This is a genomic window from Pontibacter fetidus (assembly GCF_010119545.1).
Classification (GTDB): Bacteria; Bacteroidota; Bacteroidia; order Cytophagales; family Hymenobacteraceae; genus Pontibacter; species Pontibacter fetidus.
This window is the reverse complement of the sequence record NZ_JAAEAA010000002.1, coordinates 115343-284005: the sequence shown is the minus strand read 5'-3', so window position 1 is coordinate 284005 and position 168663 is coordinate 115343. Positions and strand designations below refer to the sequence as shown.

Sequence of the window (168663 nt, the reverse complement as noted above, 5' to 3'; positions counted from 1 at the left end):
GCTGCGTATTTGATAATAAATGCATAAAGCCTCCTTTTCTAAAGTGACCTGATACTACTGTCACTTACGAAAAGAAGGCTTTTACTTTTTAGAAATCCCTAACCTAAAATTCGGGATGACTCATGTTTAGAGCAACTACTTGGGGAGGTTATTTATAGATGAGGAATACAGCTGGCTGTTTATGTATATCTGGAAGTTTACCCTTCCATTGATTTATAGTTTTGGTCTGAATCAATTCATTTTCGGGAGAAGTAATGTTGGCTGCGATGCAGAGCTTGGTTTCAGGATTTAGCGTTGTTAGGAGATCTTCGAGTAGTTTATTATTGCGGTATGGTGTTTCCATAAAGATTTGTGTTTGGTTACGTTGCTGCATTTCTTTCTCTAACTGGCGAAGAGCCTGTAATCGCGGACCTTTATCTATAGGTAGATAGCCATGAAATGCGAACTGTTGCCCATTAAAACCGCTAGCCATTAAACTTAAAAGTATAGCTGATGGGCCTGCAAATGGTATTACCTTGATGTTTTTCTGATGTGCATACTTTACAACTTCCGCACCAGGGTCAGCTATACCGGGGCAACCAGCTTCTGAAATGATACCCGCATCTATCCCTGTTTCAACTATAGGTTTCAAGGAAGCCTGCACCTGCGCCGGAGTTGCATCTTTATCAATCTGCACAAAGTTTAATTCTTCTATAACCAACTCCGGGCATATCATTTTCACAAAGCGACGGGCAGTACGTAAGTTCTCAACTATAAAGTAGGTAAGATGTTTAACTGCATCTTTTACCTGTGAAGATATGACCTGATCCGCAGTACCTTCTGCAAGTATAGTTGGTATTAAGTATAAATTGCCTTGCTTTTTCATGATGTAAAAGTATTAACTATAGTTGAGTTAAAATACAAAAGCCACTGTAACACATTAGTTACAGTAGCTTTTAACGTTATGTAAATGGTAATTAGTCGGCGCTCAGAAATCTGGTTACCAGCTCATATACTTTATCAGGTGCTTCGGCGTGTACCCAGTGGCCAGCTTCTGGTATGGTCTCAACTTCTACTAGCGTGAAAAGCCGTTCTATGCTTCCGTAAACATCTTCAGGCTTTATATACCTTGATTTACCTCCCTTAATGAATAATGAATTTTTTTTGAAAGGTATATCAGATGTTATTTCAGCGGCTATCTTATCATAGTTTTTTTCAATTGCATCCAGGTTCATGCGCCACCCAAAAGTATTGTCTTCTTTGCGGTACAGGTTTTTCATAAGAAACAGGCGCACTTCGTCTTCCTGTATGCCCTTTGCTAACTGTGCATCAACTTCACTGCGACTGGTAACAGTACTCAGATCAACGGACTGCAAAGCATCAATAATTTCGTCGTGATGTGGCGGGTATGCTTTAGGTGCAATGTCTACAACTATAAGCTTGGTTAAACGAGTTGGGTATTTAAGCGCATAGTTCATCGCTACTTTGCCGCCCATAGAGTGACCCATGATAGCTGGAGTCGGAATTTGTAGTTCATCAACCAAACGGAGTACGTCCTCGGCCATTACATCATAATTGTGCTGTTCGCTATGCGGGGAACGACCGTGATTGCGCAGATCAACCAGGAAAACGTTGTAATGTTCTGCAAGTCGTTTTGCTAATGTTTGCCAGTTGTCTAATGTGCCAAATAAGCCGTGTAAAATTAACAGCGGCTGGCCATGGCCCATTTCTTTATAGTGTAGTTTCATGTTGCTTTATTTATTATCGGTAATGCTTACGAGAGTATAGTTGGTAAGATTAAACTATAGTTGGTTTATAGTGCCTGATGGCGCGGGTTATAGTTAAGGTGACAAGCAAAAATAGCAGTGCTATAGTTGGCCAAAGCTTTTTAATGCCTGAACTATAAGAAACTATAGAGGCTTTAATTTGCTCATAAACTGTTAGCTCTTTTGTTTTAGGTGGTACAACTATAACATCATCACATAAAAGGCATGGTGGATTAATAAGCTCTCCTACCACTTGTTTGGTTGGAGTAGGATATAATACCCATAGGTTGTTTTCATAAGGGAAATATCGTGCTATATCGTTTTCCTTTAGGTTATTGATAGTGTTTACAAAAGAGCCGTAACTAGCTGAGTCTTGGAAAATAAAATGCACACCATTTATAGTATCCCTATCAGCATAAAGTTTTTTAATCTGCAAATCTGCTTTTGTAAAAATTGCTTTGTCTTTGATTGAATCTCCTGTAAGTATAAACTTAGTATACTCGCGCTCAGGGAAAGGAATAAGTTCGGCAAAGTCTGGGTTCCAGAAGTTTATCTCCATCAGCCTGACATCCAGCTTCTGAACTTCCTTCTTACCAAAATAAGCAAACAGCAACGGCAGCATGATCAGACTGATTAACCCTGGTACATAGTATAGCTTCTTATGTTTGCTTCTACTCAAGTTAGGTAACTATAAAATATTGATCAGTTTCTCGTCAGCTTCGCGCTCTTTTAAAACTCCCAACGGTTGCAGGTCTAAGTTATACTTTGCAAAAAGCTCCAATACTTCTTCTCGGCCGGCAGGATCAACGGCAACTAATAAGCCGCCGCTGGTTTGCGGGTCACAAAGCAAGTGTTTCTGGTCTGGGGTGAGATCTGCTATTTTGTGGCCGTAGCTATCGAAGTTGCGGTGTGTGCCGCCTGGTATAGCTTTTTGCGCCAGGTAGTCCAGCGCTTCGGGGATAACCGGTACTTTATCGAAGTATATTTCAGCTGTTAAGTTGCTGCCTTCACACATTTCAGATAAGTGACCCATTAACCCGAAACCAGTAACGTCGGTCATGGCTTTTACCTGTGGTAGTTGACCCAGTTCAGCACCTATTTTATTTAGCTGCATCATTTGCTTGGGTGCCAGATGCGCATGTTCGGGTTTAAGTATAGCTTTTTTCTGAGCGGTGGTGAGTATACCTACTCCAATAGGTTTGGTTAAATATAGTTCGCAGCCAGCGGTAGCAGTATCGTTTCGTTTCAGGTTCGGGATATCGAGCATACCGGTGACCGCTAACCCGAAGATCGGCTCAGGGCTGTCGATGCTGTGGCCGCCGGCTAACGGTATACCTGCTTCGTGGCAAGTACTGCGGCTTCCTTCAATTACACGTTTGGCAACTTCCGGGGCCAGTTTATCTATAGGCCAGCCAAGTACCGCAATTGCCATCATCGGGGTGCCACCCATCGCGTAGATATCCGAAATAGCATTAGCCGACGCGATACGACCGAAATCATAGGCATCATCCACAATCGGCATAAAGAAATCGGTGGTGCTGATAACGGCGCGGCCATTGCCAATATCGTACACGGCAGCATCGTCGCGGGAGCTGTTGCCAACTATAAGCTTATCGTTTTCTGGGTAGGTGATGTCAGAATGAAGTATAGCATCTAAAACTTTAGGCGCAATTTTGCAGCCGCAACCGGCACCGTGGCTATACTGGGTAAGTTTTATATCTTGGGTGGTTGAATCTTGCATTGGGTTAAAGTAAGTTGTTGGTTTTGGCAAAGGTAAGTATCTGCTGTGCGTTCTCTTCGGGATCTATAGTTTGCAGTGGCAGCGTAAACACCTGCTTTTTGGGGTTAAGCTGAAAATGATAGGCTTTGTCGTAATAGGTAAGCGCGATCTCTACCATCTTTTCCATATCGCCGGTGGCAATGGCATCCAGTGCTTCTTGTGTAGCTAAACCGCCGAGGCGTTTTTTGATTCTAAGTATAGCTGCTTCCAGTATGGTTTTATCGGTGCGGCAATATTCGTGGGCCAGCTTTTGTACGCGCAGGGGCTTGGCAACATCGATAACTATAGTTGGCTGCTCCTGCATAGCGGTATAAAAAGTATGAGGAAGCGTGACACGGCCAATGGTTATACTTTCATCTTCAAGCCAAAGCGGTTTATCAGCGTCCAGCTTCATCAGTTCGGAGCCAAGCAGATTCTCGAAGTGTTCTGTAGTTGGCTGCGCGGGCATGCCTATACTTCCGAATGATGAACCTTTATGGTTAGCCAGTCCTTCCAGGTCAATAGTTTGCTGACCTAGTTTTTGCAGGTAAGGCAGGATATCAGTTTTGCCACTGCCCGTAAAACCGCTGAGTACAACTATAGACCTGGGTTTAGCGAACTGCTCCTGTATAAAATGACGATAAGCCTTGTAGCCGCCCTGCAGCAAATGTACTTTAAACCCAGAAAAACTCAGGAGCCAGGCCATTGCACCGCTGCGCATACCACCGCGCCAGCAATGTAGCAGCACTTCTTTATCCGGAGCAATTTTAGTGGCTTCTTTTACAAACTGAGACATCTTAGGGCCGAACAGATCAAGACCTAACAATACTGCCGGATCGTGACCCTGCTGCTTGTAAGATGTACCAACTATAGCCCGCTCTTCATCTGTGAAAATAGGGAAACTTTGCGCTTGCAGAATGTGGCCGGCTTCGTACTCTTTTGGAGCGCGCGCATCCAGCACAGGCAGCTTTTCAGCTTTCTGCAGAAACTCGTCTATAGTTATGGAGTTGATCAAAGTAAGTTATTTAAGCTGGCGCAGGTATAGCTGTATGGTGTTCTCTAAGCCAAGGTATAGCGCATCGCAGATAAGGGCGTGTCCAATACTAACTTCGAGCAAACCCGGCAGATTATCTTTCAGGTACTTCAGGTTATCCAGATCCAGGTCGTGCCCGGCGTTAAGGCCAATGCCATACTCTTGTGCTTTAACAACAGCTTTTACATAAGGGGCAATGGCTGCTTTGCGGTTGCTGTGGTAGTGGCGGGCGTAATCTTCGGTGTATAGTTCTACGCGGTCGGTACCAACTATAGCAGCGCCTTCGATAATGCTTTCCAGCGGGTCCACGAAAATAGATGTGCGGATTCCCAGGCTTTTCATCTCAGAGATAATATCGGTCAGGAAATCTTTGTGCTTTATCGTATCCCAACCGGCATTGGATGTGATGGCATCTGGTGCATCGGGCACAAGCGTTACCTGCTCCGGTTTCACGTCTTTTACAAGTTTCAGGAAATCAGGGGTCGGGTTGCCTTCTATGTTAAATTCGGTGGTAACGATTGGTTTCAGGTCGTACACATCCTGGTAGCGGATATGGCGCTCGTCGGGGCGTGGGTGCACAGTTATGCCCTGCGCTCCGAAACGCTCGCAGTCTTTGGCTGCCTGTACCACATTTGGCCTGTCGCCGCCACGGGCATTACGCAGCGTGGCTATTTTGTTTATATTTACACTCAGTTTGGTCATGTTGCTTATCTGCCGCTTATAGTTGTGGCTATAGTTAATCTAAACGAGATGACTAAATTAATGGAAATTTAAATAAGATGTTATGCCCGGTGCATTGCCGCAAGTGCAAAAGCTCCGTAGAAGTAGCATAAACCTTACGCTGTACATACTATAAAATATTAAAAACTATGACCTTAAAAGAAAGAGTAGAAGGCGATATAAAGCAGGCCATGCTGGCAAAAGATAAACCACGCTTACAGGCTTTACGAAGTATAAAATCGCTGATACTGCTGGCCGAAACCGAAAAAGGCGGCGGCGAAGGCTTAACCCAGGATACCGAACTGAAACTGTTGACCAAAGCAGCCAAACAGCGCCGCGAATCGGCGGAAGTTTACACGCAGCAAAACCGCGAAGACCTGGCTCAGATTGAGATTGGCGAGTTGGCCGTAATAGAAGAATACCTGCCAAAGCAGCTGGATGAAGGCGACCTGCGTGCCAGATTACTGGACATTATTCAGCGTGTAGGTGCAACCGGACCATCTGATCTGGGTCGGGTGATGGGTGTGGCATCTAAAGAACTGGCTGGTCAGGCAGATGGTCGTGCTATCTCTTCGGCGGTAGGTGCGTTACTGAACAACACCGATTTTTAATCTCGGAATAAACTATAGTTGTAGCCAATTTTATAGTTGGCACGCTGCCCCGATTATTTTATCTTAGCGCTGCTGCATGGGCTCTACGCCTTTGCGGCAGCGCTTTTTAATTTTTAGCTATAGTTTACAGGCATGAGTACTTTTGATTATTTCCTGCTGATCCCGATCTTGTTTGGTGCGTTTATGGGCTACCGCAAAGGCTTGCTTTTTGAGCTGGTGTCGTTGCTGGCGTTGGTAGTGGCTATACTTGGCGGATTGAAATTGTTGAACGTGGCACTGCCTGTAGTGCGTGATTTTGTTGGCGATGTTGGAGGCGTGTTGCCTTACCTGACGTTCCTGATCGTTTTTATCGGGATCATTCTGCTTGTGTACATGCTGGGCTTTATCCTGAAAAAGGTGCTTGATATTACCCCTTTCGGATTTTTCGATAATGTGCTGGGAGCTATACTTGGTGCGCTAAAATGGTGCTGCGCTATTAGTTTGTTGCTTTATGTGTCTGATATGGCCGGCATCAGCATCACTCCCGAAACAGCTTCCGAATCTATAGTTTATCCGGTTGTTTTAAAAGCTACGCCGTATGCTTTAGGTATATTGGGTTATGTGCTTCCGTTTGTGAAGACGTTGATTTCGTCGTTGAAAGCGTTCTTTTAAGAAGTAAATGATGGTTAAGAAGTATAAGGCAAATCGTAAAGGCCCCATACCTTATATGATAGCTCTTTTGGTACTATTACCAATTGTGATTTACGTAACCAATACGGAAGACTTTTCAGAACAACCCTATATGCTATTGCCTCTAATAGCTCCGTTGGCGCTGCTGTTGTGGGTGTTTTTGAGTACCTGGTATCAAATAGCTAATGGCAAGCTAAAGTATAAATCCGGATTTTTGTGGGGCGAGATTAATATCAGCGACATCCGGCAGCTTATAGTTGGCGAAACGATGTGGGCAGGACTTAAGCCTGCTTTAGCAAGTAAAGGCATAATTGTAAAGTATAACCGCTACGACGAAATCTACATCGCGCCGGAAAATAACTTGGAACTCATAGAAGATCTGAGATCACTGAACCCAACTATAGAAGTCATTATTAAAAAATAACATCAACCCATCTCTAAATCCACACATCTCCAAATTTCCCAATCAATACCCATGCTTCTCCTGCTCGATAATTTTGATTCGTTTACCTATAACCTGGTGGATTACTTTGGACAGTTGGGTGTGGAAGCGTATGTGGTTCGGAACGATGTGCCGTTGTCGGAAATAAAGAAGCTGCCGATTGAAGCTATAGTTCTGTCGCCGGGGCCGGGAACGCCGAAGAGTGCAGGCGTAATGATGGATGTGATACACGAATACCACGAGCGCGTACCAATGTTGGGTATTTGCTTAGGCCATCAGGCGCTGGGGGAGTTTTTCGGGGCGAAGCTGGAGAAAGGCGAGAAGCCCATGCACGGCAAAATATCCGAGATCATCTGCGAGCCTGACCCGATCTTTAAAAACCTGCCAGGAAAAATGCCTGTGGTGCGTTATCATTCGCTGGTACTGCGGCACACACCACTAACTATAGTTCCGCTGGCGCATACGGCTACCGGCGAGCTGATGGCATTTAAACATAACTCGTTACCATTGTATGCGTTACAGTTTCATCCGGAAGCAGCGCTTACTACTTATGGGTTAGAAATGCTTCGAAATTGGCTTAGTATTGCTAATATTGCAGTATAATTAATTATCTTTTGTATAGTTTACCCCTTATGGATCTACAAGTAAGACAAGAAGGAGAATTTCAGTATATAGATGAAGGACAAGGTGAAGTGTTGTTATTGCTTCACGGATTGTTTGGTGCGTTAAGTAACTGGAAAGGTGTTGTAGACCATTTTTCACAGAATTACCGGGTAGTTATTCCGCTTATGCCTATTTATGAAATGTCGTTGCATAAGGCTGGTGTGCCCGGGCTAATGAATTTTGTGGAAGATTTCGTGAAGTTTAAAAAGCTGAATGATCTAACATTACTCGGAAACTCGCTGGGTGGGCATGTAGCACTGGTTTATACCTTAAATAATCCATCGAAAGTAAAACGCCTGGTACTTACCGGCAGCTCAGGGTTATTCGAAGATTCTATGGGTGGCTCGTTTCCGAAGCGTGGTAACTATGAGTATGTAAAAGAGCGCGTTGCCTATACATTCTATAGCCCCGAAACAGCAACTAAAGAACTGGTAGACGAAGTATTTGATATTACAAACAGTAATTCAAAGTGCCTGCGCATTATAGCGATAGCTAAATCGGCGCAGCGCCACAACATGGCTAAAGATATTACAAACATTAAAGTGCCTACCCTGTTAATCTGGGGACTGAACGATACGATAACGCCGCCGCTGGTGGCACATGAGTTTAACAGACTCATGCCAAATTCGGAGCTATACTTTATCGATAAATGCGGTCACGCCCCGATGATGGAACATCCGGAAAAGTTTAACAGTATTTTAGAGAAATTTTTAAGTAAAACTCCCGTAGAACAAACTACATGATAGCCGAAGAACTCATCAACCAAATGATACCACCGCTTAAACTCTATGACACCGTAGAGAAGGCGCTGCGTTGGATGGATGAGTTTCGCGTAAACGATTTGCCGGTAGTAAGCAATCGCAAATACCAGGGCATGGTAACCGAACTAAACCTGGTAGACCTGACCGATCGCAACCAGCCTCTCAAAAATGTTGAGTTGGAACACCCGGATGTGCACGTCATGCACTTTCAGCATTTTTATGATGTGATGGAAGCGGCTATTAAAAATAAAGTGCAGGTAGTGCCCGTGCTGGATGAGATGCAGGAGTACATGGGCATTATAACTATAAACGATACGCTGGCAGCTTTTGGGCAGATGTCGGCGTTACAGGGGCAGGGCAGCATACTGGTGCTGAGCATGCCCGAGCGCGACTATAGTTTAAGCCAGATCAGCCGCCTGATAGAAGAAGAGAATACCAAAATTCTGAGTGCGTATGTATCGCCCGACGAGCTGGACCCTTATAGTATCAAGCTCACACTTAAACTAAACGCTACCGACCTTTCCCGCATCATTGCTACGTTAGAGCGTTTCGAGTACCGCATTACTGCCCAGTTCCAAGACAGCAGCTCGTTTGATGTAGGCAAAGACCGGCTGGATATGTTATTCAAATACCTGGATATATAACCGGTGTTGCGTTTCGGTCTGCTTCTGGGTCTGCTGTTAAGCTGTATAGTTGCAGGTGCCTCGCCATGTACGGTTCCGGTTGCCGTTTTGCAGGAAGTAAAGATACAGGGCAACCAAACTACCAAAGACTTTGTAATTCTACGCGAGCTTACATTTGCTTTAGGCGATTCTGTTAAAACCGAAGACCTCGACAACCTGCTGGAAGATAATCGAAAGCGCATCTATAATCTCCGGCTTTTCCATGCTGTAAACTATAGTTATACCTGCGATGCCGGCCAGGTTATAGTTACCTACCAGGTGCAGGAGCGTGCCTACCTGTATCCTATTCCTATTTTCGATTTTGCTGACCGTAACTTTAACGCCTGGCTAGAGAAAAAAGACCTGCGCCGCATAGACTATGGTTTTACACTTACCCGCCGCAACTTCAGAGGTCGCAACGAAGATGTGCGCCTGCGCTTGCAGCATGGTTTTAACCGCCGTATCGAATTATCTTACCGGGTGCCATACTTAGCGGGCAGCCGTACGTTTGGCTATGAAGTTGGCGTTGCAGATTACCGTAGCCATACCATTAACTATAATATACTTAATAACCGGCAACACTTTTTTGAGCAGGAAAAGGGAATGCCTATAAACCGCACAAGTATTGCTGCTGCCGTGGTGCACCGCCAAAGCGTACAGCGCCAGTCAGCGCTGCGGTTGTCTTACAATCACGAAGAAATATCTGATACTATCGTTTCGCTTAACCCTGATTATTTCAACACCAACTATACCAATCGCAACTATATCCGCTTAGACCTTACCCGTGTTATAAACCAGCGCAACACGTTTGCTTACCCGCTTACCGGTAGTTACTTTGATGCTGGTATAGGCCACGCTTTTTTTCTGAAGGATACCGGCTCCGGGTTTACCACTGTCCGCGCTAAATATGTAAAATATATGGCCTTGCCTAAAAAGTTTTACTACACTATAGGAGGGGAAGTACAGACCCGTTTAGGAAGCGATTTTGCGGTAACTGACAACGTGGCACTGGGCTACCGGTCGCTGGTGCGCGGGTATGAACTATATGTAGTTGGCGGACAGCACTTCGGGCTTTTTAAGCAAGGGTTATCGCGGGAGTTACTCAATATAAAAGGCATTCACCTTAAATTTATCCGCAACCCAAAACTAAATACCATACCTTTAGCCTTATACCTGAATGGCTTTACAGACGCCGGGTATACAATAGATAACATCTATGAAGCCCGTAACCCGTTAACAAACCGGCTATTGATTGGAGGTGGTATAGGGCTGCATGTAGTTACATTTTACGATATTGTATTGCGCGGCGAGTACACTGCCAACCGCGAAGGCAACCGTGGTTTATACCTGAACATGGGGTATCCCTTTTAAAGAACTGCTTATGAAGATTGCTATACTTGGTAAACCTTTCAGCGAGCACATCGCACCGTTTATACAAAAACTGTTCGATGAGTTGCTGTTGCGTAAAACGGACCTGCTGTTGGTAGAACACTTTCAGTTATACCTGCAAAACACCCTTAACATCCCGAACGACATACCCACCTTTAAACGCGGCGATAGCCTGACCGGGGTAGATGTAGTGCTAAGTATAGGCGGCGACGGCACCCTGCTGGATACAGTAACTTATGTAGGTGCCCAGCAGATACCCATACTTGGGATAAATACGGGCAGGTTGGGTTTCCTGGCTACTATCTCATACGACAGTATAAACGTTGCTTTAGACGCACTCTACAAAGGCCACTATACATTAGACGACCGCGCACTTATCCGGGTAGATTCCGATCAGGAGGTTTTTGAGGGCATTAACTTTGGATTAAATGAGTTTAGCGTATTAAAACGGGATAGCTCATCTATGATTGCCGTACATACGTATATTGATGGTGAATATCTGAACTCTTACTGGGCAGATGGGCTGGTGGTTGCTACACCTACCGGGTCTACGGGTTACTCGCTTAGTGCCGGAGGCCCATTAGTGTTGCCGCAAACCAACAATTTTGTCATTTCACCCGTATGTCCCCACAACCTGAACGTGCGGCCCATGATCGTATCAGATAGGAGCGTGATCTCTTTTGAGGTGGAGGGTCGCAGCAGCAGCTACTTGGCCTCCCTCGATTCAAGATCAGTGCCCGTGGATATGAATGTACAGTTGGCAGTCAGAAGAGAGAATTTTGTAGCCCGGTTAGTGAAGTTACATCACGTCAACTTCTTATCAACGCTACGAAGCAAGCTCAATTGGGGAATGGATAACAGAAATCTTTTCCAGAAGTGACATAGATTAAATATATGTAATATTATTTCTTTAATAATACATAATCTTTATTTTTGTCTTTATAACTTTAGGAGAGGTGTCTGTAAGTAACAGAAACTCACATAGCATTTATTCATATGAGAAAAATTTGTACCCTTGTTCTGCTGCTTACTATAACCATGACCCTGATGTCTACGGATGCAGATGCCCAGCGCTTTACGCTGAGAAAGCGGTACGCATCAGTAGGTGTACACCTGGGAGCTATGAACTACTTCGGGGATATAGTGCCGGAGCCTGATTTTACCAGCCTACGTTTTAAATCAACAAGACCTAATATTGGTATAAGCTATACTTACAGATATTTTCCGCGTATTTCGGTGCGCACAAGCTTACATTGGGGCCGTATTATTGGCGATGATGCAAAAAGTGCTTCTCAGAACGAGAGTGAAAACCTGCCACGCTTCAAGCGTAATCTCTCTTTCCGAAATGATATTAAGGAGCTGAGTGCCGTAGCTATAGTTGACCTTTTTGAAAACCGCCAGACTTACCGCCGTCGCCCTGATTTTGTGCCATATGGTTTTGTGGGTGTAGCTGTAATTCATCATAACCCGAAAGCATATTACGAAAGTGGTTCTCATGCAGGATTAGGCGCAGCAGATATACCAACAGGATGGTACGAACTTCAGCCACTTGGTACAGAGGGCCAGCAAATTGAAGGTTCTGACAACCCTGATCCGTATAAGCGCGTTCAAATCGCTATTCCGTTTGGTTTAGGTGTGCGCTATAAAATAGACCGTTACTGGGATCTGAGCTTTGAAGTGGGCTGGAGAAAAACATTCACAGATTACCTGGATGATACAAGTACTGGTTATGTGAATAAATCTGATCTTTTAAGTAATGCTAATAAAAGCCCGAATCGCAACGCATCAGCAATTTTTTCTGACCGCAGTGCGGAAGGTGGCTTTACACCGGTACCAGACCCAAGCGGAACACCTTATAAGCACTTAGAAGGTTACGGTACACCTGCCAACCAGATGCGCGGTGACAGAACAGATGATGACTGGTACATTGTATCAGGTGTGAGTCTTAACTATATTTTAACACCAAGAATTAGAAGCCCTAAGTTTAGATAATAGAACATCGTAATGTTCGTTGTTACCTAAACTCCGTTTAGCGAATACATGACTTTACATAGAATCCCACAGGCACTCCTTATTTGTGTAATGCTGCAAATAGGGAGTGCTTTTTTTAGCACAGAAGCTATCGCCCAGCGTTCTGTTTCTACCAGCGAAATAGGTGTAGGTATAGGTGGCGCCAACTATACAGGAGAACTTGCTCCTAATTACCGCTTTCTCAATAACCAGCCGGCGCTTACTGTTTTCTACCGCCGCGACCTGACAAATACCTTCACGGCACGGGGTGGTATTATGCTTAGCCACCGCATAGCAGATGATAATACGATAGGCGATGCCGTACAGGATTTGCCGCTGCCAAACTATAGGCAGGCAGAGCTACGCCTGAGCCTGGCCGAAGTATCTGCTGTAATGGAGTATAACTTTCTGGATTATTACGACCTATCACAGAAGCCGCGTGTATCGCCTTACTTTTTTGCAGGTATAGCAGGCCTCATCTATAACAAAAAGCTGACCTCTGATAACCCAAACCTGGAGGAACTGGATAAACCATTTGATACCGACCTGACCGTAAGTGTGCCGTTTGGTGTAGGAGTAAAATATGCCCTAAGCAAACACTGGAACCTGGGGCTGGAGTTTGGTGCCAGAATGCTCTTTAACGATAACATGGATTTCCTGACGGAAGGAGATGGTAAACATGTGGCAAACCCCTACGACAAAGACTGGTATTACTATAACGGAATCAGCCTTTCCTATACTTTCTACAGAATTAATTGCCCGCCACCTTACAAACGCCAACCCGGAATATTGGATTAACCATTTAATTTTTAATTAAATTATCTTGCTTTTTGTAACTTGCAAGGAAATTGTGGTTAAATGGATCTTAGGGAGAAAGTAGATATAAACAATTTACCCAAGCACATTGCCGTTATAATGGACGGTAACGGGCGCTGGGCAAAGCAGCGGGGTGGCTTACGCATTTTCGGGCACAAAAGCGCTATTACAGCCGTGCGCGAAACCGTAGAAGCTGCCGCCGAACTTGGCGTACAATACCTTACTTTATACGCTTTCTCAACCGAAAACTGGTCCAGGCCGGCGAGCGAAGTATCAGCACTGATGCAATTGCTGGTTACAACTATACGCAAAGAGACAGCTACGCTTAACAAAAATAACATACGCTTACAAACGATAGGCGATACCGATAGTTTGCCAAAAAGCTGCCAGCAGGAACTGATGGAAGCCATAGAAATGACAAGCGGCAATTCGCGGATGACATTGGTGCTGGCGCTGAGCTATAGTGGCCGTTGGGAGCTGACACAGGCAATGAAAAAGCTGGCATCCAAAGTAGAGAGGGGAGAATTGCAGGCAGCAGAAATTACAGAAAGTATGGTAGCTGCAAACCTGGCAACAGCAGGCATGCCCGACCCGGAACTGCTTATCCGTACAAGTGGTGAAATGCGGATCAGTAACTTTTTATTGTGGCAATTAGCTTATACCGAACTATACATTACCGAATTGCTTTGGCCTGATTTCCGGAAGGAACATTTGTACGAAGCAATAATATCTTACCAACGTCGCGAAAGGCGCTTCGGAAAGACCAGTGAACAACTAATCAAGTAAAATATTAATGACAAGATGCATCTGGGTGCTGTTTTTCCTGCTTTTGGCAGGCACAGCCTCTTCCCAAGTTCTTAACAACGCTACGCAAAAAAGCCCTGTTGATTACACGCAGCCACGTGAATACCGTATTGGCGGCATTACCGTAAGCGGCGCCAGCTTCCTGGATCCCAACGCTCTTATTTCAGTTACCGGCCTTAAAGTAGGTGACGAGATAACGGTACCTGGCGAAGACATCAGCCAGGCCATCCAGAAACTATGGGCACAGGGTATTATAGGCGATGTGGATGTTACCATTTCCCGCATAGAAGGCGACCAGATATTTCTTGATTTCCATTTAAAAGAGCGCCCGCGCCTTTCACGTTTTACGTTCTCAGGTATAAATAAATCGCAGCAGGAAGCGCTGAACGATAAGATTAGCCTGCAGCGCGGCAGAACAGTAAACGATGCTACCCTGAACAGTACGCGCACAGTTATCAAAAACTACTTTGCCGAGAAAAGCTACCTGAATGCGAAGGTGAACATGACCCAGCGCCCGGATTCGCTTTTACCTAACAGTGTGGTGCTGGATATTAAAATAGATAAAGGCCCGAAAGTAAAGATCGGGGAGATAGATATAGTTGGTAACGAAGCCTTCTCTGACAGAAAACTGGAGAAGCAAATGAAGAAGACCAAGGAAAAGAGTTTGATCAACACATTCTCATCCTCTAAGTTTCAGCGCTCTGAGTACGAGAACGACAAACAGTTACTACTTGATTTCTATAACTCAGAAGGCTACCGCGACGCGATCATTGTGTCAGATTCGGTTTATAGAATAAGCGACGACAGGCTGGGCATTAGAATAACAGTAGATGAAGGCCGCCGCTATTACTACCGCAACATTACCTGGAAAGGCAATTACCTGTACGATGACGAGTACCTGAGCAAAGTATTAGGTATTGAAAAAGGAGATGTTTATAACCGCCAGGAGTTAGATAAGCGCCTTACTTATAACCCGACAGGTATAGACGTATCAGCACTTTACCAGAATGATGGGTACCTGTTCCAAAGTATAGACCCTGTGGAAGTTCGCGTAGAAGGCGACTCGATTGACCTGGAAATGCGTGTGTACGAAGGCCCGCAGGCAACTATAAAAAATGTGGTTATAACCGGTAATACCAAAACCAGCGAGCACGTAATCCGAAGAGAATTGCGCACGCTGCCTGGCGAAAAGTATAGCCGCGACGATCTGATCAGAACAAGAAACGAACTGGCCGCTCTTGGCTATTTTGACCCTGAAACGATAGGTTTACAGCCGATACCAAACCAGGCAGATGGTACGGTAGATATTCATTACTCGGTAGTGGAAAGACCAAACGACCAGATCAGTTTATCTGGTGGTTGGGGTGGACCGATAGGTGCTGTAGGTACGGTAGGCTTAACGCTGAATAACTTCTCAACACGCAAGTTCTGGGATATTAAAGAATGGACGCCAGTGCCAAGCGGCGACGGACAGCGTTTGTCGCTGAACGTGCAGGCAAACGGTAAATACTACCAGTCTTATTCTATGTCGTTTACAGAGCCCTGGTTAGGTGGCCGCAAGCCGCACTCCTTAACTGTAAGCTTGTTTAAAACAGTATACCGCCGCCCTGATTTCCTGGAGCAGGAGTCGAAACTGGATGTGAACGGTGCATCGGTATCGCTGGGCCGCAGACTACAGTGGCCTGATAACTACTTTAACATTACGCATTCGGTATCTTACAGCCGCTATAACTTAGATAACTATAGACAGCTGTTCCAAGATTTTACAGATGGTACTTCTAACAGTATCTCGTTTGTGAACACGCTTTCGCGCTATAGTATAGATAACCCGACATATCCAACGCGTGGTTCGCAGTTATCTTTAAGCGTAAACCTGACGCCGCCTTACTCGCTGTTTAAAGACAATGCCGGCAAGTATGAGTTTATAGAATTTAATAAATGGATGTTTGATGCATCGTATTTTATAAACTTGGCAGGGAAATTGGTATTGAATACAAGAGCGCATTTTGGCTTCCTGGGTAAGTATGATTCTGATGCAACTATAGGACCCTTTGAGCGATTTAAGCTTGGTGGTTCTGGCCTTGGTGGTGGCAACGTATTTGTTGGTACAGAATACATTGGCTTACGTGGGTATGACGATGAAAGTGTATTTGAAGGCAATGACCCAAGCCTGTTACAGGCAGGTGGTATAGCTTACAACAAATTTGTAATGGAACTTCGCCAGTTGATATCGCCTAGCCCGGCAGCTACTATTTATGGTTTAGCGTTTTTAGAGGCAGGTAATAACTTTGGTTCGTATGACAACTATAGCCCGTTTAAGCTTTACCGCTCTGCGGGTATAGGTGCCAGGATATTTATGCCAGCCTTCGGTTTACTGGGCTTCGACTATGGTTGGAGACTGGATGATGTACCAGGCCAGCCAAATGCAAAACAAGGCATGTTCCACTTTATTATAGGGCAGCAGTTGCGCTAATTAGAAAGGAATCAGTATGAAAAAGTTTTTGTTCATCTTTTTAACAGTCTTTCTTCTGGCGCATGTTTCCAATGCACAGAAGATTGGGTATATTGATTCGAACTTTATACTTGGCAAAATGCCTGCTTACAACAAAGTGCAGCAGGAGATGGACAAATATGCTGAGACCTGGGAAAAGGAAATTGAGAACCTGCAAAAGGAAGCCGATAAACTGAAACAGGAATACCGTGCCGAAGAGGTGCTGCTTACCGAAGAAATGAAGAAGAAGCGCCAGGCCGAGATCAGTAAAAAAGAAACAGAAGTGCGCGATTACCAGCGCAAGGTGTTTGGCTACGAAGGCATGATGTTTAAGCGCCGCCAGGACCTGATGCGCCCGATACAGGATGAAGTTTTTACAGCTGTAGAAAAAGTGTCCAAATCGAAGCAGATCGCCATTATGTTTGATAAGTCGGGAGATTTGGTGATGATCTATACTAACCCGATACACGACTATACCGAATATGTGCTGGAAGAGCTGGGGCTTGCATCGGATAAGGCAAACACGAAAGGCAAGCAGCCTGCCGATGCCCTGAAAGATAAAACAGATGACCTACCGGCAGTAGGCGAAGGCGAACAGCAGGAACAAAAACCAGCGGAGCAACAGCCTAAAAAACCAGCCACCAAAAAGAAGCCTAACAACTAACCTTTATACTTATTATTAATTAACCAACCAATGATGAACAAGATCAAAACTTTAGTAGTAGCGTTTTTACTGATCAGCTTTGCGTCTTTCGCACAGAGCAGCGACCAGCCCCTGAAGATTGGTTATACTAACGTTGAATTCATTTTACTACAACTGCCTGAGAGCAAGCAAATAGAGTCTCAGTTAAAAGACCACAGCACTGTGCTGGAAAACCAGCTGAAAGGAAAGTATGCAGACTATGAGAACAAACTGCAGGCTTACGAAAAAGGTGCTGCCACTATGGATAAAACCATCCGTGAGGACAAAGAAAAAGAACTGATGAACCTGAACAACTCTATCCAGGAGTTTCAGCGTAATGCACAGCAGTCTTTACAGCAGAAAGAAAAATCTTTAGTTGACCCGGTTATCGCTAAAATCGACAAGGCTATTAAAGACGTAGCAAAAGAGAATGGTTATACTTACGTTATCAGCAACCAGGCACTACTTGCTGGCCCGGAAGATGGCGATATCTCTCCGCTTGTATTAAAGAAATTAGGTGTTGATCCATCTAAAGCGAAAGCTGCCGAGCCTGCTGCAACTAAACCAGCTGCTACTACACCAGCAAAAACTCCGGCTAAAACGCCAGCTAAAAACAACAAGAAGAAGAACTAAGTAAGCTAACTTCTTAATAATTTTGAAAGCCGATGTGATACACTTCGGCTTTCTTTTTATGTATCGTTTATAGTTACAATTTACCAGTGGCAGATTACGAAGAACAGGACATAACCGCAGAAGACTCGGACGAACTGTACGAGCACCACCGTATTGTAGTGGATAAAGGGCAGGCATTGCTCCGGATCGACAAATTTCTGATGGACCGCCTGGCTAATGTTACCCGTAACAAACTGCAGGAAGCCATCAGGGCAGAATCGGTGCAGGTGAACGACAAGCCTGTAAAAGTTAGCTATAAGGTAAAGCCGCTGGACGTAATAACTATAACACTGGCCGAGCCTCCGCGCGATACCGATATTGTGCCGGAGAATATCCCGCTGACTATAGTTTACGAAGACGAGGAACTGCTACTGGTAAATAAACCTGCGGGCATGGTGGTGCACCCAGCTTACAACAACTGGACAGGCACCTTAGTAAACGCACTTACTTATTACCTACAGAACCTGCCAACAGCGCGTAACGGCGAAGGGCGCCCTGGTTTGGTGCACCGCATCGATAAAGATACGTCGGGTTTGCTGGTAATTGCCAAAACGGAATATAGCATGGCTTTCTTGGCGAAGCAGTTTTACAACCATACCATAGAACGCACTTATTATGCGCTGGTGTGGGGTGTGCCGAAACAGGATACCGGAACTATAGTTGGGCACGTGGGCCGCAGTGCCAAAGACCGAAAAGTTATGACTGTGTACCCCGATGGTTCGTATGGCAAGCATGCTGTTACGCATTACAAGGTGCTTCGGAAGTTTAAGTATGTAACGCTGGTACAATGTAACCTAGAAACGGGCCGGACGCACCAGATACGGGCGCACATGAAGTATATCGGCCACCCGCTTTTCTCGGATGCTACTTATGGCGGCGATAAAATTGTGTATGGTTCTCCGGTGGGCACCTACAAAGCGTTTGTAGATAACGCCATGAAACTGATGCCACGCCAGGCGCTGCATGCCAAATCGCTGGGCTTTATACATCCGGTAACCAAACAGGAACTATACTTTAACTCCGAGCTACCAGAAGATTTTACTGCCGTGTTAGCAAAGTGGGAACTGTATGAAAATGAAGACTAAGGTTTACACCTGCAGCTTTACCGGCAACTATAGTTTACAGTACTGCGCAGTGTAACTTCTGATAAAAACTAAATCTATACAAACATTTTTCGTACCTATAGCTTTATACAGCATCCTATAAAGGTGCAGCAACAGTGATAATTCTCATTAAAAGGATAGGGTTATACTTTGTATCTTTGTACTATACAAGCATTAAGAAAGTAGATGAGCAAGAAAAACATGGGTAAAATAGGTGTTCTGCTGGTAAACCTCGGAACCCCGGACACACCTGAAACCCCTGATGTAAGAAAGTACCTGCGCGAGTTCCTGCTGGATAGACGCGTGATAGATATAAACCCTGTTGGCCGTTATTTTTTGATTAACGGAATAATTGCTCCTTTTCGGGCTCCTAAATCAGCGAAGGTTTATAAAGAACTATGGACAGAACGTGGCTCGCCATTACTTTTCCACGGCCTCGATCTGAAAGAAAAGTTACAGGTTGCCCTTGGCGATGACTACCATGTGGCCTTTGGTATGCGTTACCAGAGCCCAAGTATAAAAAGCGCTTTAGAAGAGCTCCGTGACAAAAGTGTGGACCGGATTATAGTGCTGCCATTGTTCCCGCAGTATGCGTCGGCTTCTACAGGTTCTGTGCAGGATAAAATAATGGAGATCGTAAAGGACTGGTGGGTTATCCCAAGTATAAACTTCATCTCTTCTTTCTGCGACCACCCAGGCTTTATAAATTCATTCGCTGAGTTAGGTAAACAGCACATGGCTCAGGATAACTATGACCACGTGATCTTTAGTTACCACGGTTTGCCGGAGCGGCAGGTACTGAAAGGAAGTGATAAAGGCTACTGCAAATTGGGTTCGTGCTGCAACAGCTATAACAAGCGTAATAAATACTGCTACCGCGCCGCCTGCTTTGCAACATCAAGGTTACTGGCCGAGCAACTGGGCCTGAGCGAAGACCAATACACCGTTACGTTCCAGAGTCGTCTGCTGAAAGATCCTTGGTTACAACCTTATACCGACGAAGTGCTGAAAACCCTTCCTTCAAAAGGTATTAAAAAGGTGCTGGCCTTTAGCCCTGCCTTTGTAGCCGACTGCCTGGAAACAACGATAGAAGTAGGAGAGGAATTTAAGGAAATGTTTGAGCATGCCGGTGGCGAAAAATGGCAGCTTGTAGAAAGCCTTAACTCAAACGATACCTGGGTTGAAGCAGTAAAAGCCATGGTGTTGGAAAGCTAGGTTTCAACTATAGTTTAAACAAAAGGGCTGGTAACTTTACATGTTGCCAGCCCTTTTTTATAGTTGCAGCTTAATCCCAATCCCAATCATCGTCACTGCTGTTTTCCTCAGGATCCGTAACTATAGGGGCTTTTATGTAAATGCCAAGGGCTTTCTGAGTTCCTTCTTTGTTGTACCGCACTCTATAGTTCAGGCCCAGGTAATAGTTTACCCAGTAATCGGTTTGCAGGCCAACTATAGTTGGTTCTTCTTTTCTGAACTCCACGTATGGCCCCGCTGAAAGCCCGGCAAGTGCAACACCGGTCTGGGCCTGGGTGTATAGTATCGTACTTCCTTTCCGGCGATCAAACCCAAGATTGGCACTTACAGGCACACTATTACTTTCATACCACCACAAGGCAGCTTCCACACCCCAGCTTACTTTTGGCTTTTTGTCTCCAAAATTAAAATGAAAGGTTGGCCCTACCGAAAAAACATCCTGGGCTTTACTTTCAGAAAGAGGCAATAACAATATAACAAACAAAAGCAGTTTATACTTTACAACCGCTTTCTGGCTAAGAGTGAGGTTCAATTTTCTAAGGTGATTAGATTCTTTTAAAGTCGATCCAGTAATCTGAAGTGGCGTCAGAAAATGCGCGTATTTTTTGTAGCAATATAGCAGGATCTTCTTCTATAATAAGATTATCCAGCTGATCTTTCTTTACAAAACCTTCGGCTATAGTATGACGGATCATCTCGAAGAACTTGTCGTAGTAACCGTTGATGTTGAAGAAGGCCACTGGCTTTTTAATGATGCCCAGCTGGTTCCAGGTGATGATCTCACAGATTTCGTCGAAGGTGCCAAATCCGCCGGGCATGGCTATAAATGCATCGGAGCGGGCCGCCATCAATGCTTTGCGCTCGTGCATGGTTTGTACCACGTGTAGTTCCTGTAGTCTGCTATGTGCCACCTCGCGGTCGACCAGGCTTTGCGGAATAACACCTAGGGCTTTACCGCCATGTTCTAAAATTGCATCAGCAATCACGCCCATCAGCCCAACATTGCCACCTCCATATACCAAAGCTATATGTTGCTCTGCCATTAATTTACCTAATGCTGCGGAAGCTTCACTATAAACTGGATTTAAACCTGTGTTTGCTCCACAAAAAACACCTATACTTTTCATTTATACTTTAAATCGGGTTATATTTTATTTAAACAAAAACTCCGGTATCTCTACCGGAGCTCTTATGTTATATTTTATAGTTGCAGCAACTAAGCAGTAACCTTGTTATATAGTTTAGCCAATGTTTCTGCTACATAATCAATTTCAGCTTCGGTGTTGTACTTGCTGAAAGAGAAACGAACTGAACCACGTGCAGGATCAACGTTAAGGGCGCGTAATACATGCGACCCGGCATCGGCACCACTGCTACAGGCACTACCCCCAGATGCAGAAATTTTGTTGATATCCAGGCTGAACAGCAGCATTTCGTTTATATCTGATGCAGGCAGGCTTACATTTAGCACTGTATACAAACTTTTATCACCAAACTCCGACATACCGTTAAAGCTTACATCTTCCAGTTGCTCACGCAATTTATAGATCATTCTGTCTTTCAGGGCTTGTATGTGCTTTTGGTGATCGGCCATGTCGCGGTAAGCAATTTCAAGGGCTTTTGCCAACCCGATAATGCCGTACACGTTTTCGGTGCCGCCACGCATGTTTCGTTCCTGCGATCCACCTTGTATAAGCGGCTGTATTTTAATATTGGCGTCGCTGTATAGGAAACCAACACCCTTAGGGCCATGAAACTTGTGTGCCGAACCAACTATAAAATTAGCGCCCAGCGACTGTAAATCATGTTTGTAGTGGCCCATTGTCTGTACCGTATCGGTATGGAAAACGGCATTATACTTCTTACAAATCTCGCCTATAGTTTGAATATCGTTAAGCGTACCAATTTCGTTGTTGGCATGCATTATAGATACCAGGGTTTGTGGCTGACTCGCCAACATGCTTTCCAGCTGCTCCAGGTCCAGGTTACCACGCTCATCATGTGCCAGGTAACTTAACTGAATACCTTTGTGCTTTTCGAGCATCTCCATGGTATGTAACACAGCGTGGTGCTCTAGTTTGCTGGTAATAGCGTGCTTAATGCCAAGCGCCCGGCAAGTGCAGATAAGGGCCGAGTTATCGGCTTCGGTACCACCAGATGTAAAAAAGATCTCGGCAGGAGAAGTGTTTAACAAGGTAGCAACCGTTTTACGTGCCTTTTCGATAGCAGCCCGAACTTCGCGCCCGTGTGAGTGAATAGATGACGGATTTCCGAAGTGCTCCAGCATATAAGGGGCCATGGCATCAAAAACTTCCTTGTCCAGGGGAGTGGTGGCAGCATTGTCTAAATATACACGCATGTTGGTAAGGGTTTGCATTACTCTATATAACGAACTACTAAAGTATTAAAAAAAGTTGCGCCAAGGAGAAAGAAATGAAATTTCTCTCCTTGGCGCTTACAGGTTAGCTGTTAAAAACTATACGTACAACAGTACATTATGCCTTAACAGAAATTATTTCCTTGATATCGGCAATGATCTTGTTAGCCAGGTGCTCTGCCGTAGCGTTGCTATCCGACTCAGCATAGATACGGATGATTGGCTCCGTGTTAGACTTGCGCAGGTGCACCCACTCTTTGTCAAACTCTATCTTTACACCATCTATCGTATTAATCGGTTGCTTGGCGTAGCGCTGCTGCATTTGGGTAAGTACGGCATCCACGTCCACATCAGGAGTAAGCTCTATTTTATTTTTAGAGATGTAGTAATTCGGGTAGCTGGCACGCAGGCGCGTCATACTTAACCCGGATTTTGCCAGGTGCGTCAGGAACAGTGCTATACCAACCAGTGCATCGCGGCCATAGTGCAACTCAGGGTAAATAATACCGCCATTGCCCTCGCCACCTATTACCGCCTGCTGCTCCTTCATCATGTTTACCACGTTTACCTCGCCAACAGCAGCTGCATAGTAGTTGCCACCTGCTTTCTCGGTTACATCGCGCAGCGCTCTTGTAGATGACAGGTTAGATACGGTATTTCCTTTTGTGTTTTTCAGGATATAGTCAGCAACTGCTACCAGCGTATACTCTTCGCCGAACATGCTGCCGTCTTCGTTTACCAGCGCCAGGCGGTCCACATCCGGGTCAACAACTATACCTAAGTCAAACTTACCTTTCTCTATCACTTTGGCAATCTCGCGCAGGTTCTCGGGCAGTGGCTCCGGGTTGTGCGGGAAGTGACCATCCGGCTCACAGAAAAGCTTCTCTACTTTTTTTACACCAAGTGCTTCCAGCAACATTGGCACAGCTATACCGCCTGTAGAGTTTACACAGTCAATGGCTACAGCAAACTTTTTAGCTTTAATCGCTTCAACATCTACTAAAGGCAGGTCAAGTATAGTTTTAATGTGCTTTGCTATTGCATCGTCCTGCTTAGTATAAGAGCCAAGTTCAGTCACCTGAGCAAACTCAAACGCTTCTTTCTCGGCCAGTTCCAGTACCAGTTTGCCTTCCGCATCCGAAATAAACTCACCTTTATAGTTAAGCAGTTTCAGGGCGTTCCATTGTTTCGGGTTATGGCTGGCCGTAAGTATAATACCTCCGCCGGCTTTCAGCTCCGGTACCATCATCTCTACCGTTGGTGTGGTAGATAAGCCAACATCTATCACGTTTATACCTAAGCCCTGCAGGGTAGCGCAAACCAGTTTGTTTACCATGTCGCCGGAGATGCGTGCATCGCGACCTACAACTATAGTATTGTTGTTATTGGTAGTTTGCAGTACCCAGGTACCATAAGCTGCAGCAAATTTAACCACATCCACAGGGGTAAGTGCATCACCTGCCCGCCCGCCTATCGTTCCTCTAATTCCTGAAATTGATTTTATTAAAGCCACTTGTGTTAATGTTTTATAGGTTGCAAAAGTAGCAATATTTTAGTTTTATAGTTTACTCTTTGGTCTATTATCTCGCCAGGGAATTACTTGTAAACAGCTACCGCCGTATTTTAGTATATTTGCTTTATGGATAACACATTATTTGCCGATACACCGCGCGGAAGACAGTTGCAGGCTTTTGATCGCCTGCTGGATGTGATGGATGACCTGCGCGAGAAATGCCCCTGGGACCGCAAGCAAACCCTGGAAAGCCTGCGCCACCTAACTATAGAAGAAACCTACGAGCTGTCGGATGCCATACTAAAGCAGGACATGCCCGAGATAAAGAAAGAAATAGGCGACCTGATGCTGCACATGGTGTTTTATGCCAAAATAGCCTCCGAACAAAAAGCGTTTGATATAGCCGACGTACTAAACTCACTTTGTGAGAAACTAATCTTCAGGCACCCACATATTTACGGCGATGTAACAGCAGATACAGAGGAGCAGGTAAAGAAGAACTGGGAACAGCTTAAACTGAAAGAGGGAAATAAATCGGTGTTGGGTGGTGTGCCTTCGTCGTTGCCAGCGCTGGTAAAAGCGATGCGTATACAGGAAAAAGCCAGAGGTGCCGGTTTTGACTGGGACGACAAAAGCCAGGTATGGCAAAAAGTGCAGGAGGAACTGAGCGAATTTGAGGAAGAATTTAATGTAGATGATACCGCAACTATAGATAAAACACGCGCTACAGCTGAGTTCGGAGACCTGTTGTTTTCGCTCATCAACTTTGCACGTTTTGTAGATATAAATCCCGAAGAAGCCTTGGAACGAACTAACCTGAAATTCATAGACCGCTTCCGGTACCTGGAAACAGAATCGGAGAAAGACGGCAAAAAATTACAGGATATGAGCTTGGATGAAATGGATTTTTACTGGAATAAGGCAAAAAAGAAGTAGGTAAGCATACAATCTAAAAATTCATTACCTATATTTAAAGCGCTTTTTCCTGGTTTTCCGGATCGGATAAGAGACGTTTTCTACTTTGTTAGCCATTGGAATTTAAGCAGAGTATTACATGCTGAGTTATAGTCTCCGGCTGTGCTGGAGTTGTAACTATTTTCTGTTACCCTCTCATTAATTATTTTAATGCAACAATTGTATGCCAGCCATGTATAATGGTAGTGCTCAATTTTTATATTGAAATTTTTTAAGAGAATGAACTGAGAATAATGTTTATACTTTGGATAATATTCTAAAATATATAGATTTGTAGAAGCGCACTTATTTAAGGTGCCATAAAGTAGCGAAACAGCTCAGAATTTATTCATCAAAGGTTTGTTTGCGATAGGTGGGTTTAGCTTTTTAAATTAAAAAGTTTGACACATAAAGAACTAAAACTGAAACAATTACATTTTTATAATTACACACAATCAATTTAATTACAACACAAACAGCTAAACTTTAAACTTTAATCAAAATGGAAAAAAAGACTGCAGTAGTGAGCAAAGATGCTAATGTAGAAGTAAAGACTAGCGCGGCGGGTTCTTTATTTGCCACTATCGTTATTCCACTTGCAGTAATTGCATGTGTACTTGTGTATATGTTCGTACTAGGCAATCCTGCTAACTTCGAAGGTGGTAGCAACGAAAATCACCCACTGCCAGGTAACTATTTAGGTATCGTTTACAAAGGTGGTTGGGTAGTTCCTATCCTGATGGCCCTTGTACTAATGGTATTTATTTTTGCTATCGAGCGTGTATTGACAATCAGCAGAGCAAAAGGTACTAAGAGCGTTCCTGCTTTCGTACGTAATATTTCTGCTAAACTTAACCAGCGCGATATCAACGGTGCAATTGCTGCCTGCGATGCTCAGAAAGGTTCAGTAGCAAACGTAGTAAAAGCTGGTTTGCTTAAGTACAAAGAAATGCAGAACGAGCCTGAGCTGTTAAAAGCTGAGAAAGTTGCTGCTATCCAGAAAGAGATCGAAGAGTCAACTTCACTAGAGTTACCAATGCTTGAGAAAAACTTGGTAATTCTTTCAACAATTGCCTCTATCTCTACACTTACAGGTTTGATCGGTACAGTACTTGGTATGATCAAGGCGTTCGCCGCTCTTGCTTCTTCTGGTACTCCTGATGCAACTGCACTTTCTAACGGTATCTCTGAGGCCTTGATCAACACAGCAATCGGTATTACTGGTTCTGCTCTTGCGATCATCGCTTACAACTACTTCACAAGCAAAATCGATGAGTTAACTTATAGCATTGACGAAGCTGGTTTCAGCATCATCTCTACTTTTGCTGCTCAGCACGAAAATGCTAACGTTAGACAACACACAGTTTAATTGATTTAACACAGAAAGATGCCTAAAGTAAAAGTAAAAAGAACCAGACCCTCGTTGGACATGACACCAATGGTGGACTTGGGCTTCTTGCTGGTTACTTTCTTTATGCTGACAGCTACTATGGCCCCTGAAAAGGCAGTTATAGTAGACACTCCTTCTTCTGTATCAGACATCAAAATACCCGATTCAAACGTTATTACTATATCTATAGATAAAAACGACAGGGTGTTTTTTGGTGTGGATGGACAGAACACGAGAACAGCTCTATTAGAGAAAATGGCTGGCAAGTATGGTGTTGGGTTCAATGAACAGGAAAAAAAGACCTTTTCTTTGCTTAGCGAGTTCGGCGTACCGGTAAATCAGTTAAAATCTTACCTGTCGATGGATGCTAACAGTAGAAAGAACTACGATAAAACTGCTCCGGGTATACCTATAGACTCAGTTAATAACCAACTGGGAGACTGGGTGCACCAGACACGTCTTACAAACCCTAAAGTGATTATCGCGATTAAAGGTGACCAGGACGTGAACTACAAAACTGTACAGCAGGTAATAAGTACATTGCAGGATAAGAAGGTTAACAGATTTAACCTGATTACCGACATGGAAAAAAGACCTACAACCCTATAACAGAAAGGAGATAGAAAAATGGCAGAAGTACAACAGCAAGCCGACTCCGGTAAGGGTGGTAAGAAGCGCTCCAAAAAGATGGGCACCAACATGGACATGACGCCCATGGTGGACCTTGCCTTCCTTCTTTTAACGTTCTTCATGCTTACAACTACGTTCAGTAAACCACAGACCATGGAAATTAACATGCCTGTGAAACCGGACAAAGAAGAAGAGCAGATTGCCCTGAAAGCTAGTAACGCGATGACGATCGTACTTGGTGAGGATGATAAAGTTTTCTATTATTTCGGACTTGGCGACCCGGCTGAGAATCCGGAGGTGATAGAGACTGATTATTCAGCTACAGGTATTCGTAAGGTTTTAATTTCACCTAAAGTGAAAGGTAACGCCAAGATGACTGTAATGATCAAGCCAATGGAGACGTCGCGCTACAAGAACATGGTAGACATCCTGGATGAACTGAAAATTACCGATACCAAGAAATTTGCCCTTGTTGAGATAACTGACACGGACAAGCAATTGGTACAAACTAAATTAGGACAATAACAGATATGGACGAAAGTAAGTTAGCTAAAGCATCGCTTGATGACATCGTCTTTGCTGGACGAAACAAAGCATACGGTGCCTATCTGCTTCGTAAACTGTACAACAGCCATCTGTCTAAAGCCGCTATCATTGCTACTATATTATTTGCGCTTTTCATCAGCATGCCGCTGATAAGCAAAATGATAGGTGGCGACGAAGAGGAAGTAGTGGATGAGCGCGTTATAACAGAAGTAGACCTGGCCCCACCACCGCCACTAGAGGAAAATACACCTCCACCGCCGCCGCCGCCGGATCTTCCGCCGCCGCCGCCGCCAGTGCGTGCTACTGTAAAGTATACACCACCGGTTGTTAAGCGTGATAACGAGGTAGCCGAAGAGGAAGAAATTCCGGACGTGGAGAAACTGGAAGAAATTGATGCCGGTACAAAAACTGTAGAAGGTAGCAAAGATGCCCCATTAGACTTAGGTGATATTGACGGTACCAGCGACGTAGTTGCAGAGGTAGTAGAAGAGAAGCCTTACGAGTATGTGGAGCAGATGCCAACTTTCCCGGGTGGTGAACTTGAAATGCAGAAATACATTGCCAAGAACATCCGATATCCGGCCGCTGCTACAAGAGCAGGTATCGAAGGACTTGTGGTTGTATCGTTCGTAGTAAGCAAAACCGGTGAGATCTCTGAAGTAAAAGTACTGAAGGGACTTGGCGCCGGAACTGACGAAGAAGCGATGCGCGTTGTTAAGTCGATGCCGAAGTGGAACCCAGGTAAACAAAATGGTAGAGCTGTACCAGTAAGATTTACCGTTCCGGTTCGTTACACAATTAAATAATATAGCTTAGCTATAGTTTAAAAACCCGATCAGGAAACTGGTCGGGTTTTTTTGTTTGTAAAATAAAATGCTCAGCATGCATACTATTAACGTTTAATTCCGTATATTCAGTTTATAATATAAATCAAACTATAAACCATAACCAAAAGCATACTATAAAATGATTACCTGACATATTGTTAAACTATAAAACCCAAAGCCCATGAAAGAGAGCTATTTATTTGACATGACCTTTAACAACATCATCTTTAAAGGTCGGAACCAGGCATATGGTGCCTATAAGTTGCGGCGCGTATACCACAGGCATATAATTATAGCAGCCATTATAACCATAGCTATTTTTTCAGGGGGGCTTATAGTTCCGTTAGTTAACAATATATTCTTTTCTACTCCCGAAAAGTACGTTAAGCCTACACTGGTAATTGAAGATCCGATCATTATAGATTTACCGCCATTGCCTCCGGTTAAGCCTGAGCAAAAACAGAAAACAGTACCACCGGCTGCACCCGAAAAAGTAAAAACAGAAGTATACTCAGCGCCAAAGGTTGTTCCGAATAATGCACCGGTAAAAGAAACCCTAATTGCCAACCAGGATGAATTGAAAAATGCCGTGGCAGGTACCGAGAAGATAGATGGGGTAAAGCCATCAGAACTTCCTGTAACTCCTCCTGCTGATCTGGAAGGTATAGATGGCGGAACCGGAGAAGCAGGTAACAACACGACAACTATACACGACTTTGCCGAAATAATGCCCGAATACCAGGGTGGCTTTGATGCACTTGCCAAATACCTAAGCAGAAAACTGGTTTACCCAACTGCAGCAAGCAAAGCAGGTGTAGAAGGTACGGTAGTGGTTACGTTTGTAGTTGGCCGTAACGGCGACATAGAAGATGTTAAAGTTTTGAAAGGCCTGGGATTCGGGACGGATGAAGAGGCAGCGCGCGTAATTCAGAGAATGCCACGCTGGAAGCCCGGAAAACAGAATGGTGTACCGGTAGCAGTACGTTATACGCTGCCTATAAAATTTGCGTTAAAGAACTAAAAATCAATTAGTAAGTATAAAGCAGGGGCCTGAAGAGCAGAAGCTTTTAAGGTCTCTGCTTTCATATTTAATGTGATACCATTAACTTTAAAGTAAAATCTAAATATATGTTACAATAACGCGTAGCATGATAAGACCACAAAGACAAAAACCGGCCGGGAACAATTTCTCGAAATTCGTTAACATCTTCGGCATGCTGATGACCGTGTTGTATATAGGGTTGGGGCTGCTGTTTATATTTATAGATGCAGAGACGATGAACCTGAACATGTCTAAGGACCTGAAATATATACTTGGAGGCGTGCTTATACTTTACGGGCTCATCAGGTTTGTAAAAGTTTACCAGAACATTACCAAAAAAGAAAGAAGACGGTATGAAGAATAAACTATGGACAGTGGCGGGTATAGTTGGTACACTGGCCTTTACAAGTTGTGGTGGTTCTACGGATGCACCCTCTGATACACCTACTTCCGGTAAGATCAATATCAGTGTAGATGAGTCTTTTCAGCCGATCATCGAATCGCAGGTGAGTACCTACGAGGGCATTTACGACCGTGCTGATATTACAGCAGCATATAAATCGGAGGGTGAAGTAATAAAAGACCTGCTGAACGATAGCACCCGTGTAGCTATACTTTCGCGCGAACTGACTGAAGCTGAAACAGCGAGCTTTGAAAAGAAAAAGCTCATACCAAGGGTAACTAAAATTGCCATTGATGCAATAGCTATAATTGTAAACAGAAATAACCCCGACTCGCTGTTTACAATGGATGAGCTGGAAAGCATTTTTAATGGTAACACCAAAACGTGGAAACAACTGAACAGCAGTACAAACTTAAAAGACATAACGATCGTTTTCGACAACAATAATTCGGGTACGGCACGTTATGTTAAAGATTCTCTGATAGCTTCGCACAAGCTTCCACAAAATACATTTGCCGCCGAATCGCATAAAGGGTTAATAGATTACGTAGAGAAGAATGAGAATGCAATGGGCGTAATCGGCGTTAACTGGATCAGTGATATTGACGACAGTGTGGCAGTTGGCTTCCAGAAAAGAATAAAAGTAGTTGGCCTAAGTAAAGAGGCAGTTCCCAGAACTACAGAAAGCTATTACCAGCCATACCAGGCCTATATTGCCCAAGGCGTTTATCCGTTACGCAGGTACCTTTACATCATAAATACGACAGGTCGCTCAGGACTTGGCACAGGTTTTGTATCTTTCGTAGCTGGAGATAAAGGACAACGTATAATACTTAAATCAGGCTTAGTGCCTGCCACCTCGCCGGTTCGCGTAGTGGGTATAAAGTAAGAAACTATAAGACCTTAACTCAATTTTAGTACAATTAATATAACCTTAACAAGCGAAGTAAAATGACGAACAACTGGAAGTACATCCTTCTGATGGCCACTGCCTTCCCGACTGCAGCAGCATTTGCACAGTCTGGCGATGCAGGTAAACAAGCTGTAGAACAGGAGCGTTATGAGGATGCAAAGTCTATCTATAAAAAACAGCTTAACCAAAAGAAAGCAGATAATGCTTATTACGCACTAGGTGATATTTACCTGAAAACTGATAAGCCGGATTCAGCTGCTTACTATTTTAAACAAGGTGTTTCTAAAAACGAAAAGTCTGCTATAAACCACGCCGGTTTAGGTAAACTTGAAATGGCGAAAGGTAACAAAGCAGAAGCTGAAAAGCATTTTGCACAGGCCCTGAAGTATAGCAAGTCTAAAGATGCAAATGTACTGGTTGCTGTTGCAGAAGCTTATGTTACGGCAGATAACAAAACAGAAGCTGACCTGAACAAAGCCGTAGGTTACCTACAAACAGCCGTACAGCGCGACAAAAACAACACTGCCGCTTATATGCTGTTAGGTGATGCGCAACTGGAGCTGAAAAAAGGTGGCGAAGCGATGACTGCCTATGACAACGCTATCCGCATTGATGAGAAGAACCCGAACGCTTACCTGAGAAGAGGTCAGCTGTATACAAGATCAAGAAACTATACAGAAGCTGAGCAGGCTTTCCAGAAAGCGATCGAGATCAATCCTAATTTCGCACCGGCTTACCGCGACCTTGGTGAACTTTACTACTTTGCAGGTCAGTACGACAAAGCACTATCTACTTTCAAAAAGTATGTAGATATGGCTGAGAAGACTCCTGAAACAAGAGCAAAGTATGCGTCATTCCTGTTCCTGACTAAGAACTATGACGAAACGCTGAAGGAAGTACAGGAAGTGCTTAAGACGGATCCTAACAACACTGTAATGAACCGTCTGCAGGCTTACTCTTACCTGGAGCTTGGTCAGCCTGACAAAGCGCTTGCTGCAATGGAAGGCTACCTGGCTAAAGTAGATAAGAGCAAGCTTATTGCTGAAGACTACGAGTATTATGGCCGCATCCTGAGCAAAAACAACCAGCACGCGAAGGCTACTGAAAACCTGCAGAAAGCAATCGAAATGTCTCCGGATAAAGTAGAACTGTACCAGGAACTTGCAGCAGCTTATGCCAAGTCAGGTAATTACGAGAAAGCCGTGGCTGTGTATGATAAGAAGCGCGAGAAAACAGAGCCTTCTAATGCTGACTTCTACTACATCGGTAATATTTACATTGATGCAGGTGCTGCAGCACAGAATGCAGGTGATATGCAGAAGGCGAATGAGTACTATAAGAAAGCTGATGAGTCTTACGCTAACGTTACTAAAACCAACCCTACATACGCCTATGGCCACTTGTGGAGAGGTAGAGCTAACTACTATTTAGACCCGAACAGCAAGGCTGGTTTAGCTAAGCCACACTTTGAGGAGTTTATTAAACTGGCGAGCGCTGAGCCGGCCAAGTATAAGAAAGACCTGATAGATGCAAACCTTTATTTAGGCTACTATTACTACGATATTAAGCCAAACAGAGAACTTGCAGTGAAACACTACAACGAAGTTCTGAAACTAGATCCTGCTAACGAGCAAGCTAAAACAGCTCTGAACCAGATAAACAAATCAGCTAAAAAGAAATAAGCTGGTATCTATAAAACAGAAAAGCCTGCCCATTGGAGCAGGCTTTTCTGTTTTATAGCTTAGACTGTAGTCATGTTTACGATTACTGCTGTAGTTTCAGGTATAGTTTTATAGTTGCTGTTTTACCTCACCCCAACCCTCTCCTAAAAACAGGAGAGGGAGTTTCTAGCTATAGTTGTAGTTATAGTTTTATCGTTTCCGTGGTCCAACCACCCCCAACCCCTGCTTATCTAAGGCGGGGAGCTTTCTACCATAGCTATAGTTGCAAGTATAGTTCTATAGTTTAAGACCAAGATCGGACAGGTCGCGACCTGTCCCTACGGAACTATAACCACGATAAAAGCTATAGAACAATAGCTACTCAAAAAACTATAGCATAGCTATCGAAACGTATCAGTCTTTGGGTTGAGCGCCTTTGATTTGTTGCGGTGGCGCAGCCAATCCGAGCGCAGCGAGGATAGCAAGAAAGCAGCAGCGCGATGCCCGAAGACGGGGCCTCCCGGCCGTGAGGGCACCAAAGTATAATTGAAACTATAGGCAAGTAGAGCTCCCAGGATTAGAGGAACTATAGAAGGATAGCCTAGTAGCAAGTAAGTATAAGCTTCAACTATAGGACGTATAAGATTTCTCGACTGACGCTCGAAATGACAATTGGGTAGCTATAAAAGAATAAATCCATCACAAACCTATAAACCTGTGAATCAATTATTCAGCTAATGGAAGGCGGTCTCGTAAAAAAGAAGTAATTTTGCATCCTTAAATTTTAGAGTATGGCAGAAACTCCGCATAAGGCTGGTTTTGTAAGTATAGTTGGCAAACCTAACGTGGGTAAATCTACGCTGATGAATGCGCTGGTTGGCGAAAAGCTTTCCATTATCACATCAAAAGCACAGACTACACGGCACCGTATTATGGGTATTTTGAATGGCGACGACTTCCAGATCGTGTATTCGGATACGCCGGGTATAATAAAGCCGCAGTACGCTCTGCACGAGTCTATGATGAGTTTTGTGCGTACCTCGCTGGAAGATGCCGATGTTATCCTGTTTGTGACAGACATTTATGAGCAGCACGACGAGGATGATGTGATCAAACGGTTACAGTATGCCAAAGTACCAATTCTGCTTTTGATAAATAAAATTGACCAGGCAACGGAAGAGGAAGTACAGCAAAAAGTAGCCTACTGGCAGGAGAAGATGAGCCCGACGGAAATTCACCCGATCTCGGCGTTGCACAACTTCGGCCTGGACCAGTTATTCCAACGATTGTTGCATTATTTGCCAGAACATCCTGCCTTTTACCCCAAAGATGAACTGACTGACAAGCCGGAACGTTTCTTTGTGTCGGAGATCATCCGTGAGAAGATTTTCCTGAACTATAAAAAAGAGATTCCCTATAGCTGCGAAGTGGTGGTAGAGGAGTTTAAAGAAGAGGAAGAGATCATCCGCATCAGGGCCGAGATTAGTGTGGAGCGCAAGAGCCAGAAAGGTATTGTGATCGGCAACAAGGGCGAAGCACTGAAAAAAGTGGGCATGCAGGCCCGTATTGATATGGAGCAGTTCTTCCAGAAAAAGATATTTCTTGATTTGTATGTGCGCGTGAACGAAAACTGGCGAACAGACCAAAAGCTGTTAAGGCGATTTGGCTATAGCGAGTAAGTAGGCGCATGTATTAAAGCTTCGGGGCAAGGTGCTCCGGGGGCACTTTAACTATTTTATACTTTAATAATGTCAACAAACATTATTGCTATTGTAGGCCGCCCAAATGTGGGTAAGTCTACTTTATTTAACAGGCTTGTCGGACGTAGACAGGCTATTATGGACAACGAAAGCGGCGTAACCCGCGACAGAAGCTACGGCCACGGTGAGTGGTGCGGTAAGTTTTTTACAGTTATCGACACCGGTGGCTATGTGCACGGCTCCGATGATATTTTTGAAGGTGAAATTAACAAGCAGGTAGAACTGGCCATTAAAGAAGCCGACGTGATCTTGTTTATGGTAGATGTGGATGCCGGCTTAACTGGCCTGGATGAAGAATTTGCCAACGTACTGCGCCGCTCTGATAAACCAATATACTTAGTTGCCAACAAAGCCGATACCAACGCGCGCGCACACCAGGTAGGTGAGTTTTATGCCTTAGGTATTGCCGAAGAAATTTACCCGATCTCATCGCAAAGCGGATCAGGCACCGGTGACCTGCTGGATGAAGTTGTAAAGCACTTTAAAGACGAAGGTATTGAGGATCCGACTGCTGGTATTCCTAAAATTGCTGTGCTTGGCCGACCAAACGTTGGTAAGTCATCGTTTGTAAACCTGCTACTGGGTGTAGAGCGAAATATAGTTACTGACATTGCCGGTACCACCCGCGATGCCATCCATTCGCACTACAATGCTTTTGGCAAAGAGTTTATTATAGTTGATACGGCCGGTCTGCGCCGCAAGAGCAAAGTAAGCGAAGACATTGAGTTTTACTCGGTGATGCGCTCGGTACGTGCACTGGAAGATGCTGATGTATGTATTGTGATGCTGGATGCCACCCGTGGTATAGAAGCCCAGGACGTAAATATTATTGCCCTGGCCGAAAAGAACCGCAAAGGCATAGTAATACTGGTAAACAAATGGGACCTAGTAGAGAAAGATACCAACTCAACAAAAGAGTTTGAGGAGGAGATACTAAGCAAGATTGCGCCTATAAAGTATGTGCCGGTTATTTTTACGTCAGTGCTTACCAAGCAGCGTATACACAAAGCCATTGAGGTAGCCATGGAAGTATACGACAACAAGACACGCAAAATACCTACTTCTAAACTGAACGATGCCTTGTTGCCTGACATAGAGCGTTATCCGCCGCCAGCTATTAAAGGTAAGTTTATTAAAATAAAGTATGTTACGCAGCTGCCGACGCATAACCCAACATTTGCTTTTTTCTGTAACCTGCCGCAGTATCTTAAAGAATCTTATACCCGCTATTTAGAGAACCGCATCCGCGAGCATTTCGGGTTTAAAGGGGTACCAATTAAGGTATTGTTTAAAAAGAAGTAAAATATTTTTTAAGATATATATAGGATTAAAATATAGTGTTATATTTGTAACTCGTTTTCAAAAAAACAACAAATCATCATGAAAAAAGTATTCGGTTTATTATTCGTTGCTGGTCTTTTCGCTTTCGCATCTTGCAACAAAGCAGAAGAAACTGCTACAGAAGTTGAAACTACTGAAACTACAGTAGAAGAAACAGTAGTTGAAGACACTACTGCTGTTGAAGTTGACACTACTTCAGCTCCAGTTGATTCTGCTGCTTCTGCTCAGTAATTAGCAACAAAGAACTGCCTGGCGCATGGCCAGGGAAGAAAAAGGCACCTGTTTACAGGTGCCTTTTTTGTTTTTCAGAACTATATAGCTTTATAACCGTATTCGTGTTCATGTTAGCTGTTTGTTAGCAGGTAACTGACATTACAGTGTTTATAAACCAAAACAAATAAAAAATGAAGAAGCCAATTTTTATGATGATGCTGGCCGCTGGCCTTTTTGCATTTGCATCATGCGACTCTGCAACCGAAAACAAAACAGAAGAGCAAGCTGAGCAGGTAGAAGAATCTGCCGAAGAAAGAGGTGAGCAGATAGAAGAAGCCGGCGAAGAGAAGGCTGACCAAATGGAAGATGCAGCTGATAACATGGATACAACTGCAGTTCAGTAAGTTTGTACCAATGCCAACTATAAAGGCGGACCTATAACAGGCCCGCCTTTATAGTTACATACTTAACCGGCGCTGTATCAGGGTATTTATACTTTTGAAGAGCTGCTTAGGTGTGTGGGTGCGCCAGTTTACCAGTTCCAGGTTGCCGCCATAGTTCAGGTAATAGTCCAGGTTATAGTTCTTCATCTCGCTTAGCACAAAATCCTGGAAACCGATCGCCACGATCCAGCCATCTTCCACATCTTCAAACCACTCCTCGTAGTACGAATCATCCGACCCATGAAAGTTAAAAACGTTCTCCCCGATAAGGATAAAATGCTTGATGCCTTCATGTACCATCGGGTCAATAATGTTGCGCTTTAGCTTCATGATATCGTTGTGCAGGGCATCGTTCCATTCGCCAATAAACTCAATAATAGCAAAGCCTGCTTCGTAATCCGTAAACAGCACTTTCAGGAACAGCGTTTCAGATTCGATGTCGTCCCACTGCGGATGAATGTAATAGCCGTAAATGGTGTTGGTGTATTGCGACAGGCTGTTTTCGGCGCCATATAAGGGCGAGCGCGGGTCTTCGGAGGCACTGTATAGTTCCAGCCAGTTATAAAAAGGCTCTATGGTATGCATAAAAATAGTTCGTGATCGTTAATACTTAACACAGGCTAAGCCAGCAGTTGTTGCCTATGTTTTCTCTACCTGTATTGGATATACTATAGCCGTAAACTATAGTTGTTGCATCAGAGTATAGTAAAGATAGATTTGTAAATTGATATCAGAAAGAAAACGATAGAGCCGGCGCCTGCCAGCCACTTTACACTTACAGGTAGTATGTTCCCATTCAAAAACTTTTTACTTCTGCGCGTTACGTTATGCCTGGCAACCCTGCTTTGGGTACAACAGGTTTATGCCAACGACAAGGATTATATTAAAATATACCACCCGGTTATACACGAAGCTGAACTGCTGGTTATAGCTAAAGACTATAGTGCTGCGCTGGCCAAGTATAGGGATGCCTTTAAGGCCGTTAAAGAGCCCTTTGCCCGCGACTATTACAATGCTGCCGTGTGCGCCATGCTATCCGAAGATTATGAGCAGACCTTTAAATACCTTGATGAACTGGTGCTGAAAGGAGTAGAGTTGCCGTTTATCAGGAAACAAGATGTATTTAAGCCCTTGCACGAAACCAAAGCCTGGGATAAATTTCTGAAAAGCTACCCTAAGCGCCGCGAAAAGTATAAACGCCATGCTAACCTGGATGTAAGAGCCGACCTGGACGAACTATACGCGCGCGATAAATACTATAGGTTTGCAAAAGGCGGCCTGCGCGTATATGCCGATACCCTTCGCAAAATTGAGAGCGACAATGTAGATATCCTGCTCCGTAACATTCAGAAACATGGCTACCCCGGCGAAACGCTAATTGGCGTTGGTGATACCATAGAACAGTTGCCACGCTTCAGTATAGTGATAGAGCGGCAGACAAAAGCTAAAAAAGGTTTCGATTTTACGGATATTTTAAAAGATGCGGTGCAGCAGGGCAAGCTCTCGCCACAGGCAGCTGCTTACCTGATGGAGACGCAGCAAGGTAACCGGAACTATAAAACGAAAGCGCTTGTAAAAGTAGCCTGCTCTAATAAAAAGGACTGTGAAGGTGATAAGAAACTTAAGTCGCTGAATAAATATTTAGTAGAGAAGCTCACCGAACAGGAAGAAGCAAAAGTAAATGCACTGCGTGCTGAAATCGGGTTAGAGCCTGTTACCGATTATCGTAGAAAGGTGCTCTATAGTTTATCAGATAACCGCTTTATGTTTGGGTATAAATGGTCGGTTGCCAATTACCTTGCACCAAGCCGGGATGCTGCCCAGGTGCTGCTCCGTGGGTTGGTTATACCCGACACCGCCCTGGCAGCAGAATAAATAAGACGTATAACTATAGTTTAAGAAGGAAGGCCGTTATTATAAGCATCTATAGCTGCCCGTACACTGCCATATTTTTGCAGTAACGCGGCGGCTTCGGGTTTTGCCAGTTGTAGTTCATCCATCAGCATGCATGTGCCACGGTCTACCAGTTTCAGGTTAGATAGTTGCATGTCTACCATTTTATTGCCTTTTACACGCCCTAACCGGATCATAGTAGAGGTAGTAAGCATGTTCAGGACAAGTTTCTGGGCGGTGCCGGCTTTCATGCGGGTGCTGCCGGTTACAAATTCAGGTCCTGTTACAACTTCCACGGGGTAATCGGAGGCGGCGGCAACGGCGCTACCGGCGTTGCAAACAATGCAGCCGGTAGCTATACCATTTTCGCGGCAGGTAGTAAGCCCCCCGATAACGTAAGGTGTACGTCCGGAAGCAGCTATCCCTACCACTATATCTTTATTAGTAATGTCGTATTCCTGCAGGTCTTTCCAGGCTTGTTGTTCATCATCCTCGGCAAACTCTACGGCTTTGCGTATCGCTGCATCGCCACCGGCTATAAGGCCTATTACCATGCCATGCGGCACACCATAGGTAGGCGGACACTCCGATGCATCTACCACGCCCAAACGACCACTCGTGCCAGCGCCAATATAAAACAGCCTGCCGCCCTGCTGCAATCGTTCTATAGTAGCATTAACCAGCAGCTCCAGTTGCGGAATTGCTTTTTCTACAGCCAGCGGTACGGTCTTATCTTCGTTGTTTATACTTTCCAGCAGCTGGCGTACAGGCATTTGCTCCAGGCTGTCGTAGTTAGACGCTGATTCGGTAGTAGACACGCTTATTAGTTATAAATGACGAATGATGTATTATTCTCTGGAGATAAACTATAGTTTGTTTGCCGTTCCGGATTTTATCAGTAATTCCTGGTGATAATTGATCAGGCCTTCGCTGGGGCTTTGGATGATCGTATCGATGCGCAGGCCATACTTTTGAGCAGCGGTTTTCAGGTTTTCAGAAAAGTAGTGGGCAATAGAGCCTACAAAGTTTACAGGCAATTCCATGTGGCCTTTATACTTTAGCACATGGCGCTCAAAAAAGTTCTCAAAATTGGTATAGATAAGCTCCTTGATGAATGGGTGTTTGCGTTTATCATGCGCAAATTTGGCAAAGGTAGCCATATAGCGGCTTGGCACTTCAGCACCGTACAACGCGTCCAGGAACTCGTCTTTGGTAATGTTGTAAGTATTTTTCAGCGATTGGGCCAGTTCTTCCGGAAGTTCGCGGTAAAAGTATGCGCGCATCAGCAATTTGCCCAGGTAGGCACCACTGCCTTCGTCGCCCAGCAAAAAGCCCAGCGAAGGCACGTTATCGGTAATGTTTTTGCCATCATACAGGCAGGTGTTAGAACCAGTACCAAGTATACAGGCAATGCCTGGGTTATGGCCGCAAAGTGCGCGCGCCGCACTCAGCAAATCGTGGTCTACGTGTATCTCACTTTCCGGAAATAATTGCTGTAAAGCATCCGATACCTTCTTGTTTCGCTCCGGAGAGCTGCAGCCGGCACCATAAAAATAGATAGCCGATGGTTTCTTATTATCCAGATTCGGAAGCAGGCTCTTTTCTAACTCTTTAAAGATATCTTCTGTTTCCTGATACATGGGGTTAAAGCCCACTGTCTGCACATTCTGTAATACTTCTGTCTGGTTTAGAGCGTTCCAGTCTGTTTTGGTAGAGCCACTATCTGCAATAAGAACCATATGCTGTTAAAGTAAATATGAGTAAAAGTTGTTGTTTGTCTATAGTTGTTTTTTGCCCGGTTTCCCGGCTATTTGCTAAGATATACCGAATTTTTAACTAGCCCGATCGCCTCAAATTTATCAAATACATAAGCGGTATGCGGGGCATCTTTTAGTTCTTCGGTAAGGTCCTGGCCGGCCCAGTGCTCGTAATGGTTGCCGCTGCGCCATAACCTCGATTTCCTGACATCATAAATAACGCCTTTGTATGCTACCCATACTTCGTCTCGGTCCTGGCCGTTGCGCAGGGCAAGCTGTTGTAACGTGTACTCGGGTAATTGCATGCTGGTGTTCGGGTGGTTTGTAAGCTAAAATAAAATGCCTGTAGCTTGGTTTATAGTTGCCCGTTTGTGCAGGCTTCCAAATTTACACATTTATAGTTAACCAATCCGCGCTTGTGTCAGAATCCAGCGGTTGGGCACTTCGCCTTTGGTTGCCTGTAGGTAATCTTCGTAGCTGCAGGGCACCACGCGCGGGCTTTTCCCCTCTGAAAGCGACTCCACTTCAAGCCACCATTTTTCGCTTTGCTTACTTTTATAAAATACCATCCGGTCCGGGTTATCATTAAAGGCAACGGCGTATTTGGTAAACTGTTTACTGTCGAAGCTGATCTCGTTTTTGCGGTGGTAAAAGCCTTCAATAAAATACCAGATCATGGTGGCAACGGTCATGGCGGTTAGCTCGCGTTTATCCAGGGCGGGATTGTATTCATAAATTCCCAGCGAGGTCAGGTTATCGTTCAGGCCGGCATACCAGCAAAGCTGGCAGGCTTCTTCGCCGGTCAGGCCAAACGGGTTTGCAGGTTCGTAGCCCGGCGCATCCTGGTACCTAATGGCTGCTACATCTATCGTCAGCAGGTCGGCGAGGCGCACAACCGGTTCCATTTCCTGCACGTTGCGGTGCACTTCGCCTACGCGGTACGCTTCAAAATGCATTTTCTCCAGCGTAGCCATTACTTCCGGCTCCACTAAATACGACTGGTACCCGATCTGCCCAAGGCTGAACAGGTAGTTAGGCTCGTGCATTAATATGCTACGCAGTTGCTTTTTATTCGGGGTTGCATCGGTATCCTCGGTCATGTCTACGCTGCTGTCTACAGTCACCATGTTTACCACGCGCTCCAGGTGCTCGTAGCCCATAAACTGCCCATACTCCAGGTCGTGCGAGCCGCCTATAACTATAGGTATGGTGCCATGCGATATCAGGACCTCAACAATTTCCTTTATGCGCAGGTACGTATCATCTAAGGTAATGCCGGGGCGCAGGTTGCCAAGGTCTACAATGTTGCAGATGCCCGCACCTTTGTTTAACGTATAAAGCTTTTTACGCACGGCCCGCGCTGCTGCCAGCATGGGGTCTGTGTTCTCGTCGTTACCGGCACCGCGTGTTTCGTTTATCCCTATAATGGCTATGTCGGCAGCACGCCAGTCCGGGAACTTGCTTACAAAACGGTTGATGTAAGCGCCCAGCGTGCGGGGCTTGTTTAGTGCTGCAAAAATATCTTCGTTCAGCGGTTCAAAAAAGATCGACAGGTTCATGTGCTGGCTGCTTTACTTTAAGTTTAAAGTACCAAACTAGTAGGGGCAAGCGCTAACTATAGCTGCACCTAACTGGTAAAAGGTAAATTAAGGAGTGTAATATAACTGATATTAAATATTTATAGGAAGGAAACTGGTAGAAATAAAAAAAAATAATTAAAATGCACTAACGATTGCCCAATCAGCAAATATTTCGGACCGGGTTGCAGGAGCAACAGGTTATACTATATACAAAGATAATAAGACAGCATGAGCATTACCCGTACTATCGACCTATTGTCGCATCAGCTAAACAATTACCCTAACTCAGACTGCCTTGCTGTAAAAAGAGAAGGCCAGTGGGTAAAGTATAGCACCCAGGATGTACAGAACATGGCCAACCACGTAAGCCTTGGCCTTCTGAAATTAGGTATCGGTAAAAACGATAAAGTTGCGATCATTTCCTTTAACCGTCCGGAGTGGGTTTTTGCCGACTTTGGTATTCAGCAGATAGGGGCCATTAGCGTGCCCATGTACCCAACTATAACCGTTGAGGATTACCGCTATATTTTTAACGATGCAGCCGTAAAGGTAATTTTTGTTGCCGACAGCGAACTATACAATAAAGTAATAGCCGCCACCGACGGCATGGATAGTATAAAAGAGATTTACACCTTTGATGAAGTACATGGTGCCAAGCACTGGTCTGATGTAGTAGAACTCGGCAAGCAAATGGAAAACCCGGAGCAGCTTAAAGCCCTGAGCGATGCTGTTACCCCCGACGATATCCTGACCATTATTTATACTTCCGGCACTACAGGTAACCCGAAAGGCGTAATGCTGACACATAGCAACCTGGTAAGCAACGTGCAGGGTACGGTGCCTTACGTGCCGGTAAATAATACACACCGTGCACTTAGCTTTCTGCCGCTTTGCCATATTTTCGAGCGTATGCTACTATACTTATACATGCGTGTAGGTGTGTCTATCTATTATGCCGAAAGTATAGAAAAAGTAGCCGAAAACCTGAAAGAAGTACAGCCACATGTATTTACCACGGTGCCGCGCCTGCTCGAGAAGGTATATGATAAGATTATAGCGAAAGGTATGGAGCTGACAGGCATAAAGCGTAAGTTGTTTTTCTGGGCACTGGAGCTTGGCCTTAAATATGACCCGCAGGTAAACCATGGTTGGTGGTATAACCAGCAGCTGGCGCTGGCCAATAAACTTATCTTCAGTAAATGGCGCGAAGCTCTGGGCGGGAACGTTATAGCTATAGTTTCGGGTGGCGCAGCGTTGCAGCCTCGCCTGGCGCGCGTGTTTTGGTCTGCCAACATCCGGGTAATGGAAGGGTACGGTCTAACGGAGACCTCGCCGGTAATTACGGTTAACCGTTTTGAGCCTGAAAACAACATGATTGGTACGGTAGGTATGCCAATAGATGGCGTGGAAGTGAAAATAGCTGAAACCGATGGTGAAATTCTGACCCGCGGGCCACATGTAATGAAAGGCTACTACAACAAACCTGAGCTTACCCAGGAAGTAATAGATAGCGAAGGCTGGTTCCATACCGGCGATATCGGCGAACTGGTTCAGGGCAAGTACATCAAGATCACAGACCGCAAAAAAGAAATGTTTAAAACGTCGGGCGGTAAATATGTGGCACCGCAGCCAATCGAAAATAAGCTGAAAGAGTCTGTTGTAATTGAGCAGGTTATGGTAGTAGGCGATGGGCAGAAATATGCCGCTGCGCTTATAGTTCCGTCGTTTATGGGCTTACAGGATTACTGCCAGCACAAAGGCATTCCGTATACTTCAGACGCTGAGATGATAACCAAGCCTGAAATTCTGGAGAAGTATAAGCGCGAGATTGAGAGAGCAAACCACGGCCTGGCCCAGTACGAAACTGTTAAGAAGTTTAAGCTAATACCGAACATGTGGACCGTAGAAACCGGCGAACTAACCCCAACTCTGAAAGTGAAGCGTAAAATCATCACAGCTAACTATAAGAAAGAGATTGATAGCATGTTTTAGATTATAGCTAAGGCGGCTCTTGCCTGCTAAAGTTATAGTTACCAATACTGTCATCCTGAAAAGATCTTGGTTTTATAAGCTTAAGATTCTTTCAGGATGATTTTTTTATATACTAACCTATAGTTACCATGCAGAGATGCCTGTTTATAGTTTTAGCTATAGTTTGTTTTGCCTGTAAAGAGCAGAAGCAACCCGAAACTATAGTTGATGATAATGCCCAGCCTGTAAAAGCTGAAAAGACAAATGGACTAGAGTTTGAAAAGATTACTTTTTCAATCTTCCCAGCTTTAGGCGAAAAGCCTATTCTAAAGATGTAGAAATTACACCGGATGGTAAGTTTTACTATCGGCTGCGGGAACTATATGATTTAAGTATTAAGGCTAACTATACTGGAGAGTTAGACTCAGTTGATCTGAAAGAGGTCTATACATTATATCGTTCTATTGATTTAAACCACCTTAAAGAGATTATACATGACGGCTTTGATATGGGTTTCTACTCCCTTAGAATTACTATGTATAATGGATAGGTGCAAATGAAAACCACGCTTCATGATGATGTTGAGAAAAGTGTGCGGGAACTGCTGAAAATAGTTGAAGCCCAGGAGATGAAGAAAAGTGATAACCATAAGTTTAGTACCGCCAAAGATGTCTTAATTCCACCACCCGGCGTAACCTACACTGAAGCTGAACTCGATAGCCTATAAAACCAAAGCCCTTCCCAAAACGGAGGGCTTTTTTATTGCCCGATTGTTAAGGCTATAACTATAGTATCTGTAATCTGCTTCTGCCGTACTACATTTTATGCATGCCGAATAAATTTTTCTAAAATAGTATGCTTGCATAACATTTATTTTCTATATTTGGTATATACCAATGTGTTTATGAAGCCAGAAGAGACAGTAGATTATAATGTGAAAGTATGTTGGCATGCCATTTCGCGCATGTACAACACCGAGGCTGCCAAAAATGACATTACAACATCTATCGGGTTTGTGTTGTTAAACATAGACCAGGAAGCCGGTACGCCTGCCACTAAAATTGCGCCCTTATTAGGCCTGGAGGCACGTAGCCTTACCCGCATCCTGAAAAGCATGGAAGAGAAGAAGCTGATCTTTAAAGTTTCGGACCCAAGCGATAAACGCCTGGTGCGCATCTTCCTCACAAAAAAAGGACTGCAGAAAAAAGAGATATCCCGGAAAACGGTGCTGCATTTTAACCACAAGGTGCGCGAACAGATACCCCAGGAAGAACTTGATGTGTTTTTTAAAGTGTGTGGCCGCATACAGGGGTTGATCGAGAATAAAGAGATATTTTAACCCATAGACAACTATAGCTATTCTATGAAGAGAATAATTAAGAAAGTAGCCGTACTTGGTTCCGGTGTAATGGGCTCGCGTATTGCCTGCCATTTTGCCAATATCGGGGTGCAGGTGCTGCTGCTCGACATCGTACCAAAGGAGCTAACGCCCGACGAAGAGAAAAAAGGACTGACGCTGGAAAGTAAAGCCGTGCGTAACCGTATTGTAAACAGCTCACTGGATGCAGCCTTAAAGTCAAACCCGTCGCCGATTTACCGCCAATCCGATGCACGCCTGATACAGACAGGTAACTTCGAAGACAACATGAAGGATATCGCTACTGCCGACTGGACCATTGAAGTGGTAGTGGAGAACCTGAAGATCAAGAAACTGGTGTACGACCAGGTGGAGCAGCATCGCAAGCCGGGTACACTAATCACTTCCAATACATCGGGTATCCCAATCTACATGATGCTGGAAGGGAGATCAGATGATTTCAGAAAACACTTCTGCGGTACACACTTCTTTAACCCGCCACGCTACCTAAAGCTTCTCGAGATCATACCAACGCCAGAAACTGATACGGCTGTAGTTGATTTCCTGATGCACTACGGTGATCTATACTTAGGGAAAACTACTGTACTGGCAAAAGATACACCTGCCTTCATCGCAAACCGTGTAGGTATCTATGCTATCATGCAGGGGCTGCAGGTTATGAACAAACTGGGCCTGAACGTAGACGAAGTAGACAGAATTTCCGGTCCGATCATCGGTCGTCCGAAGTCGGCTACTTTCAGAACGCTGGATGTGGTTGGTCTGGATACACTGGCTAACGTAGCAAATGGTCTTTACCAGACTGGCGAGAGAGACGAGTCGCGGGAACTGTTCCAGTTGCCGGACTACCTGCAAAAGATGGTAGAGAACAAATGGCTGGGTGATAAAACCGGTCAGGGTTTCTATAAAAAAACGAAAGACGCGAAAGGCAAAACAGAGATCCTGACGCTCGATTTGAATACGCTGGAGTACGGACCGAAGCAACGTGCCAAATTCCAGAGCCTGGAAGTGCTAAAGCCGATTGAAGATCTGAAGAAGCGTGTGAAAGTTTTCTCTGGTCAGTCAGACAAAGCTGCGCAATTCTTTAATGAGTCACTCTATGGTTTGTTCCAGTACGTGAGCAACCGCATTCCTGAAATTTCTGATGAACTATACAGAATAGACGATGCCATGCGTGCCGGCTTTGGCTGGGAGCTTGGTCCGTTTGAGTACTGGGATGCCATTGGTGCCCGTGAAGGTGTGCAGCGCATGATCGAAAACGGTTATCAGCCTGCTGCCTGGGTAGAAGAAATGCTGAACAGCGGCAAAGAGTCCTTCTACATTGTAGAGAACGGCAACCGCCGCTACTACGACATCAACAGCAAAGAATATAAAGCCATACCAGGTGCCGAGAACTTTATTATACTCGAGAACCTGCGTGGCAGCAACGTAATCTGGAAAAACACCGGTGCAACTATAACTGATTTAGGCGACGGCATCCTGAACGTAGAGTTCCATACCAAAATGAACACTATGGGCGGCGACGTGATCATGGCGCTGAACAAAGGTATTGACCTTGCCGAGAAAGACTTCCGTGGTATGGTAGTAGGTAACCAGGGCGCTAATTTCTCTGCGGGTGCTAACGTAGGCTTAATCTACATGTATGCGCTGGATCAGGATTTTGATGAGCTGAACATGATCATCCGCCAGTTCCAGAACACCATGATGCGCATGCGTTATTCGGCTATACCTGTAGTAGGTGCACCACATGGCTTAACGCTGGGCGGTGGCTGCGAGCTTAACCTGCACGTGGATCACATACAGGCGGCTGCTGAGACTTACATGGGCTTGGTTGAGTTTGGTGTCGGTTTGATCCCAGGCGGTGGCGGTACAAAAGAAATGACGCTACGCGCTGCGGATATGTATGCCGACGGCGACATAGAGTACAACGACCTGAAAAACGTGTTCCTGAACATCGGTATGGCAAAGGTTTCTACGTCGGCTAAAGAAGCGGTAGACCTGGGCTTTATGCGTAAATCAGATGGTATAACTATAAACAGTAACCGCCTGATTGCCGATGCTAAAGCGCAGGCTATACTTCTGGCCGAAGCCGGTTACACCAAACCGGTACAACGCACTAATATTAAAGTACAGGGCAAAGGCGCGTTAGGTATGTTCCTGACTGGAGCTAATGCCATGTTTACCGGCCGCTATATGTCAGAGCACGACCTGAAGATCTCTCAGAAACTGGCTTACGTGATGTGCGGTGGTGACTTGTCTGCCCCAACTGAAGTGAGCGAGCAATACCTGTTGGATTTGGAGCGTGAAGCCTTCCTTTCATTAACAGGTGAGCGCAAAACATTGGAGCGTATTCAAAGCATCCTAACAACTGGCAAGCCGCTGAGAAATTAATGATGTAGATAGTGGTAATGTAGTTGATACGAGCTGCAAGCTCGCACCAGGGAACAACAATCAACCATTTAACAATTTAGCAATTCATAGATATGAACAATGCATATATCGTAGCCGGATTTCGTAGCGCCGTTGGTAAAGCTGGCCGTGGCGGATTCCGGTTCACCAGACCTGATGACCTGGCCGCTGATGTCATCAAACACCTTATGGCTTCTGTGCCAGCTTTAGACCCGGAGCGTGTAGACGACCTTATAGTTGGTAACGCAGTACCGGAAGCGGAGCAAGGTTTACAGATTGGCCGTATGATTTCCCTTTTGTCGTTGCCGATGTCGGTTTCTGGTATGACGGTGAACCGTTACTGCGGCTCTGGCCTGGAAACTATAGCTATTGCTGCAAACAGAATTTCAGCTGGTATGGCTGACTGTATCGTGGCAGGCGGAACCGAATCAATGTCGCTGGTGCCAACGGCTGGCTGGAAAACAGTTCCAAACTATAAGATCGCCAAAAACAACCCGGACTGGTACCTGAGCATGGGCTTAACTGCCGAAGCGGTAGCTAACGACTATAAAGTTACCCGCGAAGACCAGGATGAGTTTGCTTACCACTCGCATCAGAAAGCAATCAACGCGATCAAGAACGGCTACTTTAAAGAGCAGATCGTGCCGATTACGGTAGAAGAAACTTACCTGGATGAGAACGGCAAAAAGAAAACCCGCAGTTATGTAGTTGATACCGACGAAGGCCCACGTGCTGATACATCTATTGAAGCTTTAGCTAGACTTAAGCCTGTATTTGCAGCAGGTGGTACCGTAACAGCCGGTAACTCTTCTCAGACTTCGGATGGCGCAGCCTTCGTTATAGTGATGAGTGAGCGCATGGTGAAAGAGCTGAACCTGGAGCCAATTGCACGTCTGGTGAGTTATGCTACAGGTGGTGTTGATCCGCGCATTATGGGTATGGGCCCGATCGCAGCTGTTCCGAAAGCGTTGAAAATGGCCGGCATGACGCTGAACGATATCGACCTGATCGAGATGAATGAGGCTTTTGCGGCACAATCTATAGCTGTAATGCGTCATCTGGATTTCGATCCTGCTAAGCTTAACATAAGTGGTGGTGCTATTGCTTTAGGTCACCCGCTGGGTTGCTCTGGTGCTAAGCTGTCAATCCAGCAGTTCCACGAGCTTCGTCGCTTAGGCAAGAAGTACGGCATGGTAACCGCCTGTGTGGGTGGTGGCCAGGGCGTGGCTGGTATCTACGAATTGCTGAAGTAAGCTAGTTAACTGCTGGCGCGAGTTTGTAACTCGTGCCTTGCTATGATGTTGAGTTTGTAACTCAACTGGGCCAGAGGTCCAAACTATAGTTAGTCACGAGCGAGGACGCTCGCGCCAGCAAAAGCAGCTCTACATAAAACAACTAACTATAACTGTATCTAAAAACTTAAAACATACATCCCCATGGAAACTCAGAATAAAACCGCAATACTAAAAGGTGGTGAGTTCCTGATAAAGGAAACGAATCCGCAGGACGTGTTTACGCCCGAAGATTTTAACGAAGAGCAGCGCATGATGGCCCAGACCTGTCTGGACTTTGTGCGCGAAGAAGTACACCCGCTGCTTGAAAGACTGGATAACCACGAAGAAGGCCTGATGGAGAGCCTGATGAAAAAAGCAGGAGAGCTTGGTCTGTTCGCAGTGTCTATTCCGGAGCAATACGGTGGCCTGAACATGGACTTTAATACTTCGCTGCTGGTAACAGAATCAGTAGGTGGTGGGCATTCGTTCCCGGTTGCTTTTGCGGCTCACACGGGTATTGGTACGCTGCCAATTTTATACTTTGGTACAGAAGAGCAGAAACAGAAATACATTCCAAAGTTAGTGAGCGGTGAATGGATGTCGTCTTACTGCTTAACAGAGCCGGGTTCTGGCTCGGATGCCCTGGCTGCTAAAACCAAAGCGGTGCTGAATGAAGCGGGCACACACTATATCCTGAACGGTCAGAAAATGTGGATCACGAACGCAGGCTTTGCCGACGTATTTATTGTTTTCGCGCAAGTAGATGGCGATAAGTTTACCGGTTTTATAGTTGAGAAAGATTACCCGGGCCTGAGCCTTGGTAACGAAGAACATAAAATGGGGATCAAAGGCTCGTCTACGCGCCAGGTATTCTTAACAGACTGCGAAGTTCCAAAAGAGAATGTGCTGGGCGAGATTGGTAAAGGTCATTTGATCGCTTTCAACATCCTGAACATCGGTCGTATCAAGCTTTGTGCTGCTACGTTGGGTGCGTCTAAGAGCGTGGCAAGTTTATCAGTGAAGTATGCGAACGAGCGTCACCAGTTTAAACTGCCTATTTCTAAGTTCGGTGCCATCCGTCATAAACTGGCAGAGCAGGCAATCCGGATCTTTGCTGTAGAGTCGGCGCAATACCGTGCCGGTATGGACATTTACCGCATGGAACAGGAGCTAATGGCTGCCGGCAAGGACGAAAATGAAGCTCTACTAGGTGCTGCCCGCGAGTTTGCCGTAGAGTGTGCCATGCTGAAAGTAGAAGGTTCTGAAGTGCTGGATTACGTGGTGGATGAAGGGGTACAGATCTATGGTGGTTACGGTTTCTCAGCTGACTACCCAATGGACCGTGCTTACCGCGATTCGCGTATCAACCGCATTTTTGAAGGTACCAACGAGATTAACCGCATGCTTACCGTGGACATGATCCTGAAGAAAGCTATGAATGGCGAACTTGATCTGATGGGCCCTGCGCAGAACGTGCAGAACGAACTGATGGCTATTCCTGATTTCGGCGCTGAGGAAGAGGAAGGTCTGTTTACGGCGGAGCACAAGGTTATCCGTAACCTGAAAAAAGCTATCCTGTTAGTAGCTGGTACGGCTGTTCAGAAGTACATGGCATCGCTGGCAAAAGAGCAGGAGATACTAATGCACATTGCGGATATGGCTATTAAAACCTATGTGGCAGAGTCTACTTTACTGCGTGTAGAGAAGCTTGTTGCCAGCAAAGGTGAAGAAGCTGTTGCTAACCAGATAGATATTGCCCGTGTAGTTGTGAACGATGCGGTAGACTCTTCATACATTGCTGGTAAAGATGCGATTGCCGCAATGGCCGAAGGTGATGAGCAACGCCTGTTGTTTATGGGCTTAAAACGCTTCACCAAAAAAGACCTCTACAATACAAAAGACGCCCGCCGTCGTATTGCAGCAGCGCTTATCGAAGCAAACGAATACGTTTATTAATTTCTGACCATTTATAGTTTAGAAAGGCTTTCTCTTAAGGGGAAAGCCTTTTTTGTTTTGATACATATTTTAAATATAATAAAAAGTATATTTTTTTATCTAAAAATGTAAAGCCTATAGTATTTTATACGTATGAAGAGCAGCGCCCCAACTATAAACCTATAGTATCTAATGAAAGTAAGCTGCCTAATACCTTGTTATAACGAACGTAAGCGAATTGCCCAGGTTCTTGATGTTGTTGTGAGCACGAAATATATAGAGCAGGTAATTTGTGTAGATGATGGCTCTACAGACGGAACAGCAGAATATATCGAAAGGAACTGGCCTACAGTGGAAGTTATCAGGTTACTACATAATCAGGGCAAAACCAAAGCTATAAAACAGGGATTAAAGTATGTGTTGCATGCTTCGCTGTTAATGATGGATGCTGATTTAAAGGGCCTGAAAAAAAGTGAACTGGAAGCAGCCTTAGATGCCTATAAGGAATATTTTGAAGTAGACATGATCATTATGCGGCGCATTAACTCGCCATGGTTTGTGAAATGGTACCGTAGCGATGTGTTACTTTCGGGTGAGCGCATTTTGCAAACTGCCGATTTAAGACAGGTATTAAAGCAACGCTTGAAGTGCTACCAACTGGAAGTGGCTATAAACCGCTACATGCTGCGCCACAAAAAAACAGTTCGCTGGATGCCATGCTCCGCCATGAATACCTATAAAGTAGATAAACTTGGCGTATTACACGGCTCCCGTAAAGAGTTTAATATGTATGTTGATATTGTAAACTATGTAGGGTTCTCGCATATGTGCCTGCAACTGGCATCATTTACTAAAAAGCTACACCACCAGGGCACAACAGCCCCTGCACCCAAACGACAGCTATACTTAAAAAACTACTTCAGCTGAATATGATGTAATCTAAGACCAGCTTCGCGTTTTTTCGGACGCACCACTACGGTTACATCTCTTTCTGTCAGCCAGCTTGTAAAATCTTTTACATAAGCCAGTTCTTTGTCATTGGCTACATTCAGGCGCACACCTTTTGGCTCGGTTGTCTGACCGGTTTTGGTATCAATCTGGCGAAGGTACAGGTCGTATTTACCTTCCAGTTCTTCTAAAGTAAGCAGGCTCAGGGTATTGCCATTCAGGTAAGCACTATACGAGATGCCAGAAAATACATCTTCGGCAGGCGCTTGCTGGTGTTTCATCAAGACAGAGGTCCAGGCGGAGTTCATATACTCGTCGTAAGCAAACAGCAGCATTTCTTTTGCAAAATATGGTGCGTTCTTACCGCCAGTAGTGTACTTCTTTTCAGTCAGTATAAGTAGTTTGTTATCAGTAGTTTGTAGTAAATCAGAAATATAGATGTCTTCAAAACGCTTCGGCTTGTTCTGGTCTGTTTTGTTTAAGGCATTTATTTTGGCAAGATAATCAGGCGTAAATTTAAACTCTTCAGCAAACACCATGTCATCGGCTTCAAAGTTAAAGCGTACGGCTTTCAAACTATAGTATAAACCGGACGCTTCTTCGGCAGTAATTACGGCACCGTATAGTTGGTTGTCGGCCATCAGCTTAAACCGCGAATCCATGATGTATACTTTTTTGCCACCATACATGCCGCCCACCAACACGCTCATTACTTTGGCTTTCGGGTCTTTCATGTTATACTGGCGTACCGTCAGGCGATTCATGTTATCCGATATCAGGCTCAGGTACTGCTCGCCGCTGTTGCTCACATGTATATCCACCGAAAGTATGTCGCGCACATCGTTCAGGTTATAGTTTGTATCGGTTACCTTCTCAAGTTTGGCATCATACAGCACACCTTTTACACTTCTGATCTTATAGTTGCTGTCGGCCTGGTAGTTAAAAACCAATAGCTTAGACCCGTCCTGCGAAAACGCAATGCCCGGCTCGCGGTTAGAAACAGGGCTTTCCATTAATAGTTGCTTATCCTTTAGGGTGCCGCTGGCAAGATCTATAATATATCCGTGTAATTGCTGGGTAGCGCCTGTTTTGGTATGGGCTACAACTATAGCTGCTGTTGGGTTAGTATAAAAACCATACACTGTTTGCTCTGTGGTTAACGGTATAGTAGCTCCCCACTTTTTTTTCAGACCTGCCATGTACTTTTCCACAGCATAATTACCGTTAGGCTTGCGGCTGAGTATCACAAATTCTTCGGCACCTGTCGGTATCGTTTTAGTTGTAATGCGCTGGTTATACCTGTCTTCAGATACGTTCGGGTGATACTCGAATGGCATGGTGCCTTTTGTTCTGGATTGCCCAAAAGAGGTTATTGCAAACAAGCAAAAAGCAATAAGGAAGTACAGGTTTTTCACGGGTTGATATTTTTGAATCGAACTCAAACTTAAGGTATAGCCAAGCATTAGTCAAATTTAATTTAGGAGGCTACTAAACAAAATGCAGCCAATGTAAAGCAGTAATTATAAAATTGTATTTAATTTATAGTATAGGGGTTTAAAGCCAATATAGCTATAGTTTTATATGAACATTTGTTGGATTCTGACTACTTATAAAAGCCTGCCTGTAGAGCGATGAATTTGGTCATTCACTTAATATGAAGCTTCTGCTGCAACATGTATTTTCTGTTATAGTACACCTTAGGGTAGATAGAAAATGAGATTTGTATTTAAAATACTAGCCTTTATAGCACTTTTACTGATAAGCAAATTAACCCGACAAGATACACTGGTAACTACTCCTGCCGAAAGCCCTCAGGTTATAGTTAACACCCAACATAGCACTGTGCAAAAGGCATCTGCAACACTTACGGTTGGCCAAATGTACAAAGAAGCAAGCCTGCCCCATAACACTGTGCAGGCTGTAGTAGCTACACCAGCAACTATAAAATAGGGGTTTTTAACTGATACGGCTCCAGTTTACAGTATTAGCGCTCAACGACTGAATATGCCTGCGGATGTTCTGATGTTCGGCATTTTCGAGTTGGGGGTCATCGTGTAATATGTTTTGTGCTGCGGCACGCGCTTCCTGAAGTATAGGTGCATCCTTGGCCAGGTCAGAGATGAGCAGGTCGAGCACACCGCTTTGCTGGGTACCCATTAAATCCCCTGGACCGCGTAATTTCAGGTCAATATCGGCAATCTCGAAACCATTGTTAGTGCGCACCATTGTCTCCAGGCGGGTTTTGCTGTCTTTGCTCAGTTTGTAGCCCGTCATCAGGATACAGTAGCTCTGCTCGGCCCCACGGCCTACGCGCCCACGCAACTGGTGCAACTGCGATAACCCAAAACGTTCAGCACTTTCTATGATCATTACTGAGGCATTTGGCACGTTTACACCCACTTCAATAACCGTAGTAGCCACCATTATCTGGGTTTCGTGTTTCACGAAGCGCTGCATTTCGTAATCTTTGTCCTGTGGCTTTAGTTTGCCGTGCACCATACTTACCTGGTACTCCGGAAAAGCCCGCCGTATACTTTCATAGCCATCCATCAGATCCTTATACTGTTCCATCTGCTCCGATTCCTCGATCAGTGGATACACGATATAAATCTGACGACCAAGCTTTATCTGATCTCTTACAAACTGGAAAACACGCAGCCTGTGAGAGTCGAAGCGATGCACGGTAACGATTTCCTTACGGCCGGCCGGCATCTCATCAATTACCGATACATCCAGGTCGCCATATAAGGTCATGGCCAGTGTGCGCGGAATAGGAGTGGCCGTCATCACGAGCACATGGGGAATGATGCGCGGATTTTTGCGCCATAGTTTAGATCGCTGCTCAACGCCAAACCGGTGCTGCTCATCAACTATACACAAACCCAGGTTATGGAACTGCACTACATCTTCCAATAGGGCATGTGTGCCAACAATCATCTTCATTTCGCCGGAGCGGAGCTGTTCATGTAGTTCGCGCCGTTCCTTTGTTTTAGATGATCCTGTCAACTTCCCGATTTTTATACCTAACCTGTCAGCAAATTCTTTCAGGCCTGTATAATGCTGTTCTGCTAATATCTCGGTTGGCGCCATCAACACCGACTGAGCCCCATTATCGGCAGCGATCAGCATGGTGATGAAGGCAACTATAGTTTTACCGGAGCCCACATCGCCCTGCAGCAAACGGTTCATTTGCTTGCCCGACGTCATGTCTTTGTGGATCTCTTTTATAACCCGTTTCTGCGCACCGGTCAGGTCGAAGGTCATGTGGTTTTTGTAGAACTCCGTAACCGTTGGCACCTGTTTGAAAATCTGTCCTGCAAGGTCGGCGCGGCGCACTACTTTCTGGCGCAACAGGCGCAACTGTATATAAAAAAGCTCCTCAAACTTAAGCCTGAACTTGGCCGCATTATACTTTTCCACCGACTCCGGGAAGTGTATGTTTTGCAGCGCGCTTCGTTTGTCTGTGAGTCGGTAAAGATCTATCAGGTCCGGCGAAAGGGTTTCGTGTATGTTAGGCGCAGCGATCTTCAGCAATGATTCGATATACTTAGAGATCACTTTGCTGTCGATGCGGTGGGCCTTTAGTTTTTCGGTAGTATGGTAAACCGGCTGCAGGAAGGAGGTAGTTTGCTTTTCTTCGGCAAGTTCTTCCAGCTCGGGGTGAGCCATATTATACTTGCCATTAAACTCCGTCGGTTTCCCGAAAACAATATAGTCGGTGTGGTTCTTCAGGCTTTTCTCCATCCATTTCACACCCTTAAACCAAACCAGTTCCATCTCGTCACCGGCTTCATCTACAAGCGTAGCTGCCAGGCGTTGCTTGCGGCCTTCGCCCAAAAGTTGCTTGCCTTTTACACGCCCGCGTACCTGTACATACGGCATGCTTTCGTCGAGTTCGGCAATACGGTAAAACTGGGTGCGGTCTAAGTAACGGAAGGGGTAATGTTGTATCAGGTCGCCGTACGTATACATGTTCAGCTCCTTCTGCAACAGCTCGGCACGCATAGGGCCTATCCCTTTCAGATACTCGATCTTCGTATGGAAGAAGTTACTCAATGTCTTTGGCTATACTTGGGTGATGAAAGTATAAAGATACTGATTTTGTCTGAATCAGTATTTGCATGAGTGGTGAAGCTGCCAACCTCACAGTGTCTTCACGACCTGTAGTGCCCAGGTTCTATAGCAAAAGACACTCACAGGTCTGTAAAACGCTGTGAGGTTTCTACTTCCCTTTCTGCCACTTCAGTGTGTTCAGCAAATGAACGATGTCTTTTTTTACAAACTCAATAACTGGGGCAAGGGAATCATTCTGTGTGGCTGTTCTGAAGTATAAAGCACCGCGCAGGAAATGTTTTGTTGAGTCGGTAACATAGAACTGGAACTGGCTTGGTACTTCGCCTTCCAGTTCGAACACAGAAGCAATATCGCCGGTTGGTGTTTTGATTTCGGCCTCTTCTATAGCATACGCCTTAATCTGGTGCTTGCCGGTTAACTTGCGGGCATCTTCTACCAGGTCGTTCAGCATTTTGGTGTTGCCGTTCAGGTCTTTGTAGGTAAGCTGCACATTGGCACCAAGGCTTGGGTAAATTATGTTTATCCAATGAGGTTGCGCTATCTTAGACGAGTCGGGGCGTATTTTGGCGTGGCTCGAAAACTCGAAAGTATAAGGGTGCGCTTCTTTTAAAGGCTGGTAAGTTTGTGCCGGAAGATCAATACGGTTGTAGCCTTTTGGTTTTGGTGTATACTCTGTTTCACAGGAAACAACGGCCAGTGCCAGGGCAAACCATAACCCGAGTTGCAGCTTAACTAACTTTGTGCGGGTTCTTTTTTTTATTTCCGACATTTATTTTTACTCGTTTTACGCGTTTGTTGTCCGCAGATTCTATAGTAAAGTGAAACGGGCCATAGTTTATAGTTTCGCCTGGCTTGGGTATGCGCGAAAAAAGCGCCAGCACCAGCCCGGCCACCGACTCGCTTTCGCCTTTCACATCATCAAAAACATCGAAAGGCACTTCAGCTATTTTGCAGAAGTCGTGCAACGATGTCTTGGCATCAAAGATAAAGGTATTTTTATCTAACTGGGAGTAGAAAACCTCGTCGTCGTCAAACTCATCGTTTATTTCGCCCACAATTTCTTCCACAATATCCTCTAACGTAAGCAAACCTGCCGTAGCGCCGTACTCATTCAATACTATAGCCATGTGCACGTGCTTGTCCTTAAAATCCTCGAAAAGGTCTGCAATACGCCTGTTATCCGGCACAAAGAAAGGAGCACGTATCAGGCGTTGCCAATTAAACTCAGGGCCTTTATCAATGTGCGGTAACAGGTCTTTTACGTAAAGTATACCTTCAATCTGGTCGGTGCTTTCTTTATAAACCGGTACACGCGAGTAGCCCCATTTCATAATTTCCGGTAGCAGCTCGGGCAAAGTAAGTGTCGTTTTAAATGCCACGATATCCACACGCGGCCGCATAATTTGCCTCACAGTAATAGAACCAAAATTTACGACACCGCGCAAAATACGACGCTCTTCAGGGGAAGTATCCTCGTTGGTTAGCGCTACATCCAGGCTGTGCTTTAGTTCCTGCATGGTGTGGTTATAACTACGGGCGCCATATCTGGCCTCTATCCAACTGCCAATAGCCATCAGTAATTTAGCAAATGGCTGTATAAATGGTTTAAGTATAGCTAAGCCAGGTGCTGCACGCCTGGCTATAGTTAGCGGGTTTTTGTGGGCATATACTTTGGGCAGCACTTCCCCGAAAAAAACGATCAAGAAAGTAGCAAACAGCATACAGCCGGCAAACTCAGCTATACCTAACGTACCAAACAGCAACCAGGCAATGTAGGCAAACAGGGTAATAATGCTAACATTGATTGCATTATTGATAACCAGTATTTGTGTAAGTAATTGGCGCGGATCAGCAAGCAGCTTTAAAATGCGTTTATCGGTAGGGTTTGGGCTGTTGTTAAGCTTTGCCAGATCAGGCTCTTGTAAAGAAAAAAATGCTGCTTCTGCCCCTGAAGCAAGGGCAGAAAGCAGCAAAAGGATTATACAGCCAACTATAGCTATAATATATTCGATCCTGAGTAAAGCAGACGTGTTTTGGAATAACTGCAGTAAACTATAACTCAGGGGGTCTCCAGGATCTATACTTCCCAAAATTCAATTGTTAGGTTAAACAAGGATTAGAACGGCAGGTCGTCTGGCTCGTCGTTCTGTGCTACACCAGCTGGGGCCGATGTTTTGCCAGTCTGATGAGTTGAGCTTTGATGTAATGCTGCTGACTGTTGCTCTGCAGTGTTACCACCTTCATTGCTACCTTTAGGAGATAATATCTCTAATGAATCTGCTACAATTTCGGTAGAGTAGCGCTGGTTGCCATCTTTGTCCTGGTACTGGTTGGTGCGGATCTTGCCTTCGATAAAAACAGACTGACCTTTGCGTACATATTTTTCGGCTACTTCGGCCAGGCCGCGCCATACAACAATGTTATGCCATTCTGTTTTCTCAACGCGCTGGCCGCTTTTGTCTTTGTAAGATTCGGAGGTTGCTAAAGGGAAGCGGGCTACAGCCACACCACCTTCTAAATGACGAACTTCAGGGTCTTTGCCCAGGTTTCCGATCAGGATTACTTTGTTTACACTTGCCATGTCTTTTTTAGTTTAAATAGTTAATTAATTGGGCTACTCCGGCAACCAAGCCGGAGGCAAATATGGCTTACTGAACTACAAATTTAAGAAAGAAAAAGTTCAGTCTATAAATGTAGTAAAATCTTGGCATCTTTCAAATAGTTGCTGATCAAAACTGCCTTCGGTAATTCATCTATTTTTTCAGCATCGTAAAGTGCCAGTCGTGTTTCCTGCTCTACTTCGGTATTTAGCTTTTCCTGCAGCTTTATAAGGTAAAATTTAGCAGTTACTTTTTGGTGACTTAGTATATGCTTATACTCTTTTAAAGGATTAGAAAGTTGATTTATAGTTACAGGGATTCCCGCTGCATTCAGTTCTTTTAATAATACGGTAGCATCTATAGTTTTGTCTGGGCTTTCGTAAAGGTAAAAATCGTAAAGTCCCTGCCATATATCGCCTTCCAAACGCTTGCGCATATAATATTGCCCTTGCCACTCAAAAACCAGGTAATGGAAATAACGCGGCCGCGCTGCCTTAGCTTTCGATTTTACCGGTAGTTCCTGCACCAGTCCGTGCGTAAAAGCAAAACACGATTGTTGCAGCGGGCAAAACAGGCAGTCGGGCATAATAGGCGTGCATTGTATAGCCCCAAACTCCATAATGGCCTGGTTGTAAGTATCCGGTTCAGTGGCAGGTACTAACTGGTCTGCCTGCTCCTGGAAAATTTTGCGGGAAGCCGGCGCAGCTATGTCTTCTGAAATACCAAAGACCCGCGCTAATACCCGAAACACGTTTCCGTCCAGCACGGCTACCTGCTCTTTAAAAGCAAAGGCTGCAATGGCCGCCGCCGTATAGTTGCCAACACCCTTTAGTTTCAGTAGTTCGCTATAGTTACCCGGGAAATTGCCGCCATACTCCTGCACAATTTGCCTGGCTGTATGGTGCATGTTGCGTGCCCGCGAGTAATATCCCAAACCCTGCCAAAGGCGCAGCACTTCGTCTTCGTGGGCGGCGGCCAGGTCCTGCACGGTAGGGTAAGCTTCTGTAAACTTAATATAGTATGGCAGCCCCTGGTTTACACGTGTCTGTTGCAGTATAACTTCGGATAACCAGATAAAATAGGGGTTGGTTGTGGTACGCCATGGTAAATTTCTTTTGTTCCGGTTATACCAGTTTATCAGCGTTTGAGAGAAGTAGGAGGGGTTGTTGGCCATAGGGTATGCTGCAGCAAGTGGTAAAGTAGAACTGATAAAGTTATAGTTTTGTTCTGACACCTGTAAAAAGTAAATCGGTCAACAAAGCTATAGTTGTGCAACCGGCATGCGGAAAAGTTATATTCTGTTGCAGAAATGCCCGATTTAGATAGCCTTAAGGGATAGGAATTTATACTTAATAATTTAAGCGTAAAACTTTTACATATCGAAAAGTAAAACTACCTTTGTGCCCCGAAAATCACGGAGTTGGTGCAATTGCCAGCTTAATGTATTGGAAATTTATCATATTTTAAAATTTATAAAACTCAAGAAAGTGACTAAAGCAGAAGTAATATCAGAGATTGCTGATAAAACAGGGATTGATAAGGCTGATGTTCAATCTACCATCGAGGCTTTTTTCAAAGTAGTGAAAGACTCAATGGCTGATGGTAACAACATCTACGTGAGAGGTTTTGGTAGCTTTGTAAATAAGAAGCGCGCCAAAAAAGTAGCTCGTAACATCTCTAAAAATACATCTATTATTATTGATGAGCACTTTATTCCAAGCTTTAAGCCGTCTAAAACCTTCATCGCGAAGATAAAGAACAGCAAAAAGATCAAAGAACTGGCTCATTCTTAATTCTTTCGTATCTTTGCCTCCTGATTTTGCAGATTTATAATTAACACCTACTTATTTTTTCAGGAATGACACGTAACCAGATCATTTTAGTTGTTGCGGCACTTGCCCTAGTAGCAGGTATGTTTTTCTTGCCCAAAGTAGTTGTAAATGAAGATGACAAAGATAGCCTGGCTAAGGGTAATACCGAAGCTGCTGCCTCGGAAGGTCACTCTGCTGATGATGGCCACGGCCATGAAGATGAGGCTGCAGTTGCCGGGGCTAATGCCGGTGACCCGCACGCAACAGCTACCCCGGAGCAACTAATGGAGCTGGCTACAGTAAGAGCCCGTTACAACAAAGCTACCGATAAGCAACAGCGCGTATTGCTGGCCTCAGAACTGGCAGAAGCATATGCAGCGGCATCTAAGTTTGACAGTGCAGGTTACTACTACGAAACAGTAGCGAATGCAAGGCCAGGTGAGCGTAATTTCAGAAAAGCCGGCGATAGCTACTTTGATGCTTTTACGTATGCTGCGTCGCAGGAGCGTGCTGCTGAGTTAGGTACTAAAGCTCGTGCCATGTACGAGAAAGTGCTGAAGAACAACCCCGCTGACCTGGATGCCAAAACCAATGTGGCGATGACCTACATAGCAAGTTCTAACCCGATGCAGGGTATTACGATGCTACGTGAGGTAATCTCTGCTGACCCGGATAACGAGAAAGCCCTGTTTAACTTAGGTATACTTTCGATGCAGTCTGGGCAGTATGATAAAGCGTTGGAGCGTTTTGAGCACCTGGTGAAGGTAAACCCGAAGCACCTGGAAGGTAACTTTAACCTGGCTGTATCGTTGGCTGAGACCGGCAAAAAAGAAGAAGCCATTGCCTTGTTTAACAAGGTAAAGACAATGAAAGATGATCCGGCCCTGGCTGCCTCAGTTGATGAGTACCTGGCCCGACTTAAATAGTATTAAAGAAATTATTCACAAATACAAAACTTCAAGACTATGCCTTGCGGAAAGAAAAGAAAAAGACATAAGATCGCTACACACAAAAGAAAGAAGCGCCTAAGAAAGAACAGACACAAGAAGAAGTAATTTCTTCTGCGTTTTAGGGAGCCCACTTTGCTACCGCATTGTGGGCTTTGGTCTATACATCCAACTAATCTTTGAGAGAAATTGAGTAATGAACTAATCATCAATTCTACTCAGGATGGAGAACGCATTGCACTCTTACAGGACAAACGCCTTGTAGAATACCACTACGAGAAGAAAGACACCAACTATATTGTGGGTGATATCTTTCTGGGGACTGTAAAAAAAGTAATGCCAGGCCTAAATGCTGCCTTTATTGATATTGGTTACCAGAAGGATGCGTTTCTGCATTACCATGATTTGGGAGCCAACATCAAAACACTTAACAAATTTGTTAAGGTAGCACAGACTCAGAAGAACGCGTCGCCTAAACTAAACCAGTTAAAATTTGAGCCTGAAATAGACAAATTGGGCAAAATAGCTGATGTACTTAAAAAAGGACAGCAGCTGTTAGTGCAGATTGTAAAAGAACCTATTTCTACAAAAGGTCCACGCTTATCCTGCGAGATTTCTCTTGCGGGCCGATACCTGGTACTTGTACCGTTCTCAAACACGGTAAGCGTATCTAAAAAGATCGTAAGCAAGGATGAACGCACCCGTTTAAAACGTTTGATCACATCGATTAAGCCGGAGAACTTTGGAGTGATCATCAGGACAGTGGCCGAAGGACGTGATGTGGCAGAGCTCGACAGAGACCTGCGCAACATGCTTACTAACTGGGAAGAGGGGTTTCAAACGCTGAAAACAGCGAAGCCCTGCGATAAAGTTATAGGTGAACTTGGTCGTTCTTCTTCCATTTTGAGGGATTTGCTAAACGAAAGTTTTGACAACATAATAGTGGACGATGTTCAGCTTTATGATGAGATCAAAACATACATCGGCAGTATTGCACCGGATAAGTTAAAGATCCTGAAGCAGTATACCGGCAAAACCAAAACATTTGAACACTACCACATCGAAAAACAGCTGAAGGCTGCTTTCGGCAAAACGGTAACTATACCAGGCGGCGGATACCTGGTAATTGAGCACACCGAAGCGCTGCATGTAATTGATGTGAACAGTGGCAATAAATCTAATACCGAAGCCGATCAGGAGGCCACGGCTCTGAACGTGAACATGATGGCAGCCCGCGAAGTGGCACGCCAGTTACGTCTCCGGGATATAGGCGGTATCATAGTAATTGACTTCATCGATATGAAGTCGCCGGAAAACCGCCAGAAAGTATACGAGGTTGTAAAAGAAGAACTAAGAACCGACCGGTCAAAGTCAACAGTTCTGCCAATCTCTAAATTCGGCCTGATGCAGATAACGCGTCAGCGTGTGAGGCCGGAGCAAAATATTGTAACTGGTGAGGTTTGCCCTACGTGCGGCGGCACTGGTAAGATAACAGCCAGTATACTGGTTACTGACGAAATTGAAGCAGCTGTAGACGACCTGCTGGTAAGCCACAACCAAAAGAACCTGACCATTTACGTGCACCCGTTTGTGTATGATTATTATACCAAAGGAATTGTTTCGAAACAGGTAAAATGGTTCTTTAAATATTTTAGGTGGGTGAGCTTAATAAAAGATACTTCGCTGGGCATTACTGACTTTAAGGTAATGGATGACCGGGGTGAAGAGATCGAATTACGCACTACCTTCGCAGAGGAACTGGAAGTGCTCGAAAAAGAAGATTAAACTATAAGCAAAGAGCCGCCCCGAACTATTCGGGGCGGCTCTTTCAGTTTATACGTATACCTATAGTTTAGAATTTCACACCAAAGTCGAGAGAAACGCCGCTGTTTTTAAGGGATATGTTTTTGTCGCTGAGCCTCTCGCTGTAGTATTTGTTATCGATGTCGCTTAGGCCGCGATGGTAGGTTAAGCCTGCAAATAACTTAGTGCTTTCGCCGAACTGAAACTCGGTGCCGCCGCCAAGCATCACATCCGCTTCGAAAAGGTTAAAGCGCTTGGCCGTTTTTTCGCCATCAATTACTTTTTTATCATTCACTTTGGCTGCCATTTTCGTGTTTAGCGAGCCACCCACCTGGAAGTATAAAATAGTTGCCGGGGCAATTTCGTTGGTAAAGAGCTTAAGCGTTAGCGGCAACTCGATGTACTGAACAGCAATATCGTCCGTTAATGTGATTGGGCCATTACCATCCTGTGGGTCATAAGTATAGCTTATTTCGCTGCCTTTGCTGCGGTAAATCAGGCCAGTGCCAAAAGCATAGTTCTGCGCAAAAAAATAGTCTGCTACCACGCCTACACCCAGACGCAGATTACTGTTCTCTTGCTTAAAGTTATACTTGTCTTCGGCTACAAAACGGTTGCCGGTTATAGTTGGCGAAATCATCAGTCCGATCTCGATCTGGGCAAAAGCGCCGAAAGACAAGCAAAGAAAAAGCGATAGAAGTGTAAGTTTTTTCATTAGAATCAGGGTTTGTAATATTCGTGTTACCTTAGTACGTAAGTTCCTGCTATTTTTGTACAAAAGTAAACAGTAATGTCATATAGATTAGTATATATAGCCATAGTTCTTTTTTTAGCCAGTTGTAGCAAAAAAGGGTGTGAGCTGCCTGACGAGATAGAGCGCATACCTGTAGATGTTAAGATCGAACGGCTGGAGAAAGATTTCTTTGCGATAAAGCAGGAAAAACAAGTGAGGGACTTTTTAAAGCAACATCCGCTTTTCGCCGATAAATACCTGCAGCAGAAGCAATATCCGCACGACTCTATACTTGTAAACTCGCTGTTGGGCCTGGCCACAAACCCATCGCTGGACTCGCTGGCACAGCAAGCCATGAAGAAGTTTGACAACATGGAGCCGGAACAGCAGCAACTGGAAACAGCCTTTAAGGTTATTAAATTTTATTACCCTGAGTTTTATGTGCCGGAGGTAAAAACGTTTGTGTCGGGGTTAGGCCAGGACTTGCATGTGTCGGATAGCCTGATGGTATTGGGGCTGGATTTTTTTATTGGCAAGGATGCCTTGTACCGTCCCGATACTTATGAATATATACTGAAGCGCTACGAACGCCCTAATATGGTACCGGCAGCTATCTTATTGCTGTCTAATAAATTCAACAAAACCGATTTCCTGGACAGGTCGCTGCTATCGGAGATGATAAGCGCTGGCAAAGCCTATTATTTTGTAAAAACTGTAATGCCATGCACCCCTGATTCTGCCATAATCGGGTATAGTGGCTCGCAGGTGGCAGATATTCATCATAACGAAGGCCGTATCTGGGCACACTTTATAGAAAAGAGCTTGCTGTATGAGAAGAACCCGTTTCTGGTACAGAAATACATTGGCGAGCGCCCTAACACACCAGAAATTGATGCAAAAGCACCTGGCCGTTTGGGTACTTGGGTTGGCTGGCAGATTGTGAAGAAGTACATGGAGCGCCACCCGGAGGTAACGCTGCCTGAGCTGATGGCTGATAAAGATTACAAAAAGATCTTCAACGAGTCGAAGTATAAACCGGAGAAGAGCTAAAACGCTTTGCCCGCCTGTAGATGCGCGTTACGATACTTCATCAGCACCACGCTAACCCCGATTGCCCGGCCACGTGCAGGCAATATGCTTTTATGGAAAAGCTGGCGCTACGGCACAGCTTCACTATAGTTGCCCCTGACGCCTGGCGTAAACTGCGCCTGCAGCACAAGTATAGCTGGGTACCACAGGGTGTGGAACTGCACGAATGTAAAGTAAATTATGCCAACAAAATGGGGGTAGCCATGCGGCTGCTTTCGTTTGTAGGGTTTGCAGTTTGTGCTTTTGTAAAACTGATGCGCCTTAAAAAGCCTGATGTGATGTGGGCTGTTTCGGTGCCGTTGTCGGCGCCGTGGGTAGTGGCGCAGGTGGCTCGTTTGCGAAATGTGCCGTGGGTGTTTGAGGTGCAGGACCTGTGGCCAAGCTTCCCGATACAAATGGGGGCCGTAAAGTATAGCTGGCTGCAAAAGCTGCTGTATAAAATGGAGCTTTCGCTTTATAAGCAGGCCAGCCACATTATTACGCTCTCCCCGGACATGACTGACTATGTAATAGCGCGAGGTATAAATCCTGAAAAAGTCAGCACTATACTTAATGGCACTGATATCAGTTATGCTGATGCGGTAACAGAAGCTGATGTGGAAATGCTGCGTAGCAAGTATAAACTGCAGGGCAAGCAGGTAGTGTTGTATGCAGGTACGTATGGCCGCGCCAACGATATTCCGACTATAATGCAGGCTATTGAACAGTTGGCCACACAGCAAAACATTGTATTTATACTTACCGGAACCGGGTTTTACGAACCGGAGTTGCGGGCACTTGCCCAGCGTTTGCCTAATCTTTTACTTTTACCGCCTCAACCCCGCGACCGCATATTCGATCTGTTTAAGCTGGCGGATCTGTCGCTGGTTACGTTTAATAACCTGCCTGTGCTGGCGTCAAATTCTCCTGCCAAATTTTATGATAGCCTGGCGTGTGGCACACCTGTTATAGTTACCAACCCCGGCTGGACCAAAGCTTTTGTAGAGAAGTATAACTGCGGATGGTATACGCCGGCAGAGCAACCAGCCCTACTTGCGCAAACTATAAAACAGGTATTGGAAGACAGGCAAGGATTACAACTGGCAGGCGAGCATGGCGCAACTATAGCCCGAAAATTGTTTGACAGGCAGCTATTGGTAAAAGACGTAGAGACTATACTTCAGAGAGCTGCAGATCTATAGTTTTGTAGTTTGCTGTTTTTATGTTACTATAATCTCTAAAGAGGTGTTTTTTTTGTTATCTCGACGAAAAGAGAGATCTATTAAGTGCCTCCTTTATACTTCCTAAATAGATTTCTCACGGTGTTCGAAATGACAGCTTGATAATTATAGTTTAGTAAAAGGTTAAAGGCAAACTATAAATGATTACTTCCCCAGCATTTCTCTAAAAGATTCTTTACCCAGAGGCAGTTGTTTCAGGTTGTTGATCAGAAGCAGGGCGCGATCTATGCGTAGCTGGCTGCTTTTAACTCCGGCCACATAATAAATAATATAGCGTTGTTTCCCGGGAGGCAGCATCTCAAACCGACATTTACCATCTTCGTCCTGGTTAAGCAGTTCGGTTAATTCTTCCGGAAACTCCATGCCATACGCCGTCTCATCTTTTTGCAGAATTACGTGGGCAGTCTCGCCGCTTTGCAGGCCCAGTTGCTTCAGCCGTTTGTTGTTGATGCTGATGTAGCCGCTTCCGCCACCCAATGCCACCAAACCACCCTGAAATGTTAGCTTGCCGTTTATAGTACATAGCACGCGTGCTTTAAAGCTACCTCCCAACTGCTGCACCACTTCAGGAGGCACTTCTATGTAATGGCCCGGCAGGTGCGGCAGTTTGTTGATGTGCGTTTTATAAGTAATGTCAGGTATAGTTTCCATAGGGCTTATACAGCAGGCGTTATAGTTTGTGCACTTGCAGCGCTATAGTTTATAGTTTCGCGGTTGCGGTCGGCCCAGTATGCCCAGATAACAAGCAGCCACTGCATTTGCCCGCCCCAGGCTACAGCTTCCATACTTGGCGGCACTGGCCCGAACAGGTTCATAAAATAGATAACTACCAAAAATACCACCAGTGCCCAGAAACTATAGTTGCCTGTCTTGTTTTTCGCTTTGGTAGCTCTCAGGTACAGCCACAAGCCAAGTATAAACAGCAAACCTTCTACAACTATAGTTGCTATAGTTGATGTCCATAAACCAAGGCCAAGCATTGGTGCATCGCCCGGGTAAAGTGGCAGGTCCGGTATGTGAACTATAAGATCTAAAAGCCAGTGGCTGACAACCAGTAATCCAAGTATAACCGCCGAGCGTGTGTCTTTTTTGATAAGCCAGTAAACTACCCCGAACAATAAACCCCAGCCAAGCACCAGCAGCAAACTATGGGAGATAGGGTAATTGGTAAACTTTAGCGGTACCAGCACACCCGGCTCCGGTGCAATCTGCGCATGCTCCAGGTTGAGCAAGAGCAGCGTAGGCCAAAGCAGATCCAGGAACTGCGCAGCCAGGAATAAAGTGCCAAGCGATTGTTTCGGAGCTGCGGCCTTACCTGCCAGACCAACAGCAAAATGACCTAGGAACATGGGATTGCGTTGTGGTTTAGTTGATGTTTAGCATTTGTGAATGCTGGTGCGAGCTTGTAGCTCGTACTAACATTTGCTATTATGAAGTTATAGTAAAGTACGAGCTACAAGCTCGCACTAGCAGGAGGTGTTTTTTTTAATTGAAAATGCAATTCAAAAGTCGGGTTGAGTTCAATTCCTTTTACATTTAAACGTGCTAGGCCGATATATGAGTAATTTAAATGATTTCTTTCATCAAGAAATCCATCAAATTTGTTCCCTTCAGTATCTTCATAAGATGCGTTTCCATATATCTGATATGTTGTTCCATCTTCCTTAATTTCTTGATGTGGTATACTAAATCTTACGCCATCTGATAAAAGTTTAATTCCAGTAATATTCAGGTTAGTTCCATTAGATTTTTTTACAGATTTTCCTTCGTAAGTAAGAAATACAATGCTAGGTACCCCACTGGTAAATACCCTTGCATGACATTTTCTTATAACTTGTTTGTCTGGAATACCAAGATTCAATTGAGAGTATTTAAGCACATAGGTTACAGTTCCTTCATAACTTCCATTCAAGTCTTCTTTTGCAATTTGGCTGCAGCCTGATAAAAGAAATACTGATAAAATTATTAGATAAAATTTGTTCATTCTAATTGATTGATTTTGTGTGAACTTAATGAGTTGATCGCAATATTTTGTTCTTATCTTGTAACTACTTGCCCTTAAACTGTATGAATGGGGCTATTTTTGGCTTATATGTTAAAGATGACAGATAAGCCGAATAAACTCAGAACAATATAGCCTAAAAACTATACTCCAACAAAAAAGCCCACCGCAACTATAGTTACAGCAGGCTTTTATATTTTACAGCATCAACTCTTAAATTCCGCCCAGCTTATTTTCCGGGTCGTCGGGTATGTTGGGGAAGTTTTTCTGGAAGAAGGCGCAGAAATGTGTGAGTGGGCATTCTTCGCATTTCGGGCGGCGAGCGACGCAGATGTAGCGGCCATGCAGTATAAGCCAGTGGTGCGCCTTGGCAATCAGTTCTTCAGGCAAATTGCTTACCAGTTCGCGCTCTACCTCCAATGGCGTTTTTGCTTTTTTATCAACCAACCCCAAACGTTTGCTAACCCTGAACACGTGCGTATCAACGGCCATGGCCGGCTGGTTCCAGATAACCGAAACTATAACGTTGGCTGTTTTGCGACCTACGCCCGGTAGCTTTACCAGTTCTTCTACAGTGCTGGGTACTTCGGAGTTAAACTGCTCTACCAGCATGCGGCCCAAACCGGCCAGGTGCTTAGCCTTGTTGTTTGGGTACGATATACTTCTGATGTACTCAAATATCTCCTCCGGTGCCGCGGCAGCCAGTGCCTCAGGTGTGGGGTAAGCTTCGAAAAGGGCAGGCGTAACCATGTTTACGCGCTTATCGGTGCATTGCGCGCTCAGCACAACGGCCAGTATAAGCTCGTAGGGGTTGGTATAAGCCAGCTCGGTTTCAGGCTCCGGAAAGTTATTCGTAAAATAATCGATCAGGAGCTTGTAGCGTTCTTTTTTGCGCATAAAAAAAGTTTGCAGTCGGTTAAGACTGCAAACTTAAGCTTTTTGAGTAATTCAGGATATTATTTATAGCGCGGTCGCTCGGGGTTCTGGTGGCGCCGTCTAATAATCGTTGGATCAGCAGGAGATCAGAGCAGTCGTCGGCCAGCTCGTTATCGTGCATAAGTGCTACCTCCAGCTGTTCCCGGGCATCGTCTGCCAACTCATTGTATACATACTGGATAAGCTCATTCTGAGTAGATGTTTTTATCATAAGCAATATTACCGTTTAGCATCTTCTTCCTGAGATTGATAAGCGCATAGCGCATACGGCCCAGGGCTGTGTTGATGCTCACACCGGTAGCGTCTGCTATCTCCTGGAAGCTCATGTCGGCGTAATGGCGCATCATAAGCACTTCCCGCTGCGTTTGAGGCAGCGTCTGGATCAGCTCGCGCAGACGGGCAACGGTGTCTTCCTGTATCTGCAGCGACTCAGCAGAGTCGGCGGCAAACGCAAGCGTGTTAAACACATTGCTGCCATCTTCCAGCGTGATCATCGGGCTTCGCTTCTCTTTCCTGAAAAAGTCGATTGCCAGGTTATGGGCAATACGGCATATCCAGGACGAAAACTTGCCTTCTTCGTTATACCTGCCGCTCTTCATAGTGTGGATCGCTTTAATAAAAGCATCCTGCATCAGGTCTTCGGCTGTATACGTGTCTTTAACGATCAAAACGATCGTTGTAAATACTTTGTTCTTGTGTCGGTTTACTAACTGTTCGAACGCATTCTCATTACCTGAGATGTAGAGCGAGACTAAAGCAGAGTCGCTCATCTGGGTAGTTGTATTCATCGTAAAGCTACATTAGTTTAACGTAGAGCTTTATATCATATTGTGCGTTTTAGAGTTTTTGAACAGTTTTATTTAAGAATGGTAAATCAAATATATGTAATGCATTTTATATGTGCAACTCCTAATTTTTCATCTCTTCATAAAAAAGAGATACGACTTTGTATTAGTTGCACCTGCCCCGTCGTTAAGGCCCTACATATAGTAAGAAGTATACGTTAGTAAAGTATAAAAGAGTATACTTTTAATTTAATTTATTTATCCACATATAGTAACCTGCTGTATATTAATATTATAGATTAAGCATATACTATAAACCAGTTGCTTAGCCAAGTGTAAATACCAATTGGTAGACGCACAAAAAATGCCCGTAAAGCCACAACTATAGTTGCAGCCTTACGGGCAATATTAGTAAGCCAATGCTTAAAACTTTTTAGATGGCCTGGTAGTCAAGCAAGCCTAAGCGCATCTGGAAAACCTGGGCTATGCTCAAGGCTTTCTGTTTTATTTCCTCTGCTCTGGCTCCTTCAAACAATTCATCCACTGTCTTAACAAAAAGCTCTACCCAGCGTGTAAAGTGCTCTTTAGAAATCGGCAGGCGCATGTGTTTTGGGAAAGGCTGGCCTTTATACGCCATACTTCCGAATAACACAGTGCTCCAGAAGTTATACATCAGTGGCAGATGGTGTTCCCAATCTATTTTTGCGAAATCGTTGAAAACCGGCCCCAGCATATCGTCCAGGTTTACGTGGTCATAAAAGGTATCTACCAACTGCTTTATATCTTCTTCGTTTTCTATATCCCGCTTCATGCTCGATTAAAATTATCCGTCAATACTTTTCTACGATGCAAGTATAGGATGCCTTCAGCAAGTATAAAATGACATTGGTCAATATTGGGATTTAGGTAATTAGTAAAGAGTTTTAAAGACTTGGCAACGTACGTAGCTCCTGCTTGTGTCTAATGCTATATTTCGTAATTATTTCTTTCGTCATTCCGAGGGATGCTGAGGGATCTTATGTGTCCTATAGTTCAAGTTTATACTTGCTTGAACTAAGTTATACTTTCAAATCATCGTTCATCCTGGGAGCTTTACTTACCTATAGTTTTATAGTTCACTTGGCTCGCTCCAAGCCCGCGAGGGCTCGTCTTTGGGCATCGCGCTGCTGCCTTCTTGCTATCCTCGTGCCTCGGATTGCCTGGCGGCACCGCAACAAGTCAAAGGCGCTCAACCCATAGACTGTGATCTTTCTACTATTGACCTGTAACTATAGTTTAAACTTGCTCGCTTCGAGATTGATCGTGGCAATAGTTCTGTAGGGACAGGTCGCGACCTGTCCGTGGATGGACTGTAACTATAGAACTATAATGTTAACTATAGCAATGGCAGAAAGTCCCCCTCCAAGGAGGCAGGGCCGTTAAGTTCTGCCGAGAACTATCTCCTTGAGGGGATTATAGGGGTGTTATTCAGGACCAAAAAGCCAATTGTTAGCCAGTTTTAAATTCACCCGCTAATACAAACACCCCTCTGCGCTCCCCTCAAGGGGAGAATTTGCTAGAACTTAACGGCCCTGCCTTCAAAGGGGGACACTCACAATGCGTAATTCTAAACTATAGTTTTACGTTATCTGAAAAGTCCCCTTGGAAGGGGGTAGGGGGATGACAACTTTGGAGAGTTTATAGTTTAGGAATTATTTGAAATAGTTAACCCACCCCAACCCCTCCGAGGAGTGGAATAAATATTTTGAAGAAATTCCCCTCTTGAGAGGGGCAGGGGTGTGTTCTACATTTCCAGATCCGTAGGTTTATAGTTAGATTTTCTAATTACGCAGTACATTGACAAAGAAGGAAATAAAGGCGCTTATCTCGCTGTTGGATGATTCGGATTATGAGGTAGCGCAGCATGTGGAGCAGAAGATAATATCGTTAGGCGAAGGCGCTATTCCGTTGCTGGAAGAGGAGTGGGAAGAGACCCTGAACCCCGACCTGCAGAAAAAGATAGAAGACCTGATACACGACATGCAGTTCAACGCGACGCTGCATCGGCTGCAGGAGTGGAAAGATGAAGGCGCGACCGACCTGCTGAAAGGCATGTGGCTGGTAAACGCCTACATGTATCCTGACGTGGATTTTGCAGCCATCTCCAAGTCGATGGACCAGCTGTACTTTGATGCCTGGACCCACATGAAGGACGACATGCACCCTTATGATCAGGTGAAATCGCTGAATAATGTGCTGTTCCGGGAGCAGAAATTCTCTGCCAATACCAAAAATTTTCATTCGCCGGCTAACTCCATGCTACACTTGGCCCTGGAGACCAAACGTGGCAACCCGCTTACGCTTTGCGTTATTTATATGGTTATTGCACAGCGCCTGGGCTTCCCGGTGTACGGCGTAAACCTGCCAAACCTGTTTATTCTCACCTACAAAATGGACGGGGTGCAGTTCTACATCAATGTCTATAACAAAGGCCTAATCCTTTCCAAAGCCGACATCGACAACTATATTCTGCAGCTAAACCTGAACCCGGTTGATATTTTCTATGAACCGACTTCGAACCTCGAGATCGTGAAACGTGCCCTCCGCAACCTGGCCTTCTCTTTCGAGAAAATGAAGGACCTGGAAAAGGCTACGGAAGTGACTAAGCTGCTCACCGCCATTACGGACGAAGATCCGGCTATTCAATAAACTATAGTTTCATGGCTAAATTAGTCAGACCCAAAATTATAGGAACATTGACAATTCGGAAGATGGTGGCAGGAAATCTTGCTGTCATAAACGATATAAAAAATGCTCCGAATAAGATTATAATTCCTTGTCGCTCAAAAGAGCATGGGGAAGAAATAATTGCAATGATTAAGGAGACTAAGCCAGGAGAATTGATTCATTTCTAAAATCTTAACTACAGGAACAGATCATGGCTGAATTCTGGGAAGCGAGTTTTATTGAGAAGCAAACAATGTGGGGTTTCGAGCCATCGGAGTCAGCTATAGTTGCGAACGACCTCTTTAAAGAAAAGCAGCTCAAAAACATACTGGTTCCGGGATTTGGGTATGGCAGAAATGCACAGTTGTTCCGCGAGAAAGGGATGGATGTAACGGGCATCGAAATCTCCCAAACCGCGATTGACCTGGCCAGGCAGCATTACGGATCAGACCTGAAAGTTTACTACGGTTCTGTAACAGATATGCCTTTTGATGATGTGATTTACGATGGTATTTTCTGTTATGCCCTCATTCATCTGCTGGACCAAAAAGAAAGACAAAAGTTACTTGCTGATTGCTATCATCAGCTAAAACCGGGCGGGTATATGATTTTCGTTGCCGTTTCAACAAAATCTCCGAACTATGGCGCAGGCCGGCAACTAAGCAGAAACCGCTTCGAAATATTTGAAGGAGTGCAGATGTACTTTTATGATGAAGATGCGGTAAAGCAGGAATTCGGCAAATTTGGTTTGGTTGATTTTATAGAGATTGCAGAACCGATGAAGAATATGCCGGGCAAACCGCCGCTTAAATTTTACTTCGTAACCTGCCAAAAGGAAGCAAAACTAACCAGTTATAGACTATAAAAAAGCCGCTCCTAAACTATAAGAGCGGCTTTCATTTTATATTTTAAACTATAGTTTAATACTTCCTGATCAAACAACCGGTGGCACGTTTATCAGCTACTGTTACGGCACGGTTGGCCAATACTTCATCAATCACGTTTTTCAGATAAGGACTTTTAACACCACTTTCTACCTGCGGGTTATCGTCTACGGCACCTTTGTACTTTAAGATAAAGCTATCGCCGGTATTGTGCAGCACAAATACTTCCGGGGTCTTAGTAGCACCAAATCTTGAGCTCACTTTCTGCCCTTCGTCGGCCAGGTACGGGAATCTATAGTTTTTGGCGGCCATATCTTCCAGGGTTTCACTACCTTCGCCGAGGCCTACGCCCGGGTTAACGAAAATGAACTGCACACCTTTGCTGGCATACGCGCTTGATAAAGTTACCAGACGATTCTCGTATAGTTTGGCGTACGGGCAGGTGTTGTTGGTAAATACCAGCACTACGGTTTTGCTGTTGGCAAAGTCGCTCAGCGAAACTTTGGTGTTACCCACCCCCTGCAGCGTAAAGTCTGCGACCTTATCGCCAAGCTGATAACCGCTGCCTTGTGCAAATGCGCTTACCGAAAGCAGAAAGACAGCGGCAAGAGTTGCTAAAAATTTCATGTTTATAGTTCGTTTGTAGAAGTATCGATGCAATAAGTAAGTACGTGTTCGTTTATAATCTCGTGCTGTACCTGATACAATTTAGAAAAATTATCCGTCTGCACACGTCCTAAAAGCAAATTTTCAGTTTCAGGATCGGGCTGCAGCAACAGGTTTTCCTTAAATATCAGTTTACGTTGGCTGTACATTTTGTACAATGTTTCTTTAGCGCTCCAGTACAAACAGGTTTTACCTTCTTCTCCGCAAGTATAGTTCTTCTCGTCTTCGCTCAAAAACTTGTTTGCCACACGCAACGCCTTCGGGCTCAGTAATTCAACATCTATGCCAACTTCATATTTATCAGAAACTATAACTGCTGCCAACCCCGGCGAGTGGCTGATGGAAACATGAAAAGGAGCCTGCTCAAACACCGGTCTGCCATGCGTATTCCGCTGAAGTACAGGTATATCAGAAGTAAACTGCTGTAGCAAACTGTAAACCAGCACACGACTGGCCAGCCACTCTTTCTGCCGCCGCGGGTGGGCTTGCTCCAGCATCAGGTCAGGAGAAATTCCGGTGGGCAGGGCAAGCAAAAGCTCCTCGGCACGTTCTGTAATAGACCAGGCTCCAAGTATAGTATGCTCGTTTAGTTGCCGTGAGAAGAGTAGGGGCATAAGTGAAAGTATAGCCGGCGCTTTTTGTGGGGCTGCCGGGTAAATCGTAAATTTAGGTAAAATTTAACTTACGCTGATTTCATCCATGGCGAGCAAGGTACAAGTTCAGAAAATGGCCACCCTAACCGGTCACCGCGACTGTGTTTATAGTTTGGAGCAATCCGGTTGCGAAACACATTTTTACTCCGCCGCCGGCGATGGCATGATCGTGCGCTGGGATTTTAACGACCCGGAAAATGGCGAACTGATTGCCCGTACCGAAAGCTCTGTTTATGCCATCAAATACATACCAGACCGCGACCTGCTGCTGGTGGGCCAGAACAACGACGGCCTGCACGTGATTGATGTGAAGCAGAAAGCTATAGTTAAGTCGGTGCCGTTGCCGAAGGTGCCTATTTTTGATATTGAATACGTAGCGGAACTTAATAAAATATATGTTGGCCTGAAAAATGGCGGCATAGCTATAGTTGCTGCCGATACCTTTGAACTGGAAACGATCGTTCGGAAATCGGAGAAGAGCGTGCGCAGCCTGGCTTACAATGCTAAAACCAACGAACTGGCAGCCGGCTACAGCGACCACTCGGTGCGCATTTTTGATGCCGTAACTATGGATCTGAAATTTGAGCTGCAGAACCATACCAATTCGGTGTTCTCTATAGTTTACTCTCCGGATGGCGAATTACTTTTAACCGGCGGCCGCGATGCACACCTCCGGGTTTGGGAAGCTACAAACAACTATAAAGAGCGTGGCTACGTGATCGCGCACATGTATACGATCAACAACATTACTTACAGCCCCGATGGCCGCTATTTTGCCACCTGCAGCATGGATAAAAGCATAAAACTGTGGGATGCCGAAACCTTTAAGTTGCTGAAAGTGATCGATAAAGTACGCAATGCCAGCCACGGCACATCGGTTAATAAATTATTTTGGTCGGCTCACAAGAATCAGTTAGTTTCGTGTAGCGATGACCGTACCATTTCGGTTTGGGATATAAATTTTGATGCATTATGAAGATTACACCGTTAGATATCAGGCAGAAAACGTTTGAGAAGGCTTTCAGAGGACTGGATAAGGATGAAGTAAATGCGTTTTTGCTGACGCTGTCGCAGCAGTGGGAGAAAATGCTGGATGAAAACAAGGACCTGCGCCTGAAGCTGGACGCTGCCAACCGCGAAACCCAGAAGCTGCGCGAAGTGGAATCATCGCTATACAAAACGCTTAAAACCGCTGAAGATACCGGCAACAACATACTGGAGCAGGCTACAAAATCAGCTGAGTTGCGTGCCCGTGAGGCCGAACTGCAAGCTAATGAACTGCTGAACAAAGCCCGCAACCAGGCCCGCCAGGCTCTGGAAGATGCAGCCCGCCAGACCGAGAAAATGGTATCTGAGATGCAGGAAGAAGTGAAAGGCCTGGAGCAGGAATACCAGCGCATGGAAGGCTACCTGGATACGCTTGTTCGTGACCTGAAGAACCTGGCAAACGATGCCCTGGAAAAAGTAGAGCGCACAAAAGCTAAACCAAAGAGTTCGGTAAACAGTATGCTTTCAAGAGCAGCTAACGTTACGATTGATAACACAGAGCTGCTGAAAACCTTGAAAGATATGGATATTACAACTGAAACTATACAACAGCAAATACCTGCATCTACGGCAGCAAACGCACCGATTGTAGTAGCTAATAATGGTAAAGAATACAACCCAATGGGCGACCCAGCACCAGATGTAACACAGCCACACCCGGAAATTCCGAACCCGGTTACACCTGTGCCAAACGTGCCATCACCGGAAATTGAGCCTGTAAAACCAGATTACCCGGGCCGCGTGCCAGCGCCGGACATCGAGAAACCAGTTCCAGAAATCAAGCCTGTGCAGCCGGAAAAACCTGAAATACAGCCTCCACTGACCGAGCCTTCGCGCAATGCTTATGCTGCGAATGGTGCAGCTGTAAAAACCGGTGGTTCTTTCTTCGACGAGATCTAAGAAGGTATGGGGCAGATTGCACTGGAGGGCATGGAATTCTTTGCTTTCCATGGTTTTTACGACGAGGAGCAGAAGATCGGCAACAAGTACGGCATCGACCTGACAATTAACACCGACCTGCGCCGCGCCGCCGAATCGGATGACCTGGACGAAACGGTAAACTACGAAGTGCTGTATGCGTTGGTGCTGGAAGAAATGAGAATACCAGCACGGCTGTTAGAGCATCTCGGACACCGCATCATAGATAAAGTGTATGATCGTTTCCCATTTGTACAGTCCGTGAAGGTGAGTGTATACAAGTTTAACCCGCCGCTCGGTGGTATTTGCAAATGGGCGAAGGTTACGCTGGAAGAATCTCGTTAAAACAAGAGATTTAAAAATACTTATTGATGCAGAGACAGCTGGTTAAGAAATGGGCCGGCTGTTTTTGTCTTGACCAGTGATTAAAGGGATTTTTTCAGATTTACAGGATTTGGGGTTTGGGGATTGGGTTTTAAACTATAGTTGTGGTTATAGTTTCATAGCTTCGGTTGGTCCAACCACCCCTAACCCCTCCTTATCCAAGGAGGGGAATTTAAGGCTACTACTGTAGTTGGACCTTATAGTTCCATAGTTACAGCCTGTGAGCGGACAGGTCGCGACCTGTCCCTACGGAACTATAACCATGAGTAAAGCCGATCTGCTTTAACGTAGAGCAATAAAGAAACTATAGTTAAGGCAGATGCTATCGAATATGATCTCAGTCTTTGGGTTGAGCGCCTTTGACTTGTTGCGGTGCCGTAGCCAATCCGAGGAACGAGGATAGCAAGAAGGCAGCAGCGCGATGCCCGAAGACGGGGCCTCCCGGCCCAGGAAGGAGCCAACGAAACTATAAAACTATAGGTGAGTAGAGCTCCCAGGATTGGTAGAAACTATAGGACAGCGGCTTATCTCAAGAAGTAAGCAAAGGCAACTATAGAACTATAGCAGTTTAGCAACTATAGTTCGAGATAGATTTCTCACTGTGTTCGAAATGACAATAAAGAAAAGGTCATAAAAGATGCCTCGTCCATCACTCGACAAAGCAACATAAGCATTATGTTACACTAACTTCAACAACTCATGTGCAGCGGCAAAAGCGGACTTTTGGCCATGCTTTACCTGCTCCGCTATAGTTGCAAGCTGGGCTTTTACCTGCTGGTGGGCATAAAAATTCTCTTCCAAACCTTCACGTATCGCTTCATACATCCACAGTAAATTCTGTTCGCGGCGCTTTTTCTCGAAGTAACCGTTCTTTTGGGTCAGTTTTAAATACTCAACTATAGTTTGCCAGATGGTGTCCAAGCCGGTTTGTTGTAAGGCGGAGCAGGTTGATACTTTAGGCAGCCAGCCGGAGGCGCTCATCGGGTAGAGGTGCAGGGCGTTCTGGTATTCGGCGCGGGCAAGTTTGGCTTTGTCGGCGTTGGTTCCGTCGGCTTTGGTGATGGCGATGGCATCGGCCATTTCCATAATGCCGCGTTTGATGCCTTGTAGTTCGTCGCCGGCGCCGGCCAGCATTAGCAACAGAAAAAAGTCCACCATGGCATGCACGGCCGTTTCGGATTGGCCTACGCCCACCGTCTCTACTATAATCGCATCAAAACCGGCAGCTTCGCACAGAATTATAGTTTCGCGGGTGGCTTTGGTTACCCCACCTAACGATTTGCCTGCCGGCGAAGGACGGATAAAAGCATTCGGGTTTACAGACAGCGACTCCATACGGGTTTTATCGCCTAAAATACTGCCGCCAGTGCGTTGGCTGGTGGGATCTATGGCTAAAACTGCCAGTTTTTTACCAGCCTGCTTTATTATATAGTTACCAAAGGCTTCAATAAACGTGCTTTTTCCTACGCCCGGCACGCCCGTAATTCCTATCCGTACTGCATTTCCGGAGTGGGGAAGCACGTTGGCAATGATTTCCTGGGCAAGGTCTTGATCCTGAGGCAGTTTACTTTCAACTATAGTTATGGCACGGCTCAGCAACACACGGTCCCCGCTCAGGATGCCGTTTACATAAGTGTCAGTAGAAAATCGTTTGGCCATAGTTTATAGTTTAAAGCTGCCGCCTTGCTACGCAAAGTTAACAGTTTGTACGGCTCCGCATAGTGGCTGTAACCCTGCTGCCGTAAAATGTTACTTCAACTATAATTTATAGGAACTATATTCTGATTTTCAGGAAAAAAACTGAACTTGCGCCCCGGTTTGTATGGTGCGCTATTTTAACAGGCTAAACTATAGTTAGTTGGGATGCTGCTACTTAGCCACAACATAAACCACATCTTCCTTTTAAATTAATTATTATCTGACCGTTTTTATGAAAAAGGTTCTTTTAGCGGCTGCAGCCCTATTGGTTGGGCAGGCAACGGCCATGGCGCAGTCTGAGAGCAGCAGTTACTCGGTGGTGAGCCGGGGCGGCGTACAGAACACGTTTGTGCACGATTACCAGGCAATTGGTGTAAACCCGGCTAACCTTGGCCGCAGCACATCACTGGTTTCGTTTACAGTTGCCGAATTTGGTGGGTTTTATAGTTCACAGGCCTTTACCCGACAAACCCTGAAAAGTGCGATCAAGTTTTCGTCGGAAACAACCCTGAGCCTGGAAGAACGCCAGAAACTGGCTCGTGCCTTTACCAGCGATAACGTGCTTAACCTGGGCGCCGATGTAAACACACTGGCCATATCAGTGAGCGTGCCAAAAATAGGCGGCTTTGCGGTAAGCAACAGGCAGCGTATGTTAGGGCATGTTGGCTTTAACAAGAACTTTTCAGAGCTGTTGTTTTTAGGGAAAGATGCTTCGGTGTTTAACGAAGTAGCGCCCGACGAGACCGTTTTAGTATCAGATCTATTTGATGGTTCTGAAGTAAAAATGTCGTGGGTAAATGAATGGAACCTGGCCTTCGGACGCAAAATAATTGACCTGCCATTGATCAATATTTACGGTGGGGCAGGGTATAAGTATCTGCAGGGCCTGGGCTTGTATGAGTTTAGTGCCAAAGGGGGCAAGGTAAAAGCTTACAATGCTTTTTCGCCGGTGCTGGATGCCAACTATGATGATTATCTGGATGATCCGAAATTTAACTACGACAGCGCCGATGGCTTACTGAACCCGGTGGGTCGTGGGCATGGTGTAGACTTAGGTTTATCTGCCGAGATCATTAAGATTGTAAAAGTAAGTGCTTCGGTTACAGACCTTGGTAGCATTAAATGGACCGAAAATCTGCTGGAAGGACAAGACAAAGGCTTTAAGTTAGAAGACCTGGCTGAGAATGGATCGGATGAGGATTTTTGGAAAGATGCCGGTAAAGTAGCCCGAACTATAGTTGACAGTGCCCTGGTATTTACCCCGGTAAGCGAAATGAAAGTAAACCTGCCAACCCGTTTCCGTTTTGGTGCTGGGGTTAAAATTGGCCAGCGCGTAGAAGTAGGTGTAGACTATGTAGCTCCGCTTAACAAAGCGCCAGGCAATTTAGCCGATGATTTTGTTGGCTTAGGCATCGATTTCTCCCCGGTTCCGGTTTTCCGTCTGAGCTCAGGCGTTTCGACAGGTGCAGGTGATAAACTGAATATCCCTTTTGGTTTTGCCATTACTTCGCCGGTGTATGAGTTTGGTATTGGTATGCGCGACGTAACAGCACCTTTCACTAAAAGCAACCCGGGCGCTTCGTTTGCCATGGGCTTCCTAAGGTTTAAAATTGGCAAGCCGCAGTTGCTATAAACTATAGTTATGAAACAAAAAGGCCAGCCTCATTACAGGGCTGGCCTTTTTGTTTTTATAGTTGCTGTGTTTTACCTTCTGATATCCTGTGCAAAGTTTGGTAAACCTAAGTCGCTTTTGCGGCCTAGCAATTTTAGGCCATTGTCTTTGTAGGTTACGGCTTTGCCTTTTGCATTAGGGTTATAGATTACGCCTAAGTATAAATTGTCTTTACGGGCTACATAAATCCGGCCATCGGGGCCAAGCTGCAGTGCCCCTATAGTTGGGCTGCCAGAGGTTGCTACCACCGTACCGGACTTAATAATTGCCTCCGGGTTGCCGGCCCTCAGGTCGAACTGCACGATTTGTCCTTTGCCAGTTTTTTTATTGTTGGTGGTGCCATATAGTTTGCTGCCATCCGGCGAAAAAGCAATGCCATATGCTTCCGAAAATCCTTTGAAAAGTATAGGGTCTGATACTTTGCCTGTGCTTCTGTCAAACCGTAAAAGCTCAAAGTTACTGTCGTCGTTCCAGAGGGCTGCGGCCAGCCTGGTGCCATCCGGGGATGGTTTCAGGTAGCCAATGGCTTTACGGTTAAGTCCGCCATGTACCGTACCTACATTGCTAAGTATAGGCTGTGTGGCAACTCCCTCTTCCGAAACCAAGAAGGAAATATAAGCATTGCTGTTCCAGCGATGTGCTAATACCCACCAGTCCTTACCGTTGCTGTGCCTTACAGCAGTCAGCTTTTCGGTGGCAGGGGCGATCATAAATGTATTTTTAAACACCAGGTCGCCGTTACCTTCGTCCTTGCTCATGTCCAGTATACTATAGCGCAAGCCATCAGACTGTGCCTGTATATCGGTTGTAAAAATATAGTAAATGGTTTCAGAGCCCGGCTTCGGAACTATAAGCGCCGATTGAGTGGAGGAGTTTCCGCCCATCAGGCCATTGCCGTTGGGCATTACTTTGTGGTTACGGTTCCATACAGTGGTGCCGTTAGTGTAAAAAAGCAGGTTTCCGTTTTTATCTGATATGCTCGCGCTGCCTTCTTCTGTTACCAGCCTGCCATTACCTACTGCTACTGCTGAGTCGCTGTTAAACGTAATGCCGGCACTTTTCCCGAAGTACCAGTTATTCTGCTCGCCCTGCGCTTGTGCAGCTATAGTTGTGCAGCCAAGTATAAAAGCAATTGCCAGGTGTTTTAATCTGATCATGAGGTATGCGTTTTTTCCTATAACGCCATAGTTGCAAACGTAGTGCCAGATTATAACAACAAAAAAGGACAGGTATAAGCCCGTCCTTTTTGATTTCTGCTTTATAGTTTATTGTACACTATCACCGGCAGCGGCATTGTCGTCGCCAATGGTTTCATTCACATATTCTGTGGTATCATCGGCGGCTGTGCCGGGTTGGTCGCCGGAACCTTCTATACCTGTTTCCTGCGTATTACCAGTAGTGCTTTCAGGTGGCATATCACTGTTTTCGCCGGTTTCGCCACACGATGCCAGTAACATTGAGCTTGTGATTAGCGCTGCTCCTATAACATTTATTCTCTGCTTCATAGCTTTCAGATTTTGTACATCTTATTACTACGAGCCTGAGCAGCATTTATTTACAGAAATCAGCTAAAATGAAAATGGCGATTCTTACTTCTCCTGTAACACTGCTCCTTTCTCTGTTAGCTTTAGCAAGGCCGGGTTTTCTAAAAGCAACTTCAGTAGCACACCATTTGTCCAGCCAAAGCCATCCTGGTTTGGGTATTCGCCTCCGCCTGCTTCCAGGGCAAGGTCGGTTACGTTATATTTTTCCATCAACTTGCCGGTAGCCAGGTATACGTCGTTGTTCAGTTGTACCCAGTTTGTAGCTATAGTTGCAGCTTTGTCGGTGTAGCCATAGTTGCGCAGAGCCTGTATCGTCATCCATTGCAGCGGGGCCCAGCCATTTGGGGCATCCCATTGCTGGCCACTCTGGTTCAGGGTAGTAACTACGCCACCGGGTTTTATAAACTCTGCTATTATCTTTTGCGCTACTGCTTTGGCCGGTTTGCGCTTTACCATATGAAAGTATAGTGGGTACACCGCAGCCAGCGTAGGGATGTTGGTGGTAGCTTTCGTTACAAAATTATAGTCGTAAAAAAAGTCCTGCTCATCGTTCCAGTTATAGGTCAGCATGGCATCGCGGCGGGCTTTGGCAAGCTTTTCATACTGGCGGGCTTCCTGTTTATTGCCTTCCAGCACAGCCATTTCCTGCAGCGTTAGTTCCATGTGGTAGAGCAGGGCGTTCAGGTCTACGGGTATAAGTTTGGTAGTTTGGATGGTGCTGATGTTTTTGCCGTCTGCAAACCAACGTGTGCTGAAGTCCCAACCCGATTCGGCAGCGGCTCTAATGTCGAGGTAAATTGCTTCGGGGTTTCTGCCCGAATGCTTAGCCATTTCTACATCCTCCAGGTAAGATTCCGGTCGCGGAGCTGGGTTATCGTCGTAGTAGCGGTTCAGTATACTTCCGTCGGGCAATAAAACTACACGGCGGTGCGTGGGGTTGGCTTCTGATAAATTAGAGGCTCCTTCCATCCAGAAAGCATATTCCTTTTTAAGGGCAGGCGCATATTTAAGCAACACCTCGCGACCTTTTTGCTGAGCCAGTATTCGGAGCATCAGCGCATAAAAAGGTGGCTGCGAACGGCTGAGGTAATAGGTGCGGTTACCGTTTGGTATATGACCAACCGTGTTTATCAGGTAAGTGAAATTATCGACCATCTGCTGGATAAGCTCCGTTTCGCCGCTGGCCTGTAAACCCAGCATGGTAAAAAAGCTATCCCAGTAATAAATCTCCCTGAACCTGCCACCAGGCACCACATACGCGTGTGGCAATGTAATTAAAGAGCCTCCGTTTGCGCCGGGTTGGCGTGTAAGTACAGGCCAGAGGCGCTCTATGTGCTGTGCAACCGAATAGCTATAGTTGGTAGCAAATGTTGTGTCGGGTGAGGCAGGTAGTTTAAAGTGTTGCAGCACAAATAGCTCCAGGTTAAAGTCCGGCTTACCTTTCTGCTGCTGATACGCCTGCTGAATCTGTTTCGGGTCAGAAAGCGGTACACAATCCGGGAAGGTTTTAGAGTCCGGGAAAACGCGTTGCAGCTGAACCTGCTCAAACAACTCGCCCAGGTCTTTTTCCGGACGATAGAACTGCTGCGCCTGGGCAGGCAACTGGGTAAGGGTAAAGGGCAAAACCAGTAAAAAGTATAGTTTCAGGATGTTACAGGTATGCTTCATGGCTTGCGCGTTATCAGAAGTATTACAAATAGTAAATTTCTGTTACGCAAACCGCAAGCAAACCGACAAGTATACTAACGGAACGGGTATTGCACAAACGACACCTGCCCCATGGCGTCTTTTTCATACCGGGCTACAACAAATTCCTTAAATCGTGCCTCAAAGTTTTCAGTGCCAGGTTGTAAAGTAGTAGGCGCAGGGCTACCTTTCAGGAAGAAGTACACTTTAGTGTTACCATACTTGGTGTGCGGCATATAGTCACCGTACTGGCGCATCTGTTGCCACAAGGTATCAGTTATAGTTACGGCATAAATCCTGACTACTGGGCCCGTATTGTTCTCGTTGCGGTAAAAACCTACTTCTTTAAAATCCCCTTCCAGGTCAGCAACACCGGGCTGCGAAAACGAGTCGTAAAGAAACCACCCGACAAGGGCTATAGCTATAATAAGGAGGATATGTTTTAACTTCATGGGTATGTAAGGGTTATAGTTACAAGGTACAGGGGTTTTAGCACAACAACCAACAGGCACGCTTATTTATAGTTGCTGCGCCAACACTATCTTTAGCAAAAAGAATATATACCTAAAAATGAGTATTGTATAATTGGAATATTAATGTGAACTTTGCTTATCAAAATAAAATCTAACAAAATAAAACGATGAAGTTAAACATTACCAGCAAGTTGCTGAGCCTGTTCGCGGTAGCAGCTCTTACGTTTACAGCCTGCGGCGACAAAGACGACGATGCGCAGCCAAATGCAAACCTTACGCCCTGCAAAATCACTGCCGTTTCAGATGACGAAGGCAGCTCTACAGCGTTTAGCTATAACACGGCAGGTTATATTACCAGCATTACGCAAGTAGAAATAGATGGCGAAGAAGAGTATGAGTACACCACAAACTATACCTACGATAGCAGTAACAAACTTGTAAAAGAAGAGTTTACTGAAAACGGTGAAGTTTACGGTTATATCACCTATGAATACTCTAACGGTATGGTTAGCAAATCAAAAGAGTATTATGATGGTGAGCTAAGCTACACAGCAACATTTACTTATGATGGCAGCAAAAGACTTAGCAAAATAACTGAGGTTACTTCGGACGAAGAAGAATATTCGATGACCTTTGCTTACAACAGCGCTGGCAACGTAACCCAGACCGAAGTAAAATACATGGGTCAGGTTTTCATGAGAACAAAGTATGAAAACTACGACAGCAAGCTAACGCCATATGCAGCTGCCAAAGGACCTCTTAACCTTTACGAAGGAACAGGTAACAACAACCCGGGTAAAGTAACTACAACGTACCTGTGGGGTGAGGAGCCGGAGGTTTATACATCAACTTACACGTATGTGTACAGCGACAAAAACCTGCCTACCAAGATCACGGAAACAGACGATGACGGTACACAGTACATCACCAACTTTACTTACCAGTGTAACTAAGCCAATAGCTTAATTTATAAACCCTGATTACCCTTAAAAGCGAGCTTCTTACGGAGCTCGTTTTTTTTGTGCCCTCTAAGTTACTTTTCCGTTTGTGGTTTTTAACATTTTGGCCAGTAATACATAAACTATAGTCGACATCCCTACCCAAACCAGTTCGCTTTTTGATTACCCGCCAGCCCCATTCGCTAAAAAAGTTACCTACCCCAATAGGCGAAACCTGTATCGGGCGCCATGGCAGAAAGTAACGGGTGTTATCGAAGGGGGCAAATACGGCCACTCCTAAACCTCCGTTGGTCAGGGCATCCAGCAAACTATGGGAGGCCGTGCAAAGCGTAAAAAAAAGTATGAATAGCAGCCCTTTCCTGGAGGTAAGTTTTATGTTTCTGTAAAAAAGTGCTGTAGCTATAACGCCAAGTATTCCTGCAAAAACCAGCGAGTGCGAAAATCCCCTGTGCCCTAGCATGTGCTCATACGGTACCCCGAATTTGAACATCACCACATCCGCATCCGGCACTATAGTACAAGCTATACCCAGCAGCCAGAATTTAGGTGAAGTATAGTTGCCAGAGTAGGTTTTACCTATAGTTAAAGCCGCCAGTGCGTGCGCGAAAGCTGATGCCATAGTTTGTAGTTTGGTGTTTGTGTGGATAAGGGTAAAGTTATTAAAACTTCTGGCGCGGAGCTTAGCTCCGTGACGAGTTATAAGCGCGAATCTGAGATTCGCTTTTATAGGCAGGCACGGAAGTAACTTCAGCGCCAGTGAAATAGAAAACTGTAACCCGGCTAACCTATTTTTCGTGCACATCGTCATGAGCAATAAGTTTAAAGCCAAAGAGCCAGATGGGGTTTACTTTGTTACAATATCGGTAATACAATGGGCAGATGTTCTAACCAGGCGAGAGTATCTTGAAATTATATGTGACAGCCTTGCTTACTGCCAAAAAGAAAAGCAGTTTACACTATATGCCTGGTGCATCATGACAAATCACCTGCACCTTATTTGCTCATCACCTTCATTAGCATATAAGATCAGGGATTTTAAGAAATATACTTCAAAAGAATTGTACAGAGCTATTCGAAATAATCCACAGGAAAGCAGAAAAAGTTGGTTACTATGGTTAATAAACTCAGCCGGAGAATTAAGTAGCAAACACGAAGAGTATAAGTTCTGGCAACCCGGATATCATCCAATTCTATTAGATAACAATCAAATGATTGAACAGAAACTAGAGTACCTGCATCAAAACCCTGTCAAAGCTGGTTTTGTAGAAGAACCGGAACATTGGTACTATAGTAGTGCCCGGGATTATGCAGGGCAGAAGGGAAGGTTAGAAGTTGTGTGGCTTGTATAAAATAATTGTATCTGGCGCGGAAGTTACTTCCGTGCCTGTTTATAAATACGAATCTCAGATTCGCAAAAACGGCCTTAGCGAATCTGGAGATTCGCTTCTATAACTCGTCACGGAGCTAAGCTCCGCGCCAGAAATAAACAATAAAAAAGGCGCAGCTGAACTGAATCAACTGCGACTTTAAACTCTTTAAATCCTAAACTAACTAACTCCTAAACTCCTGAGATCAGCTTATCCAGGATATTCTGAGCAGCTACCGAGATTATAGTACCGGGACCAAACACGCCTGCAGCGCCGGCTTTAAACAGGAAGTCGTAATCCTGGGCTGGGATAACGCCGCCAACTATAACCAAAATGTCTTCGCGGCCTAACTTATGGAGCTCTTCTATCAGTTGGGGTACCAGCGTTTTGTGGCCCGCAGCTAGTGATGAAACACCTACCACATGCACATCGTTTTCGGCGGCTTGCATAGCTACTTCGGCTGGCGTTTGGAACAGTGGTCCTATGTCCACGTCGAAGCCAAGATCGGCAAAGGAAGTGGCAATTACTTTGGATCCGCGGTCGTGGCCGTCCTGGCCCATTTTGGCTACCATAATGCGTGGCCGGCGGCCTTCCATTTCTTCAAACTGATCAGCTAATTGCTTCGCGCGTTCAAAGTTTTCGTCGTCGGTTATTTCTGCTGAGTACACTCCTGATATGGCTCTGATTACTGCTTTGTGTCTGCCGTATACTTTCTCTAAGGCATCGGAAATCTCACCCAATGTAGCCCTATGGCGTGCTGCTGCAACGGCCAGGTCAAGTAAGTTGCCTTCGCCGGATTCTGCGGCATTTGTTAACGCCTGTAAAGCATTGGCCACAGCACCTGCATCTCTGGTCTCTTTTACACTTGCCAACCGGCGCAACTGCGCTTCACGAACGGCGGTGTTGTCGATGTCCAGAATCTCGATTTCCTGGATCTGGCTTGGTTGGTATTTGTTTACACCAACTATAATGTCTTTACCAGAGTCGATACGGGCTTGTTTGCGGGCTGCGGCTTCTTCGATGCGCATTTTCGGTAAGCCAGTCTCAATCGCTTTGGCCATACCGCCCAGCTCTTCCACTTCCTCAATCAGTGCCCAGGCTTTTTGTGCCAGCTCGTGCGTTAGCGCTTCTACATAATGAGAGCCACCCCACGGGTCTACTACTTTGGTAATGTTGGTTTCCTGCTGCAGGTAGATCTGTGTGTTACGGGCAATACGAGCCGAGAAATCGGTTGGTAACGCAATGGCTTCGTCGAGCGCGTTGGTGTGCAAGCTTTGCGTACCGCCAAGGGCAGCGGCTAAGGCTTCTACGCAGGTACGAGTTACGTTATTGAACGGATCCTGCTCAGTTAAGCTCCAACCGGAAGTCTGACAATGTGTTCTTAACGCTAAAGATTTCGGATTCTTCGGGTTGAATTGCTTGATAAGCTTGGCCCACAGCATACGCGCGGCACGCATCTTGGCAATCTCCATAAAGTGGTTCATGCCAATTGCCCAGAAAAACGACAGTCGCGGTGCGAAATCATCAATGTCCATGCCTGCCTGCAATCCGGTGCGCACATATTCCAGGCCATCAGCCAGCGTATAAGCCAGCTCAATATCAGCGGTGGCGCCGGCCTCCTGCATGTGGTAACCCGAAATAGAAATAGAGTTGAAGCGCGGCATCTTTTTAGAAGTATAGGCAAAGATGTCGGCAATAATTTTCATGCTTGGCTCCGGCGGATAGATGTAGGTGTTGCGCACCATAAATTCCTTCAGGATGTCGTTCTGAATAGTACCACTCAACTGCTCTGGCTTCACGCCCTGCTCTTCGGCGGCAACAATATAAAACGCCATAATCGGCAAAACCGCCCCGTTCATCGTCATCGAAACCGACATCTCGTTCAGCGGAATCTGATCGAACAGGATCTTCATATCCTCTACGGAATCAATCGCTACACCAGCTTTGCCCACATCACCTACCACACGCGGGTGGTCCGAGTCGTAACCGCGGTGCGTGGCCAGGTCAAACGCTACCGAAAGGCCTTTTTGCCCACCCGCCAGGTTACGGCGGTAGAAGGCATTACTTTCTTCGGCAGTTGAGAAACCAGCGTACTGGCGAATGGTCCAGGGCTTTTGTACGTACATGGTGCTGTACGGCCCGCGTAGGTAAGGTGGCAAGCCGGCAGCAAAATCCAGGTGCTCAAAGCTGGCAGCATCCTCCGATGTATAAAAGCTCTTTACTTTTATCTGCTCCGGCGTTTTCCAAACCCTGGCATCAGCAGGGGCTTCGTGGCCGTTTGCTACCGCAGCAACTTTGTTTATATCTATCTTAGAAAAGTCAGGCTTCATCATTCAATTTTGATTTACTGAATAACTGTTTGTCATTCATTTATTCAGAATTCAGTCATTTACTTATCTCCGTGCAATTTTTTGTGTACGATCTCCAGGATGGTGCCCATGTCGCAGTCTTCGAAGATGAACTCGTCGTAACCGTTTGCGATCATTTCAGCTTTCATGTGCTGCGGGTCGTCGGCCAGAATTAAGGTTGGTTTGGCGTGGTGGTTACGGATGCGTGGACCAAATTCCTTCACATAGTTCGCTTCTGAAGATGATACAACCAGTATTTCTGCTGCTGTATGCTGTAGTTTATCAGATGCTTCTTCCACGGAACTATAGTTTTGCATTTCAGTCTCGAAGCCGGCACAACTGAAGAATTCTTTGGCAAACGTAGCATTTACCTGGCGCTGCTCACCGTTGCCTATAATGGCAACTATAGCTTTAGGCCGGCGCTGACGCTTGCGCAAATGCAGCTCGGTAGCCATACGCATTACTTCGGTTGGGTAGGCGGCACGGGTGGTATCAAAAGCTTCGCTCTGGATCAGTTCTTCCGGGTCAAAGTCTATTTTCTCTTTCGGGTTCGGGTATTTGTTTGTACCAACCAGTATCATGCTGCCTTTGGCAATGTCGCGGAACTTCTGGCGGCTAACTTCGGTGATGGAGCCAAGTATAAAACCACTTTCGTAGGCAGCTTCAAAACCACCTTTGCTTTCCACTTCTTTAAACAACTCCCATGCTTTGGTAGCCAACTGGTCTGTCAGCGACTCTAAATAATAGGAGCCGGCAGCAGGGTCGATGGCTTTATCCAGATAAGCTTCTTCTCTCAGAATAATAGAAACGTTGCGGGCAATGCGCTCCGAAAATTCATCTGATGCTTTAAATGTACTGTCGAACGGAGAAACAGTGAGCGAATCGGTGCCTGCCATTACTGCCGACATGGCCTCGGTGGTTACGCGCAGCATGTTCACGTAAGGGTCCAGGGTGGTTTGGTACCAACCCGATGTAGAGCTATGGATGCGTAGTTTGCCGGCAAGCGCTTTATCTGCGCTGTAGGCTTCTACTATAGTTGCCCATAACAAACGCAGGGCTCTTAACTTGGCAATCTCGAAAAAGTAATTGGTACCCGCCGCCATATGAAACTGCATGTTGCGCAGCACATCTTCCACGGTTTGCCCGGCATTGGTCAGGCGGTGTATATAGGCTACAGCGGCACTCAGGGTATACGCTATCTCCTGTACAGTTGTAGCACCAATGCTGCTGAAGTTGGTACCGTTAATGGTAATGCCATAAAACTCAGGGCTATCTTTGGTAAGTTCCAGTAATTCTACAATGGCTTTGTTCTCGTCCCTGGTAAGTTCGCCTTTAGCCGTCATGGGTTCATACTTTATAAAACCACATAGCTTTTGCGGCGACACATTGTTTGCGCCAAGTTTACCATAAAGCCTGTTTGGGAAATGGTCGAGCTTGTTGGGTAAAGTATAGCTTACAGTATGCTTGTTCAGGTCTATTTTGCTAAGCAGGTATACGATATCAAAAAGCTCGGGCTGCGGAAGTATAAAATGAATGCCGTCAGCGCCCCGGGTCAGGGCATCGGCGGCTTTATCTATAGCAGGTTTTCCGTTGCCTTCTACTTTTATTTCCTGTATGTTAAGCCATGTATTTGCAGCAGTTCTGGTACCCCGTGTAAACGGGTAGTTGCCCGGTTTTTGCCGGGTAGCAGGCAGTTGGTCCAGGTCTTGCCTGGTATAGTAGGGTTTAATGTCGATGCCTTCGTAGGTGTGCCAGGTAAGCTGCTCCAATGGGGTGTCGCGCAGGTCTTTGCGGGCGCGTTCTTCCCAGTCGGTTGCCGTGGCAGGAGTAAATTCTGAGAATAGCTTCTGAGTATGTTTGTTCTCGTCCGTCATCTTAGGTAGAGGTATAATTTGATGTAAAGATATACTTTTACTTTACGTTTTTAATAGCTTGTGTTAGCCAGAGCTGCTTTATTTAATACGCGAAACAAAGGCCTGGTATGCCCAGTACCCAATAAACAACCAGATAATCACAATTATGGCAGCCATAGTATAGTTTACTTTGCGGGGGCGTTGCAGTTGTTCTCTGGCCTTGTGGCGGTACTCATCCAGTACCTCTGCGGGCATCAGTTTTATAGTTAGCCAAATGCCCAGCGGCAACAATAGCAGGTCATCCAGGTAGCCCAGCACAGGTATAAAGTCTGGTACCAGGTCGATGGGGCTGAAAGCGTAGGCTACTGTTATAACCAGCACTACTTTGGCCAGAAACGGAATGCGTGGGTCCCGCGAGGCCAGGTACAGGGTATAAATGTCTTCTTTCAGTTTGCGAACAATCTCTTTCCATTTGCGGAGCATAGTTTATACTACGGGAAGCAGCAGGGCAGGAGTTGGGTTTTATAGTTATGTGTTAAAAAGAGCCTGTGTATTTGACGTATAAATCGCTATATTTCTACTTGAAACACCCCTAACTATAACCTTACCCCAAATGCATAAAACGTTACTGACTATACTTGGTGCCGGACTGCTTGTCTTGCCTGCCACTGCCCAGGATACCAAACTACTTGCCCGGGCCAACACCATGGCCGATAAACTGGAGCCGAAAGTAATAGAATGGCGCCGCGACTTCCATCAGTACCCCGAGCTGGGTAACCGCGAAACCAAAACGGCCGCCAAAATTGCTGCTGAGTTAAAACGCCTGGGCATTGAAGTAGAAACCGGCGTGGCTAAAACCGGCGTGGTTGGTATACTAAAAGGCGGCAAGCCCGGACCTGTAGTGGCCCTTCGTGCCGATATAGACGGATTGCCTGTAACCGAACGCGCCGACCTGGCTTTTGCATCTAAAGAAAAGAGTACCTACAACGGCCAGGAGGTAGGCGTAATGCACGCCTGCGGACACGATACCCATATTGCCATGCTACTTGGCGCTGCCGAGATTCTGGCAAGCATGAAAAAAGACCTGAAAGGTACGGTAAAGTTTATTTTTCAGCCTGCCGAAGAAGGCTCCCCGGTTGGAGAAGAAGGCGGTGCTTATCTGATGGTAAAAGAAGGTGTGCTGACCAAAGGCCCTAAACCGGAAGTTATTTTCGGACTTCACATAAATTCCCAGACCGAAGTTGGGCAGCTAAAGTACAGGCCGGGCGGAACTATGGCCAGCGCCGATATTTTCAGGATAAATGTAAAGGGCAAACAGGTGCATGGCGCTTACCCGTGGGCCGGCGTAGACCCGATCGTGGTTTCGGCACAGATCATTAACGGCCTGCAAACTATAATTAGCCGCCAAACCGAACTGGCTGAAGATGCGGCTGTAGTTACTGTAGGAAGTATACATGGAGGTGTGCGGAATAACATTATACCCGAAGAGGTGAAGATGGAAGGAACTATACGCGCTCTGAACACCGACATGCAGAAAAAGATACATGAAAAGGTAAAGCTCACTGCCACTAAAATTGCCGAAAGTGCCGGTGCAATTGCCGAAGTATCTTTCCATCCGCAAACGCCGGTGACCTACAACGACCCTGCCTTAACTGAAAAGATGCTGCCAACCCTGCAAGCCGTAGCTGGTCGCGAGAACGTGATCCTGACCAAAGCAGTAACGGGTGCCGAAGATTTTGCTTTTTTCCAGGAGAAAATTCCGGGTTTATACCTATTTGTAGGCGGCATGAAAAAGGGCACTAATCCTGAAAAAGCACCCGCGCACCACACTCCTGATTTCTATATTGATGAGGCAGGTATGAAACTGGGCGTAAAAACGCTTACGCATTTAACGCTGAACTATATGGAGGGGAAGGGGAAGAAATAACTATAGTTTATATATTGCCCGAACCGGCAAGCTTGTGTTATTGCAACACAAGCTTGCCGGTTGTTTTTTGCCTATCCTGGGTAGTTAAAGTATAAAAGTATAAACCCGATGTGGCAGTAGGTCTGTTAACGTCAGTTGTTCCAGGTTGTAATTGCCGCTGAAGTATAAGCTTGCCCTGTAAACTATAAATGCTAAGTATAGCCGGCTTTTCAGCCTGAACGGTAAATTTGTTTTGTACCTGGTTCGGGTAAATGAGGTATGTTGCGTTGGCTAGTTCTTCAGGGGTGGCGGTTGGTAGTTGGTTGGTAACTATAACCTGTAGCTGCATTTCTTTTACGATCGGATTTCCTGCAAAAGAAGCTCTTTCGCCTGCCATGCGGGCAGGATTGTAAGTGGCTTTAAAGATAATAGGCTGCGGATCCTGGGTTAATTGCGCTTCGCTTGGCTGAAAAAGCAATTCTCCAACTTTGCCTTCGGTCGTATCACGAACAGTAAAATCAAATTGTTTGGCATTGGCTGCTAAAGGGCTTTCAACAGTTAACGAGAGTGCATAGCCGTCTACCTTCTCTGCGAATATGCTGAATTTTGCAGCCTTGTTTACCGACACTACAAAAAAACCATTGTCAGATTTTTGCACGTTACCTAAGCCAGCTAAACTAATAATAGGTTGGTCTGAGCGTATGATTAAGCCAATAGAAGTAGTTGCTAAATTGTTGTAACCCATGCCGGTGTTACTACTGCCATAAAAGCTGATAAAGTAAGGCCGGCTTCTGATCAGGTTTTCTGTTGGAGTAAACCTGAATTTGCCTATAGTTCCGCTGGCTGATTTTTCTGTAGTATAGCTAACAGGCACTTTTAAAACCTGTGTCAGTTCGCTTATAAAATGATTTACCTGCGAGCCCGGAGCAAGCGCCGGATTCAGATCTCCATAGTTCAGTTGTATCTCAAGCTCCTTATTTATTTTGGCTACAACATAGCCTTCGGGGCTGTACGTTTGGTTTTGCTGTTTGCTTAGGTGTAGGTTTCTTTCAGGTCTGTCATACACCGAGATTTGCATGTCGTAAATTACTTCCCCGATTCTTACACCATTACGCCATTCCTCAACCGCTACTGCAAAAATATAGTCTCCCTGCCGGCATGGCGAATCCCAGGCCAGTTGCCCGTCTCTTGCTGCTATCTCAAACCTGCTGTTTGCAGAGAAATCAGCTGTACGGCAATTAAAAAGCTGTTTTGGAAAACTATAGCCAGGCACAGAAGCAACCTGGCCACTAGCCTCCATGCGTAAAGGTGCTCTTAATTTATAAGAGAGGCTGTCGCCGTCAGGATCGTAGGCCAGTAGGTTATAGTTAAGGGGCTGCCCGAATTGCGCAATGATGGCATCAGGGCCCAGAAACTGCAGGCTGCTGTTAAAGCCTCTTAAAGTATTAACATTTATAGTAGTTGCTAAATAAAGTGTAAGCTGGTCGCTGGGTGGGGTTACATTTAAGATATTCGGATTGCGGTTTATGCCATTCCAGCTAACGGTGTAAGTGCCGTCGGCTGCAAAAGTATATTCCCATAAAAAGGTTTCACGGTCATAGGCGCTGTTAATGCTGGTAACCGATAGCCGGGGCACCACTTTATGAACGCCATCGCCCATCCGCACTTCTATAGTTGGATCATCAGCCTGAGAAGCCTTGTCGGTAATAAGAACAGCTTTGAAAAAGAACTTTCTGGGGTTTGGGTGTTGGGTTGTGTCTTTTTTATAAGTGATAAAACCGCCCCGCAAATGTGTAGCCGAAGCGCTTACAAAACACAGCAACAGGCAAACGATAAGTATAAGTTGTTTCATAGGGTAAGGTTAAACTATAAGAAAGATAACAGGATCTTTTTTAAAGTATAGCAATTTAATAATATAAACCTTACCTTAAGCTATGAAACCACTGGCAGGCGAATTGTTGTTGTGCCACAAGCGCTATATCCGTACTTTTGTGGATAACTCGCACCTGAATGTATGAAACACCCCATTTATAGTTATATAACCGCCCTGTTGCTGGCGGGCTCCGTAGTGGGTTGCCAGCCAAAAGTATGGCAGGCCCAAACGCCAAACCTCGAGCAAACCGACGTAGCCATAGACAGCACTCTAACCGCCGACCCGGAAGCCGAGGCCATGATAGCGCCTTACCGCACGCAGGTAAGCGCCAAAATGAATGAGGTAATTGGCACAGCGGCCACCGAGTTACGAAAAGGTGACTACGAATCGCCGCTGGGTAACTTTGTTGTAGACCTCATGCTGGCGCAAACGAATAAACTGGTAGCTACCCCGGCAGATATGGCCCAGACAACCAACGGCGGTCTGCGGGTGCCGCTTCCGGCAGGGCCTGTAAATGTGGGCAATGTTTTTGAACTGATGCCTTTCGAGAACGAGGTGGTTATACTTACCTTGGATGGCTCTACTACTAAAGAAATGTTTGATTTTGCAGCCAAGACCGGCATCTCACCCATTGCTAATGCTACTTATACGGTGAAAGATGGCGCGGCTACCGATATTAAAATAGGAGGCAAACCACTGGACCTTACCCGTACCTATACCGTCGTAACATCAGATTACATTGCTGGTGGCGGCGATAACATGACGATGTTCAAGAAAAATCTGAAGACCGAAAAAGTAGGTATTATGATGCGCGACATGATACTCAAGCATATAAAAGAACTGACAGCTAACGGTAAACAACTTACTGCTGATACCAAAAAGCGAGTAGCCGGTGTAACGCAAAAATAGAAAGCCATGAAGAGAAGAGATTTTTTAAAGTATAGCGCTGTGGGCGCCGCCGGCTTAACTATAGTTGGCTTACCGTTTACCTCCGAAGCTGCCAGCAAAACTATAAGACTTACCATACTGCACACCAACGATCAGCACTCGCGCATCGATCCGTTTCCGAACGACGGGCGCAAGTATGGCGGCATGGGCGGTATGGCCCGCCGTGCCAGCCTGGTAGAAAAGATACGCAAACAGGAGCCAAACGTACTGTTGCTCGACTCCGGTGATATCTGGCAGGGTACGCCCTACTTCAACTTTTTTAACGGCGAGCTGGAGTATAAATTGATGAGCGACATGAAATACGATGCCGCTACCTTGGGCAACCACGACTTCGACCTCGGGCTGGAAGGGCTGGCAAAACAATTACCGCTGGCTAGTTTCGAGTTTCTGAATGCCAACTACGACTTTTCTAAAACCATACTGGCAGGTAAGTTTAAGCCATATAAGGTTTTTGAAAAAGACGGGCTGAAAATTGGCGTGTTTGGCTTAGGTATAGAACTGGAAGGTTTGGTTGGTAAAAAGCAGTTTGGCGAAACCCTATACATAGACCCCGTAGCCAAAGCGCAGGAAATGGTAACCGAGCTCCGCGAAAACCAGAAATGTCACATGGTAGTCTGCCTGTCGCATTTGGGCTATAGTTACGAAACCGATAAAATAGACGACCGCAAACTGGCTGCAAAAGTACCTGGCATCGACCTGATATTAGGTGGCCACACGCATACTTTTATGGAGCAGCCAGAGGTATTGCGCCATGAGTCGGGCCACGAAACGCTGATAAACCAGGTAGGCTGGAGTGGTATCTATTTAGGACGTATCGACTTTGAATTCAATAAAAAAACGAAGCAAAAGACAAGTATAAAAACGGCTGCGCTGCCTGTAGATAACCCTGTATTAACTTCGTGAAAAAATAATTTTTTGTTTACTTATATTTAAGCAAATTTGTAGCCCCCTGTCGGTTAAGGAGAGATTTGCTTCACCAAAATAGTCTTGTGAGCTGTGGAAAACTGGATGATTAAAGATTGTACAACTGTATGGAGTAATTGCCTGCAGGTGATTAAGGAAAATATTGGCGAACAGAGCTTTAAAACCTGGTTTGAGCCGATTAAACCGATATCGCTGCGCGATGGCGTGCTAACTATACAAGTGCCGAGCCAGTTCTTTTACGAGTGGCTGGAGGAGCATTATGTACAGCTTTTAAAGAAAGTTATCTACCAGGAACTGGGCGCCGAAGGCCGCCTGGAATACTCGATTATAGTTGACCGCGGCAACGAGTCTAACAAGCCACAAACGGTTAACATCCCGACTAAAAAAATACCGGCAGCAGTCGTTAATTCTTACCGCCCGGAGCAGAACTTTATCAAGAGCCCGTTCGAGTCGAAGACGATTGACCGCAACTTCCTGAACTCACAGCTTAACCCAACCTATACGTTCGAGAATTATATTGAGGGAGACTGTAACCGATTGGCACGCTCTGCTGGGTATGCGGTGGCTAACAAACCAGGTACCACCTCTTTTAACCCGCTGATGGTGTATGGTGGGGTAGGTCTTGGTAAAACGCACCTAGTGCAGGCCATTGGTAACCACATCAAAAACAGTAATCCCGAAAAGTTTGTATTATATGTGTCGTCAGAAAAGTTCGTGAACCAGTTCATCGAATCTTTGAAAACGAACAACGTGCAGGATTTCGCTAACTTCTATCTGTTGGTAGATATCCTGATCATTGACGACGTGCAGTTTTTGAGCGGCAAAGAGAAGACGCAGGAAATGTTCTTCCACATCTTTAACCACCTGCACCAGTCCGGCAAACAGATCGTGATGACCTCTGACTGTCCGCCACGCGACCTGAAAGGCCTGGAAGAGCGACTGTTGTCGCGCTTTAAGTGGGGTTTAACAGCAGACTTACAAAGCCCGGATTTTGAAACGCGTATGGCCATCATCCAGAAAAAGATGCAGGGCGACGGCATTGATATTCCGGATAACGTGATAGAGTACCTGGCCTATAGCGTGGATACTAACGTGCGTGAGCTGGAAGGTGTTTTGATCTCTCTGATCGCGCAGTCATCCCTGAACCGTAAAGAGATTGATCTGGAGCTTGCCAAGCAGGCCCTGAAACATATTATCGAGGATGTTGAGACAGAAGTAAACCTTGACTTCATCCAGAAAACCGTAGCCGAATATTTCCAGGTAAGCCTGGACTCGCTGAAAGCCAAAACGCGTAAAAAAGAGATTGTAACAGCGCGCCAGGTGGCCATGTACTTTGCCAAAGAGTTTACGAGCCACTCGCTTAAGTCTATCGGTTACCATTTCGGTGGCCGCGACCACAGTACCGTTATTCACTCCGTCCAAACCGTTTCCGACCTGATCGATACGGACAAGAAATTTAAAGCGAGCATACAGGAATTACAGAAAAAATTTAAGTCGAAAGCCGGATAGAAAAACTCTACTTTATAAATAACCAGGGCTATAGTTGCAAAAACTATAGCCCTGGTTTGTTTTTAAGGGTTCTGAACTATAAACAATAGCGCGAGCGTCCTCGCTCGTGAAATACTATAGTTTGGCCTCTGGCCGATGGATGATGAATCTTCACAGCTAACTACTTTTCATGGTTGCCGTAAGTCATCCCCCTATCTCCTTCAAAGAGAGACGATCAGCAATGTTTAATTCAAAAAAATGTTTTATGTTAGTAGATAAAGTCCCCCTTTGAAGGGGGCAGGGTGATGAAATCGTTAAGGAAAATTGGGGCAACTTATACACAAAAAAAGCTCGGGCTATACTTGATAAAAGTATAGCCCGAGCTTTTTATAGTTTAACCTATTGGTTACTTACTTGCTTCAGTTACTTCAAAGCCATGCTGCGTAGCTAAATCGCGAACCTTGCTTTTTATTTTTTCTTTGTCCTTACGCTTGCGAACCTGTTTCAGATCAAAGTACGTTTGGTTGTCGTTGTTTTCAGTAACGCGCAGGGCCAGCGGCGAAATATGCACTGCCTTAATATCAGGTATCGCTACCACAAATTTAGGGCGGAACACACCATTTTTGCGCACAATGTACTCCGGCGTTACCTCAATGTAAGACTGAAACCCGAAAATAGACGTGTTCTGAAGGATGACATATACCAGGAAAGCAATTGCCAGCCCGAAAAAAGCATAAAACAACACCGACTCACCAGTTGACCTGTCTGAAAATGCCAGCATGGCTGCCCATACTACCCACAAAAGTGTAAGCATAAGCTGAATGGTGAACGACAGCTTGGCGCTGCGCGAAGGACTTAACTGAATGAATAACGACGATCGTGCACTGCTACTGCCAGATGCTGCCATGCTTTACTTTTTTAGTGAAACAAAATGCCGTTTTTTGCGGGCTAGTGCAAGATAATAAATTATTCTGTAAGTGTAGCGCTAACGGTAATTTCAGGTACCGATGCCAGTGCTTTAGAAACCGGGCAGCCGGTTTTAGCATCCTTTACAAGCTTTTGGAAATCAGAGTCCTGCATGTTTGGTATTTTAGCTTCCGTAGTTAAAGCAATCTTCAGGATGGTAGGTGCGCCATCGGTTTCGCCTAAGGTTACATCAGCGTTCGTTTTTATATAATCCGCTTTCAGGTTTTGCTTGTCAACCAGGGCGCTCAGAAACATCGAAAAGCAACCGGCATGCGCGGCCCCAATTAACTCTTCGGGCGAGGTGGCTTTGGTGTCGTCTCCGAAACGCGACGCGAAGGAATAGCCCGTTTTTACGTTGCCACGGCCGGTCTCAAATTCCCCGTTGCCTTCTTTCAGGCTGCCGTTCCATTGTGCTTTTGCTTTGTGCTGCTTCATAGTTTTATAATTTAGATAAAGTGTAGAATTAAGTTTATGGTTATAGCTTACTTGTTTGTTCTGTTTTTGGTTGATTAAGCTACTGCACAGAAGGCGTTACGAACTATAACTTTATGCCATTAACTGATATCTCCCTATATTTACCAACTATAAACTGTAAGAAATATGGGTGTAAAGGCGTGGTTGAGTAAATACCTGGCAGCGTATGTGCATAAAAAACAGCAGCATTGGATACAGCATCCGGTGGAAGCGCAACAGGCCATTTTCAGAAAGATCATCTCCGGTGCAAAACACACCGCTTTTGGGCGCGACCATACTTTCGGAAGTATAAAAACCCATGCCGATTTTGTAAAAGCTGTACCAGTGCGCGATTACGAAGGGCTAAGCAATTATTTTAACCGCATTAAACAAGGCGAAATTGATATTACCTGGCCGGGTAAACCAATTTACCTAGCAAAAACATCAGGTACCACCTCCGGCACCAAGTACATCCCGATCACCAAAGACTCTATCCCTAACCACATAAACGGCGCTAAAAATGCGCTGCTGGCTTATATTCATGAAACCGGAAATGCTCAGTTCCTGGATGGCAAGCTAATTTTTTTGTCGGGGAGCCCGGTGCTAGATGAAGTGGGCGGCATTAAAACCGGCCGGCTTTCGGGTATCGTAAACCACCATGTACCCGGTTACCTGCGCACCAACCAACTGCCGAGCTACGAAACCAATTGCATCGAAGACTGGGAACATAAACTCGACGAGATTATTGAAGAGACCATAGATCAGGACATGACTTTGATCTCGGGTATTCCGCCATGGGTGCAAATGTATTTCGATAAGCTGATGCGACAGACCGGGAAGCAGATAAAAGATATCTTTCCAAACTTTTCGCTGTTTGTATACGGTGGCGTAAACTTTGAGCCGTACCGCAAAAAAATGTTCGAGTCGATTGGCCGGCAGGTTGATAGCATCGAAACGTTTCCGGCTTCGGAAGGCTTTTTTGCTTACCAGAACGAGCAGAATGACAAAGGTTTGTTGTTGCTATTGGATGCCGGCATTTTCTATGAATTTATACCTGTAGAAGAATATTTTAACGAGAACCCGACCCGCTTAACGATTGGTGAAGTAGAGTTGGGCAAAAACTATGCGCTGGTGATTAACAGCAATGCCGGCTTGTGGGGATACTCTATCGGCGATACGGTTAAGTTTACAAGTATAAAACCATACAAGCTTATAGTTAGCGGTCGCATAAAACACTTTATTTCGGCGTTTGGAGAACACGTGATTGGTGAGGAAGTAGAAAAGGCTATGCAGCAGACCATTCAGAAATTTCCGACGGCCGAGCTGGTTGAGTTTACCGTTGCCCCATTCGTAAGCAGCGGCGAAGGCGAATCGTATCACGAATGGCTGGTAGAGTTCTCGAAAGCCCCGAATAATGTAGATGACTTTGAAAAAGAGCTGAATGAACAATTGCAAAAACTCAATAGCTACTACGACGACCTGATCACGGGAAATATCTTAGCTAACCTGAAAGTACGCGTGCTGCCACTTGGTACGTTTCGTAATTACATGAAATCGCAGGGCAAACTGGGCGGACAGAACAAAGTACCAAGGCTGAGCAACGACCGAAATTTAGCGCAGGGTTTGCTGGAAGTAGCGAAGCTATAGTTGGACCAGTGATTAAGGGGATTGCTCTGATTTATAGGATTGGTGGCTTTTGCTATAGTTGGTGGCTATTGTTTTAGAATTACGGTTGGTCATCCCCCTGTCCCCTTCAAAGGGGGACTTTTCTCTATTAGCTATAGTTTAGATTTTAGTTCTATAAGTTACGGTATTGAGCGGACAGGTCGCGACCAGTCCCTACGGAATTACAACCACGAGAAAGAACCGATCTTCTCTAGCTAAAAGCAAGAAAGGAAACGAAGGATAAGACTATAGCTATCGAATTGTTAGCAGTCTTTGGGTTGAGCGCCTTGTAGATTTCCGGTGCCGTCAGGCATTGCGACGCAGGAGCAAAGGAAATGTACACCGCGCGATGCCCAAAGACGGGGCCTCTCGGCCCAGGAGGGAGCCAGCTAAACTATAGAACTGTAGGTTCATAGAGCTCCCAGGATCAGAAGCAACTATAGGACGACGGCTCGTTTCCAGTGGTATGCAAAGCAACTATAGGACATATAAGATGTCTCGACTGCGCTCGACATGACAAAAGGGAAACTATAGTCTATAAAACATCCCTGAGCTAACGTCTGAATTGATAAAAACTATAGTTAAGAAAATACCCGGAAAGACACTCAACACGATAAAAACTGCAAATACCATCAAAAGACACTAAATTTGTCTTTTGATCTTCAAAAAGATAATGAAAAGAATAGCCATACTTGGTTCAACAGGCTCTATTGGTACGCAAGCGCTGGACGTGATTGCGGCCAACCCGGAGAGTTTTGAACTGGAAGTTATAACCGCTTATAATAATGCTGATCTGCTGATTGAACAGGCCTTGTTGTTTAAGCCTAATGTGGTCGTAATTGGTCGCGAAGACTTGTACGAACAGGTGCGCGATGCCCTGCAGCACGAGGACATAAAAGTCTACGCCGGTGCCAGTGCCCTGTGCTCAGTAGTAGAGATGGGTACCGTGGATATGGTGCTGACCGCTATGGTCGGGTATGCCGGACTTCAGCCAACGATACGCGCCATACAAGCCGGTAAAGAAATTGCCTTAGCCAACAAAGAAACCCTGGTAGTAGCAGGTCAGCTGATAACTGAACTGGCACGTGAAAAAGGTGTGAACATTTACCCTGTTGATTCTGAGCATAGCGCTATTTTTCAGTGCCTGGCTGGTGAGTTCCATAACCCAATCGAGAAAATTATACTTACCGCCTCTGGTGGGCCATTCCGTGGCAGAACTATAGAGGAGCTTAAATTTGTAACCAAAGCCCAGGCCCTGAAACACCCGAACTGGGACATGGGCGCCAAGATAACGATAGACTCGGCCAGCCTGATGAACAAAGGTCTGGAAGTGATTGAAGCAAAGTGGCTGTTCGGGCTGCGCAACGATCAGATCGAAGTGGTGGTGCATCCGCAGTCTATCATCCACTCATTGGTGCAGTTTGAGGATGGCTCTCTAAAAGCACAAATGGGCCTGCCTGATATGAAACTGCCGATACAGTATGCCATGGGTTACCCAAATCGCCTGAAGTCTGATTTTCCGAGATTCAACTTTATGGATTACCCGCAGCTTACCTTTGAGCAGCCTGACCTGAAGACCTTCCGGAATTTGCAGCTGGCTTTTGATGCGATGGCGCAGGGCGGAAATATGCCGTGTATACTTAATGCGGCTAATGAAGTAGCTGTAAGCGCTTTCTTAAAAGACGAAGTCGGATTTCTGGAGATGTCGGATCTGATAGAAAGCTGTATGGCAAAAGTTACGTATATTGCAAACCCTTCTCTCTCGGACTATGTTGATACAGATAGGGAAACCCGCCTGCTGGCCACCGATTTTGTGAAAAACAAAACGATTTAGCCAGTTATCGGTTCTTTTTAACACAAATTATACTTGCATATTTTTCTTAGATGGACATAGTAATCATGGTTGCCCAGTTAATTCTGGGACTTACAATTTTAGTTGGTTTGCACGAACTGGGGCACATGCTCACAGCAAAGTGGTTTGGCATGCGCGTAGAGAAGTACGCCATCGGTTTTCCGCCAAAAGTATTCGGTAAAAAGATAGGCGAAACAGAATATATGCTGGGCCTTATTCCGCTGGGTGGCTTCGTGAAGATCTCGGGTATGGTGGATGAGTCGATGGACACAGAAGCACTGAAAGAAGAACCAAAACCATGGGAGTTCCGCGCTAAACCAGCCTGGCAGCGCCTTATAGTTATGATGGGAGGTATTATTGTAAACGTGATTACAGGTATCGTTATTTACATTTGTCTTACTTATAACTATGGCGAAAATTACCTGCCGGCAAAAGAAGTAAAGTATGGCGTAGCTCCTAACGAGATAGGTAAAGAGATCGGTTTCCAGACGGGCGATAAAATTGTGGCCGTAAATGGCAAACCACTGGAGAAGTTTGAAGACGTTTACTCGATGGATGCCTTACTAAACCAGGATGCATTTTATACAGTAGAGCGCAACGGCGAAAAAGTAAACATACCTGTGCCGGTTGACCTGATGGATAAGCTGGCCGATAAGGAAGAGCGCATGTTGTTTGTGCAGCCGCGCCAACCGTTTATGGTTGACCAGGTAATGGCAGGCAGCAATGCAGCTGATGCCGGCCTACAACCCGGCGATTATATCCTGACTGTTAACGGCCAGGAAGCCCGCTTCTTCGATGAGTTTAGACAACTGATGGTTAAGAATGCCGGAAAACCGATAACGATGCAGGTGGAGCGTGGCGAGAAAGTGATCGACCTGAAAGCTAATGTAGAAGCAGACGGCACGCTGGGCTTTATTCAGAAACCATTGCTGAACTATGCTACAAAAGAATATAGCATCGGTGAAGCAATTCCGGCTGGTACGGAGCAGGCCTTTGGTGTAATTACCGCTAACCTTAAAGGCTTTGGAAAGATATTCCGTGGCGAGGTTTCGGCTTCTAAATCAGTGAGCGGCCCAATAGGGATAGCGCAGATCTTCGGTGATACCTTTAACTGGTATAAATTCTGGTCTATAACGGCTATGCTGTCTATGGTGTTGGCCTTTATGAACTTCCTGCCGATTCCGGCGCTGGATGGCGGCCACGTTATGTTCCTGACTTACGAGATGATCAGCGGTCGCAAGCCTTCGGATAATTTCCTCGAGAACGCCCAAAAAGTAGGAATGGTGTTGCTGTTAGGCTTGATGGCTTTCGCGATCTTTAACGACGTATTTAAGTTGCTCTTCTAACAAAACAGAAGTATAACTAACTATAAACAAAAACGCTGTCGCCGCAAAACGACAGCGTTTTTGTTAACTATAAGCCGAGCTGAACTATAGAATCTGTAATCTGGTTCAGTAATTGATACAGGAAAAAAGTATCTTACCATTTGAATGTATAGCCTTAGTTGATACAACAGCTATAGTTTTCGCAGACCAGAGTTATCAAGTATAAACCATGCATATCAAAACCCTTTTAGTAGCTATACTTTGCCTGTTAGGTAGTACTGTAGCTATGGCCCACGACTACCATTCCAGCATTACCGATATCAAGTTTAACCCGCGCACGCAAAGCCTGCAGGTTGCTATTAAGGTTTATACCGATGACCTGGAGAACGCTTTAACAAAAAGAAGCAAAAGCAAAGTTACCTATAGTGCCAACTCTGAAAGTATAAAACAGCAACTGGCAGGGTATATGGCAGCGTCTATGTCGTTTGAAGTAACAAAAGGTAAGCCGCTAAAGCAACGCTTTATTGGCTCTGAAGAAGAAGCAGATGTGGTTTGGGTATACCTGGAAGTGCCTGTGCAAAATGCAAACCTGTCGGAACTATACATTAAGAATGCGGTGCTTACCGAGGTGTTTGATGACCAGATGAACATCGTGAACCTGGATTACAAAGGCAAAGTGCAGAGCATGCTGTTGCAGCGCGATGAGACCGGAAAGAAACTAACGTTCTAACCAGCTCGACTGCCCCAAAGCATAGACTGTAGTTTAAAAAGAGCTCCTAACAATATAACAGCCACCAGGTTACCTGTTAAGAAAGGTACTACTAATCTTTCGAGGTTGGTGAGTTGGAGCCGGTAGGGTAGGTTCGTCAACATAAACAAAGTGCCTATAAAACCAACCAGTATCCAGTAAGGCATCCACGAGAGCCAAGGCTTTGGTTTAATAGCTATAGTTGGTAGCGTGCTGATATGCCAAAGTATAAACCCAAGCCCAACAAAGGTACTGGTATGCTGTATAACCCGCGAAAGCGGCAGGTCAATCAACCCCAATGACACGCGCTGCAGAAAAAAGCCTTTATAGTTGCGTACAAAAAACTCCTGTTCGTGCGTAAAGCTGTCCCAGAACAAGTGCGTAAAAGAACCGATGATAGCTGAAATAGCAAAGATGTGCCCATTGCGCAGCAGGTAGCTCCCCAGTTTTACAGGCTTAACCGCTAATGCCCGTTTCCTGAAATAGTCTGGCAAGTTAGAAATTACCTGCTCCCGAACCAGCACATGGAAAAGTATAGCCAGTGCCAGCGCCATGGGCAGGTCAAAAATAAAAATGCCTTTAATAGAATGGCTTAACTTGCCAAAGCTGCGGTACGATATAAAGTAGGCAAAATCCGGGGCTATACTTCCAACTATAAGTCCGGTAACAGAGAGCCACCGGCTTTGCAGGCGTTGCAGGGGTAAAATAAGTGCTGGGTGTGCGGCCGTAAAAGGCATACTATAGTTTTAATTTACCGACCGCCTCTGTCTACTTTCTCTGGTTTAATTACTTTAAACTCTACCCGGCGGTTTATGCGGCGGTCTTCTTCATTTTTCTCTTCGCGCAGGGGCTTGCTGCTGCCAAAACCAAACGACTCTATACGCCCGTGGCCAATATTGCCTTCCTGCTCAATGTATTTCCGGATAGCATCGGCCCGGTCCTGCGACAGCGTAAAGTTAAATTCCGGGTCGCCGGCACTATCCGTATGGCCTGATATCTCTAACCTATACGTCGGATGATCTAAGAGGAATAACGCCACTTCATCCAGTATGGGTTTCATGCCGTCTTTTATGTCCGACTCGTTCTGGTCAAATTCGATATTCTTAAACACTAACGGCACACTATAATCTATTAGTGTGGTCATAATTTGAAAAGCAGTATCCTGCTGCAGTGAGATCTCCCGCTCTATGGTAAAGAAGTCAGGGCTCTGTATCAGCATCATGTACTTGGTGTTGTCGATCAGGTCAAACTCAAAGGTGCCGTCCGGGCGGATATACTTGGACGAAATCTCGATGCCATTTTCCAGGTCGATGACGGAGATGATACCTGAAAGCGGTTTGTTAGTAAGCGAATCAACAAGTGTTCCTTCTATTTTGGTTACAGCCAGTGGGTGCGCTTCCATGGGCAGCGGAAACGAAAATAGGTCGAGGTTATGCAGGTCGCTGGCTTCGGAGCGGGCATAGTATAAGTTCTTAGACTTGGAGTCGATAGAAAAATAATACTCACTGCCACGGCCGTTAACTAATGGGCCAATATTGCGTGGCTCCTGCCACTGGCCACCTACACGGTATGTTTTATAAATATCGAAATCGCCGAAGTTGTATAGCTGCCCGCGTGAGCTAAAGTATAGAACCTGGTAAAGCGGGTGAAAGAACGGGCTTACTTCGCTTTCGCGGGTGTTTATTACTGGGCCGGCATTTTCCGCTTTAGACCATTCGCCTTTCCTGTTTTTGTAAGTATAATAAATATCTGATAATCCGAAACCGCCCAGCCTGTCGGAGGCAAAGTAAATTGTATCCTCGTTAGCGGTAAGGGTGGGTTGCGAGTCCCAGGCGGAGGAATTTACCTCGGCACCCAGATTTTGAATATTGCCCCAGGTACCATCTTCTTGTTTGGTAGCCACATACAGGTCACAGTTTCCATACCCATCCGGCGATTCGCAGCGGGCAAAGTATAAGGTGTTGCCGTCTCGGCTAAGGCAGGCAGAGCCTTCGTTGTAAATGCTGTTTATAGGTTTGCCAAAAGATTTTGCTGTTTCCCAGTAGCCGTTTTCCTGGCGGGAGTAGAAAAGGTCTTCGTTGGCGCGGCCGTTAATACCTTGTGTGTTGCGCTGCGAAGTAAATATCAATACCTCATCTTCAGAGTTTATAGTTGGGCCGTAATCTTCGAAAGGAGAGTTGATGGAGTTACCCATGTTCAGGTAAACACCTTTGGGAGGCTGAAACGTGGCAACCGACTTGCGGTATTCCACCATCTCGTAATAGTATTTCAGCGGAACATAATAGTCTTTGGTATTCTGCTCCAGCGAGTCGTAGTAAGAGTAAACCCGGCGTACGTCGGAGCGGTGGTGTTTGAGCACCATCCGGTAAAGTGCTTTTGCTTTATCGGCCTGGCCTTGTTTTTCGAGTAACTGGCCCAGTCGCCATATCAGGGGAGTATCTTTGTAAAAGTTCTCTATCCCGAAGTTGTTCACGTAAGCCTCCAGCAGCGGGAGCACTTCGTTGTAGCGTCGTTTTTTTTCCAGCTTTTGGATGGCAGAGAGTTTTTTCTCGTCGTGGTAGTAGGGGAGTTTGTTCAGGTTCGGGAACGTGATCTGTACTTCCTGCTTCGGGGCTTTTTTGTGCACCTTCATGCCCGATCCAGACTCAAGGGGAATATGCTTATACTCCTGTGCCTGACAAAGCGCTGGTATAAGTATGAAAAGTAACCTAAGCAGGTACAATCTGTTCATTTTCCGCTTCTTTTTACCTGATGGTCAAAGATATTAATTTTGAACTATATTTTTGTAATTAAATACCTGGCATGTCATTTTATTTTAGGCAAAATACCTGATATCTTTAACCCTGAACCATTGCGTCAGTGATCTATAGTTGGCACAAGTCTTGACTATAGTACATCAATTCGGAAAAAGCCATGTGTATGGCCTTTTTTATGTCATTCTGGCATTGACACAAACTATGAACTATACTTTGAATAACTTTCTGCATAACCTTTTACTTAGCTCAGCTTCTGATAACGACAACGGTGAAGTGATCTCGGTCATCACCACAGACCCTGAAGAAGAAATACCTGCGGCAGAACTCCCGGCAGAGCTGCCTATACTTGCTGTGCGCAACACCGTACTTTTTCCGGGTGTTGTATTGCCTATTACTGTTAGCCGTAAAAAATCGGTGCGCCTGGTACGCAAAGCCTACAAAGGCGATAAAACCATTGGGGTAGTAGCCCAGAAAAACACGAACGCCGACGACCCATCGCCGGAAGACCTGTTTAGTGTTGGTACGGTGGCGCGTATACTTAAGATGCTGGTGCTGCCTGACGGCAACACAACTATAATTATACAAGGCCATAGCCGCTTTAAGATCGAGGAGATAACCCAGGAAGACCCTTACTTAACAGCGCGTGTAAGTTACTGCCAGGAAACTAACCTGAACAAAAAAGATAAGGAAGTAAAAGCACTAGTACAGTCGCTGAAAGATGCTGCTGCCAAGATACTGAAGCTGAACCCTGAGATACCGCAGGAAGCCCAGGTTGCGCTTGATAACATTGATAGCCCTGCTTTCCTGACGCATTTCCTGTCGAGTAACCTGAATGTAGAAGTTGCTCAGAAACAGCAGCTACTGGAAGTGAACGACGGCACAGAGCGTGGCACACAGTTGCTACAGCTTATGTTGCGCGAAGTACAGTTACTGGAGCTGAAGCAGGAAATTCATACCAAAGTACATACTGATATAGACCAGCAGCAGCGCGACTATTTCCTGCGTCAGCAGATTAAAGTGTTGCAGGATGAGTTGGGGCAGGAAGGTCCGGACAAGGAAATCGAGAACTTCAGGGACCGCGCTGTAAAGAAAAAATGGCCGGAAGCTGTTGCCAAGCATTTCAAAAAAGAGATAGACAAACTGGCCCGCCTTAACCCGCAGGCTGCTGAATACCCGGTAGCGGTAAACTATATCGAGTTTTTGTTGGACCTGCCTTGGAAAGAGTATACCAAGGACAACTTTAACCTGAAGCGCACCAAAAAGATACTGGACACAGACCATTACGGACTGGAGAAAGTAAAGGAACGCATCCTGGAGTACCTGGCTGTACTAAAGCTGAAAAACGATATGAAGGCGCCTATACTTTGCCTGTACGGTCCTCCGGGTGTTGGTAAAACCTCACTTGGTCGTTCTATAGCTGCAAGTTTGGGTCGTAAGTATGTCAGAATGTCACTGGGTGGTGTTAGGGATGAAGCAGAAATTCGTGGCCATAGAAGAACGTATGTTGGCGCTATGCCCGGTAAGATCATCAGCCAGATCAAAAAAGTAGGTTCTGGTAACCCGGTTATCATCCTGGACGAGATCGATAAGCTTGCTTCTGACTTCCGTGGCGATCCGTCTTCAGCTTTGCTGGAGGTACTGGACCCGGAGCAGAATCACACGTTTATGGATAACTACCTGGATGTGGAATATGATCTGTCGAAAGTCCTTTTCATAGCTACTGCCAACTCACTGGATACCATACAGCCTGCCCTGCGCGACCGTATGGAAATTATTGAGCTGACCGGTTATACGATGGAAGAGAAGCTAGAAATAGCAAAACGCCACCTGGTACCAAAGCAGATAAAAGAGCACGGCTTGCTGGAAGAAGATGTAAAGATCACAAAACCAGCCCTGCAGAAAGTAATTGAGGACTATACCCGTGAATCGGGTGTGCGTAGCCTTGAGCGTAAAATAGGCCAGCTGGTACGCCACATTGCCAAACTAAAGGCGATGGAAGAAGAATATCCGCATACTATAAAGCCGGAAGATGTAACCAAAATTATGGGTGCCGAAATCTTCGACAAAGAGATCTACCAGGATATTGATACAGCTGGCGTGGTTACAGGCCTGGCCTGGACATCCGTTGGCGGTGACATCCTGTTCGTGGAATCTATACTTAGCAAGGGTAAAGGTAAGCTTACACTATCCGGACAGTTAGGTGATGTGATGAAGGAATCGGCAGTTACGGCACTTTCTTACCTGAAAGCCCATGCCAATTTGCTGGATATAGACTATAGAATTTTTGACCAGTACGACCTGCATATCCACTTCCCCGAAGGTGCTGTTCCAAAAGACGGGCCATCGGCAGGTATTGCTATTTTTACGTCTATTGCATCAATGTTTACGCAACGTAAAGTGCGTAGCCGTTTAGCCATGACTGGTGAGATTACGTTGCGTGGTAAAGTGTTGCCGGTAGGTGGTATAAAAGAAAAGATACTGGCTGCCAAGCGCGCCGGTGTAACGGATATTATACTTTGCCAGAAAAACCGCAAAGATATAAACGAGATCCCGGAGCAATACATCAAAGGCCTGAACATCCATTACGTGGATAAGGTAGATGACGTGATTAAAATAGCCCTGCTGAAAGAAAAAGTAAAGCACCCACTTGACCTGACCGTTACCGAAGACCGAAAGATGGAAGTGGAGTAAGGACTGATTTTGAACTTTGATTGAGTGGATGAGCGAATTTTAAATTAACTTATAGTTGCTATTTCGAACAAGGTGAGAAATCTATTTTGAATTCCAGATAGATCTCTCCTGAAATCGGGATGACAGAAATATTCACTCACTCAAAAATAACATGAAATACACTGCTGCCCTCTTGCTTTGTTTGCTGTTGAGCCTACCGCTCGCGGCGCAGGTAGGAGGGCAGCGTGCTTTTACGTTTTTGGAGTTACCCGTTAGCTCCAAACAAGCCGCCCTCGGAAGTATAAACGTAAGCTCGTTCGGACATGATGTGAATATGGTAGCTGCCAACCCGGCTTTGCTGAACGCTGAAATGGACCGGCAACTGAGCTTGAGTTATGTAGGTTATTTAGCCGATATCAAGCAGAGTAATGCGGGGTATGCTTTTAACCATGAGAAGCTGGGGCGCTGGGCGGCAAGTATAAATTACCTGAACTATGGCGATTTTGTGCAACGCGATGCCACCGGCCAGGCAGAAGGCAGTTTTACCGTTAACGATTATACGTTGAGCGTGAGCCATGCGCGCCAAGCCGAAGCATTTACGATTGGAGCCACCGCAAAACTGGCCGTATCAAGTATAGCTGGTAACAAGGCAGTTGGTATGTTGGCTGATGTAGGTGGCTTGTTCAAGCATCCGGAGAAAGATCTAACTATAGGCCTGGCATTTAAGAACATTGGTTACCAGGTAAAACCTTTTGATGATGGTGATCGACAGAACATGCCTTTTGATGCGCAATTAGGTGCCAGCTATAAACCGGAACACATGCCCGTACGACTTTCGCTGACAGCACACCACCTATACCAGTTCGACGTTGTATACTTAGACCCAAATGCCAAAGGTCGCCTCGATGAAAATGGAAATGAGATAGAACAGGAAAAAACGTTTGGCGATAAACTGGCCAGGCATTTTGTGGTTGGTTCTGAGTTTATCTTTAGCAAAAACTTTAAGGTGCGGGCCGGGTATAACCATTTACGACGTAAAGAGTTGCGTTTAGAGAATGCTTCTGGTGGAGCAGGCTTTTCGTTGGGAGCTATGTTACGGGTACGGACCTTTGAACTGAACTATAGCAGCGCTTTTTATCATCCGTCGGGCGCGAGCCATTACGTAACTATAAGTACTGATACCAGTACGTTGCTGAAGCGTAAAAACACTGAATAACACCTGGCTGTTTGTATAGCAGCCACTTTATTTATACTTAAAAACTTAAAGATGTTAGATTCCCTGGAACATTTAACGCCAGCCCAGATCGTAGCGGAGCTGGATAAATATATTATCGGGCAACAGGATGCCAAGCGTAACGTTGCCATTGCGCTTCGTAACCGCTGGCGCCGCATGAACGCCGACGAAAGCATTCAGAAAGAGATCGTACCCAACAATATACTGATGATCGGGGCTACGGGTGTGGGTAAAACCGAGATTGCCCGCCGCCTGGCCAAGATCGCAGATGCGCCCTTTACCAAAGTAGAAGCCTCTAAATTTACTGAAGTGGGCTATGTGGGGCGTGACGTTGAAAGCATGGTGCGCGACCTTGTGGAGCAAGCCGTGAATATGGTAAAGACCCGCAAAAAAGAAGAGGTAAAAGTAAAAGCCGCTGAATTGGTGGAAGACATTATACTGGATGCCCTTATCCCACCAATTCAGGGGCGTGCTGGGTCGCCGGTAACTATGTCATCAGACCCCAACGTAATGCCTGATACTGATTACGAACTGAACGAACGCACCCGCGATAAATTCCGGGAAAAGATACGCAACGGCGAATTGGAAGACCGCAAGATCGAGATCCGTATTCAGCAGAGCGCTATGCCGGGCATGGGTGTAATGGGGCCGGGCATGGACGAAGCATCGATGATGAACATCCAGGAGATGATCAGTGGCATGATGCCGAAGAAGACTAAAAAGCGCAAAGTTACGATTGCGGAAGCCCGCAAAATTCTATTAGAAGAAGAAGCTGCCAAGCTCATCGATATGGACGAGGTGAAAGAAGAGGCGATCTTTAAGGCTGAAAACTCCGGCGTTATTTTTATAGATGAAATTGACAAAGTGGCCAGCTCGAGCAAAAAAGGTAGCGGTCCGGATGTGAGCCGCGAAGGGGTGCAGCGCGACCTGTTACCTATAGTTGAGGGCTCTACCGTAAACACCAAGTACGGCATCATCAACACCGACCATATTCTGTTTATAGCAGCTGGTGCATTCCATGTGGCCAAGCCATCCGATCTTATACCTGAGTTGCAGGGCCGTTTCCCGATTCGTGTGGAGTTACAGAGCCTGACCAAGGAAGACTTCTACCAGATTCTGAAGTTCCCGAAAAATGCGCTTACCAAGCAGTACGAGGCCTTGCTAGGATCCGAGAACGTATCGCTGACCTTTAACGACGAGGCCCTGGACGAAATAGCAAGTATGGCTTATGAGGTAAATGCAGAAGTGGAGAATATCGGAGCGCGTCGTTTGCAAACCATCATGAGCCGCCTGCTGAACGACATCCTATTTGATGTACCAGATAAAATAGGCGCCAATGCCAAGATCGTAGTTACCCGCGAAATGGTGCAGGAGAAACTGGCTGGCATGGTGAAGAACCGCGACCTGAGCGAATACATTCTATAGTTAGAAAGTTTGGAAGTTAAAAAGTTAGAAAGGTAAACTATCAACTGGCGCCGGTATCCAATCGGTGACGAAGGGTGGGCGCGAGTCTCCAGACTCGCTCAGCTATAGTTGACTTAAGTTTACAGAAAAGCCGGCAGTTTTGCAGAAGCAGAGCTGCCGGCTTTTGTTTTCGGCGCATAATCCATACTTTATGCTTCTAAAAAGGAATTAACCTTTCTCTTAGCCATATTCGTAATTGATAACTCTCTAACTCATAAACTCCAAAACTCTTTAACTATAAATGCCCGTGAACTACTACATCATAACCGGAACCAGCAAAGGGATCGGCAAGGCCCTGGCCGAAGAACTACTGAAAGACGATAACAACCGGGTAATTGGTGTTTGCCGCAATAGCACCATCACCCATAAAAACTACCATCACCAGCCTTTAGATTTCTCAGATATACCGGCCGTGGAGCATAACCTGCAGAAAGTATTTATGCCATTTAACAATGCTGAAAAGCTGGTACTTGTAAACAATGCTGGTGTAATGGGTGATATCGGGTATGTGGGCGAGGGAATGCCGAACGAGCGCTTCGAGTTTGTGTTTGATGTGAACGTGATTGTGCCAGCTATGCTCATGAACACGTTTCTGAAAGTGTATCAGCAGCACCCCGCTGAAAAGCTTATAGTTAACATCAGCTCCGGTGCCGGAAAATACCCGATTGATGGCTGGGCTAGTTACTGTGCTTCAAAAGCAGCTCTGGATATGCTTTCCATGACCATACAAAAAGAACAGGACATGCGTGGCTCGGGTGTTAAAGTATATGCATTGTCGCCGGGAGTGGTGGATACAGCCATGCAAGAGAATATCAGAGAAGCCGATGCCGGTCGCTTTAGTACTGTAGAAAAGTTTAGAGACTATAAAGCCAGTAACCAGCTGGCCCAACCCGAAACAGTAGCTCACAAGATTATCCACCTTATGCACAACACCGCCAACTATAGCGATGTGATACAGGATGTGCGGAACATGTAACCACGTTTAAACTTACCATTGATCATAAAACTATAGCCTGTGCATATTTGCCGGGCTTTTTTTATAGCTGAAACGTCTTGTGTAATTCCTGAACTATAGTTTAGCATTAGTATCTGCATATGTAAGTATAATTTACTAAATTGATGTAGCGAAGGATGGCAGCTTAAAAGCCGGAAGCGTAGATACGGATTGGAAAAGGGATGTGAAAGGTACGCGTACTAAATGGATAACCGCCAGGTACAAAACATAGCCTTAAGCAATGTGATAAAGTAAGAACAGACCTGTAGTTTAGTAAAACGTTCTTTCTGCGCCATTAGCTCTGAATAAAACTGCAACTGACTTAAGTATAAGTAACTATAAACGCCGCAGCCATGGAAACTATAGCAGACACTTCAAAATCGTACACTGCAGCTTACAACCAAAGTATAACCGACCCCGAAGCTTTTTGGCGTGAACAGGCCGCCCAGATTGCCTGGTACCAGCAACCCGAGCAGGTACTGAGCAGCGACGAAAACGGCTTTTACCGGTGGTTTAAGGGAGGTAAACTAAACACAGCTTACCTGGCCCTGGACTACCACGTAGAAAATGGTCGCGCCGACCAGATTGCTATGATCTACGACTCGCCGGTGACCGATACGGTGCGCAGCTATAGTTACCGCGAGTTCCGGGATATGGTGGCCCGTTTTGCAGGGGCGTTGCGCGACCTGGGTGTGGGCAAAGGCGATACGGTGGTAATTTATATGCCGGTAATACCCGAAGCTGTTGTAGCGATGTTGGCCTGTGCGCGGTTAGGCGCTATACATTCGGTAGTGTTTGGTGGGTTTGCCCCGCACGAGCTTACTGTCAGGGTAGATGATGCCAAACCGAAAGTGGTTATTTCTGCCTCCTGCGGTATCGAATTCGATAAATACATTCCGTATAAACCGCTGCTCGACAAAGCCCTGAATGACAGTAAACATAAACCAGCCCATACGATAGTTTTGCAGCGCCCGTATGTGGTAGCTGACATGCAACCCGGCCGCGACCTCGATTTTATGGAAGTATGGCAAAAAGCCGCGCCTGCCGACTGCGTACCTGTTGATGCTCTGGACCCACTGTATGTACTGTATACGTCGGGCACCACCGGCAAACCCAAAGGCATTATCCGGGATAACGGTGGCCATGCGGTTGCACTAAAGTATAGCATGAAAGCAGTGTACGGTGTTGACCCGGGCGATGTGTTCTGGGCGGCTTCGGATGTGGGTTGGGCTGTAGGTCACTCGTACCTGGTATATGCGCCGCTTATACATGGTTGCACTACGGTTTTGTTCGAGGGCAAGCCAGTGCGTACCCCCGATGCCGGTACGTTCTGGCGCATTATTCAGCAGCACCAGGTTAAGGTATTGTTTACAGCGCCAACCGCTATCCGCGCCATTAAAAAAGAAGACCCCGATGGCAAGTTTAAGAAACTATACGACCTGCCCTCTCTTAAATACCTGTTTTTGGCCGGCGAGCGCTGCGACCCTGCTACCTATTACTGGGCTAAAGATCTGCTGAAAGTGCCTGTAATAGACCATTGGTGGCAAACCGAATCGGGGTGGCCGATGGTGGCAAATATGGTAGGCTACGGGCTTATACCTGCCAAGGCGGGTTCTGCGGGCAAACCGGTGTGTGGGTACAAAGTTGAGATTTTAGGCGAAGACGGGCAGGAACTGATACCCCTGCAGGAAGGCTCCGTAGCGGTAAAACTGCCTCTGCCTCCGGGCTGCCTGCCAACACTTTGGGAAGATGATGTCCGTTTCCGGAAGTCTTACCTGGAGCGTTTTCCGGGGTATTACATGACCGGCGATGGCGGTTACATTGACGAAGACGGCTACGTGTATATTATGGGGCGAATCGATGATGTAATCAACGTGTCGGGGCACCGCTTATCTACCGGCGAAATGGAAGAAATGGTAGCCTCGCATAATGCCGTGGCCGAATGTGCGGTGGTAGGCATAGCCGACGACCTGCGTGGCCAGCGACCTGTTGGGCTGGTAGTTTTAAAAGATGGCCAGACTATAACCGAAGCGCAACTGGAACAGGAACTTATCGCACTCATTCGTGAGAAAATAGGGGCTGTTGCTTACTTCAGAAATGCCTTGCTGGTAAAGCGCCTGCCCAAAACCCGGTCCGGCAAAATATTGCGCAAGATTATCCGTAACATAGCCGACGGCGAGCATTACGCCATCCCATCCACTATAGACGACCCTGTTATACTTACTGAGATCCACGACCGCTTTAGAGAAAAGGAAATTGGCAACGCTTTCTTACAGAAATAAACCCGACCTTACATACCAAACATACCTGAGCCATGATGAATAACTTCCAGATAAAAACCTTTGAACAGTACCAGCAGGTATACAAACGCAGTGTAGAAGACCCCGAAGGTTTTTGGGGCGACATTGCCAGCACCTTTACCTGGCGCAAAAAGTGGAACACTACCCTGGAATGGAATTTTGAAGAGCCGGACGTGAAGTGGTTTAAAGGCGGGAAACTGAACATTACCGAAAACTGCCTGGACCGCCACCTGAAAACCCGCGGCAACAAACTGGCCCTGATCTGGGAGCCTAACGACCCCAAAGAACGCTTTGTGCGCTTTACCTACCGCGAGCTGCACGAGCGCGTATGCCAGTTTGCCAATGTGCTTAAAAAGAATGGTGTGCAGAAAGGCGACCGTGTGTGTATTTACATGCCCATGATTCCGGAACTCGCATTTGCTGTGCTGGCCTGTGCGCGTATCGGGGCCATTCACTCGGTTATTTTTGCTGGCTTCTCGGCAGTAGCTATGGCCGACAGAATTAATGATGCTGGCGCCAAAATGGTACTAACCTCTGATGGCCTGAACCGTGGCTCAAAACAGATTCCGGTAAAACGTGTGGTAGACGAAGCCTTGGAAAGCTGCCCATCTGTAGAAAAAGTTATAGTTGTAGAGCGCCTGGGCTGGGCTGTAAATATGGTGGAAGGCCGCGATGTGTGGTACCACGACGAGGTACAAGGGGTAAGCAAAGAGTGCCCTGCCGAAGAAATGGATGCCGAAGACATGCTGTTTATCTTGTATACTTCGGGCTCTACGGGTAAACCAAAAGGCGTGGTGCATACCTGCGGTGGCTACATGGTGTATGCCCAGTATACCTTCATGAACGTGTTTCAGTACGAAGAAAGCGATGTGTATTGGTGCACCGCCGACATCGGGTGGATAACCGGCCACACTTATCTTTTATATGGCCCACTGCTGAGTGGCGCTACCACGCTGATGTTTGAAGGCGTACCTACTTACCCGGATATGGGCCGTTTCTGGCAGGTATGCGATAAGTTTGGGGTGAGTATTTTCTACACTGCGCCAACAGCTATACGATCATTGATGAGCGGCGATATTGATGATGTGCTGTCCTATAGTTTAGATTCCCTGAAAGTGCTGGGGTCGGTGGGTGAGCCTATAAACGAGGAAGCCTGGCACTGGTACCACACGCACGTAGGTAAAGAGCGCTGTCCGTTGGTAGATACCTGGTGGCAAACCGAGACCGGGGGGATTATGATCTCTTCGCTGGCCAATGTTACGCCTACCAAACCGGCCCACGCGGCGTTTCCGTTGCCGGGCATACAGCCTATACTTGTAAACAGCGACGGCACCGAAATAACCGAAAACGAAGTAGAAGGTCACTTGTGCATGAAGTTTCCGTGGCCGGGCATTATACGGACTACCTACGGCGACCACGAGCGCTGCCGCCTGAGCTATTTCTCTACTTACAAAGGCTTATACTTTACCGGCGATGGCGCCAAGCGCGACGAAAATGGCCTATACCGCATTATCGGTCGGGTAGATGATGTGATCAACGTATCAGGTCACCGTTTCGGGACAGCTGAGATCGAAGAGGCCATTAACCATAACCAGCATGTAGTAGAATCGGCGGTAGTAGGCTACCCACACGACCTGAAAGGGCAGGGGATCTATGCCTTTGTAATCTGCAAAGAAAAGCCGGAGCGCGAAGATTACCTGCGTGCCGAGATCATAGAAACCGTAGTAGAAAAGATAGGAAAGATCGCCAAGCCAGATAAGATTCAGATTGTGAGCGGACTGCCCAAAACCCGCTCCGGAAAGATCATGCGCCGCATTCTGCGCAAAGTTGCCGAAGGCGACACCTCTAATCTAGGCGACACCACCACCTTGCTCGACCCGGATGTAGTGGATGAGATAAAGGCTGGTGCGTTGTAGAGATTCAGAATTATAAGTAGTATAATCTATGACTTCTGTTGAATTTCTTGAGAAAATTAGACAACATTTTGATACAGCTATATTTCAGCCGAGAGAAACAGAACATGAACTTGATGTCCTGATTCTGACTGCAGAACAGAAATTATATAATTACTATTTATGGATAGAAAGTAATTGGACTACCTTAAATATTGGGGCAACTTTAAAATCCGCACCTGAAAAGTATTTTTGGTATGAAGCATGTGAAAATAACTATGAAAATAATCTTGAATGGATCATGCAACTTCTAAAATATTCATTCAGAGAGTTAGATAAACTTCTTAATTATGAAACTCGGATCATCCAGAAAAAGGGAATGATAACGACATCATTTGAATGTCAATATTTAACAGATAAGTGGAATAGAGTTAGTAAAAATAGTATCGTACATTCAAATATTGCACTTCCAAAAATACATGGAAGAAATAAGGTATATACTTAAAAACTAATAACAGTAAGGAAGGAAAATATGCCAGATAATAGATTTGTTAGTATAAGTATATAGCAGAAGCCAAGTGTTTTAGAGCACAAAAAGTTAACTGATATATCTAAACGAAAACCTATGCCCAGAAAAGCTTTTACCGCCGAAGGCGCCGTTTCCGTTGGCCCTTACTCTCATGCCGTAGAAACCGGTAACCTGTTATACTTATCCGGCCAGACACCGATAGATGCTGCCATTGGAAAACTAGTGGAAGGGGACATATCGGCCCAGACGAAGCAATGTTTTGTTAACCTGTTTGCTGTACTTAAAGCCGCTGGCCTAGGCCCGGACGATGTAATAAAAGTGAATGTATTCCTGACTGATATGGCGAATTTTGGAGCGATGAACGAGGTGTACAAAACACAGTTTTCAGAGCCATACCCGGCACGCACCACTATAGGCGTAGCTGCATTGCCTTTGAATGCACAGGTAGAGATTGAAATGATAGCCCAAAAAGGCTGATGCTATAGTTTCGCCTGCTTACCTTTGCACCACACAAACTATAGCTATGACAGACGAGCAGCATAACCCCTGGACCACCCTTTCCTCGAGAGATATTTACCAGAACCCCTGGATAAAACTACGCGAAGACCAGGTGCTTAACCCAAAAGGTGGCGAAGGGATTTATGGGGTGGTCAGTTTTAAGAACAAAGCTATCGGTATTATACCTATTGATAATGAAGGGTATACCTACCTAATTGGTCAATACCGTTATGCGCTGAACGAATATAGTTGGGAAATACCCATGGGTGGCGGCTTAATAGAAAACGACATTCTGGAATCGGCGAAGCGGGAACTACAGGAAGAAACCGGGTTTACTGCCGCCCGCTGGACCAACATCTGCCGCTTGCATACTTCCAACTCCGTAACCGACGAAGAAGGCTTTGTTTTTTTAGCTGAAGAGTTAACCCCCGGTGATACTGCCTTTGAGGAAACGGAAGACCTGCAGATAAAACGCCTTCCTTTTTCCGAAGCTGTCCACATGGCGTTGAATAATCAGATTACCGATGCCATTAGTGTTGCTGGTATTCTGAAGGCTGCTTTTATACTTGGGGTTAGATAAGTAACCCCATCCCAGCCTTCCCTTAAAAACAGGGGAAGGAGTTTTGGCTATTTCAGGATAATTCCCTCCTTGAGGAGGGTAGGGAGGTGTTTTATAGTTTCCGTTTAACATCCCCCTTCGCCCCCTTCAAAGGGCAGGGCCGTTAAGTTCTAGCAAATTCTCCCCTTGAGGGGAGCGCAGAGGGGTGTTTGCATTAGCGGGTGAATTTAAAACTGGCTAACAATAGGCTTTTTGGTCCTGAATAACACCCCTATAATCCCCTCAAGGGGATAGTTCTCGGCAGAACTTAACGGCCCTGCCCTTCAAAGGGGGACTTTTCTGCCTTTGCTATAGTTTCAAGTATAGTTTCATAGTTAAAGTCCATCCACGGACAGGTCGCGACCTGTCCCTACGAAAATACAATCATGATAAACCTCGAAGCTTATCGGTTAAAAGTATAGACGAACTATAGCTATGAGAAACATATCAGTCTTTGGGTTGAGCGCCTTTGATTTGTTGCGGTGCCGTTAGGCAACCCGAGGAACGAGGGTAGCTTCAAATCAGCAGCGCGATGCCCGAAGACGAGGCCTCCCTTAAAGAGGGCCCCTACCCCCGCCATGAGGGCACCAAACCTCACTTGAAACGATGGGTAACTAAAGCTCCCTGGAATACAAGAAGTTTGAAAGGATGGCTTGTCTCAAGTAGTAGGCAAAGTCAACTATAGAACATATAAGATCCCTCGACTTCGCTCGAGATGACAAAAGAGGAACTACAGAACTATAGCTCAGACACTAGCAGGAACTGCGCACGCTGCTAGGTCTCCAATTATAGGGCACAAAAGATTTCTTACAGCTACGCTGGCTCTTTTCGACTCTCGTCGCATGAATGCTCAAAAGCACAAATACAAACTATAGCCCTCAGGCAATACTACCAACAACCCCTTCCCGTTATTGAATTATTCTATAGGCAGCTTGGTTTTGGTAGCGTTGAACAATGCCGGAATATTCTTACATTTGAACCCATGAAAGTGCTGAAATACCTGTCGCAACGCATATATGCTACCTGGTGCTGTACCTGGTTTATAGCACCATTCGTGCTTGTTTATCCGGTACAGGCGCTTCTCATCCGGAAGCAGCAGTGGTACAGGCACGCACACAATATGAACCGGGTTTGGTCATCTATTTTCTTGCGGATGTTTTTAACGCCTTTGCAGGTAGAGTGGCGCTTTAAATTCGACCCGAAACAGCGGTACATCTTTACGCCAAACCATAGTTCGTACCTCGATATACCCATGATGCTGCGCTCTATACCGGGTTTTCTTAATTTTGTTGGGAAAAGCTCGCTTGCCAAAGTGCCGTTGTGGGGAAAAGTATACGGAACATTGTATATTTGTGTAGATCGCAAAAGTGCTATGAGCAGCGCCAAAAGTTATATCCAGTCTAAAAAGACATTGGATGAAGGCCGCAGCTTAGTAATTTTTCCGGAAGGTACGATTGCACCGCTGGCAGGGGAAGAGTTGCTGGAGTTTAAAGACGGGCCATTTAAAATAGCCATCGAAAAGCAGGTACCGGTAGTGCCGGTTACTATGCCGTATAACCAGCATTTTATGCCCGACGTGGAAGAAGTAGGCCTTAAAATACGCCGTCATCCACTAAAGATGATCATACACGAGCCTATAGAAACCACCGGGATGACATTACAAGACCTGCCGGCACTAAAAGAGCGCGTATTTCAGATTATTCAACAAGAGTTAACCAAACACAACTATACCAAGGATGTCAACAGATATTCAAACCATCAGAAAATTAGCGCACCTGGCCAGGCTGGAGTTTAACGAAGAGAAAGAGCAGGAAGTGCTGGGCGACCTGAACAAAATCCTGAACTGGGTAGATAAACTTAGCGAACTGGACACTGAGAACATTGAACCTCTGACGCACATGACCGCCGAAGTGAATGTGATGCGCGAGGATGCCGCTAAAAATACGATTACACACGAAGAAGCATTGTTGAACGCTCCTAAAAAAGACTCCGACTACTTTAGAGTGCCAAAGGTACTGGAGTAAGAGGCAAGCCTGTTTATGAGTAAAACCAACTTCTGGAAAAACTGGGATACTACTTTAAAGTATCCCTATCTTTTTTTATTGCTACTGGCAGCAGCAGCGTTGTTGCTGGGCGGTTATTTTTATGTTGAAGGCAACACTGCTGCCTACACCTGGGATAAAATTACCGACCTGCAGGTAGTGCCTGTACCGGTGCACGAGGTTACCCGGCTGCTGGAGCCATTTACCCTGTATGCCGATGGCTACCTGGTGCTGGAGCAGTTTGATGTAGCTCCTGCCATAGTGCAAACATGGCCAGCCGTTGTTTTTATCTCTATACTCGGGGTTTGTATTGCGTTTTATACGGCAGCCATCAGCACCATGCGGCAGATTCCATACTTTGCCGGCATCTTGCTGCTGATGCTTTTCCTGGCATCATTTAACGTTGATCTGTTGCAGGTTTTTGGCACGGAGCCAAGCCAGGCCATGTTGCTGGTAGCTATTGTGTTACTGGCTGGCTTAAGTTATGGTTTCCAGGCGTTCTGGCAGCATATTAACTTCGGGTTTCGGGTGATGGCCATGCTGGTAGTGATGCTGGTACTGGGTGTAGCCATTTTCTCCGAATCCGGGTTTGCACCTTCACTCACAGCGCTGCACCTGGTAAACTATAGTTCACTGGCAACTATCATCGTCACGCTGCTTTTCCTAATCTGGGTATCGTATGAGAACGTTAATGCGCTGCTCTGGATAAACACACAAGGCAAAACGCCCGAACGCCGCTATAGTTTGTGGCAGTTCATACTTATTGCCGGGCTATACCTGGCTAACCTGCTGTTGCTGTACCTGCGCCACATCGGCTATCTCCCAGCCGACCTTATTTATGTAAATGGCTATGCCATACTATTGCTTTCGGTGGTAACGGGTTTCTGGGGAATGCGGCAGCGCGAGGCATTTTATGGCAAGTATTTTCCGTTCAGGCCGACCGGTGCGGTGCTATACCTACTTTTTGCAACAATAGCTTTTTTAGCTATAGGTTATGCCTTTGCTACCGCCAACGATTCGCTCACTGTACTTTTCCATACGCTTATCATCTACACGCACCTGGTATATGGAGCCGTGTTTTTCCTGTACCTGATGCTTAATTTCGGGAAGCTGATAAAAGAGCGCAAAGCCGTTTACAAGGTAGTATATGAGCCAAGTATGTTCACGCTGTTCTCGTTCTTTTTAATGAGCACTGTTATTTTGGCTATACTTATCATTCGCACGCAATACAGTACTTATTTCCAGGCAAAAGCGGGCTACTATAACTATTTAGGCGACCTGTATGCAGCCTCTGACAACCCGGCACTGGCCCGGCGTTTTTACGAAGAAAGCGATGTGTACGACATCAACAACGTGAAAGCAAACTATAGTTTGGCCTCTATGGCACGAAAGGCGTCGCAGCGCAACGAAGAAATAGTTTATTTGAAAGGAGCTGCCGGCAAACGCCCTAACCCGAAGTTGTATGTGCGCATGGCCAACCTCTACGACGAAAAGCAATACTTTTTTGAGAAGCTGTATGTACTGCACGAAGGGATAGATAAGTTTCCGGAGAGCGCGGAGCTGTACAACAACATGGCACTGCACTACATGCAAACCAGCGTAACCGACTCGGTTGATTATTATTTTAAACTGGCCGAAAAGTATAGTGCTGACAAAGAAGTGATACAAAGCAACAGGCTGGCATTTTATACCCGGCAGGCCCTGCTGGAACCCGCCCGCCAACTGCTGACAGAAGCAAAAGACGGTAACTATAAAACGCTGCGTAGCAACGCGGCAGCATTAAGGCAGCTACTAGGTATAGAAAACAAACAAGGCGATGCCTTTGCCCCCGACTCGCTGGAGATGGTAGAGGATTTTACGCTGTTTTATAACCAGACCCTGAGCAGGCTGAACAACGGCGATACCTTGCAGCTGAAAGCCATAGATCGCTACCTGAAATCGCCGGGCAACCAGTTGTTTCAGGAAGATCTGCTATACAGCAAGGCATTAGTGCATCATTATAACGGCCGGCCAAAAGAAGCACGAAGTATAGTCGAGAACCTGGCCCTTTCGGCTACCGAGCGCAGCGGATACTATTATAATGCACTGGGTATCTGGATGCTGGAAGAAAATAATTACCGTGCGGCGGCACATTACTTTAAAGAGGCAAAAGACCACGGTTATGCCCAGGCATACCTGTCGCATGGCTATGCGTTGGCACTGGCCCACCAACCCGAAGCAGCCGCAAATGCCCTGCAGGAAGTAGCCTATACCGAGATAGCATCGGCAAAAGAGGTGGCAGACCAACTACAGGCGGTGCTGCAACAAAACGTAGCGCAAACTATAGCCACCGCCACCGACGCCGAAAAAGTAAAATACCTGCAAACTTATCTGCCACAATTAACTATACAGCAGGTAGATGCCCTGGTTAATGCTGTAAATGAGAAAGAACTGCACCGTGTAGCCTTACTGAGCCGCATTGATTACCTGATGCAGCAGAAAAAATGGCGCGCCGCAAACAAGGCTATAAAGCAAACGGCCCCGCTACTGCAACCCGAAGGCGAACTGCGCAGCAAACTTAACCTGCAGCAACTTAAGCTCTGGAACTATACCAAAAACTACGATGCCCTGGTAGACCGCATGGAAAATGTGTACCTGACTCCGCTTGATAAAAGGTACAAACTATACTTTAAAGCCAGCATTGCAGCAGCCAAAGGCCGCGACCGCGAAGCTGCCGAAAAGTATAAACAAGCGGTAAATATCCTGTTGTATGATGAGGAAGTGGTAATTGCTGCGGCGCACTTCTTTGCCAAGTATACGCCCGATAAAATGACGGCTTATGAGATGCTGCTGGATGGAATTACCTACAACCCATACGGCGCGGAACTGCACAAAGCATATGCCCTGGAGAGTTTAGACAAAGGCTTGACAAGTTATGCAGAGCAGGCATTAGCTACCTTGCAGGGCTTGCTTAGTCCCGCAGAATACAGTACATTTATAAAGCAGTTTGAGAGCCACCGCCAGGCTGCCGAGAAAAAAGGAGACGACTGGCAACTATAAAATCAGCCCGTATGAGCATCATCATCGAAACACATCATATCTCTAAAGTATACCGCATGGGCGCCGAAGTCATCAATGCCCTGCAGGATGTTTCTATTACGATAAACCGGGGAGAGTATGTGGCCTTTATGGGTCCTTCAGGGTCTGGTAAGTCTACGCTCATGAACATTATCGGCTGTCTCGATACCCCGACCGGCGGTACGTACATCCTGAATGGGAACGATGTGAGCAACATGACCGACAACGAACTGGCCGAAGTCCGAAACAAAGAGATCGGTTTCGTGTTTCAGACCTTTAACCTGTTGCCGCGTCAGACTTCTTTAGAGAATGTGGCCCTGCCGCTGATCTATGCCGGATATAACAAAACGCAGCGCGAGGAGCGGGCACAGAAAGCACTGGAAAGCGTAGGCCTGGGCAACCGTGGCAAGCACAAACCAAACGAGCTGTCGGGTGGGCAGCGGCAGCGTGTGGCTATTGCCCGCGCCCTGATAAACGACCCAAGTATAATATTAGCCGATGAGCCGACCGGTAACCTCGATACCAAAACCTCTTACGAGATCATGGAGCTGTTCGAGAACCTGCACGCCAAAGGAAACACGATAATTATGGTAACCCACGAAGAAGACATAGCCAAGTATGCACACCGTATAGTGCGCCTGCGCGATGGATTGATCGAATCGGATACTGTAAACGATAACATAGCCACTGCAGCCATAATGCGGGAGGCACACCAGGTAAATGAAGATATACACTAAAACAGGCGATAAAGGCACCACCGCCCTGATCGGGGGAACCCGCGTGGCAAAGTCGCATTTACGCATCGAAGCATACGGCACTGTCGACGAACTGAACTCTTACATCGGGTTGGTTCGTGACCAGGAAGTGAACAGCGTAAGGGCCGATATCCTGAAAGAGATACAGGACAGGTTGTTTACCATAGGCTCATCGCTGGCCACCGACCCGGACAAAAACGTGAAAATGGCTACCCCAGACCTGCACGAAGCCGATATTACGTTGCTTGAACACGAGATTGACGCCATGAGCGAAGATGTGCCGCCTTTAAAAGCATTTATACTTCCGGGTGGGCATCAGTCTGTATCGTTTTGCCATGTGGCCCGCTGCGTTTGCCGCCGTGCCGAGCGCATTGCCATCCGTTTGCAGGAAGAATCGCCTGTCGAGCACCTGGTTATCATTTACCTGAACCGTTTGTCGGATTACCTTTTTGCGCTGGGTCGCCGTATGACCCACGAGCTGCAGGCCGAAGAGATAACCTGGAAACCACGAGTTTAACTACCCTTTACCACTATAACGATAGCTATGTCTACTGATACATTAACTATATCTACCCAGCCTGTTGCCAAATCGCGCATTTCAGAACTGGACTTCAATAATATCGAGTTCGGTAAGATCTTTTCGGACCACATGCTGGTAGCCGATTTTAAAGATGGCGCCTGGCAAACCCCGGAGATCGTACCTTACGGCAACATGTCGATGAGCCCGGCTACGTCGGCGATCCATTACGGGCAGGCTATTTTTGAAGGTATGAAAGCTTACCGTAGCGCGGATGGCGATATCCTGCTTTTCAGACCATACGATAACTTCCGCCGCCTGAACATTTCAGCGGAGCGCATGTGCATTCCGCCTATTTCAGAAGAGATATTTATGCAGGGCCTGCAGCAACTATTGCGTATGGATGCTGCCTGGGTGCCGCCAACTGCCGGCAGCGCCTTATACATTCGTCCGTTCATGTTCGCTACCGACGATTTTATAGGTGTAAGACCATCATCTAACTATAGATTTGCCATTTTTACCTGCCCGGTTGCGTCTTACTATAGTTCGCCGGTGCGTGTAGCCATCGAAACAAAGTATGTGCGCTCTGCCGAAGGTGGTGCCGGTTTTGCGAAAGCTGCCGGTAACTATGGTGCGGCCATGTACCCGGCTAAAAAAATGCAGGAGAGAGGCTACCAGCAACTTATCTGGACCGACCACAAAGAGCATAAATATATCGAGGAATCAGGTACCATGAACGTGATGTTCGTGATTGATGGCGTGCTGGTTACACCTGCGGTTAGCTCTACTATACTTGCCGGCATTACCCGCGACAGCGTTTTGCAGGTAGCCCGCGACCTGGGTTATAAAGTAGAAGAGCGTCGCATATCAGTTGATGAAATTGTAGCTGCTCACAAAGCTGGTAAACTGCAGGAAGCATTTGGTACAGGCACTGCCGCCACTATCGCCCAGATTGCAACTATAAACTATAACGGCGAAGACATGGACCTGCCAGCTGTGGAAGGCCGCGAAATATCAAACGCAGTAGCCACGCAGCTCGATAAGATCAAAACAGGGGAGGCACCAGATTTGCATAACTGGAACTACAGGATAAGCTTATAACAGTATAAATTGAGTACAGATGCTGAAGTATAGCCGCTGAGGTGTATGCTTCAGCATCTTCTTGTTTAAAACAGAGTATAGCAACAACGTATAAACTATAAAACGATGACCGCAGAGCAGGTAAAAGATTTAAAGGCGCGCGTAGAAGCCTTGAGGAGGTACCTTTGACTACGATAACAAGAAAGCTGAAGTAGCAACTATAGAGGCCCAGACCACAGCCCCTGATTTCTGGGACAACCCCAAAGAAGCTGAAAAAGTGCTGAAGGAAGTAAAGGCTGTTAAAGTATGGACCGACCACTACGACGAAGTAGAAAAGAAGTATAATGACTTCGAGACGTTGTTCGATTTTTATAAAGAAGGCGACGTAACCGAAGAAGAAATAAACCAGGAAGCCAAAGCGACCACCGAAGCCATAGAAGGGCTGGAGTTTAAGCGCATGCTGAGCGGCGAAGAAGACCAACTGAGTGCGATACTGGAAATAAACCCGGGGGCAGGCGGTACCGAAAGCCAGGACTGGGCTGAAATGCTGATGCGCATGTATATAATGTGGGCTGAGTCGCATAAGTTTAGCGTAAAGCAGCTTAACTACCAGGCCGGGGATGGTGCAGGTATAAAACAGGCAACCCTTGAAATTACCGGCGACTTTGCTTACGGTTACCTGAAAGCTGAAATAGGCGTGCATCGTTTGGTGCGTATTTCGCCTTTCGATTCAGGTGGGCGCCGCCATACGTCGTTTGCCTCGGTGTTTGCTTACCCGGTAGTGGATGATACCATTAACATTGAAGTGAACCCCGGCGATATTGAATGGGATACTTACCGCGCAGGCGGTGCGGGCGGGCAGAACGTAAACAAAGTAGAAACTGCTGTTCGCTTAAAACACAAGCCAACCGGTATTGTGATCGAGTGCCAGATCGAGCGTTCGCAGCTTATGAACAAGGAGCACGCTATCCGGATGCTGAAATCGAGGTTATACCAGATTGAGGTGGAGAAGCGCAACGAAGAACGCGACCGCATCGAGAGTACCAAAAAGAAGATCGACTTCGGATCGCAAATACGCAACTACGTGCTGCACCCTTACAAACTGGTAAAAGATGTACGAACCGGCGTTGAAAGAACCGATGTGCAGAACGTACTGGACGGCGACCTGGACGAATACATAAAAGCCTACCTGATGCAGCAGTAAAGCAATACAAACTATAGTTTAAAAGCCGGAATGGTTACTTTAAAGGTAAACATTCCGGCTTTTGTTTTATATCCCAATGAATGCCTGTCAACATGAGCTCGGTTGCTGTTTTATACCTGCCATTTCTATAGTTGTAGTTAGTAACAGTAGCTAAACTATAGTTGCCACCTTTACGCTACCCAAAGCCCCGAGGCATAACGCGAAGAGTGTTTAAACATGAATCGGTTGGTTGCCAGATTTGGTAAATAGCATTTTAATCCCTGCCATTGTAACGTAAATGCCCTGCAAACTGCATTTCGTCTATTTTACTAGCTAAAAATAAGTTTTTATCAAGATTAAATTTAAATAAGTGCGTATAAAGTAAGATTAAAAAAGATTGCCCTCCCTCTACATTCAGAACCATTGCCTGGCGCTGCACTAAAAGTGCGACCATGCCTAACTATAGCATTGGTTTCTGTTCGCAATAGCTCCTTGTACATGCTTCTGCTGCTTTCTTTATCAAAAGAGGCTGTTACACTCGTGTTATCTGCTCAAACATTTCTTTATCATCTTACTATGAATGCAAATGAAAAAACTATTACTTCTAAGTCTTGTCTTGATGTTTACCCTGGCACAGCAGGCGTTCGCACAGGGCAGGACGGTGTCTGGGACGGTAACTGACCAGGCAAACGGACAAGCCCTGCCTGGGGTAGCAGTAATAGTACAAGGCACCAGCGTTGGTACATCCACGAACGTAGACGGGGCTTATACTATTAATGTGCCGGCGGGCAGCAATACCCTCGAATTCCGATACATCGGATACCAGACTGTTACAAGAGCTATCGGGAATGCCGCAACTATAAACGTTACCATGTCGGCAGATGCCAAGCAGCTGCAGGAAGTGGTGGTTACCGCTTTTGGTATAGAGAAAGAAGAGAAAGCCCTGAGCTACTCGGTGCAGCAGCTGGAAGGCGAAACAGTTTCGAAAGCAGGACAGCCAAACGTAACCAATGCCATACAAGGTAAAGTAGCCGGTGTAATTGTGCGCCAGTCAAGTGGTTTGCCAGGTTCTTCGTCTACCATCACCATCCGTGGTAACCGTTCTTTTTCTGATAACAACCAGCCGCTGTATGTGGTAGATGGTATGCCTATAGAAAGCAACGCGCCGGCACAATTAGGTGGAGCCGGACCGGGAACTGGTGGTGTAAGTGGCGCTGATGCTTCGGCCCGGGCACTCGATATAAACCCCAACGACATTGAATCTATCTCTGTACTGAAGGGCGGGGCTGCTGCTGCACTGTATGGCCTAAGAGCCTCCAATGGTGTCGTGATCATTACTACTAAAAAAGGAAAGGGCTTAACTGCTAAAAAAGGCGCCACCGTAACGTTTAACACAGACTATACAATAGATGAGGTATCGAGGCTACCAGACCTGCAGAGCACTTATTCGCAGGGTAGCGGCGGCAACTATTCAGGTGTTACATCGCTTTCGTGGGGGCCTCGTATTTCAACGCTTGGCAACATTACCGACCCGCTTGGCGACGAGCGGCCGGGCAACCGTGTTTTTGATAACGTAGACCCATTCTTTGATAAAGGCCATACCTGGAACAATGCCATCAGTATAGGCAATAGCGGGGAGCTCGGCAACTATGCTATCGGCTTTAGCTACACCGACCAGGAGGGGATAGTGCCCACCACCGGCATGAAGCGCTACACCGGTAAAGTAGCCGGCGACTATAAGCTGAACGAAAAAGTGAACCTGGGCATTTCGGCCAACTACTCCGATATCGATATCCAGAAAATACCGGGTGGTAGTAACCTGTCAAACCCATTGTTTACGCTATATGCCGCGCCACGTACCTTCGACCTCTGGGGGCTGCCTTATGCATTTCCGGATGATCCGTACAGGCAGATAAACTATAGAAGTGCGATTGATAACCCCCGATGGTCGCTGGCCAACAACGAGTTTACAGAACAGACTCGTCGTATTATCGGTAGCACCAACGTAACCTATAAACCACTCGACTGGATAGGCATAAACTATAGGCTGGGTGTAGACCATTTCATCACAAATGGTAAAGAAGTATACGAGCTTGGGTCAGGTTTTACAGGTGGCCGTACTAACCCGCCATCCGGTGGCCAGATAACCGATTATGCCCTGGACCAGAACCAGATAAACTCCAATATATCTATAAACTTTAACCGCGACCTGACCGAAGCCTTAAACCTTAACCTGTTGGTTGGTAACGAAGCCTACGACATCAGAAGCCGACGCATCTTTAACGTGGGTAATGGTATCCCGATTGGTGGTTTCAGGAATATAGCCAGTACCACCTCGCAGTTAACCAACGAAGTGCTCAGTACAAAACGGGTAGTTGGTTTTTACAGCAGTTTAGAGCTGGGCTATAACGAGTATTTGTTCCTGAATGCCTCTGCCCGCCAGGACTATGTATCCAACCTGCCACGCGACAACAGGGACTTCTTTTACCCATCGGTAGGGGTTGGCTTTGTATTTACAGATGCATTTAAACTTAATGCCGACTGGCTGAGCTTTGGTAAAGTAAGAGCATCGTATGCCGAAGTTGGAGCCGCACCGGATAACCCTTACCAGACCCGTAATATTTTTGTGGGTGGTGGCTCAGGCTCCGGTTTCCTGAACGATGGTATCCTGTTCCCTTTCAATGGACTTAATGCCTACTCGCTCAGCGACATAATCCGATCCGATCAGTTGCGTCCGCAAAACACGAAAACGATAGAGTTTGGTGGCGATCTCCGTTTCCTGGATAACCGCATTACCCTGGACTATACATACTATGTGCAGACTACTGAAGACCAGATCTTCCAGGTTCCGGTGGCGCCATCTGCCGGTTTTACTTCTGAGTTCCGAAATGCCGGCGAGCTGGAAACAAAAGGCCATGAACTGGTAGTAGGCTTGGTTCCACTGCGCAACGAGAACTTCCAATGGGAAATAACTACCAACTTCTCTTCCTATGAAAACGAGGTTATATCGTTATCTGAAGGTGTAGAGAATATCTTCCTGGGTGGTTTCGTGACGCCAAACATTAGGGCTCAGGCAGGTGCAGCTTACCCTATTATTTTTGGTACCTCGTATGTACGCGACGATGCCGGAAATATAGTTGTGGATAGCCGTGAGTTTATAGAAGGCGAAGAAAACCCATACTACGGAATGCCGCTGCAGGGGCCTGCCACCAATATAGGCAACGTACAGCCCGACTTCGAAATGTCGTTTACCAACAACTTTACCTTTAAAGGCCTGACCCTGACAGCACAACTGGACTGGCGCAAAGGCGGTAACTCGTATGCGGGTAACACTAGGTTGCTGAAACTATACGGCATGGCCGAACTGACCGAAGACCGTGAAACAGAGAAAATATTTGGAGGAACCAAAGGCTTTATAGATGATGATGGCAACCTGGTGGTAGAGGGACCAAACGATATCCCGATACTGCAGGGCCAGACCTTCTGGTCTGAAGCGATGGATGCCATTACAGAGTCAAATGTGTACTCCACCACGTTTGTACGCCTGCGCGAAGTTACCCTTGGCTACTCGCTGCCTACCTCGTTGGTAGAGAACACGCCATTCCGGGATGCCAGTATCTTCCTGACAGGCCGTAACCTCTTCCTGATCACTGATTATCCAAACTTTGACCCCGAAACAAGCGTGGGCGGTTCCGGTAACTTCCAAGGTCTGGAATATGTGTCGTTGCCACAGACCAGGAGCTATGGTATGGGTATAAAAGTGTCATTTTAACAGCTAAACTCAGGAATATGAAAACGTATAAGTTTCTATATATAATTTTGGCCGGGCTCTTACTGGTATCCAACTCATGTAGCGAGGATAAACTCGATGAGATAGATACAAACCCCAACAGCCCCACCGATGTGCCAATAAACCTCTTATTACCTCAGGTGGAAGTAGATGTAGCCTTCGCTGTTGCCAATACGGATGTCGCCTGGTACTCTTCGGTTTTTGTACAGCATACCACCGGCGTGCATGCGCAGCTACAGTCCGCAGACAGGCGGGCGGGTCTTAACGATGCCACATTGGTGAACAATACCTGGACAACAATTTACGCCACGACTTTGCCCGACCTTAACCTGATCATCCAGAAAGGGTCTGAAGGGGGAGAAGAGGAAGGCAAATGGATTGAAGTTGGGATTGCAAAAATACTGAAGGCCTATACTTTGGCCATAGCTACAGATAGCTGGGGACGTGTTCCGTTTACAGAGGCAGGGCAGGGCTCAGAGGTGAGAAAACCTGTATTTGACCCGCAGGAGCAGATTTATGCCGGTATACAAACCTTGCTGGATGAAGCAATTGCCGACCTGGCAAAAGAAGCTACAAGCCCCGGCGGCCGCGACTTGATTTATGGAGGAGATGCTGAAAGCTGGATAAAAGCAGCCTGGTCGTTAAAAGCCAGGTACTATAACAGGTTAAGCAACATAGACCCCACCGGCTCTGCACAGAATGCCTTAAACGCAGCAGCCAATGGTTTTACCAGCTCAGCAGATAACATGATATTTGATGCCTTCACGACAGATGCGACAGGTCAGAACCCCTGGTTTCAGGAAGCTGCAGACCGCGCCCATTTGGCAGTGAGCCAGCAGTTTGTACAAACCCTGGAAGCTTCGAACGATCCGCGGCTGCCTTTGCTGGTAGCACCTGCTCCTGCCACAGGCACTATAACCGGCGCACCAAACGGAACCCAGACTAACGACCAGGCCAGTGTACAGTTTTCCGACCCTACAGAAGCTGTGCTGAACGAGACATCGCCGTTGCCCCTGATGACCTATGATGAACTTAAGTTTATAGAAGCCGAAGCCAACCTCAGGTTAGGGAATACTGTAGCTGCCACCACTGCTTTTACCGAAGCTGTAACCAATGCCGTGCAGCGCCAGACCCCAGAGCTTTCAGGTACCCAGGCAACAGCCGTAGCGGCAACCGCGGTAGCAGGTGGCGTAACGTTGCAGAACATTATCCGCCAAAAATGGATCTCTTTCTGGTTGTTCCAGCCCATCGAAGCATTTGCAGACTATAGGCGAACCGGCTTCCCGGCACTTACACACCCGATCAGTGCTCCGCCTGCCAGGTTCCCGTACCCGCAAAGCGAGCTGGATGCAAACGCTGAAAACGTACCAAACGTGCAGCTTACTGATGGCGTTTGGTGGGATGACGGTACTGAGGATTAGAACTGATTTGAAGAAAGTATTTTGAATAGTTTTTTTGTTGTTTAAACAAAAAAGGGGAGCATTAACTCCCCTTTTTTATGCCAGAGCATTTTTAAAGCCTGAGGCAGGTACCCAGCGGGCTCTACATCATAGTTACTTCATGTGCTATCGCACTGTTGAGTTACAAGCTATACTTAAGGCTATAGTTGGAACAGTGAAGATGAGCTACAAGCCTTAAGGCTATACTGTTATCGTCAGCCATTCAGATAACCTCTTATGCTTGCCGATCAGTATCTGAGCCTGCACAAAACTTATTAATTGCATAGTTGAATTATTTATAGATAATAAATAAAGTAAAGTATAGGGTGTGAAATTAACAGGGAAGGGTCAGGGATAGGGAATTCAGCTGGCACAGTTCTCCAGTATAGCTATACTATAGGTTGCCTGTACCCTGTATTTGTGTAAAATAATAGCCCGCTAAAAATTGTGTTTAATGGTATAACATTGATTTAGTAGATGATATCTGCCGGTTGGTCTAAAAAAATAGTTGATTAAACTGTTGTGAATAATATAAATCCTGAATATTATTGATGAAGATTTGGAGCACTATCGCCCGATGGATATATGTGTTAACGAAAAAAATGCTCCAGAGACCATTTCGTATTAATGAGGTATTGGCTGTTGTAGAGCTAGCTTCATTTTATTTCAGCAAACTTATTTAATAGCAGAGTATAGTTGCCGCGTGCACTTTACTCTACAGCGTTTACCCTGATTTTTGCTCCTGAAATAGGCGCCCGGGATAGCTATTGCCTTTAAATAAGGATTTTTGACAGCGTTTTTTCTAACCTTTTATTTATTATTCACTTAACTTAAAACAACCAAATGAGAAAACTATTACTCATGAGTTTTATTTTGACGCTTACGCTGCTCAACCAGGCAGTTGCGCAAAGTAGAACTGTGTCTGGTAAGGTAACTGACCAGAGTACTTCTCAAGGACTCCCGGGTGTGGCAGTCATTGTAAAGGGCACGTCTGTTGGTACAGCTACAGGTGTAGATGGATCTTACTCTCTTGATGTACCGGCTGATGCTAAAACACTTGTATTCCGTTTCATCGGGTACACTCCTGTTGAAAAAGCGATCGGTAACGCTTCGTCTGTTAACGTAACAATGGTAATAGACAGCAAGCAACTGGATGAAGTGGTTGTTGTAGGTTATGGTACACAGCAAAAGAAGGACGTTACCAGCTCTATTTCGCAGGTGAAGGGTTCTGAAATTGCAAACCTTGCAACACCTAGCTTTGACCAGCAGCTGGCTGGCCGTGCATCTGGTGTGCAGGTAACGCAGCCATCTGGTATACTTGGTGCGCCTCCTACCATCCGTGTGCGTGGTGTTAACTCAATCCTGGGTGGCACTTCTCCACTTATTGTAGTAGATGGTGTACCTGCCTTCTCTGGCAACGCCGGTGGTTTTACACCTGCCAACACACTGGGTGATATCAACCCTGCCGACATCGAATCTTTCGAGATCCTGAAAGACGGTGCTGCAACAGCGATCTACGGCTCAAGAGCATCTAACGGTGTTATCCTGATCACAACTAAAAAAGGTAAAAATGGTCAGGTTCGTTTTAACTACGATAACTATGTAGGTTATGCTGAGGCAACTAAGCTTCATGACTTGCTGGATGCAAAGGAATTCGTAGAGATCCAGAACGAGAAATATGCAGCTGCTGGAACTACGCCAGATAAACTGCCTGCGCGTATGGATGCAGAAGGCACAAACACTGACTGGAACGACTACGTTTTCAGAAGAGGTTTCCAGCAGAACCACGTTTTCTCTGCATCAGCAGGTACTGACAAAACAAAATACTATGTATCGCTTGGTTACTCAAACCAGGAAGGTATTGCAAGAGCTAACGACCTGAAGCGCTATACTTTCAGATCAAACTTAGACCAGAAAGTAACTGACTGGTTAGATTTTGGTGTGCAGGCAGGTTTAACTAGCCAGCAGAACACTGGTCCGTTAACAGCTTCTAACAGCTTGGGTGGTAACACATTTGCTGTAATCCGTCAGCTGCCAAACGTAAAAGTATACAACCCTGAAGACCCAACAGGTTACAACATCGACGCTACTGACAGAAGATCTCTTGGTCGTGGTAATAACCTGATCACTATCTCTGATGGTATTCCAAACCTGCGTTTCGTGTTAGATCAGAACCTGCGTAAGGCTACTACTTTCCGTGGTCTGGGTAACGCATACTTAGAGGCAAAGATCATCGATAACCTGCGTTTCAAAACGTTGCTTGGTATTGATGCAAGCTTAACAGATGATTACAGCTTCAACGATCCGCGTCACTCAGATGGTTTCTCTTCTGGTGGTAGCATCTCTCAGGCTTATTCTCCTACCACTCGCTGGACATGGCAGAATATCCTTTCTTACAACAAGTCTATCAACGAAGTACATAACATTGACCTTACTGCAGTTGCAGAATATACTAAAACGAGAGGTACTTTCTTCCAGGCAACTGGTACAGGTCTGTCTGACAGATTCTTTAGAGAAAACCTTGTTAGTGGAACTTTCGCAAACCAGTTTGCATCAGGTGGTGTAACTGAAAATGGTCTTGCTTCTTACTTAGGCCGTTTCAACTATAACTATAAGAGCAAATACTACATTGGTGGTTCTGTTCGTGCTGATGGTCTGTCTAAAATGCCGGAAGCAGGACGTTGGGGTTACTTCCCGGGTATGTCATTTGCGTGGCGTGTATCTGAAGAAGAATTCTTCAAAAACTCAGGTGCGCTTAGCTTCATCAGCGACCTGCGCTTAAGAGGTAGCTTTGCCGAGGTTGGTAACACTGATATCTTTGGTGGTAACTATCCTTATATTGGTAGCTATGGTTCAGCACAGTATGGCGGCCAGAATGGTATCTCTTTCAATAACACAGGTAACCCTGACCTGAAGTGGGAAACACAGAAGATCTACGATATGGGTGTTGACTTCTCAGTACTGGATGGCCGTATAAACATGGTTTTTGCATACTGGAAAAAAGATAACATCGACAACGTATTAGGTGCTCCTACTGCTCCGTCACTGGGTGTACCAGGTAACCGTATCATCAAAAACATCGGTGATATCTCAAACAGCGGTTTAGAATTCACAGTAAACAGCACGATCATCGATAAAGGTGCTTTCACGTGGGTATCTAACCTAAACGTGTCTACTCAGAAGAATGAGGTTAAGAGACTTGTTGATGGCCAGGATATTTTTGGTGAATACACTATTGTTCGTGAAGGTGAGTCTATCAACTCAATTTACGGTTATGAATACAAAGGTGTAAACAAAGCAAACGGTAACCCGATCTATCAGAAAGCGGATGGTACGTTAGTACAGGGTAACATCACGAACAGCACATACTATGTGTATGATCCGGCTAACCCAACTGACCTTACTACTACATCTTCTTTAACAGCTGCTGATAAGAAAGTGCTGGGTAGCGCGCTGCCAACATGGTTTGGTGGTTTCGATAACCAGTTCAAGTATGGTAACTTCGACCTAGGCCTGTTCTTCCGTTTCTCTGGTGGTAACGTTATCATGAACCGTACCCGTCAGGACCTGTTAAGCATGAACTTCGTGAACAACGGTACTGAGATACTGAACAGATGGCAGAGCCCTGAAAAGCCTGGTGATGGCCAGACTCCTCGACTGTACGCTGCAGCAGGTAACTTCATCAACAGAGACAATGAGTCTACTACCCGTTTCGTTGAAGATGGCGACTTCCTGAAACTGAGCAACGTAATGCTTGGCTACAACCTGCCATCTACTATCCTGGAGAAAACCAGATTTAACAAAGCCAGAGTTTTTGCTCAGGTGCAGAATGCAGTTACTTTCACAAAGTATTCTGGCTTAGATCCTGAAACAAACACAGGTCTTGGTGTTGACTTTAATGGTAACCCACAGCAGCGCGTTTATACAGTTGGTCTAAACATCGGTTTCTAATCCTTTAATTGAATTACTATAATGAGAAATAGATTTTTTGCAAATAGCAGACTGAGACTGGCGGTAGCATTACCAGCCCTGGCTCTCTCTCTTTTCCTTTCTTCCTGCGATAAGGAAGTAACGGATCTGCAGCCTTACGACAGAATTACGGAAGAAGCTGCTTTTGACTCACCGGATCGTGTTGAGCTTTCGATGGTTGGTGTGTACGATGCAGCACAAAGTGGCTTTTATGCCGGTGGTGCTGTTCGTGGCTATCCTTTCGGAGCTGCTTCTATTGAGCAGGGCGATATGCGCGGCGAGGACATGCTAAACGTAGCAACGTTCTATGCTATTACTTACGGTGCTACCTATAACGCAACTACAGCCAACAACCAGTATCAGTGGGAAACCCTTTATGCACTGATAAACAAGGCTAACGTGGTTATTGAAGGTGTACAGAATGCAGCAACAAAAGGCACTATAACTGCTGAAGCTGCAAAGGCTTACGAAGGCGAAGCGCGCTTCCTGCGTGCTATGGCGCACCACGAGCTGCTAATTCACTTTGCAAGACCTTATAACCACTCAGCAGGTGCTACGCACCCTGGCATACCTTACAGAACAATACCTGTAAACACACCAGCAAGAGTTGATGAAGCAAAAGCACAAGGTAGAGGTACTGTAAAAGAGGCTTATGACAAGCTATTGGAAGACCTGAACTTTGCTGAGCAAAACCTGCCGGAAACAAGAACTGGTGCCAAGAAGATTTCTCGTGCTACAAAAGGCGCAGCTATTGCCCTTAAAACACGCGTCCTGCTTCATAAAGGCGACTATGCAGGTGTAATTACTGAGGGTAACAAAATTGTGAGCGCTACAGCTCCTTTTACCAGCCCGATCGGTGGTTATGCACTTACTGCCAAGCCTGATGGCCCGTTTGCCAACAACATCAGCAACTCAGAGTCTATTTTCTCTATCGAGAACAGCGCCGCGGATAATGGCGGTGTGAACGGTGCGCTGCCAGCTATGTATGGCGTTGCTCCTGCACGCGGACTTATCGCTATCAGCCCAATACTGTGGAATGCTACATTCTGGAAAGCGGATGACCTTAGAAGAAGCCTATTGGCTACAAACAATGGTCGTGCATACTTTACCACTAAGTATCGTGATGCGGCAACTAACTCAGACTATACACCGATCATCAGATATGCTGAGGTATTGCTGAACATGTCTGAAGCAATTGCCCGTACTTCTGCTACTGTTGATTTACGTGCTGTAGAGCTGCTGAACGCTGTTCGTAACCGTTCTGTAACAAATGTTGCTGACCAGTATACAATTGCCAGCTTCTTAACGCCTAATTCACTTATTCAGGCAATTCTGGATGAGCGTCGTGTTGAGTTCTTTGCAGAAGGCCGCAGATGGGCTGATCTGCATCGCTTAGCAAAAGATCCTGTGTTCGGTACGAATGGTATACCTGCCAAAGTGCTTTATACTAACACTACTTTTGCTTCATGGCAGGCAGCCAGCGGTACAGTTGCTGCAAACTCTTTAAAGATCACAGCTATCCCTTACGATGATTATCGCTTTGTATGGCCATTCCCGATTACGGAGATTAATGCAAACCCAGTGCTGAGAGATCAGCAGAACCCTGGATACTAAGTATAGATTCGTTTGTTAAAAAAGAACCCGCCGTTATCGGCGGGTTTTTTTATGCTTTATACTTTGGTAAATGTACTGGTGGCAGGCCGGAGCTTTTTTGTGTAGTTTTGTGTTTAGAGCATACTTAATAACCAGCAACTATAGTTTATGTTACTCTCAACGTATAGCGGTAAAATTCTGGAAGCGGGCGTGGATGAAGCGGGCCGTGGCTGCCTGGCCGGGCCGGTTGTAGCTGCTGCTGTTATACTGCCCCCAGACTATAAGCATGACTTACTCAACGACTCTAAGCAACTGAATAAAAAGCAGCGTGAGCTGATACGGAAAGATGTGTTGCAGGATGCGGTTTGCTGGGCAGTAGGAGAGGCATCGCCGGCAGAGATTGATGCGATAAATATACTGCAGGCTACGTTTCTGGCTATGCACCGTGCTGTAGAGGGTTTAGCACAACAGGCTGAATACCTGATCGTGGATGGCAACCGCTTTAAGCCTTATGGCGAAGTGCCCCATACCTGTATTGTAAAAGGCGATGGCAAATACCTTACTATTGCGGCGGCATCTATACTAGCCAAAACGCACCGCGACAGGGTAATGGAAAAGCTGGCAGAAGAATATGGCAACTATGGCTGGGAACAGAATGCCGGCTACCCAACTATAGCTCACCGTAATGCACTGGTTTCACACGGATCTACTCCGCACCACAGGCTGTCTTTCACGCTGTTACCTGCAGGCAAGCCGGAAGAGAAGGAAACTGAAGAAGTTTTATAGTATAATAAAATAAGCAGGTAATCTTTAAACTACCTGCTATTTCATTTTTATCAGGTCCAGGAACAGGGTAAAGCTATCGAGCGATGAGAGGTTGTTATCAAAGTTCTCGAAAGACAACGGCTTTAAAATATAACCTGAAACCTGTAATTTCTGGGCGGCCATACGGTCTGTTTCCTCGTTTGAGGTAGTCATTATAAATACCGGGATATGGCTGAACTCCGGATCGTGACGCAACTCCGTTAGAAATTCAATGCCGTTCATTTTCGGCATATTTATATCCAGTAAGATAACTTTTGGGGCAGGCGATATTTTAGGCACACCATTACCGCGCAGCATTTTCAGGGCCTCGCGGCCATTGCGTGCTACGTGCAACGGCTGCATCATTCCAATCTTTTTAAGCTCTCGCTCTACATTCATAATATCCAGGTAGTCATCTTCCACTAAAAGGATATTTGTAATTTTATCAGTCATTTTTTAAATGTAAATAGGGTGCTCTAACACAAAAATAGCTAATCTTATCCTTAAGTTCTATTTTTTGGGCCAGTAAAATGTAAACGTCGACCCTTGATCCGGAGTAGAATCGACGTGAATGGTACCTCCCTGCCATTCCACAATCTTCTTAACGATGGCCAGGCCTACTCCCGTACTTTCCACGGCATCTCTTTCTTGCAACGTCTGGAAAATTATAAATATACGGTCGTGATATTCCTTATCAATACCCGGGCCATTGTCAGCTACTGAAAATACATGGAAGTTTTCCTGCTCTTCATAAGCAATGTTTATGCGGCCCTGGGGTTTGTTGTTATACTTTGCTGCGTTACTGATGAGGTTAGAAAATACCTGCTGTAACTGTACACGTGCTGTATACAATACGGGCAAATGCGCCGGCATGGTAACTTTAAAGCGCTCGGGCAGGGCAAGCAGGTCTATCGTTTCGGTTAACAGTTCTTTTACATCAACCTGTTCTTCAATAAGCGTGGTACGGCCAATGCGGGCCAGGGCAAGTATACCATTTATTAGGTTTTCCATGCGGTGTACACGGGCACGCATCATGGTCAGGTATTCGCGTATGTTTTCGGGTAATTCGCGGCCCATGTCTTCCTCAACCCAGCGCGAGGCTACTTCAATGCCACGCAAAGGCGCTTTCAGGTCATGCGATACCACATAGGCAAACTGGTCCAACTCTTTGTTTTTGCGGTCCAGCTCCGAAAAAGATTCGTCAATGGTTTTTGCCATCATGTTTAGCGAGTGCGACAGCATGCTTAGTTCATCCTTGGCATCATCCACAATCTGCGTTTTATAGTCCCCCTTCGATATTTTATCGGCCAGGTTTACCATCTTCATGATGCGGGAAGTGATGAGGCGTGTAATGTAATAGGCCCAGCCCAGCCCAAGTATAACCGAGATAACGGTAAGTATAGTTGAGACCTGGCGCGTGGATTCTATACTTTGGCTGAGGCGCTCGCTACGTTCGCCACGGATGCGGTACTCATAGGCGTTAAAATCCTTAAACGCCACACGCATCGAGTCCATGAGTATCTTTTCGCCTAACACCAGGCTGTCTATAGTTGCGCTATAATCTTTGGTGTTGCCCAGCGTATCGGCTCTTGTAATGGCAATCAGCGGCTCGGCATAATTTTGCTGCCATTCGTTCTGAAACCTGATAATGTCCTCTACTTTTTTTATTTGCTCCGGAGAGTATTTGGTAAAGGCCGTGATTTCGTTAAACAAACTGGGTAGCTGGTCTTTTGCTTGGGTATAAGGTATCAGGAAAGTTTCGTTACCGTTTAGCAGGTACCCGCGGATACCGGTTTCGAGGTCGATAATATTACGCTGCAGGGCTGCCGAGTTGCGCACCACGATCTGGGACCGGGACACCCATTGGGTATTCTGGATAACGTCTTCAGATAACCGGAAGTTAACTATAGCTACAGCTGTAAACAGTGCCGAGATCAGGAGGAACCCGACAAACAGTTTTACCGATAATTTCATGTAAGAGATTTACTTTCTACGTTATAATTGATAGCCAGCAATTTAGCTTTCTGAAATCGGATGCCAGAAATAGGTGCTGAACAAATATAAAGAATTATAGGATGAAATTTTCAGGCACCTGATGGTGCAGATGAGTTGTAGAAAGTAATGTGTGATGGTATTGAAATAGGTGAGATTGCATGATGTTATGTTGTTTTGGCTAAAAAGGTAAGTTTACCTTACGTAAGTATATAGAGAGGGTTGCATGTATGGGAAATAAAATTGCACCTTTTTGGAAGCGAAATTCTCGCTGACATTGGTTTATTCTGCTGTTCTATAGTTAGCAAACTGTTGTTATACCTGATTAAAGGATGCTATAGTTACCTTGGTTTCTGAGCCGCCACAATATATACCAGGCTACCGCCCGCCGACACATATTCTTCGTTCAGCAGTTTCTGTTTCATGGTAATTTTATTGTAAAGCAGTTTTTCCCAGTAGGCATCAAATTTTTCTTTTTCGCCACCGCCGGCCATGTAGTAGTTCAGGTTGTCCTGGTAGTCGTAGCCCATGGCTTCGGTTTCTATCCATTGCATCATCTGCTCTACACGCAGTATTTTCTCCTGTGTATCGTAAGGCGGAATAATAGACAGGGCTTTATCCGAGATCCATACTTTAATGTCGCGCAGGCCGGCTTTCAAAAACAGGTCTGGTACCACATCGCCCAGCGAGTTAAAGCCTTCGCCCAGGTTCTTTTTGCCTTTTTCAATCCGAAGCTTAATTTCCAGCACATCCAGCATGCCTTCCACGTTAAAATCGGTTTCGCCGTACCGGTCAAACATCAGGTTGGGCACTAAGTTGTTAGGCTCCAGGGCTACTACCCAGGCCCCTGGTTTGGTCACCCGTATCATTTCCTGAATTACGCGTTGCGGGTTTTTAACGTGTATCAGTAAGGTCTGGCAAAGGGTAATGTCGGCAATGTTGTCGGGTAGGGGAATATCGGTGGCGTTGCCTACGCTAAACTTATAGTTGATCTGGTTGTGGCCGAACTGGCTGTGTGCGCGTTGCTGTGCTTCGGCAATGTAGCCGGGCTCATAATCTACGCCAAATACGGTGCTGCCATCGGGCATGTACTTCGAGAATTTAAAGCCCATCATGCCCTTACCACAACCAATATCCACTAAGGTCTGGCAGTAAGACAGGTGCAGGCGCTGGGCCAGCAGTTCCAGGTAATCGTCGTTCCACCAGTATTCGCGGGCCGGGCCCAGGTGTTCTTCTGAATGCTGTTTTTCGTTTTGGTCTCTCAACTATAGGTTTGGTTAAATATAAAAAAAATAAGCCCCTGGCAAGGCAGAGGCTTATAGTTGATTTTATGAAACAGGTATTACTTCATTTTTTTCCACTCTGCAATGGCCTGTTCATTCATACGTACATACTCGGGGTTGTTTTCTTTTTTAGCCAATTCTATAGACTCTTCTGCGGTTTTTATGGCGCCTTTATAGTCTTTTAAGTTAGCCTGTATTTTAGCCTGTGTGTGCAGGTTCCAGAATTTAGCATCTTTTGCGTTTGCTTTTTTCATCCATTCCAAGGCCTGCTTCATGTCTTTTTTCGCACTCAGGTAGTACGACGCAGCGGCAGCATACGCATTTGGCGAAACATCTTTGCCGTTCACTACTTTCTCCTGTATCTGGGCCATTACTTTGCTGTCCACGTCGGTAGTTATAGTAAAGCCGGCAATTTCTTTACCCCATAGTAACTCTACATCGGCGCTATTGCTTTTCAGGTTTGCGAAGTTAATGGTAAAGGTCTCTATAGTTCGTGGGTTGGTCTGTGGCTTTACTTTAAAGCGAAGATGGTCGTTAGCCTCGTTGTATTTTGCATCGTTGTTGCCCCATAGGTCTTTGTTCTTGTGCAGGATGATGGTCCACTCGTTCTGGGCAGGAATACTCATCAGCACATATTCGCCGGCAGGTACTTTGTTGCCTTGTATCGTTACCTCATCAGCAAACTTTAGCAGGGTAGGGCTGTTGGCACCTGTTCTCCACATTTCGCCATAAGTAACTACATCTTTGCCAAAGGTACGGCCTCTCAGCGACGGGCGCGAGTAAGAAACAGAAACATCTGTTAAGCCAACTTTTTGTGTGATAGTTGCTGCCGGGCTGGCTGCAGGTGTTGCAATTTGTGCCTGTGCAGCGCTTGTGCCAAACAACAGGGCAGCCGACAGGGCTATGCCGATCAGGGTCTTTTTCATGAGTTTATAGTTTAACAGGGTTTGTACTTGGTTATGTAATATTACTCAAAATAGCGCGGATATAAACTATAGCTTTACCAGAATGCCTGTTTTCAGGCTGAATTACCAGCTACGCCCGATACTTAACCCAAAACGTGGCACCACTGCAACCTTGCCCGTCTTATCGTCTTTGCCTTCCGGCGAAATAAATGGCGTAAGCCCAAACCTGACAAGCAAACCACCCTTGGGCACTTGGTATCTAAATCCGATCCGCCCGAAATACATGTTCTGCAACAGGTCGGGGTCATCTGTAAAGCGGCGGGTGTAGCCTAAGCCAAACTCCAAGTGGTTGCGGCTCTTGCCTAACAGTGCGTAAGCCTCTACCGGTACAACTGGGTACACACCCGGCTCTTCTTTCATAAAGAAAATGTTAGTGCCTAAACCTGCCCGCAGGCCGCCTTTCCATTGTTCGCGCTGGTAAAGTATGTGGTCCAGGTTCAGGGCATAGCTATCGGAGTTGCCGCCTACTTCCAGGTAAAGCGACAACAATGCCCTGAAGTTTTGTGTAAATTCCTGGGCTTGTAGTTGTAAAGGAAGCTGAATTAAAAGTAAAAAGACGAACAGGCGAAATGTTTTCAGGAACATGGTGTGTAAGTAAGCGTTGGCTGTAAAAGCTGATTTGCACCGAACATACGAAAAATATAATATTAAGTATAGCCGGCCATAAAAAAAACCTGCCGGATGTGTTGGGCAGGTTTTCTCAGGTAATCAATAAGTATCTTTTAACTCAGCTCAAACTGCAGCCTGAGCAGGTTGGCGTAAATGCCGTTATCGTTTGCAGAGAGTTCCTCATGCGATCCTTCCTCTACAATCTCGCCGCCATCTATTACCAGTATCTTGTCGGCTTTACGTATAGTTGCCAGGCGGTGCGCAATAATAATGGTGGTTCTGTCTTTCATCAGCACATCCATGGCCTGCTGCACCAGTTGCTCCGATTCTGAATCCAGGGAGCTGGTGGCTTCGTCCAGTATAAGTATAGCCGGGTTTTTAAGTATAGCTCTGGCAATGGCAATGCGCTGACGCTGCCCACCCGATAGTTTTATGCCACGCTCACCCACCAGGGTATCCAGCCCTTCCGGGAAAGAAGTGATAAAGTTGTAGGCATTGGCTTTTTTAGCGGCTTCAATAATCTCCGTTTCTGTAGCTTCCGGGCGACCATAGGCGATGTTTTCACGAATAGAGCCACCAAACAACAGCACTTCCTGCGGCACAATACCAATGTTGCCACGCAAGGTAGTCAGGTCCATGTCGCGCAGGTCTTTGCCATCTACAGTTATGCTACCGCCCTGCACATCATAAAAGCGCATCAGCAATTGTATTATTGTTGATTTACCAGCACCGCTTGGGCCAACTACAGCCACTTTTTCACCGGCAAGGGCTTCAAAATTTATACTTTTCAGAACCTGTATGTCCGGGCGGGTAGGGTAGGAGAAGGCTACGTTTTTATAGGTAATGTTACCCTGCACACGAGGCACTTGGCTGAGGGCGCGCAGGCTCTTATCAGTTGGCTCTTCCTGTTCCTGTAGTATCTCTAAAATGCGTTCTGTAGCACCCAGCGCCGATTGTACTTTGCCGTATAGTTCGCCCAGGCCACCTACGGATGCACCGATAAAGGCTGTATACAACACAAATGAAACAAGGTCGCCTTGCTTAATATCGCCGTTGGCAACCAGTGTTGCACCGTACCAGATTACAAGTATAATGCCCCCGAAAAGACCAACTATAATAAAGGAAATGAAGGCACCTCGGTAATTTGCGGTGGTGATAGCCGTTTTTACAGCACGGTTCAGGGTAGCACGGTAGCGGGCCACTTCAAACATCTCGTTGGTAAAGGCCTTAACCGTATTTATGGCCTGCAGCGTTTCTTCAACTATAACATTGGTGCTGGCCAGTTCGTCCTGCGTTTTTTTGGAGAGTGTTTTGATTCTGCGGCCAAATACCATCGCCAGCACGATAAGTACCGGGAACGTGGCCAGCATAAACAACGACAGCTTGATGGAGGTCCACATGATGATAATGACCCCAACTATAAGCGTCGTAAACTGCCTGAAAAGCTCTGCCAGTGTAATAGACATAGCATCCTGCACCTGGGCTACATCGGTGGTAATGCGGCTGGTAATTTCGCCTACGCGGCGCTTCTCATAAAACGAGATCGGCAACTGCATAAATTTGCTGTACAAATCTCTGCGGATATCGGCTACAGCATTTTCGCTTACCTGCGCAAAAAAGTATACCCTGAAAAACGAGAAAATACCCTGTAGCAGAATCACACCGAACAACCCCATCGCTATCACATTGATATTGGTCAGAATGCCTGTTGAGTTGCCGGAAGCTGAATCGAAAAGCTGACCTACCAGGTAGGGGAAGGCCATAAAGGTAAGGCTGGAAAATACCAGAAACGCCAGGCCAACTATAAATTTAAACTTGTAAGGTAATACGTAGCCGAAAATGCGGAGCCCCCGTTGAAAGCTTTCCTTTGTGATCTTCTTACGTTCTTCGCCGTCCTGCGCTCCTGTTTGCCCGAATCCGCGTTTTGCCATTAATGTACTGTGCGTTACTTAATTTTGAAATGCCCCTATAGTTAGGTAGCCGGAAGGGTTTTAAACTGATACCTGTTATGCAGGTTTTAAGTTACCCAATTCACAATCCTGCAAAGGTAAGCAATAAGTTTAAGAGTTTAGGAGGTAAGAGTTTGGGAGTTAAAGAAGTTAGAAAGTTAGAAAAGGATAAGTTAGAAAGTTGAAGTGCAATTCAAATTTGATGAATGGCTCAATTTTCATGGCGCGAGCGTCTTCGCTCGTGACGAACTATAGTTGGGCGTCCCGCCCATTTACCTTTTTAATTTCTGTTCTTTGGCCCTCGCTCGCGTCCCGCGAGTGTGAGCTACCCACGGCCTCTGGCCGCTTTAAACTATAGCATTTCTACATCTATAAATGTTTAATCATCGACATGCAACACAAAAGATAGCGGGGCCAGAGGCCCCGCTATAGTTCGACACGAGCCAAGAGACTCGCGCCATGTTGTTCTTAAACTTTCTAACTTATCCTTTTCTAACTTTCTAACTTCCCAGCCTATTTCCCCTGCGCCAGTTCCAGGTCGTCGGTTTTGCCGGATGAGATAGCGTACAGGCCTGCAAAAGTCAGAAAGCCGTTCAGGATTAGTACCTCAAAACCAAATTCGTAACCGTACAGCCACTCTACAGAATTAGCACTGATAATGTAGGTAAGGATGGGAGCAATGATGCAAATAGCCGGAACAAACTTGTCGCGGATGGCGCGTTTGGTATAAAGCCCGAAGGTATAAAGTCCCAGCAGTGGTCCGTAAGTATAGCCAGCCACTTTAAATACTGCCGTAATCACACTTTCAGAGTTCAACACATCAAAAGCAATAATTACCAGCACCATTACCACCGATACCCCAAAATGCACAATGTAACGCAGGCGCACACGCTCATGCTCGCTGCGCTCGCTGAAGTTCAGGAAATCGACGCAGAAGGAGGTAGTAAGTGCTGTAAGGGCAGAGTCGGCGGAGGCGTAAGTGATAGCAATAATACCCAGGATGAAAACTATACCCAGGAACGGTGTGAAATGGTTAAGCGCCAGGAACGGGAACACATCGTCGCCTTTGGCTGGCAGGGTAATACCTTTTGAGTTGGCATAAATGTAAAGCAACGCCCCCAGCGTCAGGAACAGGATGTTAACGAAAACAAGTATAATACTGAACCAGAACATGTTTTTCTGGGCTTCGCCAATGTTTTTGCAGCTTAGGTTTTTTTGCATCATATCCTGGTCCAGGCCCGTCATAACTATAGCTATAAAGGCTCCGGAGAAAAACTGCTTCAGGAAGTATTTACTGTCTTTCACATCCCAGAAAAACACCTGCGAATATTGGCTAGCCTGCACTTTGTCAATCATCCCCTGGAAGCCCATGTTCAGTTCATCCGAAATAAGCCAGATGGTTGTAACTACCGCAATCAGCATGGCTGTGGTCTGGAAAGTGTCGGTCCAGATAATGGTTTTCATGCCGCCCCGGAACGTATAAACCCAGATCAGAAGTATGGTAATAATAACCGAAATCGCAAACGGAACACCCAGGTCATCGAAAACGGCCAACTGCAACACACCCGCCACCAGAAATAAGCGGATAGAAGCCCCCAACGTGCGCGAAAGCATAAAAAAGGCTGCCCCGGTTTTATAAGACCAATAGCCAAAGCGCTGTTCCAGGTACGTGTAGATAGATACCAGATTTAACCTATAGTATAGCGGCATCAGTACGGTAGCGATCACGAAATAACCTAATAAATAGCCCAATACCAGCTGCAGGTAAGAAAACTGTGCCTTTTCCACCATCCCCGGAATAGACACAAACGTTACCCCGGAAAGCGAGGTACCGATCATCCCGAAGGCCACAATGTACCACGGCGACTGCCTGTTTGCCAGAAAAAAGGTCTCGGAGTCAGTGTTTTTGCTGGTGAACCAGGAAATAGTAATAAGGATAAGAAAGTAGCCTACAATTAAGCTGATGATAAGGGTAGAAGACATACGGCTGTCTGTTGGTTAAGTATAGTTACAAATATAGCAAAAGTATGGTGCTATGGTAACAGGTACCCTAACTCAGGTTGCGCAGTAGCAGCGGCTCACCTATAGCCGGAATTTTTAAACCGCTCATAAGGCCTGTAGCTGCAATTTGTTCCAGTAACCTCACTGGTTCGCTGGCCGGCTCATCCGACAGATCGAAAGTACCATAATGCATAGGTATAAAGGTACCGCCACGCAGGATGTTATACGCCCGGACAGCCTCGTGCGGGTTAAGGTGGCTACGCTGCATCAGGAAAGATGGTTTATAAGCCCCAACCGGCATTATGCACACATCCATAGGGCCAAAGGTTTCTTCTATCTCTTCGAAATGCCCGTTAAAACCGGTGTCGCCGGCAAAGTATAAGGTTTGTTCTTTTGTTTTGATGATGAAGCCACCCCAGAGCACTTTGTTCATGTCGAATAAGCCGCGGCGGTGCCAGTGCGAAGCTGGTGTAAAGTATATTTCCAGGTGGTCGGGTGTGATATCGTAGCGTTGGTACCAGCCGGCTTCCTGGTAGGGCAGGTGTTTGCTGGCACTGCGTATAAGCGGGCCTGCACAAAGCGGTGCTAAAACCTTTACGGCAGGGTTGTTACGGCAAACGGTTTGTAGCGAATCGGTGTCCAGGTGGTCGCGGTGGGCGTGAGAGAGCAGCACAAAATCAATGTTTTGCAGCTCGTCCGGAGCGCAGGGCAGGCCAACGCGGCGCTTCATCAGGGGCAGGTCGTAAAGTATAGGGTCTGTCAGGAAAGTAATACCTTGTATCCGGATAAAGAAAGTAGCGTGCCCTAACCAAACCACCATATCTTCGTCTGAAGTTAAAAAGCTGTTGCCTGTAACTACACGCGGAGTAAAGGTGTCAGATTTTTTCTCAGCTTTTTGTGGATTAGCAGATAATTTCCAGCGGAGCACGTTGCTGAAATCGGGGGTGTATAGTTCGTCGCCGTTGGCAAACTGATTGTTTATGAGCTTGTTTCCTTTGTAGCCGGGCTTTACTGTTTCCAGCTTTGGGTTGTTGATATGCCTTGTTTTAGGTGCCTTGTTCTGCAAAGTGTAAAAATGCTTGGTGATGGTATAATAACTATAAATGTAGCCTCAGGGTTAAGGATAAGCAAATAAAAAACGCTTTCCTGTTGCCGGGAAAGCGTTTTTAAAAGTATTTCTTGATGTTAGTAACCAAACGGGCTGTTGCCGAAACCTGGATTGTAGTATGGGTTATAGTAGGGCGAAGCACCATCGGTATAGCGTACCGCACCAGTTACCGTAAAGTTATTTGTGATCTTATAAGTCGCACTAAAGTCAGCACCCTGGCGGCCCATATAGTTATAGTTGTTGTAAGCGCCCAACTCTTTTGGCATCGCCGATAGGTCCTTCCAAACGTTTCCGCTTAACAGCAGGCGGTCGTTTACCAGGTAATCGCCACCTACACGTGCAATGTATTGCTGGTTGCCATTTGTTCTGCGCATCATGGTTCCGCCTTCGTTGGTCGAAACGGCATAGTTCTGCGGCATAGTGTTTACAAACGTAAAGCTGGCGTAGCCCCTGAAACGGTCGGTGACCTGGTAGCGCGCCGTTGGCTGCACATAGGTACTTGCCCCGAAATAGCTGTTGTAGCTGGCCCCTACATTTAAGTTATAATTCAGGCGTGGTGCTGTTGGTAAGGCATCTATAGTTGGTTTTATATCGGTCTGGGCCATGGCGTTACCGGCAAAGCACATCAGACAAACCATGGCTATTTTTACTGCTATCTTCACGTAATTTCGTTCTTCAGGTTATACTTACTAAGGTAGGCTTTGTATAGTTTAAAAGCAAGAAACTTAGCTAGCTATGACCTACAACTTGCAGTTTTCGGGCTGCACTATTCTTTAACCTTCGACCCGATCCAGTTATTTCTGAACTGTTGCATAGCTGGTGTCAGCTCTTTGCCAATGTTCTCATACAAAGCTATTTCCAGTAACGGTACTTCGGCTAAAGTTATAGTTGCGTTTTTAGATGCACCGTGGCTACTATAGGTTACAGGTATTGCATCGCCTGGTTTATGGCTTTTAAGCACTTTTTCCAGGTCTTTTTCTTTCCTGATCTTTCTTCCATCCAGCGTTAAAATTATGTCGGTTCTGTCGAGGCCTGCTTTGTAGATCGGGTCGGTTACGGTGGTGCCAGTGGTTATAGTTGCGCCATTTTTTGTGAACTCTAACCCCGGATGGCCCAGGGTGGCAACGCCCGGTTTTGCTTTACGCAACTCAAATCCAGCCTGTGCCAGTAGCGGAGTATAGTCAGGCAAGTGGCTGCCGTTCACAAAATCCTGGAATACGTTATCGGCCCATGCTTTGTCGCCACTTACTTCGGCCAGTGTTTCCTGCAGGTTAGTTAAAGTATAGGGTTTTTCGGGTTGGCCGTATTTGCGCCAAAGGGCCTGCATGTAATCGTCTAAGGTTTTGTTATAGTTCTGGCGAAGCGTCAGGTCCAGAGCCAGGCCAAGCATGGCGCCATAGGGGTAATAAGATACAAACGTGTTGTGTCGGTTTACAGCATCTACGGAGCGGGCTGCATCTACAAACGGTGCCTGCTGGCTCATCTCTACCAAGCTATGGTACCGGCGGCCCGGTGAAAGCAACACATAATTCAGGTCTCCGGCCAGTCCTTCGGCATACGCTTTTGCATTGATCACGCCACTGCGGGGCATAATAACATCACCATAGTAGCTTGTAAAACCTTCGGCCAGCCAAAGCGACTCGCTCATGTTTGCCTGCTGAAAATTAAACGGCTCCAGGCTTTTCGGGCGAATGCGCTCCACGTTCCAGGAATGGAAATACTCATGCGACACGGTATTCAGTAACCCGGTCATGGCTTTTGCCAGCGGTTGCGAACTGGTAACTATCGTTGAGTTGCGGTGTTCCATGCCATCGCCGCTGGCCTGCGGCATGTAGCAGCCAATAAACGTATAGCGGCCGAAATCATAGTCCGGTAGTTCGCCAAAAACAGCGCGCTGCTCCGCTACTATCTGTTTAGTTTTCTGCACATACTCGTTAAACTGCTCTTTGGTGCCATTGTGGTGCAGGGTTACCTGTATGGTTTTTTCTTTTCCTTTATCACGGATGGTCCATTCTGCTGTGTCAAAATTGCTGAGCTCTGTCGGGCTGTCCATCAGGTACTGGAAATGTGGGGCTGAATAGGTGTTGCCTTGCTCGTGCTTTAACTGTGTGGCTATTTTCCAGTTGCTGCCCTCCGGGGTGTTAAATGCAACGGTGGCAGCTACTTTCTCAAATCCTTTTGCATACATCAGGGTAGCCGGCATGTTCAGGTGTGCATGCGTTTGGTCTATACCTGCGTAGGTGCCGTCGGCGTGGTCTCCGAACAAGGTATAGGTTATAGTTGCTGTACCGTTATGGCCGGTAATATTCCATTGCTGTGGTGTGGCTTTAGGGGTTTTCAGTGCTTTCCCCTGGCTGTCATTCGCTTTTACATTATACACATTTTTGGCAAACTCGTGCAGGGCATAGCGCCCCGGCGAACTGCGGCTCATCAGCACTTTAAGTGTATCGGTTGTGATGCCGGAAAACGTAACGCTGATCTCGGCTTCGTGGTGCACCGCATTCGGGAACGACAAACTATAGCTAACTTTTTGTTGGGCCATTAAAGGCGATGCCATGCAGAGGGCTATCAGTAAGGTACAGATTTTTGAAAGCATGTGTAGGTGAGGTTGTTTGGTTTTTGAAATATAAGGAGAAGGTTGTTGCTACACAAATTAAGGGTGGCTTTGTCATTCCGAGCGCAAGCCGAGGGATCTTATATGTCCTATAGTTGACTTTGCCTACTACTTGAGACATGCTATCCTTTCAAACTTTTTGTATTCCTGGGAGCTTTACTGACCCATCGTTTCAAATGAACTTTGGTGCCCTCACGGCCGGGAGGCCCCGTCTTTGGTTTGATCGCTGCTTTCGCTTCCTTTGCTCGTGCCTCGCAATGCCTGACGGCACCGGAACCTCTCGAGGCGCTCAACCCAAAGACTGTGATCTTTCTCATAGCTATAGTTTGCCTATACTTTGAAACTTTAAGCTTCGAGCTTTATCGTGGTAGTATTTCCGTAGGGACAGGTCGCGACCTGCCCGAATCTTGGGCTGTAACTATAAAACTATAAAATCAACTACAGCAGTAGCAGAAAGTCCCCCTTCGAAGGGGGGAGGGGGATGTTAATATGCAGGCTATGAAACCATGACCTCAGACACTAGCAGGACCTGCGCACACTGCTAGGTCTAAAAATCCCGTAAATCTTTTGTAATCCTGTAAATCCTGATTCAGACAGATTTCCTGAAAACCTTGGCCTGCACAAATCCTTTATAAAATGCTGCGCTCTGCTGTTCCTTAAGTCCCAATGCCTTGAAATGGGCTCCGTAATCCGGAAGCTGCCTGGCCTTTACATCACTCAAAATTCCGAAAAACAGATACATGCTTTTTGCCAGCAGCTTCTGCCACACAAGTGGTTGTTGCTGCACCGGCCAGAAATCTGCAAATAGCCATAAGCCATCGCGAGCCAGAGCCGAGTAGAGGCGGTGCATCAGTTGAGTAAGCCTTTCGTCGGGGAACAGATCAAGTATAAAAGGGGTAATAATCACATCGAACTGCTGGTGAGGTTGCAGGTCTGCGTCGGTGCCAAGCTGGTATTCAACTATAGTTTGCTGCTGGTTAAGTTTTTGGGCAAGGGTAAGCATTTTTTCAGACGCCTCCAGGTATAGCACATGGGCCGGGGAGCGCTGTAAAAGTACCTGTTGCAATAACCAGCCGCTACCGCCACCGATGATAAGTATAGTAGCACCATCCGGTATATAGGGCAGAAGCCAGCGTTGGGCATGTTGTAGGGCTGGACCATATACCAGTCTGGCAAGCGGGTCGTAGAAGGTGGCTACCCCGTTAAAGCCACTGTCTGGTGCGGAGTGCACTTGCAGCGGTATAGGTTTTTTAGCGTTTATAATGTTGCTCAAGTATGCCCTTTAATTTATCAAAAATGTAATCTACCGTTTTTTTACGGATGTCTTGCATGCTGCCATCAAACACTTCCCTGAATTCTTCGGCTTTGCCATCGTATAAAAACGACACGAACACCGTACCCACTGGTTTTTCGTCGGTTTCAGAGCCGCCACCGCCTGCCAAACCAGTTACAGCTATGCTTATATCGGCATTCAGCATTTTCTTCAGGCCCATTACCATTTCGTTGGTTACCTGCTGCGACTCAGCGGTGTACAGATCCAGGGTCTTCTTTTTTACGCTCAGCAACTTCATTTTTACTTCCGGCTGGTACACCACCAGGCTGCCTTTCAGCACATCGCTTATGCCCTTTGCCTTCACAAACTCAGAAACCAGCAGGCCGGCAGTGCAGCTTTCAGCAAAGGCGATGGTCAGGTCGTTGTCTCTTAGTTTGGTTACCAGTTCGGTCAGTTCCGTTTGTGTCATCGTAAATAGTGCAGGTTTGTTAGAGCTATACTTACTTATCAGGCGGGGCTTTGGTTTTGGCCAAGCAGGTAACTTTCGATTATACTATAAACAGGATGCGGCGAGGCCAGTTCAGATTTCCAGATGCCGATTGTGTGTACGGGCAAGGTTATAGTTGTTTCGGGGAGTATAGCTGGTGTAGTTGCGGGGCGGCCAATGTTTTTGCGGTAGCGGGCAAGCGTAATATGCGGTGTAGGTTTTAGTTTGTTAGGTTCGTCGGGTGCCAGTGCCTCAGATAACTTACGGCTGAGCTTTGCAAATGCCGGGTGCTCCTCGAACCGTGCCCAGATAAGGCGTGGCGATTTTGGTTTAGGGCCTTGCTCTACAGCTGTTAACTGTAACGTAAATGGCTCACACTGCTGTGCTATCGTTTTTACTTTAACTCTGATCTCATCCAGTGCTGCAACCGGCACGTTGCCAATAAAAAACAGTGTCAGGTGCATGTTTTGTAAAGGCACCGGGCGCAGGGTGTCGTCCAGCAAGGGCCGCATCTGCTCTTTCAGGTAAGGACCAAGCTCATCTGTTAACCCCGCTGCCACAAATAACCTGAGGGTAGCATCCATAAGTATACAATAGCACTAATTAATGTTATTACGTTTAAAACTATACGCAGGCACGGCAACCATAGCGTACAAAATCACGAAAGTATAAGCATGATAAAAAGTTTCTATAAAAAACTGGTAGCGGGTGTAGCGCTGTTTACAGTGGAACTGCTATTTGTGTGGCTGCTGTTTATAGCCTGCGTCATCGTGTTTTTTTACCTGAGCAGCCAGATTTTGCAGGGCGATGAACTGGGTGTGGATGAAGCAGCTTTTGACTTTGCGGCAAGTATAGCCAGCCCCGGCCTAAACAAATTTATACAGGGTACTACCTTTTTTGCATCGCGGCAATTCCTGACGCCGGCGGCGCTGCTGTTAGTTGCCTATTTTGTGTTTATAAAAAAGCACCGCTGGTATTCGCTTAAAGTGCCGGTGGTAGCCCTAGGCAGCATTACCCTGAACGTAGTCCTGAAATATTTTTTTGACAGGCCCCGCCCCATTGTGCCCATGGTAGAAGCACATGGCTTAAGTTTCCCGAGCGGGCATACCATGGTAGCTGCCTCGTTTTATGGCTTACTGATATACCTGGTGTGGCATAATGTAAAGCAGCCCGCGCTACGGTATTTTCTCATCGGTTTTCTGTCTGTTTTTGTAATTATAATCGGTTTTAGCCGTATTTATTTGCGGGTGCATTATGCTACCGATGTGCTGGCCGGTTTTGCTGCCGGTTTTATGTGGGTGGTAATTGGTATATCTATTCTCAGACGGATGGAGCGTTATTCCCGTAAAGAAATTACGCCGGTGCTGTTAGATGAAACGGTGGTAAAAAAATAAATATTTTTTAATTTAGATATTGCATTAACTAAATTCTGTTGTACCTTTGCTCTCCCAAAGAACGAAGGGTTAAAGGGTTTTGGGGATGTTTATTTGATTTAGTGACCAACGCGCACGTGGCGAAATTGGTAGACGTGCAGGTCTCAGAAGCCTGTGCCTTCGGGTGTGGGAGTTCGAGTCTCCCCGTGCGCACATTATCTCAGAAAGCGAAAGCCGGTTCTTACTTAAGGACCGGCTTTCGCTTTTTTTGTGCTTCATAGGTTGGGTTTGCAACTATAGCTATACCAAGTGCAGCTATAACTGCGTAAGCATACACCATGAAAGCCAGGTTAAAACGGTTTATGAGTGCGCTGGCATTGCTGTCGCTGGAGGCTATACTTGTATGGAGCGTTTTCTTTGCCTGCATACTACTGTTTGTTTATATGGCAGACCTTGTTTTTGTAGAAAAGAGCACTGCTTTTGATGCGGCCATGTTCCGGTTTGCTGCCAGTCATACTTCTCCTGCTACTACGCGCCTTATGCGCTTCATTTCCTTTTTTGCCTCCGCTGATTATCTGCTGGTAGTGCCGCCACTAGTTACACTTATACTTGCCTGGTTCCGGCAACTGCAGTGGTTTGCACTTAAAGTTTTGGTTATTTCGCTAACCAGTACTATGCTAAACCAAGCCCTGAAACGGGTTTTCGAACGCCCGCGCCCCGAAACAGCCATGCTCGAGCAATCGGGCCTTAGCTTCCCCAGCGGCCACGCCATGATCGGTGGCTCGTTTTATGGGTTACTCATTTACATTGTATGGCGAACGGTGCCCAATCCCTTTTGGCGCTGGCTGTTAACTATCCTTTTAACGCTGCTGCTTTTGCTTATAGGTTACAGCCGCATTTACCTGAACGTGCACTATGCCACCGACGTGCTGGCCGGTTTCTCCGCCGGAATTCTCTGGCTGCTGATCTCTATTTACTTCATGCGCAAACTCGAAAAAGTATACCTAAGAAAAGTGGAGCGGAAGCAGGTATAGGTTACTATGTGATAAATCCGATATAAAGTTTTAAGTGATAGGAGAAGTATGTAGATTTAATGTATGGAGGAGGTACAGTTAGTCCACAATACTTTATAGGGATAAAGAGTCTTAAAAATCATGAAATTTAAATTAATACTTTTTTGCATAGCAATACTTACCCTTGCACTTCCCTCACTGGCTCAACACCCCGACAATATAAAAGCCATCCGGGAGAAACTGCAGCAGGAGCGAGAAAAGGCGAAGCAGGCAACTATAGCACCCGCCGAGAAAGCTGAAAAGTTACTGGAATTGGGCTTATGGCAGGAAGCGGAGCAAACTATAGCCAACGCCAAACCGACCGAGCAAACTATAGTTGCCAAAGCAAAACTGGCTATCCTGAACAACGAGTTTGAGCAGGCCGAAAAGCTGGTAACGCAGGCCCTGAAGCTACAACCCGAATCCGCGGAAGCGCTGCTGCTGCAAAGCAAACTGCAGGTGCAGGCCTGGGAACTGGAAAAAGCAAAAGCCACTGCCAACCAGATCTTAGCCAAAACCCCAACACACGAAGCAGCTACTTTGCAAACAGGGCGTATTCTGATGCTGCAGAAAAAGTATGACCAGGCACTGACCTACGCCCAGAAAGTACAGAAGTATAACCAGGAAAATGCCGATGCCTATTTGCTGGAGTCGGATGTGCATTTCTGGAACCAGAAGCCGGAACTGGCCGAGAAACCACTTATCACCAGCCTTACGCTAAACCCCTTTAACCCTGATGCCCGCTTTAACTATGGCTATGCCATCTGGCGACGCGTAGATGCCACCCAGCTAAATAACATGGCTGCACAATGGGAACTGGCACTGGAACTGAACCCGCTGCACTATGTAACGCACTGGCACTGGGGCAACGGCCACACCAACCTTACCTACGCCGATTATGCCCAACCCGAAGATGAGAAAGTACGGCAGCAACTCCAACCAGCAGAAAAACTGATCTCTCAGAACAAACTACACGATGCCTTAACTATAGCCGAAAAGATTCAAAAAGAATACCCCAAGTCGGTGCTGCCTGCAATGTTGCGCGGCTCAGTGTATTATATGGCATTCGACATGGACCGCGACCAACGGTTAGATTCTGCTCAGGCAATCTTCCAGAACATCCTGAAACGCAAGAAACACTATGGTCCGGCGCATAATGCTTTGGCAGCTGTTATCAAACAAAAGCAACTTCCTTACCTGCACAATTACGATTCGCTACAACAGATCATCAAAACCACAACTATAAAAGACCCTGTAAATTTTGCGCGTGTGTTCCCGGATGTGGCTTATTACCCCGGCGATGAAGTGCAGAAAATGGTGTGGTCGCAACTATACGAGAGCATTGTTTACTTTCCGTTCCTGAGCAGGCAAAACGAGAAATTTGTGATTCCGCCACTGCACATTGACCTGGCTATTGCCATGAACTCGCCCTACTTCAGGCAGGCCACGACCTTTGATAACCGCCAGTGGATGGACATACGCGGGGTAGGAAGTGGCGCAGCCGCCATAGAATATGTAGTTCGCGGCTCGTACCTGGAGCGCAATGTGGTGCTGCATGAGTATGTGCACCAGTTTCATGGAAATGTGTTTACTGATGCCGAGAATCGTGCCGTGCGCCGCCTGTACCAGAATGCCATGAAGGAAAACCGCACGCTGGATTATTATTCAGCGAATAACGAACACGAGTACCTGGCGCAAACCTATCCGGCGTATTTCGAGCCTGTAAAAGTGCATCCGCTCAACCATAAATCCATCAACACCACCGCCGACCTCAAAGCCAAAGACCCTGAACTGTATAGTTTTCTGGATGAACTGGTAAAAAGGCAGCGGGCTTACCTGGCGGGCAACAAACAGGCAATGGCCGGCAACTGGGCGCAGGTATACTTAAACCTGTCGGAGGGAGCGCTGGCAGGCCGCAACTATAGCCAGGCCACCGCTTTGCTGGATACTGCCCTTACCTGGGATGCTACGTACCAGCCTGCGCTACTGGCATACGCCCGGGTAAAACAATATCAGAAAAAGTATAACGATGCAGAAACCTGGCTCGCAAAAGCAGAAAACTTAAACCCGAAATACGCCCCTGTATATGTTGCACGTGCGGAGCTACTGGAAGCCATGAGCCGCGATAACAAACTGGATGAAACGGAAGCTCTGAAACAGCAGGCCGAACTATACCGGAAAGCTCTGCAACTGGAAGATGACCTGATGACGAAAGCGGCGAACACGATGGCTTTTGCAAAACTATACGCCTCGTATGGGCGGCTACCGGAAGCTATTATTTTAGCAGAAAGTTATGTGAAAGATGCACCAACCGTATCAACGTACCTCCGCGACCGGCGCGACGAAGCCCTGGCCTATGCCCACTGGCTGAAAGGCACCACCGGCAAAGCCCCTGAAAGCGAAGCAGAACTGGCCAGGCTTGTAGCCCTGAAACCACAGAACTACGAACTACGGCAGCAATACGCCGATGTACTGGCCGCTCAGGGAAAGCATAAAGAAGCATTAATTACCTTACAAAACGCGCAGCGCATACTAATGGCAAGCGGCACGCTACGGTCGGCTTACACGGTGCGTATGGCAGAATACCAGCTGGCATTAGGTTTAAAAGACTCGGCTATAGTTACGTTAGAGCCGCTTTTAGCGGGCAAGAATAAATTACGTACCGATGCTTATAAACTGGTAGCTTTGCTGGCCAGCCTGGGCGAAGTAGAGAAGGCAACTACGTTGTTAAAGCAACAGCCTCGCCCCGAAACGCCAACCGAAATGGCCGAGCGCTTAACAGCCGTCGGAGTTTTGTGGGAAAAAATGGATGAGCCCCGTAAAGCAAAGAAATCTTACAAGGCGGCACTTATAAAAAATGAGTACCACTATAACGCCCGCCTGCAACTAGCCGATTTGTTACGCCGCGAGGGAAAAAATGCGCAGGCTAAACGTGTACTGGGCGTTACAGCAATACACTAACTTTAAATTACTTAAACTATAAACTCGCTAACTTATGAAACTCCCTTTTTACATCCGGTTTATACTTGTTTTATCCTTTGGCTTAATTTGGTCGTGCAACCAGGCCGCTGATACAAATGTGGCTGATAAGGCAAAACCAACTATAGTATACGTGGTACGACATGCCGAAAAAGTAACCACCGATACCACAGACCAGGACCCTGCGCTTACCCCGGCCGGCGAAGCACGTGCAAAGGCGTTAGCCACTTATTTAAAAGGCAAAAAGGTTGATGCCGTTTACAGTACCAAGTATAAACGCAACAGCTTAACTGTAAAGCCCCTGGCAGAAGCAAACAAGCTAACTATAAATACCTACGAAGCCCATGATTTTAATGCATTAAAGCAGCAGATCCTTCAGAATAATGCCGGGAAAACGGTGGTAGTAGTAGGTCACTCAAACACCATATTGCCTATAGTAGAAGCCTTAGGCGCTAAAAAACCATTTGCCGAAGTAGCCGACAGCAAATACGATCACATTTTTAAAGTAACTATAAAAGCAGACGGCACCGCCACCGTAGAAGCCGATACCTATGGCGCAGCTACAAACTAAACTAAGCTGATATTATTAGGAATTAAGAAAGTCCGTTTGCCTTTGGTGAGCGGGCTTTTTTGTTGTTGATATGTAAATTAATTGCCCTTGCTCGCGTCCCGAGAGTGTAAGCTACCCACGGCCTCAGGCCGCTTAAACTATAGTTTATAGTTAAGATATCATAGCGTAACTATAGTTGCTCGGCAACGTGGCGGGACGCGAGCGAGGGCTGATAAGTATTGCAGTGGCAGGCTACCGCTGTTGCTTTACCACATAGGCCTGGGTTACCCTGTTATGGAAATAACGGTGTTGCGCCACTGGTAGGCCGCGCATAAAACGCATAAGCACCACAAGTACCGAGATCGGTTTGGCAAAGTAACGGACAGAAGCTTTTTTGAAGGTGAGGCGACCGTTTTGTTCATCCACAACCTGTATGCCTGCTAAATATTTACCCAGCGTAGCCTGCGTATGGCTGCTTTCGGCCCCGGCAAAGTATAACCAACCCAGTAAAAGGTAGATCAATGTTTCGGGTTTCCATAAAAAGTTGGATTCGTTGCTGCTGATAGTGTAATAATCGGCAATGGCCGCAACAGAAATGATCAGCACTGCATCTATAAGCAAGGCAATGGAGCGGAGACCTAACGTGGCTGGCAGCCGCCGCACATCAGACTTATAGTTAGCAACCTGCATAGTATCGTTTTATCATAGTTTAGGAGTAGCCGCACTGGTACGGTTCTGATATACTATAATAAATACAAACAGGTTGTGTTATAGTTAGTTATGGGTTAAAATAAGGCCAGCTGCTGAGTTGGTTTCAGGATGCCTTCGTGTTTTAGCAGCCACTCTTTGCGCCACAAGCCGCCGGCGTAACCAGTCAGGCTGCCGTCGCTGCCAATAACGCGGTGGCAGGGCACAATCAGACAGATCGGGTTTTTGCCGTTAGCCGCACCCACTGCCCGTATCGCTTTCTCACCGGACACAGCACGGGCCACTGCCATATAAGAAACAGTTTTACCAAAAGGGATCGTGTATAAATTGTCCCAGACTTTTTTCTGGAAATCTGTGCCTTCCGGTTGTAGAGGCAGATCAAATTGCCTGCGGGTACCTGCAAAATATTCATCCAACTGATCTATAGTTTGCTTCAAAACAGCAGGTTGCTCCGGTGAGGTAGGGTAGGCTATATCCGAAAATAGGCACGACACCAGATGCGTATCAGTAGCCGCCAGATTAAGGTAGCCGATGGGCGTGTTGTAACTGCAGGTATAGAAAGTAGCAAGCATAGCTAAATGTACGGAAATGCTAACTATAGCGCAAATGACTGAAGATGAAAGTATAGCCCGTAAAACAAAAATCCCCGCTAAACTTAACGGGGATTGATGTCGATACCAGTAGTATGCTTAAAAGTAGAAGCTGGCACCCAGGTTTGTATTGGCCAGGCTCATATCAGCCGTTAGGCTTTGTTCCTGCGGCTCACCTCTATAGCCACTGTCTTTCGTGGTTTTGTTGTATTTTAGTATATTCACTTCAAGCTCAATCCCAAACTTTGGTGTCAGGAAAAAGACCATACCCGGCGATAGGCAGGACTGAACAGATCTGATTTCCCTGTCTATTGACACTGTAAGGTAAGTAGTCACTGGTTTTGGTGGACCAATAGGAGATTCCTGCATCTCCGTTTTTACTCCAAGCGTCTCACCATTTATAGATTCTGAATTTATGCCAGCCTGTACTTCTCCATAAAAGTATAAACTGCCCGATATAACAGGATAATAAAACCGAGCCTGTGGTCCTACAAACCAGTTTTTACTTTCACTAATAAAGTCTTGGTGTATAATGGTTAGACCGTTTCCGAGCTGTGTAGAATTTACTTTGCTTGTGCTTTTACTATAGTCAGCAAATAAACCAACAGACCATAACCTGTTAATGGCGTAATTTATTGATGGTGTAATTTTAAAAGTTCGGAACTCGTGTCCGTTATTTTCTTTTTTTATGGAGCCACCAATTCCAGAGCTAACAAAATATGAATTTGGCTGATTTTGAGCCGAAGCGTTTTGTATCAGGTAACATGTAAAAACAAGAAGTATAAGTCGTTTCATAGTATATAGCGTTTATATAATATAAACGCTATATACTATAAAATTAATTTAAAACAAAAAGCCCCGCTAAAACCAGCGGGGCTTTTCTATAGTTGCGTATTCGGTTCTTATTTCGTTCCGTCTACTTCTTCGTAATCAACATCGGTTACACCGCCATCGTTGGCTGCCTGGCCTTGCGGGCCTCCAGCCTGGCCGTTACCGCCTGCTGCACCAGCAGCGCCTTCCTGTCCGGCACCGGCTGCGTACATTTCCTGCGATGCTGCACTCCAGGCGTTGTTCAAGGCTTCCATTGCTGAATCAATTCCGGCAATATCTTTAGCACCGTGTGCAGTTCTAAGCTGGCCAAGAGCGCCCTCAATTGCAGTTTTGTTACCTTCCGATAACTTCTCGCCATACTCTTTCAGCTGCTTTTCAGTCTGGAAGATCATAGAGTCTGCTGTGTTCAGCTTCTCAATTTCTTCCTTCGCTTTCTTGTCAGCTTCGGCGTTGGCTTCTGCTTCCTGGCGCATTCTTTCAATTTCCTGCTCGCTTAGTCCTGAAGAAGCTTCGATACGGATCTTCTGCTCTTTACCGGTAGCTTTATCTTTAGCAGTTACGTGCAATATACCGTTGGCATCAATGTCGAAAATAACTTCGATCTGCGGAACACCACGCGGCGCTGGCGGAATACCATCCAGGTGGAATCTACCAATGGTACGGTTATCTTTCGCCATCGGGCGCTCACCCTGCAGTACGTGGATCTCAACAGACGGCTGGTTATCAGATGCCGTAGAGAACGTTTCAGACTTCTTGGTAGGGATAGTTGTGTTAGACTCGATCAGTTTGGTCATTACACCACCCATTGTCTCGATACCCAGTGAAAGCGGCGTTACGTCAAGCAGCAATACATCTTTAACTTCACCTGTCAGTACACCACCCTGGATCGCAGCACCAATTGCCACAACTTCATCCGGGTTTACACCTTTAGAAGGCTTCTTACCGAAGAACTTCTCAACTTCTTCCTGAACACGTGGAATACGTGTAGAACCACCCACCAGGATCACTTCATCAATATCAGAAGTAGATAAGCCAGCATCCTGAAGCGCTTTTTTACAAGGCTCCATAGATCTGCGGATCAGGTCATCGCAAAGCTGCTCGAATTTAGCGCGGGTCAGTTTGCGTACAAGGTGCTTCGGAATACCGTTTACCGGCATAATGTATGGCAGGTTGATCTCAGTCTCGTTAGAAGACGAAAGCTCGATCTTAGCCTTTTCAGCAGCTTCTTTCAGACGCTGAAGTGCCATTGGATCTTTGCGCAGGTCAATGTTCTCGTCTGCAATAAACTCTTCTGCCAGCCAGTTGATGATCTTCTGGTCGAAGTCATCACCACCAAGGTGTGTATCACCATTCGTAGAAAGTACTTCAAACACGCCATCACCCAGCTCCAATATAGAAATATCGAAGGTACCGCCACCTAAGTCGAATACAGCGATCTTCTGATCTTTATGCTTTTTATCCAGGCCGTAAGCAAGCGCTGCTGCCGTAGGCTCGTTAATGATACGCTTTACTTCCAAACCTGCAATCTGGCCGGCTTCTTTAGTTGCCTGGCGCTGCGCATCGTTAAAGTAAGCTGGTACGGTAATAACCGCTTCTGTTACAGTTGTGCCCAAGTAATCCTCAGCAGTAGCTTTCATTTTCTGAAGCACCATTGCCGAAATTTCCTGTGGCGTGTATTGGCGGTCGCCGATCTCAACACGCACGGTGTTGTTGGCACCCTGCACTACTTTGTAAGATACTTGTTTTGCTTCTTCGCTAACCTCGTTGTAGCTGTGGCCCATAAAACGCTTGATCGAAGCGATCGTGTTCTGTGGGTTTGTGATGGCCTGGCGCTTTGCAGGATCACCTACTTTACGCTCGCCGTTACCGCCATCTAAAAAAGCAACGATAGACGGCGTTGTTCTGCGGCCTTCGCTGTTAGGTATAACTACTGGCTCGTTACCTTCCATTACGGCAACGCACGAGTTGGTTGTACCCAAGTCAATACCAATTATTTTTCCCATTCTATAGTTTTATTATAGTTTCCTATGTAAAATTTCTTTTCAGTTGATAGCACTATATCAACCAATATGCCAACCGGTTTCAGGCTAACTTTTTATGTCATTCTGTCACGAAGCACAACTACAGTTACGGTTTTGTCTGACTAATTTCGAAGCCTAAAAAGGTAGGTGCGACATATTTTCCTGTTACCTGCGGCCAGTATTTAAGCAACTACTTTTAGCAAACGGAAGAACTATAGTTTGGGATTAGAGAAGATGGGAGTGGACAGCAATAAAAAACAAAAGCCCCCGCCACAACAAGTAACGGGAGCCATGTTCACTTTAACACCTAAAACACATTTGTGCGAAGGCTTGATTGCTGTTTAACTTACACCTTAAGAAAGTTTTACTACAGGCCTTCTGTAAACAAGAGTACCTGAAGAGGCAAAAGGGTTGCAAGCAGTTTAAAATATTTTTTATTTAATGACAGATTCTTTTTTGAGGGTGCTTTTGCCGGCCTGCCGAAGGGTAGTAAGGTTATCCTGAACTGGTGGGTTTGGTGCAGCCAGGTAGACTTCTGATTTGCCAAAGTAAGCCGCTACTCCTTTGTTTATCCACGTCATGTCAATCCCATTTTCAGGTTTTTCGGAGCGGGAAACGATATCAGCAAAGTAAATGGATTTAGGGATAGCTGGCAGTGGAGCAACTATACATTCAGCGCAATCCGAATTTCTGAGTAAAGTATACCGTTGGTTCAGGGCTTTATCATAAGCAGCAGCTTTACCCGATGCCAGGTCTACATAAGCTGTGCTGATATTATTATCTATCTGCACAATACTTAGTAAAAAGATCAGCAGCGCAAAGGCTGCTGGAACCGGAGAAATAGTAGTTGCGCTGAAAAAAGTTTTATACTTAGTAATGGCTACTTGCAACCCATAAAACCACCCAAACAGAAAGAAGAAGTAGATTACATTCTCCAATCGTGGGGTCGGCCGCTCGCCCGTAGACCAGGCAAACACAAAATTCATCAGGAAAATAGTAACCAGAAAGTATAGTAAAACCAACCGAATATCAACCTGAAACAACCTGTTGTGCTTTACCTTGTCGGCCAGTGGCAACCCGAAGCAGTAGATGTAAACTATAGATGCCGCCAGTATAGGGAGTAGCCAACGATAAAAAGAAAGCCCCGTCATAAATCCTGCATAAACCACAGACCAGATCAGCTTGCCACCATTTGGGTGTTCGTTCATGCGGTTATAGTTGCCGGGCGCCATTACCGCTATAAAACAGCAGACCATGCAAACTACAAAAAGGAATAGTAAGTATGGCCGTGCCTCCGGGTTTTTAAGATTAACTATAGTTATGAAGGCCACAGTTGTAAAAGCGATGACCAGCGCCATTTCGTTGGAGCCAACTATAGCGGCGGAACCAATAGCTGCCAGCCCAATGTACACCTGCTTTACCCATGAGTTTCGTGCCTGAAAGAATTTATAAACTATAGCCAGCATTACCAATAGCATGATATTAGGCAACTGGTACGTAGCGTAGGTCGAGAAAAAATAGAACCCTTCGGAAGGGTTTGGCAATTGTAACAGGTACAACGCAAATAGCAAGGCTGCTAAGGAAGTAAGCCCCGTTTTAGAAAGAGTTTTTTGGGTTATAGTTGATAGTATAAAGTATATACTACCGGAAAACAGAATGAGTAAAAGTATAGAACTAAGTCTATAGACAGAAAGTGAGCCCCAGATCATGGGGTTAATGCGGAATAAGGTTATAGTGCTAAAGTAGCGACCAGTCCAGTAGTTATAGTATTGCTGAAAAACAGTTAAATAATCCAGTTCGCGGTCACGCACAGCAAAACTAAAATCGTCGGCTTGCGGGTGGCTGTAAAAGGCAAGTATAAGAAAGGGTAATAAAGTATAGAGCCCAACTGCAATCAGTATTCGGTTAGTATAAGTATAGAAACGTGTCTGCTGTGGCTGCGTGGGCATAGTAGGTTTAGTTGTAGCAGGATAAAAGTAGCAAGATTTAGCAGCAGATAAAATTACACTTCACAGCAACTCTAAAACTAGAAGCAATACTATAAAAAAAGCTCCCCAAACTGAGGAGCTTTTTAACCATATAACCTATTCTATATTTTTCTATTTCGTAAGGATCAATCGGTTGGTAGAAGTTTTGCCGTTAGCAGTAATTCTGTACAGGTAAGTGCCACCTGGTAATTTGCTTCCGTCAAACTGAAGGGCATGGCGGCCGGCAGCCTGTTTTTCTGAAACAACTGTCTGTACTTTTCTGCCCATTACATCATATACCTCTATAGCCACAGGGCCTTCTGCAGTAACTGTATAACTGATTGTGCTACGACCGGTGCTTGGGTTAGGGTAGGCGTAGCTTTCTTCGGCGTTAGCAGTTTTTATTGCTGAAGTTGTGGATGTGGCAACCGGCTGTGTGGTCGCGTTCCAGGAGTTGTAGGTTCTGGTAACGATAACAGCAAACTCGGCGCGGGTTACGTTTTGTGTTGGCTTAAAAGTAGCATGCATCGTCGGGAACAGGTCAAGCGGGCCTTGAGTAACGCTGTAATAGGCATTAATCAGACCTAACTCCAGGGCTACACTTACATAACCTTCCAGGCCGGCTGGTATTTGCTTGGCGTCATCTACCGGAATTTTCTTGCCGTCTACCGTAACTGTTACTGCTTTGCCATTTCTTTCCAGTGCAAATTCCTGTAAGCCAAGTGCCTGCACTAACGAGTAAGCTAAACTGGCTCTGTTCACGTTTCCGGTCGGTGAGAATTTACCTGTACTGGTTGGCAGCATTACACCATTGTACGCGTGCAGTCTGTCTCTAAGTGCAGCACCTTTGGCCACTACCGATTCCCCAAGTAAAACTTCGCTGCCTTTCAGGTCTGTGAACGTAACAGCGCCGTTTGTTGGCATAAACTGGCGTACTGCCTGGCCCATCATCAGGTAATCAGCTAACTGAATGCGCTTCAGTAGATCATCAGGCTTAAAGGCACCATTCAATCCATCTACTAAGCGGGCAGCAACTGCCATTTTAATAGCTGCTTCGGCAGGGTGGCCAGCAATGTCAGTCATGCCGGAGGTGCCGTTTACACGCTGTAGGCTTATTTTACCGTTTATAGTTTCCGGGAATGCTATACCTTGCAAACCTTCTACTTTTAATGTCCACTGGCCAGGCATCGGTGATGCTACGGCAACACCTCTGTCGTAAGTCAGGCTAAACGTAACAGGTATACCGGCTCTGTATTGTGTGCCATCCGGACTTAAAAGTATAAGATTGACCGGGTTACCAGATTCTCCTAACAAACCTCCTGCACTTATTTTTGCTTCAATGCTGTTGGTGCCTTCCGCCACCGTAAAGGTCATCTGGTTATTGGCTGCCAGCAACGGGTTATAGTCAATAGTAAAAGGTGTGGTCTCTGTAACAGAATTTACACTGCTGTTAAAGGTACGGGTAAGGTTAGCGTACGTGCCAAATGTGGTGTTGCGGTAAATGTGGTCCACGGCAGCATAGGCATTTACATACCCTGCGCCTACTTCCCAAGGCTCGTAGTTTGGCATATTGGTAGCCGTTTTCTGAAGGATGCTTTTTACCTGGGCCGGAGAAAGAGAAGGGTTAGCTTCCAGTAAAAGCGCAACTATACCTGCGGTGTGTGGCGTAGCCATAGAAGTACCGCTCATGTGGGTATAGTACGGTACGTGTGCCGGGTCCAGGGTTTCGATGTCGTGTTGTGCCTCCAGGGATGCTACCGGGCCAATAACGCGGGTTGAAACAATGTCAACGCCGGGTGCAACTATAGTTGGTCTGTTCTCATAGGTCCAGGTTTCGCCGTCCATCGTAAAAGTGCCACCTTCGCCTTTTACACCTCTCGACGAGAAATCTGCTAGGCGGCCATACTTGTCGCCGGCACCAACAGAAATTACCCATGGCGCAATGGCGTAGGGGTTGTGTGTGTCAGAGCTCGGGCCATCGTTACCAGCCGCAAATAACGAAACAATGCCGCGGTCATACGCTTTTTTAGAGGCAACGTTTACCGGGTTGTTCGGGTCAAAATCGCCGCTGGTGCCCCACGAGTTAGAAATAACCCGGATGCCGTACTGGTATTGGTGGGTAAGAGCATAATCAAAACCGCCAATAGCATCGAGCACTAACAGCGCAGCCCCCGAGCCATAACCAACCAGCGTAGCGCCTGGTGCAACACCCTCGTATAAGCCATTCGATTTAGCGCCGGTTCCGCCCACCGAGCCTGCACAGTGCGTACCGTGGCCCGAGTTAGTATCTGTATTTGGTACATTCTCAACCCATGTTACAGGCAGCATTGCGTCTACTCCGTTCAGGTTTGTGGAGCCCAGCACGTTTTGTACCAGGTGTGTCCCGAACTTCAGGTCTTCGTGGGTGCCATCCACCCCGCTATCATTTATCATCACGGTAATGCCTTTCCCTGATACCGGAATGCCTTTGTTACGGGCGATCATCTCTTTGTCGGTACGCAGCCTGCGCACGCCGGTCAGGTGGGTGCCGTTATAGTTGTAATAGGTAAGCTTTTTATTCAGGTAAACAGACCGCACCTGATCGTTATTTACCAGGGCATTTATCTGAGCTGTAGTAGCTAGTACGCCGGCAATCGGGAGTGATTTAAAAGTAACACCGCTGGTAATACCGAGTGAGTTAAGTAAGGCTATATTGGAGGT

The 168663-nt window shown here is 46.0% G+C and carries 152 protein-coding genes and 1 tRNA gene (1 of these 153 running past the window's edge); 87 read left to right on the top strand and 66 right to left on the bottom strand.

The window, feature by feature from the left end; all coding sequences use genetic code 11:
• Positions 1 to 148: 148 nt before the first annotated feature.
• From GWO68_RS02400 to GWO68_RS02375, 6 genes are all read right to left on the bottom strand, one after another.
• Entirely contained in the window at positions 149 to 865 is a 717-nt protein-coding gene (locus GWO68_RS02400; RefSeq protein ID WP_162344802.1) for an SAM-dependent methyltransferase, read from the bottom strand.
• A gap of 91 nt (positions 866 to 956) precedes the next feature.
• Positions 957 to 1727 carry an alpha/beta fold hydrolase gene (locus GWO68_RS02395; RefSeq protein ID WP_162344801.1) on the bottom strand — a complete coding sequence of 257 codons (771 nt, stop codon included), beginning with the start codon at positions 1725 to 1727 and terminating at the stop codon, positions 957 to 959.
• A gap of 49 nt (positions 1728 to 1776) precedes the next feature.
• Positions 1777 to 2424, bottom strand: coding sequence for a hypothetical protein (locus tag GWO68_RS02390; RefSeq protein WP_162344800.1), 648 nt, complete (start codon positions 2422 to 2424; stop codon positions 1777 to 1779).
• 9 nt (positions 2425 to 2433) lie between these two features.
• Entirely contained in the window at positions 2434 to 3486 is a 1053-nt protein-coding gene (gene selD, locus GWO68_RS02385; protein ID WP_162344799.1) for a selenide, water dikinase SelD, read from the bottom strand.
• A 4-nt stretch (positions 3487 to 3490) separates the two neighbouring features.
• The gene (gene mnmH, locus GWO68_RS02380) at positions 3491 to 4519 is read right to left on the bottom strand and encodes a tRNA 2-selenouridine(34) synthase MnmH (protein WP_162344798.1); all 1029 of its coding nucleotides are present in this window, start codon (positions 4517 to 4519) and stop codon (positions 3491 to 3493) included.
• Between the two features lie 6 nt (positions 4520 to 4525).
• Positions 4526 to 5239 carry a pyridoxine 5'-phosphate synthase gene (locus GWO68_RS02375; RefSeq protein ID WP_162344797.1) on the bottom strand — a complete coding sequence of 238 codons (714 nt, stop codon included), beginning with the start codon at positions 5237 to 5239 and terminating at the stop codon, positions 4526 to 4528.
• A gap of 167 nt (positions 5240 to 5406) precedes the next feature.
• Here GWO68_RS02375 and GWO68_RS02370 point away from each other — a divergent pair, with 167 nt between their 5' ends.
• The 16 genes from GWO68_RS02370 (at position 5407) to hemH (ending at position 20247) form a co-directional block, all read left to right on the top strand.
• Positions 5407 to 5868, top strand: coding sequence for a GatB/YqeY domain-containing protein (locus GWO68_RS02370; RefSeq protein WP_162344796.1), 462 nt, complete (start codon positions 5407 to 5409; stop codon positions 5866 to 5868).
• 132 nt (positions 5869 to 6000) lie between these two features.
• Positions 6001 to 6519: a CvpA family protein gene (locus GWO68_RS02365; protein WP_162344795.1), complete on the top strand. Its 519-nt coding sequence runs from the start codon at positions 6001 to 6003 to the stop codon at positions 6517 to 6519.
• Positions 6520 to 6586: 67 nt separating this feature from the next.
• Complete coding sequence (locus GWO68_RS02360; RefSeq protein WP_235941908.1) at positions 6587 to 6961, top strand: PH domain-containing protein; 375 nt, start codon at positions 6587 to 6589, stop codon at positions 6959 to 6961.
• Between the two features lie 51 nt (positions 6962 to 7012).
• A complete protein-coding gene (locus GWO68_RS02355; RefSeq protein ID WP_162344794.1) occupies positions 7013 to 7582 on the top strand; it encodes an anthranilate synthase component II in 570 nt (189 codons plus the stop codon).
• 29 nt (positions 7583 to 7611) lie between these two features.
• Entirely contained in the window at positions 7612 to 8385 is a 774-nt protein-coding gene (locus GWO68_RS02350; protein ID WP_162344793.1) for an alpha/beta fold hydrolase, read from the top strand.
• Positions 8382 to 9047, top strand: coding sequence for a CBS domain-containing protein (locus GWO68_RS02345; RefSeq protein WP_162344792.1), 666 nt, complete (start codon positions 8382 to 8384; stop codon positions 9045 to 9047). Before GWO68_RS02350 ends, GWO68_RS02345 begins: the two co-directional genes overlap by 4 nt.
• 3 nt (positions 9048 to 9050) lie before the next feature.
• Positions 9051 to 10436, top strand: a complete 1386-nt coding sequence (locus GWO68_RS02340) for a POTRA domain-containing protein (protein ID WP_317164477.1) — start codon at positions 9051 to 9053, stop codon at positions 10434 to 10436.
• A 10-nt stretch (positions 10437 to 10446) separates the two neighbouring features.
• Positions 10447 to 11334, top strand: a complete 888-nt coding sequence (locus tag GWO68_RS02335) for an NAD kinase (RefSeq protein WP_162344791.1) — start codon at positions 10447 to 10449, stop codon at positions 11332 to 11334.
• Positions 11335 to 11450: 116 nt separating this feature from the next.
• Positions 11451 to 12446 carry a DUF6089 family protein gene (locus GWO68_RS02330; RefSeq protein WP_162344790.1) on the top strand — a complete coding sequence of 332 codons (996 nt, stop codon included), beginning with the start codon at positions 11451 to 11453 and terminating at the stop codon, positions 12444 to 12446.
• Between the two features lie 48 nt (positions 12447 to 12494).
• The gene (gene porG / locus GWO68_RS02325) at positions 12495 to 13262 is read left to right on the top strand and encodes a type IX secretion system protein PorG (protein WP_162344789.1); all 768 of its coding nucleotides are present in this window, start codon (positions 12495 to 12497) and stop codon (positions 13260 to 13262) included.
• A gap of 60 nt (positions 13263 to 13322) precedes the next feature.
• Complete coding sequence (locus tag GWO68_RS02320; protein ID WP_162344788.1) at positions 13323 to 14066, top strand: isoprenyl transferase; 744 nt, start codon at positions 13323 to 13325, stop codon at positions 14064 to 14066.
• 7 nt (positions 14067 to 14073) lie between these two features.
• Positions 14074 to 16557, top strand: coding sequence for an outer membrane protein assembly factor BamA (bamA, locus tag GWO68_RS02315; protein WP_162344787.1), 2484 nt, complete (start codon positions 14074 to 14076; stop codon positions 16555 to 16557).
• 16 nt (positions 16558 to 16573) lie between these two features.
• A complete protein-coding gene (locus GWO68_RS02310; RefSeq protein ID WP_162344786.1) occupies positions 16574 to 17239 on the top strand; it encodes an OmpH family outer membrane protein in 666 nt (221 codons plus the stop codon).
• Positions 17240 to 17269: 30 nt separating this feature from the next.
• Positions 17270 to 17890 carry an OmpH family outer membrane protein gene (locus tag GWO68_RS02305; protein ID WP_162344785.1) on the top strand — a complete coding sequence of 207 codons (621 nt, stop codon included), beginning with the start codon at positions 17270 to 17272 and terminating at the stop codon, positions 17888 to 17890.
• An 86-nt stretch (positions 17891 to 17976) separates the two neighbouring features.
• Positions 17977 to 19014 carry an RluA family pseudouridine synthase gene (locus GWO68_RS02300; protein WP_162344784.1) on the top strand — a complete coding sequence of 346 codons (1038 nt, stop codon included), beginning with the start codon at positions 17977 to 17979 and terminating at the stop codon, positions 19012 to 19014.
• A 204-nt stretch (positions 19015 to 19218) separates the two neighbouring features.
• Complete coding sequence (hemH, locus tag GWO68_RS02295; protein WP_162344783.1) at positions 19219 to 20247, top strand: ferrochelatase; 1029 nt, start codon at positions 19219 to 19221, stop codon at positions 20245 to 20247.
• A 70-nt stretch (positions 20248 to 20317) separates the two neighbouring features.
• Here the strand turns inward: hemH and GWO68_RS02290 are convergent, their stop codons facing one another.
• The 4 genes from GWO68_RS02290 to glmM form a co-directional block, all read right to left on the bottom strand.
• Complete coding sequence (locus tag GWO68_RS02290; protein ID WP_162344782.1) at positions 20318 to 20818, bottom strand: hypothetical protein; 501 nt, start codon at positions 20816 to 20818, stop codon at positions 20318 to 20320.
• A gap of 13 nt (positions 20819 to 20831) precedes the next feature.
• Entirely contained in the window at positions 20832 to 21413 is a 582-nt protein-coding gene (locus tag GWO68_RS02285) for an LOG family protein (RefSeq protein ID WP_162344781.1), read from the bottom strand.
• Between the two features lie 89 nt (positions 21414 to 21502).
• Positions 21503 to 22645: a cysteine desulfurase family protein gene (locus GWO68_RS02280; protein ID WP_162344780.1), complete on the bottom strand. Its 1143-nt coding sequence runs from the start codon at positions 22643 to 22645 to the stop codon at positions 21503 to 21505.
• Positions 22646 to 22781: 136 nt separating this feature from the next.
• Entirely contained in the window at positions 22782 to 24176 is a 1395-nt protein-coding gene (gene glmM / locus GWO68_RS02275) for a phosphoglucosamine mutase (protein WP_162344779.1), read from the bottom strand.
• 126 nt (positions 24177 to 24302) lie between these two features.
• Here glmM and mazG point away from each other — a divergent pair, with 126 nt between their 5' ends.
• From mazG to GWO68_RS02210, 13 genes are all read left to right on the top strand, one after another.
• The gene (gene mazG, locus GWO68_RS02270) at positions 24303 to 25112 is read left to right on the top strand and encodes a nucleoside triphosphate pyrophosphohydrolase (RefSeq protein WP_162344778.1); all 810 of its coding nucleotides are present in this window, start codon (positions 24303 to 24305) and stop codon (positions 25110 to 25112) included.
• A 520-nt stretch (positions 25113 to 25632) separates the two neighbouring features.
• Positions 25633 to 26499: a MotA/TolQ/ExbB proton channel family protein gene (locus tag GWO68_RS02265; protein WP_162344777.1), complete on the top strand. Its 867-nt coding sequence runs from the start codon at positions 25633 to 25635 to the stop codon at positions 26497 to 26499.
• A gap of 18 nt (positions 26500 to 26517) precedes the next feature.
• Positions 26518 to 27129 (top strand): ExbD/TolR family protein, encoded by a 612-nt coding sequence (locus tag GWO68_RS02260; protein WP_162344776.1) that lies wholly within the window; start codon positions 26518 to 26520, stop codon positions 27127 to 27129.
• 18 nt (positions 27130 to 27147) lie between these two features.
• Positions 27148 to 27675 carry an ExbD/TolR family protein gene (locus tag GWO68_RS02255; protein ID WP_162344775.1) on the top strand — a complete coding sequence of 176 codons (528 nt, stop codon included), beginning with the start codon at positions 27148 to 27150 and terminating at the stop codon, positions 27673 to 27675.
• Positions 27676 to 27680: 5 nt separating this feature from the next.
• Positions 27681 to 28502 carry an energy transducer TonB gene (locus GWO68_RS02250; RefSeq protein ID WP_162344774.1) on the top strand — a complete coding sequence of 274 codons (822 nt, stop codon included), beginning with the start codon at positions 27681 to 27683 and terminating at the stop codon, positions 28500 to 28502.
• Between the two features lie 202 nt (positions 28503 to 28704).
• Positions 28705 to 29544, top strand: a complete 840-nt coding sequence (locus tag GWO68_RS02245; protein ID WP_162344773.1) for an energy transducer TonB — start codon at positions 28705 to 28707, stop codon at positions 29542 to 29544.
• A gap of 127 nt (positions 29545 to 29671) precedes the next feature.
• Positions 29672 to 29929: a hypothetical protein gene (locus tag GWO68_RS02240; RefSeq protein WP_162344772.1), complete on the top strand. Its 258-nt coding sequence runs from the start codon at positions 29672 to 29674 to the stop codon at positions 29927 to 29929.
• Complete coding sequence (locus GWO68_RS02235; protein WP_162344771.1) at positions 29919 to 30857, top strand: PstS family phosphate ABC transporter substrate-binding protein; 939 nt, start codon at positions 29919 to 29921, stop codon at positions 30855 to 30857. Before GWO68_RS02240 ends, GWO68_RS02235 begins: the two co-directional genes overlap by 11 nt.
• Before the next feature lie 62 nt (positions 30858 to 30919).
• Positions 30920 to 32563 (top strand): tetratricopeptide repeat protein, encoded by a 1644-nt coding sequence (locus GWO68_RS02230; RefSeq protein WP_162344770.1) that lies wholly within the window; start codon positions 30920 to 30922, stop codon positions 32561 to 32563.
• Between the two features lie 770 nt (positions 32564 to 33333).
• The gene (gene era / locus GWO68_RS02225; RefSeq protein WP_162344769.1) at positions 33334 to 34221 is read left to right on the top strand and encodes a GTPase Era; all 888 of its coding nucleotides are present in this window, start codon (positions 33334 to 33336) and stop codon (positions 34219 to 34221) included.
• Positions 34222 to 34290: 69 nt separating this feature from the next.
• Positions 34291 to 35604, top strand: a complete 1314-nt coding sequence (der, locus tag GWO68_RS02220) for a ribosome biogenesis GTPase Der (protein ID WP_162344768.1) — start codon at positions 34291 to 34293, stop codon at positions 35602 to 35604.
• Positions 35605 to 35682: 78 nt separating this feature from the next.
• Positions 35683 to 35874 (top strand): hypothetical protein, encoded by a 192-nt coding sequence (locus GWO68_RS02215; RefSeq protein WP_162344767.1) that lies wholly within the window; start codon positions 35683 to 35685, stop codon positions 35872 to 35874.
• A 173-nt stretch (positions 35875 to 36047) separates the two neighbouring features.
• On the top strand, positions 36048 to 36260 hold the full coding sequence (locus GWO68_RS02210) for a hypothetical protein (protein ID WP_162344766.1): 213 nt from the start codon (positions 36048 to 36050) through the stop codon (positions 36258 to 36260).
• Positions 36261 to 36314: 54 nt separating this feature from the next.
• On the opposite strand, the gene GWO68_RS02205 is transcribed toward GWO68_RS02210, so the two are convergent.
• The gene (locus tag GWO68_RS02205) at positions 36315 to 36884 is read right to left on the bottom strand and encodes a hypothetical protein (protein ID WP_162344765.1); all 570 of its coding nucleotides are present in this window, start codon (positions 36882 to 36884) and stop codon (positions 36315 to 36317) included.
• A gap of 201 nt (positions 36885 to 37085) precedes the next feature.
• Here GWO68_RS02205 and GWO68_RS02200 point away from each other — a divergent pair, with 201 nt between their 5' ends.
• The gene (locus GWO68_RS02200) at positions 37086 to 38174 is read left to right on the top strand and encodes a hypothetical protein (protein ID WP_162344764.1); all 1089 of its coding nucleotides are present in this window, start codon (positions 37086 to 37088) and stop codon (positions 38172 to 38174) included.
• Between the two features lie 20 nt (positions 38175 to 38194).
• Here the strand turns inward: GWO68_RS02200 and murQ are convergent, their stop codons facing one another.
• The 4 genes from murQ to GWO68_RS02180 all read right to left on the bottom strand — a co-directional run bounded on the left by murQ (position 38195) and on the right by GWO68_RS02180 (position 41508).
• Positions 38195 to 39010 carry an N-acetylmuramic acid 6-phosphate etherase gene (murQ, locus tag GWO68_RS02195; RefSeq protein ID WP_162344763.1) on the bottom strand — a complete coding sequence of 272 codons (816 nt, stop codon included), beginning with the start codon at positions 39008 to 39010 and terminating at the stop codon, positions 38195 to 38197.
• Between the two features lie 48 nt (positions 39011 to 39058).
• Positions 39059 to 39931: a BadF/BadG/BcrA/BcrD ATPase family protein gene (locus tag GWO68_RS02190; protein WP_162344762.1), complete on the bottom strand. Its 873-nt coding sequence runs from the start codon at positions 39929 to 39931 to the stop codon at positions 39059 to 39061.
• 68 nt (positions 39932 to 39999) lie between these two features.
• Entirely contained in the window at positions 40000 to 40254 is a 255-nt protein-coding gene (locus GWO68_RS02185; RefSeq protein WP_162344761.1) for a cytochrome b5 domain-containing protein, read from the bottom strand.
• A 96-nt stretch (positions 40255 to 40350) separates the two neighbouring features.
• The gene (locus tag GWO68_RS02180; RefSeq protein WP_162344760.1) at positions 40351 to 41508 is read right to left on the bottom strand and encodes a formimidoylglutamase; all 1158 of its coding nucleotides are present in this window, start codon (positions 41506 to 41508) and stop codon (positions 40351 to 40353) included.
• Between the two features lie 249 nt (positions 41509 to 41757).
• Between GWO68_RS02180 and GWO68_RS02175 the strand changes: the two genes are divergently transcribed.
• The 8 genes from GWO68_RS02175 to GWO68_RS02140 all read left to right on the top strand — a co-directional run bounded on the left by GWO68_RS02175 (position 41758) and on the right by GWO68_RS02140 (position 51420).
• Positions 41758 to 43521, top strand: a complete 1764-nt coding sequence (locus tag GWO68_RS02175; RefSeq protein WP_162344759.1) for an AMP-dependent synthetase/ligase — start codon at positions 41758 to 41760, stop codon at positions 43519 to 43521.
• 128 nt (positions 43522 to 43649) lie between these two features.
• Positions 43650 to 43838: a hypothetical protein gene (locus tag GWO68_RS02170; RefSeq protein WP_162344758.1), complete on the top strand. Its 189-nt coding sequence runs from the start codon at positions 43650 to 43652 to the stop codon at positions 43836 to 43838.
• A 218-nt stretch (positions 43839 to 44056) separates the two neighbouring features.
• Positions 44057 to 44227 carry a hypothetical protein gene (locus GWO68_RS02165; protein ID WP_162344757.1) on the top strand — a complete coding sequence of 57 codons (171 nt, stop codon included), beginning with the start codon at positions 44057 to 44059 and terminating at the stop codon, positions 44225 to 44227.
• Positions 44228 to 44404: 177 nt separating this feature from the next.
• On the top strand, positions 44405 to 44839 hold the full coding sequence (locus tag GWO68_RS02160) for a MarR family winged helix-turn-helix transcriptional regulator (protein ID WP_162344756.1): 435 nt from the start codon (positions 44405 to 44407) through the stop codon (positions 44837 to 44839).
• A 24-nt stretch (positions 44840 to 44863) separates the two neighbouring features.
• Positions 44864 to 47266, top strand: coding sequence for a 3-hydroxyacyl-CoA dehydrogenase/enoyl-CoA hydratase family protein (locus tag GWO68_RS02155; protein WP_162344755.1), 2403 nt, complete (start codon positions 44864 to 44866; stop codon positions 47264 to 47266).
• A 92-nt stretch (positions 47267 to 47358) separates the two neighbouring features.
• Positions 47359 to 48537 carry a thiolase family protein gene (locus tag GWO68_RS02150; RefSeq protein WP_162344754.1) on the top strand — a complete coding sequence of 393 codons (1179 nt, stop codon included), beginning with the start codon at positions 47359 to 47361 and terminating at the stop codon, positions 48535 to 48537.
• Positions 48538 to 48720: 183 nt separating this feature from the next.
• Positions 48721 to 50514 (top strand): acyl-CoA dehydrogenase family protein, encoded by a 1794-nt coding sequence (locus GWO68_RS02145; RefSeq protein WP_162344753.1) that lies wholly within the window; start codon positions 48721 to 48723, stop codon positions 50512 to 50514.
• Positions 50515 to 50685: 171 nt separating this feature from the next.
• Complete coding sequence (locus GWO68_RS02140) at positions 50686 to 51420, top strand: glycosyltransferase family 2 protein (protein ID WP_162344752.1); 735 nt, start codon at positions 50686 to 50688, stop codon at positions 51418 to 51420.
• Here GWO68_RS02140 and GWO68_RS02135 read toward each other — a convergent pair.
• On the bottom strand, positions 51408 to 52856 hold the full coding sequence (locus GWO68_RS02135; RefSeq protein ID WP_162344751.1) for a hypothetical protein: 1449 nt from the start codon (positions 52854 to 52856) through the stop codon (positions 51408 to 51410). The genes GWO68_RS02140 and GWO68_RS02135 overlap by 13 nt on opposite strands.
• 298 nt (positions 52857 to 53154) lie before the next feature.
• Between GWO68_RS02135 and GWO68_RS02130 the strand changes: the two genes are divergently transcribed.
• Positions 53155 to 53391 (top strand): hypothetical protein, encoded by a 237-nt coding sequence (locus tag GWO68_RS02130; protein WP_162344750.1) that lies wholly within the window; start codon positions 53155 to 53157, stop codon positions 53389 to 53391.
• A 6-nt stretch (positions 53392 to 53397) separates the two neighbouring features.
• Here the strand turns inward: GWO68_RS02130 and recG are convergent, their stop codons facing one another.
• From recG to mutY, 5 genes are all read right to left on the bottom strand, one after another.
• Complete coding sequence (gene recG / locus GWO68_RS02125; RefSeq protein WP_162344749.1) at positions 53398 to 55497, bottom strand: ATP-dependent DNA helicase RecG; 2100 nt, start codon at positions 55495 to 55497, stop codon at positions 53398 to 53400.
• A 166-nt stretch (positions 55498 to 55663) separates the two neighbouring features.
• Positions 55664 to 56284, bottom strand: a complete 621-nt coding sequence (gene gldD, locus GWO68_RS02120; RefSeq protein ID WP_162344748.1) for a gliding motility lipoprotein GldD — start codon at positions 56282 to 56284, stop codon at positions 55664 to 55666.
• Entirely contained in the window at positions 56244 to 57605 is a 1362-nt protein-coding gene (gldE, locus tag GWO68_RS02115) for a gliding motility-associated protein GldE (protein ID WP_235941907.1), read from the bottom strand. Before gldE ends, gldD begins: the two co-directional genes overlap by 41 nt.
• 26 nt (positions 57606 to 57631) lie before the next feature.
• Positions 57632 to 58096: a single-stranded DNA-binding protein gene (locus tag GWO68_RS02110; protein ID WP_162344747.1), complete on the bottom strand. Its 465-nt coding sequence runs from the start codon at positions 58094 to 58096 to the stop codon at positions 57632 to 57634.
• Between the two features lie 104 nt (positions 58097 to 58200).
• Positions 58201 to 59289 (bottom strand): A/G-specific adenine glycosylase, encoded by a 1089-nt coding sequence (mutY, locus tag GWO68_RS02105; RefSeq protein ID WP_162344746.1) that lies wholly within the window; start codon positions 59287 to 59289, stop codon positions 58201 to 58203.
• Between the two features lie 313 nt (positions 59290 to 59602).
• Between mutY and GWO68_RS02100 the strand changes: the two genes are divergently transcribed.
• The 3 genes from GWO68_RS02100 (at position 59603) to GWO68_RS02090 (ending at position 62658) form a co-directional block, all read left to right on the top strand.
• Entirely contained in the window at positions 59603 to 59908 is a 306-nt protein-coding gene (locus tag GWO68_RS02100; protein WP_007655567.1) for an HU family DNA-binding protein, read from the top strand.
• 65 nt (positions 59909 to 59973) lie between these two features.
• Positions 59974 to 60852, top strand: coding sequence for a tetratricopeptide repeat protein (locus tag GWO68_RS02095; RefSeq protein WP_235941906.1), 879 nt, complete (start codon positions 59974 to 59976; stop codon positions 60850 to 60852).
• Positions 60853 to 61062: 210 nt separating this feature from the next.
• Positions 61063 to 62658 (top strand): Rne/Rng family ribonuclease, encoded by a 1596-nt coding sequence (locus GWO68_RS02090; RefSeq protein WP_162344745.1) that lies wholly within the window; start codon positions 61063 to 61065, stop codon positions 62656 to 62658.
• A gap of 67 nt (positions 62659 to 62725) precedes the next feature.
• Here the strand turns inward: GWO68_RS02090 and GWO68_RS02085 are convergent, their stop codons facing one another.
• Positions 62726 to 63391, bottom strand: a complete 666-nt coding sequence (locus GWO68_RS02085; RefSeq protein ID WP_202923639.1) for a porin family protein — start codon at positions 63389 to 63391, stop codon at positions 62726 to 62728.
• A 75-nt stretch (positions 63392 to 63466) separates the two neighbouring features.
• On the opposite strand from GWO68_RS02085, the gene gldB reads away from it, so the two are divergent.
• Together gldB and GWO68_RS02075 are read left to right on the top strand one after the other, a co-directional pair.
• Positions 63467 to 64459 carry a gliding motility lipoprotein GldB gene (gldB, locus tag GWO68_RS02080; RefSeq protein ID WP_162344744.1) on the top strand — a complete coding sequence of 331 codons (993 nt, stop codon included), beginning with the start codon at positions 63467 to 63469 and terminating at the stop codon, positions 64457 to 64459.
• 20 nt (positions 64460 to 64479) lie between these two features.
• Entirely contained in the window at positions 64480 to 65679 is a 1200-nt protein-coding gene (locus GWO68_RS02075; protein WP_162344743.1) for a glycosyltransferase family 4 protein, read from the top strand.
• 183 nt (positions 65680 to 65862) lie between these two features.
• Here GWO68_RS02075 and GWO68_RS02070 read toward each other — a convergent pair whose 3' ends face one another.
• From GWO68_RS02070 to GWO68_RS02040, 7 genes are all read right to left on the bottom strand, one after another.
• Positions 65863 to 66369 carry a YdeI/OmpD-associated family protein gene (locus tag GWO68_RS02070; protein ID WP_162344742.1) on the bottom strand — a complete coding sequence of 169 codons (507 nt, stop codon included), beginning with the start codon at positions 66367 to 66369 and terminating at the stop codon, positions 65863 to 65865.
• 5 nt (positions 66370 to 66374) lie between these two features.
• A complete protein-coding gene (locus tag GWO68_RS02065) occupies positions 66375 to 67067 on the bottom strand; it encodes a hypothetical protein (RefSeq protein WP_162344741.1) in 693 nt (230 codons plus the stop codon).
• Positions 67068 to 67171: 104 nt separating this feature from the next.
• Positions 67172 to 67702 carry a hypothetical protein gene (locus GWO68_RS02060; RefSeq protein ID WP_162344740.1) on the bottom strand — a complete coding sequence of 177 codons (531 nt, stop codon included), beginning with the start codon at positions 67700 to 67702 and terminating at the stop codon, positions 67172 to 67174.
• A gap of 231 nt (positions 67703 to 67933) precedes the next feature.
• A complete protein-coding gene (gene nth / locus GWO68_RS02055) occupies positions 67934 to 68617 on the bottom strand; it encodes an endonuclease III (RefSeq protein ID WP_162344739.1) in 684 nt (227 codons plus the stop codon).
• Between the two features lie 19 nt (positions 68618 to 68636).
• Positions 68637 to 68867 (bottom strand): hypothetical protein, encoded by a 231-nt coding sequence (locus GWO68_RS02050; protein WP_162344738.1) that lies wholly within the window; start codon positions 68865 to 68867, stop codon positions 68637 to 68639.
• Entirely contained in the window at positions 68842 to 69444 is a 603-nt protein-coding gene (locus tag GWO68_RS02045) for an RNA polymerase sigma factor (RefSeq protein ID WP_162344737.1), read from the bottom strand. Before GWO68_RS02045 ends, GWO68_RS02050 begins: the two co-directional genes overlap by 26 nt.
• A gap of 430 nt (positions 69445 to 69874) precedes the next feature.
• A complete protein-coding gene (locus tag GWO68_RS02040; protein ID WP_162344736.1) occupies positions 69875 to 70252 on the bottom strand; it encodes a group III truncated hemoglobin in 378 nt (125 codons plus the stop codon).
• A 1025-nt stretch (positions 70253 to 71277) separates the two neighbouring features.
• Here GWO68_RS02040 and GWO68_RS02035 point away from each other — a divergent pair.
• The 3 genes from GWO68_RS02035 to GWO68_RS02025 are packed head-to-tail and all read left to right on the top strand — an operon-like array spanning position 71278 to position 73012.
• Complete coding sequence (locus tag GWO68_RS02035; RefSeq protein WP_162344735.1) at positions 71278 to 72129, top strand: transglutaminase-like domain-containing protein; 852 nt, start codon at positions 71278 to 71280, stop codon at positions 72127 to 72129.
• An 11-nt stretch (positions 72130 to 72140) separates the two neighbouring features.
• Positions 72141 to 72335, top strand: coding sequence for a hypothetical protein (locus GWO68_RS02030; protein ID WP_162344734.1), 195 nt, complete (start codon positions 72141 to 72143; stop codon positions 72333 to 72335).
• A 23-nt stretch (positions 72336 to 72358) separates the two neighbouring features.
• On the top strand, positions 72359 to 73012 hold the full coding sequence (locus GWO68_RS02025; protein WP_162344733.1) for a class I SAM-dependent methyltransferase: 654 nt from the start codon (positions 72359 to 72361) through the stop codon (positions 73010 to 73012).
• 55 nt (positions 73013 to 73067) lie between these two features.
• Here GWO68_RS02025 and GWO68_RS02020 read toward each other — a convergent pair whose 3' ends face one another.
• Together GWO68_RS02020 and GWO68_RS02015 are read right to left on the bottom strand one after the other, a co-directional pair.
• Positions 73068 to 73658, bottom strand: a complete 591-nt coding sequence (locus GWO68_RS02020; RefSeq protein ID WP_162344732.1) for a thioredoxin family protein — start codon at positions 73656 to 73658, stop codon at positions 73068 to 73070.
• 2 nt (positions 73659 to 73660) lie between these two features.
• Complete coding sequence (locus GWO68_RS02015) at positions 73661 to 74311, bottom strand: 4'-phosphopantetheinyl transferase superfamily protein (protein WP_162344731.1); 651 nt, start codon at positions 74309 to 74311, stop codon at positions 73661 to 73663.
• Between the two features lie 85 nt (positions 74312 to 74396).
• Between GWO68_RS02015 and GWO68_RS02010 the strand changes: the two genes are divergently transcribed.
• From GWO68_RS02010 to folB, 3 genes are read left to right on the top strand one after another with little or no spacing between them, the layout of a single operon-like run.
• Positions 74397 to 75326, top strand: a complete 930-nt coding sequence (locus GWO68_RS02010) for a WD40 repeat domain-containing protein (RefSeq protein ID WP_162344730.1) — start codon at positions 74397 to 74399, stop codon at positions 75324 to 75326.
• A complete protein-coding gene (locus GWO68_RS02005) occupies positions 75323 to 76297 on the top strand; it encodes a DivIVA domain-containing protein (protein ID WP_162344729.1) in 975 nt (324 codons plus the stop codon). Before GWO68_RS02010 ends, GWO68_RS02005 begins: the two co-directional genes overlap by 4 nt.
• Before the next feature lie 6 nt (positions 76298 to 76303).
• Positions 76304 to 76660, top strand: a complete 357-nt coding sequence (gene folB / locus GWO68_RS02000; protein WP_162344728.1) for a dihydroneopterin aldolase — start codon at positions 76304 to 76306, stop codon at positions 76658 to 76660.
• Positions 76661 to 77377: 717 nt separating this feature from the next.
• Here the strand turns inward: folB and meaB are convergent.
• Positions 77378 to 78358, bottom strand: coding sequence for a methylmalonyl Co-A mutase-associated GTPase MeaB (gene meaB / locus GWO68_RS01995; protein ID WP_162344727.1), 981 nt, complete (start codon positions 78356 to 78358; stop codon positions 77378 to 77380).
• Between the two features lie 271 nt (positions 78359 to 78629).
• On the opposite strand from meaB, the gene GWO68_RS01990 reads away from it, so the two are divergent.
• Positions 78630 to 80030, top strand: coding sequence for a DUF5723 family protein (locus tag GWO68_RS01990; RefSeq protein WP_162344726.1), 1401 nt, complete (start codon positions 78630 to 78632; stop codon positions 80028 to 80030).
• A gap of 71 nt (positions 80031 to 80101) precedes the next feature.
• On the opposite strand, the gene GWO68_RS01985 is transcribed toward GWO68_RS01990, so the two are convergent.
• The 4 genes from GWO68_RS01985 to GWO68_RS01970 form a co-directional block, all read right to left on the bottom strand.
• Positions 80102 to 81226: a YncE family protein gene (locus GWO68_RS01985; protein ID WP_162344725.1), complete on the bottom strand. Its 1125-nt coding sequence runs from the start codon at positions 81224 to 81226 to the stop codon at positions 80102 to 80104.
• Positions 81227 to 81334: 108 nt separating this feature from the next.
• Positions 81335 to 81574 carry a hypothetical protein gene (locus GWO68_RS01980; RefSeq protein WP_162344724.1) on the bottom strand — a complete coding sequence of 80 codons (240 nt, stop codon included), beginning with the start codon at positions 81572 to 81574 and terminating at the stop codon, positions 81335 to 81337.
• 84 nt (positions 81575 to 81658) lie between these two features.
• Complete coding sequence (treF, locus tag GWO68_RS01975; RefSeq protein WP_162344723.1) at positions 81659 to 83281, bottom strand: alpha,alpha-trehalase TreF; 1623 nt, start codon at positions 83279 to 83281, stop codon at positions 81659 to 81661.
• A gap of 74 nt (positions 83282 to 83355) precedes the next feature.
• Entirely contained in the window at positions 83356 to 83751 is a 396-nt protein-coding gene (locus GWO68_RS01970) for a hypothetical protein (RefSeq protein WP_162344722.1), read from the bottom strand.
• A gap of 188 nt (positions 83752 to 83939) precedes the next feature.
• Here GWO68_RS01970 and GWO68_RS01965 point away from each other — a divergent pair, with 188 nt between their 5' ends.
• Positions 83940 to 84725 carry a hypothetical protein gene (locus tag GWO68_RS01965; protein WP_162344721.1) on the top strand — a complete coding sequence of 262 codons (786 nt, stop codon included), beginning with the start codon at positions 83940 to 83942 and terminating at the stop codon, positions 84723 to 84725.
• Here the strand turns inward: GWO68_RS01965 and GWO68_RS01960 are convergent.
• Positions 84706 to 85350, bottom strand: coding sequence for a metal-dependent hydrolase (locus tag GWO68_RS01960; RefSeq protein ID WP_162344720.1), 645 nt, complete (start codon positions 85348 to 85350; stop codon positions 84706 to 84708). The genes GWO68_RS01965 and GWO68_RS01960 overlap by 20 nt on opposite strands.
• A 175-nt stretch (positions 85351 to 85525) precedes the next feature.
• On the opposite strand from GWO68_RS01960, the gene GWO68_RS01955 reads away from it, so the two are divergent.
• The gene (locus GWO68_RS01955; RefSeq protein WP_317164476.1) at positions 85526 to 86080 is read left to right on the top strand and encodes an REP-associated tyrosine transposase; all 555 of its coding nucleotides are present in this window, start codon (positions 85526 to 85528) and stop codon (positions 86078 to 86080) included.
• 209 nt (positions 86081 to 86289) lie between these two features.
• Here GWO68_RS01955 and scpA read toward each other — a convergent pair whose 3' ends face one another.
• The 3 genes from scpA to GWO68_RS01940 all read right to left on the bottom strand — a co-directional run bounded on the left by scpA (position 86290) and on the right by GWO68_RS01940 (position 90782).
• Complete coding sequence (gene scpA / locus GWO68_RS01950) at positions 86290 to 88428, bottom strand: methylmalonyl-CoA mutase (RefSeq protein ID WP_162344815.1); 2139 nt, start codon at positions 88426 to 88428, stop codon at positions 86290 to 86292.
• Between the two features lie 59 nt (positions 88429 to 88487).
• Positions 88488 to 90320 carry a methylmalonyl-CoA mutase subunit beta gene (locus GWO68_RS01945; RefSeq protein WP_162344718.1) on the bottom strand — a complete coding sequence of 611 codons (1833 nt, stop codon included), beginning with the start codon at positions 90318 to 90320 and terminating at the stop codon, positions 88488 to 88490.
• Positions 90321 to 90398: 78 nt separating this feature from the next.
• Complete coding sequence (locus GWO68_RS01940) at positions 90399 to 90782, bottom strand: YkvA family protein (protein ID WP_162344717.1); 384 nt, start codon at positions 90780 to 90782, stop codon at positions 90399 to 90401.
• Positions 90783 to 90912: 130 nt separating this feature from the next.
• On the opposite strand from GWO68_RS01940, the gene GWO68_RS01935 reads away from it, so the two are divergent.
• The gene (locus GWO68_RS01935; protein ID WP_162344716.1) at positions 90913 to 92226 is read left to right on the top strand and encodes an amidohydrolase; all 1314 of its coding nucleotides are present in this window, start codon (positions 90913 to 90915) and stop codon (positions 92224 to 92226) included.
• A 37-nt stretch (positions 92227 to 92263) separates the two neighbouring features.
• On the opposite strand, the gene GWO68_RS01930 is transcribed toward GWO68_RS01935, so the two are convergent.
• Entirely contained in the window at positions 92264 to 94057 is a 1794-nt protein-coding gene (locus GWO68_RS01930) for a T9SS type A sorting domain-containing protein (RefSeq protein WP_162344715.1), read from the bottom strand.
• A gap of 162 nt (positions 94058 to 94219) precedes the next feature.
• Between GWO68_RS01930 and GWO68_RS01925 the strand changes: the two genes are divergently transcribed.
• The 3 genes from GWO68_RS01925 to dnaA all read left to right on the top strand — a co-directional run bounded on the left by GWO68_RS01925 (position 94220) and on the right by dnaA (position 97459).
• Positions 94220 to 94987, top strand: a complete 768-nt coding sequence (locus tag GWO68_RS01925) for a 5'-nucleotidase C-terminal domain-containing protein (RefSeq protein ID WP_162344714.1) — start codon at positions 94220 to 94222, stop codon at positions 94985 to 94987.
• Positions 94988 to 94993: 6 nt separating this feature from the next.
• Positions 94994 to 95929, top strand: coding sequence for a metallophosphoesterase (locus tag GWO68_RS01920; protein ID WP_162344713.1), 936 nt, complete (start codon positions 94994 to 94996; stop codon positions 95927 to 95929).
• A gap of 105 nt (positions 95930 to 96034) precedes the next feature.
• Positions 96035 to 97459, top strand: a complete 1425-nt coding sequence (gene dnaA, locus GWO68_RS01915) for a chromosomal replication initiator protein DnaA (protein ID WP_162344712.1) — start codon at positions 96035 to 96037, stop codon at positions 97457 to 97459.
• 385 nt (positions 97460 to 97844) lie between these two features.
• On the opposite strand, the gene GWO68_RS01910 is transcribed toward dnaA, so the two are convergent.
• Together GWO68_RS01910 and GWO68_RS01905 are read right to left on the bottom strand one after the other, a co-directional pair.
• On the bottom strand, positions 97845 to 98345 hold the full coding sequence (locus GWO68_RS01910; RefSeq protein WP_202923638.1) for a hypothetical protein: 501 nt from the start codon (positions 98343 to 98345) through the stop codon (positions 97845 to 97847).
• Between the two features lie 59 nt (positions 98346 to 98404).
• Positions 98405 to 98839 (bottom strand): OsmC family peroxiredoxin, encoded by a 435-nt coding sequence (locus tag GWO68_RS01905; RefSeq protein ID WP_162344711.1) that lies wholly within the window; start codon positions 98837 to 98839, stop codon positions 98405 to 98407.
• A gap of 165 nt (positions 98840 to 99004) precedes the next feature.
• Here GWO68_RS01905 and GWO68_RS01900 point away from each other — a divergent pair, with 165 nt between their 5' ends.
• From GWO68_RS01900 to GWO68_RS01885, 4 genes are all read left to right on the top strand, one after another.
• The gene (locus GWO68_RS01900) at positions 99005 to 100504 is read left to right on the top strand and encodes a GH3 auxin-responsive promoter family protein (RefSeq protein ID WP_162344710.1); all 1500 of its coding nucleotides are present in this window, start codon (positions 99005 to 99007) and stop codon (positions 100502 to 100504) included.
• Positions 100505 to 101195: 691 nt separating this feature from the next.
• Positions 101196 to 102356, top strand: coding sequence for a 1-deoxy-D-xylulose-5-phosphate reductoisomerase (locus GWO68_RS01895; RefSeq protein ID WP_162344709.1), 1161 nt, complete (start codon positions 101196 to 101198; stop codon positions 102354 to 102356).
• 50 nt (positions 102357 to 102406) lie between these two features.
• Positions 102407 to 103720 (top strand): RIP metalloprotease RseP, encoded by a 1314-nt coding sequence (rseP, locus tag GWO68_RS01890; RefSeq protein WP_162344708.1) that lies wholly within the window; start codon positions 102407 to 102409, stop codon positions 103718 to 103720.
• Positions 103721 to 103928: 208 nt separating this feature from the next.
• Positions 103929 to 104429: a DUF6702 family protein gene (locus GWO68_RS01885; protein ID WP_162344707.1), complete on the top strand. Its 501-nt coding sequence runs from the start codon at positions 103929 to 103931 to the stop codon at positions 104427 to 104429.
• On the opposite strand, the gene GWO68_RS01880 is transcribed toward GWO68_RS01885, so the two are convergent.
• Together GWO68_RS01880 and GWO68_RS01875 are read right to left on the bottom strand one after the other, a co-directional pair.
• The gene (locus GWO68_RS01880; protein WP_162344706.1) at positions 104426 to 105184 is read right to left on the bottom strand and encodes a DUF4184 family protein; all 759 of its coding nucleotides are present in this window, start codon (positions 105182 to 105184) and stop codon (positions 104426 to 104428) included. The two genes, GWO68_RS01885 and GWO68_RS01880, sit on opposite strands and share 4 nt — an antisense overlap.
• A gap of 14 nt (positions 105185 to 105198) precedes the next feature.
• Entirely contained in the window at positions 105199 to 107178 is a 1980-nt protein-coding gene (locus GWO68_RS01875; RefSeq protein WP_162344705.1) for an OmpA family protein, read from the bottom strand.
• A 226-nt stretch (positions 107179 to 107404) separates the two neighbouring features.
• On the opposite strand from GWO68_RS01875, the gene lon reads away from it, so the two are divergent.
• From lon to prfB, 16 genes are all read left to right on the top strand, one after another.
• Positions 107405 to 109894 carry an endopeptidase La gene (lon, locus tag GWO68_RS01870; RefSeq protein WP_162344704.1) on the top strand — a complete coding sequence of 830 codons (2490 nt, stop codon included), beginning with the start codon at positions 107405 to 107407 and terminating at the stop codon, positions 109892 to 109894.
• A 151-nt stretch (positions 109895 to 110045) separates the two neighbouring features.
• The gene (gene porQ, locus GWO68_RS01865) at positions 110046 to 111089 is read left to right on the top strand and encodes a type IX secretion system protein PorQ (RefSeq protein WP_162344703.1); all 1044 of its coding nucleotides are present in this window, start codon (positions 110046 to 110048) and stop codon (positions 111087 to 111089) included.
• A gap of 51 nt (positions 111090 to 111140) precedes the next feature.
• Positions 111141 to 112532: an ATP-dependent protease ATPase subunit HslU gene (gene hslU / locus GWO68_RS01860; protein WP_162344702.1), complete on the top strand. Its 1392-nt coding sequence runs from the start codon at positions 111141 to 111143 to the stop codon at positions 112530 to 112532.
• A 280-nt stretch (positions 112533 to 112812) separates the two neighbouring features.
• A complete protein-coding gene (locus GWO68_RS01855; protein WP_202923637.1) occupies positions 112813 to 113547 on the top strand; it encodes an SDR family NAD(P)-dependent oxidoreductase in 735 nt (244 codons plus the stop codon).
• Positions 113548 to 113918: 371 nt separating this feature from the next.
• Positions 113919 to 115847: a propionyl-CoA synthetase gene (locus GWO68_RS01850; protein WP_162344701.1), complete on the top strand. Its 1929-nt coding sequence runs from the start codon at positions 113919 to 113921 to the stop codon at positions 115845 to 115847.
• A gap of 35 nt (positions 115848 to 115882) precedes the next feature.
• On the top strand, positions 115883 to 117781 hold the full coding sequence (acs, locus tag GWO68_RS01845; RefSeq protein WP_162344812.1) for an acetate--CoA ligase: 1899 nt from the start codon (positions 115883 to 115885) through the stop codon (positions 117779 to 117781).
• A 28-nt stretch (positions 117782 to 117809) separates the two neighbouring features.
• Positions 117810 to 118262, top strand: a complete 453-nt coding sequence (locus tag GWO68_RS01840) for a hypothetical protein (protein ID WP_162344700.1) — start codon at positions 117810 to 117812, stop codon at positions 118260 to 118262.
• A gap of 120 nt (positions 118263 to 118382) precedes the next feature.
• On the top strand, positions 118383 to 118763 hold the full coding sequence (locus tag GWO68_RS01835; RefSeq protein ID WP_162344699.1) for a RidA family protein: 381 nt from the start codon (positions 118383 to 118385) through the stop codon (positions 118761 to 118763).
• A 46-nt stretch (positions 118764 to 118809) separates the two neighbouring features.
• Positions 118810 to 119364, top strand: coding sequence for an NUDIX domain-containing protein (locus GWO68_RS01830; RefSeq protein ID WP_162344698.1), 555 nt, complete (start codon positions 118810 to 118812; stop codon positions 119362 to 119364).
• 1000 nt (positions 119365 to 120364) lie between these two features.
• A complete protein-coding gene (locus GWO68_RS01825) occupies positions 120365 to 121177 on the top strand; it encodes a lysophospholipid acyltransferase family protein (protein WP_162344697.1) in 813 nt (270 codons plus the stop codon).
• The gene (gatC, locus tag GWO68_RS01820) at positions 121119 to 121406 is read left to right on the top strand and encodes an Asp-tRNA(Asn)/Glu-tRNA(Gln) amidotransferase subunit GatC (RefSeq protein WP_162344696.1); all 288 of its coding nucleotides are present in this window, start codon (positions 121119 to 121121) and stop codon (positions 121404 to 121406) included. The genes GWO68_RS01825 and gatC overlap by 59 nt, the downstream gene beginning before the upstream one ends.
• A 15-nt stretch (positions 121407 to 121421) precedes the next feature.
• The gene (locus tag GWO68_RS01815; protein ID WP_162344695.1) at positions 121422 to 124463 is read left to right on the top strand and encodes a tetratricopeptide repeat protein; all 3042 of its coding nucleotides are present in this window, start codon (positions 121422 to 121424) and stop codon (positions 124461 to 124463) included.
• An 11-nt stretch (positions 124464 to 124474) separates the two neighbouring features.
• Entirely contained in the window at positions 124475 to 125218 is a 744-nt protein-coding gene (locus tag GWO68_RS01810) for an ABC transporter ATP-binding protein (protein ID WP_162344694.1), read from the top strand.
• The gene (locus tag GWO68_RS01805) at positions 125202 to 125753 is read left to right on the top strand and encodes a cob(I)yrinic acid a,c-diamide adenosyltransferase (protein WP_162344693.1); all 552 of its coding nucleotides are present in this window, start codon (positions 125202 to 125204) and stop codon (positions 125751 to 125753) included. Before GWO68_RS01810 ends, GWO68_RS01805 begins: the two co-directional genes overlap by 17 nt.
• 27 nt (positions 125754 to 125780) lie before the next feature.
• Positions 125781 to 126854, top strand: a complete 1074-nt coding sequence (locus tag GWO68_RS01800; protein ID WP_162344692.1) for a branched-chain amino acid aminotransferase — start codon at positions 125781 to 125783, stop codon at positions 126852 to 126854.
• A 105-nt stretch (positions 126855 to 126959) separates the two neighbouring features.
• Positions 126960 to 128037, top strand: a protein-coding gene (gene prfB / locus GWO68_RS01795; RefSeq protein WP_162344691.1) for a peptide chain release factor 2 whose coding sequence is annotated in 2 segments (ribosomal slippage) — positions 126960 to 127019 and positions 127021 to 128037 — 1077 coding nt in all. Because the reading frame shifts where the segments join, the coding sequence is not laid out codon by codon here.
• A 253-nt stretch (positions 128038 to 128290) separates the two neighbouring features.
• On the opposite strand, the gene GWO68_RS01790 is transcribed toward prfB, so the two are convergent.
• Positions 128291 to 128470 carry a hypothetical protein gene (locus tag GWO68_RS01790; protein ID WP_162344690.1) on the bottom strand — a complete coding sequence of 60 codons (180 nt, stop codon included), beginning with the start codon at positions 128468 to 128470 and terminating at the stop codon, positions 128291 to 128293.
• Positions 128471 to 128602: 132 nt separating this feature from the next.
• On the opposite strand from GWO68_RS01790, the gene GWO68_RS01785 reads away from it, so the two are divergent.
• From GWO68_RS01785 to GWO68_RS01765, 5 genes are all read left to right on the top strand, one after another.
• Positions 128603 to 131788: a SusC/RagA family TonB-linked outer membrane protein gene (locus tag GWO68_RS01785; RefSeq protein WP_162344689.1), complete on the top strand. Its 3186-nt coding sequence runs from the start codon at positions 128603 to 128605 to the stop codon at positions 131786 to 131788.
• Positions 131789 to 131805: 17 nt separating this feature from the next.
• Entirely contained in the window at positions 131806 to 133227 is a 1422-nt protein-coding gene (locus GWO68_RS01780; protein WP_235941904.1) for a SusD/RagB family nutrient-binding outer membrane lipoprotein, read from the top strand.
• An 861-nt stretch (positions 133228 to 134088) separates the two neighbouring features.
• A complete protein-coding gene (locus tag GWO68_RS01775) occupies positions 134089 to 137196 on the top strand; it encodes a SusC/RagA family TonB-linked outer membrane protein (RefSeq protein ID WP_235941903.1) in 3108 nt (1035 codons plus the stop codon).
• A gap of 21 nt (positions 137197 to 137217) precedes the next feature.
• Entirely contained in the window at positions 137218 to 138828 is a 1611-nt protein-coding gene (locus tag GWO68_RS01770; protein ID WP_162344687.1) for a RagB/SusD family nutrient uptake outer membrane protein, read from the top strand.
• 147 nt (positions 138829 to 138975) lie between these two features.
• Positions 138976 to 139593, top strand: a complete 618-nt coding sequence (locus GWO68_RS01765; protein WP_162344686.1) for a ribonuclease HII — start codon at positions 138976 to 138978, stop codon at positions 139591 to 139593.
• Between the two features lie 36 nt (positions 139594 to 139629).
• Here the strand turns inward: GWO68_RS01765 and GWO68_RS01760 are convergent, their stop codons facing one another.
• From GWO68_RS01760 to thpR, 13 genes are all read right to left on the bottom strand, one after another.
• Positions 139630 to 140064: a response regulator gene (locus tag GWO68_RS01760; RefSeq protein ID WP_162344685.1), complete on the bottom strand. Its 435-nt coding sequence runs from the start codon at positions 140062 to 140064 to the stop codon at positions 139630 to 139632.
• Positions 140065 to 140121: 57 nt separating this feature from the next.
• Positions 140122 to 141585, bottom strand: coding sequence for a sensor histidine kinase (locus GWO68_RS01755; protein WP_162344684.1), 1464 nt, complete (start codon positions 141583 to 141585; stop codon positions 140122 to 140124).
• Positions 141586 to 141944: 359 nt separating this feature from the next.
• A complete protein-coding gene (locus tag GWO68_RS01750) occupies positions 141945 to 142868 on the bottom strand; it encodes a class I SAM-dependent methyltransferase (RefSeq protein ID WP_162344683.1) in 924 nt (307 codons plus the stop codon).
• A gap of 77 nt (positions 142869 to 142945) precedes the next feature.
• Complete coding sequence (locus GWO68_RS01745; RefSeq protein WP_162344682.1) at positions 142946 to 143812, bottom strand: DUF2911 domain-containing protein; 867 nt, start codon at positions 143810 to 143812, stop codon at positions 142946 to 142948.
• Between the two features lie 102 nt (positions 143813 to 143914).
• On the bottom strand, positions 143915 to 144436 hold the full coding sequence (locus tag GWO68_RS01740; RefSeq protein ID WP_162344681.1) for a hypothetical protein: 522 nt from the start codon (positions 144434 to 144436) through the stop codon (positions 143915 to 143917).
• A 137-nt stretch (positions 144437 to 144573) separates the two neighbouring features.
• A complete protein-coding gene (locus GWO68_RS01735) occupies positions 144574 to 146391 on the bottom strand; it encodes an ABC transporter ATP-binding protein (protein ID WP_162344680.1) in 1818 nt (605 codons plus the stop codon).
• Between the two features lie 531 nt (positions 146392 to 146922).
• On the bottom strand, positions 146923 to 148392 hold the full coding sequence (locus GWO68_RS01730) for a sodium:solute symporter (protein ID WP_162344679.1): 1470 nt from the start codon (positions 148390 to 148392) through the stop codon (positions 146923 to 146925).
• 67 nt (positions 148393 to 148459) lie between these two features.
• Entirely contained in the window at positions 148460 to 149476 is a 1017-nt protein-coding gene (locus GWO68_RS01725; protein ID WP_162344678.1) for an MBL fold metallo-hydrolase, read from the bottom strand.
• A gap of 119 nt (positions 149477 to 149595) precedes the next feature.
• A complete protein-coding gene (locus tag GWO68_RS01720; protein ID WP_162344677.1) occupies positions 149596 to 150180 on the bottom strand; it encodes a TonB-dependent receptor in 585 nt (194 codons plus the stop codon).
• Positions 150181 to 150284: 104 nt separating this feature from the next.
• Positions 150285 to 152114 carry a M61 family metallopeptidase gene (locus GWO68_RS01715; protein ID WP_235941902.1) on the bottom strand — a complete coding sequence of 610 codons (1830 nt, stop codon included), beginning with the start codon at positions 152112 to 152114 and terminating at the stop codon, positions 150285 to 150287.
• Between the two features lie 607 nt (positions 152115 to 152721).
• A complete protein-coding gene (locus GWO68_RS01710) occupies positions 152722 to 153405 on the bottom strand; it encodes a class I SAM-dependent methyltransferase (protein ID WP_235941901.1) in 684 nt (227 codons plus the stop codon).
• The gene (locus GWO68_RS01705) at positions 153383 to 153874 is read right to left on the bottom strand and encodes a CinA family protein (RefSeq protein WP_162344676.1); all 492 of its coding nucleotides are present in this window, start codon (positions 153872 to 153874) and stop codon (positions 153383 to 153385) included. The genes GWO68_RS01710 and GWO68_RS01705 overlap by 23 nt, the downstream gene beginning before the upstream one ends.
• A 38-nt stretch (positions 153875 to 153912) precedes the next feature.
• A complete protein-coding gene (gene thpR, locus GWO68_RS01700) occupies positions 153913 to 154476 on the bottom strand; it encodes an RNA 2',3'-cyclic phosphodiesterase (protein WP_162344675.1) in 564 nt (187 codons plus the stop codon).
• Positions 154477 to 154566: 90 nt separating this feature from the next.
• Between thpR and GWO68_RS01695 the strand changes: the two genes are divergently transcribed.
• Together GWO68_RS01695 and GWO68_RS01690 are read left to right on the top strand one after the other, a co-directional pair.
• Positions 154567 to 155286: a phosphatase PAP2 family protein gene (locus tag GWO68_RS01695; RefSeq protein WP_162344674.1), complete on the top strand. Its 720-nt coding sequence runs from the start codon at positions 154567 to 154569 to the stop codon at positions 155284 to 155286.
• Positions 155287 to 155396: 110 nt separating this feature from the next.
• Positions 155397 to 155478, top strand: a tRNA-Leu gene (locus tag GWO68_RS01690).
• Between the two features lie 28 nt (positions 155479 to 155506).
• On the opposite strand, the gene GWO68_RS01685 is transcribed toward GWO68_RS01690, so the two are convergent.
• On the bottom strand, positions 155507 to 155692 hold the full coding sequence (locus GWO68_RS01685; RefSeq protein WP_162344673.1) for a hypothetical protein: 186 nt from the start codon (positions 155690 to 155692) through the stop codon (positions 155507 to 155509).
• A gap of 16 nt (positions 155693 to 155708) precedes the next feature.
• On the opposite strand from GWO68_RS01685, the gene GWO68_RS01680 reads away from it, so the two are divergent.
• From GWO68_RS01680 to GWO68_RS01670, 3 genes are all read left to right on the top strand, one after another.
• A complete protein-coding gene (locus GWO68_RS01680; RefSeq protein WP_162344672.1) occupies positions 155709 to 156299 on the top strand; it encodes a phosphatase PAP2 family protein in 591 nt (196 codons plus the stop codon).
• Between the two features lie 120 nt (positions 156300 to 156419).
• Entirely contained in the window at positions 156420 to 159278 is a 2859-nt protein-coding gene (locus GWO68_RS01675; protein WP_162344671.1) for a tetratricopeptide repeat protein, read from the top strand.
• Positions 159279 to 159312: 34 nt separating this feature from the next.
• Positions 159313 to 159867 carry a SixA phosphatase family protein gene (locus tag GWO68_RS01670; protein WP_162344670.1) on the top strand — a complete coding sequence of 185 codons (555 nt, stop codon included), beginning with the start codon at positions 159313 to 159315 and terminating at the stop codon, positions 159865 to 159867.
• A 231-nt stretch (positions 159868 to 160098) separates the two neighbouring features.
• Here the strand turns inward: GWO68_RS01670 and GWO68_RS01665 are convergent, their stop codons facing one another.
• The 6 genes from GWO68_RS01665 to GWO68_RS01640 form a co-directional block, all read right to left on the bottom strand.
• Positions 160099 to 160536, bottom strand: a complete 438-nt coding sequence (locus GWO68_RS01665; RefSeq protein ID WP_162344669.1) for an RDD family protein — start codon at positions 160534 to 160536, stop codon at positions 160099 to 160101.
• Positions 160537 to 160631: 95 nt separating this feature from the next.
• Positions 160632 to 161126, bottom strand: coding sequence for a methylated-DNA--[protein]-cysteine S-methyltransferase (locus tag GWO68_RS01660; RefSeq protein WP_162344668.1), 495 nt, complete (start codon positions 161124 to 161126; stop codon positions 160632 to 160634).
• 117 nt (positions 161127 to 161243) lie between these two features.
• Positions 161244 to 161939, bottom strand: a complete 696-nt coding sequence (locus GWO68_RS01655) for a hypothetical protein (RefSeq protein WP_162344667.1) — start codon at positions 161937 to 161939, stop codon at positions 161244 to 161246.
• A gap of 107 nt (positions 161940 to 162046) precedes the next feature.
• Positions 162047 to 163978, bottom strand: coding sequence for a molecular chaperone DnaK (gene dnaK, locus GWO68_RS01650; RefSeq protein WP_162344666.1), 1932 nt, complete (start codon positions 163976 to 163978; stop codon positions 162047 to 162049).
• 452 nt (positions 163979 to 164430) lie between these two features.
• Positions 164431 to 165945, bottom strand: a complete 1515-nt coding sequence (locus tag GWO68_RS01645; RefSeq protein ID WP_162344665.1) for a DUF6056 family protein — start codon at positions 165943 to 165945, stop codon at positions 164431 to 164433.
• Positions 165946 to 166095: 150 nt separating this feature from the next.
• A protein-coding gene (locus GWO68_RS01640; RefSeq protein ID WP_162344664.1) for a S8/S53 family peptidase crosses the window boundary here: on the bottom strand, positions 166096 to 168663 show its 3' portion. Its footprint extends 156 nt past the window's final position; 2568 of the gene's 2724 nt are visible here — the last part of the coding sequence; its start codon lies off the right edge, out of view — the gene reads right to left on this strand; the stop codon is at positions 166096 to 166098.

Coding starts and splice junctions, on each gene's coding strand:
- GWO68_RS02400 (WP_162344802.1), bottom strand. CDS start 865: ATGAAAAAGCAAGGCAATTTATACTTAATACCAACTATACTTGCAGAA.
- GWO68_RS02395 (WP_162344801.1), bottom strand. CDS start 1,727: ATGAAACTACACTATAAAGAAATGGGCCATGGCCAGCCGCTGTTAATT.
- selD (WP_162344799.1), bottom strand. CDS start 3,486: ATGCAAGATTCAACCACCCAAGATATAAAACTTACCCAGTATAGCCAC.
- GWO68_RS02375 (WP_162344797.1), bottom strand. CDS start 5,239: ATGACCAAACTGAGTGTAAATATAAACAAAATAGCCACGCTGCGTAAT.
- GWO68_RS02370 (WP_162344796.1), top strand. CDS start 5,407: ATGACCTTAAAAGAAAGAGTAGAAGGCGATATAAAGCAGGCCATGCTG.
- GWO68_RS02365 (WP_162344795.1), top strand. CDS start 6,001: ATGAGTACTTTTGATTATTTCCTGCTGATCCCGATCTTGTTTGGTGCG.
- GWO68_RS02355 (WP_162344794.1), top strand. CDS start 7,013: ATGCTTCTCCTGCTCGATAATTTTGATTCGTTTACCTATAACCTGGTG.
- GWO68_RS02350 (WP_162344793.1), top strand. CDS start 7,612: ATGGATCTACAAGTAAGACAAGAAGGAGAATTTCAGTATATAGATGAA.
- GWO68_RS02345 (WP_162344792.1), top strand. CDS start 8,382: ATGATAGCCGAAGAACTCATCAACCAAATGATACCACCGCTTAAACTC.
- GWO68_RS02335 (WP_162344791.1), top strand. CDS start 10,447: ATGAAGATTGCTATACTTGGTAAACCTTTCAGCGAGCACATCGCACCG.
- GWO68_RS02330 (WP_162344790.1), top strand. CDS start 11,451: ATGAGAAAAATTTGTACCCTTGTTCTGCTGCTTACTATAACCATGACC.
- porG (WP_162344789.1), top strand. CDS start 12,495: ATGACTTTACATAGAATCCCACAGGCACTCCTTATTTGTGTAATGCTG.
- GWO68_RS02320 (WP_162344788.1), top strand. CDS start 13,323: ATGGATCTTAGGGAGAAAGTAGATATAAACAATTTACCCAAGCACATT.
- bamA (WP_162344787.1), top strand. CDS start 14,074: ATGACAAGATGCATCTGGGTGCTGTTTTTCCTGCTTTTGGCAGGCACA.
- GWO68_RS02310 (WP_162344786.1), top strand. CDS start 16,574: ATGAAAAAGTTTTTGTTCATCTTTTTAACAGTCTTTCTTCTGGCGCAT.
- GWO68_RS02305 (WP_162344785.1), top strand. CDS start 17,270: ATGATGAACAAGATCAAAACTTTAGTAGTAGCGTTTTTACTGATCAGC.
- hemH (WP_162344783.1), top strand. CDS start 19,219: ATGAGCAAGAAAAACATGGGTAAAATAGGTGTTCTGCTGGTAAACCTC.
- GWO68_RS02285 (WP_162344781.1), bottom strand. CDS start 21,413: ATGAAAAGTATAGGTGTTTTTTGTGGAGCAAACACAGGTTTAAATCCA.
- GWO68_RS02280 (WP_162344780.1), bottom strand. CDS start 22,645: ATGCGTGTATATTTAGACAATGCTGCCACCACTCCCCTGGACAAGGAA.
- mazG (WP_162344778.1), top strand. CDS start 24,303: ATGGATAACACATTATTTGCCGATACACCGCGCGGAAGACAGTTGCAG.
- GWO68_RS02265 (WP_162344777.1), top strand. CDS start 25,633: ATGGAAAAAAAGACTGCAGTAGTGAGCAAAGATGCTAATGTAGAAGTA.
- GWO68_RS02260 (WP_162344776.1), top strand. CDS start 26,518: ATGCCTAAAGTAAAAGTAAAAAGAACCAGACCCTCGTTGGACATGACA.
- GWO68_RS02255 (WP_162344775.1), top strand. CDS start 27,148: ATGGCAGAAGTACAACAGCAAGCCGACTCCGGTAAGGGTGGTAAGAAG.
- GWO68_RS02250 (WP_162344774.1), top strand. CDS start 27,681: ATGGACGAAAGTAAGTTAGCTAAAGCATCGCTTGATGACATCGTCTTT.
- GWO68_RS02245 (WP_162344773.1), top strand. CDS start 28,705: ATGAAAGAGAGCTATTTATTTGACATGACCTTTAACAACATCATCTTT.
- GWO68_RS02240 (WP_162344772.1), top strand. CDS start 29,672: ATGATAAGACCACAAAGACAAAAACCGGCCGGGAACAATTTCTCGAAA.
- GWO68_RS02235 (WP_162344771.1), top strand. CDS start 29,919: ATGAAGAATAAACTATGGACAGTGGCGGGTATAGTTGGTACACTGGCC.
- GWO68_RS02230 (WP_162344770.1), top strand. CDS start 30,920: ATGACGAACAACTGGAAGTACATCCTTCTGATGGCCACTGCCTTCCCG.
- era (WP_162344769.1), top strand. CDS start 33,334: ATGGCAGAAACTCCGCATAAGGCTGGTTTTGTAAGTATAGTTGGCAAA.
- der (WP_162344768.1), top strand. CDS start 34,291: ATGTCAACAAACATTATTGCTATTGTAGGCCGCCCAAATGTGGGTAAG.
- GWO68_RS02215 (WP_162344767.1), top strand. CDS start 35,683: ATGAAAAAAGTATTCGGTTTATTATTCGTTGCTGGTCTTTTCGCTTTC.
- GWO68_RS02210 (WP_162344766.1), top strand. CDS start 36,048: ATGAAGAAGCCAATTTTTATGATGATGCTGGCCGCTGGCCTTTTTGCA.
- GWO68_RS02205 (WP_162344765.1), bottom strand. CDS start 36,884: ATGCATACCATAGAGCCTTTTTATAACTGGCTGGAACTATACAGTGCC.
- GWO68_RS02200 (WP_162344764.1), top strand. CDS start 37,086: ATGTTCCCATTCAAAAACTTTTTACTTCTGCGCGTTACGTTATGCCTG.
- GWO68_RS02190 (WP_162344762.1), bottom strand. CDS start 39,931: ATGGTTCTTATTGCAGATAGTGGCTCTACCAAAACAGACTGGAACGCT.
- GWO68_RS02185 (WP_162344761.1), bottom strand. CDS start 40,254: ATGCAATTACCCGAGTACACGTTACAACAGCTTGCCCTGCGCAACGGC.
- GWO68_RS02180 (WP_162344760.1), bottom strand. CDS start 41,508: ATGAACCTGTCGATCTTTTTTGAACCGCTGAACGAAGATATTTTTGCA.
- GWO68_RS02175 (WP_162344759.1), top strand. CDS start 41,758: ATGAGCATTACCCGTACTATCGACCTATTGTCGCATCAGCTAAACAAT.
- GWO68_RS02170 (WP_162344758.1), top strand. CDS start 43,650: ATGCAGAGATGCCTGTTTATAGTTTTAGCTATAGTTTGTTTTGCCTGT.
- GWO68_RS02165 (WP_162344757.1), top strand. CDS start 44,057: ATGAAAACCACGCTTCATGATGATGTTGAGAAAAGTGTGCGGGAACTG.
- GWO68_RS02160 (WP_162344756.1), top strand. CDS start 44,405: ATGAAGCCAGAAGAGACAGTAGATTATAATGTGAAAGTATGTTGGCAT.
- GWO68_RS02155 (WP_162344755.1), top strand. CDS start 44,864: ATGAAGAGAATAATTAAGAAAGTAGCCGTACTTGGTTCCGGTGTAATG.
- GWO68_RS02150 (WP_162344754.1), top strand. CDS start 47,359: ATGAACAATGCATATATCGTAGCCGGATTTCGTAGCGCCGTTGGTAAA.
- GWO68_RS02145 (WP_162344753.1), top strand. CDS start 48,721: ATGGAAACTCAGAATAAAACCGCAATACTAAAAGGTGGTGAGTTCCTG.
- GWO68_RS02140 (WP_162344752.1), top strand. CDS start 50,686: ATGAAAGTAAGCTGCCTAATACCTTGTTATAACGAACGTAAGCGAATT.
- GWO68_RS02130 (WP_162344750.1), top strand. CDS start 53,155: ATGAGATTTGTATTTAAAATACTAGCCTTTATAGCACTTTTACTGATA.
- gldD (WP_162344748.1), bottom strand. CDS start 56,284: ATGTCGGAAATAAAAAAAAGAACCCGCACAAAGTTAGTTAAGCTGCAA.
- GWO68_RS02110 (WP_162344747.1), bottom strand. CDS start 58,096: ATGGCAAGTGTAAACAAAGTAATCCTGATCGGAAACCTGGGCAAAGAC.
- mutY (WP_162344746.1), bottom strand. CDS start 59,289: ATGGCCAACAACCCCTCCTACTTCTCTCAAACGCTGATAAACTGGTAT.
- GWO68_RS02095 (WP_235941906.1), top strand. CDS start 59,974: ATGACACGTAACCAGATCATTTTAGTTGTTGCGGCACTTGCCCTAGTA.
- GWO68_RS02085 (WP_202923639.1), bottom strand. CDS start 63,391: ATGAAAAAACTTACACTTCTATCGCTTTTTCTTTGCTTGTCTTTCGGC.
- gldB (WP_162344744.1), top strand. CDS start 63,467: ATGTCATATAGATTAGTATATATAGCCATAGTTCTTTTTTTAGCCAGT.
- GWO68_RS02075 (WP_162344743.1), top strand. CDS start 64,480: ATGCGCGTTACGATACTTCATCAGCACCACGCTAACCCCGATTGCCCG.
- GWO68_RS02070 (WP_162344742.1), bottom strand. CDS start 66,369: ATGGAAACTATACCTGACATTACTTATAAAACGCACATCAACAAACTG.
- GWO68_RS02065 (WP_162344741.1), bottom strand. CDS start 67,067: ATGTTCCTAGGTCATTTTGCTGTTGGTCTGGCAGGTAAGGCCGCAGCT.
- GWO68_RS02060 (WP_162344740.1), bottom strand. CDS start 67,702: ATGAACAAATTTTATCTAATAATTTTATCAGTATTTCTTTTATCAGGC.
- nth (WP_162344739.1), bottom strand. CDS start 68,617: ATGCGCAAAAAAGAACGCTACAAGCTCCTGATCGATTATTTTACGAAT.
- GWO68_RS02050 (WP_162344738.1), bottom strand. CDS start 68,867: ATGATAAAAACATCTACTCAGAATGAGCTTATCCAGTATGTATACAAT.
- GWO68_RS02045 (WP_162344737.1), bottom strand. CDS start 69,444: ATGAATACAACTACCCAGATGAGCGACTCTGCTTTAGTCTCGCTCTAC.
- GWO68_RS02040 (WP_162344736.1), bottom strand. CDS start 70,252: ATGAAGCGGGATATAGAAAACGAAGAAGATATAAAGCAGTTGGTAGAT.
- GWO68_RS02030 (WP_162344734.1), top strand. CDS start 72,141: ATGGCTAAATTAGTCAGACCCAAAATTATAGGAACATTGACAATTCGG.
- GWO68_RS02025 (WP_162344733.1), top strand. CDS start 72,359: ATGGCTGAATTCTGGGAAGCGAGTTTTATTGAGAAGCAAACAATGTGG.
- GWO68_RS02020 (WP_162344732.1), bottom strand. CDS start 73,658: ATGAAATTTTTAGCAACTCTTGCCGCTGTCTTTCTGCTTTCGGTAAGC.
- GWO68_RS02015 (WP_162344731.1), bottom strand. CDS start 74,311: ATGCCCCTACTCTTCTCACGGCAACTAAACGAGCATACTATACTTGGA.
- GWO68_RS02010 (WP_162344730.1), top strand. CDS start 74,397: ATGGCGAGCAAGGTACAAGTTCAGAAAATGGCCACCCTAACCGGTCAC.
- GWO68_RS02005 (WP_162344729.1), top strand. CDS start 75,323: ATGAAGATTACACCGTTAGATATCAGGCAGAAAACGTTTGAGAAGGCT.
- folB (WP_162344728.1), top strand. CDS start 76,304: ATGGGGCAGATTGCACTGGAGGGCATGGAATTCTTTGCTTTCCATGGT.
- meaB (WP_162344727.1), bottom strand. CDS start 78,358: ATGGCCAAACGATTTTCTACTGACACTTATGTAAACGGCATCCTGAGC.
- GWO68_RS01990 (WP_162344726.1), top strand. CDS start 78,630: ATGAAAAAGGTTCTTTTAGCGGCTGCAGCCCTATTGGTTGGGCAGGCA.
- GWO68_RS01985 (WP_162344725.1), bottom strand. CDS start 81,226: ATGATCAGATTAAAACACCTGGCAATTGCTTTTATACTTGGCTGCACA.
- GWO68_RS01980 (WP_162344724.1), bottom strand. CDS start 81,574: ATGAAGCAGAGAATAAATGTTATAGGAGCAGCGCTAATCACAAGCTCA.
- treF (WP_162344723.1), bottom strand. CDS start 83,281: ATGAAGCATACCTGTAACATCCTGAAACTATACTTTTTACTGGTTTTG.
- GWO68_RS01970 (WP_162344722.1), bottom strand. CDS start 83,751: ATGAAGTTAAAACATATCCTCCTTATTATAGCTATAGCCCTTGTCGGG.
- GWO68_RS01965 (WP_162344721.1), top strand. CDS start 83,940: ATGAAGTTAAACATTACCAGCAAGTTGCTGAGCCTGTTCGCGGTAGCA.
- GWO68_RS01960 (WP_162344720.1), bottom strand. CDS start 85,350: ATGGCATCAGCTTTCGCGCACGCACTGGCGGCTTTAACTATAGGTAAA.
- scpA (WP_162344815.1), bottom strand. CDS start 88,428: ATGAAGCCTGACTTTTCTAAGATAGATATAAACAAAGTTGCTGCGGTA.
- GWO68_RS01945 (WP_162344718.1), bottom strand. CDS start 90,320: ATGACGGACGAGAACAAACATACTCAGAAGCTATTCTCAGAATTTACT.
- GWO68_RS01940 (WP_162344717.1), bottom strand. CDS start 90,782: ATGCTCCGCAAATGGAAAGAGATTGTTCGCAAACTGAAAGAAGACATT.
- GWO68_RS01935 (WP_162344716.1), top strand. CDS start 90,913: ATGCATAAAACGTTACTGACTATACTTGGTGCCGGACTGCTTGTCTTG.
- GWO68_RS01930 (WP_162344715.1), bottom strand. CDS start 94,057: ATGAAACAACTTATACTTATCGTTTGCCTGTTGCTGTGTTTTGTAAGC.
- GWO68_RS01925 (WP_162344714.1), top strand. CDS start 94,220: ATGAAACACCCCATTTATAGTTATATAACCGCCCTGTTGCTGGCGGGC.
- GWO68_RS01920 (WP_162344713.1), top strand. CDS start 94,994: ATGAAGAGAAGAGATTTTTTAAAGTATAGCGCTGTGGGCGCCGCCGGC.
- dnaA (WP_162344712.1), top strand. CDS start 96,035: ATGATTAAAGATTGTACAACTGTATGGAGTAATTGCCTGCAGGTGATT.
- GWO68_RS01910 (WP_202923638.1), bottom strand. CDS start 98,345: ATGGCAGCATCTGGCAGTAGCAGTGCACGATCGTCGTTATTCATTCAG.
- GWO68_RS01905 (WP_162344711.1), bottom strand. CDS start 98,839: ATGAAGCAGCACAAAGCAAAAGCACAATGGAACGGCAGCCTGAAAGAA.
- GWO68_RS01900 (WP_162344710.1), top strand. CDS start 99,005: ATGGGTGTAAAGGCGTGGTTGAGTAAATACCTGGCAGCGTATGTGCAT.
- GWO68_RS01895 (WP_162344709.1), top strand. CDS start 101,196: ATGAAAAGAATAGCCATACTTGGTTCAACAGGCTCTATTGGTACGCAA.
- rseP (WP_162344708.1), top strand. CDS start 102,407: ATGGACATAGTAATCATGGTTGCCCAGTTAATTCTGGGACTTACAATT.
- GWO68_RS01885 (WP_162344707.1), top strand. CDS start 103,929: ATGCATATCAAAACCCTTTTAGTAGCTATACTTTGCCTGTTAGGTAGT.
- GWO68_RS01880 (WP_162344706.1), bottom strand. CDS start 105,184: ATGCCTTTTACGGCCGCACACCCAGCACTTATTTTACCCCTGCAACGC.
- GWO68_RS01875 (WP_162344705.1), bottom strand. CDS start 107,178: ATGAACAGATTGTACCTGCTTAGGTTACTTTTCATACTTATACCAGCG.
- lon (WP_162344704.1), top strand. CDS start 107,405: ATGAACTATACTTTGAATAACTTTCTGCATAACCTTTTACTTAGCTCA.
- porQ (WP_162344703.1), top strand. CDS start 110,046: ATGAAATACACTGCTGCCCTCTTGCTTTGTTTGCTGTTGAGCCTACCG.
- hslU (WP_162344702.1), top strand. CDS start 111,141: ATGTTAGATTCCCTGGAACATTTAACGCCAGCCCAGATCGTAGCGGAG.
- GWO68_RS01855 (WP_202923637.1), top strand. CDS start 112,813: ATGCCCGTGAACTACTACATCATAACCGGAACCAGCAAAGGGATCGGC.
- GWO68_RS01850 (WP_162344701.1), top strand. CDS start 113,919: ATGGAAACTATAGCAGACACTTCAAAATCGTACACTGCAGCTTACAAC.
- acs (WP_162344812.1), top strand. CDS start 115,883: ATGAATAACTTCCAGATAAAAACCTTTGAACAGTACCAGCAGGTATAC.
- GWO68_RS01840 (WP_162344700.1), top strand. CDS start 117,810: ATGACTTCTGTTGAATTTCTTGAGAAAATTAGACAACATTTTGATACA.
- GWO68_RS01835 (WP_162344699.1), top strand. CDS start 118,383: ATGCCCAGAAAAGCTTTTACCGCCGAAGGCGCCGTTTCCGTTGGCCCT.
- GWO68_RS01830 (WP_162344698.1), top strand. CDS start 118,810: ATGACAGACGAGCAGCATAACCCCTGGACCACCCTTTCCTCGAGAGAT.
- GWO68_RS01825 (WP_162344697.1), top strand. CDS start 120,365: ATGAAAGTGCTGAAATACCTGTCGCAACGCATATATGCTACCTGGTGC.
- gatC (WP_162344696.1), top strand. CDS start 121,119: ATGTCAACAGATATTCAAACCATCAGAAAATTAGCGCACCTGGCCAGG.
- GWO68_RS01815 (WP_162344695.1), top strand. CDS start 121,422: ATGAGTAAAACCAACTTCTGGAAAAACTGGGATACTACTTTAAAGTAT.
- GWO68_RS01810 (WP_162344694.1), top strand. CDS start 124,475: ATGAGCATCATCATCGAAACACATCATATCTCTAAAGTATACCGCATG.
- GWO68_RS01805 (WP_162344693.1), top strand. CDS start 125,202: ATGAAGATATACACTAAAACAGGCGATAAAGGCACCACCGCCCTGATC.
- GWO68_RS01800 (WP_162344692.1), top strand. CDS start 125,781: ATGTCTACTGATACATTAACTATATCTACCCAGCCTGTTGCCAAATCG.
- GWO68_RS01790 (WP_162344690.1), bottom strand. CDS start 128,470: ATGGTCGCACTTTTAGTGCAGCGCCAGGCAATGGTTCTGAATGTAGAG.
- GWO68_RS01785 (WP_162344689.1), top strand. CDS start 128,603: ATGAAAAAACTATTACTTCTAAGTCTTGTCTTGATGTTTACCCTGGCA.
- GWO68_RS01780 (WP_235941904.1), top strand. CDS start 131,806: ATGAAAACGTATAAGTTTCTATATATAATTTTGGCCGGGCTCTTACTG.
- GWO68_RS01775 (WP_235941903.1), top strand. CDS start 134,089: ATGAGAAAACTATTACTCATGAGTTTTATTTTGACGCTTACGCTGCTC.
- GWO68_RS01770 (WP_162344687.1), top strand. CDS start 137,218: ATGAGAAATAGATTTTTTGCAAATAGCAGACTGAGACTGGCGGTAGCA.
- GWO68_RS01765 (WP_162344686.1), top strand. CDS start 138,976: ATGTTACTCTCAACGTATAGCGGTAAAATTCTGGAAGCGGGCGTGGAT.
- GWO68_RS01760 (WP_162344685.1), bottom strand. CDS start 140,064: ATGACTGATAAAATTACAAATATCCTTTTAGTGGAAGATGACTACCTG.
- GWO68_RS01755 (WP_162344684.1), bottom strand. CDS start 141,585: ATGAAATTATCGGTAAAACTGTTTGTCGGGTTCCTCCTGATCTCGGCA.
- GWO68_RS01745 (WP_162344682.1), bottom strand. CDS start 143,812: ATGAAAAAGACCCTGATCGGCATAGCCCTGTCGGCTGCCCTGTTGTTT.
- GWO68_RS01740 (WP_162344681.1), bottom strand. CDS start 144,436: ATGTTCCTGAAAACATTTCGCCTGTTCGTCTTTTTACTTTTAATTCAG.
- GWO68_RS01735 (WP_162344680.1), bottom strand. CDS start 146,391: ATGGCAAAACGCGGATTCGGGCAAACAGGAGCGCAGGACGGCGAAGAA.
- GWO68_RS01730 (WP_162344679.1), bottom strand. CDS start 148,392: ATGTCTTCTACCCTTATCATCAGCTTAATTGTAGGCTACTTTCTTATC.
- GWO68_RS01715 (WP_235941902.1), bottom strand. CDS start 152,114: ATGCTTTCAAAAATCTGTACCTTACTGATAGCCCTCTGCATGGCATCG.
- GWO68_RS01705 (WP_162344676.1), bottom strand. CDS start 153,874: ATGACACAAACGGAACTGACCGAACTGGTAACCAAACTAAGAGACAAC.
- thpR (WP_162344675.1), bottom strand. CDS start 154,476: ATGGATGCTACCCTCAGGTTATTTGTGGCAGCGGGGTTAACAGATGAG.
- GWO68_RS01695 (WP_162344674.1), top strand. CDS start 154,567: ATGATAAAAAGTTTCTATAAAAAACTGGTAGCGGGTGTAGCGCTGTTT.
- GWO68_RS01685 (WP_162344673.1), bottom strand. CDS start 155,692: ATGCAGGCAAAGAAAACGCTCCATACAAGTATAGCCTCCAGCGACAGC.
- GWO68_RS01680 (WP_162344672.1), top strand. CDS start 155,709: ATGGCAGACCTTGTTTTTGTAGAAAAGAGCACTGCTTTTGATGCGGCC.
- GWO68_RS01675 (WP_162344671.1), top strand. CDS start 156,420: ATGAAATTTAAATTAATACTTTTTTGCATAGCAATACTTACCCTTGCA.
- GWO68_RS01670 (WP_162344670.1), top strand. CDS start 159,313: ATGAAACTCCCTTTTTACATCCGGTTTATACTTGTTTTATCCTTTGGC.
- GWO68_RS01665 (WP_162344669.1), bottom strand. CDS start 160,536: ATGCAGGTTGCTAACTATAAGTCTGATGTGCGGCGGCTGCCAGCCACG.
- GWO68_RS01660 (WP_162344668.1), bottom strand. CDS start 161,126: ATGCTTGCTACTTTCTATACCTGCAGTTACAACACGCCCATCGGCTAC.
- GWO68_RS01655 (WP_162344667.1), bottom strand. CDS start 161,939: ATGAAACGACTTATACTTCTTGTTTTTACATGTTACCTGATACAAAAC.
- dnaK (WP_162344666.1), bottom strand. CDS start 163,978: ATGGGAAAAATAATTGGTATTGACTTGGGTACAACCAACTCGTGCGTT.
- GWO68_RS01645 (WP_162344665.1), bottom strand. CDS start 165,945: ATGCCCACGCAGCCACAGCAGACACGTTTCTATACTTATACTAACCGA.